Raw genomic sequence first — 225,980 nt, forward strand, 5'->3', positions numbered from 1 at the left:
GGGCTTGAGCCGGATATTGAGAAAACCCGGGCCGGCAATTTCGATCGCGTCCACCCAGCGCGCAAACGCGGGCGCCTGGAGCAGCAGCCCGCGCAGGTTTTCCGCCACCTGGCGGGGGTTGAGCTTGAGCGGTTTGGCCAGCTGCATGGCCGCGGTGGAGGCAAAGTCGCCATGGGCCGCCACCTTGGGCGACTCGAAGGCGGCCGCCACGGTACTGTCAGGCGCCATGGTTTTGAGGGCCTGGCCCAGGGCGTCCAGCAAGTCTTGTTTGATTTGAAGCATGGAGAGATTTTAGGGGCGTGGGCCCCGCGCTTCTGGCCAGCGCCTGGGCAATATGCGAGAATCTGCTTTCATTCAAGAGAGCGCTGTTGCCCTGCAACGGCCGCCGAAGGCGCAATCTCCCATGATCGCTCAGGTCCCCGTATTGAATGAAACATGCCGAATCTGGAGAGAGCTGCAGCGCAACGCTGCCGCCACCGAAGGAGCAAATCCTGGCCGTCAGCCCCGCTGATGCCGGGCTGAATCTCTCAGGTACCAAGGACAGTGGGAGCGGCACCAGCACTGGTGCACGCTGCCGCCCTGAAATTCACGATTGATTTCATAGCTGCCTGCGCGCATCCGTGCTGGCCTGTTGCCTTCTTTTCCTTGGGAATCTCATCATGAAAGTTACCGTATTGGGCGCCGGCGTGACCGGCATCACCTCCGCCTGGTTTTTGCGCCAGGCCGGCCACGAGGTCACCGTGGTCGACCGCCAGCCCGGCGCCGGCCTGGAAACCAGCTTTGCCAACGGCGGGCAGATTTCGGTCAGCCACGCCGAACCCTGGGCCAACCCGGGCGCGCCCCTGAAAGTGCTGAAGTGGCTGATGCGCGAAGACGCGCCTCTGCTGTTTCGCCTGCGCCCCGACCTGAACCAGTGGCTCTGGGGCCTGGACTTTTTGCGCCAGTGCACGCCGGGCCGCACCCGGCACAACATCAAGCAGATGGTCAACCTGGGGCTGTACAGCCGGGCCACGCTGCAAAAGCTGCGCACCGACACCGGCATCAACTACCAGCAAAAGACCGAGGGCATCCTGCACTTCTACACCAGCGAGCAGGAGTACGCCGATGCGCAGGGCCCGGCCGCGGTGATGCGCGAGCACGGCTGCGAGCTGGATATGAAAACCCCCGATGAATGCGTGGCCATCGAGCCCGCGCTGGCGGCCTGCCGCCCGCAAATCGTCGGCGGCAGCATGACGCCCAGCGACGAATCGGGCGATGCGCATGCCTTCACCCGCCAGCTGGCGGCCCTGTGCGCCGCGCAGGGCGTGGAGTTCCTCTACAACACCCGCATCGTGGGCGCGCGCAAGGAAGGCGATACGCTGCGCAGCGTGCAAATTGCCAGTGCCGAAGGGGTGGTGAGCGAGCTGAAGTCCGACGCCTATGTGATGTGCCTGGGCGCCTACAGCCCGCAGTGGGCCAGACTGCTGGGCCAGACCCTGCGGATTTACCCGGCCAAGGGTTATTCAGTGACGCTGCCGGTCATCAACGAAGCGGCCTCCTACAACGTGTCGCTCACCGACGACGAGTACAAGCTGGTGTTCTCGCGCCTGGGCAACCGCCTGCGCATTGCGGGCACGGCCGAACTGGGGGGCTACAACACCGACCTGAACCTGGTGCGCTGCGAGGCGATTGTGCGGCGCGTGCGCCAGCTCTTTCCCGACATGACCGACGGGCAAAATGCGCAGTACTGGACCGGCCTGCGCCCGGCCACACCATCCAACGTGCCCTACATAGGCGCCTCCAAAACCCGCAACCTGTTCCTCAACACCGGCCATGGCACGCTGGGCTGGACGCACTCCTGCGGCTCGGGCGCGGCGATTGCCGACATCGTCAGCGGACGCGCACCCCAAGTGGACTTTGCCTTCACCAGCCAGGTGCCCGAACGCAAACTGGTGTCGCTGGGCCGGCCCGCAACACAGGCATAAATCGGCTAAGTCGGCTAAATTGGTTGAGTCGGCGGGATTGGCTGCTGCCGGTTTGCGCGGGCGGCGCCAGCGACCGGCAGGCTGTTGAAATTCGCGCGGCGCCACAGGGCCATGCGAATCAGCAGCACTAAGCCGTCGGCCGGATGTGAAATTTCCCGTCCGCCACCAGCGCGTCATCCACCTCGACCACCGACACGCTGCGCACCTGCGCGCCGACCGGTCCGTGCCCCGCCCAGTCGATGATGTTCTGGACTGCCTGGGCTTCGCCGGCCACGGTGGCCTCCACGGAGCCATCAAGGCGGTTGCGCACCCAGCCGGAGAGCCTGAGTGCGTGGGCTTGCTCCGCAAAGGCCGCACGGTAGCCGATGCCCTGGACCAGACCGGCGATGCGCAACTGTTTTGCCATGTCTCATCCCTCTTACTGTTGCTGTTGCTGTTGCTGGATGCGCTGCTGCTTCTTCAGCAGCGTATTTTCCGCCAATGTCGGCCGGCAGGCGACGATCCGTTTCGAATCGAAATTCGGGATGCCCAGTCCGTCGCGCCAGCGCGGGCCTAGGGCCTGTGAACGCTATTTATGCAAATGCGAATGGGGTGAAAACAGCGCCAATCAAGGCGCGCGACGACGCCCAGACCGGGCGTCTGGGCTAGGAGCGCAACGCAGAGTGGCGCTGTTTTCACCCCATTCCCTTCGGGTTGCGATCAAAAAGGCCCTGCGCGGCGTTGCAAAGCCTTGGCGGGGTCTGCCCCGCCTGCGTTTTGCGCCTTGCTCATGGCCTTTTTGACTCGCAACGCATCTTGCATAAATAGCGTTCACAGGCCCTAGTTCAGCAAGACGCGGGCGGCCTCTTTCACCGCGCGCGTGAGGCGCTGGGCCAGCACGGGCTCGCGGGCCCAGTGCTGCCAATAAAGCGCCACGTCGACTGTTTTGCCCGGTAGCACCTCGGCCAGCGGCGGGCGGTGCGCACGGGCGGCCAGATGCTGCTCGGGCACCATGCCCCAGCCCAGGCCCAGCTCCAGCGCCAGTTCAAAGGCGTCCACCGCCGGGACAAAGTGACGCGGATAGAGCGCGTCGCGCAAATTGAAATGCTGCGCCAGGAAGGCATCCTGCAGGGCATCCTTGCGGTTGAAAATAATGGCCGGACTGGCCAGCAGGCGCTGCGCCGCCACCGTTGCCTTGCCGGCGCGCCACTTGTGTACCAGCGCGGGGGCCGCCACGCAGTGGTAGCGCATGATGCCCAGCGGCTCGGCCACGCAGCCCCGCATCGACTGCGCCAGCGTCGTCACGCAGCCCGTCACATCGCCGTTTTTGAGCGCGTCATGCGTATGGTCCTGGTCGTCCACCACGATGTCGAGCAGCAGCCCGTGTTTTTCAAGCGCCGGGGCGACGCCGGCCAGGAACCAGCCGGTCAGCGAGTCGGCATTGACGGCCACGCTCAGGCTTTGCAGCGGCACCGCCTTTGCGCCCGGATGGCGCCCTCCCTGCAGGTGGGCCAGCAGGTCCGCCTCCTGCAGCCTGAGCTGTTTGACATGCGCCAGCAGCGCCTGGCCCGCCGGGGTGGGGTGCAGCTGCTTGCCGCGCACCAGCAGGCGCTGACCCAGGGCGTCCTCCAGCGATTTGATGCGCAGCGACACAGCGGCCAGCGTCAGGCTCAGGGCTTTGGCGGCCGCACCAAAACTGCCGTGCTCGATCACGGCGGCGAGGGCATCGAGTTGGCGGGCGTCGAGCATCGGCGTGGTGTTCCCAGGTTGGTTTTATCAATTATTTATTGACCAATACCAATTTAACTTAAATTGATTTAACTCGCGATGGTTTTCAGGAACACTCCAGGGCTCGTTCCCGCAACAAACAAAGACAAACAAACAGGCCGCACAGAACAGCGCACCAACAGAAAATCACCATGCCAGCCTTCCCGACCCTCCTCTTCCCGGTTTTCCCGGCCCCGGCTTTCGCCGCCGGGCTGGCGCTCAGCCTGTCGCTGATCATGGCCATCGGCCCGCAAAACGCGCATGTGATGCGGATGGGCCTCTTGCGCCAGCACCTGTGGCTGACCATTGCGGTCTGCATCGCGACCGACGTGGTACTGATTGCGGCCGGCGTGCTCGGGCTGGCGCATCTGGGCGGCCTGTCGGACAAACTGCAGGGTGCCATGGTGGGCGCGGGCGCGGCGGTCCTGATCGCCTACGGGGGCCAGGCCATGCAACGCTTTCTCAGGCCAGCCGAAGCTGCGGCAGTCATGGCCACCCCGGGCCAGCCGTTGAACCGGCCCGTCGGCGCAGGCGTGTCACGTGGCCGGGCCATCACGCTGGCGCTCGCCCTGTCGTGGCTCAACCCGCACGCCTGGCTGGACACCGCCGTGTTGATTGGCTCGGCCTCGCTGGCCTACGCGCAACCCGAAAACGCACTGTTTGGCCTGGGCGCCGCGGCGGGCTCACTGCTGTGGTTCACCGCGCTCGGCCTGGCGATGGGGTGGCTGGGCCAGCGGCTCAACTCGTCGCGCCTCTGGCGCGCGCTCGATGGCCTGGTGGCGTTGATGATGTGGGGCACGGCCGGCTGGCTGCTGATCGGCCTGCTTTAGGGCGGCGAACACAAAGCGCCCAAAAACGGACCAAGCGGGGACTAAGCGGGCGAGGCCGCCGCCGAGCGCCAGAAATCCGGCTGGCTGTAATGGTGCTTCAGGAAGTCGATCCAGAGGCGCACGCGCAGCGGCAAGTGCTTGCGTTGCGGGAAGACGGCGTAAATGCCGTTGGGCGGCGCCGCAAACGCTTCCAGCACAGCCACCAGGTGGCCGCTGGCGATTTCCGACTCGACTTCCCAGGTGCTGCGCCAGGCAATGCCGTAGTCGGCCAGGCACCAGTCGTGCAGCACCTGCCCGTCCGAGCAGTCCAGTGGCCCGCCGGGTTTGAGGTGGACCAACTCGCCGTCGATCTGGAAGGCCCAGCCCCGGGTTTGGGACGCGTCGCTGGACAAGGTGAGGCAGTCAAACCGGGCCAGCTCGGCGGGATGCCGCGGCGTGCCGTGGCGCTGGAGGTAACGCGGCGTTGCCACGCACAGGCGCCGGTTGTCGGCCATTCGCACACTGACCAGCGAGGAATCGGGCAGGTCGCCCACGCGCACCGCGCAGTCAAAGCCCTCGCCCGCCAGGTCCACCACGCGGTCGCTCAGGTTCAGCGAAATCGTCACATCCAGATGCTGCTCGCGAAACTTCGTCACCAGCGGCGCCACATGGCGCCGGCCAAAACCGGCAGGCGCCGTGATGCGCAGATGGCCGCTGGCTTTGACGCCACCCGCCGACACACTGGCCTCCGCGTTGGCCAGGTCGGCCAGCAGGCGCTGGCAATCCTCGAGGAAAGCACTGCCTTCATGGGTCAGCGTGATACGCCGCGTGGTGCGCACCAGCAGCTTCACCCCCAGCCGCTCCTCCAGCGCATCCAGCCGCCGACCCATGATGGCCGGTGCCACCCCCTCCGCCTTGGCCGCCGCCGTCAAGCTGCCACGCGCCACCACGGCCACAAACGATTCCAGTTGCTTGAGTTTGTCCATCCCACATTATGTATACAAATGTTCTGAATCAGCTACTTTTTGACATTGATTCCAACAATTTGCACTTTTAAGCTGGCCCACCACCGCTCCTACCCTTTTTGCTGACCGAATCTTGTTCGTCAGCAGGTTTGCAGGGTTTGGCGCGATTTTCGTGGCGGTGGCGCGGGTATCCGTATGGCGCAATCTGATATAAATCAAGCACTTACAAATCTTTACGGGAGGGGCGCCAGATGCACGACGGCCTTGTTCATAAGCCGGTTTTCACTTCCATATCACGTTAGCGCTCATAGGAGGAGTCGCATGGATCTATCTGCAAAATCAGACACTGAAATCTTGTCGGTTGCCAATCCGATCATGGACAACTTGATGGATGCCTCAACCGTCGTCGACTATGACAGGCACATCGTGGACTTCACCGACCGCCTGAAGAGCGTTCTCTCCAAAGAACGTCTCGAGTGGATCTGCAAGGACTACCAGGCCACAAAGGGTTTCTTCGCAGAGCGTGAGTTTGTCGCTACCTTCCGGCGTCCGGACTCTGTCGCTGTCATCTGGAAGCAGCGCTTCACCAAGCAGCCTGGAGACTTCGTGGCAGAGATGGTACTTATCCAACAAGATGGCAAGTATCTTGTTGACCACGTGATGGTCTTCTAGTGAGCGCTAGCATGTCGCTCGACACGGACGCGCAACTACACAAGGCCGCTTCGCGACATGGGTTGCGCGCTGGTCACCTCCGACGTTAAAACTATGCCAACACCTACAACATTTCTCTCCCGGCTTCGAACACTGTTTGTGGTGATGCCTTTCGTCGTCGCAGGAATCGCTCTTGCACAGAGTGACGAAAGTGCTTTGAAAATGGTAAGGGAACTTCGGCTTGGGCAGAACTTGGGTGGCATGAGCTACAGGTTGGCGAAAATGACGACAACCTATCAAGGCATCGCGTCCAAGGTTGGCCCACAAAAGGCAGATGAAATGTTGAGGGCGGAGCTTGCAATCTCAGTTCCAAGGCATCAAGAGCAGTGGGATAGAAACCTTGCCAAGGCTTGGGCGCCACTTATGACTCCCAACGAGTTCGAGTCAGTTGCCGCAGACAAGCAAAAATCTCCGTACGCAGCAAAGTTCACATCCCTGCAAAATCAAGCAGGTGCGGCAATGAAGGCAGATTCGGAAAAGTTGCTGACTACCGTAATGACCGAGGCTCTTAGCAGGGCGTTTGAGAAATCAATTGGCCAGAAATAGGTCTATCTTGCCAAGGTTGAACGACGTTTTAACCGGTTGTTCCACACGGACGCCTGACGGCGCCCGTGAACTCCAGCGTTAGCCCCTAAGGAGTTTGCGTTGCCGCCCCCGAACCTTCTTCTCTACGTTGATGCTCAATTCGCAAGCCCGTATGCGATGTCGGCCTTCGTTGCTCTGCATGAAAAGGGCTTGCCTTTCGAGATCACAACCGTGGATCTCGCAGTCAAGGCGAACCACGAGCCACACTTCACAGCCATGTCGCTCACTCGGCGCGTGCCGACCTTGGTTCACAACGGCTTCTCCCTGTCCGAGTCGTCAGCAATCGCTGAGTACCTCAACGAGGTTTTTCTTGGCACACCGCTCTACCCGGCAGAGCCGTATGGCCGGGCGAGAGCGCGTCAAGTTCAGGCATGGCTTCGCAGCGATCTCATGGCCATCAGACAAGAGCGCTCCACCGAAGTCGTGTTCTACGGGTCAACAAAATCACCACTCTCTGCCGAGGCGCGGGCATCCGCCGAAAAACTATTCTCGGCCGCAGAGTCGCTGCTTCCTGCCAACGCCGAAAACCTGTTCGGTGAGTGGTGTATCGCCGACGTCGACCTTGCGCTCATGCTCAATCGCCTTGTCCTGAACGGCGATCCTGTGCCTGAACGGTTGGTCGACTATGCCAATCGCCAGTGGCAACGCCCATCCGTCCAGTTGTGGGTCAGTCAGAGGCGCCCTCCGCTGTGAAAGGGGCTAATCGGGTAGCCGGAGGTTTCTAGCCTCCAGCCCCCACACGGGCGGCAAGGCCAACTGCGTGCCTTGCCAACAGCGAAGCCAATGCCTGCGCTACCCCGAGCGCACCCAGGTCAGGCAAGTGGCGATCTTTGCAAGGAAACAGCCCAGCCCGCATGAGGCCACAGAACTGATGAAGCGGGCCATCGATTCACCCAGCGGCAGACGCTAGTACAGCCAGCGCATTGCCACGGTGGAGCCGGTGTTTGGCAACATCCGCCACAACAAGCGCCTGAGCCGATTCACGCTCAGAGGCAAGGTCAAGGTCAAGGTCAGCACGCAGTGGAACCTGTACTGTCTGGTGCACAACATCGAGAAGCTGGCACACCATGGGTATCACTGAGGAAGGCAAGATGAGCCCTGCAGCTGCCCAAAAGGCTTGATCGGATCGCGCCCAATGCGAAAATGAGCGCAACTAAAACCAAACCCGAAGCGGGAGGGGCTGAAGCAATGAAATCCAGTCTGAATCTGAGAAACCTGTTTGCGCCACGCGTGAATGGGGTTTTTGTACAGCTTCGTTAGGCGCTATGAAGCTAATTCTCCGAACTTTATTGCCTTTTTCGCTTGTTGGTCTAATCGCAGGCTGTGACTCAGGCAACGAAACCTTCACTCTCTACCGCAACAGCGTCACGGACGAAAACATGCGAATTCATGTTGCTTCGTTTAATGCAACGGATGGTGAGGCTTATAACAGGGGTAACTGTGAGCAAGCGCAACAGCTTTTCCACGCTCAACCCGGAGTAAAAACCAAGTTTTGGTGTGAGAAGGGTGTGTTTAAAAAGTGACTGCCATGCCTAACCTCTCGGTCAACTTGACGCCCATCCTCGTCGCCCTCATTACTTTGCTGGGGCTGTTCGCTATCCAGCGTTACGTTGCCTATCGAATTGCCTCTGCCAAGTTCCGCGCTGTTGTTCTCGAGGCTCTTGCCGATTTTTACCCCACCTTCACTCGCTGGAATGGAGGAACCTTCGGAGAGGAGTTGAAGGGAAAGTTCTCCGTGCTTCAGGCAGCTGTCGCCGACTTTGAAGCTTCGTTGACTTGGTTCAAGCGCGGCGCTTTCCGCAAGGCTTGGGTACGTTACTGCAATACCACAGGCCGCGATTGCGATATGAACACCTATTTGCATTACTTTGATTCCTATAGCTCCGACAGTACTCAAGCAGAAGCTACAGCAAAGGCACAAGCCATGTTTCATGCCAACGTCAAACGTATTTTGGATTTTTCTCATGAAACCTAACCCCTCGGTCGAGGCGAGGCCAACGGCAAGGTGAATAGGCTGATGAATGCCAGCGAGCTGGACAGCGCCAGCAGCACGCCGCCATTGAACAGCGCCTGAAGCATGTAGCGCGACCACATGGCGATCACCAGCGGCACGATGCTGCGGATGTATTTGGCCAGGCTATCGAGCGCCGCAAAGCAGGCAAGGCCAAGAGTGGGAGTATTAGTAGCTCAGGCGGGCCACCGAGCGCAGCACCTCGGGCGTGGTGGTCGGGAAGCCAAAAAACTCAAGGTAGGCCGGGATCTGCTCGAACAGCATGTCCGAGCCTACCTGGATGCGGCAGCCGCGTGCCTCCGCAGCATTCAGGAAGGCGGTCATCTCTGTCTTCATCACGACTTCGCCGACAAAGGTGGTCGGCGCGATGCGCGCAATATCCATGGGCATCGGGTCGCCCTCGTTCATGCCCATGGGTGTGGCATTGACCACCAGGTCGTGCCCGGCCGGGTCGTTGGACATGGTGCTGACCTGCAGCTTGGGGTAGTGCTTTCTCAACCGCGCGCCCAGGCCTTCGCAGGAGGCGGTATTCATGTCATACAGGCTGATGGCGCCTATGCCGGCTGCCGCCAGGGATGCGGCAATCGCCGAACCCACGCCGCCGCTGCCGACCACCAGCACGCGGGCACCATCCAGCGTCAAGCCCTTGCGCTGCACACCGCGCACAAAGCCTTCGCCGTCGAACATGTCGCCTTCGAGCTTGCCATCGGCGGCGCGGCGCACGGCGTTGCAGGAGCCCGCCACCGCCACGGTGGGCGTGGCGCGGTCGAGCAGGCCCACCGTGGTGACCTTGTGCGGCATGGTGATCAGGGCACCGCGAATGTTGGTGAGCGTGAACACCGCGCGCAGAAAGGCAGGGTAGTCTGCGCTCTGGCAGCCCATGGGCATCACCCGGGCGTTGACGCCGATGTGGTCAAAGTAGGGGTTGTAGATCATCGGCGCCTTGAACGAATGCGTGGGGTAGCCGATGTGGGCAATGAGTTCGGTGTTGCCGTTGATCATGTGCATGTCCTGATGATGTGTGCGCCCTTGGAGCGTCGTTGTCTGGTTGAGTGGGGTTGTGTCGGGTTGGACGACCGTTCGACGGTTCGTGTAGCGGGGGTCAGGGCCGATCCTGGGGCTCGCCCCGTGTCTGGCGCCACAGCGCCATGGCCGCCAGGCGCGCCGGGGCATTGGGCGCACCGTAGCCGGTATAGCCACCACGCCGCTCGATCAGCTCGAAATGAAAGCGGTCGTCGAACGGCGTGAGGTACAGGTGCAGAAACTCGCCACCGCCGGCTTCGCGGTCATACAGGATGCCCAGCTCGCGCATTGCGGCCAGCTCGGCGGCATCGATGTCGTATTTGGCGGCCAGGTCGTCGTAGTAATTGGCCGGTACGGGCAGCAGCGGCGCACCCGATGCCTTGAGCGCGCGCGCCGTGGCAATCAGATCGGCCACGGCCAGCGCAATCTGCTGCACGCCAGCGCCCCGAAAGCTGGACACGGCGCGAGACACCGAGGTGTTGTCGCGCTCGGAGACAGTGATGGACACGCGCACCGCCCGGTCGGCCGATTCAATCTCGCGGCTCCTGATCACGCCGTAGGGGTCGTGCAGCACCACGTTGCGCTCCGGCACCAGGCCCAGCACGGCGCGGTGAAACAGCACCCAGGGCTCGACCTGACCGGCCGGCACGGCCTGCACCAGGTGGTCGATGCACGCTGAGTCACCAAGCGCCCCGCCGTGCAGCGCGGCTTCATCCATCACAAAATCGGCCTCGAACGGGTAGCGGCCACCCTGAGCCGTCTCGCAGAAATAAACGAGGCTGCCGTCCGGCGCGCGCACCGCCGGGATGGTCATCTCGTGCTGCCCCACGCGGCCGAGCACGCGCGGGCACTGCAGCGCCTCGGCACGCGCCAGCGCACCGGCAACATCCGGCGTGGCCAGCGCCACGGCGCAGGCCGAGGTGCCGTGCAACTCGAAATGGCTGCGGGCGAAGGAATCCTCTTCCAGGTTGACAAGGATGCGAACCTCTCCCTGGCCGTACAAATCAACGGTCTTGGAACGGTGATGGCCGATGCGCTGAAAGCCGCTCGCCTCAAGCCATGCGGCCAGACGCGCGCCCGCGGCCGGGTCGACGGCGAACTCGACGAACGACCATCCGGTGAGTACTGGCGGAGGCGGCGGCGCGAACAAGGGCACCTTGTAGGGCTTGGCGTCCGCGGCGCGGCCCCGCTGTACCTGCTCCTCCAGCCACAGCAGCGAACGCATGGCATCGACAGCGTTCGCCCGGGCCGGTGCGGCGCGGAATTCGTCGTTGAAGATTTCCAGCGACAGTGGGCCGGAGTAACCGGCATCAAGCACGGCGGCGGTGAACTTCGCCATCTCGAATTCGCCCTGGCCGGGAAAGCAGCGGTAATGCCGGCTGTGGGTCAGCACGTCGGTGTTGACCCAGGGAGCATCGGCCAGCTGGACGAAGAATATTTTCTCGCCCGGCAGTTGCGCAATGCCGCTCGGGTCATCGCGCAGCGACAGCGTGTGAAAGCTGTCAAGCGCCAGGCCCATGTGCGGGTGGTTGACCCGCTGGACCACGGCCCAGGCCTGCGACCAGAGCCTGACCTTGCTGCCCCAGGCCAGCGCCTCGTAGGCAATGCGCATGCCGCGCCGCCCGGCATGTTCGGCCAGCTGCTGGAACTGCTCGGCAAGCCGGTCGACATCACTCAGTGCGTCGGGCTGCACGTTGGAACACACCAGGATCAGCTGGGTCCCAAGCTCCTGCATCACGTCGAACTTGCGTTCGGCGCGTTCCAGGTTGCGCGCCAGTTGCGCGGGCGTGGTGCCGTCAAAGTCGCGGAAGGGCTGGAACATGTCGATGCTCAGCCCGACGTCTTCGGCCATGAGGCGCACCTCGCGCGGCGACCCCGGGAACTGCAGCAAGTCGTTCTCGAAGATTTCCACGCCGTCAAAGTGCGCCGCAGCCGCAGCCTGCAGCTTCTCGCGCAGCATGCCAGAGAGAGAAACCGTGGCGATGGAACGGCGCATGGGCAACTCGGCGGAATAGGTCAGAAGGTCAGGAGGTCAGGCCTTCGGGGCGGACTGGGCGGCCGAGACGGCGGCACGCAGGCCCAGCAGGTAGCTGTCGACGCCAAAACCGCAAATCTGCCCCTTCACGATCTCGGCAAACACCGACACGTGACGGAAAGCCTCGCGGGCGTGGATGTTGGACATGTGCAACTCGACCACCGGGCAGGTCAGGATGGCCAGCGCATCGCGGATGCCGTAGCTGTAGTGGGTCCAGGCGCCGGCGTTGATCAGCACGGCGTCGACGCCGTCCCGGTAGCCCTGGTGGATGCGCTCGCACATCTCGCCTTCGCTGTTGGTCTGAAAGCACTCCACTTCCGTACCCAGCTCCTTGCCCAGGGTGGTCAGGCTGGCATTGATCTCGTCGAGCGTGATGGTGCCGTACTGCTTGGGGTCGCGTTTGCCGAACATGTTGTGATTGATGCCGTGAAGCATGAGAACTTTCATGGGAGATCCTTGTGTGGTTGGAAAATTTAGGAAATTAGGAAACTGTCAGGCTGCTAGTTTGTCAGATGGACGATCTGGCCCGTCCTGGCCGCTTCGGCAATGGCTTCGGTGATGCGCAGGTTCAAGAGGCCATCACGCGCGCTGACCAGCGGCTCGGCCTCGCGCCGGATCACGGCACCGAAGTGTTCGATCTGGTGCTTCAGCGGGTCGTCTCGCACCATGCCCACCACGCCGACTTCGAATTCTTTCCACCAGGACCGGTCTTCCTGCCGGGGGTAGGTTTTCAGGCGCATGGTGGGCACCGACAGGCTGCCGTTGGTGCCGGAAATGACGTAGCAGTCCTCGTCGTCGTAGGTCGGGTAAGCCTTGTTTTCCTGGCTGGTCTGCTCCCAGCTGCGCGGGCAGGCGGCCGTGTCGGACAGCATGAAGGTGCCCAGCGCGCCACTGGCAAAGCGCAGGTTGATCGCCACGGTGTCTTCTACCGGGAAACCGCGTGTGGCGCTGGAGGCAAAGGCCTGCACCGCGACGATGTTGCCGCACAGCATGCGCAGGTTGTGCACCTCGTGGATCATGTTCAGCAGGATGGGGCCGCCGCCGATCTCGCGGCGCCACGTGGCGTCGGCGTAATACTGGTCGGGCTTGAAAAAGGTGGCGCTGCCCATCACGGCCACCAGCTTGCCCAGTTTGCCGGAGTCGACCACCTCCTTGGCCTTGGCCATGATGGGGCTGTGCGCGCGGTGGTGGCCGATCAGTACCTTGGCACCGGTTTCATCCACCACCTTGAGCAGCTGTTCGCCCTCCGCCACGGTGGTGGCAATCGGCTTTTCCAGCAGGATGGGCAGGCCCGCAGCGATGCACTGCAGCGCTTGCGGTACGTGCAGCTGATTAGGCGTGGCCAAAACCAGGCCGTCGGGGCGGTCCTTGGCCAGCAGTTCTTCAATCGAGGTGTACAGCGGCACACCCGCCTTGGCCGCCACTTCGACGGCGGCGGGCGACGGGTCAACAATGGCGGACAGCACACAGGTGGGGCTGGCCAGCGCCACGCCCATGTGGGCCTGGCCGATATAGCCGGCGCCTGCAACTGCGATGCGGGTTTTGGTCATCTTTCGGTCATCGGAATTAGTCGGGCAAAACGGGGATGACTCGCCCCGGCGGAAAAAAACCGCCAGGGCGTGCCTGGGGTGCTATTTACTTGCGCATCTTGGCCAGTTCGGCTGTGACTTCGTTGACGGTGGCTTCACCGACGCTGGCGCTGAACTGGGTAATCACCGGTTTCATCTTGTCGCGCAGCTTGGCGACCTCGGCGGGCGGGAACTGCGTCACGGTCATGCCATTCTTCTTGAGCAGCTCGAGGTTGGTCGCCACGGCGGCGCGGGCTTCGGCACGCTGGACAACTGCAGCCTCGTTGGCAGCATCGCCGATGATCTTCTTCTCGGCCGGTGTCAGGGTGTCCCAGACCTTTTTGCTGAAGATCACCGATTGCGGGTTGTACTGGTGGTTGGTCAGGGCGATGTGCTTCTGCACTTCCCAGAATTTGTTGGCGGCAATCACGCTGACCGGGTTTTCCTGGCCGTCAATGGCTTTTTGCTCCAGACCACCATAGACCTCGGGGAAAGGCATGGGTGTCGGGTTGGCGCCCAGGGCCTTGACCCATGCGACGTTGATCGGGTTCGGGATCACGCGCAGCTTCAGGCCGTCAATGTCTTCAACCTTGTTCAGCGGGCGCTTGCTGTTGGTGATCTGGCGGTAGCCGAGTTCCCAGTAGGCGAGGCCCACAAGACCTTTTTGTTCCAGCAGGGCGTGCATCTTCTTGCCGACCGGACCATCAACGATGGCGTCGGACTCTTTTTCGTTGGCGAACAGGAAGGGGAAGTCAAAAATCGCCAGTTCCTTGGCTTCGCTGGCCAGGATGCCACTGTTCATGACCGCCATTTCGATCGTGCCGCCCTTCATCGACGACACCACGGCCTGGTCGCTGCCCAGCGTGCCGCTGTAAAACAGGTTGACCTTGATCTTGCCGCCAGACTTGGCGGCGACGACTTCTGCAAATTTCTTCATGCCCGCGACGGCCGGGTGGCCTTCCGGTCCGTTGAGCGCGAACTTGAACGCGTGCTCCTTGATGTCCTGTGCACCGGCCATGCCGAAAGCGGCCAGGGCGGCAGCGGCCAACAGAGTCTTGATCATCAAACGTTTCATGGTTGTCTCCTGAAATAACACAGTACGCAAATTGACGGGATGCAGGACATGGCGTACCACACACGCCCCGCCTCGGAAAACAGATTCAGCAGATTCAGCTCAGTACAGCAGGCGGGCCGGCCACATCACAATTTGGGGAAACAGCACCATCAGGAACATCACGATGAACTGGACCACCATGAAGGGCATCACGCCGCGCGTCACGTCGTCCATCTTCATCCGGCCCACACCCGCCACGACGTTCAGCACGGTGCCGACTGGCGGCGTCACCAGGCCGATGGAGTTGTTGATGATGAACAGCACGCCGAAGTACACCGGGTCGATGCCGGCAGCTTTCACCAGGGGCATCAGCACCGGCGTCAGGATCAGGATGGTCGGCGTCATGTCCATGGCGGTTCCGACGATCATGACCAGCACCATGATGGCCATCATCAGCAAGGTGGGGCTGCCCAGCAAGGGGCTGAGCAGGTCAACGACCTGTGCGGGCAACTGCGCCACCGTGATCAGCCAGGCCGACACCATGGCCGCGGCCACCAGGAACATCACCACCGCCGTGGTCTTGGCGGCGGCCACGAAGGTTCCATACAGCTGGCTCCAGGTGAGCTCCCGGTAGATCACGCCCGCCACGAACAGGGCGAAGACCGCCGCGACCACCGCAGCCTCGGTCGGCGTGAACAGGCCGAAGCGCAGGCCGAACAGGATGAGCAAGGGCAAGGTCAGAGCCCAGCCGGCCTTGCGAAAAGCGAGCCACACCTCGCCGGCAGACTTGCGCGGCGGCGGTTCGAGCTTTTCGCGGCGCGTCGTCCACCACCAGGTCGCCCACAGACCCGCGGCCAGCCAGATACCGGGGAAGATGCCGGCCAGGAACAGTTTGGTGATCGACACGTTGGCGGCAACGCCAAAAATCACAAACCCGATGGACGGCGGAATGATGGGGCCGATCACGCCACAGGCAGCGATCAGGCCACCGCTGCGCGCCTTGTCGTGGCCGGCCTTGACCATCATCGGCAGCAGCAGCGCGGTCAGCGCGGCCGCGTCGGCCACTGCCGAGCCAGACAGAGCCGACAAGATACAGGCGGCGACGATGGTCACGTAGCCCAGGCCGCCCCGGATGTGGCCGACCAGCGCCAGCGCGAAGTCGACGATGCGCCTGGACAGGCCGCCGGTGTTCATCACCTCACCGGCCAGCATGAAGAAGGGCACGGCCAGCAGCGGGAAGCTGTTGGCGCCCTCCATGATGTTCTGCGCCAGGATTTGTGCGTCGAACATGTTCATGTGCCACATCAGGGCGGCGCCGCACAGCAGCAACGAAAAGGCAATAGGGATACCCAGCGCCATGGCAGCCAGCAGGGAACCCAGGAAAACAGCAATGGTCATGGTAGATACTCCTCTGGTGGCTTAGAGAGGCTTGGGCACGTCGATCGGCTCTTCTTCGGACTCCCGAATGCCGATCAGCTCGTCGTCGGAGAGTTCGCCCTTCAACAGGCGCCACAGGTGGTTGAGCAGGATCACCGCGCCAGACACGGCGCAAACCATGCCGCTGGCGTAGAAGATGCCCATGGACACTTCCATGGCGGCGCTGGTGGATTCCCAGTTGACCTTGACCTGGTCCAGCGAGCCTTTGAACAGCAGCCAGCAAATGAACAGCATGAGTGCATGCCCGAGCACGAGGCAGATCCGTTTGCCGCCTACCGACAGACGGGACACCAGCATGTCGGTGCCCAGGTGCGCACCTTCGTGCATCGCGACGATGGCGCCCAGGAAGGTGACCCAGACGAACAGCCAGCGCGACAGCTCTTCCGAGACGGTGATGCCGGAGTTGAAGGCGTAGCGCATCACCACGTTGGCAAACACCAGCACCACCATCAGTGCCAGCGCGCCAGCCATGAGCACCGACAGCAAGCGGCAATAGCCGTCAATGAGTTTTTGTAGCATGAAACCAGTCTCCTGTATGTGTTCGGTACAGTAATGTACGAACTAGTTAGTTTTATTGGAATCAGTACTTACCCTAGCGCAGTCCAGCCCCGCACCAGACGATTGCCCAGCTCTTCGGAGCCTCTCCCGAGCTCTCTGTTGCCTATTTGCGAACGAAACGCACCACCATCTCGACGATGCTGTTGCGGCGCGCAGCGATCGACTGGGGGGTGCCCCCGTCGCGCTTGAAAATCAGGTCGAAGGTATGCCGGTTGGACACGTTGAAGAAAGTCAGCGCCGAAATCGATGCGTGGATGTCGATGGGATCGAGCCCGGCCCGGAATACGCCCTGCGCCACGCCGCGTTCGTAAAGATTGCGAATAGCCTCGATCGCCGGGACGTTGAGCTCCTGGATGCTCTTGCTTTGCGCCAGGTAGGCGCCGCGCTCCATGTTCTCGGTCATCACCAGCCGGATGTAGTCCGGGTTGCCCTGGTGATGGTCGAACGTGAACTCCACCAGCCGGCGCAGGGCCTGTTCGGGCGGCAGGTCTTCGAGGTGCAAGCCGGCTTCGATGCTGCGCATGCGGCGGTAGGACTCTTCCAATACCGCGACGTACAGGCCTTCCTTGCTGCCGAAGTAGTAGTAAATCATGCGCTTGCTGGTGCGCGTGGCGGCCGCGATTTCGTCGATGCGCGCACCGCTCAGGCCCTTGTTCGCGAATTCCGCGGTGGCGACCTCGAGAATGCCCGCCATGGTGCGGGCCGGGTCGTTGGTGCGGGGAACCGGCAAGGTCCTGCCCGCCGTCCCGGTCGCAGCCTTGCCCGCCGGCCTGGTTGCCGGTTTGATTGCCGCTTTTGCCTTGGGGACGGAATGTACTAACTCGTTCATTCCTGCAGTATAGAGGGCCGGCGCAGCACATGGAAGGGGTCATCTGGAAGGGTTGCACAGCGCACGACAGCCGGTTATTTACACCAGCGGAACCGTCAGCTTCCCGATCACCGCAAGGGTATCGGGACGCACGCCACGCCACCAGACAAAGGCCTCAGCAGCCTGCTCGGCCAGCATGCCCACACCGTCGGCCAGCTGTTTGACGCCGGCGTTTTGCGCCAGGCGCAGGAAGGGTGTCAGGCCCTTGCCATAGGCCAGCTCATACGCCAGGGCGCAATTGGCAAACACGCTGGCCGGCACCGGCGGCAGCTCGGCACGCAGGCTGGCCGAGGTGGCGTTGAACACCACATCAAAGGCCTGCCCCACCAGGTCGGTGTAGGCACAGCCGCGCACGCTACCCTTGGCCGAGCCAATTTTTGCCAGCTCAAGTGCCTTGTCCACACTGCGGTTGGCGATCACCAGCTCGGCCGGTGCCTGCTCCAGGAAGGGCAGCAGCGCGCCCCGTGCGGCGCCACCGGCACCCAGCAGCAACACGCGTTTGCCCTTGAGCGGGCAACCCAGGTTATGGGTCACGTCGCGCACCAGGCCAACGCCGTCGAAGTTCTCGGCCAGCACGCGATCGCCGTCAAATTTCATGGCATTGACGGCACCGGCGAGCTGTGCCCGCTCGGAGCGCTCGGTGGCGTAGCTGAAAGCGTCGAGCTTGAACGGCGCTGTGATGTTCATGCCTCGCCCGCCGCTGGCTCGAAACGCATCGACGGCGCCGGCAAACTGGCCGAGCGGGCCCTCGATGGCCGTGTACTCGATGTCCTGCCCGGTGGCCTGGGCAAACATGCCATGGATCAGCGGCGATTTGCTTTGCTGGATGGGGTTGCCAATAACAGCATAACGGTCGGTCATGACTGGACTCCCACAGGTGACTCCGAATACAGGACGCCGTCGCGCTCCATGGCGTCTATCTCGACAGGACTGAATCCCACGCTCGCCGCGATCTCGCGGTTGTGTTGGCCCAGCAGTGGCGCGGGCCCGCTGGGCGAGGTGTCGCATTCAGAGAAGCGAAAGGGCAGATTGGGCAGCTTGATCTTGCCCAGCACCGGGTGATCTTGCTCCACCACCATGCCCCGCGCAAGGGTTTGCGGGTCGCTGAGCACCTGGTCAATGGTTTGTACGGGCGCGGCCGGAACACCGGCAGCGTCCAGCGCCGCGCAACACGCCTGAACCGAATGCGCTTTCGTCCAGGCCGTCACCCGGGCCAGGATGGCCTCGCGGTTGGCATTGCGTCCGGCCTGGTCGTGCAGGCGGGTATCCGCCGCATAGTCCTCGCCGCCTATCAGCCGGGCCAGGCTCTTCCAGGTGTCTGTCATCTGCGCGGCAATCACCAGATAACCATCGTTGGCGGAAAAAGCGCCATAAACCGTGCTCTGCGGCAGGTCGTGGCCGGTCTGCACCGGCAACTCCTTGCCACCGCTCATCAAGTAGCTCTGCGCGGCAAAATCGTGCATGGAGATCATGCAGTCGTACAGGGCAATGTCAATGTGCTGCCCGCGGCCGCTGTTCACGCGGCCAAACAGCGCCGCGCAAATCGCCGACACGCCGTGCATGCCGGCATACATGTCGGCGATGGGCATGCGAAACAGCGGCGGCGGCTCACCCGGCACGCCAATCAGCGACATGGCGCCGCTCTTGGCTTCGGCGATCAGACCGAAGCCCGGCCGGGCGGAGTCGGGCCCGGTGTGGCCGTAGGCCGAGACCGAGCAATAGACGAGTTTGGGGTTGCGACTGGAAAGCTCTTCATACCCCAGGCCCAGTTTGTTCAGGGCGCCGGGGCGGTAGTTCTCGACGAACACGTCGGCGCTGTCGGTGAGCTTGTGCATCATGTCCAGGCCGCGCGGGTCACGCAGGTTGATGCACAGGCCCTGCTTGCCCATGTTCTGCTGCATGAAGTAGCCGCTCTGGCCCTTGACGATGGTCGGGCTGGCGCGCCCGGCATCTCCTGCCACCGGCCGCTCGACCTTGATGACCTCGGCACCCATCGCGCTGAGGCAACGCGACATGTGCGGGCCGGCCAGAAAGTGGCTGTAGTCAATGACGCGTATGCCTGCCAGCGGCAGCGCTTGCGCGGGTTTGGTGGGTGATGGTTCAGTCATGAAAAGTCCTCTCGGCCCCGATGGAACGGGCGCAACAAACTATTTTTTTGATAGCGATTGAATGGGGTTCAGGAAGCCGCCGCACCCGGCCGGCGCGGCACCATCAGCCGGTGTTCGCCCTTTTGCACCACCTGACCGTGCTGGTTGATCAGCTCGGCCGGCAGCACCACGATGCCCCAGCCGGGCTTGCTTTTGGAGGGCCGCATACTCTCGACCCAAAACCGCACCTGCAGCACGTCGTTGATCTTGATCGGCAGCACAAAGTCCCAGGTCCAGCCCAGCGACATGCCGGGCAGAAAGCGGTACTCGCACTGCGTTTTCAGGCCGTCGGCGACCGACAGACCCATCAGACCGTGGGCCACGCGACAGCCAAAGTGTGAGGCGTTGGCGTATTCCTCGTCCACATGCACGGGCGTGAAGTCGCCGGTGAGTTCGGCATAGGCGTCGATGCGCTCGGCGGTCACCAGGTAGGTCGGGCTGGTGCATTCGTCACCGACCTTGGCGTCGTCCCAGTATTTTTCCGGGGTGCTGAACTGGATGTCGGGTTTTGGCATGGGAGTTTCTTTCAGTCTGTTTGTCTGTCAAATCGGATCAGCCGCGCGGACTTCATGCTCTCGGGTTCACCGCAAGGGCCTCGGCCACGCTGTTGCCGCTGGCCTGGATCAGCTCGATCGCCAGGCCATCGGGCAGCTGCAACCAGTTGCGGCCTTGCGGCAGGGCCTTGACGCCCCAGCTCTGGGCCGCCTGCAGCGCACCTTCCAAGTCGGCCACCATGATGCCGAGGTGGGCGAGCCAGCCGGCATCGTTGGACGGGGGCGCCTCGAAGCCGGGCGTGCTCATCAGTTGCATGCCGCCTACCGTCCAGTACTGGCGCGGTGCGTCGATGGGGCCGTCGATCTCGCGCACATCCATGCCCAGCACGTCACGGAAGAAATTGATGTGCCACTGGATGTCCTTGACGCGCACCGCGACATGTTCAACATACGATTGGTTGGAATAAGCCATGACTCGTTAATTCCTTTGTTAGCGGGCGAGGCCCAGTTCGATGCCCTTGATGCAGGCCACCAGGGTCTGGTTGACGGGCGTGGGCACACCGCATGCGCCCCCCCGGCGCACGACCGCCCCATTCACAAAATCGATCTCGGTGACCGAGCCCTTTTCCAGGCTCTGCAGCATCGAGGTCTTGAATTCGTCAGGCAGACCGGCTCCGGCCTTGAGCCAGGCATCACGCGGGTCGGTGATGCTGAGGCGGATGCCGCTGGCCTCGGCCACCGCCATGGCCTCGGCCACGGCCGCCACGCCACAGGCTTCGAGCTCGGGTTGCCGGTACAGCTGGCCATACGTCAGGCGCGTGATGCCCGTGAGCGCACCGGTCGCCACGTTGATCAGCAGCTTGTCCCAGATCGTGCCCATGATGTTGTCACTGACGGTGGTGTCCAGCCCGGCACGGTTGAAGGTGTCGGCAATGCGCTGCACGCGTCCGGTGATGCGGCCGTCCAGCTCGCCAATGTGGGTGTCTTTGCCGCGGGTGCCGACGATGACATGGCCTGCGGCCAGCTGCGTGCCGCCCACATAGGTCTTGCCGGCGAGCACGCGTTCGCGGCCAACGATCTCAGCCAGAATGCCTTCATGCCCGAGGCCGTTTTGCAGCGACAGCACGGCCGTGTCCGGCCCGAGCAAAGAGGTCGCCGCTTCCATGGCCTGGCGCGTATGGAAGGACTTGACCAGCACGATCACCAGGTCCACGGCGCCCGTGTCCATGTTCACGCCCTGGGCGGTGGTGGCGGCATGCACCTGCACGGCGCGGTCGGCACCGCCGTCGCGCAGGATCAGCCCGCGGCTGTTCATGGCGTCGACCTGCTCGGCATTGCGGTTGATCAGCCACACCTCATGGCCGGCCTCGGTCAACACACCGCCGATGGCGCAACCCAGCGCGCCGGCGCCCAGAACACAAATCTTCACTGCGACTCCTTCTTGATCCAGGCGTGAATTCTGGACAGACCCCTTCATACTGTCCATGCAATAGCACCAATAGACTTCATTACGCATCACAATAAAGGTATGAGCAAAGATCTCGAATTGCTGGACATCAGGCTGTTGCGGTTACTGGACCAGCTGTATGCCACCCACAGCGTCACGCGTGCCGCCGAAGCGCTGGGGCAAAGCCAGCCCACGGTCAGCATCTGGCTGGCACGGCTGCGCAAGCAGCTGAACGACCCGCTGTTTGTGCGCACGGCAGAAGGCATGCTGCCAACGCCGCGCACCGATGCGCTGATGGGCACAGTGCGCGAGGTGCTGGCCGGCTTGAAGCGGCTGTCCGAGTCGGGCACCGCATTTGACCCGGCCACGGTGCAGCGGCGCTTCTCCATCTGCATGACGGACGCCAGCCACATCACCCTGTTGCCGCGGCTGCTGGCGCATGTGCGGGCACTCGCACCCGGTGTGGCGCTGGAGGCGAGTCGTATTGATACCAACCTGGCGCACGCCCTGCAGGCGGGCGAGGCCCACCTGGCCGTGGGGTTTCTGCCCTGGCTGGATGCCGGCTTTTACCAGCAGACCCTGTACGCGCAGGACTGGATTTGCCTGGCCAATGCACAGCATCCGCGTGTCATCGACGAAACCCGGGCGAACTGGAACCTCGCGGTGTATCAGGCCGAAGCGCACATCGGCATCAGTTCCGGCACGGGCTACCAGCTGCTCGACAACACCGTGGCGTCACAGCACATCACGCGCCAGATACGGCTGGAGCTGCCCGGTTTTCTGGGCCTGTCGGCCATTCTCTCGACCAGCGACCTGATCGCCACCCTGCCCCGCCATATCGGCGAAACCCTCGCCCGCTCTACTGGGCTTAGCGGGCTGCGCGTGCTGCCCTGCCCGTTTGAAATTCCCGGCTTCACCGTCAAGCAGTACTGGCACGCCAGGTACCACCATGACGCGGCCTGCCGCTGGCTGCGCAGCGTCTGCGCCGAATTGTTCATGAAAAATGCCTGACCCCAGACAATGCGGGCGTAAGCGGCTATTTCAAAAAATGCGGTGACAAAAAGTCGGGTGAAATATAGGCAATGATGGCGCACTCGTCCACGCCATCGGAAACATGGCATACATTGCGAAACGACATGGTGCCCATCTCCCCCATGACATGGACGCCATGACCCCCATCGCCTACATTGGAAACGTCCTTACTTGCATCAAACATGAGCCCCTCCGTTTTCAACCGCACCACCGAAGACGTCGGCAACATCGTCGAGTTCGGTCACATCAATGTCCGCGTGCCAGACCAGCAGCAGGCGATCATCTTCTACATCATGGGCCTGGGCCTCACCCGCGACCCCTACCTGATGACCGGTGTGGACAACGCCTGGATCAATGTCGGCACCTGCCAGTTCCACTTGCCGGTTGGGCCTGCGCAGGTGCTGCGCGGCATGACCGGCCTCGTCCTGCCCGATCCGGACGCTTTGGTCGCACGGCTGACGCAGGTGGCGCCCCGGCTGAAAGGCACGAAGTTTGCCTTTGCCCGCCCCGGCGAATGCGTGGATGTCACCTGCCCTTGGGGCAACCGAATCCGCGTGCACGCGCCAGATCCCGCGCGTTTTGGCCGCATGACGCTGGGCATGCCCTATGTGGAAATTGACAGCGCCCCCGGTACCGCCTCGCGCATCGCCCGCTTCTATCGCGAGGTCCTTGCGGCGCCAGCCCACAGCGGCCACGACGCCACCGGCGCCTTCGCGCGTATTCCCATAGGCCTCGGCGAAAGCCTGGTATTCCGCGAGACCGGCCGCGCGCTGCCGCCCTTCGACGGCCACCACGTCCAGATCGCCGTCGCCGACTTTTCGGGCGTGCACCGGCGTCTGCTCGAACGTGACCTGATCACCGAGGAAAGCAACCAGAGCCAGTACCGCTTTCAGGACATCACCGACCTGGACACGGGCGAGGTGCTGGCGACCCTCGAGCACGAGGTGCGCAGCATGCGCCACCCCCTGTACGCACGCACCCTGGTCAATCGAAGCGCATAAGCAGCGCAGACGACACCCCCACGCAGGCACCATCAGGAAGCGGCCTGTTCCGGCCCTGCCCCCTCCCCCGACTTGACGCCGGCTTCTCAAGCGCATCAGCCGGGACCCGGGGATTTCAAGGACCCCGGCGAGGCGCAACATTGTTCATGGCAAGCGGCCAGACCCATGAACTGCGGGCGTTGACAGCTGTTTGTTTGACAGCAAACCGCGTCAGAGACGATGGGCGGAAGTGGGCGGAAATCGGGCAAATAGCCGGGTATTACGCTCACGCCCTGTCCGGTCGTGCGCCTACGTCGGAACGGCCGGCCGCCAGTTACAAATGAGTAACTTCATCGCAAAAGGTCAGCCATGCGAGTTCATAGATTTCTTTCACTCCTCATGTCGTTGCTGGCCGTCGGCTTCATCGCCACGGCGCCGCAGCCTGCAGGTGCGCAGCCCAAGGCGCGCTTTGCACCGGAGATCAGCAGCTTCCAGGTCGACGTGACCGACCAGCTTGCACCCGGCAGCGACCTCAGCTTCACGCTGGAAGGCTCGCCGCGCGGGCAGGCCAGCGTCCGGCTGAGCGGCATCAACAAAAACATCGTGCTGCGCGAAGTCGAGCGCGGTGTTTATGAAGGCTCCTACACGTTGAGCCGGCGCGACCGACTCGGCCCGCAGCCGACCGCGACCGCCACCCTGCGTGTGCGCAATGCCTCCAAGGTCGTGACCCAGGCCTTGGCCGGTGGCCCGCCACCGGTAGCCAGCCCGCCACCGCCTCCTGCCGCCCCACCCCTGGTGATCGAACGCTTCACCGTCACACCGGTGGCCCGCATCGAGCCCGGCGCCGAACTGCGCTTTGCCGCCGCCGGTACACCCGGCGCGCGCGCCACGCTGAGCATCGACGGCGTGGTGCAGGGCGTGCCCATGCAGGAAGTGCGTCCGGGCCGCTATGAAGGCGCCTACACCATACGCCGCAACGACAACTTCCCGCCCTCGCTCAACATCGTCGCCACCCTGGAAGGCAACGGCCAGACGATCCGCTCGCGGCTGAACCAGGCGCTGCTGGTGGACGCCCGGCCGCCCACCGTGCGAAACCTTGCACCGCAAAACAATGAGACCGTCGCAAGCGGCCCGGTGTCGGTGTCCGCAACGTTTGATGACAGCGGCGGTGTCGGCGTGGATCCCAGGAGCGTGAAGATCATGATCGGCGGCCAGGACGTGACGCGCAATGCCAGCATCACGCCCCAATTCCTGACCTGGCGCGGTGATTTGCGGCCCGGCGCCCACTCGGTGGAAGTTACCGCTGCCGACATGGCTGGCAACGCCGTGCGCCAGACCTGGGTGTTCAATGTGGCCGGTCCGCAAACTCCGCCGCCGGCCGCCACACTGCCCTTGCAGATCACCAGCCACGCCAACAATGCACAGGTCAGCGGCGGCACCATCGAGGTACGGGGGCGTACCGCCCCGGACACGAAAGTGGATGTGCAGGTCCACGTGATCGCCTCGCTGGCCGGCTTCTTCGGCGTCAACCAGCCGATCTTGACCCAGACCCTGCGATCGGATGCCGGTGGCAACTTTGCCTTCAGCTTCAGGCCGCAAGTGCCGGTGCCGGGCGCACGCTATGAATCCACCATCACGGCGACCAAAGGCAACCTCACCAACGAGATCCAGCTGGTGCTGTTCCAGCAACGTTGAGATCAAGGAATTGCAGCGGAAGCAGGCCTTGCGCGGGCCGTTCCGGGCAAACACGGAAGCGGGGTGACGTGCGCCATCGAACGGAACCGCATGCGGATAGCGCATTTTCAAAATGCAACGCGAGACGGCCGCTCGCCTGAACAGGCGAGCAGTCCGCCGCAAACAACCCAAAGGAATTTTCATGAACTATTCAATCGTTTTTTCCGCCGCACTGACGGCACTGGCTTTGACCGCATGTGACAGGCCAGCCGCTGTCGTGGCCCCGGCCGTGGTCACCGTGCCGGTCCCCGGCCCGGCCGGACCCACAGGTGCGACGGGCTCCACGGGCTCGACCGGATCAACGGGGTACACCGGCGCAACTGGTTCGACCGGTTCGACCGGTTCGACGGGTTCAACCGGATCCACTGGAGCCACCGGCTACACCGGTGCCACTGGAGACACTGGCGCCACGGGTGATACCGGGGCACAAGGCCAGCGCGGCAGAACCGGTGGCGACACCGTGGTCATCGTTCCCCCAGCGACGCCAGCGCGCTAAGCGCTCCCGGGACGCCGGCCCGCAAGTATCGGGCTAGGGTCTGACGTGCCATGAACAGTGCGGTCTCCGCGCCCATGGCCAGACCTGCAAATCCCCACGGCAGCCCAGGCTGTGGCGGGGATTTTTTGCTTGCGCTTCAACGATGAACACACAGGCTCTGCGGGCGCGGACGAGTCCGCACGTCAGCGCCCAAACGGGGAGATCAATCCGGCTTGACTTTGGCCACCTGGATCACCTTGCCCCATTTCTCCTGCTCGGCGCGCTGAAACGCGGCAAGCTTTTCGGGCGATCCACCCACCGGCACAGCGCCCAGGTCGGTCAGGCGCTTGGCCACGGCCGGTTGCTTGAGCGCCGCGTCCACCTCGGTCGACAGGCGCTTGACGATGTCGGGCGGCGTGCCGGCGGGCGCGTAAAGCGCGTACCAGGACGAGGCCTCGAAGTCTTTCATGTTGAGCGCTTCCGCCACCGTCGGCACATCAGGGTACTGCGGCAGGCGCTGTGCGGTGGTGACGCCCAGCATCTTGAGCTTGCCGCCTTTCACAAAAGGCGTGCTGGTCAAAAGGGTGTCAAACATCAGTTGCACCTGGCCCGCCACAACGTCGCCGATGGCGGGGCCCGAGCCCTTGTAGGGAATGTGCGTCATGAAGGTGCCGGTGCGGTACTTGAAATACTCGGGAACCAGATGCGAGGAGCCGCCATTGCCAGCCGACGCAAAGTTCACCTTGCCGGGATTGGCCTTGAGGTATTTGACAAACTCGGGCATCGAATTGACCGGCAGCACTTGCTGGTTCACCACCACCACGATCGGCACGGTGACCACAAGGGACACCGGCGCGAAATCCTTGTTGGCGTCGTAGGGAATCTTCTCGTGCAGCCTGGGGTTGATGGCCATGGTGCCGATGCTGGCCATCATCAGGGTGTAGCCGTCGGCAGGGGCCTTTGCCGCCTCGCCCACGCCAATGAAACCGTGGCCGCCCGCCCTGTTTTCCACAATCACCGGTGTTTTCAGCGCCTCGCCAATGGCTTGCCCGACCACCCGCGCGGTGATATCGGTGGGGCCGCCGGCCGGGAAGGGCGCGATGATGCGTATCGGTCTGGCGGGCCAGGCCTGTCCTGAGTTGGTCGAAGCGGCGGTTTGGGCGGTGACCGCGCCGTTCAGGCTGGCCAGGCCGATCAGGGTCGCCGTCATCAGGGAGCGTCGTTGGAAATTCATGGGCAGGTCTCCGGGTGGGTTCGGGTTTTAACGCTTGGTTTCGGTGGTTTGGGTGGTTTGCGCGGTTTGGAAAGCCTGGATGGCGTCTTCGCCATAGCCCAGCTCCCGCAGCAATTCGCGGGTGTGCTCGCCCAGCAGCGGCGGCTGCAGCCGGATGCCGGGCCGTTTGCCGCCCAGCGTGAACGGCATCAGCGGCACTTTGGACTGGCTACCGTCGTTCATCCGGACGGGTGCCAGCCCACCGGTTGCGTTCAGGTGCGGATCCTCAAAAAGTTCTTCAGGCCGCACGATGGGCGCAAAAGGCAGTTCGTTGGCTTCAAAGACCGTGCGGAGCTCGGCCGCGCTGCGCTCGGCCAGGTGCGAGCGCAGGATGGGCATCATCCATTCCCGGGCACGCACGCGGTCGTTGTTGGTTTTGAGGCGCGGGTCGGCCAGCAGTTCGTCCAGCCCGAAGGCCTTGCAGAAAATCGCCCATTGCTTGTCGCTGACGGCCGCCAGAAAAATCTGTTCGCCGTCTTTCACGGTGAACACGTCGTACACCGCCCAGGCCGAAATGCGGCTGGGCATGGGCGCGGCGGCATGGCCGGTGGCGGCGAACTGCATCATGTGCTGACCCACCAGAAACACATTGTTTTCAAACAGGGCCGACTGCACCTCCGTGCCCAGCCCGGTGCGGTCGCGCTGGCGCAAGGCGGCCATCGCCCCGATGGCGCCAAACATGCCGCCCATGATGTCGTTGACGCTGGTGCCGGCGCGCAGGGGGTCGCCGCTGCGGCCCGTCATGTAGGCCAGCCCGCCCATCATCTGCACCACTTCATCGAGGGCGGTGCGATGCTCGTAAGGCCCGGGCAAAAAGCCCTTGTGGCTGACATAGATCAGGCGCGGGTTGCGCTGTTTCAGCGTCTCGTAGTCCAGGCCCAGTTTTTTCATGGTGCCGGGTTTGAAGTTCTCGCTGACGATGTCTGCCGTGGCAATCAGGCGCAGCGCGGCCTCCACGCCCTCGGGTGTCTTCAGGTCGAGCGCAATGCTTTTCTTGTTGCGGTTGAAGGTCGGGAAAAATCCGGCGCCCGAACCCAGCAGGCGGCGCGTGCTGTCGCCCTCGACCGGTTCCACCTTGATGACCTCGGCGCCCAGGTCGCCCAGCAACATGCCGCAGGTCGGGCCCATCACCATGTGGGTGAATTCGACGACGCGGATGCCGGCGTAGGGCAGCGCTGTGTCGCTGTTCTCGCTGTTATTGCTTTCTTCAGGGGCGGGGGTGGCGGGTGCCGTCATGCGGGCGCCCTGAACAAAACCCCTGGGCAGGCCGGCCTCGGGTGTCATGCCATAGACCGGCTCGCCCGGCAGCCCGGCCATCAGCGGCGCGCGTGCAGCCATGAGTTTTTCAAGATCAATGCCGGTCGGCACGCCCATGGCCTCGAACATGAAGACCAGGTCTTCGGTGACGACGTTGCCTGACGCGCCCGGCGCATACGGGCAGCCGCCCAGGCCGCCGAGCGAAGCATCGAAGGTGCGAACGCCCTCCTCGTACGCCGCCAGACAGTTGGCCAGTCCCAGCCCGCGGGTGTTGTGCATGTGGGCAGCGCCGGCGTGGTGGCCGATTTCGGCACGCAGGCGCCGGAACAGGCGGCGTACCTGCGCCGGATTGGCATAACCGACGGTGTCCGACAGGCCCGACTCGTCGGCACCGGCCGCAATGCATTGCACGGCCAGCCGGATGACATCGTCCTCGGGCACCTCGCCCTGCAGCGTGCAACCGAAGGCGGTGGAAATGGCGGCTTCGAGCCTGACGTGAGGCGCGATGCCGCGGCGCAGCTCAGAGATGGCGCGTACCTCCTCCACCATCTCTTCGCGCGTCTTGCGCACATTGGCCAGCGAATGCGCGGCACTGGCCGACACCGGCATCGTCAGCTTGTGCACGCCAGCCGCCAGCGCCGCCTCCGCGCCGCGGCGGTTGGGCACCAGGGCCATCACCGTGAGACCAGGCAGCGTGATCGCATGGCGCACCACCTCGGCGGCATCGGCCATCTGCGGCAGCAGTCGGGCCGGCACGAAGGAAGCAACTTCAATTTCCCGCACGCCGGCGGCGTAGAGCGCGTCGATCCAGCGCAGCTTGTCGGCCGTCGGCATGGTGGCCTTGACGGATTGCAGGCCGTCGCGGGGGCCGACTTCACTGATCAATACGTGAGGATTTGACATGGTTGCACTCATAATATAATTCTGTAAGATAGAACATTGTTCTTTCTATTGAAATGATCACGGATGCCCTGCCGCTTGTCAAGCGTCAGACAGCATGGCCCGTTTCATGACCAGGCCTTACTGACCAGGAGTGACTGATGCCCCGCAAAGCCCAGACCGAATCGCTGGCCGACAGCCATGCCGCGCCCGGTGGCGCCGCGGCGGTAGATCGCGCGCTGACCCTGCTGTGCGCTTTTCAGGTGGGCGATACTGCCCTGAGCCTGGCCGAACTGGCCGGCCGCACCCAGCTCTACAAAAGCACGGCGCTGCGTTTGCTGGCCTCGCTGGAGCATGCGCGGCTGATTCAAAAACTGGAGGACGGCCGGTACGGGCTGGGCAGTGAGGTGGCGCGGCTCAACGCCGTTTACGCGGCCTCCTTTTCGCTGGACCGCGCGGTGCTGCCCGTGATGCGGGCGCTGGTGGCGGCCACCCGTGAGAGCGCCGCCTACCATGTGGTGCAGGGCGATGCGCGGCTGTGCCTGTACCGCGTGGATTCACCCCACCCGATCCGCGACCACATCAAGGCCGGCGACGTGCTGCCGCTGAACCGGGGCACCGGCGGCCGCGTGCTGATGGCCTTTGGCCTCCGGCGCACCACCGGCCTCACCGCGAAAGACAAAAACCTCTACGCCCGCATCCGGGAGCAGGGTTACTTCTCGGCCATGGGAGACCGCCTGGCCGGCGTGGCCGGCATTTCGGCGCCGGTCTTCAAGGCCGATGGCAGCCTGGCGGCGGCCTTGACGCTGACCATGCCGGCAGAGCGCTATGACGAACGCCACGTTCAGAAGGTGCTGGAGGCCGCCCGCAAGCTGAGCGGTCAGGTGTGAGCCGCACAAACAAAGAACCAAAGAAAGAAAGAACCAAAAACACAAAAGGCAAAAACACCAGACGCTACTTTTCGATAGCAGCCGACCCCGTCATACCGTGCGTTGGCGGCGACTGTTTCTTCAGCGCGGTGTTGACGAGCCGGCCGTCGACTGGCGGCGGTGGCGGCCGGGCTGGCAGGTCACGCTGGCTGGCGCATACCCCCCTGCACAGACTCATAAAGAACGAGTTAAATAGCATTGAATGTGCCCTGGTTTCCTTCAGATACTCCAGCAAACTACCCATATAAAAGTCACAAATAAAACGATATTCAGTTAATTAATGACTGGCCTTGTATCAAATAAAGTAGAGGCTATGGAAAAACTCCGTACGCTCGCCCCTGTCCCTCCTGTCCGGGGCGTGCTATTTGATGCCTATGGCACGCTGTTCGACGTCTACAGCGTGGGCTTGCTGGCGGAGCAGCTCTTTCCGGGACAGGGGCAGACCTTGGGGCTGCTGTGGCGCGACAAGCAAATTGAATACACGCGCCTGGTCACCACCTGCAATGACGGCGTGCATTACCGGCCTTTCTGGGATCTGACCCGCGCCAGCCTGCGTTATGTCTGCAAGCGCCTGGCGCTGGACCTCACGGCGGAGCGCGAGGAACGGCTCATGAACCAGTACCGGCACCTGTCGGCCTTTCCTGAAAACAAGGGCGTGCTGCAGGCACTGAAAAAGCGCGGCATCGTCACCGGCATCCTGTCCAATGGCGACCCGTCGATGCTCGACGTGGCCGTGAAATCCGCCGGGCTGGAAGGCCTGCTGGACCATGTGATCAGCGTGGACAGCATCCGCAAATACAAGACGCACCCCGACGCTTATGCCCTGGGCCCGCAACAAACCGGCCTGGAGGTGTGGCAGATCGCTTTCGTCAGCTGCAACGGCTGGGACGCACTGGCCGCCACCTGGTATGGCTACCAGACGCTCTGGGTCAACCGCTACCAGTTGCCGTTTGAAGAGCTCGGCACAGCGCCGACATACACGGGCAGCAGCCTGCGCGACGTACTGACACTGCCGGGCATAACCCTGCCTGGCGCTGCGGCATGACGCCGCCGCATTTCCCCACACACTCCACCGTTTTATTTTCACAAGGGACCACCACCATGACCGCCAACACAGCACGCACCACCGCCCACCGCCTCCAGGTGGCCACCGACCTCTACCGCTTTGTTGAAGACAAGGTGCTGCCCGGCACCGGCGTTGACAGCGCCGCCTTCTGGCGGGGCTTTGACGCCATCGTCGCCGACCTGGCCCCCAAAAACATTGCCCTGCTGGCCGAACGCGACCGCCTGCAGAGCGAGATCGACAGCTGGCACCAGGCCCATCCCGGCCCCATCACCGACATGCCGGCCTACCGCGCCTTTCTGGAACAGATCGGCTACCTGGTGCCGCAGCCCGCCAACGTGACCACGACCACCGCTGATGTCGACGCCGAACTGGCCGAGCAGGCCGGCCCGCAACTCGTGGTGCCCATTCTGAATGCCCGCTACGCACTGAACGCGGCCAACGCCCGCTGGGGCTCGCTCTACGACGCGCTGTACGGCACGGACGCCATTTCCGAGTCCGGCGGCGCCGAGAAGGGCAAGGCCTACAACCCGATACGCGGCGCCAGGGTGATCGAGTTCGCGCGCACCTTCCTCGACCAGGCCGCCCAGCTGGAGGGCGCATCGCACAAGGACTCCGCCGCGTATGCGGTAGTGGACGGCAAGCTGGCCGTGACGCTGACGAACGGCGGCCGCGCGGCCCTGAAAGACAGCGCGCAATTGATTGGCTACCAGGGCGATGCGGGCTCGCCCTCGTCGGTACTGCTCAAGCACAACGGCATCCACATTGACATCCAGATCAACCGCAGCACACCGATCGGCCAGAGCGACGCGGCCGGCGTCAGTGACCTGGTGCTGGAGTCCGCGCTGTCCACCATACTCGACCTGGAAGACTCTGTGGCCGTGGTCGATGCCGAAGACAAGGTGCTGGCGTACAGCAACTGGCTGGGCATCCTGCAGGGCACGCTGACCGAAGAAGTCAGCAAAGGCAGCAAGACCTTTACGCGCGGCCTCAACCCCGACCGCCGATACACCGGCGCGCAGGGCGGTGAAGTCACGCTGCACGGCCGCTCGCTGATGTTTGTGCGCAATGTCGGCCACCTGATGACCAACCCGGCCATTTTGTATGAAGGCGGCAGGGAAATTCCCGAGGGCATCATGGACGCGGTCATCACCACGACCATTGCCATGCATGACCTCAAGCGCAAGGGCCAGCCCGGCATCAAGAACTCGCGCGCCGGCTCGGTCTACATCGTCAAGCCCAAGATGCATGGCCCCCAGGAGGTCGCCTTTGCGTCCGAACTGTTCACCCGCGTCGAGGCACTGCTGGGCCTGGCCCCGAACACCGTCAAGCTGGGCATCATGGACGAAGAGCGCCGCACCAGCGTCAACCTGAAGGCCTGCATCGCCGCGGCCGGCGCCCGCGTGGCTTTCATCAACACCGGCTTCCTGGACCGCACCGGCGACGAGATGCACACCGCCATGCAGGCCGGCCCCATGATCCGCAAGGGCGACATGAAGACCAGCGCCTGGATTGGCGCCTACGAGAAGAACAACGTGCTCGTGGGCCTCTCGTGCGGCCTGCGCGGCAAGGCGCAGATCGGCAAGGGCATGTGGGCCATGCCCGACCTGATGGCCGCCATGCTGGAGCAAAAGATTGCGCACCCCCGCGCCGGCGCCAACACCGCCTGGGTGCCCTCACCCACGGCCGCCACCCTGCATGCGCTGCACTACCACCAGGTGCTGGTGTCGGATGTGCAGAAGGAGCTCGAGAAGATCGATGCCAATGCGGAACGCGACAACATCCTCAATGACCTGCTGCAAATTCCGGTGGCGGCCGAAGCCAGGTGGCCGGCGACGGAAAAGCAGCAGGAACTCGACAACAACGCGCAAGGCATCCTGGGCTACGTGGTGCGCTGGATCGACCAGGGCGTGGGCTGCTCCAAGGTGCCCGACATCCACAACGTCGCGCTGATGGAAGACCGCGCCACACTGCGCATTTCAAGCCAGCACATCGCCAACTGGCTGCACCATGGCGTCGTGACCAAAGCCCAGGTCAAGGAGACCTTCGAACGCATGGCCGCCGTCGTGGACAAGCAGAACGCCGGCGACCCGCTCTACCAAAACATGGCGGGCCACTTCGACACCTCAGCGGCTTACAAGGCCGCCTGCGACCTGGTGTTCAAGGGGCTGGAGCAGCCGAGTGGCTACACCGAGCCGCTGCTGCATGCGTGGCGGCTGAAAGTGAAGGCGGGTACGGCTTCGGCTTGACGATGCCATCTTCTCGATAGCGATAGGGATAGGGATAGCTAACGGCGAGTTGGGGCGAGTTGGCCGTTGATCATTTCGCCAGCTTGCGGTAGAGCGTTGCGCGGCCGATGTCCAGCAAGGCAGCCGCGGCGGTGACGTTGCCGCCGGTTTGCCGCAGCGCCGCATCGATGGCCTGCTGTTGCGTCTGCCGCCAACTCAGCCCGTCGTCGGGTGCACCGGTGCGCGGACGAGCAGACGGTACTCCCAGGCCGGGTCCATGGTCGGGTTCATGGTCAGGGAAGTGACTCAGGGTGAGCGCTTCATCGGCGTCCAGCAACGCGAGTGCCAGTCGAAGCGCATGGCGCAACTGGCGCACGTTGCCCGGCCAGCGTCTGCTTTTGAGCGCCCGGCGCAGCCCGGCGTCGAGCCGCTGCGGCGCGCAGCCCTGCTCCGCCAGCAAGGCGTCAAGGACTGCGTTGAAATCACTTCTCATGCGTAGCGGCGGTACCTGCAACTGAAAACCACTGATGCGGTAATAAAGATCCTCGCGAAAGAGCCCCGAAGCCACCAGCGCGCGCAGATCGCGGTGGGTCGCACAGACGATGTGCACGTCCACCCGCACCGCCCGGGTCGCGCCGACGCGCAGGACCTCGCCACTGTCGAGCACGCGCAGCAGCCCAACCTGCAACTCAAGCGGCATGTCGCCGATTTCGTCAAGCAGCAAGGTGCCGCCCTGGGCCGCTTCGATTTTGCCCGCGCTGCCGCCGCGCCGGGCGCCAGTGAAGGCGCCTTCGACATGGCCGAACAGCTCGGCGGCCATCAACTGGGGAGCGATTGCGCCGCAGTTGATCGCTATTAACGGGCCGTCGTGGCGATGACTCACTTCGTGCAGGGCGCGGGCTGCGACTTCCTTGCCAGCGCCGGTTTCGCCCGTGACCAAAACCGGCAACCCGGCATGGAAGGCGCGCAGCGCGCGTTCAAAGTCGGCGGCAAAGGACGCATCGCCAAACTCGGGCCTCGGCGCGGTGCGCGGCGGCGCTGGACGGGTGGGCGTGGCAACGGATCGCGCCATGGGCGGCACGCCCGAGGCGCGGGCGCGCAGCTGCACCCCGCCACGCAGACGCAGGCTCAGTTCGCCGCTCGCCTGGCTTGCCGCAGCGGCGAGCGTATCGAAACGGCCGTCAAACAGGTCGCTGAAGCCCAGCCCCTGGGGAACGAAAGGAACCTCGATCAGATGGCGCGCGGCGATGTTGGCCGCCAGCAGGCCGCCATCGCGGTTGAAGGCGAGCCAGGCTTCATCGCTCGCATCCTGCGTCTCCAGCCGCAGCCGTACGAATGCCGGGAGCGCCTCGAAAAGCTTGCGCTCGATGCGACGGGCGCAGCGCTGGGTCAACGCCACGGCACCGGCCGCCAGGCCCGGCATGTCGCGCGAGATATCAACCGCGCCGACCACGCGCCCCTGCGGGTCAAACACGGGTGCAGCGCAGCAGTGAAAGATCTGGTTGTCGGCAAAAAAATGCTCGGGCCCGAGCACGCGGACCACCCGCTGCTCGGTCATCGCCGACGACATCGCGTTGGTGCCGATCACCGCCTCAGACAGATCGACCCCGGGACGAAAGGCTTGCCGTAGCGGCTCGCTACGGCGGTCGGTGCAACCCTCGACCGCCAGGGCGCGCCCCTGGACATCGGTGAGCAACACGGCATAGCCGGCGTCCGAGACCGCGCGGGCGAGCGCATCCAGCTCGGGGCGTGCCGCCTCCAGCAATGTGCGCTGGGCCTCCAGCAAACGGGCCAGTGCGAGACGGTCCACGGGATCGAATTCCACCTGTTCCGAGGCGCCGCGACCCTGACCCCGGCAGCGTTGCCATGAACGCAGCACCGGGTCGTCAACCAGACCCGCGGGCGCACTGCCTTCGTCAAAGAAGGCCCGGCGCGCTTGCCAGATGCGTTCCGGAGCGTAGAGGTTCGGCTCAAAAGTAATCGCTTGTTGCAAGGTTGTCTCCAGGGCTGCCAGCACGTATGCGTTTCTCTGGTCGTCTCGATTTGAGACCCTCGTCTCGTTTTGAGGCGATATCCCGGCGGGGCGACATGCAGTTTAATTCCTGAAGATACCACCACACATGGTAATTACCCGGACGATACCGCCACTTTATGCAGTTAACTGCCTTTGTGGCACGCCCCTTGCGGAAGAGACGGCGTTGGACGGCGGCACTGGTGGCGCCGCATGGTCAGCAAATCCATCAAAAACACAAGCATTGGAGACAAACACATGGACACCCTTCTTTATCCGCCGCCGAGCCAGGATCACTGGACGGGAAAGATTTACAGCGATGGCTGGGTCGCGGCACAAGGCGGCACCGCTGCGGTAGTGGAGCCTGCCACCGGCGGCACGCTGGGCCAGGTCGGTATCGCTTCGACCGCAGACGTTGACCGTGCCGCGCGGAGCGCCCAATCGGCCCGCGCCGCATGGGCCGCGACCCCCTTTGACCAGCGCGCGGCCGTGATGCGCGAGGCCGCGCGGCTGCTGAAGGAGCGCGCCGGCGAAATCAATGGCTGGAATGTGCGCGAATGCGGCTCCATCATGCCCAAAGCCGAATGGGAGCTGAACGCCACCTACGAGCAAATGCTGATGGCCGCCGCGCTGCCGATGCAGGCCAACGGGCAGATGTTCCCCTCGACCATGCCCGGGCGAACCAACTTGTGGCGGCGCGTGCCGATCGGCACGGTGGGCGTGATTGCCCCGTGGAACTTCCCGCTGCTGCTGGCCATGCGCTCGGTGGCGCCGGCGCTGGCGCTGGGCAACGCGGTGCTGCTCAAGCCTGACGCGCAGTCCGCCGTCACGGGTGGCATGTTGATCGCCCAGGTGTTTGCCGACGCCGGCCTGCCGGCGGGCGTTTTGCATGTGCTGCCGGGCGGCCCCGCCACAGGCGATGCAGTCGTGCGGCACCCGGCGGTCAACATGATTTCGTTCACCGGCTCAACGGCGGTGGGGCGGCAAATTGGCGAAGTGTGCGGTGGCTTGCTCAAAAAGGTGGCGCTGGAGTTGGGCGGCAACAACGCCATCGTCGTGCTGGACGATGCCGATATTGAAGCCGCCAGCTCCTGCGGTGCCTGGGGCGCTTTTTTGCACCAGGGACAAATCTGCATGCAGGCGGGCCGCCACCTGGTGCACCGCAGCGTGGCCGAGGCCTATTCCCAGCGGCTGAAGCAGCGCGCCGAAGCGCTGCATGTGGGCGACCCGCACGCCGGCCCCGCACATTTGGGACCTGTCATCAACGCCAAACAGCGCGACCGCATTGACCAGATCGTGCAGGCCTCGGTGGCGCAAGGCGCGCGCGTGGTGACTGGCGGCACCTACGAGGGCTTGCTCTACCGCCCGACCGTGCTCACCGAGGTGCAGCCGGCCATGCCGGCGTTCACCGATGAAATTTTTGGCCCGGTCGCCCCCATCACCGTATTCGACACCGACGAGGAGGCGGCGGCCCTGGTCAACGCGTCGGCCTACGGTCTGGCGGCGGCCATCCACAGCAGCAACATCTCACGCGCCATGGCGCTGGCCAACCGCTTGCACACCGGGATGATTCACATCAACGACCAGACGGTGAACAACGAGTTCCACGTGCCCTTTGGCGGCATGGGCGCCTCGGGCAATGGCGGGCGCTTTGGCGGTCCGGCCAATCTGGAGGAGTTCACGCAAAGCCAGTGGGTCAGCGTGATGGACAAGCCCATCGTGTACCCGTTCTAAATCAAGCCACTCAACCCTGTTACCCCAAAAACCCCCGACCCCCCCGAAAAACCCGGAAAATCATGAACCCTCGTCAAAACACCCTGCGGTCAAACATCACGCTCGCCGCCGCCCTTGCCTGCTTGCTTTGCACGCCTGCCTTCGCCACCGAAGGAGGCGGTAGCGCCTACCCGAACGGCGCGGAGAACTTCCTGGCCGGTGCGGCGCCTCCCCCCGGTACCTACGTGCTGCTCTACCCCTCGTACGACCACCTGAACAAGCTGCGCGACAACAACGGCAACGAAATCCCCGTTCCGTTCAAGGTCGATGTCGCGGCCCTCGTTCCCCGCTTTATCTGGATCGGTGAAACCAAGATGCTGGGAGGCAACTTCGGTTTTCACGGTTTCCTGCCGCTGCTCGACATCAATGCCAAGATTGCGGGACTCAGTCAACACAAGAAAGGCCTCGGCGACGTCATCTTCGGCCCGTTTCTGACCTACCACCCCTCAGACAAACTTCACTACGTGCTGGCGGTGGATATCCATGCACCCACCGGGTCGTATAGCAAGACCGATCTGGTCAACCTGGGACGCAACCACTGGACTGCCGGTCCGGTGGCAGCGATCACCTACACACAGCCGTCGGGCATCAACGCCGACATCAAGCTGCACTATGAATTCAACGGCTCCAACAAGGACACGAAGTACCGCTCCGGCCAGGAGTTCCATTTCGACTATGCACTGGGCTGGGGCTTCGGCAACGGCTGGACAGCGGGTGTGGGAGGCTATGCCTACAAGCAAATCACCGATGACAAGGTTTCCGGTGTGATCGTGCCGAATGCCAAGGGCTCGGCGATGGCGATCGGGCCATCGATCAAGTACCAGAGCCCTTCGGGTTTCTTCATTACCGCCAAGTTCCAGCAGGACTTCGCGGTTCGAAACCGGCCTGAAGGCGCGGCGCTGAAGGTCAAAATGATCCTGCCGTTCTAAGACGCAAAACCCAGCCAAGGAGACACCATGCCATTCGATTCTCATCACCAGGCCGCCGACCTCAGCACGGTGGTCGCGGCCATCGGTCGCTTGCAGCGGCGCGACTTTCTGCGCTTTTCCGGCGCGGGTGCCATCACGGCACTGGCCGGTGGCGCCAGCCTTGCGGCCCTGCCTCCCGGCGTGAAGTTCATCAACGAAGCGGAAGCCGCCATCTTCACGCGGCTGGCGCAGGTGGTGCTGCCGGTGGCCGGTAGTCCACTGGTCCCGTGGACGCCGGACGGCTTGCTGCAAACGCTGGACGGCGCGCTGCTGGCCACCATGGCGCCACATATTTTGACGGGCCTCAAAGGCGGCATGCAGTACTTCAACGACGGCCCCGTGGCCCTGTACAAAAAGCGTTTCACCGCGCTCGATGACGCCGAAGCCACGCAGTTCTGCGATGCCTGGGGCAATTCGGAACTGCCGCCGCAACGCGGCCTGACTGTGGGGCTGAAAAAGCTGATCCAGCTGTCGTACTGGGCGAATCCGGCAAGCTGGGCACCGCTTGGCTACGACGGACCGATGACCAAGCGCCTGGGCCTGAAGTCCCTGGGCAACGCACCGCTGCCGACACGCTGAACATCACCATTCAAGGACACACCACATGAAAAAATCCATTCCCGTGAAGCTCGCCAAGCAGGGACTCAAGGTCACGCAGGCCGTTGACATCACGCAGGAAAAACTGCACCTGAAGGCCGACGCAGTGATCATCGGTTCGGGCGCTGGCGGGGCCATCGCCGCCTACGAACTGGCGCGCGCGGGCAAGACGGTCATCGTGCTGGAGGCCGGGCCATACATCCCGTCGGAGAAGTTCACCGAGATGCTGGCCGTCTCGATGGGAACGCTCTACCAGGACCACGGCGGGCAGTCCAACATGCACGGCGATATTGCCATCCTGCAAGGCGCCTGTGTTGGCGGCTCCACGGTGGTCAATGCGGCGCTGTGCTTTCGCACGCCCGATTACTACCTGAAGCTGTGGGCCAAGGAGTTCGGCCTGACCAACCTCACCACGGCGGTGATGACGCCGTACTTTGAGAAGATCGAGCGCAACCTGCACATCCGCACCGTCGCCTCGCACGAGACCAGCGCGGGCGCGGCGCTGATTGGCGTGGGCATGAAAAAGCTGGGCTACCCCGAAGGCAAGGCGCGGCGCAACATCAAGGACTGCGCACTCACCGGCGCCTGTTTCAGCGGCTGCACTTCCGACCGCAAGCAATCCATGCTGGTGACCTACCTGCCCTGGGCCGTGGCGCATGGCGCGACCATCTTCGCCGACACGCGTGTCACGCAAGTGCTGGCCGAGGGCGGCAAGGCCAGTGGCGTGCTGGCCGAGGTCATCGACCCGGCTACCGGCAAGAAAAAGGCCGATGTGCGCGTTGATGCCCCCATCGTCGTGCTGGCGGCCGGGCCGATCCAGACGCCGCTGCTGCTGCTCAAAAGCGGGCTGGCCAATAGCAGCGCGCAAGTGGGCAAGAACTTTGCCTGCCATCCCACCTTGTCGGTCACCGCTGAATTTCCCCACGAGGTCAACGACTTCCATGGCGCGACCCACTCGCTCTACATGGACCAACACACACTGCCCGAGAAAGGCGGCTACCTGTTGCTCAACGCGATCCAGGAGCCGGTGGAGGCTGGCTTTCAGGCCGAGCCCGGCACCGGCAAGCCCTACGTGGCCTACATGACGGGCTACAAAAATACGATCCGCCTGATCAGCCTGATCCACGACAAGAATGTGGGCGAGGTGCGCTGGGAAAACGGCCAGAAACAGATCCATTACACGGTCGACAACGACGACTTCGATGCGATGAAAAAAGGGCTGGTCGCCACGGCGCGCATTCTGTTTGCCTCCGGGGCGAGCAAGCTCTACCTGCCATCATCGAACAAGGCGGTGGTCGAGAGCGCCGATCAGGTCGAAAGCGTGATCGGCGCGTTGAAGAACGAACCGGCACGCTACAAATACACCTCGTTCCATCCGCAGGGCACCTGCCGCATGGGGCGCGACGCTAAGACCACCGTGGTCAACCCCTATGGCGAAACGCATGACGTGAAAAACCTGTACGTGGCCGATGCCAGCCTGCTGCCGACCTCGATTGGCTACAACCCCTCGGAGACGGTGTACGCGCTGGCCAGCTACATCAGCGACCGCATCGTCAAAGCGCACGCATGAGGGCTGCGCAGCGCATCCTTGATGCGGCGTCCAGGCGCCGTGTGACCGGTGGCGAAGTCATCGGCACGCGTGAGCCGGGCGGCGTCCACGGCTGGCGTGGCATCCCCTACGCCAGCCCGCCCACCGGGGCCTTGCGCTGGCGCGCGCCGCGCCCTGCCGTGCCCTGGAGCGGCGTGTTCGAGGCCTGCGCGCACGGCTCGATGGGGCCTCAATACGCCGACTTGCTTTCCGGCACGCCAGCGCAGCAACGCGGCCAGATCGTGGGCGACGAGAACTGCCTCACGCTCAACATCTTCGCGCCCGCCTTCGAGCCGGATGCGGTGCCGGGCGCAGGCCAACGCCGCCCGGTGATGGTGTGGATCCACGGTGGCGGCAATTCAGTGGGCACCTCGGCCACCTACGACGCGACGCGCAACTATGCGAGCCACGATGGCCTGGTGGTCGTCACCGTCAACTACCGGCTCGGTGTGCTGGGCTGGTTCACCCACCCGGCACTGCATGACGCCGACGACGCCACACCCGAGGAGCGTTCGGGCAACTTTGGCACGCTCGACCTGATTGCCGCGCTTCGATGGGTGCAGGGCAACATCGCGGCCTTTGGCGGCGACCCCGGCTGCGTGACGATCTTTGGCGAATCCGCTGGCGGACAGAATGTGCTGACGCTGTTGGCGAGCCCCCTGGCCCAAGGCCTGTTCCACCGAGCGATCGCGCAGTCGCCGGTGGCCGAGACCTTCAGTGTCGAACAGGCGGTGAACTGGCGCGACGACGTGCAGCCGGGCCACCGCGAGAGCGCGCTGGAGGTCACGGGGCGGCTGTGGGTCGCCGAGGGCCGCGCCCATGACCGCGAGAGTGCAAAGAAGCACCTCGCGCAGCTGCCCGCAGCAGACATTGCCGCCTTTCTGCGCTCGCTCAGCCCGGCCCGGCTGCTGGGCGCCTTCACGCCCGGCAGCGTTGGGGTCTACCTGGCGCCTCGTCCCGTGCGCGACGGCGTGGTCCTGCCGCGCAAGCCACTGGCCGAGGTCTTCGCCGCCGGTCAATGGAACCGCGTGCCGGTGATCCTGGGCAGCAATCGCGACGAGTTCAAGACCTTCAGTGCAGACAAGCCCGAACACTCGCGCCTGCTGCTGGGGAAGGTGCCGATTCTGCGCGATCGCCGCGCCTATCAGGTTGAGATGAAGTACATGTCGCTGGCCTGGAAGGCACTGCATGTCGATACGCCGGCCGATGCGATGCTGGCGGGCGGACACGTCGATGTATGGACCTACCGCTTCGATTGGGATGAGGCCCCTGCCATACCCTTCATCCGCCCCGACCTGCTGCTTGGCGCCGCCCACGGCATGGAGATGGCCTTTGCCTTTCGCGACACGGCGGGCGAACTCGATATCTTTGGCGTCAACACGCCGTTCAACCGGTCCGGCCGGTCCGTGTTGACCCAGGCGATGGGCGATGCGTGGACCCGCTTCGCACGCAACGGCATACCGACGCTGCCAGGCCATGAGTGGCCGCGCCGCGGTCTCGATGCGGAACAAGCCGAGTGCCTGCTTTTCGACACGGCGCGCGATGGCGGCATCCGCATGGCGCGTATACGCACCGACATGGCGGCCGTCAAGCAGGCGCTGAAGACCGATGCAGCGGCCGAACCCGCCACGCTGCGCTGTCGCATCCACGCCCGCCTTTTCGTATGGAACCCGCTGTTCGCAGGCCACGGCGATACATCGGAATACGAGCGTTGGTGCCGCGAGTTTGGTTGTACCGTTCCTGCCGTGGAGTTCCGGCCGCGGGTCGAAATCTGACTGACGGCGCAGCCCCACCATCGCGGCGCGGCTGCGCGATTCGGAGCTGGCTCTCGTGGTTCCCGTGGTTCCCGTGGTTCCGGTATCAGCTTGCCGTCGCGCCAGATTTCTTCACGAGCTCGGCCCAGCGCGCGATCTCGGACTTCATGTGCGCCGCGAGCTCCTCAGGCGAGCTTCCCACGATCTCCATGCCGAGCTGGTCGGTCAGCTTGGCCGCCACGTCCGGCATCTTCAGGATTTTGACAATCTCGGCATTGAGCCGCTGCACGATGGCTGGCGGTGTTCCCTTGGGGGCGTACACCGCCTGCCACGAGGCCATCTGGAAGTTCTTGATGCCCGCTTCCATCATGGTGGGCAGGCTGGGGGCCAGCGCCATGCGCTTGGGGGTGGTGACCGCCAGCAGCTTGAGCTTGCCGGCCTGGGCCAGCGACACGGCCGCCGTCATCTGGTCAAACATGAAGGTCACCTGGCCGGACGAGACATCCAGCATGGCGGGCGGCGTGCCTTTGTAGGCGATGTGGGTGAGCGGCACGCCAATCAGGTCGGCAAACATCTCGCCGGCCAGATGCGTCGAAGTGCCCGCGCCCGAGGAGGCGAAGTTGCGCCGGGATGGCTCACGCTTGAGCAGCGCCACCAGGTCCGCCACCGAGTTGATGCCCAGGTTGGGGTTGACGATTAACACATTGGGCAGCATGGCGACCAGCGCGATCGGCTCAAAGTCCTTGACCGGGTCGTAGGGCAGGTTCTTGTAGAGGCTGGCATTGATGGCGTGCGTGCTGATGGTGCCGCCCAACAGCGTGTGGCCATCCGCCCTGGCCTTGGCCACGTAGGTCGCGCCCACGGCGCCGGCGGCGCCCGGTTTGTTGTCGACGATCACCGGCTGGCCCAGTATCTCGGCCAGCTTCTGCGACAACGTCCGGCCAATCACGTCCGTGGAGCCGCCCGGCGTGAAAGGAACGACATAGGTGATCGGTTTGGCAGGCCAGCCCGGGGTGCCGACGTCCGCGGCGCTCGCCACGCCGGGCAGGGGCAACAAGGTGCCGAGGCCCAAGCCACCCAGGCCAAGAACCGCCTTGCGGCGGGAAAAATTTGTCGTCATCACGGATTCCTTGAAAAGACTTGAGAAGAGAGTTGCTTGAATACAACGATGCAGAGGCGCCAAAGTCAAATGTTAGCGCTAACAATTGATCATAAAAGAGCATCCGACCGGACGTCAAGTCAGGCGCTGCCTCTTTGGACAAGGGAAAACCCGATGTCGCGCACCGGCGGACCGACGTCGCGGCGCTCTACCCGATCCAGGATGAAGCGGGCAGCCTGCTGGCCGATGGAGGTGCCGTCGATGCGGACGGTGCTCAGCTGCGGATAGGTGAAAGCGGCGAACGGCAGGTCGCCAAAGCCCATCACGGCGATATCGTCCGGCACGCTCAGGCCGGTGGCGTGGGCCTCGGTGATGACGCCGTGGGCAATCACGTCGGAGCTGCAAAACACCACATCAATGTCGGGATGGCTGGCGCGCAGTTCGGCAAATCCGGCCCTGCCATTGCCCAGCGAGGACGGTGACGGCACCACACACGCCGGAATGCCCGCAACGCCCAGCTCGGCAAAACGCTGCTCGAACCCGATACGCCGCCTCGTCGCACGCTCATCGCTGGCGCTGACGATGCCGGGCCGGCGAAAGCCCCGCCCGTGAAGGTAATCGGCCACCGCAACGCCGACTTTCTCGTGGGAAAACCCCACGATCATGTCGAGCGGCGTGGGCGTAATGTCCCAGGTTTCCACCACCGGAATGCCGGACGCCAGCAAGCGCCGCCGCCCTTCAATGGAATGCATGATGCCGATCAGCACGATGCCGTCGGGTCGGCGCCCGATGATGGCGTCCAGCAGGGCATCTTCCCGCGCGCCGCCATAGCCGCTCTGGCCCAGCATCAGCTGGCAGCCCGCTTCCGCGAGGGCATCGGTCAGCGCCTGAATGGTTTCCAGAAACACCGGTCCGGCGATCGTCGGCACCAGCGCAGCCACCAGGCGGCTTCGGTTGGATGCCAGGCCGCCCGCCACGAGGTTGGGCACATAACCGCTGCGCGTGATGGCGCCGCGCACGCGCTCCAGCGTGTCGGGCGAGACGGCAGCGGGCGTGTTGAGGGCGCGCGAAACGGTAATGGCCGACACGCCGGCAAGCTTGGCCACATCATTGAGCGTGATGCCGCCCGTGCCTGGCCTGGCGGCCCGGCCAGGCTTTTTAAGGGAATCCATGCGGCCATGTTAACGCTAACGCCATCAGCCTCTTGACCGTGGCCTGCCAGGAGTCGCCGCGGCGAACAGGCCGTGCAACCGGGGAGTGGCCCAGGTTCCAAAACAGGGTCCGGCGCCGGCAACTGTGTGAAGTGGAAACCAATTGAAACACTTTGCAAGTGTCCCAAGGAAATTACCGTTGCCCCTTAACCTCAGAACTCCTCCGTTCAGGCATTCGCGGTTGCAAGCCGCCCGGCCGAGTGTCATTATCAAAAAAAATTTCCCGCAAACCCGCTCCAGATGGCCTCGCAACCCGAAGTTCTTCAATCCTGCATAGAGGAAGCCGCCAAAGCGGCCAAGCCGGCCATGGAACGCTGCATCGAGGATGCAATAGCGGCGCTGGAGCTCGCGCAAAGCCAAAGCACTGATGCGGCAGAGCGGGAAGAGCTTTTTGCAGCCTACCGCGAGTTGCTGAAACACAAGGCGCCCTGGAGCGCACAGTACCGCGCCGACCTGCTTGCCGTTTTGATGACCCAGGCCGCGGCGGCTGCGCAAGCGGCCTCGGCACCGGCCGGCGTGTCGCCTCTGGGCCGGGGGGCCGCTTCCACCGTCACCGCGACCAGCACGCTCAGCTCCACCGAAGCGTTTTCGCTGATGGATGACGCCGATGTATCCCAGGCGATTGAGTCGTCACGGTTGTTGCAGCAGGTTTTACCGGCGGTCGAGCAAAGCCTCGCGGAACTCAATACGCTGGTCAGCGCCGTGCAGGGCCTGCCCAATGTGCGGCCGGAACTCAACCCGCTTCGCCCGGACGTCTTCGCGCAGGCGCTTCAGGACATGATTTTTGCCGTGCCCGTTGATCGGGCCGTCAGCGCGCTATGGCTCCGTTATCTGGCAGCCCCGCTCGGGCGCGAACTCAAGCTGGTGTATGAACGGCTGATCAACCAGCTTGAAATGGCCAATGTGCAGGGCGCCGGCTATCGCGTGCTGCAAACGCCTGCCAGCGGCGGCAACAGGAGCCGGGACAACCCACAAACAGGTGCCAGGCCGGAGGGCGGCCAGGGCGCCAGCCGCGGAGATGACGCGCCCCCACCGCCGTCGGTAGGCTACGTCTCCGACGAGCCCCTGCGGCCCTCGCAGTTTGCCGACCTGTCCGACCCCGGGGTCAAGAGCGACCTGTTCCATGATTTCCTATTCAATGGCGCAAGCAATGCGCAGCGCGGCCTGGCGCCCGCCTATTACGACAGCATCGAGGAAGAACTGAAGGCGCTGAAAGCAGCGCGCGAGACGGCACAGGCTCCGCTGGAGTCACGCGCGGCACCGCTTTCCGGCTACCAGAAAATGCCGACCGTCGACCGCCCCCAGCGGGTTGTCGATGAGCGCAGCCAGCTGAGCCAGCAGGTCTGGGGAGCTTATGGGCGCCCCCGGGAACGCGACATTGTCCGGACCCAGTTGAAGAAGGAAGCCAGGCAGGTCGGGCAGGTGATGGGGCTGGAAGTGGTGCGCAAGCTGGTCAGCCATGTGGCGCAGGACCCGCGCCTGCTGGCGCCGGTGCGCGAGGCCATCGTAGCGCTGGAGCCGTCGCTGATGCGCCTGGCCATGGTGGATCCGCTTTTTTTCAGTGACGAGGACCACCCCGGCAGGCGGCTGATGGAGCGCGTGGCCCAACGCAGCTTCAGCTACAACGACGAGTTCAGTAGCGAATTCTCGGAGTTTCTCCAGCCGGTCATCCGCGCCTTCAACAAACTCAACGGGCTGGATATCAAGAATGCCCAGCCTTTCGATGCCGCGCTGGCCACACTGGCCCAACACTGGGACGAACAGGACCGGCTGGAGGCCAAAAACCGCGACAACCTGCTGCAGGCCCTGCATTTTGCAGAGGAACGCCAAACCCTTGCCGATGAAATTGCCCTGGAACTGAGCAGGCGTTCAGACCTTGGGGATGTCCCGGCGCTGGTGCTGGACTTTCTGTTCGACTCCTGGGCGCTCGCCATGGCCCATGCCAGGCTCACCGACACGCGCAACCAGGTCGACCCGGAAGGCTTTGGCTCGGTGGTGCCCGACCTGCTGTGGAGCGTCAAGCGTGGAGTGACGTTGAAGCGTCCCGCCAAACTGTTCGAGATGCTGCCGAGCCTGCTGGGCAAACTTCACGCAGGACTGACCTTGCTGGGCCAGGACCCGCGCGAAAGCGAGGTTTTTTTTGACGAGCTGATGAAGCTGCACAGGCCGGTACTCAAGCTGCGCCGGCTCAAGAGCCAGCGTGACGCGGAAGAGTCCGGCGCCATGCCGCTGGAGCCTGAAGAGGCCCGCAGCACCACGTTCATCACGGACCCCACCACCGAGCCCCGCGAGGCCCGATCTGCCGCGCCGCCCTGGCTGGGCCGCGATGACCTGGACGCGGCCGGTTTTGAAGACACGCTGCCCACTGCGCCCGGCGAACTCGCGCCCCTGGAAGACGACACCCCTGCCGTGGCCGAGTCAGCAGCAACCGGCGATGGCGATCCGGCCGAGACCCCAGGAACAGAGCCGGCGCCGCAGCAGCAGGACGTTGCCTCTCCAGCAACCGGCCCGGCCATCGCCCCGGCCGAAGCCGAACGGATGCTGCTCGGCCTGCGGGCGGGGCACTGGGTCGACCTGTACTCCAAGCACCGCTGGCTGCGCGCCCAGCTGATCTGGGCCGGCACCAAAGGCACCCTCTTCATGTTTGTGAGCCATGGCGGGCAACCCCATTCCATGACACGGCGAAGCTGCGAGCGACTGATCCGGGACCGCCTTCTGCGGCCCGTCGATACGCAAGGCGTCGTCGGCCAGGCGCTCGACGCGCTGGCCCTGGAAGCGGACACCCCCGCCAGCACGCCCGGTGAGGTTCCGGCATCGGCGGACCTCATGAGCGCCTAAGCGTTTAACGTTTAAGCGTTTAAGCTCGCAAACACTTTTTCCTTGTCCGCCAACCCTGAAGGTGGCGATACGGCTGGCGCTACCGACCTCGACCGGCCGCCATCGGCCTCGACCGGTATGCAGGAAGGGTTTCCAGGATTGCTTTCAGGTGTAACAGCCCGAACTTGCCACAATCATTCCTCACGAGATCGAACCATGAAGTCCAGCCACCCACGGCCCCCGCCCTTGCCCGGCGGCCCGCCGGTTGATGAGCCCGATGACCCGCCCAGCCTGCCCGTGCAGCCTGACGACAGGGACTTGCCCGCGCCGGGGATCCCCGACGCCGAAGATCCGGTCCGCAAAACCCCGGTTTGAGCCTGGCGGGGCTGTCCGCTGCGGCTTGTCCGCCCATTGCCCTATCGCCCCATTGCTTTTTTCCAGCAGGCCTGGATACACATGGATGCAGATCGCAGCAATAGCTTCGCTTGTGCGGCGAGTGAAGCGTCTAGACTAGTACGCGCCACTCGTTGTCCGCAAAGCCAACAGGAGGTGTCTTGTCGTTTCAAAAAGATCTGTCTCTGGCCAACCGGCTGATCTCAGCACTGCCGGCGTACGAACGCGCCATGTTCATTGAACACAGCGAGTTGGTTGAGCTCAAGCCCCAGACGGTGCTGATAGAAGCCGGCCAGACGCCCGAGCATGCCTACTTTCCCGTGGAAGGCTTTGTCTCGGTGATCCTGCCGGTGGAGCAGGTCCAGGCCCCGGGCCTTGGCGTTGCCCTGGTGGGCAGCGAGGGCATGTGCCACACCTCGCTCATGCTGGGTGTGGCTGCCTCGTCGTTTACCAGTCTGGTGCTGGGTGCAGGGCGCGCCTTCAAGATCCACCGCAATGCATTGCGACTGCGGCGAGCTGAAGATGCCTGCCTGCGCAATGTCCTGCACCGCTACGTCGACGTTTTTGCAAGCCATATGGCGCAGCAGGCGGCCTGCCTGCACTACCACACGGTGCCGCAGCGCCTGGCGCGCTGGCTGCTGATGACGCGCGACCGGGCCCATTCCGGGGAGCTCTTTCTCACCCATGAAGCCTTGGGCCTGATGGCGGGTGTCCGGCGCGAGAGCGTGTCGCAGGCAGCCAGCGTGTTTCAAAAAATGGGCCTGATCAGCTACAGCCGGGGCTACCTGATGCTGCTCGATGAAGCCAGGCTACAGGCACAAGCCTGCCCGTGCTACCGGGCTGACCTGAAGGCCTACGACCGCGCACTGACGCTGCCGCTGAAGGCGCTGGAAGACAATTCTCCGAGCGGGCCGCCCCGGGCAAGCGCTACCCTTTTTTAGGGGAAGGATGCAGCGCACCGCTGCCCACTCACACAGCGGCAGGGGGCACGGGCGGTGGCCATCTGGCGTTCACGCCTGCCAGACGCCATAGCCGGCTTCCCGCAAACCAATGCCCAGCTCGACTTCCATGTCGCGCGCACCTTCGTACGGCATGGGGTTGTACATGACGTACAGCTCGGGCATCAGGCGCACACCGAAATCGCGCACAAAGCGGTTCGACTGGATGCCGGCCTTGTGTTTGTCAAAGCGCACGTCCGGGTCCAGCCCGGTCATGCCGACATACACAAACGGTCTGCCCAGCTGGTAGTCCGGATTGGCGCGGCGAAACCGGGCCGCATCCCAGACCTCGGGCGCCAGCTCGATCACATACACGCTGTAATGGTGGCCACGTGGCTTGCTGGGCATGGGAGATGGAGGCAGTGTGGGCACACTGTACCGCATGCCGCGGCCGTCGATCACCCGCCAACCGCACCACGATGGCCGGTGTCCAGCCAGCTGCCCGAGGTCACCACCAGGTGAATGAAATGCAGTTTTCCCACCACATTGAGGGGCAACGCAAATGGATAGAAGTCGGGCTGACCCATGCTGCGCGACATTTCGTTGAGCATGGTGGTGAGACGCGTCCAGTGGTTGAGGAATGCGAGGAACTGCCCCGCCTCGGGATGCTCCGGCTGATACAGGGCGTCAAGGGTGAAGGGCGTGAACTCCAGGTCGAAGCGATCCACGCTCAGGCCAAAGCTCAGTGCGGTGTCAATCGCATCGCGCATGTGCAGATAGTGAGCCCAGCATTCGGCCCAGTCCTCCCATGGATGGGCGCTGGCATAGGCGCTCACGAAATGCATGGGCCAATCCGGCGGCGGACCTTCGTCGTAATTGCGCTGGAGACTGGCCAGGTAATCCACCGACTCATTGCCAAAGAGCCAGGAAAAGCCCTCATGCCAGTGGGTGCCGGCGATCAGGCGGCCCCAGTAGTAGTGGCCGACCTCATGGCGCAAATGCCCCAGCAGTGTCCGGTAGGGCTCGCGCAGGGCTTTGCGCACCGCCTCCCGCTTGGCATCATCGGCTTCATCGATGTTGAGCGTGATGAGGCCGGTGTTGTGGCCGGTCATGATGTGCGGCCCGTTGAGGGGGGAATGCAAAAAATCAAACATCAGGCCGCGCTCGGGGTCCTCGCTCATGCGCGACGCCACGGGCAGCTTCAGGAGGATCAGCGACGACACCAGGCGTCGCTTGGCCAGCTCCACCTGGCCCCACAGATAGCCGTTGTCCGGCAGGGCCGGGTCGGTGAGGTCGGGGATGGTGCGGTTGAGCCTGCAGGCCCGGCACATGTCGTGCGGGTCTTCGACGGATATCAGCCAGTTGCAGGAAGCCGGCGTCGAAAGGTTCAGGCATCGCTTGTACACCGGTGCGCCGCTCTCGGACACGCTCTTAGACACGGTCCCGGCGACGTCCAGCCCGGGCGCTGCGGTTGGGGGGCCGGCGGATTGCTGGCCGGGGATGTCCTGCAACAAGGGCGGGTGCGCATCGTCAGGAGGCGCCTTGGCGGGCGCGGCCCGCGCCTGCCACTCCCGCCAGGTGTCCTCTCGCGGCCCCGGCATGAGGGGCAGCAACATGCCGCGCTCCGGGTCATAGCCCAGCGGGGTGTCGCAAGCCAGGCATTTGCTGTTGCGAAAAAAGACCGGCTGCCCGCACTGGCAACGGTAGTTACGCCCTGCCAGCAGGGGCAGGGGTTGATCCGCGGTGTTTGGAAACGTATTGAATGACAAAGGTAAAAGGCAAAAGGGAGATGTGCCGGAAAAAAGGGAACCTGCAGAACCCTGCACTTCCATGGTTCCAGTGTCCCACGTTTGATGGCGGCGGCGTGAGGGCAGTGAGCCTTGTGCGCGTGTAAGCGCCTGCTGACATAAGTGACACCCGGATATGCGACACCCGGCACTTTCAGTTCAGCAAACTTCCGCCTGCCGGCCAGCCCTTGCTCGATCAGCCCCTGCTTTTACTTTTATCATCTGGTCATCTTCAACTATCACCCAAGGAACCCATGCCCACATACCATGTAGAAATGATGGAAGGCCGCACCGTCGAGCAAAAGAAAAAGCTCGTCGAAGCCATCACCCGCGTCAGCGTCGAGATTCTCGGCGGCCAGCCTGATTCGGTCGACATCATCATCACCGACATCAAGCGCGAGAACTGGGCCACCGGCGGCAAGCTCTGGTCGGAACCCAGAAGCTGAGCGTCAGGAAATTTTCAAGTCCGTCCGTATCCCCTGCCTCGCTCGCCGACCGGCAGGCGCGCTGCGGCCGGCATGCAAGTTAATCGCTTAATGGCTTGCAGCGCCCATCCCGCCTGGGTTAGAACCTGTTTACGATCTAAACGAGGCCGCGTTGGGGTGCAATCGGGATGAGTGGGGCGCCCGGGACCGCCGCATGGGCTCATGCCCATGCAAGGGCCCGGGTGGCTCAATCGCCCGATTTCACCCCAACCCGAAGGGCAAGCGCCTTCTCGGGCGGTCTGCGGCGTTGCGGCGCTTGCCCATAGCCCGAGCTATGGGCGGCGCACCGCGCCTTGCATCCCATCCCGAGAAGGTGCTTGCGCGGCCCCGTTTAGATCGTAAACAGGTTCTTAGGGCCCAATTGACGCCTTGACCCGGTAACCCAGCCGCAGCGACACATCCGCCGCCGCCTGGCGCACGGCGCGGGCGATATCGGAGTCCCAGTCCGCCGGAAAATTATCCTCATGGCCCAGCGCCGTGATCACCAGCGCGGCGTTGCCCTCATGGTCCAGCGCGGCGGCGCTGAAGGCATTGACGCCGGGAATCGGCCGCCCCATCGCCCGCACCACGCCGTGCTGCTGCATTACAGCCTTGATGTTTTTGATCTCCTGGTCCAGGTCCTTCACGGCGCTGCGGTCCAGCCGCCGGGGCGCATCGCCCCAGGCGCCCAGCATGGACTGCTCCAGTCGCTGCTTGGGTAGCGCGGCGACAAAAGCCCGCCCCGTGGCCGTGCCCAGGATGGACATGACCGTGCCCATGCGCATATTGACGTGCAGCGGCTGGCTGGCCTCGATATAGCGCACGATGGTCGGGCCGAAATTGGCCCACACCGCGATGGCCACCGTCTGGTCTATGGCCAGCGCCAGCGCTTCGGCCACCGGCGTGGCGGCTTTCAGCGGGTCGAGCTGGTGCAGGCAGCTCAGCCCCACCTGCAGCGCCGCCGCGCCCAGCGCGTAGCGGCCCGTGACCGCGTCCTGCTCGATCAGGCGCAGCCTGCCAAAACTCACCAGGTAAGTGTGCGCGCGCGACGCCGGCAGGCCAGCCTTGGCGGCCAGGTCCTTGAGCGTCATGGAGCTGGGGTGCTCGGCCAGCGCCAGCAGCAGCCGCCCGCCTATCTCGACCAATTACACAGCCCGCTGCTCTTTATGTTCTTTTTGGTGATCGTGTTCGTCCTTGTCCATGCTTGGCTTCCCGGTGGGGGTGGTGAAGGGGTGGCCAGTCGCCACAAGCACCCATCATTTCACAAATGGATTTGACAATGGCAAATTTTTGCATAGAATTAACAAATCGATTTGCAGTTGACAAATCACGACCTTCCCACCCCAGTCTGGAGATCCCATGAGCAGCCCCAAGAAATTCGCCTCCCAAGCCGACCTCGACGAGAAGCAGGTCAGCTTCACCAAGCTTTCGGACAACGCCTACGCCTATACGGCCGAAGGCGACCCCAACACCGGCATCGTCATCGGCGACGACTGCGTGCTGGTGGCCGACACCCAGGCCACGCCGGCCATGGCGGCCGATGTGGTGCGCCGCATCCGCGAGGTGACCGACAAACCCATCAAATATGTGGTGCTGACCCACTACCACGCGGTGCGCGTGCTGGGTGCCAGCGGCTACCAGCCCGAGCACATCCTGGCGAGCCAGGACACCTATGACCTAATCGGGGAGCGCGGCGAGCAGGACAAGGCGAGCGAAATTGGCCGCTTTCCGCGCCTGTTCCGCGATGTCGAATCGGTGCCGCCTGGCCTGACCTGGCCGACCCTGACCTTTACCGGAAAAATGACGCTGTGGCTGGGCAAGCTCGAGGTGCAGCTACTGCAGCTCGGGCGCGGCCACACCAAGGGCGACACGGTGGTCTGGCTGCCCAAGGACAAGATCCTGTTTTCGGGCGACCTGGTCGAGTTCGACGCGACGCCCTATGCCGGCGACGCCTACTTCAAGGACTGGCCGCAGACGCTGGACAAGCTGGCGGCGCTCAAGCCGGCGGCGCTGGTGCCCGGCCGCGGCGCCGCGCTCACCAGCCCCGAGCAGGTGCAAAAGGGCCTGGCCGGCACGCGCGATTTCATTGCCGACGTGTACGCCAGCGTCGAAGCCGGCGTGAAAGCCGGGAAGGACCTCAACGCGGTCTACAAGGAAACCTACGCCAGGCTCAAGCCCAAGTACGGCCACTGGGTGATCTTTGACCACTGCATGCCCTTCGACGTGACCCGCTGCTACGACGAGGCAACACAGTACCCCGACCCGCGCATCTGGACGGCCGAGCGCGACCAGCAGATGTGGGAAACGCTGGAAGGTTGAGGCCCTGGGGAGACAAAGATGAAACTGCAAGAACTGCAAGAGCTTCAAAACACCCGGGGCAACGGCGTTGATTACCAGAAGCTGGCGTTCGACTATGAGCGTCATGCCGACCAGGACGCCGACCCGCCCGCGCGCCACCCGGTGGTGGTGGTCGGTGCCGGTCCGGTGGGCCTCGCACTGGCCATTGACCTGGCGCAGCAGAACGTGCCGGTGCTGCTGCTCGACAACGACTGCACGCTCTCGACCGGCTCGCGCGCCATCTGCTTTGCCAAACGCACGCTCGAGGTGTTCGACCGCCTCGGCTGCGGCCAGCGCATGACGGACAAGGGTGTCTCGTGGAACGTCGGCAAGGTGTTCTTCAAGAATGATCCGATCTACAGCTTCAACCTGCAGCCCGAAGCCGGCTACGAGCGGCCCGCCTTCATCAACCTGCAGCAGTACTACGTCGAGGGCTACCTGGCCGAGCGCGCGGCTGGGCTGCCGCTGATTGACCTGCGCTGGAACAACAAGGTGGTGGGCATAGAGCAGCAGGCCGACCATGCTTTGCTGACCGTCGAAACGCCCGAGGGCAATTACCAGATCGCCGCCGGCTACGTCGCCGCCTGCGACGGCTCGCGCTCCAATTTGCGCCAGCTGCTGGGCCAGGAGAGCAAGGGCCGCATCTTCAAGGACCGTTTTCTCATTGCCGACGTGAAGATGAAGCTCGATCAGCCAGCAGAGCGCTGGTTCTGGTTCGACCCCGAGTTTCATCCGAACCAGAGCGTGCTGCTGCACATGCAGCCCGACAACGTCTGGCGTATCGACTTCCAGCTCGGCTGGGATGCCGATCCCGAGCACGAGAAGAAACCCGAGAACATCATTCCGCGCGTCAAGGCGCTGCTGGCCAAGTCGTCGATGAAGGACGCGCAGTTCGAACTCGAATGGGCCAGCGTCTACACCTTCGCCTGCCTGCGCATGGACAGTTTCCGCCATGGCCGCGTGCTGTTCGCCGGCGACTCGGCGCACGGCGTGTCACCCTTCGGCGCCCGCGGCGCCAACTCGGGCGTGCAGGACGCAGAAAACCTGGCCTGGAAACTGGCGGCGGTCGTGCGCGGTGACGCGCCCGACGCGCTGCTCGACAGCTATGCCAGCGAACGCGAATACGCGGCCGACGAGAACATCCGCAACTCCACCCGCGCCACCGACTTCATCACGCCCAAAAGCGAGGTCAGCCGGCTGTTCCGCGACGCGGTGCTCGAACTGGCCAAGCGCCACGGCTTTGCGCGCACGCTGGTCAACAGCGGCCGGCTCTCGGTACCGTCCACGCTCCACGACTCAGTGCTGAACACCGCCGATGCCGACGCCTTCGAAGGCAAACTGGTGCCCGGCGCACCGGCCGCCGACGCGCCTATCGCTTGCGCCGATGGCAGCGCCGGCTGGCTGCTGCGCGAACTGAACCCCACGGGTTTCAGCGCGCTGGTGTTCGGCGACGACAGTGGCGGCGGTGATCTGGCCGAGCGCAGCGCACGCGCGGTCGCCGAGGCCGACCCGGCTGTGAAGGTGGTGCGCGTCGCATCGAGCAGCGCTCACGCGCTCGCTACCCAGCGCTACGACGCACGACCCGGCACCGTCTACCTGCTGCGGCCCGACCACCACGTCTGCGCACGCTGGCGGCAACCGGACACGCGAGACGTCCGCACCGCACTGGACCACGCACTCGCCAAGGCATGAAGGAGGCCGCCATGAAACTGATCACCACCCCGAACCTCGACGCGCCCGACGATTTTTACGAAGCGCTGATCGAAGCGAACCAGGGACTCTCGACTGAAGAGAGCCACGCCTTCAACGCACGCCTTGTGCTGGTGCTGGCCAACCACATCGGCTCGCTGTCCGTGCTGCGCGAGGCCTTCGCCGCGGCGCAGCGCGCCTGATTCCGCACCCCAACCCCAAGGAGACATTCATGAAATTCAGTTCCCGCATTCTCGCCCTGGCTCTTTCGTTCACCGCCTTCGCGGCGGTGGCGCAAGACAGCAAACCGATCGAATGGGTCGTCGGCTACGCGGCCGGCGGCGGCTCGGACGCGGTGGCGCGCGCCACCGCCGAAACCATGGCCAAGAACCTCGGCCAGGCCATCATCATCAACAACAAGCCCGGCGCGGCGACCAACATCGCGGCCGACTATGTGGCACGCTCGAAAGACTATGGCCATATGATGTTTACGGCCGACTTCGCGACACTCGCGGCCAACCCCTTTTTGTTTTCCAGGCTCAGCTACAACGCCGAGAAGGACCTGATGCCGGTCGGCATGCTGGCGCGTTTCCCCTTGGTGCTGGTCGTCGGCGCCAATGTCCCGGTGAAAAACTTCAAGGAGTTCCTGGCCTGGGCCAAGGCGCAGCCGAACGGCATCAACTACGCCTCGGCCGGCGCGGGCAGCCCGCACCATCTGGCGACGGAAATGCTGCGTGAGAAAACCGGCCTCAAGATGACGCATGTGCCTTACCGCGGCGCCGCGCCGGCGATGCAGGACATCCTGAGCGGCGTCGTCCCCTTCATGCTCGTCGATAGCGCGAGCGGCAACCAGTTCGTGCTGGCCGGCAAGGTCAAGGCCATCGGCGTGGCGAGCGCCCAGCGCATTGCCACCTTGCCCGACGTGCCGACGCTCGCCGAGCAGGGACTGAGCGGCTTCGAGGCCTACGCCTGGCAAGGCCTTTCGGTGCCCGCCGGCACGCCGCCCGAGGCCGTCACCAAGCTCAACAAGGCGCTGGTTGAGGCGCTGAATTCGACCACGGTCAGGGCACGCTTTCAGGCGCTCGGCGTCGAGGGCCTGCCCGGCACGCCGGCCCAGATGGCCAGCTACGTCAAGAGCGAGCGCGAGCGCTGGGGCAAGCTGATCCGCGACAACAACATCAAGATAGACTGAAATAGTAATGAAATAGCCCTCTTGCGCAAGCTGCATCAGCGCAAGCAGCTATTAATTCAAGAGCAAGAGAAAGAGCAAGAGAAAGAGAAAGATCGCGAGAATGCCATGAGCCACGAAACTTCCGCCGAGCTGCGCTACCAGAGCGGCTTTGGCAATGAGTACGCCAGCGAGGCCGTCACTGGCGCCCTGCCGCAAGGACGCAACAGTCCGCAGCGCGCGCCCTTGGACCTGTACCCCGAATTGCTTTCGGGTACGGCGTTCACCGCGCCGCGCCACGAGAACCGCCGCAGCTGGCTGTACCGCCGCCAGCCGTCGGTGGTGGTGGGCCGTTACCAGCCCTACGCCGAGCCGCACTGGAAAACCGGCGGCGACCACACCATCGCGCTGCCACCCGAGCCCATGCGCTGGCACCCGATTCCGCCAGACAAGGCCGATGTCGATTTTGTCGACGGCATCCGTACGCTGGCGGCCAACGGGGATGCGGAGGCGCAAACCGGCATCGCTGCCCATGTCTATATCGCCAGCCGCTCGATGGAGCGCCGCGCCTTCGTCAACGCCGACGGCGAGCTGCTCATCGTGCCGCAGCAGGGCCGGCTGCTGATCACCACCGAAATGGGCGTGCTCGACGTCAAGCCTGGCGAGATCGCGCTGGTGCCGCGCGGCGTGGCGTTCAAGGTGGCATTGCCCGATGGCCCTTCGCGCGGCTACCTCTGCGAGAACTACGGTGCCCAGTTCCGCCTGCCCGAGCTGGGTCCGATTGGCTCCAACGGCCTCGCCAACGCGCGCGACTTCCAGGCGCCCGTCGCTGCCGTCGAAGAAGAGGCCGGCGACTACGAGCTCATCAAAAAATTCGGTGGCCACTTCTGGCGCGCGCCAGCCGGGCAGTCGCCCTTCAACGTGCTCGCCTGGCACGGCAACCTGGCGCCGGTGAAGTACGACACGGCCAATTTCATGACCATCGGCTCGATCAGCTTCGACCACCCCGATCCGTCGATCTTCACCGTGCTGACCTCGCCGAGCGACACGCCGGGCACGGCCAACTGCGACTTCGTGATCTTCCCGCCGCGCTGGCTCGTGATGGAAGATACCTTCCGTCCGCCCTGGTATCACCGCAACCTGATGAGCGAATTCATGGGGCTGGTCCATGGTGAATACGACGCCAAGCCCGGTGGTTTCAAGCCGGGCGGTGCCAGCCTGCACAACTGCATGGTCCCGCATGGCCCCGACGAGGAAGCCTTCGAGAAAGCCAGCCACGCCGATCTCAAGCCACAGAAGCTCGACAACACGCTGGCCTTTATGTTCGAAAGCCGCTATCGCTTCATTCCGACGAACTGGGCGCTGCAAAGCCCCGCGCTCGACACCGACTACGCCGACTGCTGGGCCGGCCTCAAGGCAAGCGTGGGGGCAGCATGAACACATTGAACGCAACCCACGCTCCGGCGCTGCACAGCTGGGTCGCATCGGCCAACCAGGCCGGCTGCGACTTCCCGATCCAGAACCTGCCTTTTGGGCGCTTTCGGCCCGCGGGAAGCGGCGAGGCCTTGCGCATCGGCGTCGCCATCGGCGACCAGGTGCTGGACCTACAGGCGGCGGGCCTCATCGACACGGACGACATGAACGCGCTGATGGCCAAGGGCCCGGCCGAGCGGCTGGCACTGCGCGCTGCCATTTCGGCCGGCCTGGCCGAAGGCAGCGCTCAGCAGTTGGCATGGGCTAATGCCCTGCACGCCCAGTCCGAGGTCGAGCTGGGCCTTCCCTGCCAGATCGGCGACTACACCGATTTCTACACCAGCATCCACCACGCCACCACCATCGGCAAGCAACTGCGGCCCGACAACCCGCTGCTGCCCAATTACCAATGGGTACCGATTGGTTACCACGGCCGTGCCTCGTCGATCGTGCCCAGCGGCCACAGCTTTCACCGCCCCAGCGGCCAGACCAAAGCGCCTGACCAGGAGCGCCCCAGCTTTGGCCCTTGCCGCCGGCTTGACTACGAGCTCGAACTCGCAGCGCTCGTCGCCCGCCCCAACGCCTTGGGCGAGCCCATCCCCATGGGCAGCGCCGAAGAGCATGTGTTCGGCGTGAGCCTGTTCAACGACTGGAGCGCGCGCGACATCCAGGCCTGGGAGTACCAGCCGCTCGGCCCGTTTTTGTCGAAGAACTTTGCCAGCACGCTCTCGCCCTGGGTCGTCACGCTGGATGCGCTGGCGCCGTTTCGCGTGCCGTTCAGCCGCCCCGAAGGCCATCCAGAACCGCTGGAATACCTCGATTCGCCCACCAACAGGGCAGAGGGTGCTATCAATATTGAACTGGAAGTGTGGCTGCAAACGGCGCAGATGCGCCAGGCCGGCCATGCCGGCGAGCGCATCTCGCAATCGAACTACCGTGATGCCTACTGGACCGTGGCCCAATTGGTGGCCCACCACACCGTTAACGGCTGCAACCTGCGCGCAGGCGACCTGTTCGGCTCGGGCACGCTGTCCGGCCCCCAGCCTGAGCAGGGCGGCTCGCTGATGGAACTGGGTGGGGGCGGCCAGCGGCCTTTGGCCTTGTCAAACGGTGAAACCCGCGCCTGGCTGGAAGACGGCGACAGCATCATCCTGCGCGGCTATTGCGAGCGCGAGGGTTTCAGGCGCATCGGTTTTGGCGAGTGCCGCGGCACGGTGCTGCCAGCCCCTGTGAACCGATGAGCGACGCGTTTGCTTCATGCTTGCTGCGGTGGCCCGCAGCCTGGGTGACTGGAGCCTGTTCACGCCAAAGCGGGTGATTCAGGCATCAAAATTGGCTCCAGCGCATACTGGATGGGCGTAATAAGCTATTGATTTCGTAGCGTTTTGATGTTTTGGCTGCTTTGCACGGCGTCAATCTGCAAGTCAGGTGCCGCGCTGGCATCAATCTGCCTGAGGAATTTCAGCCACTCGATGTGCCGGTGGCGCTGCTGACATTGCGAGATGACACTGGGTGGGTATCTCGCGGCCATGGTGAGTGCGATGCGCCCGGTGCGCTGGCTGGGGCTGCGGGTGCCCGTTCGGGCCTCTTGCCTGCCCGAGCGGGCACTTCGAATTGATCCAGCGCGCACTTGGCGCGCTTTCCCTTGATACAGACCGGCAGCTGGTCGACCATTCGCTCCTAGTAAAGCAAGAACGGAGACAGACGTGGAGACTCAAGTTGCCGACTACATCGTTGGCGGAGCCGGCTCGGCCGGATCTGTGATCGCGCTCATTGCGTTGCGAACCGGAAGCTCACGATGAAAAAAACGCTCCAAAAACTCGATCCCGCGTCGCGTCGCCGTGTTGCCGCCGGCGAGATCATCGGCACGCGCGAACAAGGCGGGGCTCACGCCTGGCGTGGCATCCCATACGCCGGTCCGCCCTCGGGCGCCTTGCGCTGGCGCGCGCCGCGTCCCGCCGCACCGTGGAGCGGTGTCCTTGAGGCCAGCGCGCACGGTTCGATCGCACCTCAATACGCCGACCTGCTGGCCGGTGTCCCAGCCCGGCAACGCGGCCAGATCGCGGGTGACGAAGACTGCCTGACGCTCAACATCTTCGCGCCCGCGTTCGAGCCCGATGCGGTGCCGAGAGCCGGCCAACGCCGACCAGTGATGGTGTGGATTCACGGCGGCGGCAATTCAGTCGGCACTTCGGCGACCTATGACGCGGCGCGCAACTACGCGACACACGACGGCTTGGTGGTCGTCACCGTCAATTACCGGCTCGGCGTGCTGGGCTGGTTCAACCACCCTGCATTGCACGAGGCCGGCGACGTCACGCCCGAGGAACGCTCGGGCAATTTCGGCACCCTCGACCTGATTGCCGCGCTTCGATGGGTGCAGGACAACATCGCGGCCTTCGGAGGCGACCCCGGCTGCGTGACGATCTTCGGCGAATCGGCCGGCGGGCAGAATGTGCTGACGCTGCTGGCGAGCCCCTTGGCCCGAGGCTTGTTCCATCGTGCGATCGCGCAATCGCCGGTGGCCGAGACCTTCAGCATCGAGCAGGCGGTGAACTGGAGCGACGACGCGCAACCGGGCGATCGTGAGAGTGCGTGCGAGGTCACCGCACGGCTGTGGGTCGCCGAGGGCCGGTCGCGTGACCGCGAGGGAGCCAAGAAGCAACTCGCAACCCTGCCCGCAGCGGACATTGCTGCTTTTCTGCGCGCACTCAGTCCAGCCCGGCTGCTGGGCGCTTTCACGCCGGGCAGCGTCGGGATCTACCGGACCCCCCGTCCGGTGCGCGACGGCGTGGTGCTGCCGCGCGAGCCGTTGGCCGAAGCCTTCGCCCGCGGCCAATGGAACCGCGTGCCGGTCATTCTTGGAAGCAACCGCGACGAGTTCAAGACCTTCAGCGCAGACAAGCCCGAGCACTCGCGCCTGCTGCTGGGAAAGATGCCGATCCTGCGCGACCGCCGCGCCTATCAGGTCGAGATGAAGTACCTGTCGCTGGCTTGGAAGGCACTGCATATCGACGCCCCGGCCGACGCGATGCTGGCGGGTGGACACGCCGACGTGTGGACCTATCGTTTCGATTGGGACGAGGCACCCGCCGTGCCCTTCGTGCGCCCCGACCTGCTTCTCGGCGCGGCACACGCCATGGAGATGGCCTTCGTCTTCCGCGACACGGCCGGCGAACTCGACATTTTTGGCGTCAATACGCCCTTCAATCGCTCGGGCAGAACCGTGCTCGCCCGGGCGATGGGCGATGCCTGGACCAGTTTCGCACGCAACGCAATACCGACGTTGCCAAGCCATGAGTGGTCGCGCCGCAGGGTCGAGAAGAACCGTCCCGATTGCCTGCTCTTCGACACGGCGCGCGACGGCGGTATCCGCATGGCACGGCTCAGTACGAACATGGCAGCGGTCAAGCAAGCGCTGAGGACAGATTCAGAGGCCGAGCCCGCCACCCTTCGCTGCCGCATCTACGCTCGCCTCTTCGTATGGAATCCGCTGTTCGCAGGCCATGGCGACGCATCCGAGTACGAGCTTTGGTGCCGCGAATTTGGCTGTGCCGTTCCAGTTGCGCGGTTCCGGCCACAGCTTGAAGTTTGATGGAACGCTGGTGGCGTATTTTCCGGGATTCGATGAATAACTGATGTTACGCAGGCACTGGTTTTACCCCTTCCCCCGCTGGGGGAAGGTAGGGATGGGGGCCTGGGCCTATAAGCACTAATGGTGTGTAATCAGCGCCCAAGAGCCCCATCCCAACCTTCCCCCAAAGGCGGGAAGGAGCAAGACAGCCGAGCTGCGTAACATCAGTGAATAAGTACTAGCGATTCAATCGCGCAAGCGGACACTCTCTTTTGTGCCTTCGTTGGTTTTCACCGTTTGGGTGAGAGCGCTATGCACCCGATTGCATCGCGCCCGACGCGCCTGGCTGCGTTGCTCCTCCTTGCGGGCAGTAGCCCGCCGCGTCGTCACCCTTGCAGGGCGCGGCTCAGTCGCAGCCTGAGCCCGTTCGCGCTGTCCACTGGCACGCAGGTGCCAGCGGAGCCGCAGCGCTCACCCTTGCCTGGCACGCCGATCACGGCGCACTCGGGCGCATCCAACTGCGGTTTCTAGGTTTAACCAACCCAGTGCAAGGTCTTGATAGACCCAACTCAACGGATCGCGATGCCTTTCATTGCCAGCTTTCTCTTACCTGCCCGAACGGGCACTTCGAATTGATCCAGCGCGCACTTGGCGCGCTTTCCCTTGAAACAGACCGGCAGCCGACCGATCATCCGCTCCCAATACAGCAAGAACGGAGACAGACATGGAGACTCAAGTTGCCGACTACATCGTGGTCGGAGCCGGCTCGGCCGGATGTGTGATCGCGCACCGCCTCGTCAAGGCAGGCCATTCAGTGCTGCTGCTCGAGGCAGGCCCGACCGATGCGAGCAAGTTCGTGAAGATTCCCGCGACCTTCGTTCGTGTCATTGGGACCGAGCGTTCGTGGGTCTACGAAACAGTCGCCCAGCCGCACGCCAACGGCCGCAAGATGTTCGTGCCGCAGGGACGAATGAATGGCGGCGGCAGTTCGCTCAACGCGATGGTCTACATCCGCGGCGCGGCCGCCGACTATGACGCATGGGCTGAGGCGGGCTGCAACGGCTGGGGCTGGAAGGATGTGCTGCCCGCGTTCAAGCGCGCCGAGAACAACATGCGCTTCTCCGGCGAGATGCATGGCACCGACGGACCGCTGCATGTCAGCGACACGAAGTACCGGCACCCACTGAGCCTGGCGTTCGTGAAGGCCGCGCAGGAGGCGGGCCTTCCGTACAACGACGACTTCAACAGCGGCACCCAGGACGGCGTGGGCTTCTACCAGACCACGACGATCAACGGCACGCGCGGCAGCACCGCCGCGACTTACCTTGCCGCGGTTCTTGGCGACCCGAAGCTCACTGTGGTGAATGGCGCCCATGTGCTGCGCGTGACCCTTGAGGGCGGTAATGCGACCGGTGTCGAGTACCGCCGCAATGACGGTGGCAGCGTGAAGGCGCTTGCCAACCGCGAGGTCGTGCTGAGCGCGGGTGCGCTCGCGTCGCCCAAGCTGCTGCAAGTCTCGGGCATCGGCCCCGGCGACCTGCTCCGCGACCTGGGCGTCCCGCTGCATCGCGACCTGCCTGGCGTGGGCGAGAACTTCCAGGACCATCTGGAGATCATCGCGCATGGCCTCTGCAAGGAGCCGATCAGCCTGCTCGGGCAGGACAAAGGCCTGACTGCGCTGAAGCACGGCGTGCAGTGGGAGCTGTTCAAGACTGGTCTTCTCACTTCCAACGTGGTGGAGAGCGGCGGCTTCGTTGATACAGCCGGCACGGGACGTCCCGATGTGCAGTTCCACGTGCTGCCCGTGCTGGTGGGCGACGTGGATCGCCCGATGCCGGAAGTGCACGGCATCTCCATCGACCCCTGCTTCCTGCGCCCGAAGTCGCGCGGGCGCGTGCGGGCCGTCAGCGCGAATGCCCTGGACCAGGCGCAGTTCGATGGCGGCTTCCTGTCGGTGCAGGAAGACGTCGATACGCTCGTGCGCGGCCTCAAGCTGGCCCGCCGCATCCTGCGCATGCCCTCACTGCGCAAGCTTGTCTCCGAAGAGCTTTACCCTGGCCCCCAGGAGCACATGCCCGACAGCGAACTGGAGCAGTTCGTGCGCCAGTACGCCAAGACCGTCTACCACCCCGTGGGCACCTGCCGCATGGGGAACGACCCGCTGGCCGTCGTCGATTCCGAACTGCGCGTGCATGGCGTCGGCCGGCTGCGTGTATGCGACGCGTCGGTGATGCCCACCATCTGCAGCGGCAACACCAACGCGCCCACCATCATGATCGCCGAGCGCGGCGCCGAGTTCATGCTCGGCCGCTGAGCGGTGCGAGTTTCCCTTCCCTCCAACCATCCCGCACCACCATGAACCCTAAAGACCTTTCCCAACAGGAGCTCGCACGCATCGGCTTCCTCTCGCGGCGCAGCTTCGAAAATTTTATTGACGGTGAATTCCGCGAATCCCGCAGCGGCAAGCGCATCGATGTCGTCGATCCTGCTTCGGAAATGATCGTGGCCGACACGCCCGACAGTGACCAGAGCGATGTGGATGCCGCTGTCGCCGTGGCGCGCCGGGCACTGGAAGACTCGGCCTGGTCCCGCATGCGGCCGGCCGACCGCGAGCGCGCGCTGTTCCGCCTTTCCCAGCTGATCGAAGACCACGCGGACGAACTGAGCGCGATGGAGACCCTGCAAAGCGGCAAGCTGCAGGGCGTCGCGCGCATGATCGACGTGGGATTTTCGGCCGAGTTCGTGCGCTACATGGCCGGCTGGGCCACCAAGCTCGAAGGCAGCACGCTGCAGCCCTCGATTCCGTTTCCTCCGGGGGCCCGCTATCACACCTACACGCAACGCGAACCGGTGGGCGTGGTCGGCGCGGTGGTGCCCTGGAACTTCCCGTTGGCGATCGCGCTTTGGAAAATCGCCCCGGCACTGGCGGCAGGTTGCACGGTGGTGCTCAAGCCGTCGCCCGAAACGCCGTTGACAGCGCTGCGCCTGGCTGCACTCGCCATGGAGGCGGGTATTCCCGCCGGTGCGCTTAACGTGGTCTGCGGCGGCGGAACGGCGGGCGCTGCGCTGTGCGCGCACCCCGGTGTCGACAAGATCAGCTTCACCGGCAGCACGCCGACCGGGCGCGCAATCGGGCACACCGCGGTCGACCGCATGGCGCGTTTCACGCTGGAGCTGGGCGGCAAGTCACCCATGATCGTGTTGCCCGATGCCGATCCTGTCGCCGCCGCCGCCGGCGCCGCCATGGGCATTTTCTTCAACCAAGGTCAGGTCTGCGCCGCGAGTTCACGCCTGTACGTTCACCGCAGCCTGTTCGACCAGGTCGTGGGCGAGATCGCACTTCAAGCCGAAGGGATGCGCATCGGTTCCGGCTTCGACGCCACGGCGCAGCTGGGGCCGGTGGTATCACGCCGTCACTTCGACCGGGTGATGGGTTTCATTGACCGTGCACGCCGCGAGGGAGCTACGGTACTGACCGGTGGGGAACGCGCACGCGATGCCGGCTGCTTCATCAAGCCCACCGTGTTCGTGGACGTGAATCCGGGCATGCAGGTTGTGCGCGAAGAGGTCTTCGGTCCCGTGCTCGTCGCCATGCCATTTGACGACGTGGAGGACGCCATTCGCCAGGCCAACGACTCGCCCTTTGGACTGACGGCCAGCGTGTGGTCGAACAACCTGTCGGCCGTGCACCGGATCGTCCCCCGCATCAAGGCCGGAACGGTCTGGGTCAACACCCACAACCTGCTCGACGCCAACCTGCCATTTGGTGGCTACAAGCAAAGCGGCTTCGGCCGCGACCTCGGTCGCGCTGCGATCGAGTCGTATACGGAATTGAAGAGCGTCTGCATGTCGGTCTGACGCACCGGCACATTAACAACTTAGGAGACAACATGAGAAAAACGGGAATACCCGCCGCAGTCGCGGCGCTGGTGCTGGCTTGTATCGCGCCCGCGGCGCAGGCCGGCGAGGGCGGCGGCTCCAGCTACAACGGCGGAGTCGAAAACTTTCTGACAGGGGCCGCACCGCCGCCTGGCTTTTATGTGCTGGGATACGGCAACGTGTACCAGGCCCGCAAGCTGAAAGACAACGCGGGCAACGACGTGCCGCTGCCGACTTTCAAGGTCGGGGCCGTCGCCGCCGCCACCCGTTTCGTCTGGTCCACGCCCACGACCGTGGCAGGCGGCAACCTGGTGCTGCATGCGATCGTGCCGCTGGTGAACCTGGACGTCGAGGTGCCGGGCGCATCGCAGAGCAAGACCGGGCTGGGCGACACCACCTTCGGCCCGGCGCTGGCGTTCCACCATTCCCCCAGTCTGCACAGCGTGGTCGGGTTCGACCTTGTCGCGCCGACCGGGAGCTATCGCAAAGGTGACCTCGCCAACATTGGACGAAACTATTGGTCGGTCCAGCCGATGTACACGATGAGCTACATCGATCCGGCCGGCTTCAATGGCGACTTCAAGCTCACTTTCAATCTGAACCGCCGCAACACGGCTACCGACTACCGCTCCGGCGACGAGGTCTACCTGGACTATTCGGCCGGCTGGGGATTCGGCAACGGCTGGGTGTTCGGGGCCGGTGGCTACGCGATGCGTCAACTGACCGACGACAAGAGCGCCGGTGTTTCCCTGCCCGGCAGCAAGGGCGCCGCCTTCGCGATCGGTCCGTCCCTGAAGTACGACAACGGCAAGGGCTGGTTCATCACGGCCAAGTGGCAGCGCGAAATGTCGGTGCGCAACCGCCCTGAAGGCAGCGCGCTGTGGATCAAGACCATCATTCCTTTCTGAACCGGAAGATCACCATGAAACAAACTTTCAAGACAATTCTCGTTGCCGCGGCCCTGGTGGCGGGCGGCAGCGCCATGGCGCAAGGCAAGCCCGTTTGCGGGCTGAACAACGGCAAGGCGGCGGCGGGTGAGCCGATCGCGCTGGGCGCCGTGGTCGGCAAGACCGGGCCCGACGACTTCAGCGCCTCGGCGCTGGCGGCCCAGGCGTACTTCAAGTGCGTCAATGCCAACGGCGGCATCAACGGCCGCCCGGTCGAGTTCACGATCGTCGACGACCAATGGAATCCCGAGGTGGCCGCCCAGGTCGCAGCCAAGCTCGTGAAGGACCGCAAGGTCGTCGCGATGGTGGGCAGCTCCAGCTTCGTCGAGTGCGGCGTCAACGCCAAGATGTACGCCCAGGAAGACGTGATGGTGATCGCCGGGGTCGGCGTGCCGCGCGAGTGCTTCTTCGCGAAGAACTACGTTCCGGTCAACACCGGTCCGCGCGTGTCCGGCACGCTGGTCGCGATGCACGCGGCGCAGCAGTACAAAGCCAAGCGGATGGTCTGCGTCATCCCGAACATTCCGAGCCTAGGCAACTGGGCCTGCGATGGCGCGAAGGACTGGGGTAAGGCCAACGGTGTCGAGGTCGACGTCATCGCCGTCGATCCCGGATCTCCGGACGCCACGTCCACGATGCTGCAGGCCGCGACGAAGAAGCCTGATGCCATCATCCTGAACCTGCCCAAGGGCATCATGGTGCCGATGCTCGCAGCGGCCGAACAACAGGGTCTCGCCAAAAAGATCCACTTCGTCAGCAGCACGCCCGCCTACAACTTCGACGTGCCCAAGACGATCGGCCCGGCGTGGAGCGGCAACTTCGACATCCACCTGGAGTTCATGCCTGTCGAGTCCGCCGGTAAGGACAACATGAACTGGAAGGCGACCATGGACGCCTTTGCTGGCAAGAACGACCCGCGCGACTCTTTCGCGCAGGCGGGCTACCTGGCTGCCCGCATCGCGACCGAGGCCCTGCTCAAGCTCGATCCTAAAAAGATCGACCGCGCCACTGTCAGTGCCGCGCTGCGCAATGTGAAGGGCTTCCAGAGCGACATCTTGTGCCGGCCGTTCTACGTCGGCGCAGGCGCCCGCCACAACGCCAACAGCAGCGGGCCCATCGTCCAGGTGAGCGGCAGCGGCTTCAAGCAGGTGAGCACCGGCTGCCTGATGGCCGCGGACCCTGAACTGGCCGACCTGCGCGCGCAGGAAAAGCAGCTGGGCTTTTGACCCATCCGGAGCCCCCATGTCTGAACTGTTGCCATTTCTGGTTTCCGGCCTCGGTGTAGGCGCGGTGTACGCGTTGTCGGGCGTGGGGCTGGTCGTCCTGTACCGTTCGTCGGGTGTGCTGAACTTTGCGTTCGGCGCGCTCGGCGCGCTCGCCGCCTATGTGGCGTGGTCGGCGCTGGATCGCGAGTGGCCGCTGGTGCTGGCCGCGCTCGCCGCGATTTCCGCCGCCGTTGCGATCTCTTTCGCCTACGGACGCCTGCTCGCTCCCCGCCTGGCCGCAAGCGACCCGACGGTGCGCTCGATCGGCACGCTGGGCCTCGCGCTCGTGCTGCTCGGTTTCACCGAATGGTTCTGGGGCGAGCAGCCGCGCAGGCTGGTGCTGCCGACGGACAGCGGGGCGATCGAGCTGGCCGAAGTGCGTCTGACCTACACGCGCGTGGTCGGCTTGGGCGTGGCCGTGTCGATGATGGCCGCCGTGGGCTTGCTGCTCGCGCGCACCCGCATCGGCCTGGCGATGCGTGCGTTGGCGGACCAGCGCGGACTGAGCGCCATCCTCGGCATCCGCGTGCTCCAGGTCGATACCGCGGCCTGGGTGATCTCCGGCGCGTTTGCCGGCGTGTGCGGCCTGCTGCTGGCCAACATCGTGCGATTGCAGGCCACGGTGCTGACCTTCCTCGTGATCCCTGCGTTCGCCGCCGCCATCATCGGCCGCCTCTCTTCCCTGCCCGCGACTGTTGCCGCGGGCCTGGCCATCGGAATCCTGGAGGCGGTTACCGTGCTGCTGCCCGGGTTCTCGCCCTTCAGGGCGGCCACCCCCTTTCTCATTGCGCTCGCGGCCATCGTGCTGTGGCGCGACGCATCCCGCAAAGCATAAGCATGACTCTTCCCAATTCCCTCCGGCGGGAGCGGCGTGCCGCCCGCCACAGCCTTGCACGCATGGTGCTCTTCGTCCTGGCCCTCGGCGCGCTGCTGCCCTGGATCGCGAACGCCTACTGGATCAAGACGCTGACCTCATCGCTGGCGCTGGCCATCGCCACCGCGGGCGTGTCCTTGCTCTACGGGCAGCTGGGCCTGGTGAGCCTGTGCCAGTACGCCCTGCTGGGTGCGGGAGGCTGGGTCGCGTTGCGTGTCGGCCATGGACTGCAGTGGCCGTTCGAAGCCTGCGTGCTAGCAGGCGGGCTGTCCGCCGGTGTCCTCGGCATGCTGGCCGGCCTGCCGGCCCTGCGCTTGAAAGGCCTTTACCTGGCCCTGGTGACACTGATGCTCGCCGGGGGGGTCCAGGTGGTGGTCAGCGCGACGGGCTTTCCCGATGGTGGCCCGGGTTGGCTCGGGCGCATCACCGGCAGCGAAAGGTTGCTCATGCCCCGGCCTGCGATGGCGCAGGACGAGGGCGCTTACCTGGCCTACGTCGCTGCCTGGCTGGCGGCGATGCTCGCCGTCATCGAACTACACCGCCGCACGCGCGCCGGCCGATCATGGGCGCTGATCCGCCGGGGCGAGGCGGCGGCCGAGGGCGCGGGCGTCAACGTGCTGCTCTACCAGACGTGGGCCTTCGGTCTCGCAGGTGTATGCGCCGGTGTGGCCGGCGCCTTGCTGGCGGGCGCGGTAGGCCAGCTGGACGGCCGCGCGTTCGCGGCCAGCGAATCGGTGATGCTGTTTGCGCTCACGCTGATCGGCGGCGCCTACCACTGGGCCGGCGCGCTGGTGGCCGGCCTGCTCTTGCGGGCGGTGCCGTCGCTGTTGGTCGACCTGGGCGTGAACGGCTACCTCGCGATGATCTTCTTTGGCGCCGCGCTCCTGCACGCACTCATCACAGCGCCGCGCGGATTGGTCGGCCAATGGATGGCGGCAATTTCCAGCATGCGTGCCGCAAGGAGGGCACCATGATCGACATTCGCGGCCTGACCGTCGCGTTCGGCGCCGTCACCGTCATCGACGGGCTGGACGCCGTGTTCGACGCGCCGGTGTGCGGGCTTATCGGTCCCAACGGCGCCGGCAAGACCACCCTGGTCAATGTTCTCAGCGGCTTTGTCCGTGCCAAGGCGGGTGAGGTGCACATCGACGGCGCACCCCTTCTGGGCTTGAACACCGCCCGCCGGGTCCGGCTGGGCCTGCGCCGGTCGTTCCAGACCGAGCAGGTGGTAGAAGACCTCAGCACCTGGGACAACGTGCAAGCCATGCTCGACCACGTGCCGCACGCACTGGGTGACGGCCAGCGCCAGGTCCATCGCGCCCTGGAGCACACGGGCCTGCTGGACTGCGCGGCCACGCCCGGGGGTGAGCTGGACCTGTTCCGGCGCCGCATGGTCGAAGTGGCGAAGGCGCTCGTCGGCACGCCCCGGCTTATTCTGTTCGACGAGCCGGGCGCGGGACTGGACGAGCGCGAATCGCGCGTGCTTCGCGATGCGATCGCCGCCATCCCCGTACAGTTCGGCGCCCAGGTCCTGCTGATCGACCACGACGTGGACCTGATCGCGAACCTGTGCACGCAGACGCTGGTGCTCGACTTCGGCAAGCGGCTCGCGCTGGGGCCGACGCGCGCCGTGCTCGACGACCCCCTCGTTCGACAAGCCTATCTCGGAAGCTGATCCATGCTCGAAGTCCGTCAACTCCATATTTCCCGCGGCGGAAAATCCGTCGTCCACGGTGTCGATCTCGACGTCGCGCCCGGCGAGATCGTCGCATTGCTCGGCCCCAACGGCGCCGGCAAGTCGAGCATCGTGCTCGCGCTGACGGGCGCCATCCCGCGATCGCAGGGACACGTCCGCATGGGCGGCACCACGCTGCATGGCCTGGCTCCCGACGCGGTGCGCAGGGCGGGGCTCGCCATCGTGCCCGAGGGCCATCTCCTGCTCGGCAGCCTGTCGGTCCACGACAACCTGCGTGCGGCGGCCCTGGTGCTACCCGCCAACGAGGTCGAGCCTGCGATCGAGCGCGTGCTGATGACTTTTCCCGAACTGGTGCCCAGGCTCGAACACCTGGGGCGTTCCCTTTCCGGGGGGCAAAAGCAGATGGTCTGCATGGCGCAGGCGCTGCTGGCGCGGCCCCGCGTCCTGGTGGTCGATGAACTGTCGCTCGGTCTCGCCCCGCTGGTGGTGAAGCGGCTGGCCGACGTTCTGCAGAGCGTCGCGGCGGAGGGTGTCGGCGTATTGCTGATCGAGCAGTTCACCACGCTGGCGCTGAGACTCGCGCAACGCGCCGTCGTCCTGCAACGGGGTCGGACCGTATGGTGCGGCCCGGCGAAAACGCTGCGTGATGAGCCCGAAATTCTGCAAGCGAGCTATCTGGCCTGAAGGAGAAATCCAATGATTCGATGCAATCTGCCTCGCTGGCAAAACCTGGCGTGGCGCGTGGCGGGGTGTGCGGCGGTGTCAGCGCTTATCGCTCTGCCCTGCGAGGCTGCGGGCGGGGCCGCGCGCAACGTGCCCATACGCATAGGCTCGGTGAGCAGCTTGACTGGTTCGGCGCGATTCCCTGAGTCGAGTGCCGCCGTCCGCGCTTACTTCGACTCTGTGAATGCCAGCGGGGGCATCCGGGGACGACAGCTGGAATTGATCGTCGAGGACGACAAGGGTGACGCCGCTGAAGCCCGGAATGCGGCCCGGCGGCTGGTCGATGAGCAAGGCGTGCTGGCGATGGTCGGCAGCGCCAGCATCGTGGACTGCGCCAGCAACGCGGAGCACTACCAGCGTTCGGACGTAATGTCGCTCCAGGGGACTGGCGTCGAGCCGGAGTGCTTCGCCGCCAGCCATGTGGTGCCGGTCAACACAGGACCCTACCTGTCGGTGCGCAATGCCCTGCAGTTCGCGCGCGAGTCCCTGAAGGCCTCCCGGCCCTGCGCCATCATTCTCGACATTCCGGGGGCCCGCGCGACTTTCGACGACGTGATGCGGGATTGGAGCCGCGAGAGCGGCGTCGGCATGGCGCATGTGGCTCGGTTCGGCCCGGGAGCGGACATTGAAGCCTTGGTCAAGCAAGCCGTCGCCAGCCGTTGCGACGCGGTGGTGCATACCGGGGTCGAGCCCATGGTTCTTGAATGGGTGCGCGCGGTGCAGCGGCTCGGCGTCCTAACCGGCGTGCCGACCATCTTCCTCGCGCCAGCCTATACCGAACGCGTGGCCGCGGAACTGCATGCAGCCAAGCTGCCGATCTATTGCATGGCGGAGTTCGAACCCTGGTCGAGCCGCTCCCTCTCGCTGACGGACTGGCGCGGCATGATGCAGCGCGCCAAGGTGCCTCCTTCATCCTTCGCGCAGGGTGGCTATGTCGCTGCGCAGGTGCTGGTGCGTGCGCTGCGCGGCATCGAGGGTGAACTCTCACGCCAGCGCGTCAGCGCCGCATTGCGGTCCGTGGCGAACCTCGACCTGACCATGGTGGGCACGCGAATCAGCATCGGCGCCAGCATCCGGCACAACCCGAACCGGGCCACCCTGCCGATGAAACTGGAGAACGGCACCTGGCGCATCGCCAGTGCTTTCTGGGTCATCGCGCCCTGACGCGGGCGGCTCGCGTCAGGGTCGCTTACTGGACGACAGCGCTGCGGCGCGAAGCGGCGGCCAGGCGCTGGTACTCGCCTGGTGTCATGGCGTATCGCTGCTTGAAGATGCGGCAGAAGTGGGCGCTGCTCTTGAAGCCCCAGGCAAAGGCGATCTGCGCCGCGGATCGGCCCTCGTTCGCTTCATGCATGAGTGCTGCGTGGCAGTGCTCGAGCCTTGCATTCCAGATCTGCCGCTCCAGGCCGATGGGGTCGTCTTCGAACACCCTGTGCAGGTAGCGCTTGGAACAGCGCAACGCATCGGCGATGCCCTGGATGCTCAGGCCTGGCTCGCAAAGGTGGCCCTGGATGTACTGCCGCACGCGCAGCTTCAGGACAGAGGGCAGGGGAACGGGCTCGCCGATGCGCCGGTAGGTCTCGGCCAGCGTCGAGCCGAGCAGCCCCATTACCGATTCGCTGATCGCCTGGCCCACGCCGTCGGGCAGGCTGGGCAATTGCTCACTGAGCGCACGCAGGTAGGTGCCGAAAACGCCATGCAGGCCGGCCACATTGTCGTGGCCCATCTGGCCGGCCAGCGGGCCGGAAAGCTTCAGGCCTGAAAGGAGCGCGCGCGGCACCTGAGTCACCAGCAGCGTGCAGCGTTCGGGGTTGGTAATTGCGTAAGGAGTGCGAGGGTCGTAAAGGATCCACTGACCAGGCGAAAGCTCCACGCGGCGGTGCTGTTGCTCGACGATGCCGCGTCCGCAGACCTGCAGGACCAGCTTGTAAAACTCGTCGGTCGGGAGCTCCCCGCAAGTGGTGTCGCGCGCAACGTGATGCGCCGGCCCGGTGATGCTGAACATGCGCAGAGCGCCGACGTCGTAGGCATCGAGGGATGCATCGAGCGGTTCGTCGTCCAGGCTCGACACCTTCAGGCGGCCAAAGTACCGTGTGTTGATGCTGCTCCATGCAGCGGCACGCTCGCAGACGAACACGCGGTTTGTTGACCAGTGGCTAGTACGCATGGTGATCTCCAGGATCGCGGACGGGGCAGTCTATGTGAGCGAACGATGGCCCAGTTGCACGGAAATCGCCGCCGCCGCGCGCTTGACGGCGGCGGCCATCGGCGACGACCAGGCGGCGGGCACGTGGTCCTGGTGACCGAGCACGGTGATGACCAGGGCGGGTTCGCCGTCATGGCCGAACACAGGCGCGCTGAACGCGTTCACTCCAGGGATCGGGCGGCCGACAGCGCGCGTGCAGCCATGGCTGGCCAGTTCATCTTGCGCCGGCGCCAGCTTGGCCCGAAGCCCGGCTGCGTTCACGCGCGCCGGTGGGCCGTTGGCAGCCAGCGCATCACCGGCCAGGGCGTCGGCGATGCGCTCGGTTCGCAGCACGCCTGCGAACGCGCGGCCGGTTGCCGTGTTGAAGATCGACATCACGGTGCCGGCGCGCATCGTCACGTGCAGCGGCTGGCGTGCGTCGATCATCCGGATCACCGTGGGCCCGAAATTGCCCCAGATCGCCAGCGCGACCGCCTGCCCGGTTTCGGCGGCGAGCGCCTCGGCGACCGGACCGGCGGTACGCACCGGGTCATATTGATGAAGCGCCGTGAGCCCGAGTTGAAGCGCTGCCGGTCCCAGCGCGTAGCGGCCGGTGGCGTTGTCCTGCTGCACCAGGCCCAGGCGGCCGAAGCTCACCAGGTATGGGTGCGCGCGCGAAGGCGGCAAGGCCGCGCCAGCGGCCAGGTCCTTCAGCAACATCGGCTCCAGGTGACCCGCCAGAGCCAGCAGCAGCCGCCCGCCCACCTCCACCGATTGCACGGCCCGCTGCGATTTGTCCTCGTCATGTGTGTCCATGCTCCATCCTAACAAATTGATTTGACAATGGCAAATTAATGCGGAAACCCTATGCGTACCAAATCCTTTGCCAGCCACGCCGACACGCAGGAGAAGCCGGTCACTTTTGAACAGCTCTCCGAACATGCGTGGGCCTATACGGCCGAGGGAGACCCCAACACCGGCATCGTGATCGGCGACGACGCGGTGCTGGGCCGACACGCAGGCCACGCCAGCGATGGTGGCGGACGTCGTTTGGCGAATCCGCGAGGTGACGGACAAGCCGATCAAGTACGTCGTGCTCACCCACTACCACGCGGTGCGCGTGCTCGGCGCGAGCGCCTACCACTCGCAACAGGTGCTGGCCAGCCAGGACACTTACGACCTGATCGAACGCGGCGAAGCCGACAAGGCCAGCGAAATCGGCCGTTTCCCGCGCCTGTTCCGCGACGTGGAGAGTGTGCCTGCGGGCCGGACATGACACACCATGACCTTCACGGGCAAGATGACGCTGTGTCTGGACAAGCTGGAGGTCCAGCTGCTCCAGCGGGAACGTGGCCAATGTATACGCCAGCGTGCAAGCCGGCGCCGGCAAGGACCTGAAGACCGTCTACCGCGAAACCTACGACAAGCTCAAGGCGGTATGCGGCCACTGGGTGATCTTCGACCACTGCATGCCCTTCGACGTCACGCGCTGCTACGACGAGGCCACCCAGTACCCCGATCCGCGCATCTGGACTGCCGAGCGCGACCAGCAGATGTGGGAAACGCTGGAAGGTTGACGCGCCCGCGCGCCATCCGGTGGTGGTGGTTGGCGCCGGCCCGATGGGCCTGGCGCTGGCCATAGGCGTGGCGAGCGCCCAGCGCATCGCCACCTTGCCCGAGGTGCCGACGCTCGCCGAGCAGGGGCTGACCGGCTTCGAGGCCTACGCATGGCAGGGTCTTTCGGTGCCCGCCGGCACGTCGCCCGAAATGATCGCCAGGCTCAACAAGGCACTTGTCGAGGCCCTCAACTCGACCACGGTCAAGGCACGCTTTCAGGCGCTCGGTGTCGAGGGCCTGCCCGGTACGCCGGCGCAGATGGCCAGCTACGTCAAGAGCGAGCGCGAGCGCTGGGGGCGGTTGATCCGCGACAACGGCATCAAGGTTGACTGAACATACGGAAATAGCTCTGCGGCGCCTGCCCTGATTGCACATCCGGGCCTGGAAATACCAGCCGTTCCAGCCCTTCCGCGCGAAGTTCGAGCGCGCCCCGCGCCAGGCGCATCGGGCCGGGCGAAGTCAGCGAATCGGTGCTGGGCCAAGGCCGTACCCATGGCATAAGAGCCGCAGGCCTCCTCCGTCCCGAAGCCCGGACAGCGACGCAGGCAGCTGGCACAATCGGTTGGCATACATCCGACGGATCTTTTTGTGACCGCCCCCGCCGCCCCCTCCTCACTCGCCGACATGCAGGCGCGCTACGGCCCGCGTTATCGCTGGCTGTTGCTGCTGTCGGTGATGATAGGCACCATGGCCTCGATCATGTCGTCGACCATCGTCAATGTGGCGATTCCCGACATGAGCCAGCATTTCACGCTGGGGCAGGAGCGTGCGCAATGGGTCAGTTCCGGCTTCATGGCGGCCATGACGGTCTCCATGCTCACCACGCCGTGGCTGCTGGCGCGCTATGGCTACCGTCGCACGTACGCCGGCACCATGCTGCTGCTGATGACCGGCGGCATGGTCGGCGGCCTGGCCAACAGCTTTGGCCTGGTGCTGGGTGCACGCGTGGCCGAGGGGCTGGCCGCCGGCATCGTGCAGCCGATTCCGGCCATCATCATCATGCGCGCCTTCGGCCCGCACGAGCAGGGCCGCGCCAGCGGCCTCTTCGGCATGGGCGTGGTGCTGGCCCCGGCCCTGGGGCCCAGCATCGGCGGCATCCTCGTCGACCTGTTTGGCTGGCGCTCGATTTTCTTCATGGTGGTGCCGCTGTGCCTGGTGTCGCTGTGGATGGCCTGGCGCTATGTGCCGGTCACCGCCCCCGGCGGCGTGGCGGCCAACCGCAACGGTGCCATGATTGACTGGCGCGGCCTGCTGCTGGCCGCCGTGGGCACGCTGTGCCTGCTCAACGGCATGGTGGAACTGCACGGCGGCAACCGCCTGGCGGCGCTGGGGCTGCTGGGCGCTGCAACCGCGGCGCTGCTGGTGTTTGTCGGATGGCAGCGACGCATGGGCGCCGCGGGCGGCACGCCGCTGATGAACCTCGCCCTCTTCGGCTACCGCCCCTTCGCCATGGGCAGCATCGTGGCCTTTATTTACGGCACGGCGCTGTTCGGCTCCACCTACCTGCTGCCGGTGTACATGCAGCTGGGCCTGAACCTGTCGGCCTCGCATGTGGGCACCATCCTGTTGCCCGCCGGCCTGGTGCTGGCCGCCACCATCGCCGGCGTGGGCCGGCTGGCCGACCGGCACCCGACCTGGCTGCTGGTCAGCATCGGCCTGGCCCTGCTGGCCGCGTCGTTCGCGCTGATGCTGAGCGTGACCCTGGCGTCGGCGCTGTGGCTGCTGATGCTCTGGGCGACGCTGGGCCGCATCGGGCTGGGCTTCATCCTGCCCTCGCTGAACCTCGGCTCGCTGCGGCCCCTGCATGAACACCTGCTGTCCCAAGGCGCCAGCGCCATCAATTTCCTGCGCATGCTGGGCGGTGCGATCGGCGTGAGCCTGTGCGGCATTGTGTTGGAGTCGCGCCTCGCCGCGCATGGCGATTCACTGGCCAACCCCGTCGGCAGCGCCGCGCGGCTGGCGGCCTTTAACGAGGCGTTTTTGATGCTGGCCGCCCTGTGCGCGCTGGCCATGGTGGCGGCCTGGCAGCTGAGGACGCCGGCGCCCGTGCCTGCGTCCTTGCCCGAACCCTCGAAGGCGGACTGACCATGTGCCAATTGCTGGGCATGAACTGCAACGCGCCGACGGACGTGACCTTCAGCTTTCGTGGTTTTGCGCAGCGCGGCGGGCACACCGACCAACACACCGACGGCTGGGGCATTGCCTTTTTTGAAGGCTCGGGCCGTGCAGACAGTGACAAGGGCCTGCGCCATTTCGTCGACCACCAGCCGGCCTGCGAGTCGCCGGTGGCCGACCTGATTCGCCGCTACCCGATCAAAAGCCGCAACGTCATCTCGCACATCCGCAAGGCCACGCAGGGCCGCGTGGCGCTGGAAAACTGCCATCCCTTTGTGCGCGAGTTATGGGGCCGCTACTGGGTGTTTGCGCACAATGGCGACCTGAAAGATTTCGCGCCGCGGCTGCATGGCAGTTTCCGGCCTGTCGGCACCACCGACAGCGAGCGGGCTTTTTGCTGGATCATGCAGGAGCTGGCCAAATCCCACGCCGGCGTCCCCAGCGTGCAGGAGCTGAGCATCACGCTGCGCGAACTGGCGGCGCAGATTGCACCCCACGGCACCTTCAATTTTTTGATGAGCAACGGGCAGGCGCTGTGGGCCCATGCATCGACCAGCCTGTACTACGTGGAGCGCCGCCACCCGTTTACCCATGCCACCCTGAGCGACGAAGACGTGAGTGTCAACTTTGCCGAGCAAACCAGCCCGAGCGACCGGGTGGCCGTGGTCGTCACGGCGCCGCTCACCACCAACGAAAACTGGACGGCTTTTGCCCCCGGTGAACTCAAGGTGTTCGAGAACGGGGCCCTGGTGAACGCCTGAGCAGCGCTGGCGGCGCCTTGCCTGTCAGTTCTTCAGCGCCTGCTCCAGGGCATCGATGAACATCGCTGCGACATCAAAGCCGGTCTGGTCGGCGATTTCCTGGAAGCAGGTGGGACTGGTGACGTTGATTTCGGTCACGTAGTCGCCAATCACGTCCACACCGGCCAGCAACAGGCCGCGCGCAGCGAGCACCGGGCCCAACGCCTCGGCAATTTCGAAGTCGCGCGTTGACAGGGGCTGTGCCACCCCCAGGCCGCCGGCGGCCAGATTGCCGCGCACCTCGCTGCCTTGCGGGATGCGCGCCAGACTGAAGGGCACCGGCTTGCCGCCAATCACCAGCACACGCTTGTCGCCCTTGGCAATCTCCGGCAGGAACTTCTGCACCATCACGCTCTGCGCGCCGTTTTTGTTCAGCGTCTCGGTGATGCTGCCCAGGTTCAGGCCGTCTTCCTTCACGCGGAAGATGCCCATGCCGCCCATGCCGTCAAGCGGCTTGAGGATGATGTCCTTGTGTTCGGCGTGAAAGCGCTTGATGTCGGCTGCGCTGCGCGTGACCAGCGTCGGCCCGCTGAACTGCGCGAACTCCAGAATGGCGAGCTTTTCAGGGTGGTCGCGCAGGGCACGCGGCTTGTTGAAGACGTTCGCCCCCTCGCGCTCGGCCTGCTCCAGCAGGTGCGTGCTGTAGAAATATTCGCTGTCAAACGGCGGGTCCTTGCGCATCACCACGGCATCAAAACCTGCCACAGCCACGCGCCCGTCGGGCCGCGCCGCGTCTTGCGCAAACCAGTCATCGGCGTCGCCCGTCAGCGTGATGTTATGCACCTGGGCTGTGACCCTGGCACCGGTTTGCCAGCTCATGTCCTGCGGCTCGCACGCGCTGATGCGGTGCCCGCGGCGCTGCGCTTCCCGCATCATGGCAAACGTGGTGTCTTTGTAGATCTTGAAAGATGCCAGCGGATCGGCAACAAAAAGTAGGTTCATGGCGTGGAGGTGGTCAGTGAATCGGCTGCCGGCCGCGGCAGGGGCGGATGGCGCTGTTGCCCGTATTGTTGTACAAACAGCGCCATCGCGCCGGCGACCCCGCCCGACAGCGTCACGAGAAATGTGATAAGCGCGGCTTCACGATGGGACTCGTCCCGGACCGCGGCCGCCAGGCCGGCAATGGCCGCCACCAATTCCTTGGGAAAGGCGGTCAGCAAACCGGTGACGGCCGCGAGGTTGAGGTCTTTGAAGAATTGCATCCCTGGAATTCTGAATACGACCGCAAGCAGCGATTTTATTTATAGCGACATCAACAAGCGCTCAACAATCACATGGGCGTAATGGCGCGCCACTTCTTTCACAAAGCGCGGGAAATCGACGTGGGCGCTGTCGTCTGCGCGATCCGAGATCGTGCGCACTGCGGCAAACGGCACACCATAGTCATGGCAAACCTGTGCCACGGCGGCACCTTCCATTTCCACTGCCAGCACATCGTGGCCGGCAGCGGCCAGCGCCGCGCGCAGTGCGCCGGATTCCTCGGCGCCGGAGACAAACCGGTCACCGCTGGCCAGCAGGCCCCGGTGGACGCGGGCACCCGGAAATGCCTGGCTGGCGTGGCCACTCGCCAGCGCCGCGCAGGCGGCATCGAACAGCAGGGCCGTCAAGGCGGGATCACCTTCGAAACGGGCTTTGCCGTACAGCGGCACTTCGTAACGCGGAAAGAGCGGCGAGGCATCCAGGTCGTGCTGGACAAAATCGGTGGCCACCACGACATCGCCCACCTGGACGCCAGCACCCAGGCCACCCGCCACGCCGGTAAACACGATACGGCTGACCCCGAAGCGCTCGATCAGCGCCGTGGCGGTGGTGGCCGCGGCGACCTTGCCGATTTTTGACAGGGCCAACACCACCGGCCGGCCATGCAGGTCGCCCAGCCAGAAGTCACGGCCCGCATGCGTCAGTTTGTGCGGCTGCTGCAGCAGCTCCATGAGGCCGTGCTGCTCCTCAAGAAGGGCGCTGAGGATGGCAATCGGTGCTGCGGCAGGACGGGCGGTGGGTGGCATGGGCAGATTTTGCACACAAAGGCCGGGGCAAGACGGCGCGGACATAAAAAAGGGGCGACTTTCGCCGCCCCCTAGAAAACCTTTGCAGGCTCTAAACCATGTTTGCCATGTTTGCGCAGCTCACTTTTTGTCGCGCAGCTCGCGGCGAAGAATTTTGCCAACCGGCGTCTTGGGCAGGTCGGTCCGGAACTCAACCACCTTGGGCTGCTTGTAGCCCGTGAGGTTGGCCTTGCAGTATTCGCGCACCTGGGCTTCCGTCAGCTCGGGGTTTTTCTTGACGATCACCAGCTTGACGGCTTCACCCGACTTGTCGTCAGCCACCCCCACGCAGGCGCATTCCATCACGCCCTCGAGCTTGGCCACCACGTCCTCGATCTCGTTGGGATAGACATTGAAACCGCTCACCAGGATCATGTCCTTCTTGCGGTCAACGATCTTGAAGAAACCGTTTTCGTCGAGCACGCCGATGTCGCCGGATTTGAAATAACCATCGGGGGTCATGACCTTGGCGGTCTCGTCGGGACGCTGCCAGTAACCCGCCATGACCTGCGGACCCTTGATGGCGATCTCGCCGGGCTGGCCGGGCGGCACTTCATTGCCGTCGTCATCGAGCAGCTTGAACCAGGTGCCGGGAATGGGCACGCCAATGGTGCCGGTAAAGGCCTTGCTGTTGGTCGGATTGCAGCTGGCCGATGGCGAGGTTTCGGACAGGCCGTAACCTTCGCAGATGGGGCAACCGGTTTTTTCCAGCCACAGCTTGGCCACCGCGCTTTGCACGGCCATGCCGCCGCCCAGCGAGACTTTCAGGTGCGACCAGTCCACGGTATTGAAGTCCGGGTGGTTGGCCAGGCCGTTGAACAGCGTGTTGACCGCGGGAAAGCTGTTGACCTTGTGCTTGGAAAGCTCCTTGAGCACGGCCGGCAGATCGCGCGGATTCGGGATCAGGATGTTTTTGCCGCCGGTGCGCATGCCCAGCATCATGTTCACCGTGAAAGCAAAGATGTGATAAAGCGGCAGCGCGCAGACATAGGTGGGCTGCTCGCCCGCGGGCAGGCTGGCCATGGCCGGGCCATTCCAGGCTTCGGACTGCAGCACGTTGGCAATCACGTTGCGGTGCAGCAGCACCGCACCTTTGGAAACGCCGGTGGTGCCGCCGGTGTACTGCAGCACCGCCACATCGTCGGGCTTGATGTCGGGGCGCTTGAGCGTGCCGCGCGTCCCCTGGGCCACTGCGTCGTTAAAGCGCACGGCACCCGGCAGATTGAAGGCAGGCACCATCTTCTTGACATTGCGCACCACATAGTTGACCAGCGCACCCTTGGCCAGGCCCAGCTGGTCGCCCATGGCGCACAGCACCACATGCTTGACAGGCGTGGTGGCGATGCACTGCTCGAGCACATGGGCGAAGTTCTCGATGATGACGATGGCCTTGGCGCCGGAGTCCTTGAGCTGGTGCTCCAGCTCGCGCGGCGTGTAGAGGGGGTTGACATTGACCACCACGTAGCCGGCGCGCAGGATGGCGGCCACAGCAACCGGATACTGCGGCACATTGGGCATCATGATGGCGATGCGGTCACCCTTGGCAAGGCCCAGTCCCTGCAAATAAGCACCGAAGGCGAGGGAGAGACTGTTCGTCTGGGTAAAGGTGATGTCCTTGCCCATGAAGCTGTAAGCCACACGGCTGCCATACTTCTGAAAGCTTTCCTCCATCAAGGCCACCAGCGACGGGTATTGCGAACTGTCAATGTCCGCAGGCACGCCCGCCGGGTAGGCTTTGAGCCACGGGCGATCAAGGGTCGCTGCATTCATGCTTGTCTTCTCCATCACGGTTGTCTGTGCCACGAATTCTCATGGCCCGCCCTCTTCGTGGCTATTGCGTTTTCCCTAGGAAACCGGAGAAATCAGAAGGGGAAGCCCTCTAATCCGGGGGCCTTGGCGCCCTTCATCCAGCAGGTGCGAAGGAGGAACCCCTCGCTGTCCGGGAGCCGGCATGGATGGCCCCCGTGTGGCCACAATCCGTTTTTTATTCGCCCGTTTTTTTTCTCGTCCGTTTGCTGGCCTGTTTACTCAATCGCCTTACCCATGTCCTCAATCACCTTCTTGGCGTCACCAAACACCATCATGGTTTTGTCCATGTAGAACAACTCGTTGTCCAGGCCAGCGTAGCCGGCAGCCATGGAGCGCTTGTTGACGATGACGGTCTTGGCCCGGTACGCCTCGAGGATAGGCATGCCGTAGATCGGGCTGCCCTTGGTGAGCGCGGCCGGATTCACCACGTCGTTGGCACCCAGAATGATCGCCACGTCGGCCTGCCCAAACTCACCGTTGATGTCTTCCATCTCGAACACCTGGTCGTAGGGCACCTCGGCCTCGGCCAGCAGCACGTTCATGTGGCCCGGCATGCGGCCGGCCACCGGGTGAATGGCGTACTTCACGTTGACGCCCTTGTGAATGAGTTTTTCGGCCAGCTCGTTCACCGCATGCTGCGCGCGCGCCACCGCCAGCCCGTAGCCGGGAACGATGATCACGGTTTCGGCGTTGCCCAGGATGTAGGCGGCGTCATCGGCCGAGCCGGACTTGACCGGGCGCTGCTCTTTGGCGCCGGCCACGGCAGTGCCCGCCTCGCCGCCGAAGCCACCCAGGATCACGTTGAAGAAGGAGCGGTTCATCGCCTTGCACATGATGTACGAGAGAATCGCACCCGACGAGCCGACCAGCGAGCCGGCAATGATCAGCATCGAGTTGTTCAGGGAAAAACCGATGCCGGCCGCGGCCCAGCCCGAATAGCTGTTGAGCATGGACACCACCACCGGCATGTCGGCGCCGCCGATGGGGATGATGATGAGCACGCCCATCACGAAGCTCAGCGCCAGCATCGCGAAAAAGGCTGGCCAGCTGCCCGTGAACATGAACACCAGCCCCAGGCCGATGGTCAGCAGGCCCAGCACCAGGTTGAGCTTGTGCTGGCCGGCAAACTGCACCGGCGCGCCCTGGAACAGGCGGAACTTGTAAGTGCCCGAGAGTTTGCCGAAGGCGATCACCGAGCCGCTGAAGGTGATGGCGCCAATGGCCGCGCCGAGGAACAGCTCCAGCCGGTTGCCGGTGGGGATGGGGCTGCCTTTGGCCGCGATGCCAAAGGCGTAGGGCTCGGCGACGGCGGCCACGGCGATGAAGACCGCGGCCAGGCCGATCATGCTGTGGAAGAAGGCGACCAGCTCGGGCATCTTGGTCATTTCGACCGTCTTGGCGCGCCAGGCGCCATAACCCCCGCCGACCACCAGGCCCACCAGGACATAAGCCATGCCCAGGGCCTTGCCGCCCGAGATTTCGACGATCAGCGCCGCCGTGGTCAGCATGGCAATGGCCATGCCCACCATGCCGAACAGGTTGCCGCGGATGGAGCTGGTGGGGTGCGACAGGCCCTTGAGTGCCTGAATGAAGCAAACAGAGGCCACCAGGTACAGCAGCGTGACGAGGTTCATGCTCATTTGGCGGCTCCTTCGGCGGGCGCGACCACTTTCTTTTCTTTCTTGCGGAACATCTCCAGCATCCGGCGCGTCACCAGAAAGCCGCCGAAGATGTTGACGGCCGCCAGCGCCACGGCCAGCACGCCCATGGTTTTGCCCAGCGGCGTTTCGGTCAGTGCAGCGGCCAGCATGGCGCCGACGATCACGATCGCCGAAATGGCATTGGTGACGGCCATCAGCGGCGTGTGCAGGGCGGGTGTCACGGTCCAGACCACGTGGTAACCCACGTAGATGGCCAGGACAAAAATAATCAGGTTGATGATGGTGGGTGACACTGCATCCATGGTCTTCTCCGTGAGGTGGCGGTACCGGGCTTGAGACTGGTGTGGCCCGGCTGGCCCGATTGATCCCGAAATGGTTTTGTTTCTTGCTGGCGTTGCCGCCAGAGCCTACTTGCGCTTGACTTCACCGCCCTGCGTCATCAGGCAGGCCGCCACGATGTCGTCTTCCAGGTCGACATTCAGAGCCCCCTCTTTCGTGATGATGAGCTTGAGGAAGTCGATCAGGTTGCGGGCGTAGAGCGCGCTGGCGTCGGCCGCCACGAGTGCCGGCACATTGGTCTGGCCGATCAGCGTCACGCCGTGCTTGATGACGGTCCGGCCGGGCTCGGTCAGCGGGCAGTTGCCGCCCTGCGGCGCCGCCAGATCAACAATCACGCTGCCGGGCTTCATGGCTTTCACCATCTCTTCGGTCACCAGCACGGGGGCGGGGCGGCCCGGAATCAGGGCGGTGGTGATGACCACATCGGCCTGGGCCACGCGTTTGGCCACTTCGGCCTTTTGCCGCTCCAGCCAGCTGGGCGGCATGGGTTTGGCATAGCCGCCCACGCCGACGGCGGCCTCGCGCTCCTCGTCGGTTTCATAGGGAACGTCGATGAATTTGGCGCCGAGGGATTCGACCTGCTCCTTGACGCTGGGGCGCACGTCGCTGGCCTCGATCACGGCGCCCAGGCGCTTGGCCGTGGCAATGGCCTGCAGCCCGGCGACACCAACACCCAGGATCACCACGCGCGCCGCCTTGACCGTGCCGGCCGCGGTCATCAGCATGGGGAAAAACCGCTGGTACTGTTCAGCGGCCATCATCACGGCCTTGTAGCCGGCAATGTTGGCCTGCGAAGACAGCACGTCCATGCTTTGGGCCCGGCTGGTGCGCGGCGCTGCTTCCAGGGCAAAGGAGGTCAGCCCCGCGGCGGCCAGCCGCTGCAGGCCGGTCGCATCAAAGGGGTTGAGCATGCCGACCAACACGCCGCCGGCCTTGGCATGCGCCATTTCGCCGTCCACCGGGCAGCGCACCTTGAGCACGATGTCAGCCGCATAGGCACCCGCGGCGTCGGTGATCTCGACCCCCACCGCCGTGTAGGCATCGTCTGGCACGCTGGCTGCGACGCCGGCGCCGGACTGGACGCGAACGGTGTGCCCCTGAGCCTTGAGCTTTTTGGCCGTTTCCGGCGTGATGGCAACGCGTGTCTCTCCGGCCGTGATTTCGGCAGGTACCCCAATCAGCATGGGTCTCTCCTCAGTGGATTAGTTTTTTTGGCGCGATTTACTTCAGCTCACCCAGGAGCCTGACAGGGAATTTAAACCTGTCGGCAAGCTTACATGAGATTTCTGAATTTTTTGCCCGGGCAGTCTACAGTTTTTTGATGCGGGCACGCCACACCCCCACCCACTCCGCCCCGCCCATCTCGCACACCTCCACGCGGGCGCAGGCCCGGCAACAGCCCGGCCCACGCGTTGGAGAGAACTGGTTTGACGGCCAGGACAGGCAAGACAAGCAGGACATGCGGCCTGCGGAACGCCGCAGGCCACAGCCAGGCCGCCAGCGCCGCCTACTTCGCGGTCGGCATCACAAACTCTGCGCCCTTGCCAATGCTCTCGGGCCAGCGCTGCATGATGGACTTTTGCTTGGTGTAAAAGCGCACGCCCTCTTCCCCGTAGGCATGCATGTCGCCAAACAGGCTTTTCTTCCAGCCGCCAAAACCGTGCCAGGCCATGGGGACCGGAATCGGCACGTTGATGCCCACCATGCCGACCTGGATGCGCCGGCTGAACTCGCGCGCCACGTGGCCGTCGCGGGTAAAGCAGCTCACGCCGTTGCCAAACTCATGGGCGTTGATCAGGTTGACTGCCTCGGCAAAATCCTTCACGCGCACGCAGCCCAGCACCGGGCCGAAGATTTCTTCCTTGTAGATGCGCATGTCGGGGGTCACATGGTCAAACAGCGTGCCGCCCATCCAGAAGCCCTGGTCACATCCAGGCCCCGCACTGGCGCCGGTGAAGGTGCGTCCGTCCACCAGCAGTTTCGCGCCTTCCTTGACACCCTGGTCGATGTAGCCGGTGATGCGCTGGTGCGCCGCGGCCGTGACGATGGGGCCCATTTCCGCATCAAGGTTCACCCCATTCTTGACGACCAGTGTTTTGGCGCGCGCCTGCAGCATGGGAATGAGCTTGTCGGCCACGTTGCCCACCAGCACCGCCACGGAAATCGCCATGCAGCGCTCACCGGCCGAGCCATAGCCCGCGCCGATCAGCGCGTCCACCGCCTGCTCCAGGTCCGCATCCGGCATCACCACCATGTGGTTCTTGGCGCCGCCCAGGGCCTGCACGCGTTTGCCGTGCCGGGCGCCGGTTTCATAGATGTAGTTGGCAATCGGCGTCGAGCCGACGAAAGACACGGCCTTGACATCGGGGTGCACCAGCAGCGCATCGACCGCCTCCTTGTCGCCCTGCACCACGTTGAACACCCCGTCAGGCAATCCCGCCTGCTTGAGCAGCTCCGCCATGAAGAGGCTGGGGCTGGGGTCGATCGGGCTGGGCTTGAGGATGAAGCTGTTGCCGGCGGCAATGGCCACCGGGAACATCCACATGGGCACCATCACGGGGAAGTTGAACGGCGTGATGCCGGCCACCACACCCAGCGGCTGGCGCAGCGTCCAGTTGTCGATGCCGGTGGAGACCTGGTCGGTGAAGTCGCCTTTCAGGAGCTGCGGGATGCCGCAGGCGAATTCCACGATGTCGATACCGCGCGAGACTTCGCCCTGGGCATCGGTGAACACCTTGCCGTGCTCGGCGGTGATCATGTGGGCCAGCTTGTCCTTGTTCGCGTTGAGCAACTCAAGAAACCGGAACATGACGCGGGCGCGGCGTATCGGCGGCGTGTCGGCCCAGGCGGGAAAGGCAGCCTGCGCGGCGGCGACCACCGTGTCCACGTCCACCGGGCTGGCCAGCGCCACGTGGCCCGACACGGCACCCGTGGCGGGGTTGAAGACTTCCTGGCTGCGGCCGGACGCACCCGCGGTGATGCGTCCGTTGAGGTAGTGGCCGATCGCTTGCGGAGCGCTTGCTGAAGGAGATAAAGACATGTGCAATCCTTTGAGGCCTGATTCGGCCAAGTCTGGGCGTTGATGGGAGGCTTGAACGAAGTCTAAGACTCTCCGCCCGATTTGATAATGCCCTGTTTACTGATTACATTGTTCATATTTCTGAACAATGTCAATCAATGGAGCCTCGCCATGTCATCTGACCAGCTCTCCCCGCTTGTGGCCGACCTTCACCTCCTGACGGTCTTGGCGGCCACCCGCAGCTTCACCGAGGCGGCACGCCGCCTGGGCGTCTCCAAGGCCTCGGCCAGCACGCGCATCAGCGAGCTGGAGCGCGCCGCCGGCGTCTCGCTGGTGCGCCGGACCACGCGCTCCGTCGGCCTGACCGAGGCGGGCCAGCAACTGGTCAATGAAATGCAGCCGGCGTTCAACCGGATCAGCGAGAGCTATACGGCGGTCCGGGACCTCGTCGGTACGCCGCGCGGACTGATCCGGGTCACCGCACCGGTGGCGCTGGGGCGCCAGCACCTCGCGCCCTGCGTCGCCGCCTTCCTGAAACGCTTTCCCGACATTCACATCGAGCTGGAGCTGACCGACCGCTTTGTGAACCTGGCCAACGAAGGCTTTGACCTGGCCATCCGGCACACCAATGCGCCGCCCGAAACCCATGTGGCCTGGGTGCTGTGCGAAACGCGCTCGTTCCTGCTCGCCAGCCCCGACTACCTGTCGCGGCGGGGCACGCCGTCGCACCCGTCCGAGCTGACCTCGCACGACTGCCTGCTGTACCTGGGCGGCAGCCATGCCGGCAGCTGGACGTTTGTGCGCAACACCAAACGAAAATCGGACGAACGGGTGGGCGTGACCATTACCGGCACGCTCAAGGCGAACAACAGTGAAGTGCTGCGGGACGCCCTACTGGCCGGCCTGGGCATAGGCCTGCTGCCCGACTTCAGCCTGCCGGAAGGATGTGCCCCCACGCTTTTCACCTCGTGTAATACGCTGCCCCCCGAGGGGGCTGCGCTTGCTCGGGGCGGCCCAGCGCGGCGCGCGGCCCGCGAAAAACATCCGGCGCTGGTGCAGGTGCTGCCCGACTGGCAGGCGCAGGGATTCTTTGGCGAACGCATTTATGCCCTGCGGCCCTGGTCGCCGCAGGTGCCGAAGGCCGTCCAGTGCTTTGTCGAACACCTGCGCCAGAGTTTTGCCCAGGGGTTTGCCGGCGTGGCGGGTGGCCAGCCTCCGGCCAGAAGCTGATCCGGAGCAGCTTGCCGGCCAGGGGTTCACCGCGGCGGGACGGGAACACGGGGGGTACGGGGGGCACGGATAATCGCCCCATGAACAAACGATGGAAACCCAGCGTCACGGTCGCTGCGGTGATTGAACGCGATTTCGGCGGCGTCCGGAAATTCCTGCTCGTGGAAGAGCAGACCCGGGACGGCCTGAGGCTGAACAATCCTGCGGGCCACCTGGATCCCGGGGAGAGCCCCGAGCAGGCCTGCGCCCGCGAAACCCTGGAAGAGACCGCCTTTCATTTCAAGCCCACGGCCATCGTCGGCATCTACCTTTCGCGCTTTGAGCAGGCCGCGGCCGGACGCGTCACGCCGCTGGACATCACCTACCTGCGCTTTGCGTTTTGCGGAGAACTGGGCGAACACGTGCCCGGCCAAGCACTGGACGAAGGCATTGTGCGCACGGTATGGCTCACCGCCGACGAGATCAGGGCCTGCACCCACCTGCACCGCAGCCCCCTGCTGCTGACCTGCATGGAAGACTATCTGGCCGGAAGGCGTTACCCGCTGGACATCGTCACCACGGACCCTTCAGTTTTGCTAGAAAATCCATAGCTACCCACGCTCGTTTTATCGGAGTTCAAGGGCGATTATTTTCCTCATCCCGGCGCGTCCGATACGCCCGCAAGACAGCTAGGACAGTCGGAACAGCCGGGACAGCAAGCCGATGCGCTCAGCGCCGTGCCTTGAGCGCGGCGCGCAGGTAGTCGTGAAACATGCTCGCCGGCGCGCGCAGGGCCGCGCCGCGGCGGGTGGCCAGGCCCAACACCCGGGACACCGACGGCCGGCGCAGTGCGACGCCGACCAGCGCCGGATGCGTGGGCGGCAGCGCCAGGCGCGGCACCACGGCCAGGCCCAGCCCCGCCTCCACCATGCCCAGCAGCGTGGCGATATGGCTGACTTCAAAGCGGTAGGACGGGTTGACGCCGGCCTTGGCCAGCGCATCGTCCAGCAACTGGCGGTTGCCGCTGGAGCGCGCCACCGCAATCAGCCGCTCGCTCTCCAGCTCCGCCCAGGCCAGGGTCTTGCGCGTCGCCAGCGGGTGCTCGCGGCACAAAGCCTGCACGAAAGAGTCGGTATGTAGGGGGTCAAACTTCACGCCGGGCACCGGGCTGCCCATGAAGCTGACCACCATCACCACCGTCCATGCGCGGTGATTGGTGCACGCGACGCACCAATATATTCAAAAAATGCAATTTACAACGCAGCACCACTTGCGAACAATGCGCCTGTCATCAAAGCCCTTGTGCGTGCTCGCCGTAGTGGCAATGCAATTGGCGACACCCTTCACCTGAAACGGCGGGAGCATCGGGCCCAGCCATACAAAGGAAACCAGATGTTGAAACCAATCACCGCTTTTAAATGCCGGTGGCCCGAAGACCCGCCATGCTGAACCGAAAAATACCCTGCGTCCTGATGCGTGCCGGGACCTCGCGCGGCCCCTTCTTTTTGCGGGAATGGCTGCCCGAGGGCGATGAAGCCCGCGACCAGGCCCTGATTGGCGCGATAGGCGCATCGGACCCGTTGCAGCTCGACGGTTTGGGGGGCGGCAGCACGCTCAACAGCAAGGTCGCCATCGTGTCACGCTCCAGCCAGCCCGGTTGCGATCTGGACTACCTGTTTGCCCAGGTTGGCGTCGGTCACCAGTCGGTAGACACCCGGCCCAACTGCGGCAACATGTTGTCCGGCGTCGCCCCGTTTGCCATTGAGCAGGGCTTGATCCCGGCGCAGAACGGCCACACCACGGCACGGATTTTCAACGTCAATACGGGTGCCCGCATAGACGTCACCGTCTGCACGCCCGGCGGACGGGTCAGTTACGAAGGCGATGCCCGCATTGATGGCGTGGCCGGGACCGCCGCCCCGATTTTATTGAACTTTCTGGACGCCTGGGGCGCGGTCACCGGAAAGCTGTTCCCGACCGGGCAGCGCATTGATGTAATCGATGGCCTGGAACTCACCTGCATTGACGCTGCCATGCCCCTGATGATCCTGCGTGCCAGTGACTTGGGCCTGACGGGGCGCGAGCGGCCTGCACAGCTGGATGCCAATACGGCGCTGATGGAGCGGATCGAGACACTGCGCTGCATTGCCGGCGCCCGCATGGGCCTGGGCGATGTGTCGGGCAGCGTGATTCCGAAGCCGGTGCTGGTCAGCGCCGGCGATGGCCCGCTCAGCATCACCTCGCGCTACTTCACACCTCGGCGCTGCCATGCGTCGCATGCCGTCACCGGTGCTATCGGCGTGGCAACCGCCTTCGCCTTGCCCGGCACCGTCGCCAGCGGCATGACCAGGCCGCCTGGCAAACACCCGCTGACGGTGTTGCACCCGGCCGGGCAAATTGACATTGAAGTCGAGCTGGAAGGCCAGGGGCAGCACGCCACGATACAGCGTGCCGCGCTGGTGCGTACCGCCCGGAAAATCATGCAGGGCGAGTTGCACCTGCCCGACTATGTGTTCCCCAGGTCCAGCCCGGAGCCCACAGCGAGCACCGAGGTGGCCAGGCCATTCCCCAGCAAAGACATCCTCATCATCGTGCCCACCAGCGCCGGCGGCGGCAACGACACCATGGCCCGCACGCTGACGCGCAAACTCGGCCCCTTGCTTGGCCAGGCCGTGACGGTGGACAACCGCGCCGGGGCCAATGGCAGCATTGCCAGCGAATATGTGGCGCATGCCCAGCCCGACGGCCATACCCTGATGTTTGGCTACATTGCCACCCACGGCATCAACCCGGCATTGCAGGCGCTGCGCTACGACCCCGTGGCCGACTTTTCGCCGGTCGGCCTGGTCGGCTATTCGCCCACGTTACTGGTCGTCCATGCCAACCTTCCGGCGCATAGCGTGGCGGAGTTGGTCGCCCTGATTCAGGCCCAGCCCGACCGCTTCAGCTATGCCTCGGCCGGCGAAGGCACGGCACCGCATCTGGCCGCCGAACTGTTCAAGCTCCACACCGGCGCCATGCTGCACGGCATGGCCTATCCCGGCGCTGCCCCGGCCATTGCCGACACGGTACGCGGCAACGCCCAGCTGATGTTCCCCAGCCTTTTTACCGCCCAGCCTTATTTGCGCAGCGGCAAGCTCAGGGCGCTGGCGGTGGCTGGACCGGCGCGCCTGCCCGGCCTGCCCGATGTGCCGACCCTGGCCGAGGCGGGTGTGACGAAAATCGAGTTGACCCAGTGGTACGCCCTGTTTGCGCCTGCCAAAACACCGCCGGCAGTCGTCACGCACCTGAACCAAGCCCTTAACACCGTGTTGCAGGACCCGGAAATCATCGCCCGCTTTGGGGCCGACGGAGCGCATGTGCAGACCAGCACCCCGGCAGCGCTGCAGCAACTGCTGATTGCCGAGCGGCAAAAGTGGCAACAGGTGGTGCAACTGGTGGGCCTTCGGGCCGAGACACCGCTGGCCGAGTAGCCCGCCGACAGACCCACCCGGGCATGCACTGCCCTGACCACTGAAGTTTGAATGATTTGAAAGATACCAGGAGACAAACCATGAAACCCGCCAAGCTCCTCAAATTGCTGTACATCCAGGTGCTGATCGGCCTGCTGCTCGGCATCACCGTAGGCCACTATTGGCCAGAGTTGGGCGCGGCACTCAAGCCGCTGGGCGACGGCTTCGTCAAGCTCGTCAAAATGATGATCGCGCCGATCGTCTTTTGCACCATCGTCAGCGGCATCACATCGCTGGGCGAATCAAAAGAGATCGGCAAGACCCTGCTCAAGTCCATGGGCCTGTTTTACGTGCTGACCATACTGGCGCTGCTCACCGGACTCGCTGCCGTATTCATGCTGCAGCCCGGCGCCGGCATGCACATCGACGCCAAAACGCTGGACGCGACCGTGGCCGCCAGATTCAGCAAAGGTGCACCGATGGGCTTTGTTGACTTCGTGCTGCACATCATTCCTGCCTCCTTCTTCGGCGCCTTCGCCGAGGGCGAAGTGTTGCCGGTGCTGTTGCTCGCGGTGCTGTGCGGCTTCGGCCTGACGCACATCGGCCGCGCGGGGAGAGTCGTGCTCGACGGCATTGACAGCTTCGCGCACATGCTTTTCGCCGCATTCGGCCTGATCATGCGCGTGGCCCCACTGGGTGCATTCGGTGCCATGGCCTTCACGGTCGGACGCTATGGCATCAAGTCGATCGGCTCGCTGGGGCTGTTGATCGGCACCTTCTACGTCGCCTGCATCTTTTTTGTCGTCGTGGTGCTCGGTTTGCTGGCCCACACCCATGGATTCAAGCTGTGGCAGCTGATGCGCTACATCCGCGAGGAACTGCTGGTGGTACTCGGCACTTCATCCAGCGAGCCGGTGCTGCCGCGGCTGCTGATGAAGCTTGAGCGCCTGGGTTGCAAAAAAGGCGTGGTCGGCCTCGTGCTGCCAACCGGTTACTCCTTCAACCTCGACGGCACCGCCATCTACCTTACGCTGGCATCCATGTTCATTGCACAGGCCTGCGACATCCACCTTTCGTGGGGACAGATTGCCGGGATGCTGGGCCTGATGCTGCTGACCTCCAAGGGTGCCGCCGGCGTCACGGGCAGCGGCTTCGTCGCGCTGGTGGCCACACTCACCGTGATGCCCGACCTGCCGGTGGCGGGTGTCGCGCTCATTATTGGCATCGACCGCTTCATGTCGGAGGCACGGGCGCTCACCAGCACCATCAGCAATGCGGTCGCGTGCATCGTGGTTGCGAAATGGGAGCGTGCCTGTAACAACGACGTGCTGTTGCATGAACTGGCGCAAGGGTATGCAGAGGTGGAGGAGCAGCAGGAAGGACCCGTCCCGCTACCCGGTGGTGTAACACAGTCCTAGCATTCAAGCCGGATCGACGGCGGCCGATTTACGGGTCTTCAATGCTGTACGCAGATGCTGGCGAAACATCTCCGCCGCGGGCCGCAGGCTGACGCCATGGCGCGTCAACAGCCCCACCCTGCGCACAGTCTGTGGCTGGCGCAGGGGCACGCCCACCAGGGTGGGATGCGTGGCAGCCAGCGCCATGCGGGGCACAGCCGCCAAACCCAGACCAGCCTCCACCATGCCGAGCAAGGTCGCGACGTGGCTGACCTCGAACGCGAAGCTCGGGTTCAAACCGGCCTTGGTCAGTGAATCGTCCAGCAACTGGCGGTTGCCACTGCTGCGGGCCACAGCAATCAGGCTCTCCGTCTCCACGTCGACCCAGTTCACAAATTTACGCCTGGCCAGCCGGTGTTTGCGCGGCATCGCCAACACAAACGGGTCGTTGTGAATGGACTCGAATGCAATCTCCGGTACCAGTGTGTTCATGAAGCCAATGCCAAAGTCAGATTCGCCCGACAGCACGCTTTGCAGCACCTGGTTCATCGTCTCATCCACCACCCGCACACGGATGCCGGGATAGTGCTGGGCAAAACTGTTCACCACCGTCGGTAAAAAATACAAGGCAGCCGACGGCACGCAGGCTACCGTCACGCGCCCACCCCGGTGGGTGGCGATGTCGGCAATACCGAGCACGGCCGACTCCAGGTCGTCCAGCGCGGTGCGGGCGCGCTCCAGGAAAACACGGCCCAGGGGCGTCAGCTCAACCTCGCGCGTGGTGCGGTTGAACAGGCGGGCGCCCAGGATGGTCTCGAGTTTGTCGATGCGCCGGCTCAACGCCGGGGCCGACAGATTGATGTGATCCGCTGCAGCGCGAAAGCTGCCTCGATCCGCCACGGCGACAAAAGCCTGCAATTGCTGCAAATCAAAATTAATGCGCGCCATGCAGCAATCGTAGCAAAAATTGCAATTTACATGCAAGCAGGATATCCGGATGATCAAGTCCACAGCACGGGTCAGCCTCTTGATCCGAAGCCAACCCACAGGAGACTCCCATGCCGCATCCATACGCCGCCCGGCCGCTCTCATTGACGCCTTCCAGGCAATCAATGCCCTTCACGCCCTGGTTGACCGGGCTTTCCATGGCGCTGCTCGCCACGGCTTGCGGCCAGGTGTTGGCACAAGCCTGGCCCGAAAAAACCGTCACCATTGTGGTGCCCACCGCTGCCGGTGGCGCCAACGACGCGATGGCGCGCATCATCGGACAAGGCCTCAGCACGCGGCTTGGAAAGGCTGTCATTGTTGAGAACAAGGCCGGCGCCAATGGCGCCATTGCCAGCGAGTTCGTGGCGCGCGCCGCGCCCGATGGCTATACCATCATGTTCGGCTATATCGCCACCCACGGCATCAACCCGGCGCTGCAAAAACTCAAGTACGACCCGGTGACCGATTTCGAGCCCATCGGCATGGTGGCGGCCTCCCCCACCGTGCTGGTTGTCAACAACGCCGTGCCCGCAAAAAATGCGAAGGAACTGGTACAACTGATCAAGGCCAAGCCGGGCAGCTTCAGTTATGCCTCGGCCGGCAACGGCACCGCGCCCCACATTGCCGGTGAGCTGTTCAAACTGTCTGCCGGGCTGGACGTGGTGAGCGTTCCTTACAAAGGCTCTGCGCCTGCGGTTGTGGACACCATTGCGGGCAACACGCAGTTCATGTTCCCCAGCCTGTTCACGGCCTACCCGCAAGTCAAGGGCGGCAAACTCAAGGCGCTGGGTATTGCCGGCGACAAGCGCTCGGCCGTATTGCCCGATGTGCCCACGCTGGCCGAACAAGGCATAGCCAACGTTAGCATGTCACAGTGGTACGCCATGTTCGCACCCGCAAAAACGCCCAAGGCCGTGATCGACCGGCTCAACCGCGAAATGAACAGTGTGCTGGCCGACAAGGCGGTGCAGAAAAAAATCGAGGACCAGGGCGCAGAAGTCGAAACCGGCACACCCGAGCAGTTGAAAACCCTGGTACAGAAAGAAGTCACGCGCTGGAAAGGTGTTGTCGCCACAGCCAAGATCAAAGTCGAATAAACGGCAGCTCAGGAAAGTCACTTAAGGAATTTTCATGACCTTGCAAAACTGGATTGGCCGCAGCGAAACGGTGGAAGACATCGCCACCGCCACACCTTACGCAGCGCTGTCCGCCACGCTGGACTGGCCCACTGCGTCCGGCTCACTTCGCCCAGCGCCCGGCACGCCGCTGCCCAGCCTGTGGCACTGGCTGTACTTTCTGCCCATCTATCCGCAGTCGGAAATCGGGGCGGATGGTCATGCCAAACGTGGTGGCTTTCTGCCACCCGTTCCACTGCCGCGCCGCATGTGGGCGGGCAGCGACTTTGAGTTTCATGAGCCGCTGCTGGTTGGCGACACGCTGACCCGCACGTCCACCATTGCCGACGTAAAGGAAAAGTCGGGCCGCACGGGCAACCTGATTTTTGTGCGCGTGCGTCACGAGATCCGTCGCAATGGGGCGGCGGCCGTGGCGCTGACCGAGCACCACAATATCGTCTACCGCGCTGCGCCGACCCCCGACGACGTGCCACCGCCGCCGCAGGCCGCACCGCTTGTGTCCGCCTGGGAGCGGCGCATCGTGCCCGACGACGTGCTGCTGTTTCGCTACTCGGCGCTGACCTTCAACGGCCACCGCATCCACTATGACCGCAAGTATGTCACCGAGGTCGAAGGCTATCCGGGCCTGATCGTGCACGGGCCCCTGATCGCCACGCTGCTGATGGATTTGCTGCGCCGCCAGCAGCCGCAGGCGAAGGTGCTGCGCTTTGAGTTCAAAGCCGTACGTCCGACCTTTGACATCCACCCTTTTTCTGTCCACGGCCAACCGTCAACTGATGGCAAAACCGTGCGTCTGTGGGCCCGCGACCATGAAGGCTGGCTCACGATGGATGCCACCGCAACACTCGCCTAAATCAAGACTGGTCAGACACTCCTTATGCAACCACTCAAAGGCATTACCGTCGTCACACTGGAGCACGCGATTGCGGCCCCATTCGCCACGCGCCAGCTGGCCGACCTCGGCGCACGCGTCATCAAGATTGAGCGCCCCGGCGTGGGCGACTTTGCGCGCGGTTACGACGAGCGCGTGCGCGGCCTGGCCTCGCATTTCGTCTGGACCAACCGCTCCAAGGAAAGCCTCACGCTCGATGTGAAGCATGACGAGGCGCAAAAAATCCTGCTGCGCCTGATCCGGGAAGAAGCTGACGTGGTGGTGCAAAACCTGGCGCCCGGCGCCGCGGCACGGCTGGGCCTGTCCTACGAAGCGCTGTCCCAACTCAAGCCCGGCATCATCGTCTGCGACATCTCGGGCTATGGCGGCGATGGGCCCTACCGCGACAAAAAGGCCTACGACCTGTTGATCCAAAGCGAAGCGGGCTTTGTGTCTGTCACCGGAACGCCGGACACCCCTGCCAAGGCCGGTCCCTCGATCGCCGACATTGCGGCAGGCATGTACGCCTACACCAACATTCTGGCGGCGCTGATGCACCGCCAGCAAACCGGCGAGGGCCAGCGCATCGACGTGTCCATGCTCGAATCTCTCACCGAGTGGATGAACTACCCGCTGTACTACGCCTTTGAGGGCGCGGCCCCGCCACCACGCACCGGCGCCAGCCATGCCACCATCTACCCCTATGGCCCCTTTCCGGCCGGTGATGACAAGACGGTGATGCTGGGTCTGCAAAACGAGCGCGAGTGGAAAGTGTTTTGCGAAAAGGTCTTGTTGCAGCCCGCGCTGGCCAGCGACGAACGCTTCTCAGGCAACGCCAAGCGCAGCGCAGAGCGAGCCGTGCTCTCTGCCTTGATCAGCGAAGCCTTTTCAAAACTCACGGCCGAGCAGGTGGCGCAACGGCTGGAGCAGGCCGGCATTGCCAACGCGCAGGTCAACACCATGAGCGAGGTCTGGGCGCACCCGCAACTCAAGGCGCGGGGGCGCTGGCGTGAGGTGGCAACACCCGCCGGACCCATCCCTGCCCTGCTGCCGCCGGGCTCATGGCAACACGGCGCGCCACGCATGGATGCCGTGCCCGCGCTGGGCCAGCACACCGATGCGATCCTGGGCCACCATGGTTACAGCGCAGAGCGCATTGCCGGGCTTCGCGCCGAAGGTGTCGTGTGACTATGCCTGCCTACGAAGCCCTGACCTACCTATTCGTGCCCGGCAACCGGCCCGAGCGCTTCGCCAAGGCGCTGGCCTCGGGCGCGGACCGCATCATCATCGACCTGGAAGACGCTGTAGCGCCCGAATGCAAAGCGGCGGCTCGCACCGCGATTGGGGAATGGATGGCTGCAAGCGATGCACCGCGCGAGCGGGTGCTGATACGCATCAATGATGCTGCCACCCCCTGGCATGCCGACGATCTAACGCTGGTCAGCACGGTGCGAGCGCTTTGCGTGATGTTGCCGAAATGCGAAACACCCAATCAGGTCGCTGCGGTGCTGGCCTGTTTACCCAAGGATGCAACCGTGCTGCCGCTGATTGAAACCGCACGCGGCGTGGTGGCCTTGCATGAGATTGCCGCAGCGCCCGGCGTGACGCGGCTGGCCTTTGGGTCACTGGATTACATGGCGGACCTGGATATTCCCGCAGGCAGCCTGGCACTCCAGTTCGCTGCCGCACAAATTGCCATCGCCTCGCGCGCTGCAGGCATTGGATCGCCCGTAGCCGGCGTCACGCCTGATCTCGACGCCACGCGCGTGGCCACCGACATGGCGAACGCTCGCACTTTGGGGTTCGGCGCCAAGATGTGCATTCACCCTTCGCAAGTGGCTGTGGTGCGTACCGCCCTCGCGCCCAGTGCCCAGGAACTGGCCTGGGCGCAGCGTGTACTGCAAGCCTGGAATACGTCTGGCGGCGGCGCAATACAGGTGGACGGCAAAATGGTGGACCGCCCAATCGTCCTGAAAGCTGAGCGCATCGTTGCACAAGCAGCCCGAACGAATTAAGTCCAGGCCCCCAAAAAGCATCAATCCAAACGGAGAACCCCATGCCCGCAAGCATCATTGATTCCAGAATTTTCGGCGACATGTTCAGCGACGCCAAAATGCGCCAGGTCTGGTCTGACGAAAACCGCACCGCCAAGTACCTCGACATCGAACGTGCGCTCGCCAAGGTGCAGGGCGAGCTCGGCATCATCCCGCGCGAGGCCGCTGAAGAGATCGTGAAGCACTGCGAACTCAGCCAGATTGACTGGGCCCAGCTGAAAGCCAAGACCGAGCAGATCGGCTACCCCATCATCGCGGTGGTCAACCAGATCAATGCCAATTGCAGGGACAAGCTGGGCGAATACTGCCACTGGGGTGCCACGACGCAGGACATCACCGACACGGCCGCCGTGCTGCAAATCCGCGAGGGCCTGGCACTGGTCGAGGAAGACCTGAAAGACATCTCGGCGGCCCTCGCCAACCTGGCCCGCACGCACCGCAACACGCCCGTCATCGGCCGCAGCAACCTGCAGCAGGCGACGCCCATCACCTTTGGCTACAAAATGGCCAGCATCCTGGCGGGCATTGAACGCCATCGCGAACGCCTGCAGCAGCTCAAGCCCCGCGTGTTGGTCGGTGAGTTTGGCGGTGCGTCGGGAACCCTGTCCTCGCTGGAAAAAGGCGCGATGGAAACCCAGGCCGGGCTGATGAAGGAGCTGGGCCTGGGCCAGCCACTGATTTCATGGCACACGGTGCGCGACAACTTCGCCGAAGTCGGCACCTTCCTCGGGCTGGTCGGCGGCTCGCTCGGCAAGATCGCGATGGACGTCAAGCTGATGATGCAGACGGAAGTGGCCGAGGTCTACGAGCCCTTTGCGCCGGGGCGCGGCTCATCGTCCACCATGCCGCAAAAGCGCAACCCGATCTCCTGCCTCTACATCCACGCCAACATCTCGGTCGTGCGCCAGCTGGCCGCCTCCCTGATGGATGCCATGGTGGCCGACCACGAGCGCTCGACCGGCCCGTGGGAAATCGAATGGGTCGCGATGCCGGAAATTTTCTGCCTGATGTCCGGCGCGCTGAAGCAGGCGAAGTTCATCCTCGCGGGCCTGGAAGTGGATGCGGCCCAGATGCGGCACAACATCGACCTCACGCACGGGCTGGTCATGTCCGAGGCCGTCATGATGGGACTGGGCCCCTACATCGGCCGCGAATATGCCCATGACCTGGTCTATGACATCTGCCGCGCGGCGCTGAAGGAAAAGCGTCCGCTGATCGACCTGCTGGCCGAGCATCCGGAAATCAACAAGCATGTGACGCGCGAGCAACTGGCTTCGTTCTGCGACCCGATGAACAACCTGGGCCAGGCGGGGGTCATGGTGGACCGGGTGCTGGCCAGCCTCAAATCCTGAACGGGGCTGAACAGCCCACCCCCAAAAACCGCACACCAGCCCGGCCTTCGGACCCCGGGGATAATCACGCCCATGGGCGAAGTATCTACAACGAAACAACGGGTGGTGGTGGGTTTGAGCGGCGGCGTGGACTCCGCGGTGACGGCTTACCTGCTCAAAAAGCAGGGCCATGAGGTCATCGGCATCTTCATGAAAAACTGGGAAGATGACGACGACAGCGAGTACTGCTCCTCCAACATCGACTTCGTGGACGCCGCGGCCGTGGCCGATGTGATCGGCATCGAGATCGAGCATGTCAATTTCGCCGCCGACTACAAGGACCGGGTGTTCGCCGAGTTCCTGCGCGAGTACCAGGCCGGCCGCACGCCCAACCCCGACATCCTGTGCAACGCCGAGATCAAGTTCAAGGCCTTCCTGGACCACGCGATGCGCCTGGGCGCCGAGAAGATCGCCACGGGTCACTACGCCAGGGTTCGCAGAAATGAAAGCACCGGACTGCACGAACTGCTCAAAGGCCTGGATCCGGCCAAGGATCAGAGCTACTTTTTGCACCGTTTGAACCAGGCACAGCTTTCCAAAACGCTGTTTCCCGTGGGCGAGTTGCACAAGACGGAAGTGCGGCGCATTGCCGACGAGATCGGTCTGCCGAACGCGAAGAAAAAAGATTCGACCGGCATCTGCTTCATCGGCGAACGACCCTTCCGCGAATTCCTGAACCGCTACATCGCCAAGGCGCCCGGCGCTATCAAAAATGACAGGGGCCGCGTGCTGGGCGAGCATGTGGGCCTGTCTTTTTACACCCTGGGCCAGCGCCAGGGCCTGGGCATAGGCGGTGTGAAGGCCAGAGGCGCAGAACTCAAGGCCGCCCAGGCGCGCGGGCAGCGCGGCGTCGGTGAACATGAGCCCTGGTTTGTCGCCCGCAAGGACCTGGAGAGCAACACCTTGTGGGTGGTGCAGGGCCACGATCATCCATGGCTGCAGTCCACGACCCTGAGCGCCCAGGACTGCAGCTGGGTGGCAGGCACCGCGCCGGCACCGGGCCTCATGGCCGCCAAGACCCGTTATCGGCAGGTGGACGCCACCTGCGAGCTGCGCGGCGCAACGACGGCGCATTGCGAACTGGCATTCACCGAGCCCCAATGGGCCGTGACGCCGGGGCAGTCGGCCGTGCTCTACCAGGGCGATGTCTGCCTGGGCGGCGGCGTGATCACGACCAGCAACGTGCAGAACACCGCGCCGGGCCGGTCAACGCCGGAACTCTTGATCAAATAACGCGCCTGGCCCGATTAACCGCTCAGCGCCCCGCTATGGCTATATCGCGGTTTACTGCTCGTCAGCCCACCAGGCTTCCCCGAATTGCCCCTGCAGCCAGGCCACGAAGCCGCTGACCTTGGTGGGCACCAGTTGCGGCGAGGGATAGACCGCATGGATCTCCTGCTGGGGCAGCGTCCAGTCCGTCAGCAGCGGCCGCAGCACACCGCTGCGGATGGATTTGTGCGCCACATACCGGGGCAAGGCTGCCACGCCCATGCCGCCCCGCGCCGCCGCCAGCAGCGCCGACAGGTTGTTGGAGCGCAGCGGACCCTTGACCGGCACCGGCAGCGCGAGCCCATCGGTCCCCGTGAAGTGCCAGCGGGCATCGCCCTGCACGGTGCTGTAGATCAGGGCCTCGTGGGCCGCCAGGTCCGCCGGAACCGAAGGCTCGCCGCGCTTTTCAAGGTACTCGGGCGACGCGACCAGCACCCACGGATTGACCCCCAGGTAACGGGCACCCAGCGTTGAATCGGCCAGCGGCCCCATGCGGATGGCGACGTCGATGCCCTGCTCGACCAGGTCGACATAGCGGTCCTCGAAATTCAGCTCGATCTGCAGTTGGGGATGCAGCTTCATGAAGCGCATCACCAGCGGCACCAGCACGCGCCGGCCGAAGGCGACCGACGTGCTGATGCGCAAGCCGCCCTGCACCTGCGACTGCAGCAGGGCGGCCACCGTCTCGGCCTCCTCGATGTGGTGCGCGATCAGCTTGCATTTTTCATAGTACAGCGCGCCAATTTCGGTGGGCGTCACGCCGTGCGTCGAGCGGTGCAGCAGGCGGGAACCCAGCTGTTTTTCCAGCTGGGCCACGAGCTTGGTGGCCGACGGCTGCCCGATGCCCACGTCGGCCGCAGCCTTGCTGAAAGAGCCGAGGTCCACCACGCGGATGAAAAGTTGAATGGCTTGAATCCGGTCCATGGCCTGAAGTAGACCACGACCGGACACATCCCGGGAGAATTTATTCCAATTTGGAATAACCGTAATGCATGCCTTGGGGCTTCCGCGCAAGCGGCAGGCGGGCGACCATCAAGCCAGTTCAAAGCCACCCCAAGGAGACTCTCAATGGCAAAAATGAAGGCTGCAATGGCCGCCGTGCTCGTGATGGAAAAAGAAGGCGTGACCCAGGCCTTTGGCGTGCCGGGCGCGGCCATCAACCCGCTGTACGCCGCGCTGCGCGAGCGCCAGTCCATCACCCACATCCTGGCGCGTCACGTGGAAGGCGCCTCCCACATGGCCGAGGGCTATACCCGCGCCAAAGCCGGCAACATTGGCGTGTGCATAGGCACCAGCGGCCCGGCCGGCACCGACATGATCACCGGGCTCTACTCGGCGATTGCCGACAGCATTCCGATCCTGTGCATCACCGGCCAGGCGCCGCGGGCGCGGCTCTACAAGGAAGACTTCCAGGCGGTCGATATCGAGTCGATCTCCAAGCCGGTGACCAAATGGAGCGTGACGGTGCGCGAGCCGGCCCAGGTGCCGCGCGCCTTCCAGCAAGCCTTTCACCTGATGCGTTCGGGCCGCCCCGGCCCGGTGCTGATTGACCTGCCGTTCGACGTGCAGATGGCCGAAATCGAATTCGACATCGACACCTACGAACCGCTGCCGGTCTACAAGCCGGCGGCCAGCCGCAAGCAGATCGAAAAGGCGCTGGACATGCTGGCCGCCGCCTCCAAGCCGCTGATCGTCGCCGGTGGCGGCATCATCAATGCCGATGCGACCGACCTGCTGGTCGAGTTCGCCGAGCTGACCGGCGTGCCGGTGATTCCCACGCTGATGGGCTGGGGCAGCATTCCCGACGACCATCCGCTGATGGCGGGCATGTGCGGCCTGCAGACCAGCCACCGCTACGGCAACGCCACCATGCTGGCCAGTGACTTCGTGTTTGGCATCGGCAACCGCTGGGCCAACCGCCACACCGGCTCGCCCGAGGTGTATTGCAAGGGCCGCACCTTTGTCCACGTCGACATCGAGCCGACGCAGATCGGCCGCGTGTTCAACCCCGACTTCGGCATCGTCAGCGATGCCAAGGCCGCGTTGACGCTGCTGGTCGAGGTGGCCCGCGAGCGCAAGGCCGCGAAGCGGCTGCGGGACTATAGCGACTGGGCCGCACGCTGCGCCGAGCGCAAGAAACTGATGCACCGCAAGTCGCACTTCACCGAGACACCGATCAAGCCGATGCGGGTGTACGAGGAGATGAACAAGGTGTTTCCGCGCGACACGATTTACGTGACGACCATCGGCCTGTCGCAAATTGCCGGCGCGCAATTCCTCAACGTCTACGGGCCGCGCCAGTGGATCAACTGCGGCCAGGCCGGCCCGCTGGGCTGGACGATTCCGGCCGCGCTGGGCGTGGTGGCGGCTGACCCGACGCGCACGGTGGTGGGCCTGTCAGGCGACTACGACTTCCAGTTCCTGATGGAAGAGCTGGCCGTCGGTGCGCAGTTCAACCTGCCCTATGTGCAGGTGCTGGTGAACAACAGCTACCTGGGCCTGATTCGCCAGAGCCAGCGCGGCTTCGACATGGACTACTGCGTGCAGCTGGCCTTTGAAAACCAGAACGTGCCGGCAGGCGAAGGCGATCTGCGCAGCTACGGCGTCGATCACCAGGCCGTGGTGCAAGGCCTGGGCTGCAGATCCCTGCGCGTCACCGACCCGGAGAAGATTGAATCGGCGATGGTCGAGGCCCAGGCCATGGCGCGCAAATACCGTGTGCCGGTGGTGGTGGAAGTGATCCTGGAAAAGGTCACCAACATTGCAATGGGCACCGAGATCGACAAGGTCAACGAGTTTGAAGACATTGACTGCCGCCATCCCAAGGGCCGCGAGGGCCTGGAGCTGGCCGGCCTGCTGGAGTAAGGCCGCGGCAACGCAGTCATTGACGACCCCACTCGCCCATACCTACCACTCACATTCAAGACATGCCAAGATTTTCAGCCAACCTCAGCATGCTCTTCACCGAGCATGCGTTCCTCGACCGCTTTGAGCCTGCCGCGAAAGCCGGCTTCAAGGCCGTGGAGTTTCTTTTCCCCTATGCCTTCAGCATCGAGGACATCAAGTCCAGGCTGGACCGCCATGGCCTGCAACTGGTGCTGCACAACCTGCCGGCCGGCAACTGGGAGGCCGGCGAGCGCGGCATCGCCTGCCATCCGGATCGCGTCGAGGAGTTTCGCGCCGGCGTGGCACAGGCCATCACCTATGCCCAGGCGCTGGGCGTGCGCCAGCTCAACTGCCTGGCGGGCAAGGCGCCCGCGGGTGTCGACAACGCGCTGCTGCGGCAGACCTTTGTGGACAACCTGCGCCATGCGGCGGCGGCGCTGAAGAAGGCGGACCTCAAGCTGCTGATCGAACCCATCAATACCTTTGACATCCCGGGCTTTTACCTGAACCGCACGGCGCAGGCGCTCGAAATACTGGACGAAGTGCGGGCCGACAACGCCTTCGTGCAATACGACATCTACCACGCACAGCGCATGGAGGGCGAACTGGCAGCGACCATGCAAAAGCATTTGCCGCGCATTGGCCACATACAGCTGGCCGACAACCCGGGCCGCAACGAGCCGGGCACGGGCGAGATCAATTACGCCTTTCTGTTCGCCCATCTGGACCGCATCGGCTACGACGGCTGGATTGGCTGCGAATACAAGCCTGCGGGCACCACGGAAGCGGGCCTCGGCTGGCGCGAACGCCTGGCAGCCTGAAGACCTCACCTCCATTTTTTTCGACAAGTTTTCGACAAGGACTTTCTGATGACATCCCAACCCCTGAAAATCGGTTTTATCGGCCTCGGCATCATGGGCGCGCCCATGGCGGGCCACCTGATCAACGCAGGCCACCAGCTGTTTGTGTTCTCGCAGGCCAAACTGCCCGCCAGCATTGCCAGCAGCAACGCCACCCAGTGCCTGAACGCCCGCGGCGTGGCCGAGCGCGCCGACGTCATCATCATCATGGTGCCCGACACGCCCGATGTGGAAGCCGTGCTGTTCGGCGAGACCGGCGTGGCCAGCGGGCTCGCCATGCCGCCTCCGGGATCGGTCGCTCCCCGCAAGACGGTGGTGGACATGAGTTCCATCTCGCCGATCGCCACCAAAACCTTTGCACAAAAGATCAACGCGCTGGGCTGCGATTACCTCGATGCGCCAGTCTCGGGCGGCGAAGTGGGCGCCAAGAATGCCACGCTCTCCATCATGGTTGGCGGTGACGAGGCGGTGTTCGGACGCATCAAGCCGCTGTTTGACCTCATGGGCAAAAACATCACATTGGTGGGCGGCAACGGCGATGGCCAGACAGCCAAGGTCGCCAACCAGATCATCGTCGCGCTCAACATCGAGGCCGTGGCCGAAGCGTTGCTGTTTGCCGCCCGCGCCGGTGCCGATCCGGCGCGTGTGCGCCAGGCCCTGATGGGCGGTTTCGCCTCGTCAAAAATCCTGGAGGTGCATGGCGAACGCATGGTCAAACGCACGTTCGACCCCGGGTTCCGCATTGAGCTGCACCAAAAGGATTTGAACCTGGCCCTGTCCAGCGCCCGCGCGCTTGGCGTCTCGCTGCCCAACACCGCCACAGCCCAGGAACTCTTCAATTCCTGTGTGGCCCACGGCGGCAAAGCCTGGGACCACTCGGCCATGGTCCGCGCGCTGGAGAAGCTGGCCAACTTCGAGATCGGGCAAAAGGCGGAATGATGGGGCGGGCCGCGCAGGAAGCCGTCAACTTGATGGCATCTTGCGCCCGGCACTGACGTTCCCCAGCCGCTACTGACTACTGACTATTGGCTCACGTACCAGGCCGCTCTCAAAGCGCCGTCTCGACATAGGTGTAGATGTAGTTGGAGCCACCGTTGACGCTGCCCAGCAGGCGTGACGCGCCAAAAATGCCGGAACGGTGCGACACCCCGAAGCCGATATAGGTTTCTTTCAGCGTGCGCGAGCCCAGCAGGTCGCCCAGGCTCACATCAATTGTCGGGTCCAGATAGTTGAGCAGGCGCGAAGCCGTTTTCCCGGCAGCGGCCTGGCTGGACGCCTCGATATAAGGCGCCCGTTGCGCCGCGGACAGGCCCACGCCGAACCCCAGCCGTGTCTTGACCCGGTTGCTCCACGGAAAGCCGGAGTAGACGGCTTTCATGAAGAGGTCCAGTTGCGCCCCATTGGCCTGCAGTCCGCGTTCGTTGTGCTGCGTCAGGCCCACATAGCCGACAAAATCAAGCGGCCAGCCATTGACGTTCCGGATGAAGGGTTTGCCGACCTGAATGCCGGCAATGCTGGTCGCGTTGTTGCTGGCCGTTGACAGGCAGCGTGCCGTGAGGATCTTGACCAGGTGGCAGCCGTCTTCCGTTGATTTGCCATAGAGCAGCTTGAAGTACGTGGGCGAGCCGTCTTCGGCCCACTCACGCTTGTGGCCGCCGAAGTCATAGGCTGCGCCTACATAAACGGCGGGCAGCACGCTTTTCTGCACAATGGAGCTGTCCTTCGCCTTGCGGCTCAGCACCGTGGCGGACACGCCAGCCAGCAGGCGCCAGCGTTCCGATACATCGTAGGAGCCATACAAGCCCATCGAGGTGTTGATGCCCGCACCTGGCGAATAGGCCGGGCGGTCGGGCGTGGCCTCACTGGCTCGCACACCGTAGTAATAGTTGTTGAGCTTGGCATCACGCAGCGCCACGGTCACGCTGGGGCGCAGCATCCAGGGCCCGGAGCGCCAGTCATAGGTGTAGCCCAGGCGAAACTCGCTTCCCTTGGAGGTGTTGCCGATGTCATGCAGCAACTCGGCCTGAAGCGTGCCCCAGGGCTGGCGATAGCGGTAAGACAGGCCGCCGTCCAGGCCGGAGTCGCGGGTCGCCATGCCGGCCAGCCCGGCGGGCAGCCGATTCGCCGGGAAGCCCTCCAGGCGCTGCTCCACAAACAGGTCCAGCCGCTGCTCACTGCCGTTGAGCATTTTCACGCCAACCCGGTTGGCATGCAGAAACAGCCGCTCGCCCTCGTACAGATAAAGCGGCAGCAGGTCGTAGCGGGTGCCGCCATCCCGGTAGGGCGAGCGTTCGACGCGGGTGACGAGGCCGAGTCCGGCACTGCCGGGGGTCGACAGGATATTCGTCAACGGCTCCAGGTCAGGGGCCGCACGGGCGGGCACCATGGCCGACAAACCAGCCGCCACCAAAGCCGCGCCCCAAAAACTGCGCAAAAGTAAGATGCTTTTCATCGTTGATCTTGTTTTTTGAAGATTTTTTGATGCCCAAGCTTCAAAGCAGCAAGCTGACCTTGACTGCCCCTGACTGACCTTGAAATTCATTGCCTACATGCTATCGGCGAACAGCCCTGGCAGCGCGCCGCGCTTGTAAGGAAACGCGCCATCCATGCCCAGGCCCGCATCCCGCATTACCCCGCTGCGTGGCCGGCCCTGACCCGCTCAGCCTGTCAGGCTCGCAAAATAGCCGGGTTCAGCTATTTATTCAATAGCGCCCCAGTATCAAAAAAGCCCGCCAAAGCGGGCTTTTAGAGGATTCTCAAGGCCGGTGCTGATGCATCAAAACGGAATGTCGTCATCCATATCGTCGAAGCCGCTGGCCGCCTTGGTCGGCGCGGGAGCCTGCCGCGGCGCTGCAGCGGGTGCCCGGGCTGCGGGGCGGGCCGGTGGTGCCTCATAGCCGCCGCCATCGTCCCCCCCGGGGCCGCCCATGCCCTGGCGGCTGCCCAGCATTTGCATCTGGTCGGCACGGATTTCGGTGGTGTACTTTTCCTGGCCGTCCTTGTCGGTCCATTTGCGCGTGCGCAGTGAACCCTCGACGTAAACCTGCGAGCCCTTGCGCAGGTACTGGCCGACAATTTCGGCGAGACGGCCGTTGAACACCACGCGGTGCCATTCGGTGGCCTCTTTCATTTCACCGGACTGCTTGTCCTTCCACTTGTCGGTGGTGGCGATGGTGACGTTGGCCACCTGGTCGCCGCTGGGAAAGCTGCGCATTTCGGGGTCGCGCCCCAGATTGCCGACGATGATGACTTTGTTGACGGATGCCATGACGTGTTCTCCTGATCTATCTGTCAGAGTTTAACTGGCTGGCCCGCCAGCGGGCCAGCGCTGCCTGAAACCGCCGCGGCACGGCGCCCCGGCGCCTGCATCGGCCAGGCGACCAGCAGCCACAGCAGCATCAGGCCGCCGCACAGCAGGAAAAGCCCCTGGGCCCCGTGTGTCTTGGTCACCCAGCCGCCCACCGCGCCGCCGGCAAAAAAGCCCAGAGACTGCAGCGTGTTGTAGACGCCCAGCGCCGCACCGCGCGCATGCGCTGGCGCCACGCGTGAGGCCATGCTGGGCTGGCTGGCTTCCAGCACGTTGAAGCCGCAAAAAAACAGGAACAGCAGCAGGGCGAGCCAGCTGAGGCTGTGCGCCTCCGGCGCGGTGTGGGACGCCGCCCAGAGCAGCCCCAGCTGCACCACAAAAATCAGTCCCACGGCCCCCAGAAACACCGCACGCAGATAGCCCCGCCTTTCCAGCGGGAAGAGCGTCATGCCCATCACGCCGAACGAAGCCAGCACAGCCGGCAAATAGACCTGCCAGTGCTGGCTTTTGTCCAGTCCGGCGGCAACCAGCAGCGCAGGAATGGCCACCCACATGGCCAGTTGCACCGCATGCAGGACGAACACCCCGAAATCCAGCCGCAGCAGCGCGGCGTCCTTCAACACCTCCGCCACGCTGCCGCGCGGCCGGTTGACGTGGTCCACCGGCTCGGGCGGCACCCACCACAGGACGACGGCAATGCCGCCCAGCGCCAGCGCACCCGTCAGGGCGAACAGGCCGTGCAGCCCGATGTAGCCCGCCAGCAGGGGCGCGATCACCAGCGACAGGGCAAACATCAGGGCAATGCTGGCGCCGACCAGCGCCATGGCCTTGGTGCGCACCTCGTCACGGGTGGCATCCGCCAGCAAGGCCGTGACCGCGGCCGAAATCGCCCCTGCGCCCTGCAGCGAGCGGCCGGCAATGAGCCAGTTCAGGTCTGGCGCCCAGGCGGCCACAAAGCTGCCCAGGGCAAATAGCAGCAGCCCGGCAATGATCACCCGCTTGCGGCCCCACCAGTCGGACGCGATGCCAAACGGAATTTGCAGCACGCCCTGGGTCAGCCCGTAAATGCCCATGGCCATCCCGACGCGCGCAGGGTCGTCGCCGCCGGGATATCTGGCAGCTTCCAGGGCAAACACCGGCAGCACCAGAAAGAGGCCCAGCATGCGCAGGGCGAAAATCGAGGCCAGCGACGCGCTGGCGCGTCGCTCGGTAGCGGTCATCGGGATCGACAAAGAGACAGAAGACACGGCAAAAGGGCTAAAAAAGGGACGGAAATGGAGAAAAAGGGAGAAAAAGGGCGAATCAACCGGTCAAAGCCCGCGAAACGGGCTCCGCAGCGCGGTGCGAAGCCGTCTATTGTGCTCGAAACGGCTCTTCGGTCTATGATGGAGAGTTTTGCGGCCCCCTTCCCTGTGAACTCTCCTGACGATAGCAAATACCTTGCCAGCGTGCTCGCCGCCCAGCGCATCAGCATTCGCGGGGCGCGCACGCACAACCTCAAGAACATCGACCTCGACATTCCGCGCAACCAGCTGGTGGTGATCACCGGGCTGAGCGGGTCGGGCAAGTCCTCGCTCGCCTTTGACACCCTGTATGCCGAGGGCCAGCGCCGTTATGTGGAAAGCCTGTCCACCTATGCGCGGCAGTTTTTGCAGCTGATGGACAAGCCCGACGTGGACATGATCGAGGGCCTGTCGCCCGCGATATCCATCGAGCAGAAAGCCACCTCGCACAACCCGCGCTCGACCGTAGGCACGGTGACGGAAATCCACGATTACCTGCGCCTGCTGTTTGCACGCGCCGGCACACCCTATTGCCCGGAGCACGACCTGCCGCTGCAGGCGCAAAGCGTCAGCGAAATGGTTGACGCCGTGCTGGCCCTGCCCGAGGACACCAAGCTGATGATCCTGGCGCCCGTGGCGCGCGAGCGCAAGGGCGAGTTTGTCGAGGTATTTGCCGACATGCAGGCCCAGGGCTATGTGCGCTTTCGCGTCGACGGCACGGCCTATGAATTTGACGACCTGCCCAAACTCAAGAAGGCCGAGAAGCACAACATCGACGTGGTGATTGACCGCGTCAAGGTGCGCAGCGACATGCAGCAGCGGCTGGCCGAAAGCTTTGAAGCGGCGCTGCGCCTGGCCGACGGCAAGGCGATTGCACTCGAAATGGACACGGAGAAGGAGCACCTGTTCAGCGCCAAATTCTCCTGCCCGGTCTGCAGCTACTCGCTCAGCGAGATGGAGCCGCGGCTGTTCTCCTTCAACTCGCCCGTGGGCGCCTGCCCGAATTGCGACGGCCTCGGTCACCGGGAGTTTTTCGACCCGGCCCGCGTGGTGGCCTTTCCCTCTTTGAGCCTGGCCAGCGGCGCCGTCAAGGGCTGGGACCGGCGCAACGGCTATTACTTCTCCATGCTGGAGAGCCTGGCCCGGCATTACCAGTTTGACATTGACACGGCCTTTGAAGACCTGCCCGCCAACGTTCAGCAGGTGGTACTGCGCGGCTCCGGAGAAGAAGAGATCAAGTTCAGCTACGTGATGGACTCGGGCAATTCCGCAGGCAAGAAAGTCAGCAAGAAGCATCCGTTTGAAGGCGTGATCACCAACTTTGAACGCCGCTACCGCGAGACCGACTCTGCCGCCGTGCGCGAAGAACTGGCGCGCTACCGCGGGGTGCAGCCCTGCCCCGACTGCGAGGGCACGCGCCTGCGCACCGAGGCCCGCCACGTCTACCTGGTCAGCGCGCCGGACGAGGGCGCCGATGCCTCGGCACGCGGCAACCGCAAGGCCATCTACGAAATCAGCCAGACCACCCTGCGCGAAAGCTTTGACTATTTCAACCTGCTGAAGATGCAGGGCGCCAAGGCCGAAATTGCCGCCAAGGTGGTGCGCGAGATCGGCCTGCGCCTGAAGTTCCTCAACGACGTGGGACTGAATTACCTGAGCCTGGACCGCAGCGCCGAGACCCTCTCGGGTGGCGAATCGCAGCGCATCCGGCTGGCCTCGCAGATCGGCTCGGGCCTGACCGGCGTGATGTATGTGCTCGACGAGCCCAGCATCGGCCTGCACCAGCGCGACAACGACCGCCTGATCGGCACGCTCAAGCACCTGCGCGACATCGGCAACAGCGTGCTGGTGGTCGAGCATGACGAAGACATGATCCGCGCGGCCGACCATGTGATCGACATGGGGCCGGGCGCTGGCATCCACGGCGGGCGCGTGATGGCGCAGGGCACGTTTGAAGAGGTCAAGGCCCACCCGGACTCGCTGACCGGCAAATACCTGGCCCAGACCCTGAAGATCGCCGTGCCCACGCGCCGCACACCCTGGCTGCCCACCGTGAAGGCCGTCGAAGCTGCCGAGAAAAAGAAGCTCTCGCGCTTTCCGCAAAGCCCCGCCGCAGAGCGCCGTGCCGCACGCGAAGCCGTGCACCAGGCCACGCTGGGCGACATGCAGGCCCTGCGCGTGATCAACGCCACGGGCCACAACCTGAAGGGCGTGAACGTCGAGTTTCCGGTGGGCCTGCTCACCTGCGTCACCGGCGTCTCGGGTTCGGGCAAGTCCACGCTGGTCAACGACACGCTGTACGCGGCCGTGGCGCGCACGCTGTACCGCGCGCATGAAGAGCCGGCAGCCCACGACGCCATTGAAGGCATCGAGCACTTCGACAAGGTCATCAACGTCGACCAGTCACCGATTGGCCGCACGCCGCGCAGCAACCCGGCCACCTACACCGGCCTGTTCACACCGATCCGCGAGCTGATGGCCGAAATGAACACGGCGCGCGAACGCGGCTATGGCGCCGGGCGCTTCAGCTTCAACGTCGCCGGCGGCCGCTGCGAGGCCTGCCAGGGCGACGGCGTGGTGAAGGTCGAGATGCACTTTCTGCCGGATGTCTATGTGCCCTGCGACGTCTGCAAGGGCATGCGCTACAACCGCGAAACGCTGGAAGTGCAATACAAGGGCAAAAACATCGCGCAGATACTGGACCTCACGGTCGAGGTGGCCGCCGAATTTTTCAAGGCCGTCCCCACGATTGCGCGCAAGCTGCACACGCTGCTCGATGTGGGCCTCTCGTACATCAAGCTCGGCCAGGCCGCGACCACGCTGTCGGGCGGCGAGGCGCAGCGTGTCAAACTCGCGCTGGAGCTTTCCAAGCGCGACACCGGCCGCACGCTTTACATCCTGGACGAGCCGACCACCGGCCTGCACTTTGCCGATATTGATTTGCTGCTCAAGGTGCTGCACCAGCTGCGCGACGCGGGCAACACGATCGTGGTGATCGAGCACAACCTCGATGTCATCAAGACCGCCGACTGGCTGATCGACATGGGGCCGGAAGGCGGCGCGGGCGGCGGCACGGTGGTGGGCGTGGGCACGCCGGAAGCCATTGCGGCCAACCCCGAGAGCCACACCGGACGTTATCTCCAGCGGCTGCTCTGACCGGCGCCGGACTGGCGCCGTCAGCGGCATCGCCTGCCGCATCGTCTTTTAAGTGAGCGCCTGAAAACCGTACAGCTGCGCCGGGTTGTCCACCAGGATTTTCCGGCGCACCGCATCGCTGGCGGTCCAGGAAAACAGCAGGTCGTACATCGCAACATTCGAGGGCGCGGGGTTGCGCCCCGGATGCGGCCAGTTGCTGGCCCAGAGGCAGCGCTCGGGAAACTTCTCGGCCAGCGTGCGCGCCAGCAGGCTGACATCGTCATAGCCGGGTGCGCCCGTCTGGGAAGTTTCGTACGGCGCCGACAGCTTGACCCATGCGCGGCCGGTATCCAGTATGCGCAGCAGCGACTGGAACGAGGCATGGTCGGGACTGACCGGCTCGAGGAATTTCCCGTTGTGATCGATCACCAGCTGGCAGGGCAGGCGTTTCAGCACTTCTTCATGGTCCGGCAGATGGCGGCCATCGAGCTGCAGGTTGATCATCCAGCCGAAGTGCTTCAGCCGTGCCGCCATCGGCTCCAGCGAATCCCAGGGCAGCATGCCGCCCAGCATCATGTAACGCACGCCGCGCATGCCGCCGTCATGCAGGCGTTCGATGTCGGCGTCGGGCACATCCGGTGCGACCAGCGCAATGCCGCGGGCGGCGTCGCCGAGCTGGGCCAGCGCGTCCAGGGTGCAGCTGTTGTCCCAGCCGTAACCCGTTGGCTGCACGATGACGGCGCGCGAAAGGCCCAGCGCCCGCTGCACCTCACGGTAGGCCGACACGGGCGAGTGCGGCGGAATCACCGCCACATTCGGGATCAGGGGGTACTTGTCTTCGTAAATGTGCACATGGCAGTCGCACGCGCCGTCGTAAGTCGTGTTGTGGGTGGCTTGCATAAAAGTTTTCCGGAATTTCCGTTGGGGTCAAAAAGGTCTGGCCGGCCGTGAGCGCCCGGGCTCAGGCCGGCTGCTGCGTGCCGAACGCCAGATGCCAGCGGTGCGCCTGCTGGGCGTTCACGGCGCCCTGCGGTACCCGCCCCTGCAGGATGTCGGCGACCTGCGCGACGGTTTCCAGGGCCTGGTGTTCGACCGCCGGCGGGGTCAGGCCGCCGATGTGCGGCGTGGCGATCACGCGCGGATGCGCCGCCACCCGGGGCGAGGGCATCTGGTCAGGCGCGCGGCCCACGTCGACGGCGCAGCCGGCAATCGTGCCGGCGTCCAGCGCGGCCAGCAGCGCCGATTCATCGACCAGGTTGCCGCGCGAGGCGTTGATGAAAAACGCGCCGGGCTTCATCATGGCAAAGGCCTGGGCGTTCATCATGTTTTCGGTGGCCTCGGTCGCAGCGGCCAGGCAGACCACATAGTCGGCTTCCTCCAGCAGCGGCGTGAGGCCGGTTTGCACCAGTTCCTGGCGGTCGGTGCGCGTGTAGGGGTCGTACACCACGATGCGCATGCCGAGCGCCAGCGCCACATCGCACAGGTACCGGCTGATCTGGCCATAGCCGATCACGCCCAGGGTGGCGCCGCGCAACTCGCGCCCCATCAGGGGAGCGACCGGACGGCCCGCATGGTAGAGCGCGGCCGATGCGCTGATGTGCCGGCTCAGGTCAATCATCACGCCGATGATCCACTCGGACACCGAGGCAATAAAACCGGCGCTGGCCTGTGTCACCAGGACACCGTACCGGCTGGCGGCAGGGACATCGATATTGCGGATGTCGATGGCGCAGCGGACAAAGGCCTTGAGTTGCGGCAGCGCTGCAAACAGCGCTTCATCGCCCTGCGTCTGCCGGTAGGAAATGATCACATCGCAGTCCTGCGCCAGCGTCGCCAGTTCCTGCGACGACAGATCGGTATCGCCGGGATTGAAGCGCACATCGGCCAGCGCCTGCAGTGCGGCGGTGGCGCGGGTGCCGAAATAGTGGGCGAGGCTGGTTCGGGGGTGGCTTACAAAAACCGTTGTCATTCCATACCTTGTTCAATTGTTCAAAACTCAAAAGCCAAAGTCAAAAGCTCACTGAAAGTTCAATGCTCACAAAAGGGCTTCATCGTTCAGGAGTGCGGGCGGCCACGGAACCCCTGACCACCAGGCTGGGCTGGAAGATGAACTCGCCAGTCGGCAGGCCGGGGTCGGCCAGCCGGCTCATCACGCGCTCGACAATGGTGTGGGCCATGTCGGACACCGGCAGGCGCACGGTGGTCAGGGCCGGATGCATCAGCGCCGACAAAAACACATCGTCCATGCCTACGACCGACACGTCGGCCGGCACGGACAGCCCCGCCTCACGAAAACCGGCCATCAGGCCCAGCGCCATCATGTCGTTGACCGCCACGACGCCGGTGGGCCGCCCGGCTTCGTGGCGTTCAGCGAGCTTTGCCGCCTCCATGCGGCCCAGCTCGCTCATCATCGAGTCGCCATATTCATTGAGCGGCGTGCCCTCGATCACCTGTGCGCCGGCGGCCAGGCCCGCAGCGCTTGCGGCCGCCATGAAGCCGCTGATCTTCTCGCGCCGGCTCATGGTCAGGCCGGCGGCCGTCACAAAGGCCAGGCGCGTGTGGCCCTGCGCAATCAGGTGCTGGGTGGCAATGCGGGCCGCCTCAAAGTTGTCAACCGACACGTGGTCAATGCCCGACTCGACGCCGGGCGTGGCACGGCGGTCGTAACTGACCACCACCAGGCCGCGCTCGCCGGCGGATTCGAAATGCTGTTCGTCGACCAGCGAGGAGATGATGATCACGCCGCGCACGCCATGCGCCATCAGGTCGTCAAAGAAGCGCGCCTCCTTGTCTTTGTCGCGGTAGGTGTTGCCGATCATGATGCGAAAGCCGTAGCGCTCCTGCGCCTGGGTTTCGATCTCGCGGGCAATGAAGCCGTACATCGGGTTGGCAATCGACGGCACCAGCAGGCCGAGCATGGGCGTATGGCCGGTCTTGAGCTGGCGCGCCGTGGTGTTGGGCCGGTACCGGAGCTCGGCAATCGCCGCCTCCACGCGCGCCAGCGTCTCTTTGGCCATGCGGTTGCTCCGGCCATTGAGCACGTTGGACACCGTGCTGGTCGACACGCCAGCGCGGCTGGCCACATCCTGAATCTTGCTCACGCGGTTTCTTTCCTATAAACCCATGCGGGTGGGCAGCCACAGGGAGAACGCCGGCACCAGAACCAGCACCATCAGCGTCACAAACAACACCACAAGATACTTCATCATGGGCCGGGCCACATTCTTGACCTCGGTGCCGGTGATGGCGCAGGTGGCAAACAGGCCCAGGCCGATCGGCGGCGCAAACAGCCCCAGGCCCATCGCAATGACCAGCACGGTGCCGAAATGCAGCGGGTGCACGCCCAGCTGGGCGGCGATGGGTGTCAGCAGCGGCCCGAAGATGATCAGCGCCGGCGCGCCCTCGAGCACGGCCCCGAAGATGATGACGATGAGCACCGACAACAGCACGAACATGGTGCTGCCGTACTGGTGGGCGAAGCCGATCATGAACTCGGACAGGTACTGCGGAATCTGCTGGATGGTCAGCGCAAACGACACGCTGGAGGCCGCCGCCACGATGAACAAAATACCGCCCGCCATGGAGGCCGAACGCACGAACAGCTGTGCCACCGAACGCAGCGTGAGCTCGCGAAACGCCAGCGCACCCACCACCAGGGCATACATCACGGCAAAGGCCGACACCTCGGTGGAGGTGGCCACGCCCGAGGTCACACCCTTGCCGATCATGGCCACCATCAGCAGCGCCACCAGTGCGCCGCCCAGCAGGCGGAGCATGGGTGTTTTCGTGTCAAAGGCTTCATCGGGGTTGATTTTGGTGCCGACATAAATCGTCACAGCCGCCAGCGACAGCGCCAGCACCGCCGCAGGCACCAGTCCGGCCATGAACAGGCCGGCAATCGAGATGTTGGCGACAAAGCCCATGATGATCATGTTGATGCAAGGCGGAATGGTTTCGGCCATCACGGCGGTGCAGGCCAGCAGGCCGGCCGTTTCGTTCGGGTCCTGTTTGGTCTTGCGCACGGCCGGCATGATGATGCCGCCCACTGCGGCGATGTCCGCCAGCTTGGAGCCGGAGACGCCCGAGAAGAATGCGGTAGCCGTGATGGTGATGAGGCCCAGCCCGCCGCGCACGCGGCCGAACATGCGCAGCAGCAGCTCAATCAGCCGCGACGACATGCCGTTGGACTCCATCAGCAAACCGGCCAGCACAAAGAAGGGAATGGCCAGCAGCACGAAGTGGTCCATGCCCGCCATGACCTGCTGCGAGTACACCAGCATGGGCAGCGACGGATCGGCCATGAAGAAGAGCAGCGACGACAGGGCCAGCACAAAGGCGATTGGCACACCCAGCACCAAGCCGCCGGTGAAGCCAAGGGTCAGCAGCACCCAGGGCTTGACGGCCTGCGCCGGCAGCAGCGTGTTCCACAGCGTGACGGCCGCCACCAGCCCCACGCCCACCGCCAGCGTGAGCCAGACCGTGCGGCGCGGGCCGCTCAGCGCGTTGGCCGCGCCGAACATGGTCATGAACAGGCTGCCAATCACCACCGGATAGATGTAGATCCACTGCGGAAAGCCGATGGAGGTGGTCATGCCATAGGAGTCCACCAGCAGCGCGCACGACGACAGGAACAGGCTGAACGACACCCCCACAATGATCCAGCTGCCAGACTGCAGCAACGCGGGCTGCCAGGCATCAGGGAACAAGCCCCGAAACAGGTCAATGCCGACATGCTGGCTGCGCGCCAGCACCGTGGCCGCGCCAATGAACACCAGCACCACCATCAGCGCGCGGGCGACTTCTTCGGCCCAGTCAAAGGGGTCATGCAGAAAGTAGCGGAAGACCACCGAGGCGAACACCACCAGCACGTCCAGGGCCAGCACGGCACCGGCGAGGTACTCGGTCCAGCGCATCAGGGCGGCCAGCCAGCGCCCGGGGGCGCGGGCCACACTGAAGCCGGTGGCAGAAGGCAGGGAAAGCGGCGGCAGGGCCGGCGACAACTGGGCGCTCATGGTGTTCACACCCTCGCCGCGGAAATCGCGCCAAACAGCGGCGCGGTGGCCGGATGCTCCTTGGCAAAGGCGGCCCACAAGCGGGTTTCCATTTCCTTGCGCACGGCATCGCGCTCGGTTTTCGCCATCGGGTTGAAGACCATGCCCAGCTTGGTCAGGGCCTCGATCGCCTGGGCGCCCTTGTCAGTGGCAATGGCGCGTTGCTGGGCGGTGGCCTCCGCTGCAGCCTTCAGGAAGGCAGGACGCAGCTCGGCAGGGATTTTGTCCATGCCGCGCTTGCCCATCACCACCACCAGCGGGCTGAAGAGGTGCTCGGTCAGCCAGCAGTTTTTGGCTACTTCGTTGAGCTTGCTGGCCAGCACCGTGGCGGCGTCATGCTCAAAGCCGTCCACCACACCGGTCTGCGCGGCCATGTAGAGCTCACCGAACGGGATAGGCGTCGGGATGGCCCCCATGATCTTGAAGGTTTCAATGAACGCCGGGGTGGGCAGCACGCGCAGCTTGATGTTTTTCACCTCGGCGAGCGACTTGACGGACTGCTTGGTGTACACACTGCGCGCCCCGAAGTGCGAGGCCCAGGTGATGACCTGGCAACCCGTGCTCTTTTGCAGAATGTCATTGAGTTTGGCGCCCACGCCCCCGTCCAGCGCCCTGGCCGCATGGGCGTAGCTGTCAAACAGGTAGCCCAGGTCCAGCATGCCGAACTGCGGCGCGGCCGTGGCCCAGATCGACGAGCCGGTGACCATCATGTCGATGGAGCCGACCTTGACCTGCTGCACCACATCGCTTTCCTTGCCGAGCTGGTTGTTGGGAAAGTAGTCGATCTTGATCCTGTCGCCGACCACAGCCTTCAGGTTGGCGTCCAGGCGCTGGTACCAGACGTAATGGGCCGAATTCTGGTCGGGGACCAGCGAGGACGAAAAGCGCAGCGAAATGGGCGCTTGCGCCCGCGCCAGGCTGGGCAGGCCTGCGGCAAGGGCCACTGAAGCGGCGGCAGTGGACTGGACAAAGTGGCGGCGGGAAAGTGACTTCATGGTTGTCTCCTGTGACGGGGCGTTGTGGGATGCACTGGAATTGCTGGCACTGGCGGGGATTCTTGGGGTTCTTGAAGGTCTTAGTAGAACGATTTACTGTATCGTTACACCAACTCGCCAGTCAAGCCCGTTTCGCTAGGTGTTTTCCTTCGTAAACACGGGTTTTCGGTCCTTTTTTGCACCCGTTCGCGCGGTTTCCGGCCGAAATCTGCCGGGAACCCGCCAGCCCCCGTCCTGGTACCCCGCCACCCGGAAGACCCGGAGGACTGGCGATAATCAGGCCTTCACAGGAAATCAGAGGAAATTCGCCATGTCATCCATCACCCTGCGCTTTCTGGCCGAGCCCAGCACCGTCAACTTTGGCGGCAAAGTGCATGGCGGCACCGTCATGAAATGGATAGACGAGGCGGGTTATGCCTGCGCCACCAGCTGGGCCAAACGGTATTGCGTCACCGTGTCGGTCGGCAGCATCCGCTTTCAGCGCCCCATCATGATCGGCGACCTCGTGGAAGTGCAGGCCCGCCTCGCCTATACCGGCAGGACCAGCATGAACATCTCGGTCGAGGTGCGCGCCGGTGACATGAAGACCGGCCAGATGGACGTCATCACCGAATGCCTGGTGGTGTTTGTGGCGGTGGAGCCCGACGGACAGACCATCCCTGTACAGCCTTGGCGACCCGAGACACCGGGCGACATCGCACTGGCCCAGCGCGTCAAGGCCCACCTCGATGCCGCCCGTGCCATGCATCCCAGTGTCTGACCGGCCTGACCGGTCTGCCGCCCGTAGCCGCGGCAGGCTGGTTGCCTGATGCGAAGCAATGCCCTGACGGGCCGCGACCTGGCAGCCGCTTGCACGGTGGTCATGCTGTGGGGCATCAATTTCGTCATGATGAAATTCGCCCTGCGCGACTTCACGCCCTTGCAGCTGGGCGCTGCCCGCTATGTGTTTGCCGTGCTGCCGCTGGTGCTGTTCATCCGGCCGCCGCGCATTCCCTGGAAATGGGTGGTGCTGTATGGCGCTTTTCAGGGCGTGGGCCAGTTCGGTATTTTGTTCGTCGCGCTCAAGGTCGGCATGACCGCGGCCCTGGCCTCGGTGCTGTTGCAGACCCAGGTTTTCTTTACCGCGCTGTTCGGCTTTGCACTGCTGCATGAGCGCGCCGGCAGGCCGCTGCAGGCAGGTATGGTGCTCGCCGCGCTGGGACTGTCCTGCTTTGCGCTCAACTATGCGAACCCGGATGCCGCCAACAGCGGCAACAGCGCCACCACGTTGCCGGGCTTTGTGCTCACGCTCTGCGCGGCGGCCATGTGGGCCATGTCCAACATTGTGGCGCGGCGCGTGCAGCAGGTCGCGGGGGATTACTCGCCCACGGCCTTCGTCGTGTGGAGCAGCTCCGTCGCGGTGCTGCCCTTCGTTGCGCTTTCGTGGGTGTTTGACCCGCAAGCCACCCGCTGGCAATGGCTGGAGGCGCGCGGCTCCAGCTGGCTGGCCGTGGCCTATCTGGGATGGGTCGCGACCATTGTGGGTTACAGCCTGTGGACCGGCCTGCTCAAGCGCCACCCGGCCAATCGCGTGGCGCCCTTCAGCCTGGGCGTGCCCATCGTGGGCCTGACCACCGGCATGCTGGTGCTGGGCGAAAGCATCACGCCCTGGCAGTGGGCCGGTATTGCATTGGTGGTTGCGGCGCTGGCGTGCGTGATGCTGGGCGGGCTGGTCAAGCGCCGCTGACGCACGGTACGTCCTGCCCAGGCGCTTCGATCCGCCTGCCGCCTCCCGTCTCCCGTCGGTCTTCTTTCTTTTTCTGTCTGTCTTTTTTTATAGACCAGACCGCTCTCAATCCACATGCGGTCGCAGCGCGCTGGGAATGCGCTGCCGGCGCAGCCCACCACTCTCGAGCCAGCGCCGGGTATTTTGCTCAGCCCGATCAATCAACTCACGGGCGCGAGAAAAGTCGTAGGCCGATACCGCCAGCGGGCACAGTGGCGGCACCGTCAGCACCTCGAAACGATCGGCCAGCAACTCCAGGTCCTGCACCAGCTGATGCGCAATCAACATGTTCAGCGCATGCAGCGCACTGGCGATGGCGCTGGTTGGCGGCGCGCTCAATGCGCAGGCATAACCGGTGGGCAGCACGATCAGCCGGGTCGCACCCAGCGTGACCGCCGTCATGACCGGCGTGTTGCTGGCAATCGCGCCGTCGATCAGATACTCACTGCCAACCAGCACCGGTGGAAAGATCGCAGGGATCGCACAACTGGCCAGGATCGCATCTACGCTTGGGCCGGACGACAGGCAGACCGAGTTGCCGTGCAACTGCTCGGTGGCGACCACATGGAGTGGCAGCGCCGCCTGTTCCAGCAGGCTGTAGGGCAAATGGCGTTCGATCAACGCGCGCAGCCCGCTGGAATCGACCAGCGAGGGCGAACGTGAAAACAGGCCGGCGATGCGGCTGAAAGTCATCGGGAAGACCGTGCTGCGCTTGAGTTCGCACCAGAGTTGCGCCAGCTGCCTGACGCCGACCAGCGTCGGATTGCCCGCAAAATACGCGCAATTGATCGCGCCAACCGAAGCGCCCACCACGAAATCGGCCTGCACGCCGTGGGCGACCAGCGCATGCAGCATGCCGACCTGAATCGCGCCGAAACTACCGCCGCCGGCAAATACAAAGGCGGTCTTGCCATTGGCTTTGGGTTCCATCTGCGCCTCCGTGCTGCCGATCCAGCGCTGCTGTCCCCGCGTGCGGCAGATGACTCATCTTACTGCCGCGTCTGCATCGCGCAAGCAGCGGGGAAGCCGCCTGAAAACACGGCACCGGGCGGGACGGATCAGACTGCGCCGGCGGCCCGCGGCGCACCGGCACCGTCTGCGCTGCCAAAGTATGCGGCCAGCAGGTCCAGCGCATGGCGCACCTTGGCGGGCTGTTCACCGCGCCGCGGCGTCACGGCATACACCGGCAGATCAGACAGCTTCCAGCCGGGCAGCACCGGCAGCAGGCGGCCGTCGGCCAGTGCCCGCCGGTCGTCATCGCTGACCACGATGCTGATGCCCCAGCCCGCCACACACAGCGCGTGCAGGGCGGTCACCTGCGTGGCCTGCACCCGCCCTTCCATGCGCACCGTCTGGCGTTCGCTCCCGGGGCCCTGCAGCTCCAGCAGCTCGCCGCCGGCCGCGCCGGGTTTGCCGCCCAGCCAGTCGTGCGACAGCAGATCCTGCACTTGCGCAGGCCAGCCGCGTTCAGCCAGGTAGGCCGGCGACGCGCACAGCTGCCGCGTCATGCTGCCGAGCTTGCGCGCCACCAGCGTCGAATCGGGCATGGCACCCACCCGCAGGGCGATATCCACCCGCGCGGCAATCAGGTCGATCACGGCGTCATCAAGCAGCAGGCACAGCGACAGTTTGGGATGGCCGCGCAGGGGCGCGAGCGCCGTAGCCAGCAAGCCGCCAAAGCCGATGGGCGCGGCCAGCCGCAATTCGCCTTCGGGCTCATCGCGCAAACGCACCAGCGCCTGCTCGGCCGAGCGGGCGGCGGCCACCATGGCGGCGCAACCCGCGTGGTAGCGCTCTCCGGCTTCGGTCAGGGTGAGCCGCCGGGTGGAGCGGTGCAGCAGCGCCAGCCCCAACGCCTGTTCCAGCTGGCGCAAATGCTGGCTCACCGCCGATGGCGTCATGCCCAGTTGACGCGCCGCCGCCGTTAAAGAGCCCGCGGCAACGACTTCAGCAAAGATGGCCATGCGTTTGAGTTGATCCATGGTTCAGGCGGCTTTTAGGTGGCTATTAGTTAGCTGTACTTCACGGTATTAGTCAATTAAGCCATCTATTCAGTAACTTGTGAAGCAATCAAACTAGCAGCTCTTCTACTTTCTTTTCAATCTTCAGGAGTTTTTGATGCACATCGCACTGATTGGCGCCACCGGTTTTGTCGGCTCGGCCATCCTTCCGGAACTGCTCAACCGTGGTCACCAGGTCACCGTGCTGGCCCGCACGCCATCCAAACTGAGCCCACAAACCGGCTTGAGCGTGGTGGCCGCCGATGTGCTGGATGCCGCCCAGGTCGCCCGAGCCGTGGCCGGTCACGACGCGGTGATCAGCGCCTACAACCCCGGCTGGAGCGAGCCGAAAATTTACGATCTGTTCCTGCAAGGCAGCCAGGCCATTGTGGAAGGCGTGAAACAGGCTGGCGTCAAGCGCCTGCTGGTCGTCGGAGGCGCGGGCAGCCTGTATGTGGCGCCCGGCCTCCAGCTGGTAGACACACCGCAATTCCCGGCCGAATACAAGCAGGGCGCGCTGGCAGCACGCGAACTGCTCAACCGGATCAAGACCGAGGCGACGCTGGACTGGAGTTTTGTCTCGCCCCCCATCGGCCTGGCGCCCGGCGCACGCACCGGAAATTACCGGCTGGGCGCGGACGATATTCTGCCTGGCCAGGGCGACAAGCCCGCCGGTATTTCAGCGCCCGACCTGGCTGTGGCCATCGTGGACGAGATCGAGCAGCCGCGGTATGTGAAGCGCCGCTTTACCGCGGCGAACTGAGCGTTTTCCTGCCCGGAAGGGGCAAGGCTCAAATCTCGATCTTGCTGCCCAGCTCCACCACGGAGTTATTGGGCAGGTTCAAAAAATCCGCCGCCCCGCTGGCGTTATGGTGCATCTGCGCAAACAGTTTCTCGCGCCAGGGCGCCATACCGCTGCCCAGCGTCGGAACCACGGTGTCGCGCGAGAGGAAATAGCTGGTCCTCATGGACTCCACCTCACAGCCCCGGGCCTTCATTTGCTGCAAGGCTTTGGGGAGGTCCAGATCGTTCTTGAAACCGTAATGAACAATGACTTGCCAGCAGTCGTGGCCCAGCGCTTCAATGGCGAGCCGCTTGCTCAAGCCAATCCATGGCACCTCGTGGTTGCGCACCGTCACAAACAGGTTCTGCTCGTGCAACACCTTGTTGTGTTTGAGGTTGTGCATCAGCGCGTTGGGCACGGTGCCAGCCTCGGCGGTCAGGAAGACCGCCGTGCCTTCTACCCGCGCGGGTGGGCTGACGAACACGGCATCCAGAAAACTGGGCAGGTCGATGGCGTCGGTGCGCAGCTTTTCGGTCAGCAGCTGACGGCCGTCCTTCCAGGTGGTCATGAGCAGGTACAGCACCACGGCAATCGCCAGCGGGAACCATCCGCCTTGGACGATCTTCAGGGCATTGGAGGCAAAAAATGCGACATCAACCACAAAGAAGAAGCCGGTCGCGGCGATGCACAAAGGCAAGGGGTAGCCCCAACCGAAACGGATCACAAAAAAAGTGAGTGCCGTGGTGGCCACCATGAGTAAACTCACCGAGATGCCATACGCCGCCGCCAGGGCCGAGGAAGACCCGAACATCAGCACGGCCATCACCACCCCGATCAACAAAGTCCAGTTCACGGCGGGGATGTAGATTTGCCCGGTATCACGGATCGAGGTGTGCAGGATACTCAGGCGCGGCAGGAATCCCATCTGAACTGTTTGCTTGGCGGCTGAGAATGCCCCTGAAATCAAGGCTTGCGAGGCAATCACCGTGGCCATTGTAGCCAGGACCACCATGGGAATCAGCGCCCAGTCCGGCGTCATGAGGTAAAACGGATTGGTCGCCGCTTTGGGGTCCAGCAGGACCAGCGCCCCCTGGCCAAAGTAGTTGAGCATCAGGGATGGCATGACCAGTGCAAACCAGGCCAGCCGGATAGGCTGCTTCCCGAAGTGCCCCATATCCGCGTAAAGCGCTTCGGCGCCTGTGACGCACAGAAACACGGCACCGAGCGTGATGAAGGCAATCTCATAGTGCTCCACCGCAAAGCGCAGGGCATACCACGGTGCGACAGCCACCAGCACACTAGGGTTCTGGATAATCTGCGCCACGCCCGTGGCTGCGATGGCCAGAAACCAAAATACCGTGATCGGCCCAAAAAACTTGCCAATATCCGCCGTGCCGCGTTTTTGCACCGCGAAAAGCATAAAAAGCACCAGCAGGGAAATAGGGACGACGTAGGGCTTGGCGGCCGGCGTAATGATTTCAAGCCCTTCCACCGCCGAGAGCACGGAAATCGCCGGCGTGATGATCCCGTCGCCAAAAAACAGGGCCACGCCAAATACGCCCAGGATCAGCAGGGTCTGCCGTAGCCGGGGATGATCCTTGACCGATTGGGACGCCAGGGCCAGCAAGGCCATCAAGCCCCCCTCGCCTGCGTTGTCGGCCCGCATGATGAGTGCCACATACTTGATGGACACCACCACCGTGAGGGTCCAGAAAAACAGCGAGAGCACGCCCAACACATTGGCCGTCGTGATAGGAACATGACCGCTGGCGAAGACCTCCTTGAACGCGTATAGAGGCGAGGTTCCGATGTCGCCGTAGACGACACCAATGGCGCCCAATGTGAGCGCCGCAAGTGATGATTTTGAATTTGACACAAAAACTTCCCGTCTTTATCAACTGACCGGCGGGGCACGGTCCGAGCTTGCGGGAATGGGTTACCTAGGGGAACGCTATTTTGCGCCCAGGCGAAGGGCTTGCGACTCGGCGAACACCCCTAAATTCAACAAATCCGGGTTTTGTTGCAATGCAACAACTTGTAACAGAAAAGTGGCTGACAGGCTTCAGGCTGCCTCAGTCTGCCTCAGTCTGCCATGCCCGAATGCTATTATTTTTATAGCACAAAATCCTCATGGACTCTGAGACCAGTCCAAAAAATCAGCGCCCTTTTGCAGGCATCGTCAGTCGTAGACCTCGGCATCCGGATCGGTCGCTTCCAGTTCGTAGCTGGCGGCCAGCATCGCCAGCCTTGCGATCACGCCATACATATAGAAGCGGTTGGGGCTGCTGGAGCCTGGTTTTTCACCGGGCTGCGGCAGGCGGCCGCTTTCGGCAAAGGCCAGCGGCACAAAGCTGGCGCCCGGGGCGTTGAGGTTTTCGTCCACGCCACGCTCGGCATGCACGCGGTAGAACCCGCCGACCACATAGCGGTCCATCATGTAGACCACCGGCTCGGCCACCGCATCATTGACGCGTTCATTGGTGAGCACGCCTTCCTGGATGATGACTTCCGACAGCGTCTGGCCATCCTTGGTCACGCCCATCTTGTTTTTGGTCTTGCGGCTCAACACCTCAAGATCCTTCACATCGCGCACCGTCATGATGCCCATGCCATAGGTGCCGTTGTCGGCCTTGACCACGACAAACGGCTTTTCGTTGATGCCGTATTCCTTGTACTTGCGCTTGATTTTGGTCAGCAGCGCATCGACGTTGGTGGTGAGGCACTCCAGGCCCACGCCTTCGGCAAAGTTGATTTCGCCGCATTGGGTAAACATCGGGTTGATGAGCCAGGGATCGATGCCCAGCAGCTTGCCGAAGCGTTTGGAGACTTCCTCGTAGGCCTTGAAGTGCCTGGACTTGCGCCGTACCGACCAGCCGGCGTGCAGCGGCGGCAGCAGGTACTGCTCGTGCAGGTCTTCCAGCATCCCGGGAATGCCCGCTGAAAGATCGTTGTTGAGCAAGATCGTGCAGGGGTCGAAGTTTTTGAGGCCCAGCCGCCGGTCGGTGCGGATCAGCGGCTCGATGGTGATGGTCTCGCCGGTCGGCAGGTTCAGCGTGGTGGGCTCCTTGATCTCGGGGCTGAGCGAGCCAAAGCGCACGTTGAGGCCAGCCTGGTGAAAGATGCGCTTGAGTTGCAGCACGTTCGACAGGTAAAAGCTGTTGCGCGTGTGGTTTTCGGGCACCACCAGCAGGTTGCGCGCCTCGGGGCAGATTTTTTCAATCGCCGCCATCGCCGCCTGCACCGCCAGCGGCAGCATCTCGGGCGTCAGGTTGTTCCAGCCACCGGGGTAGAGGTTGGTGTCCACCGGCGCGAGCTTGAAACCCGCGTTGCGGATATCGACGGAGCTGTAAAAGGGCGGCGTGTGCTCCATCCACTCCAGCCGGAACCAGCGCTCGATCGCGGGCATGGAGTCAAGAATGCGCTGCTCAAGTTCGTTGATGGGGCCGTTCAGGGCGGTGATGAGATGCGGAACCATGCGGCCACTTTCAAAGGGGAATTTTGTTATCAGATCCGGTTATATCTGACCGAATTCTAGGGATATTGGGATGCACCGCCCGGTTACAAGGTGCCAAGCCCAAATCGCAAAAAGACCGATGGCGGCCACCCGCCGAGCCGCCGTGCGGCGCCTCAGGTCCGCACTTCCCCGTTGCCCAGCACTACATATTTGAGCGAGGTCAGGCCCTCAATGCCCACCGGCCCGCGGGCGTGGAACTTGTCGGTGCTGATGCCAATTTCCGCGCCCAGCCCGAACTCGAAACCATCTGCGAAGCGGGTGCTCGCATTCACCATGACGCTGGCTGAATCAACCTCGCGCAAAAACTGCTGGGCGTGGATGTGGTCACGCGTCAGGATGGCATCGGTGTGGTGGCTGGAGTACTGGTTGATGTGGGCGATCGCTTCATCAACGCCGGCCACCACCTTGATGCTGATGATGGGCGCCAGGTATTCCTCATACCAGTCCTGCTCGGACACGGGCTGCAGGTTGGCACCCTTCACGCCGGCAAGCAGGGCCCGGGCTTCGGCGTCGCAGCGCATTTCCACACCCTTCGCAGCATAGATCGCACCAATTTTTGGCAGGAAGTCAGCGGCCACGCCGCGCGCCACCAGCAAGCCTTCGCTGGCATTGCAGGGGCTGTATTTCTGGGTCTTGGCGTTGTCGGCCACCCTGACCGCCATGTCGATGTCGCAGGGGTCATCCACATACACATGGCAGTTGCCGTCCAGGTGCTTGATGACCGGCACCTTGGCATCGCGGCTGATGCGTTCGATCAGCCCCTTGCCGCCGCGCGGAATGATGACGTCCACATACTGCGGCATGGCAATGAGCCGGCCCACGGCTTCGCGGTCGGTGGTCGGCACCAGCTGCACCGCGTCCGCCGGCAGCCCGGCATCGGTCAGCGCCTGCTGCACCAGCGACGCCAGCGCCTTGTTGGACTCAATGGCCTCGGAGCCGCCGCGCAAAATGCAGGCATTGCCGCTCTTGATGGCCAGCGATGCCGCTTCAATCGTCACATTGGGCCGGCTTTCATAAATCATGCCGAACACGCCGATGGGCACACGCATCTGCCCGACGCGGATGCCGCTGGGCTGCTCTTTCATGCCGATGATCTCGCCGATCACGTCGGGCATGGCGGCGAGCTGTTCGCAGCCCAGGGCCACGGTGTCCAGGATTTTGGGGGTCAGCTTGAGGCGGTCCAGCAGGGGGCCAGCCAGCCCGGCCGCCTGGGCGCGCGCCAAATCGCGCTGATTGGCCGCCTCCAGTGCAGCGACGCTGCCGCGCAGCAGGTCGGCCAGGCGTACAAGCGCTTTGTTTTTGATAGCTGCTGACGCTTTCGCCATGTGGGCCGAGGCCGTTTTTGCCTGCGCTCCCAGGTTGTCCATGAGGTGCGCAAGCTCGCCATCCCTGGCCATTGCGTTTTGAAGATCGGGCGCGTTCATGCCGCTATTTTCCCCTATTCACGCACCGGCGGGCTTCAGGTCCTTATTTAGGTCCTTGTATTTGCATGGGGCATTGGATCAAACTGGAGCACCCCACGTTCGCTCACTGCGTGTTGCTCTCGAGGCCTTGCAGGCCGCGGCTCGCGGGACGCTTCGCCTCTGTCTCCTGTCCGAACCTGCTCAAGCAGGTTCGGAGCCGCAGGCTCCAGCCCCTCGGGGGCTATTTCACCTAGGGCGGCCCGGCGCGGCGCATTGCTCGCACACCATGCCGGCCAGCCGGTGCAGGGCCTGCCAGCCGTCGGCGGGCCAGTCAGGCTGTTTCAGGCCCTTGACGATGCCGTCGACCTTGTGGGCGGCATGCAGCAGGTTGGCCAGGGTGGTGTCGCCGATTTGCGGCAGCACGCGCTCGAACAGTTTTTCCTTGATGCCCCAGACACGGTTTTCGCGCAATGCCATCGGCATGGGTCGGCCGGCGCCAATCGCGTCTTTTACGCGCTTCATGCTGCGAATGTCTTCGCTCAGGGCCCAGTGCACCAGCACTTCAGACTCGCCCTCGGACTGCAGGCCGTCGAGCATGCGCGCCACGCGCACCGCCTGGCCGCCGAGCACGGCCTCCGACAGCTTGAACACGTCATAGCGCGCCACGTTGAGCACGGCGTTTTCCACCTGGTCAAAACTGAGAATACCGTCTTCCTGGGCCGGATAGAGCAAGCCCAGCTTCTGGATCTCCTGGTGCGCGGCCAGCAGGTTGCCTTCCACCCGGTCGGCAAAAAACTGCAGGGTGCGCTGGCCTTCTTCGCCCGCCGCCACGCGCTGGCCCTGCTGCTGCAGGCGCTGGGCAATCCATTGCGGCAGGTTGCGGCGATCGATCGGATCGAACTTGACCGTGACGCCAAAGCTGTCGAGCGCGCCAAACCAGGCCCCCTTGGCGGTCATGCTGTCCAGCCGGGGCAGCAGCACCAGCGTCAGTGTGGAGTCATCGCCCTGGGCACGCTCGGCCAGCTGCTGCAGCGCGACCGATCCGTCCTTGCCGGGCTTGCCGCTGGGGATGCGGATCTCCACGATCTGCTTGTCGGCAAACAGGCTCAGCGAGCCGCCGCTGGCCAGCACCTCGCTCCAGTCGAAATGCGCCCCGGCCACCGTGTGCACGGTGCGTTCGGTATAGCCCTGCTCCCGGGCTGCGGCGCGCAGGGCGTCGGCGAACTCCTGCACCAGCAAGGGCTCGTCGCCATGCAGTGTGTAAAGGCTTTTCAGGCCGCGCTTGAGGTGCTCGGACAGTTGCGCGGGGGCCAGGTTCATGGCTGAAGTTTAGCGCCCTCCATCCCCGCGGTGAAATTTCCAGCCGCGCGCAGGCCCGGCAATCCCCAGCACTCCGCCTAGATTTCCGTCACGGCCGCCAGGCGGCGCATGATCTGCTGGACGATGTCGCTTTGCATGTCGCGGTAGAGCAGGTTTTCCTCCGCCTCCTTGGCCAGCACGGCGGATTCGTTGAAGCTGATGTCGCGCTGCTGCAGGATTTCGGTTTCCGGTATCAACTCCTTGCCCGCCAGCGTGCGCAGCTTGAAACGAAAGCGCATGCGCAACTGGAACTCGCGCACCTGGCCAGTGGCGTTGCGGCTGAGCACCTGCTTTTCCCGCTGGTCGCCCAGCACGTCCAGAATGACCTGTGCATCCTTGATCTGCCGGCCGTCGGTGATCACCTTGACCTTGCGGGTGGACTCCAGCGACCGCCGCAATTCCACGCCCAGCGGCGAGGATTCGGGAAGGCCGCTGAACAGGGTCGTGAAGGCGAAATCCGGCGCCTTGCGCAGCTGAAAGCCACAGCCAGCCAGGCTCAGGGCGGCGGCGGAAGCCGTCAGGGACAGTAAAGCGCGACGCTGCATGGTTTGCCTTATCTTGGGGTTATCTCGGGATGATCTCAGACAACGATGTTGACCAGCCGGCCAGGCACCACGATGACCTTTTTGGCGGGTGCGCCGGCCGCCTGCTTGAGGAAGGCTTCCGACGCCAGCGCCGCAGCCTCGATGGTGGCCTTGTCGGCCCCCGCGGGAACGGTGACGGAGCCCCGCAGCTTGCCATTGACCTGCAGCACCAGTTCGATCTCATCCTGCTGCAGCGCGCTGCTGTCCACTTCGGGCCAGGGCGCATCCAGCAGGTCGCCCTGCCGGGCCGCATAGCCCAGCTCTGACCACAGGGCGTGCGCCAGGTGCGGCGTCGCGGGGTAGAGGCAGCGCAGCAGGATGCCGAAGCCTTCGCGCAATGCGGCCACGGACGCCGGTGGAACTTCGCCTTCGAGTGCCGCTGGGCCGCCCCGAGGCGCGAGGGCCCCCTCGGGGGGCAGCGTAGTACGCGAAGCGACAAGCGTGGGGGCCAGAAAGTCCTCCAGCGCATTGAGCAGCTTCATGCCGCCGGAGACCACCGTGTTGTACTGCATGCGCTGGTAGTCGTAGTCCACCTGCTTGAGCACCGTGTGCACCTCCAGCCTCAGGGCCTTGGTTTCCTTGTCAAACGTGGCTTTAGCCCCATCAATACCCAAGCCACCGGCATCAGCATCAGCATCAGCGCCTGAATTCAGGGCAGAAAGCTTGAAGCCGAAATTCCAGACACGCCGCAAAAAGCGGTAAGAGCCTTCCACTGCCGCGTCGTTCCATTCGAGCGTGGCTTCGGGCGGTGCGGTGAACATGGTGTACAGGCGCGCGGTGTCGGCGCCGTATCTTTCAATCAGGTCCTGCGGGTCGACGCCGTTGTTCTTGGACTTGCTCATGGTGCCCACGCCTTCGTAGTTCACCAGCAGGCCGTCGCTCTTGCGCTTCGCGCCGGTCACCTTGCCCGAGGTGTCATGAATGTCTTCCACTTCGCTGGGCCAGAAATATTCGATGCCGCCTTTTTCGCCCTTGCGCGAATAGATGTGGTTCAGCACCATGCCCTGCGTCAGCAGCTTGGTGAAGGGCTCATCAACTTTCACCAGCCCCAGGTCGCGCATGACCTTGGTCCAGAAACGCGCATACAGCAGGTGCAGGATGGCATGCTCGATGCCGCCGATGTACTGGTCCATCGGCATCCAGTAGTCGGCGCCCCCGGCGACCATCTGCTGGTCGTTCTTCGGGTCGCAGTAGCGCATGTAGTACCACGACGAATCGACAAAGGTGTCCATGGTGTCGGTCTCGCGACGTGCGGGCTTGCCACACACCGGGCAGACGACACCCGCGTGAAAACCTTCGTGCCTGTGCAGCGGGTTGCCCGAGCCATCGGGCACGCAGTCCTGCGGCAGCATCACCGGCAGGTCTTTCTCGGGAACCGGCACGGCGCCGTGTTCATCGCAATGAATGATGGGGATGGGCGTGCCCCAGTAGCGCTGGCGGCTGACGCCCCAATCGCGCAGGCGCCAGGTGGTTTTCTTCTCGCCCAGGCCCTTGGCGGCCAGGTCGGCGGCTACGGCATCGACGCAGGCCTTCAAGCCCAGGCCGTCGTACTTGCCGGAGTTGACCGCCACGCCCTGCTGCTTGTCGCCGTACCAGTCCGCCCAGGCCTCAAGGCTGTAGGCCTGGCCTTTCACATCGGTCACCTGTTTGATGGGCAGGCCGTATTTTTTGGCGAACTCGAAATCACGTTCGTCATGCGCGGGCACACCCATCACGGCGCCGTCGCCATAGCTCATGAGCACGTAGTTCCCGACCCATACCTCAACCTGCTCGCCCGTCAGCGGGTGCGTCACAAAGAGGCCGGTGGGCTTGCCTTTTTTCTCCTGCGTGGCCAGCTCGGCCTCGGTGGTGCCGCCGGCCTTGCATTCCTCGATGAAAGCGGCGAGCTGCGGATTCAAGGCGGCGGCATGCAGCGCCAGCGGATGCTCCGGTGCAACCGCGCAAAAGGTGACGCCCATGATGGTGTCGGCGCGGGTGGTGAACACATACATCTTCCCGCCGCCGATCAACGCGCCGGAGGCATCCCTGATGTCGTGCGTGAAGGCAAAGCGCACCCCTTCGCTTTTGCCGATCCAGTTTTCCTGCATCAGCTTGACACGCTCGGGCCAGCCCGGCAGCTGGTGCTGCACATGGCCCAGCAGCTCTTCGGCGTAGTCGGTGATCTTCAGGTAGTAGCCGGGGATCTCGCGCTTTTCCACCGTCGCGCCGGTGCGCCATCCCTTGCCGTCGATCACCTGTTCGTTGGCCAGCACGGTCTGGTCCACCGGGTCCCAGTTGACGACCTGGGTCTTGCGGTAGGCAATGCCTTTTTCCAGCATCTTCAAAAACAGCCACTGGTTCCACTTGTAGTAGCTTGGGTCACAGGTCGCCACCTCGCGGCTCCAGTCGATGGCCAGCCCCATCGCCTGCATCTGCTTTTTCATGTAGGCGATGTTGTCGTAGGTCCACTGCGCCGGTGGCACGCCGTTTTTCATGGCGGCGTTTTCGGCCGGCAGGCCGAATGCGTCCCAGCCCATGGGCATGAGCACGTTGTAGCCCTTCATGCGCAGGTAGCGCGTGAGCATGTCGTTGATGGTGTAGTTGCGCACATGCCCCATGTGCAGCTTGCCGCTGGGGTAGGGCAGCATGGAGCAGGCGTAGTACTTGCCCATCGGCTTCTTGCCGCTGGTGTCTTCGGTGACGCGGTAGGCATCCGCTGCGATCCATTGGGCTTGAGCGCTGCGCTCGACGTCGAGGTGGTTGTATTTGTCTTGCATGGGGATAGCGCCCGAAAGTTTCGCTTCCGTCGGTCGCACAATAAGTTCGAGCGGTAAAAAAAGGCAGTTGACAACAGTGAAAAAAGCGGGGCAGGCCCGTTGCTCTTTTCAGATCTTCAGAAATGGTGACCTGGCCGTAATTTTACGGGCGCGCTGCGGGCTTGGGCTCGGCAACAAAACCGATGCGGCTGAGCCCGGCTTTTTGCGCCACACCCATCACCTCCACCACCCGGCCGTAGGGCACGGCCTCGTCGGCGCGCAGCTGCACCTCGGTATCGGGGTTCCGGCCCGCGGTTTGCGCCAGGTTCCGCGCCAGCTCGTCCAGCTTCACGGGCTTGTCGTTCAGAAAAACCTGGCCCGTTTTGTCGACCACCAGCGTGACAAACTGGGGTACATCGGTCGACTGGGCCCCCTCGGTCCTGGGCAGGTCAAGCCGGACGGTGCTGGCCAGCAAGGGCGCCGTGATGATGAAAATGACCACCAGCACCAGCATCACGTCCACCAGCGGTGTGACATTGATCTCGCTCATGGGCTGTGGGCCCTGGATGCGTTCGAGTCGGCCAAATCCCATGGTGCATGCGTTCCTGGTTTGAAGGCTCAGCCCCGATGGCCGGCCAGCAACTCCCGCAAATCGCGCGCAAACCCTTCCAGGTCGGCCTCGATGCGGCCAATGTGGCGGCCAAAGATGTTGTAGGCCAGCACGGCAGGAATCGCGACCGCCAGGCCGGCGGCTGTCATGATGAGCGCCTCGCCGACCGGCCCCGAGACCTTGTCTATCGTGATCTGGCCAGCCGACGCGATGCCGATCAATGCATGGTAGATGCCCCAGACCGTGCCCAGCAGGCCCACAAACGGAGCGGTCGAGCCGACGGTGGCCAGCAGGACCTGGCCAAACTGCAGCTTGTGCAGGATGGCGTGCAGGGCATCGCGCAGCACACGGGTCAACTGCTGGGCCCGGTCGCCGGCAGCCCCCAGGGTGCCAATGGCTCTTAACTTCGTGGCATCAATCAAGGGCAACACCAGCGATTCACGATCAAAAGCCGCGACTTTCTGGCTGGCCTCCTCGATTGACACGGACTGCCAGAAAACAGCAGTACTGCGCGCCACATCGCCCAGCGCGCGGTGCAGCAGCCAGGCTTTCCACAGGATCACCACCCAGCTGGCTACCGACATGGCCAGCAACAGCACCGCGACCAGCTGGCTGACGACGCCGCCCTGGGTCATGAGGCTGAAAAAATTCATAGTGGCGCTTCGCCTCTGTCACCTGTCCAAACCTGCTCGAGCAGCTTCGGAGCCGCAGGTTCCAGCCCCTCGGGGGCTGAACTTGCTTGGGGCGGCCCGGCGCGGCGTTCGGCGGGGCTCATTTCAGGTTGAGGACGTCAAACATGTCAAAAAGACCGCTGGACTGGCCGCCCAGGAAACGGGCGGCGCGCAGGCTGCCCTGGGCATAGTTGCTCCGGCTCGACGACTTGTGGCTGATCTCTATGCGCTCTCCGGTGCCCAGGAACATCACGGTGTGGTCGCCGACGACGTCACCGCCGCGCACGGCGGAAAAACCGATGGACAAAGGGTCGCGCTCGCCCGTGATGCCTTCGCGGGCATACACGGCGCAATCCTTCAGGTCGCGGCCCAGCGCGCCGGCAATCACTTCGCCCATCTTGAGGGCGGTGCCGGAAGGCGCATCCACCTTGTGGCGATGATGGGCCTCGATGATCTCAATGTCGTAGCCGGTAGACAGGGCCTTGGCGGCCATCTCCAGCAGTTTGAACGTGACGTTGACACCCACGCTCATGTTGGGCGCCATGACGATGGCAATGTCTTTGGCGGCGGCGGCTATCTCGGCCTTCTGTTCTTCTGAAAAGCCGGTGGTGCCTATCACCAGCTTGACGCCGAGTTCACGGCACACCTTCAGGTGCGCAAGCGTGCCTTCGGGGCGGGTGAAATCGATCAGCACGCCGGCGTTCTGCAATCCCTGGCGGATGTCGGCGCTGATGAGCACACCGCTGGCCCGTCCGGAAAATGCCGCTGCGTCCATGCCGATGGCGGGGCTGGCGGCCACATCGAGTGCGCCCGTCAGCTGGAAGTCGGTGCTGGCGCTTACCGCTTCAATCAGCATGTGGCCCATGCGGCCACCGGCACCCGCTACCGCGATCCTGTGATGGCGCGCGTCCGTCGTCATGCCGCCGCTCACTGTTTCGGGCTTTCGAGCGGCGGGTAGACCGTGGTCTGCGGATCCGCCGGCGGAGCGGCGACGGCAGCCCCGGACGCCGGCTTGGCGGACGAGGGTTTTTCAGCGGCCTTCAGCTGCTCTTCGCTGGCTTCCAGGGGAGGCACTTTGCCCAATTTACGCTTGTTGTCCAGTTTGGCGATGAACTCCGCTTCGCTGGGCATGGCATCGCCGGCAAAGCTCTCGAGCTGGTCACCCTTGAAAATTACCGTGTATTTGTAGGTCTGGGAATCAACGCCCTGCCGCTTCAGCGTGAAGACATAGTCCCAACGGTCGGCATGGAAAAGACTCGCCAGCAGGGGCGTGCCGAGGACCGCCCGGACCTGGTCGCGGCTCATGCCGGGCCGCAGCTGCTCGACCTGCTCGCTGGAGATGAAGTTGCCCTGGATCACATCTATCTTGTAGGGGGTGATCCAGTTGACCGGGTTGATCGCGCTGCTGCCGCAGGACGCCAGTACCGCGCATGCCAGGACGATGGAAGCTGTTTGGACGCCGTAACGATGATTTGCAGACATGGGATAGGGTGTAGCGATATGATTGGTCATTGTAGCGGCTGGGTGCTTCCTGACCCCGGATCAGGCCGCCAGGGGCCCCGCCCCGTGTCCCCCAAAGAGATTTCCATGAGCAACATTGACGAGTTAAAAAACACCGGCCTCAAGGCCACCTTGCCTCGCCTGAAGATCCTCGAGATTTTTCAGGCCGGCAAGCAGCGCCACATGACGGCGGAAGACGTCTTCCGGGTACTGCTGGAAGACCGGTCGGACATCGGTCTGGCCACGGTGTATCGGGTGTTGACCCAGTTTGAGCAGGCGGGCCTCCTCAATCGCAGCAATTTCGAGTCGGGCAAGGCGGTCTACGAGATCAATGAAGGCCAGCACCATGACCACCTGGTGTGCCTGGATTGCGGCAAGGTTGAGGAGTTTTACGACGCCGAGATTGAAAAGCGCCAGCATGCCGTGGCCAAGGCCAAGGGGTTTGCCATCGCCGACCACTCCCTCTCGATGTACGCCAATTGCACCAAGGACAACTGCCCCAACCGGGGCACGGCGGTGCCTGTGCGCCACCATCACCACACCTGATTTCAGAGATTAAATATCGCTCTAGCCATTGCCCGACGGGCGCAGCAAGCTATTAATTCAATAGCGGGCCAATGATTTAAAAATCCCCCGCAGGGTCGCCCCAAGCAAAATTAGCCCCTCAGGGGCAGAGAGCTTGCACGTTGTAGGCGACCGTGGAGCCTCTTAATTCCAGCAGGGGCCGCGGAACCGGCTTCGCCGGGCCGCAGGCGCAACGGCCCCCTCGGGGGGGCAGCGCGGTACGCGAAGCGACAAGCGTGGGGGCCTAATCATCCTGCTCCATTGCCTTGCGGTGCCGCTCCACGAAATCCTGGTAAGTGTTGATGCCGCGCAGCTGCAGGATGGCATTGCGCACGGCGGCCTCCACCAGCACGGCGATGTTGCGGCCGGCCTCCACCTGGATGATGACCTTGCGCACGGGAATCCCCAGCACGTCTTGCGTCAGCGGCTCGTAGGGGATGCGTTCGTAGTCGCGCTCCAGGGTCTCCCGGCGCACCAGGTGGACGATCATCTTCAGGCGCATCTTGCGGCGGACGGCCGTCTCACCAAAAATCGCCTTGATGTCCAGCAGGCCGATCCCGCGCACTTCGAGCAGGTTCTGCAGCAACTCGGGACAGCGTCCTTCAATCGTGGTCTGGTTGATGCGGTACAGGTCCACCGCGTCGTCGGCCACCAGGCCATGCCCACGCGAAATCAGCTCCAGCCCCAGCTCGCTTTTGCCCAGGCCGGACTCGCCGGTGATCATGACGCCCATGCCCAGAATGTCCATGAAGACACCGTGCATGGAGGTGCGGTCGGCAAAGTGCTTGGACAGGTAGGCCCGCAGCACGTCAATCACAAAGGCGGCCGACTCCGGCGTGGCGAACATCGGCAATTGCGCGCGCTCGCACATCGACAGCAGCGTGTCGGGCGCCGTCTGGTCGTCGGCCACCACCAGCACCGGCGGCTCCAGCGTGATGATGCGGGAGATGCGGCGGGCGCAGTCGTCCGGGCTTTCGTTGGTCAGGTATGCGACTTCGCGCTCGCCCAGGATCTGTACGCGGTACGGATGGATGTAGTTGAGGTAGCCGACCAGGTCAGCCCCGGAGCGCGCCGCGCGCACGGCCACTTCGTCAAAACGCCTTTCGGAGGCGCCCAGGCCCGCCACCCACTGCCACTTCAGGGCGGCGCGGTGGTCCTCAAACAGAACGTCAGCGCTGACAACGGTGGGCTTCATGCCGGCCTGTTACTGAAAATCAAGGTTCACACCGCCCAAGTCCAGGAACCGGGTTCATGAACTGACTTCATGGACAGAGTGCCACGATGCAATCAAGTGGTGCAGCGCCGCCGCGTCCGTGCTCGTCTTGAGTTGCTCGCGCAGCGTGCTGTCACTGAGCAGTTCGGCAATTTCAGAGAGGATTTCAAGGTGTTTTTGCGTGGCGGCTTCCGGCACCAGCAAAAAAATCAGCAGCCCGACGGCCTGCTCGTCGGGCGCATCGAAACCGATGGGGGCCTGCAGCTGGAAAACCGCGGCCATCGGGGCCTTGAGGCCCTTGATGCGGCCATGGGGAATGGCCACGCCATGGCCAAGACCGGTCGAGCCCAGGCGCTCACGCGCGAACAGGCTGTCGGTGATCAGCGCACGGTTCAGGCCGTGCTGGTTTTCAAACAACAAACCGGCTTCTTCAAAAGCACGCTTTTTGCTCGTCGCTTCAACACTGACCAGCACTTGGGAGGGGGGCAAAATTTGCGAAAGACGGTTCATAACGATCTTTTAGTCGCCGAATTATGCACTTTACAGCGGGTTTGAAGGCAGAAGGGGCATAAAAAAGCCGCTTGCGCGTGCAGCGGCTCGTCAGAACACACTAATTTACCCAATGACACAAGGAGTGCCCGAAGGGCAGGGCCAAGTGTCAACTGCGGGCCGCCTTTCGGCGCGATCCCGCCAAAGCTAGGCTTGTCGCTTGACGGCAACGTGGTGGTGATCCTGGGTTCTGGTTTTGTAGCGCCCGACCTGACGGTCAAGCTTGTCAGTCAATTCATCAACTGCGGCGTACAGATCAGCGTGAGAGCTCTCGGCAAACAGGTCGCGGCCCTTGACATGCACATTGCACTCGGCCCGCTGGCGTCTTTCCTTTTCCTTCATGTTGTCCACTGTCAACAGGACTTTTACATCCACTACCTGGTCGAAATGCCGGGTAATCCGATCCAGCTTGCTTGTCACATAACCGCGCAGCGCGGGGGTAACTTCAAGATGGTGACCGCTGATCGTCAAGTTCATAAAGAAACTCCTTTTCCAAAGTTGGAGCTGGGTTGAAAACACCATCCGGCCAGTGACGGCAGGACGGCAGACGGGGGACAACACTCTTGGAATCACTATGCGCCCGAAGCCTTGCAATTGCAAGCCGGCATCGTAAGAACACGTGAGGCACGCCCGCCCGCGAAACCGCCCAGCGTCCAGGGCGGCCCTGGCGCCAGGCCCAGGCACCCGACGCCGCCAACCGGGCGCAAGTCCTTGATTTTCCGGGGTTTCTGATGGGTGACGGGCCGTCCGGCGGCGGCACCCCAAGCTGCCGCCGCAATCAAGCCCGAACGGTCAGGAAAAGTCGGATAACCGCCGGTTTTACTCAGGTTTTGGAGTCTGCGGGGTCCGGCGGTTCCCGCAGCCCGATCCGGCCTCGGCGGATGGCGGCGTGGCGCCGTTGCAACCAGGACAAGCCCGGTGACGGGGCAAGTGGGTCGTTCGCCTGCAAATTGTCATTTACCACCGCCCGGGTGATGTAGGCTCCATGCGAGGGTGAGCCATGGGATATTCGGCAATCACGCTCGCACCGATCGGCTCAGCATGTCACTAGAAACCGTCCTCTCCGGCCTGACCGGCCCCAAAGAAGAACTCAATGCCCTGGTGTTGATGGGCGGGGGTGCGCGTACCGCGTACCAGGCTGGCGTGCTCCATGCACTGTCCACCATGCTGAGCCTTCAGGGTGACAGTTTCAACGAGCAGTTTCCCTTCAAGATACTGGTGGGAACGTCGGCCGGCGCGCTCAATGCAACCTTCCTCGCCAGCCATGCCGGCGAAGGATTAAGGGCCTTTGGCCAGCTGGCCAGCTTCTGGACCACCCTGCGCTCGTCCCATGTGTACAAGCTCAGCGTGCCGACGTGGATACGCTCGAGCCGGATTGCGGCGGCCCTGTTCCTGTCGCAGCAGGTGCGCGCCCAGCACTCGCTGCTGGACAACACACCGCTGGTAGACACCCTGCATGGCTGCATTTCACTGGACCGGATTGACCAGGCACTGCAAGACCAGACGCTGCATTCGCTGGCCATCTCCGCCTCCAGCTACAGCAGCGGGGTGCACTGGACGTTTTGCCAGATGGCCCCCGGCCGGCAGATCGATCTGTGGAACCGGCCGGGCCGACGCGCCGAGTTCCAGCCCATCACCATCGAGCATCTGATGGCCTCCAGCGCCCTTCCCTTCCTGTTTCCGTCCACACCGCTGTGGGTGGATGGCCGTCGCGAGTTTTTCGGCGATGGCTCGATGCGCCAGAGTTCGCCGCTGTCGCCCGCCCTGCACCTGGGTGCCGGCAAGATACTGGTGATTGGGGTCGGGCAGCCGGAGCGCGCCACCTTCGTCAGCGGCAATGGCCCGAACATCAGCGGCAGACCCACCCTGGGCGCCATTGCCGGCCACGCCATGGCCAGCGTCTTCCAGGACACGCTGCAGGCCGATGTGGAGCAAGCCCAGCGGGTGAGCAAAACCATGCGCCAGCTGCCACGGGAGATCGCCGCGCTGTTGCCTTACCGGCCCGTCGAGGTACTGGCGATGGCTCCGTCCCAGTCGCTCGACGCACTGGCGCAGGCGCATGCCAGCGAGCTGCCCACAGGCGCATACAACGCGCTGGCGGGCCTGGGCGCGCTCGGCGCCAAAGGCAGTCCGGGCGGCGCAGCCCTGGCCAGCTACCTGTTGTTCGAGCCGGGCTTTGTCAGGGCGTTGATGGCGCTGGGCGAGCAGGATGCCTATGCCCGCAAAGACGAACTGATGGCTTTTTTTCGGCCTGGCGGGCGGTAGATAAATCGGTTTTGAAATGCCATAATCGCCGCTGATTCATTACGGAGAAATCCTTGGAAAGCAGCCCTAGTCGCTAGCTTTCAACACCGCAGACTGACCTGAAGTGTCGTTGGGGGGTTGAAAGCGATAGCGCCACTCACCCCCCTTTGCCCAAGGCGCACGCGCTCCTTGCGCCGGCCCTTGAACCGATAGGCAGTCAGTCATGCTCAATATTTTCACGCTCGCCAACGGGCGGCTGTTCCAGGAAGAGATCGAGTCCCTGGAAGAACTCTCCAAATTCCAGCCCATCTGGGTGGACCTGGAATCCCCCACCCTGGAAGAAAAACGCTGGATCAAGCAGTACTACGGCCTGTCCATCCCTGAAGACGCGATGGACGAGGACATTGAGGAGTCCGCCCGCTTCTATGAAGAAGACAACGGCGAGCTGCACATCCGCTCCGACTTTCTGATTGCCGACGAGGCGGAGCCGCGCACGGTGCGGGTGGCCTTCATCCTGAACCTGGTGAATGACGACCTGAAAAGCAAGGGTGTGCTGTTCTCCATCCACGACGAGGATGTGCCGGTGTTCCGGTTGCTGCGCATGCGCGCGCGGCGCGCGCCGGGGCTGATTGAAGACGCCAAGGAAGTGCTGCTCAAGCTGTTTGACGCCGATGCCGAATACTCCGCCGACACCCTGGAAGGCATTTATGTCGAGCTGGAAAAAGTCAGCACCCAGGTGCTGTCAGGCGATGTGACCGACGCCCTGGCCGGCGAAGTGCTGGGCGCCATTGCGCGCCACGAAGACTTGAACGGCCGCATCCGCCGCAACATGATGGATACGCGCCGCGCGGTCAGCTTCATGATGCGCAGCAAGATGCTCAATGCCGAGCAGTTCGAGGAGGCGCGTCAAATCCTGCGCGACATTGACTCGCTCGACTCACACACCGCCTTCCTGTTCGACAAGATCAACTTCCTGATGGATGCCACGGTCGGTTTCATCAACATCAACCAGAACAAGATCATCAAGATCTTCTCGGTCGCCAGCGTTGCGCTGCTGCCGCCCACGCTGATCGCGAGCCTGTACGGCATGAACCTGAAATTCCCCGAGTTCGACCTGCTCGGTACGGCGGCCTACCCCTACGTGCTGGCGCTGATGGTCTCCAGTGCCCTGGTGCCCATGTGGTACTTCCGCAAGCGTGGCTGGTTGAAGTAGCCGGCCGGCCTCCCGGTCGCGGGCGTGTAAAAAAGGTCTTGCCCCAATGATGACGCAACATATTGCTACTAATCCGATAGCGATCTGTGCCTCATCTGCACCTCTGGCCTTAACCTCTATTCATGGGCCGGAAACGTATAAGCCTTACACCCTTTACACCTCCAGGCGCGCCGCCTCCAGCATATCGCGCGTCCTCACCGCTTCCCGCCGCGCAGCCTCCGCAAAATCCTCTCCCGACGACGCATACAGGATCGCCCTGGAAGAGTTCACGATGATGGACGCACCTGCACGCCAACCCGCCTTGACCGTTGCCACCGCATCGCCGCCCTGCGCGCCCACTCCGGGGATGAGCAGCGGCAGCGTCGGCGCCACGCTGCGCACGCGCTCGATCTCCGCCGGATAGGTGGCGCCAACCACGAGACCGAGCTGGCCGTTGAGGTTCCACGGACCTTGGGCCAGGCGGGCGACGTGTTCATAGAGCAAGGGCTGGCCGTCGATGCTGGCCAGACGCTGGTTCTGCAGGTCGTCACCGCCGGGATTCGAGGTGCGGCACAGCAGGAAGGCGCCTTTGCCCTGGTATTTCAGGTAGGGCTGCACCGAATCGAAACCCATGAACGGTGACAGCGTCACCGCGTCGGCGCCGTAGCGCTCGAACGCTTCCTTGGCGTACTGCTCGGCCGTGCTGCCAATGTCGCCGCGCTTGGCATCAAGGATGATGGGCACCTGCGGCGCCACGCGGCGCATGTGCTCCATGAGGCGTTCGAGCTGGCCCTCGGCCCGGTGCGCGGCAAAGTAGGCGATCTGCGGCTTGAAGGCGATCACCAGGTCGGCGGTGGCATCGACGATGGCGGCACAAAAGTCGTAGATCTTGTTGGCGTCGCCCTGGAGCCTGCCGGGGAATCTGGTGGGCTCCGGGTCCAGGCCCACGCACAGCATGGAGTTGTTCTGGCGTTCTGCGGCGCCCAGCATGTCGAGGAAGGTCATGGGCCTATTGTAAGAAGTGTGGCCCCCACGGTCGCTCACTGCGTGTAGCTCCCTGCCCCCCGAGGGGGCCGCTGCGCCTGCGGTCTGGCAAAGCCAGTCCCGCGGCCCCTGCTGGGCTGGAAAAACCGGGACAATCCACACCCACCCACCCATCCGACGTTCATCAGCGCCGGCCCTCCAGTACATCGACGCATCCGCATGCAACTCAATCGCCAGCAGCTCCTGCTCCTTGCCCTCCTGACGCTCGCCTGGGGCCTGAACTGGCCCGTGATGAAAGCGGGCGTGACCGGCTTTCCGCCGCTGACGTTCCGCGCCATGTCAATCTGGCTCGGCATTCCGGTGCTGGGCCTGGCCATGGTGCTCCTGAGAGTCCCTTTTCATGTGCCGAAAGGCAACTACCGCGAACTGTTCTGGCTGGCGTTTGCCAACATGTTTGTCTGGCATGCGCTGATCATCCTGGCGGTGAAAAACCTGAGCAGCGGACGCGCCGCGATCCTGGGCTACACCATGCCGATTTTTTCAGCGCTGCTCGGCGCCTGTTTTTTTGGCACACGCCTGAAGCCGCGCCACTGGCTGGGTGTGGCGGCGGCCGCTCTCGGCGTGGCCCTGCTGCTCTGGACCGAGCTGATCCACCTGTCGGGCCGGCCGCTGGGTGTGTTGTGCGCGCTGGTGGCCGCCGCGGTGTGGGCCTTCGGCACGCAGAGGCTGCGCAACACGACGATCGCTGCCGCGACCCTGACCCTTTCTTTCTGGATGACCGTGATGACGGCCGTGGTGATGACAGCCCTGGGCCTGGCGTTCGAACAGGCCCAGTGGCGGGCGCCGTCGCCGCAGACCTGGGCCGCGATTGCCTACAACGCCGTGCTGATTTTCGGTTTTGCCCATGCCGCCTGGTTCACGCTGGCGCGCGCCCTGCCGCCGGTCGCGTCCAGCCTGAGCGTGATGATGATTCCCGTCCTGGGGGTTTTCTCGGGCGCGCTGGGCCTGGGCGAAGTGCTGCACTGGCAGGACTGGACCGCCGTGGTGCTGATGGTGGCGGCCATCGCGTCGGTGCTGATGCCCGGCCGCTCGCCCGAACCCGGAAAGACAGGCTGAAAATCAGCCGGGTCGGGAGGTTGTAGCGCCACCGGCCAGGCGCATGGCCAGGCACAGGTCTTCCCAGGCCTTGGCCTTGTCGGCGGGGTTGCGCAGCAGGTAGGTGGCGTCATAGGTCACGATGGTGTTCGCGCCCTGCACGCGGTGCACTTGGCCCCGGAGCCTGCCCAGGGGTTCGGTGGACTGCAACACCGCCTGCGCCGCCAGGCGGCCCATCACCAGCACCACATCGGGCAGCGCATGGGCCGCCAAATCCGCCAGCGCCGCCTGCAGGCCGGTAGCCGCCGTGCCGGAAGCCGCCAGCCGGACCAGCGGCGCCAGCAGCACGACGCCGGCCTGGTTCAGGCCGGCCGCACGCAGCATGTTGTCGAGCAGCTTTCCGGCATCGCCGAGGAAGGGGGAGAAGGGCTCGGCCTGCAAGGCCGCGGCCGGCGTTTCGGCAAGCACCAGCCAGCGCGCACCTTGCGCCTGGGCTCCCTCGGCATACAGCGCCTGCGGGGCCCCCAGGCGCCAGCCCGCCGGCCCGCTGCCGGGCTGCGCCTCGGTGCGGGGTGCCGGGGATGTTTGGGATGCCGGGGCTTGGGGAACTTGGGGCGCTTGCGCGGGCACGAAACCGTCTCGCACCACCGCCGGCCTGTTCGGCTTGTCGGCAGGGAGATGGCCCGCAGCCCCCGCCAGCTCGGCACGAGGAAGCACCGCAGCCATGGCAGGCTCGACGTCGACCTCCACAGGTGGCTGGACCGGCGCCTGGGGCAGCCAGACCCGCACGCCCATTTCGCGCAACATGGCGCGCTGGCGCTTGTCGAGGCTCAGGCTCATCGGAGGGTCCTCGCGATGGAACTCACAGGGCCAGACTCATGACAATGGCGTCCTCGCGCCGCGACGCTGCGGCCGGGTAGTAGTTGCGGCGCGTGCCCACATGGCGAAAACCATAGCGCTCATAAACGGCCTGGGCGCGCACGTTGCTCACGCGCACTTCCAGCCACAGCCACTGGGCGCCCTGCCCCCGCGACCACAGGGCCAGCGCGTCCAGCATCACCCGCGCCCAGCCCTGACGTTGATGGGCAGGGGCCACGGTGATGTTGAGCAGGTGCACCTCGTCCACACCCTTCATGGCCACAAAATAGCCCAGCAACTCGTTTTGCGGCGCGCCCGCGGCAGATAGCACGACGTGTTCGCCAGCCGTGAGCAGCTGCGCCTGGTAGCCTGCATTGATCGAATCGGTGAAATTGCCCTGCGTCCACGGGTGGTCGTAAGCGCTTTTTTCCACCCGCACGACCGCCTCCAGCCACGCGGGCGTCATGGCTTCGAACTGGGCTTCGAGGGGTTTGAAAACAGCGTTCATGAAGGACTGCAAGCGGGTTTCAGGCAGGGTGGGCCAGGCTGGCGGCCGACAGGGCCGACAGCGCCGCCCGGGCCTTGACCTCGGCCCGCTCGTCGGTGGTAAGCGCTACTTTATCGCGAACGTACAGCGGCAGGGCCAACGCGGCATCCACGCAATGCCCGGCGGCGGCCAAGGCCGGGGCCAGCCGCAGCATGGCCGCGGCGGTGGGCAGGGCCTCCAGCCGGGTGAGCGACGCGAGCCCCGCGGGCAGACGGTCGGCATACACGCCGAACACATTCCCGGCCCACAAGCCGGTGGCCGGCTCCGGCACCAGGTTTTCCGGCCGTATCAGCTCGCACTCACCCAGCGGCGCGCAGGCATCCCCGTGGAATTCATAGCTCCGCACATACATTTCATCCATGCGCGCATCGAGCAGCGCCGTCACCCGCAGGACGGAGGACGCGCCGGAAGGGTTGCCGGCCGCCTGATGCTGCTGGAAACGGGCCTCTTCGGCCACGGCCATCAGCGTGTCGATGGGCAAGACCGGCATGCCGGCCCCGCCGTTGGCGCCGAACGCCAGGCCTTGCGCCACCGCGCAGGCCGTGCGCAAGCCGGTGAAGGAGCCGGGGCCGCGGCCAAAGGCAATCGCATCCAGCTGGCCCAGCGCCAGGCCCGCGTCGGCCAGCAGCGCCAGGATCGCGGGAATCAGCGTGGCCGAGGCTTGTGCGCCACCCGCGCCGCTGTGCTGCCAGACGCGCACGCCATCCGTCAGCGCAATCGACATGCGATCGGTGCTGGTGTCAAACGCCAGGAATTTCCGAACTTCAGACATCAAACAAGGCCCAGTCCCAAATATTGGGGGCAGAAGTAGCTATCAAAATCATAGTTAATATCGTTGCGCCTGTTCGGCCCTGGCACCTGCCAGCCGGGTTGGCAGGCTGCCGGCGACGAACACGCATTCCCTGATTATCCGGCCTGGCGCTTTGGCGGGGGTTTTGCAGGGTTGGTGACGGCGCGGGCCAACGCAGATAATCGCCTGATGCTTTTCAACCCATCCCGCGCCCGCCTGACGGCGCACCTGGCTGCCGGCCTGCTGGCCGGGCTGGCCAGCCTGACAAGCATCCCCACCGCCGCCCAGACAACGGCCCAGGCCCTGCCCCCCGAAGTGGCTGCCCTGCTGGCGCAGGCCAAGGTGCCGCGCGACGCACTGGCCGCCGTGGTGGTGGATGCCGCACCGGCCCTGAATGGCCAGACCGGCCAGTCCGCCCCCTTGCTGAGCTGGCGCGCCAACGCTGCCATGAACCCGGCCTCGGTCATGAAGCTGGTGACCACTTACGCCGCCCTGGAACTGCTGGGCCCGTCATTCACCTGGAACACACCGGTGTATGTCGACGGCACCGTCGCGGACGGTGTGCTGCAGGGCAACCTCATCATTCAGGGCAGGGGCGACCCCAAGCTGGTGCTGGAGCGGCTGTGGCTGCTGCTGCGCCGGGTGCAGGGCCTGGGCATCAAGAGCATCACCGGCGACATCCTGCTCGACCGCAGCGCGTTTGCCCTCACCGCGCAGAACCCGGGCGACTTTGACGGCGAACCGCTGCGGCCCTACAACGCCGCGCCCGACGCGCTGCTGATCAACTACAAATCGGTGGTGATGACCTTTGCGCCCCATCCCGGTAGCGGCATCGCCAGCGTGAGCTTTGAGCCGCCCCTGGCCAATGTGCAGATGCAGGCCAGCGTGCCGCTGTCGGCGGGCCAGGGTGCAGGCGCTTCGCTGCTGGAATGCGGCGACTACCGGGGACGGCTGAAGGCCGACTTCAGCGACCCGTTTCGCATCACCTTCAGCGGCAGCTACCCGGCAGGCTGCGGCGAAAAGGTCTGGCCCGTGGCCTACATCGACCCGGCGAGCTACGCGGAGCGGGCCGTGGCGGGCCTGTGGCAGGACATGGGCGGGCGCCTGGGCGGCCGGGTCCGCGAGGGCCGCGCGCCCCTGGGCGTGAAACCGGCCTTCGAGGTGGTGTCGCCGACGCTGGCCGAGGTGATTCGCGACATCAACAAATACAGCAACAACGTGATGGCGCAGCAGCTGTTCCTGACACTCAGCCTGGTACAGGGTGTGCAGGGCGTACCAGGCCAGCCACGCGCGGGCGGCCAGGACTATGTGGCCAGCAACGAGGCCTCGCGCGAGGTGCTGCGCAGCTGGTGGCGCGAGCGCTTTGGCGAGCAGGACATGCCGGTGCTGGACAACGGCTCAGGCCTGTCGCGGCTGGAGCGTGCAACGCCGCAGGGGCTGGCGCGGCTGCTGCAGACCGCCTATGTCTCGGGCGCCATGCCCGAGCTGATGGCCTCGCTGCCGATCAGCGGCGTGGACGGCACGCTCAGGCGCAGCAAATCGCGCGTGTCGCAGGGTTGGGCCCACCTGAAATCCGGCTCGCTGCGCGACGCCAATGCGCTGGCCGGCTATGTGCACACGCCGAGCGGCCGGCGCCTGGTGGTGGTGGCCATCGTCAACCATCCGAATGCGCCGGCCGCACGGCCCGCCCTGGAAGCGCTGGTGAACTGGGCGGTGAAGGAAGGCAGCAAATGACCCCGTCGATCAATGTGACCGATCTGGTCGGCGCCCTGGCCGCCTGCCTGACCACCCTGAGCTTTTTGCCGCAAGCCTGGCTGACCTTCAAAACGCGCGATGTCCGGGGCGTCTCACTGGGCATGTACAGCTTTTTTGCGATCGGGGTGGCGCTGTGGCTGGCCTACGGCCTGCTGCTGCGCGCCTGGCCGATCGTGATCGCCAATGCGGTGACGCTGGCCCTGGCGCTGGCCATCCTCGGCATGAAATTAAGGTACCGCCGGAACCCTTGAAGTTATTCCAGCCTGGTGTGGACAAGCCTGTTGATGACCGGCGCACAAGCAGGTCACAATGCCATTTGGCGCGGGTCGCCGGTGCGTTGCCTGAATTTCGGGCACCCGGCGGATCTGTTTGCCGGACAGTCAACCGCACACCTCGGGAGGCCAGCATGGCGCTTGCGAAGCAAACCGGAACGCAGGGCGCCACGCCCTACTGCATCGTGCTGACCGCGACGGCCGATCTGGCGCAGGCCGAAACCCTGGCGCGCCAGATCGTCGAGGCGCGACTGGGCGCCTGTGTCCAGATGCAGCCGATCGAGAGTTTCTATGTGTGGAAAGGTGAGTTGTGCCGCTCGCCCGAATACAGCCTGTCCATCAAGACGCGCCAGGACAGGTTTGAGGCACTGGCGCAATTTATTCGCACGCACCATGCCTACGAGACACCCGAGATCGTGCAGGTTCCCATCACCGCCGGCTCCGCTGACTACCTGCAATGGGTGGACGCGGGTACACAGGATTAGGCCCGTGCTCCTTCAGCTGGCAGCAGCGCGTGCCAGCCGGTCGCGCACACCGTCCCACGCTGCCGTGGCGGGCAGGTGTTCAATCCAGATCAGTTTCACGCCCTTGGCGTCAAAGTCGCGCAGCACGGCAAACAGCTGCTGCGCGGTTGCCGCTGCGTCGTCCGGCATGCGCCGGTACAGCACCTGATCGGACTTGATGCGCACGATGCTGCGGGCATAGATCGCGATGTGGGCGGCGTCTGCGCCCAGCAAATCCAGCGCGGTCTGTATCGCGCCGGCGTCCATCAGGCGCACCTTGGCATGGGGCGCGTAGTGTGCTTCCAGCGTGCCGGAGGCGCGCGGCGCATCACCCAGGCCGGCCGCTTCCCGCGCCAGTTCGTCCTTGTCCAGCACCGGCTCGCCGCACGCGGCCTCGAGCTGCGCGCGCGTGAGCACCCCGGGGCGCAGCAGCACCGGGCGGCCGCGCGTGCAATCGACAATGCTTGACTCGATGCCGACCTCGCACGGTCCGCCGTCGAGCACCAGCAGACTGTCGCCAAACTCCTGCTGCACATGCTGCGCCGTGGTGGGGCTGACGCGGCCAAAACGGTTGGCGCTCGGCCCGGCCACCCCGGTGGTGCACGCCTGCAAAAAAGCCAGCGCCACCGGATGCGAGGGGCAGCGCAGCCCGATCGAGCCCTGGCCACCGGCAGCGGCTGCGGCCACACCTTCCCGGCGCGGCAATATCACAGTGAGCGGCCCGGGCCAGAAGGCCTGTATCAGGCGGGCCGCAAACGGCGGCACGCTGCTGGCGTAATCGGCCACCTGCCGCGCATCGGCCACATGCACGATCAGCGGATGGTTTGCGGGACGGCCCTTGGCGGCAAAAATGCCCGCCACCGCCTGGTCGCTTGAGGCATCGGCGCCCAGGCCATACACCGTTTCGGTCGGAAAACCCACCAGCCCGCCGGCCTGGATGCGGCGGGCGGCTTCAAGAACGGACTGCGGGTCGGCGCCGGGCAGGATCATCAGTGGTCTTCGAGGCCCGGCAAGCCGAGGATGGCGGCCGCCTTGCGCGCCGTGGCCTGCACGCCCGCGACATCGGCACCCGTGATGTTGAGGTGGCCCATCTTGCGGCCCGCACGCGCGTGCAGCTTGCCGTACAGGTGCAGATGGGCACCGGGCAGCGCCAGCACGGCCTGCCAGTCGGGTGTGTGCTCCTTGCCCTGGGCATCGAACCACAGGTCGCCCAGCAGATTGAGCATGATGGCGGGCGAATGCTGGCGCGGCTGCGGCAGGGGCAGGCCGGCCATCGCATGCACCTGCAGGTCAAACTGCGAAACATCGCAGGCGTCCAGCGTGTAATGGCCGCTGTTGTGCGGGCGCGGCGCCATTTCATTGACCACCAGCGCGCCGTGCTCGCTGCCGTCGTCAATCACGAAAAACTCGACGCACAAAATACCGACATAACCCACATGATCCACTATGGATTTAGTCGCTGCAAGCGCCTGTACGGCAAGGGACGAAGGCATGTTTGACGCATAAGCATGGGTCACGGCCAGAATGCCGTCGACATGCACGTTGCGCTGCGGCGGGAAGCTGACGATGCTGCCGTCCCAGCCCCGTGCCACCAGCACCGAGCATTCGGCCTTGAGCGGCAGCAACTGTTCGAGCACGCAGGGCACCTGCTTGAGCGCGGTCCAGGCGGCCAGCAGCTCCTCGCGGGTCCTGATGCGCATCTGGCCCTTGCCGTCGTAGCCCAGGCGGGCGGTTTTCAAAATGCCGGGCAGCAGGGCATCGGGCACCGCCTCGACCGCGGCCGCGCTGTCGATCACGGCGAAGGGCGCGCAGCTCACGCCCGAGATGCCGGCGCAGGCCACGAAGTGGTCTTTTTCGGCGATGCGGTCCTGGGCAATCGCCACGGCGGCGGCGCCCGGCGCCACCGGGCGCGTCGCGGCCAGCGCGGTCAGGGCCTGGGCGGGCACGTTCTCGAATTCGGTGGTGATGGCATCGCACTGCGCGGCCAGCTGCGCCAGCCCGTCGGCATCGTCGTAGGCGGTCTGGATGAAGTGGTGGCTCACATAGCCAGCCGGGCTGTGCGGGTCCGGATCCAGTACGGTGGTGAAGTAGCCCAGCCGCTGGGCGGCATGCACAAACATGCGGCCCAGCTGGCCGCCGCCCATGACGCCGAGCGTGGCCGGGTGGCCGTCGGCCGACACCGTACCGGGAAGCACAGGCAACATCGGTGCCGGGCTCATGCGGGAGGCAGCGTCATGGCGCGCGCAGCGGCCGTCTGCTCTGCGCGGAAAGCCTGCAGCTTGTCGGCGAGGGTTTTGTCGTGCGTTGCCAGCATGGCCACCGCAAACAGCGCTGCGTTGGCCGCACCGGCATTGCCGATGGCAAACGTCGCCACCGGTACCCCCTTGGGCATCTGCACAATGCTGTGCAGCGAATCAACACCCTGCAGGTGGTTGCTGGCCACGGGCACGCCCAGGATGGGCACCGCGGTTTTGGCGGCCAGCATGCCGGGCAGGTGGGCCGCACCGCCGGCACCGGCAATGATGGCCTGAAGGCCGCGCCCGGCGGCCTGTTCGGCATAGGCAAACAGCTCATCGGGCATGCGGTGGGCCGACACCACGCGGGCCTCGTGCGCCACGCCGAACTGCTGGAGGATTTGCACGGCATGCTGCATGGTGGTCCAGTCGCTGCTGGAGCCCATCACCACACCCACGAGGGGGCGGACCGGATTGTGCGTTGTCATAGTGGACCTTCAAGCCAAGAGTCTGCGGGCGGCTGCGTGCCCGGAACCCATGATTTTAAGGGCTCGGGCCCATGCCCCGACGCGTGCTATCGTCTGGCCTGCTGTCGATGGCCCCCGACCGGGTGCGCGCAACAAAGCATTTGACAAGCCGCCCGCCGGCTGAAAACATCCTTTTAATCCCCCTTTTTTTGCCGAATCATGATTGACGTCACCCTTGCCAACTTTGAAGCGGAAGTCGTTGCCGCTTCCATGACCACCCCCGTGCTGATTGACTTCTGGGCGCCCTGGTGCGGCCCCTGCAAGTCGCTCGGGCCTATCCTGGAAAAGGTCGAGCAGGCCTACGCCGGGCGCTTCAAGCTGGTGAAGATCGATTCCGACCAGGAGCAGCAACTCGGTGCCGCCTTCGGCATCCGCAGCATTCCCACCTGCATCCTGATGATGAACGGCCAGCCGGTGGACGGCTTTGCCGGCGCCCTGCCCGAAGGCAAGGTCAAGGAGTTTCTGGACAAGCATTTGCCGCCGGCGGAGGAACAGCCTGAAGAGCAGGAGCTTCAACTCGAAGAAGAAAGCACAGACCCCGCCGCCATCCTCGAAAAACTGCAGCATGCCGTGGCGACCGACCCCGCCGACCATAACGCCCGCTTTGACTACGTCAAGCTGCTGCTGACCCTGGGACACGAAGACGACGCCAAGGTGGCTTTTGCACCGGTGATTAGCCAAACGTCGGTGGTGCGGCGCTTTGACTCGCTCAAACGCTGGATGGATGCTATTGATTTTGTAGCGATTAATGCACTCGGAGAAAGCGCATCCGCCGGATTTGATGCAAAAATCGCCACCAACAAGCGGGACTTTGAAGCCCGCTTTGACAAGGCCCGCTGGCTGATGGCCCAACAGCACTGGACCGGGGCGCTGGACGAGCTGCTGGAGATCCTGATGCGTGACAAAAGCTGGAACGAGGACCTGGCGCGCAAAACCTACATCGCCGTGCTCGACATCATGGAAGCGCCCAAACCCAAGGTGGCCGACGGGCAGATTCCGCCCGAGGACCCGACGGTGGCCACCTACCGGCGCCGCCTGAGCAGCATAGTGTTGAGTTAACCCCCGTGGAGGCCTTCGGCCTCCTCCCCCCTTGCAGGGGGCGGTCGCCCAGGGCCGGCAAAGCCGGACCCTTGCCCCCACTGGGTTTGATGTCTTGTTAAGCAGGGGCCGCGGAACGGGCTTTGCCCGGCCGCAGGCGCCGCCCCCCTTGGGGGTTCCGGCTACACGAAGTGAGCCGAGACAGGGGGGGCTCTTTAACCCGCCAAGCGGGTTAAAGCCTCCTGATATTTGGCCGCGGTTTTGGCAATCACGTCGGGCGGCAGGTGCGGCGAGGGCGGGGTCTTGTCCCAGGGCTTGCCGTTGATGCGCACGGCCTCCAGCCAGTCGCGCACGAACTGCTTGTCATAGCTCGGCGGGTTTAGCCCGGCGGCGTAGGCGGCTTCGTAGCCCTCGATGGGCCAGTAGCGTGACGAGTCGGGCGTCAGCACCTCGTCCATCAGGGTCAGCGTGCCGTTTTCATCGAGGCCGAACTCGAACTTGGTGTCCGCGATGATGATGCCCTTGGTCAGCGCAAAGGCCGCCGCAGTCTTGTAGATTTCGATGCTGATCTTTTTGATCTGGGCGGCGAGCTCGGGACCCACCACCTTCTCCACCTGCTCGTAGCTGATGTTCTCGTCATGCTCGCCGACCTCGGCCTTGGCGGCCGGCGTGAAGATGGGTTCCGGCAATTGGCCGGCGTTTTTCAGGCCGGCCGGCAAGGGCACGCCGCAGACGGACTGGCTGTCCTGGTATTCCTTCCAGCCGCTGCCGGCCAGGTAGCCGCGCACCACGGCTTCCACCGGAAGGGGTTTCAGGCGCTTGACCAGCATGGACCGGCCGGTGACCTGGGGCAGCTCCGCGGCCGTGACCACGCTTTCAGGCGCCTCGCCCGTGAGGTGGTTGGGGCAGATGTGGCCCAGCTTGGCAAACCAGAACAGCGCCATCTGGGTGAGCAGCGCGCCCTTGCCGGGAATCGGCTCGCCCAGGATGACGTCGAACGCGCTCAAGCGGTCGCTGGCCACCATCAGCAGACGGTCCTTGCCCACGGCATAGTTGTCGCGCACCTTGCCGCGGGCGAGCAGGGGCAGGGAAGTCAGGGCGGAGGTATGGAGCGCAGCAGTCATCGCTTGAAGGTCTTGGTGGGTGGAAAAGTGAAAAAGCCCGCGCGGCTCAAGGCATGCACGGGCTTTGGATTATCGCCAATCCGGAAGAAGCGGGAAAGGGCGGGAAAGGGCGAAGCTGGCTTAGTGCACGACCTGGGCCAGTTCGCCCTTGGCGTATTTGGCTGCCACGACCGACAGGCTCTCGCCCTTGATCTTGCTGGCCTGGCCCTCGCAGCCGAACTCGATGTAGCGCTGCTTGCAGATGGCCTTGGCGGCGGCCGTGGCCGGCTTGAGCCATTCACGCGGGTCGAATTTGCTGGGGTTTTCGGCCATGAATTTGCGCGTGGCAGCCGTCATCGCCAGGCGGATGTCGGTGTCGATGTTGATCTTGCGCACGCCAAACTTGATGGCCTTCTGGATTTCTTCCACGGGCACGCCGTAGGTTTCTTTCATGTCGCCGCCGTAGTTGCGGATGATGGCCAGCAGGTCCTGCGGCACGCTGGACGAGCCATGCATCACCAGGTGGGTGTTGGGGATGCGGCGGTGGATTTCCTTGATGCGCTCGATGGCCAGGATGTCACCGGTGGGCTTGCGCGTGAACTTGTAGGCGCCGTGGCTGGTGCCGATGGCAATGGCCAGCGCGTCCAGCTGGGTGCGCTTGACGAAATCGGCGGCCTGCTCAGGGTCGGTCAGCAGCTGGTCGTGCGTCATGACGGCATCGGTGCCGTGGCCGTCTTCCTTGTCGCCCTGCATGGTTTCCAGGCTGCCCAGGCAGCCGAGTTCGCCCTCGACCGAGACGCCGGTGGCATGGGCCATTTCAACCACCTTGCGGGTGACGTCAATGTTGTAGTCGTAGTCGGCAATGGTCTTGCCGTCGGCCATCAGCGAGCCGTCCATCATGACCGAACTGAAGCCCAGCTTGATGGCGCCCAGGCACACGTCGGGGCTCTGGCCATGGTCCTGGTGCATCACCACGGGGATGTGCGGAAAGCTCTCGACGGCGGCCTGGATCAGGTGTTTCAGAAAACCCTCGCCGGCGTATTTGCGCGCACCGGCGCTGGCCTGCATGATCACCGGGGCGTTGACTTCGTCAGCCGCCTGCATGATGGCGGTGACCTGCTCAAGGTTGTTGACGTTGAAAGCCGGAATGCCATACGTGTTGACTGCCGCATGGTCCAGCAGCTCGCGCATCGAAACGAGTGCCATGTTCGAATCCCCAGAAAGTTAAAACGCTGTAAAAAACGGTGGGTCCTGCGGATGGCCAGACAGCGCAGGCGCTGCATTCAGGGGCTGTAACCGCGAAGTAACCAAAGGCTCGATTCTACCGTTTGCCGGAGGGCGGCTTGTGTAGGTCAGGGACGACAAAAGTCAGGCGGTAGCAGCGTCCGCCGGTCGCAGAAGCAGTGGAAGCTGCGGAAGTGGCGGCGGGCGCCAGCGCAAAGCTGCCGCCATGGATATCCATGACGCGGCCCACAATTTTATGCCCCAGCCCCAGCCGCTCGGTGGAGCGTGGCCGGGCACTCTGGCCGTTGCTGCTGCCGGCGCCGTCATCACACACCTCCAGCCATGCCCGCCCGGCGCCGGCGCCCCACTGGACGGACACGGCGGTGCCACCCGGGGTGTGCTGCAGGGCGTTGTCGATCAGGTTGCGCAGCGCCAGCTCCAGCAACAGCGGGTGCGCAAGCACCTGCAGCCCTTCGTCGCCGTGCACGCTCAACTGGTGCCCGCTTTTCCATGCTGCCTGCGCATAAGCAGCCACCACCTGCCGGGCCCATGCGCCCAGGTCCAGCAGGCTCATCTGCTGCTGCAGATCGGCCCGGCTGGCACGCGCCAACGCGAGCAGTTGGGTGATGACATGGCCGGCCCGCATCGCGTCGGCGCTGATTTGCAGCAGCGCTTCCTCGCGGGCCTGCTCGGGCAGGGAATTTCGCAGCGAAGCGGCCTGCAGGGCAATGGAGGACAGCGGGGTACGCAATTCATGGGCGATCTCACTGGCAAGTTGCCGCTCCCGTTCCAGTGCCGCCTGCTGCTGGCCCACCAGCCGGTTGATGGACAGGACCACCGAATTGAATTCACGGTAGGGATGGCGGGCCTGCAGGCGCCCGGCCTTGTCGACCTCCAGTTCGGCCACGTCGCGGGACAGGGCCTGCAGCGGGCGCAGCCCGCGCCAGATGGCGGCGCCCAGCGCCAGCGCCACCACCGGCAGCAGCCACAGGCCGGGTTCGGCGACCTGGCCCGCCAGGTCAGCGGCCAGCTCGTCTCGCTCCTCGGCCTTCACCAGCACCATCACCTGCCGGCTGCCGGTGCTGTCCCATTGCGAAAAGCTTCGCCAGGCCACAGCCGGCGTGCCCAGCTGCAGATCCGCAAAACCATCACGCCTGGCAAAGCGCGGCAGCGGCGCTTCCCCGGAGCGGCTCAGCAATCGCCCGCTGGCGTCCCAGGCGACAACACTCAGCGAGGGCTGGTAGTCGTGGCTTTTCAGTGCGGGACTGGCCGTCCGGTCCGTTTCGTGCGCAGTCTCGATGAACTGCGGAAGGTTCAGGTTGATCATCAGGGCGGCCGTGCCGACGAGGTTCCCGTCGGTCAGCTCGGCCGCTTCATGGATACCGGTGCGGTAGCCGACCACGATGAAGCTGCCCCAGACCAGGAACAGTGCTGCCAGCACCCACAGCAGCAGGCGGCGGGTCAGCGAGGCCTGCCGGTTCGCCGACCGCTTCATGCCCGGTCATCCTGCGGTATGAAATAACCCACGCCGCGCAGGGTCTGGATCAGCCCCTCGCCCAGCTTGCGGCGCAAATGGTGGACATGCACCTCCACCGCATTGCTGCCCACGGCGTCCTGCCAGTTGTACAGGCGCGCTTCCAGCTGCTGGCGCGACAGGACCCGGCCGCGCGATTCCAGCAGCAACAGCAGCAAGGTGAATTCACGCGGCGCCAGCTCGACCCCCTGGCCGGCGCGCAGCACGGTGCGGGCAGCGGGGTCAATCACCAGCTCGCCATGGACCAGCAAGGGATGGGCGCGGCCTGCGGCGCGGCGCAGCAGCGCGCGCATGCGGGCTTCCAGTTCATCCAGGTCAAAGGGTTTGACGAGGTAATCATCGGCGCCCAGGTTCAGCCCCGAGATACGGTCGGCCACCTGGTCACGCGCCGTCATGATGAGCACCGGTGTCAGCGGATCCGGCAGCCGGCCATCGGCGCTTTTGACCTGCCGGATACGCTGCAACAGATCGCCGCCGTCCCCGTCCGACAGGCCAAGGTCGAGCAGGACCAGGTCGAAAGGCTCGCTGCACAGCACCATCCAGGCGGACGCTACCGTGTCGCACACATCGACCGCATATCCCCGTTGCTGCAGATTGGTCCGCAGGCCCGCGGCAATACCGGCATCGTCTTCGACCACGAGAATTCGCATATTCCTATTGTCGACGCTCCGGCGCATTGCCGGCCGTCCGCGTGCTTGGGTGCTTTGGTTGCTTCAAGTAGCTCATGTTGAGCTCATATTGGCTTGTCCAGCTTAAGGATTGGTTAAGGCGCCCCGGCTATCGTGCGGTCTCCGCCTGGCACTCAACCCCTGCATGACCCCCTCACCCCCCGCCTCACCTCCCGGCCGCCCCGCTGCGCCCCGTCTTTTCCTCTGGTCCGTGTGCAGCCTCCTGTTGCTGATGCTCTGGGATTATTCGGGACTGGACCTGTGGCTGGCGCACTGGTTTGGGTCGGCCCGGGGATTTCCCCTGCAAGACCACTGGTTGTGGCGGGGACTGCTGCATGACGGCATCCGTCCCCTGCCGTGGCTGCTCGAGCTGGGCTTGCTGGCAGGCATTGTCTGGCCGGTTGGCGCCCTCAGGCAACTGGCGCCCGAACGGCGGGCTCAGCTGGCCCTGACCACGCTGCTTGCATTGCTGGCGATTTCCAGCATCAAGCTGCACAGCCACACCAGCTGCCCCTGGGACCTGCAGCAATTTGGCGGCGTGGCCACGCATGTGTCGCACTGGGCCTGGGGCGTTTCGGATGGCGGCGGTGGACACTGCTTTCCAGCGGGGCATGCCTCGGCAGGCTTTGCCTTTCTGGGCGGCTTTTTTGCCTTTCGGCATGCCCTGCCCACCACAGCGCGCCGCTGGCTGGCCGGCGCGATGCTGGCAGGTTTTACGCTGGGCCTTGCACAGCAGGTGCGCGGCGCCCACTACATGAGCCACACCCTCTGGACCGCGTGGCTTTGCTGGGCCACGGCGGCCCTGGTGGAGAACATCGTCAGCCAGATGCTTTCACAAAGGCCGTCACCGGCTCGGGCACAGGCGCCCACGCTCGCAACATTGAAGCCATAGATACCAGCAGGGGCCGCGGGACTGGCTTCGCCAGACCGCAGGCGCAGCGGCCCCCTCGGGGGGCAGCGACCCACACGAAGTGGGGGAGCGTGGGGCTAAGAACCTGTTTACGATCTAAACGAGGCCGCGTTGGGGTGCAATCGGGATGAGTGGGGCGCCCAGGTCCGCCGCATGGGCTAATGCCCATGCAAGGGCCCGGGTGGCTCAATCGCCCGATTTCACCCCAACCCAAAGGGCAAGCGCCTTCTCGGGCGGTCTGCGGCGTTGCGGCGCTTGCCCATAGCCCAAGCTATGGGCGGCGCACCGCGCCTTGCATCTCATCCCGAGAAGGTGCTTGCGCGGCCCCGTTTAGACCGTAAATAGGTTCTAAGCTACTCGGCAGATCTTGAGCATGTTGGTACCGCCGGGCGCACCCATGGGCTCACCGCAGGTGATGGCATAGACGTCGCCACTCTGCACGATGTTGCGGCGCAGCAGGTGGCCTTCGGCCTGTGCCAGAGCGGTGTCGCGATCGGCGCTGGTGTCCATGAGCAGGGGGCGCACATTGCGGTACAGCGCCATCCTGCGCTGCGTGGCCAGGTGCGGGGTCAGGGCATAAATGGGCACACGGATGTCATGGCGGCTCATCCAGAGAGGCGTGGAGCCGCTGTCCGTCAGCGCCACAATCGCCTTGGCCCCCAGGTGGTGGGCCGTGAACAGGGTGCCCATGGCAATCGACTGGTCGATGCGGGTGAAGGTCTTGCCGGTGAAGTCCGCTTCCAGTTCCTTGTACTCGGCTTTCTCGGCTTCCACGCAGATCTTGGCCATTTCCTCCACCGTCTCGAGCGGATATTTGCCGGCGGCCGTTTCCGCGCTGAGCATCACCGCGTCGGTGCCGTCGAGCACCGCATTGGCCACGTCGCTGACCTCGGCGCGCGTGGGCACCGGGTTGACGATCATGCTCTCCATCATCTGCGTGGCGGTGATGACGACCTTGTCGTACGACCGGGCCAGCTTGATCATGCGTTTTTGCAGGGCCGGCACCGCCGCATTGCCCACTTCAATCGCCAAGTCGCCGCGGGCCACCATGATGGCGTCGCTGACGCGCAAGATTTCTTCAAGCTTGGGAATGGCTTCGGCCCGCTCGATCTTGGCGATCAGGCCGGGCTTGTGCTTGTAGGGCGCAGCGGCCACATCGCACAGCTGGCGCGCCATTTCCATGTCGGTGGCATTTTTTGGAAAGCTTACGGCCACATAGTCGGCCCGAAAGCTCATCGCGGTCTTGATGTCTTCCATGTCCTTGGCCGTCAGCGCGGGCGCCGTCAGGCCGCCGCCCTGCTTGTTGATGCCCTTGTTGTTGGACAGGTCGCCGCCGAGCTTGACGATGGTGTGCACTTCCTCGCCGCGCACAGCCTCCACCGTCAGCACAATCAGGCCATCGTTGAGCAGCAGCACGTCGCCCGCTTTCACATCCCGCGGCAGTTCCTTGTAATCCAGTCCCACGCCCTTGACGTCGCCGGGTTCGGTGCGGGAGGCATCGAGGATGAATTTCTCGCCGGGCTCGAGCCGCACCTTGCCTTCGGCAAACTTGCCGACGCGGATTTTCGGACCCTGCAGGTCGGCCATGATGGCGACTTCACGGCCGGCGCGCTGGGCGGCTTCGCGCACCAGCTTTGCCCGGTCGACGTGGTCCTGCGCCGTGCCGTGGCTGAAGTTCAGGCGCACTACATTGACCCCTGCGCGAATCATTTTTTCCAGCAAAACGGGGTCGCTGGAAGCAGGCCCGAGGGTGACAACGATCTTGGTAGCGCGACTTGGCATGAATGTCTCCTGTAATTTAGTTCCCGATTTTCACACGAAAAAGTTACCAAACCGGTACCAACTGCAGCGCACACGCGGGCCGGCGGGATGGCGGCCCCTTCCGGCACGTCGGTGCAGGTCAGCCGTGCGGCTCAAAAAAAAGGGCGCCGCAGCACCCTTTTTTGAGACAAACAGATCGATAGCACCCATGAAGCCGAGGCTTCACGCTACCAAATCAGGAGCGCAACGGCGTTAGCCGGCGGCCCGCTTCTGCAGGATCTCGAAGGCCGGCAGCGTCTTGCCCTCCAGCACCTCCAGGAATGCGCCGCCACCCGTGGAGATGTAGCCCACCTGTTTCTCAATGCCGTATTTGGCGATGGCGGCCAGCGTGTCGCCACCACCGGCAATCGAAAAGGCGCTGCTTTCGGCGATCGCGCGGGCAATGCCTTCGGTACCGCGCGAGAAGGCGTCAAATTCGAACACGCCCACCGGGCCATTCCAGACAATGGTGCCGGCCGCCTTGAGCTGCGCCGCCAGCCGGGCCGTGGTCTCCGGACCGATATCCAGGATCAGGTCATCGTCGGCCACGTCGGTGGCAGCCTTGACGGTGGCCGGCGCATCGGCGGAGAAGGTCTTGGCCGTGACCACGTCGGTGGGGATGGGCACGGCGGCGCCGCGCGCTTTCATGGCCTCGATCACGGCGCGGGCCTCGGGCAGCAGGTCGGCCTCCGCCAGGCTTTTGCCAATCTTCAGCCCTGCGGCCAGCATAAAGGTATTGGCAATGCCTCCGCCCACGATCAGCTGGTCGACATTGCGGGCCAGAGACTTGAGGATGGTCAGCTTGGTCGAGACCTTGCTGCCCGCGACGATCGCGACCAGCGGCCTGCGCGGGTTGGAAAGCGCCGTTGAAATCGCATCCATCTCGGCGGCCAGCAGCGGCCCGGCGCTCGCCACTTTGGCATATTGCGCGATGCCATAGGTCGAGGCTTCGGCGCGGTGGGCGGTGCCAAACGCGTCGTGCACAAAGATGTCGCACAGGGCGGCCATCTTGCGGGCCAGCGCTTCACTGTTTTTCTTCTCGCCGGGGTTGAGGCGGCAGTTCTCCAGCAGCACCAGCTGACCGGGCTGGACGTCCACGCCGTCCACCCATTGGGTGATCAGCGGGATCTCGCGCTTCATCAGTTCACCCAGGCGTTTGGCCACAGGGGCGAGCGAGTCGGCCGGCTTGAATTCGCCCTCGACCGGACGCCCGAGGTGGGAGGTCACCATCACGGCCGCGCCGGCATCCAGCGCCATTTGCAGGCAGGGAATGGAGGCGCGTATGCGCGTGTCTTCGGTGATGGCGCCGCTGTCATCCTGCGGCACATTCAGGTCGGCACGGATGAAAACGCGCTGGCCGGCGGCCTTGCCGCTGGCACACAGGTCGGAAAAACGGATGAAATTCATGAATCGCTCGCAAGTGAAAAAGCTGGCCAACGCGGCCAAGGCCTTAAATTGTAGGTCGGTGTATAGGCCCCCCCCGTCCAGTCTCACTTCGTGTAGCCTGTTCCCCCCTCAGGGGGCGGCGCCTGCGGTCTGGCAAAGCCAGTCCCGCGGCCCCTGCTGGCGTGAAATCGGGCGACGGCTGAAGTTAGGGACTCTTCAACCAAGCATGAGCCCCGGAACCGGCTTTGCCGGGCCGGAGGGCGGGCGGCCCCCTCGGGGGGCAGGGAGCTACACGCAGTGAGCGACCGTGGGGGCTCTAGCTCACCAGCCCAGCCCCATGTGCAGCGGCAGGTAAACCGCCATGCCGGCGAGGATGGTGCCCAGCACGCCGTGGCGCCAGTAGTACCAGGCGGTGCCGGCCACCACGGCAAACAGTCTGGCGTCTTGCCAGGTGGCGATCAGGTGGCCCTGCGTCATGACCATTTCCGGCACGATCACCGCCGCCAGCGCCGCGATCGGCGCATAGTGCAGCCCGCGCTGCGCCCAGGCGGGCAGCGTCCAGGGTTTGCTGGAGAGGAAGAAAAAGGAACGGGTGACGACGGTCACCAGCGCCATGCCGATGATGGTGGCCACGGTCCAGAGATCGGTCTTGCTCACAAGGCCCCTCCTGTTTCACCCGTTTCACCGGTTTTGACAGGCTTTGGCGAGGCGGCCTGCGCCCGCATCGGCTTTTCCAGCATCAGGCAGACCGCCACCGCAGCCGCGATGGCCACCAGGATGTTGAGCTTGAGCGGCAAGGCAAAAGCCGCCACGGCAGCCGCACCGGCCACCCCGGCGGACACGACGCGCAGCCGCGTGGTGGCCAGCGAGCACATGATGCCGAGCAGCGCCAGGATGCCGGCAAAGCCCAGCCCCCACGACAGCGGGATGGCATTGGCCAACGCAATGCCGAGCAGGCTGGCGCCCACCCAGCTGGCCCAGTTGATGGCCGAGTTACCGGCCAAGTACGCCTCCTGCGCACGCCGGGCGACCGGATCTGTCGTGGGATGCGGAAAGCGCTTGGTGAACAGCACATAGCTGAGATCGGCCGTCAGGTAGCCGCTGAGCATGCGGCGCCAGATGTTCTGGTGCATCACATAGGGGCGCAGGTGCGCGCTGAACACCACGAAACGCAGGTTGACGCAAAACGCGGTGGCCAGGATGACCCACATGGGCGCACCGGCGGTAATCAGGGGAACGGCCGCCAGCTGCGAACTCCCGGCAAAAACCAGTACCCCCATGAGCAGGGCTTCGGTCAGGCTCAGGCCCGACTTGATCATCGCCACCCCGGTCATCAGGCCCCAGGCGGCAATACCGGGCGCGACCGAAGCCAGGTCGCGCACACCCACCCGAAACTCCGGGTGCTTGAACAATGAACTCACAAAAACCTCATTCCGTCTGAGTGGGATTGAAAACCATGCCGGGACGGATCTCGAACCCGCGCAAAAAATCGGCCGCATCCAGCGCCTTGCCGCCCGCTTTTTGCAGGCGGGTCACGCGCACCAGGGCATCGGCGGCGCAGATGTCGATGCCCTCGGGGCCAACGGCAATCACCTGGCCGGGTTGCGCGCCCACCGGCCTGACCGCACCGGCCGGCACCGCTGCGCGCCAGAATTTGATGGTTTCGCCGCCCAGGACACCGGCGGCGCCGGGGAAAGGATTGAAAGCGCGAATGCGGCGCTCGAGCGTGGCCGCGCTACGGGTCCAGTCCAGCAGCGCCTCGTTTTTCTCGATCTTGTGGGCGTATGTGACGCCCTCGGAGGGCTGGGCAAGGGGCTGGAGCGCGCCGCCTGCGGCCAGCTCCAGGGCGTTCACGATCAGTCGCCCACCCAGCCCGGCCAGCCTGTCGTGCAGCGACGCCGTCGTGTCCTCCGGGCCGATGGGCAGCTTCTCCAGCAGCAGCATGTCGCCCGTGTCGAGGCCGGCGTCCATCTGCATGATGGTGACGCCGGTCTGTGCGTCACCGGCTTCGATGGCCCGGTGAATCGGTGCGGCGCCGCGCCAGCGCGGCAGCAGCGACGCGTGAATATTCAGGCAGCCCAGCTTCGGCGCATCCAGAACCCACTGCGGCAGGATCAGTCCGTAGGCCGCCACCACCATCACGTCGGCCTGCGCCGCATCAATGGCGGCCCTGGCGGCCGCCGCGTCATCGGGATATTTGCCGTCCAGCCGCAGGCTGCGGGGCTGCGCCACCGGGATCTGCTGGCTCTGTGCCCACTGCTTCACGGCCGACGCCTGCAGCTTCAGGCCGCGCCCGGCGGGACGGTCGGGCTGCGTCAGCACAAGTGGGATGTCAAAGCCGGCGGCCTGCAGACTTGCCAGTGCCACGCGGGCAAACTCAGGGGTACCGGCAAAAATGACGCGCATGGGGCAGGATTCTAAAGACTCACTGGGGGAAACCCGGGTGGACGCCTGCAAAGCCCCGGAAATGGGATCCCCCGGAAAATCCTGGCCGGGAGCGGAAACCCGCAGCGGAAGGCAGCCTGCCTGTGCCGCAGTGGCGCTTCAGCGGGCGGACTCCCGCTCCTCGTCTTTTTTCTGCTTGATCATCTTGGTCTTGATGCGGTTGCGCTTCAAGGGGGACAGGTATTCCACGAACACCTTGCCCATCAGGTGGTCCATTTCATGCTGGATACACACCGCCAGCATGCCCTCGGCGGCATGAACCTGCAGCTTGCCGTCCAGATCCAGTGCCTGCACCTTGACCGCGATCGAGCGCTCGACGCCGTCATAAATGCCGGGCACCGACAGGCAGCCCTCGTCGCCCACCCGGGTTTCGGGGCTGGCCCACAGGATCTCGGGGTTGATCAGCACCAGGGGTTGGTCGCGGTTTTCGCTCACGTCAATCACGATGAGGCGCTCGTGCACATCGACCTGCGTGGCCGCCAGGCCAATGCCTGCCGCTTCATACATGGTGTCAAACATGTCGCTGGCCAGTTGGCGCAGGCGGGCATCTACGGCGCCCACGGGCTTGGCAACCATGTGTAAACGCGGGTCGGGATAACGGAGGATGGTCAATTGAGTCATGGATGCAAATGGTCAGGTGTCGCTATTTTCGCCACTTTTCCTTGTTTTTGCGCATTCCGATATTCCCAGAATCGCGTAATCGTTGCTTAATCAAGGGCTTAGGTACAAAATCGTTAGTAATTTATCAAGATAAGAACACGGCTTTTTTCATCCAGGGAGAACCGTGCCAGGCTGGTTTTAGCGCTTAAGGCCTTCAAGATGCAAACTATTTTTGGTCGTTTCAGTCATATTTCAATAGCCGCCTCCATGGTTGGCACGGCCCTCTGGGGTGTCACCCCCGGCCTTCATGCGCAAAATTTCCCCATTACCCCCAACCAGAAGGCCACGGCCACCCAGGTTGCCGAGGCCGGTGTTCCCCTGAGCGAGCTGGCGCCCAATGCGCCTGACGAGTACACCGTCAAACGGGGCGATACGCTGTGGGCCATTTCGGGCCTGTTCCTTAAAAGCCCGTGGCGCTGGCCCGAACTGTGGGGCATGAACCTGCAGGACATCCGGAATCCGCACCGTATTTACCCCGGCCAGCAGCTTTACCTCGACAAGACCGGCGGACGTGCCACGCTGCGCACACGCCAGGCGGCAGACGGCCCGCCCACCGATACCATCCGTGTCTCACCCCGGACGCGCTCCGAAGCGCTGGCTGACGCGGCGATCCCGACCTTGCCGGCCAACGTGATTGAGCCCTTCCTGGCCGAACCCCTGATTGTGGATGCGGCCACCTTTGCCACGGCCCCGCGCATTGTGGCCGCCCAGGAAGGCCGCGTCCTGCTGAGCCGGGGCGACCGCGCCTACGCACGCGGCGCTTACAGTGACGGCGTGACCGGCAAGACCCTGAGCGACGCCAAAGGCGAACCGCTGGACTACCGCGTGTTTCGCAACGCCACGCCGCTCAAGGACCCCATCACCAAGGAAATCCTGGGCTACGAAGCCCAGTTTGTCGGCAAAGCCGAGTTGGTTCGCGGCGAATCCAGCCGCGGTGGCGACGACAAGACACCGTCTGAAATCGTGCCGGCCACCATAGACATTGTGGTGACCAAGGAAGAAATGCGGATAGGCGACCGCCTGATTGCCGAGCCACCGCGTGAGTTGCTCAGTTATGTGCCCCATGCGCCCATCCTGCCGATGGAGGGCCAGATCGTCTCTGTCTATGGCAGCGCGGTCCAGTACGCCGCGGAAAACCAGGTGGTGGTCATCAACCGGGGCCTTCAGGACGGGCTGGAGCGCGGCAATGTGATGGCCATCCTCAAGAATGGCGAGCGCCTGACTGATCGCACCGATCAAGCCAAGCCCCAGATCAAGCTGCCCAATGAGCGCAACGGCCTGCTGATGGTTTTCAAGACCTTCGACAAGCTGTCCTACGCGCTGGTGCTGCAAATCGTTGACGGCGTCAAGGTGGGCGACCGCTTCATCAACCCCAACTGACCACCAGTCCCGATCCAACGCCTGCAGCCAATGCTGCAGCGCCCAGCGGCCCGAGCGGCCGTTGGCGCCTCTTCGCAGGCCGGACGGGTTTAACTTTCCTTGGACACACAAGAACTCGGCGCCTGGTTGCGCCTGACCCTGACGCCCGGTGTCGGCAACGAGACCGCGCGCCAGTTGCTGGCCACTTTCGGATCAGCCCAGGCGGTTTTCGGGCAGACGACGGCCACCTTGCGGGCGCTGGGCTCCGAGCGGCTAGCCCATGCCATCCAGACGGAACCTGCGCAACTGGGCAGCCTGCTGCAGACCACACTGGACTGGCTGCAACAGGCGGACGACCGTCGTATAGCCACCCTGGGGGATGCCGCCTATCCGCCGGCCCTGCTCAACATCGAAGACCCCCCTTTGATGCTCTACATGATGGGCAGTCTGGTCAAATCGTCACCGGCAGCCGGCCCGGCCATGGCCAACAACCTCGCCATCGTCGGTAGTCGCAACCCCACCCCACAGGGCGAGGCCAATGCCCGGCAGTTTGCAAAAGCACTGAGCGGCGCGGGCTTGTGCATCGTGTCCGGTCTGGCGCTGGGCATAGACGGCGCTGCCCATGACGGGGCCCTGCTCGGAGGCGGGCAGACGATCGCGGTGGTGGGTACCGGGCTGGACCGGGTTTATCCGAAGCGACACCTGGCCCTGGCACACCGCATTACCCAGCAAGGGCTGCTCATCAGCGAATTCCCGCTGGGCACACCCCCGCTGACAGGTAATTTCCCGAAACGCAACCGCATCATTTCCGGGCTGTCCCGGGGCACGCTGGTGGTGGAAGCGGCACTGCAATCGGGCTCGCTGATCACAGCGCGGCTGGCTGCCGAGCAGGGCAAGGAGGTCTTTGCCATTCCCGGTTCGATTCATTCACCGCAGTCCCGCGGTTGCCATGCGCTGATCAAGCAGGGCGCCAAGCTGGTGGAGGTAGCGCAGGACGTCCTCGAAGAATTGAATCTGCCGCGCACCGGCTTGACCGACAGCCCGAACAGCGCCTCCGGTCTGCCGGTGCCCGATGCCGGGGATCCGCTCATTGCAGCGCTGGGCTTTGATGCCGTCAGCCTGGATGCCCTGCAGGCGAGGACCGGCCTGGATACCGCCCGGCTTCAGGCGGACCTGCTGGAGCTTGAGCTGCGCGGGCAGGTCGCGCGCCTGCCTGGGGGTCTGTTCCAGCGCGTGGCGGCCGGCTGATACGGCAATATCCAGCGTCATCAACGATGATTGACACGGGCTTGACACCGGCGCTCGTATCTGCGTTATATTGAGGCATATGTTTGAAGTACTGGTGTACGTTTACGAGAATTACTGGCAAGGTGACGCCTGCCCTGAACTTCAAAGACTGGGGCGCAAACTCACCGCGGCAGGATTTGACGCCGAAGAAATCCAGGCGGCCCTGGTATGGCTTGAGGGCCTGAATACTGCGGCCCAGGGTACGCAGATCAGCCTCGCCGCCAAGCCATCCTCCGGCCTGGCCGACCCTGTCGCGGCGCCTGCGCTCATTCAACCTCAGTCCGCCAACAGCCTCCGGATTTATTCCGTGGCCGAGCAGACGCATCTGGGCGCGCAAAGTCTGGGATTCGTCAATTTCCTGGAATCGTCAGGCGTATTGCCTCCGCACATGCGGGAGATCGTCATTGACCGCGCAATGGCCGCCCCCGGAGACCCTGTCACGCTGGATGACCTGAAAATCATCGTCCTCATGGTGTACTGGAGTTTCGGCGAGGAGCCCGATGCGTTGATCCTCGACGAATTGTGCGACGACACGGAATTTCGGCTGGCGCACTGAGTGGCTGAGGCCCCCACGGTTGCTCACTGCGTGTAGCTCCCTGCCCCCCGAGGGGCCGCTGCGCCTGCGGTCTGGCGAAGCCAGTCCCGCGGCCCCTGCTGGGTTGGAGAGCACCCATGCTCGCTCACTGTGTAGCTCCCGATGCCTTGCAGGCTGCGGCTCGCGGGACGCTTCGCCTCTGTCGCCTGTCCAAACCCGCTCAAGCAGGCCTGGATCCGCAAGCTCCAGCTCCTCGGGGGCCGAACATGCTTGTTGGGGCGGCCCTTTGCGGCGTTCGGCCTGAGGCCCTCACCCCTGCCATCGGTTCATCCTGAGGATCCGAAAAGAATGCCCGGGCGTTTTAGCTGAGCAGGCGCTCCGGATTGGCGTCCAGCTTGGCCAGGGCGTCGCGTGTAGCGCGCACTGTGAGCGCTTCTTCTTCCGTCGGCACCAGCAAACCCGCTTGCAGGTAGGCGGCCAGGCGACGCGCCTGAATCAGGAAGTTGCGGCCATCGGACGCCGCAAACAAATGCAGCTGCTTGCGATCACTGCACCAGGCAAACTGCACGTGGCTGATTTTGCCGCTGTGGTCCAGGCTGAACCAGCTTCCCAGCTGCAGTTCCTGGACCCAGGCGCGCATTGCTTCCGTAGGCTGGCTGCCGCCATCGGTAATCACCTCGATATCGGCGGCATCAATGCCGATCATGGTGACCAGGCTGTCCGTATCGAGTGGCAAATCGCCCACATCCTCGTCGGACAAATAGTCCTCCAGGTTGGCCAGCCGCCGGGCCATGGCATCAATGCGTTCCATCGAAATGGCGTCGGTTTTCGACATGAAGGCGTCTGCCAGCGTGTCGCTGATGACTTTCAGGTGATGGTCCTGATCGGAGGGGGCCAAGCCGAGCATGGACATGCCCAGGCGCAGGAGTTGCAGCAGCTTGGGCAAGTCGGCAATGACACGGGCACGGTCGTTGCGGTTCGGCTTGGCGCTGGCGGCCCAGACGAGGTCGGCCGCCGCCTGCTTGAGCGTGATCGTTTCGGTGTGCTGCGGGCCGTTTTTCATCGCGGCAATGGCCAGGACTTCGGCCCAGACCTTGAACAGGAACTCACGGATTTCAGCGCGCACCGGCATATCATTGAGCATGCTGCGCATCTCAATGGTGTACTGGATGACCATGGTCTCTTTTTGCTCGACCTGCTGGGCCACGCTCACCACGCGCGCGGCGCTTCCCTGTTCCGAGAGGAATTTGGACAAAAACTTCTCGAACTCGTCGTAGACAAGCTGAAACACCCGCCGCCCGGTTTCCGGATACTGCTCGATCACCTGCACGACCCGCCGGATCTCCGCCTCCATGGCGCCGCCTGACACCGTGACATCGAACCCCAGGACGCAGGAGCCCATGCGGTCAATCAGCCGGCGGGTGGGGTGCTGCAGGGATCCAAAAAACTCCGGCTCGGAAATCGCAACCCGCAGCACAGGCATTTGAAGCCGTGCAAACCAGACGCGTATTGCCGGTGGAATCCGGTCCTCGGCCAGGATGCTCTGGAACATCAAGGCCACGATCTCAATCGTTGCCTTTTCCGATGAGGTGGATGCCGCCTGTTTGAGGGCACTGGTGCGCTCCCGCAGCGCGCCAGCGGCACGGTCGACATGCGTCTGGTCATACACCTGGCCTGGCCCATCCAGCAGCAAGGTGCGTTCATGGCTGGTTTCTTCCGCCCGTTGCACCGTGGCCATTGCCTGGACCAGCCGCGGGGACGCCTGCTGCGACCGCGTGTCATCAAAACCTGCCACCTGATCGGACAGCAGGCGTTTGAGGTGCCCCATCACGCCCTGAGCCCGCATGCGCGCCCTGGCCAGTGGCGTGGTGGCGGTCTGCATCCGTGTTTCTTCATGGATAGGGTGGCCCGAAGTCGAGTTCTCCGCCCCCTGCGCTGCACCACCCTTGCCGCCGGGCCCGCTTCCGCTTCCGCTTCCGCTTCCACTTCCTGTTCCTGTTCCTGTTCCTGTTCCTGTACCTGTACCTGTACCTGTACCTGTACCTGTATCTGTACCGCCGCCAGATTTATCCTGACCCCTGGCCTGCTCGGCAGCAGGTTTTGAGGGCGCATTCGTCCCCGGGGCGGAAGGTGTGCGTTTGACGAGTCCCCGCAGATCGATTTCTGCCATCACCCCCTGCTGGATCAGAAACTCGTTGGTGGCATGATAAGTTTCGAGCAGATGCGCAGCCAGGTTTTTCTGGATGAGGTCCTGAACCGTCAGCCACACATCGCGCGGCAGAAGGGCCTGGCTCCACTGTTCAACCAGATGCTGTGCCAGCACCTCGGGGCGCAGGACGTCCTGTTTGTGCAGCTCGTCAATACCTTCGAGGTTCTGCACCCGCAAGCGAAGGTCGTTGAGCTCCCAGCTCGCAACATCCAGCAAGCGCAGGGCCAGGCGAGAGGCAAGAATCTTGTCCTCCATCACCTCGTTGCCCATGAGCTCAAATTTGATGCTGCTGTTCGTGAATTTTGTCTGGGCACCCGCCAGTGGGACGGATTGCGCTTCGGTCCACGCGCGCGTGGTGCCGCGGACCCAGGCTGAACCGCTTTTCTCGAAGGCCTGCCAGGCTTCGCGCCGGTCCTGCATTTCGCGGGAGCCACCCGGCTCGTCCCTCATCGCCGCCAGCCGGCTCTCAATGGCTTTGGCCAGCTCGGGCAATATTCTTGCGGCACGCTCCGTGAACAAAGCACGTGCCTGCTCGACCAGAAGAGTGTTCTTTTTGTTACTTGGAGCCACGACCGCCCTGAATAATTAGCCTATAGCTTACACCGTGGCACCTGCATTGGGATCGTTGGGATCTTCTTCTTTTTTTGCCGGCCCCTTGACCAGATCTTCGCGCCGGATGCCCAGCCACATGGCGATGGCGGCAGCCACGAACACCGAGGAATAAATGCCGAACAAAATGCCGATGGTCAGGGCCAGGGCGAAGTAAAACAGGGTCGGCCCACCGAACAGCAGCATGGACAGCACCATGATCTGGGTCGAGCCGTGGGTAATGATGGTGCGGCTGATGGTCGAGGTGATCGCGTTGTCGATGATCTGCATCGTGTTCATCTTCCGGTAGCGGCGGAAATTCTCGCGGATCCGGTCAAAAATCACCACGGATTCATTGACGGAATAGCCCAGCACCGCCAGCACGGCAGCCAGCACCGCGAGGGAAAACTCCCACTGGAAGAACGCGAAAAAACCGAGAATGATGACGACGTCATGCAGGTTGGCAATGATGGCCGCCACCGCATACTTCCACTCAAAACGGAAGGCGAGGTAGACCATGATGCCGAACACCACCATGGCCAGGGCCTTCAGGCCATCATGGGCCAGTTCTTCGCCCACCTGGGGGCCCACGAATTCCGTGCGGCGCAGCGTCACATCGCTGCTGGCCGCTTTCAGCGCCGCCAGCACTTTTTCACTTTGCTGGGCGGTGCTCACACCCTTTTGGGCCGGCAAACGGATCATCACATCGCGCGAGGTTCCGAAGTTTTGCACCTGCACATCGGTCAACCCCAAACCAGCCACGGTCGCCCGGATTTTCCCGACATCCGCCGCCTGCGTGTAGTTCACCTCCATCAGGGTGCCGCCGGTGAACTCCACCGACAGGTGCAGGCCCCGGGAGAACAGGAAAAACACAGCCAGCGCAAACGTCGCGAAGCTGATGATATTGAAGATCAGGGCGTGCCGCATGAACGGGATGTCACGCCGGATTTTGAAAAATTCCATCGAGGGTCCTTGAGAAGCTCAGGAAAAAGATGCCGGGATCATTTCGCCACGGCGCCGGATGTGGCGGGCCGCCACACTGTGCCGATGGACACCGTCTTGAGCTTTTTCTGCCGGCCATACCAGAGGTTGACCAGGCCACGCGAGAAAAATACCGCGGAGAACATGCTGGTCAAAATGCCGATGCAGTGCACCACGGCAAAACCGCGGACCGGACCCGACCCAAAGGCCAGCAGGGCCAGGCCCACAATCAGGGTCGAGGTATTGGAATCCAGAATGGTGGCCCAGGCCCGCTCATACCCCGCATGAATGGCGGCCTGCGCAGAAGCGCCATTGCGCAGTTCCTCGCGCACGCGCTCATTGATCAGCACGTTGGAGTCGATGGCCATGCCCAGTGCCAGCGCCATGGCCGCCATGCCTGGCAAGGTCAGGGTCGCCTGCAGCATGGAAAGCACCGCGACCAGCAGCAGCAGGTTGACGGCCAGCGCCAGACCGGAGAACAGGCCGAACAGCATGTAGTACGCCGCCATGAAGGCCACAATCACCACAAAGCCCCAGGACACGCTGTGAAAGCCCTTGGAAATATTGTCGGCCCCCAGCGTCGGGCCGATGGTGCGCTCTTCAATGATCTCCATGGGCGCGGCAAGGGAGCCCGCGCGCAGCAGCAACGCCAGGTCATTGGCTTCCGTCACGCTCATGGAGCCGGAAATCTGGAACCGGTTGCCGAGTTCGCTCTGGATGACCGGCGCGGTCAGGACCTCGCCCTTGCCTTTTTCAAACAGCAGGATGGCCATGCGCTTCTTGAGGTTCTCGCGGCTGGTATCGCGCATGATGCGGCCGCCTTTGGCATCAACCGTCAAATCCACTTTGGGCTGCTGGTTCTGCGAGTCAAAGCCGGGCTGGGCATCCGTGAGGTTCTCGCCGGTCAGGATCACCTGTTTCTTGACAATCACCGCCTGCCCGTTGCGCTCGAAGAAGCGCTCGGTACCAAACGGCACGGCGCCGGTGTTGTTTTCCGCGGCGCGCGCCTCGGCGCTGTCTTCCACGAGACGCATCTCCAGCGTCGCCGTACGCCCGAGGATGTCCTTGGCCTTGGCCGTGTCCTGAACACCCGGCAATTGCACCACGATACGGTCCAGGCCCTGCTGCTGGATCACCGGCTCGGCCACGCCCAGTTCGTTGATCCGGTTGTGCAGCGTCACCATGTTCTGCTTGAGGGCCTGATCCTGGATCCGGCGTGCCGCCTCGGGCTTGATGCTGGCCGTCAGCTTGTATTCCGTGCCCTCCGGGACATCGACGGTCTGCAGGTCCGGAAACTGGTCCTGGATCAGCGCCTTGGCAGCGTTCAGGGTCTCGCTGTCGCGCACCTTGATGTCAATGACCTGGCCATTGCGGCTGATGCCACCGTGGCGGATATTCTTTTCGCGCAGCGACAGCCGGATGTCGCCCGACAGTGACTCGGCCCGTTTGGTCAGCGCCGCCTGCATGTCCACCTGCAGCATGAAATGCACGCCACCACGCAGGTCCAGCCCCAGGTACATGGGAAAAGCATGCAGCGAGGTCAGCCAGGCGGGCGAGCGCGACAGCAGGTTGAGCGCGACCACGTAGGCAGGATTCGCGGGATCGGGCGAGAGCGCCTTTTGAACGGCGTCCTTCGCCTTGAGCTGGGTATCGGTATCGCCGAAGCGCGCCTTGACCGAATTGCCATCGAGGGCGATGACATCCGCCGTGATGCCCACATCCTTCAGCGCCTGTTCCACCTTCGCCATGGTCGTCGTGTCAATCTTGACCGTGGACTTGCCGCTGGAAATCTGCACTGCCGGCGCTTCGCCAAAAAAGTTGGGCAGGGTGTACAGGGCTGCGATCAATAGCGCAACCACAATAATGGCGTACTTCCAGGCCGGATAACGATTCATGAGGGGGCTGTTCCTGGTGAACGGATGAACAAATTGAGGCCCGGCGGGCCTCAGGGGGTCAGCAAGACCTTACTTCGCGGCGCTCAGGGCGCCCTTGGGCAGCACCTGGACGATGGCGCTGCGCTGCAGCTGCACTTCAACGCCGGGGGCCAGCTCCAGGGACAGGTACACATCACCGAGCTTGGTCACTTTGCCAAGCAAACCGCCTGCGGTAGCGACTTCATCGCCTTTGGCCAGCGCGTCGATCATGGAGCGATGCTCTTTTTGCTTTTTCATCTGTGGGCGGATCATCACGAAATACAGCACCACAAACATCAGCACCAGGGGAAGCATGCCTGTCAGCGACGACAACATATCGCCTCCCGCGGCGGCGGCGGGAGCGGTTTGGGCAAAGGCAGAAGAAATGAACACGGCAAACTCCACAACGATTGAAGGAAACACTGGCAGGCGCCCCGGCCGACGGGCCAGAGCGCACAGTCCATGATTGTATGCGGCGAGCGGCCGACAGGAAAATGCACCCGGCACCTTGCCGGGCATTTCATTTTCAGGCCATGTCGGCACGCAGAAGCTGCCCGCCGGGAGGCTGCTGCGCCTCCCCGCGGCAACGGCCCGGGGGCTCTGCCGCGCCCCCGTCCGGCACGGCGCGCCTAGGCGGCCTGCTGCGCGGGGGATGCCGGCTGGCGAAAGGCCTGCCTCAGCGCCGCCCATTGCGGCCGCGCGGTTTGCAGGTGGCGCGCCTTGACGTGGCCATACCCCTTGATCAGCTCGGGAATCCGCGCAATTTCCACGGCCAGTGAATGGTTTTGAGCGGTCAGGCCGGCCAGCACCTCCTCCAGGCTGGCCCGGTACTCATCAATCAACGCGCGTTCCATCTTCCGCTCTTCGGTGCGGCCGAACACATCCAGCGGCGTGCCGCGCAAGCCCTTGAGCCGGGCCAGCACCTTGAAGCCTGTCAGCATCCAGGGTCCGAACTGCTGCTTTTGCAGTTCGCCCTTGTCATTTTTGGATGCGATCAGCGGGGGCGCCAGGTGGTAGTTGAGCTTGAAGTCGCCCTCAAACATGGCATTGACCTTGCCGAGAAATCCCGCATCGGTGTGCAGCCGCGCCACTTCATACTCGTCCTTGTAGGCCATGAGTTTGAACAGGTACCGGGCCACGGCCTCGGTCAGCGTGGTCTTGCCGAGGGGCGCTTCCGCCAGCCGCACCTTGTCCACAAACGCCTGGTAGCTCCGGGCATAGGCGACGTTCTGGTAGGCCGTCAGGAAATCCACCCGCTTGCCCAGCATCTCGGCCAGGGAAGGCTTTTTCACAAACTCGATCACCTGCGCCGCCTTGAACAGGGCCTGTACCGCGGCCAGGTCATGCGCGCAGCGACGGCCCCATTCAAAGGCCGCCCGGTTGTTCTCGACCTGCACGCCGTTGAGTTCAATGGCCCGCATCAGCGAGGCATGGGACAGCGGCACCCGGCCTTTTTGCCAGGCAAAGCCCAGCATCAGGGGGTTGGTGTAAATCGAGTCGCCAATCATCTGGACTGCCACCTGCTCGGCGTCAAAGCTGCCCAGCAAGTCAGCGCCCACTGCGGCCGTCACGGCACTTTCGCAATTGCCACCCGGGAATTGCCAGCCCGGGTTCGTCACAAAGGCCGCCGTCGGCGTACCGTGCGAGTTCATCGCCACGTAGGTGCGGCCCGGCTGCATGACGGTGAGTGTGTACTTGCTGGCAGCCACGATCGGATCGCAGCCGATCACCAGGTCGGCCTTGGCGGTATCGACCTTGGTGGTGTAAATGGCCTCGGGCCGGTTGGCGATCTGGATATGACTCCAGGTGGCGCCGCCCTTTTGCGCCAGCCCGCCGGCATCCTGAGTGACCACCCCTTTGCCCTCGAGGTGGGCAGCCATGCCCAGCAACTGGCCAATCGTGATGACACCGGTGCCGCCAACGCCGCCCACCACGATGCCCCAGGCGTTTTCAGCCACGGGCAGCACGGGTTCGGGAATCGCGGGCAGGCTGGACAGTCCACCCTTTTTGTCCTTCTTCGGCTTCTTCAGCTGGCCGCCTTCCACCGTGACAAAGCTGGGGCAAAAACCCTTGACGCAGGAGTAGTCCTTGTTGCAGGTGTTCTGGTTGATGCGGCGCTTGCGGCCGAATTCGGTTTCCAACGGTTCCACCGACAGGCAGTTGGACTGCACCGAGCAGTCGCCGCAGCCTTCGCAGACCAGTTCGTTGATGACCACGCGCTTTTCCGGATCCGCCAGGGTGCCGCGCTTGCGGCGCCGGCGCTTTTCGGTGGCGCAGGTCTGGTCGTAAATGATGGCGGTCGTGCCCTTGAGCTCGCGGAACTCGCGCTGGATGCGGTCGAGTTCGTCGCGGTGATGCACCGTCACGCCCTCCAGCAACCTGGCGCCCTGGTACTTTTGCGGCTCGTCGGTGACGATCACCAGTTTGGCCACCCCTTCGGCGAGCAGGCTCTGCATGATCTGCAATACCGAGTGGCCCTCGGGCCGCTCGCCCACCTGCTGGCCGCCGGTCATGGCCACCGCATCGTTGTAGAGGACCTTGTAGGTGATATTCACGCCGGAAGCAATGGCCTGGCGGATCGCCAGCAGGCCGCTGTGAAAGTAGGTGCCGTCGCCCAGGTTGGCAAACACATGCTGGTCGGTCGTGAATGCCGCCTGGCCCACCCAGGTGACGCCTTCACCGCCCATCTGGGTGAAGGTGGAGGTGGAGCGATCCATCCAGGTCGCCATGTAGTGGCAGCCAATGCCGGCCACGGCGCGTGAGCCTTCAGGCACACGCGTGCTGGTGTTGTGCGGGCAGCCGCTGCAAAACCAGGGGGCCCGCTCGCCGGTGTCGACCGTGACGTCGGCGAGCGCACGTTCCCGCGCTTCGATCACGGCCAGGCGCGCATCCATACGCGCCACAATGTCCGCGGGCACACCCAGTTTTTTCAGGCGTTTGGCAATCGCCTTGGCGATGATGGCCGGCGTCAGGTCGGCCTTGGCGCGCAGCAGCCAGTTGTCGCTCGGGTTGGAGCGGCTCCATTCGCCGCCCGAGGCGTCGCCTTCAGGCTCGTCAAACTTGCCCAACACATTCGGGCGCACGTCGGCGCGCCAGTTGTAAAGCTCTTCCTTGATCTGGTATTCAATGACCTGGCGCTTTTCCTCGACCACCAGGATCTCCTGCAGGCCTTCGGCAAAGTCGCGCGTGATGGTGGCCTCCAGCGGCCACACCACATTGACCTTGTGCAGGCGAATGCCGAGCTGGTGGCAGGTCTCTTCGTCCAGCCCCAGGTCGACCAGCGCTTGGCGCGTGTCGTTGAAGGCCTTGCCGCTGGCGATCACCCCGAAACGGTCTTTCGGCCCGGCAATGACGTTGTAGTTGAGCTTGTTGGCGCGGATGTAGGCGAGCGCGGCATACCACTTGAAGTCCATCAGGCGCGCTTCCTGCTCCAGCGGCGGGTCCGGCCAGCGGATGTGCAAACCACCCGGCGGCATTTGGAAATCTTCGGGGATGACGATCTTCACGCGGTCCGGATCGACCAGCACCGAGCTGGACGACTCCACCACCTCCTGGATGGTCTTCATGCCCGACCAGACGCCTGAAAAACGACTCATGGCAAAAGCATGCAGCCCCATGTCGAGGATGTCCTGCACGCTGGACGGGAAGAAGACCGGCAGGCCGCAGGCCTTGAAGATGTGGTCACTCTGGTGCGCCGCCGTCGAGCTCTTGGAGACATGGTCGTCGCCTGCAATGGCGATCACGCCGCCGTGTTTCGCGGTGCCGGCCATGTTGGCATGCTTGAACACATCGGAGCAGCGGTCCACACCCGGGCCTTTGCCATACCAGATTCCAAACACACCATCGAATTTTTTGCTTTGGGGGTACAGGTCCAGTTGCTGCGTGCCCCAGACCGCGGTAGCGCCCAGTTCTTCGTTGACGCCGGGCTGGAACACGATGTTTTGCGCGGCCAGATGCTTTTTGGCCGCCCACAGCGCCTGGTCATAGCCGCCCAGCGGCGAGCCGCGGTAGCCGCTGATAAAGCCGCCGGTGTTCAGGCCGGCGATGGCGTCGCGGGTGCGCTGCAGCATGGGCAGGCGAACCAGCGCCTGCACGCCGCTCATGAAGGCGCGGCCATGATCCAGGCTGTATTTGTCGTCCAGCGTGACGGTCTCCAGGGCCTTGCGAATGTGCTCGGGCAGGGGGGCGTTCATGTTCGGGTCTCCTGATGGGTAATGCCGCCTCATGGGCAGGTCTGGATAAGGCAAGGCCGGGATAGAACCAAGCCTCTAACTGAATGCAAAGTGTAGGACGGACGGCGAGATATGTCTTTGCTTTCTTTGCCTGTTTTAGGGTGTACAAAGAAAGGATCTTGCTGGAAAATAGGAAAAATGGGACATTTAGATAAGTTTGACATAGCCATCCTGAATGAGTTGCAGAGCGAGGCGCGCCTGACCAACACCGAACTCGCGTCGCGCGTCGGCCTGTCGGCCGCGCCCTGCTGGCGGCGCGTGCGGGCGCTGGAAGAGGCCGGCTTCATCACCGGCTACCGGGCCGAAATCAACCGCCACAAGATAGGCTTGGGGGTGCTGGCCTTTGTCCGGCTGGATGCGGACCGCAACAGCGGGGACGCCACGCGGCAACTGGAAGAGGCCATCAAAAAACTGCCTGAAATCATCGCCTGCCACTACATCAGCGGCACGGGAACCTTCGAGCTGCAGGTGGTGGCCCAGGACCTCGAGGCCTTCAGCAAGTTTGCGTTGCAAAACCTGATCAACCTGCCCAATGTGAAAGACCTGCACACCAGTTTCTCGCTGGGAGAGGTCAAGGCCAGCAGTGCGCTGCCGCTGGGGCATCTGGCGCGCACGGCATCTGAATCATAAGAATCCACTGCGGCCCCTCTATCTCGCCACCCCCCGGCTACCAATTCAACAGCAACAGCAACAACTTTCAGCCCGAATCCCTTTCGGACAAGCTGCAGCAATGGAACGCAACATGGCCCACCTCCTTCGATTCCCCAGACAATTTTTCCTCCTGCTTTTCACGCTGCTGGCCCCCGGCCTGCAGGCACAGCCCGCTACTCATTCCATCGCAAACCCGGATCCCCTGCCGATGCGCAACCTGCAAATTGAGGTGCGGCAACTGCGGGGCAGCGACCGGGGCCAGCAGGCGCTGGACGCCCAAGGCGGCGTGCTGCTGCAACCCGGCCATTCCGGCGCCACGACCCACATCACCGCGCAAAACAGCCAGCGCAGCGACACACGCGACCTGGTGCAGCGGGTGCTGGTGCTCAATGGCCGGCCTGTCGCCATCAACCTGGGCAACACCACACCGTTGAGACTGTTGCAGGCCTTTGTGCAAAACGGCGTGTTGCGCTACACGGCAAGCACCGTGCTGATCGACACCAGCAGCGGCTTTTCAGCACGGCCCGTCTGGCGCGGCGGCAACAGCGCGGAGCTTGAACTGGCCGCCGTGCAATCGCGCCCCGGCTCGGTGGGAGCGCTGCCGTCTTCGTCATCCGCGAGCACCTCGCTGGCCCTGCCGCTGGGTGAATGGGTCACTGTGGCGCAATCGGATGATGTGGCAGTGGCCAGCAGCAGCCTGGCCGGCGCGGGGCAGACTTCGGGCCGGGAGACATTGAAAGTCGAGGTGCGGATTTCTGTACGTTAGGCGCCAGGCAAGCCACACGCCAGGTGCTTGGGGCTCAGTCCCGCACGCAGCGCGCCGCCAGCGGCAACAGCGGATAGTGCAGCACGGCCTCTCGGCCACTGGCGCCCAGCCCAAATTCGGCCCGCATGCGCGGATTGCCGTACACCGTCTGCTGCGGCCCCTGGCCGCCGGCGTCGCGGTACAGCACGTCATAGCCGCGCGTGCCGTCCAGCACCGCGGTGTCATCGATGAACCGGGCCGTGAACTCAATGCCTTGCTCACAGCGGTAAAGCGGCCCCGGCGACTGCCAGCCTCGGCCCGCACACGCGGCCAGCATGGCCAGTCCCGCCAGGGCCATCAGTCCGCCGATCCGTTTGCCTGCAGGCCTGTTCATGATGCGCATCCTGTGCTCTCTGTCTTTGTGTCTGTCCGATCCGGCAGCCTCGCAGCCTATTTTGGCCAGAGCACCCACAGCCGCAGCGGCTGGTTCATACGCGCCGCCAGCAGGCCGGCCTCCGGCCCGGTCCCGGCGAAATAGTCCGCCCGCACGGCGCCCACAATGGCGCTGCCCGTGTCTTGCGCCAGGACCAGCTTCTGCAAATTAGCCGCCCCACCGCGGGACGCCAGCCACACCGGGGTGCCGTAGGGAATGCTGCCCGGGTCGACCGCAATGGAGCGCCCCGGCGTGAGCGCCACGCCCTGCGCCCCTTTGGGACCAAATGCCGCGTCAAGATCGCTCAGGGGCTGCTCCTGGAAGAAGGTGTAGCGCGGGTTGCTCCAGAGCATCTGCTGCACGCGCTGCGGATTTTTCGCGGCCCATGCCTTGGTGGACTCCACCCAGGGCACCACCATTCGGCCTTCGCCCTGGTCTTGAAGCCACTGGGTGACGCTGCGAAACGGCTGCTCGTTGGAGCCGGCATAAGCCACCCGCACAACGCGCTGCGACCCGTCGGGCTCGGTGAGGTTCAGCCTGCCTGAGCCCTGGATGTGCAGCGACATCGCCTCGACCGGGTCTGCCAGCCAGGCAATCTCGCGCCCCCTCAGTGCAGACTTGGCCTCGGCCAGGGTATCGATTTCCTGCCGCGAAAACCATGGTTTGCGGCTTCCCAGCGATACAGGCGGGCGGTACAGCGGCACCTCATAGCCCGCGCCAGGCTGACGACTCGCCTTGAGAACGGGTTCGTAATAGCTGGTCAGCAGCCCATCGGCCGCGCCCTGCAGGCTTTCAACCCGGTAGGGCTGCAGGCGGCTCACCATCCAGCTGCGCTGCTCTTCGGCCGAAGCGATGCTCAAGCGCCGGACTTCACCGCACAAGGGCGCAAAAGCCGGGCCGGGCCGTTCGCAGCTTTTGAGCCAGGCGTTCCAGGCCTCGAACAGCTGGTCCTCTTCAAATCCCGGCAACTCGGTCCAGCGAACGGGCACCCAGCGGCTTTTTCCCTGTACCAGGGGCTCCGGCAACGTGCCGGATACAGCGGGCGCCGCAACCGGTGGTGGCGATGAAGGCGATGAAGGCAACGGAGACGACGGCGGATAGGAAGGCGGACTGGCACAGGACGCCAGCAGCATGGCCATGGCGATAATCGGGGTGAATCGCACCGATCCCCGCGAAACCCTATTTGCAATCCAAGGAAATGTCATGGCCCTACTTTTGCTCGAAGCCCTGGGGGCGTTGCTGCTGCTGGTGTTCATTGTGTGGTGGACCATGTTTTCAGGCCGTAAAAATGGCGAACTGAAAGGCGATTCGGCGCCCCCCGCCGCAGACCCTGGCGCCGATAAGAAATAAGCCGGTCCCGCTACAAATTTCGCAGCAGATTGGCCAGCTCCACAGCCGATTTGACCCCCATTTTGTCAAAAACGCGGGCACGGTGAACTTCCACCGTCCGCACACTGATGTCCAGCTGGTCGGCCACCAACTTGTTGGGCAGGCCGCCCACCACCAGCCGCATCACGTCCCGCTCGCGGTCGGTCAGCCCGTCCAGCCGCGCCTGCAGGCCGGTGGATTCGCTGTGCTGGGCCAGTGCCGCCGCAGAATACCTGAGCGCCTGTTCGATGCGGTCGACGAGCGCATTGTCTGAAAACGGCTTTTCACAGAAATCAAAAGCGCCGCGCTTGACGGCATCGACGGCCGTCGGCACATCCGCATGGCCCGTCAGGAAAATCACGGGCAGGGTCGGCAGCAAGCCGTAGGCAATCAGTTTTTCAAACATGGCCAGGCCGCTCAGCCCCGCCATGCGCACATCAAGCAGCACACAGGACGGCGACTTCACCTCAAACCGCTGCGACACCCGCGCATCAAAGGCCTCGGCGCTGTCAAAGGTCTCGCTGGGCAAGCGGCGCGAACGCAGCAGCCAGGCCAGCGCATCGCGCACGCTGGCGTCATCGTCGACGATATAAACCGTGGCATTTTGTATGGGTTCCATGGTGCGTACTCTAGGTCATATCGGCCACGGCACTGGCGCCGGCGCCATCAGGAGCGTGGATATGGTCATGGCCATCCTGCGCCAGTGCCACCGGCAGGGTAAAGCTGAAAATCGTACCGCGCGGCTGCGCGGCTTCAAACCCCAGGAACCCGCCGTGCTGCTCTATCACCGTGCGGCACAGGCTCAGGCCCAGGCCCATGCCTTCCTCCTTGGTCGTGAAGAAAGGCGTGAACAGCTGCTCGGCGACTTCACGGGAAATGCCCTCGCCGCGGTCAATCACCGCAAATTCAACCCAGCGGCTGTGCGCATTGGAGGCCGCCGGCCGGATACGCAGCGTCAGCACCCTTTCGCGCTGGTCTGGCGCTTGCGTCTCGTCCACGCCCTGCATGGCCTGCATGCCGTTGCGCGACAGGTTGAGCAGCACCTGCTCGACCATGGTGCGGTCGCACAGGACCGGCTCGCAGGCCGCGTCCACCTCGATCACCACGCGCACGCCCAGTTTGCGCGCCTGCAGGCTCACCAGCGGCATGATCGCATCGAGCAGGGCACGCGGCTCCACCGCTTCGCGCACCTGGTCGCGCCGCCGTACAAAATCGTGCACACTTTTGATCACCTTGCCGGCGCGTTCGGCCTGCTCCGCAATACGCCGCATGGCCAGTTGCAGATCTTCGGACAGAGGTGGTGCCGTCGGGCCCGCATCCGGCCGGCCCGGGGAAGCATTCACCGCCGGCGCCATCTCGCCCTGCAGAAGATTGAGCGAACCGGTGGCGTAGCTGGAAATGGCCGCCAGGGGCTGGTTGAGCTCGTGGCTGAGCAGCGAGGCCATCTCACCCACCATGGCCAGCCTCGCCGTGGCCTGCAGGCGATCCTGGCTGGCGCGCGAGAGCTCTTCAATGCGGCGCTGCTCGCTGACATCCAGAATGGCGCTCATCCAGCCGGTGTGCTTGCCGACGGCGTTGATGAGCGGCGCCTCCATGATGAGCACCGGAAAGCGTGTGCCATCCCGCCGCATGAACACCGATTCGTGGCCCTCGCGTGGCAGGTTGCTGCCGGACAGGCGAATTTCCTGGCGCTGCTGGTACACGCCCGCCAGTTCGGGAGGCCAGTATGGCGAGGGGAAGCTCTGGTTGAGCAGGTCCTTGGCGTCCACGCCCACCATCTTGCAGAACGCCGGATTGACATAGGTGATGCGCCCCTGCAGATCCCGCGCGCGCAGGCCCGTCAGGACCGAGTCCTCCATGGCTTTGCGAAAGGCCAGGGCCTCGCCCAGGTCATGCTCCACCTTCAGGCGCCGCCGCATGTCACGGGCCAGCAGGAACAGCACGAGCAGCAAGGCCACCGACATCGCCGTGACCAGCGCCGTCAGCACATTGGGAAACAGCGCGGGAGTGCCGAGCCGGCTTTCCATCCTCACCACCAGTGTGTTGCCCGGCAGGTCGAGCAATTGCTGGGCGATGTAAACCCGGCTGCCGCGCGAAAGCACGCCATGCAAAGCCAGGCGCGTGCCATCGGCCTCCGTGAACGAGAGGCCCACACCGCGGGCCAGCTGCTTGCCCACCAGTTCACCCAGGATGTCCTGCAGGGAGTAGGTGGCCACCACATAGCCCGTCAGGCGGCCCGCCACCACGATTGGCAGGCACATGTCCAGGACTTCCAGGCCCAGGCCATCGTTTTGCGGCATGAAATAACTGGTGGAATAGGCCGACCCGCTCAGGCGGCGAGCCGTGGTGCAGGTCAGGTTGACATCGGCCTCCATGCCCTGACGGCCCAGGCGCTCAAAAACCGAGGCGCGGTAGGGCGTCTCGACAAACCCCAGAACCTCCAGCGTCTCGCCGCGCCACTCCAGCCGCATGATCTCGCGGTGCTCGCGCAGCAGCTCGGCGGCGGGTGCATGCCAGGCGGCGGGCGTGCGCTCGGTGGACTGCAAAGCCTGGAAAGCCTGGATGTTGCGGGTCAGCCCCGAACGGATGTCCGTGACGGTCTCTCCCGCATCGTGCTCCAGCCGGCTTTGCACCATGCTGGACTCGTAGCGCCCGGACAGCCAGACGAGAATCGCCAGCAGCGTCACCACCAGCGCCAGCAGCAGGGCCCAGAGCGACCAGCGCCGGCTGGCCCAGCTGACACCGTTCAGCAGCGGAAAATTCACGCCGGCTACCTTCACAGCACGCCATGCCGCAAGGCGGGCAAACGGCTGCGCACGCCCTCCAGGCCGGCGTGCAGAACCTCACCCATCACCACGGCCGCGCCTTCCGCATGCTGCGCCAGAATCTGGCCCCAGGGCTCGACCACCATGGTGTGGCCCCAGGTGCGGCGGCCATTGTCATGCAGACCGCCCTGGGCCGCCGCCACCACATAGGCCTGGTTCTCAATCGCGCGTGCGCGCAGCAGCACCTCCCAATGCGCCTGCCCGGTGATGTAGGTGAACGCACTGGGCACCAGCAGCACATCCGCTTTCAGCGCGCGGTACAGCTCGGGGAAACGCAGGTCGTAGCAAACGCTCATGCCAATGGTGTAGACATGGCCGTCCTGCGAGGCCAGCTCAAAGCGGACCGGCTCGGTGCCCGGTTCCAGCACGCGGGTTTCGTCGTAGTCTTCTTTTCCCTGCGCAAAACGGAACAGGTGGATCTTGTCGTAGCGCGCCACGCATTGGCCCGAAGGAGCGTAAGCCAGCGAGCAGTTGCGGGCACGACGGGGATCGGCGGTCGCCATGGGAAGCGTGCCGCCGACGATCCAGATGCCGAGTTCGCGCGCCGAACGGCTCAGGAACGACTGGATGATCCCTTGGCCTGCCGTCTCCTGCACCTGAAGTTTGTCTGTGTCCTTCAGGCCCATGATGCAAAAATACTCGGGCAGCACCGCCAGCTCCGCGCCCTGCGCGGCGGCCTGGGCCAGCAACTGGGCGGCTGTGTCCAGGTTGTCCTGCAGCTGGACGCCTGACACCATCTGGATCGCAGCGACTTTCATGATCAGCGGGTCTCCGTGGAAGTATCGCCGGCCTTGCCCTCCGATGCCGCCCTGCGTTCAATCTTGGTGATTTTGGGATCGGACCAGGTGCCGTCAATGTGGAATTCCTGGGTGGCCGCCTGAATCAGGGGACGGCGCAGGAACATCTGCGCCAGGAAGCTGCCCAGGCCAATGGCCGGATTGATGGCCGTGGCAATCAGCGAGGCCGTGCCGGCGTTGATTTCAGGCACAACGACCACCTTGATGTCCTGTGTCTCGCGGGCGATGTCGGCGCTGCCCTCCATCAGCACGGCAGCATTCACGCCGCTCATCTGCAGGTTGTTGGTGTGGGCCAGACCCTGGTTGATATTCACATCGCCGCGGACGAAGTCAAAGGCAAAACCTTCGGAGAAGACATCGCGGAAATCCAGCGTCAGGCGCCGGGGCAGGGCCTGCAGGCTCAGCACGCCCAGCAGCTTGGCAATGCCCGGATCCGCCTTGACAAACTGCCCCGATTCGACGTTCACGTTGAACTGCCCGCTCATGCTCGGGTAGTCGAAGCTCAGCGGAGAGCCGATCCAGGCCACCTGGCCTTCCAGCTTGCCCTTGCCGCGGCGGATCACTTCACCCATGCCAAAGCGCTTGAGCAATTCACCCGAATCGGCAATGTCCAGCCGGAAGTTCATCACGGTGCGGCGACGCTCCGCGCTGGCCCGCGCGGCGCGCGGTGCGCCACCCGCAGTCGGCGCGGTGCCGGCCTGCGTGCTCACCGCTGCCCAGTTGCCTGTCGCCGTGAGCACGGCTTCGGGCATGATCACATTGAACTTGTTCAAACGCCACTCGCGGGTGCTGTCGCGGACTGCGGCGGAAGCCCCCCGGTTGACCGCATCAATTTCAACCCGTCCAAGCTTCTTGCCGCGCAGCTCCAGATCCTCCACCACGATGTCCAGGGCCGGGATACTGGCGGGCTGCTCATTCAGGATGGCCTCCACGTCGCTGGCCGTGCCTGGCGCCAGGCTCAACCGCGACAGGCGCGCATACACCCGGCCCGCACCAGCACCGCCAGCCTGGCGGAATTCGACATAGCCGTTGAGCTCGGACGCATCGATATTGGCGCGCCAGGTCAGGCCTTCGCGCGAGCCGCCGACCACCACGTTGTTCAGCTTGCGGCCTTCCACCAGCAACTCCCTGGCCCGTATCGCCATCACGGTGGGCAGGTAGCTCAGGCCGGCACTCCCGGTCGCTGGCGTGGCGGCGGCGGGTGCGGGTGTGGTCGAGGCCTCGCTGCCACCGGCTGAGCTGGCGAGGATTTTCTGCCAGGCATCGAGATCGACCCGGGCCAGGCTGATATTGGCAAGCACGCCGACGTCCTGCAGGGGGGCGGTTTCACCGGCCTCCAGCCCCACGCCGATGGCGCCACGCATCACGCGAGGCTCAGCGCCGCTCAGGTCACGCACGTAGATGATGGACGCAACCCGCCCGACAGTGACCGACAGCTGGTCCTGCTGCTTTTGCCCCGGATTCAGCGAGTCGCGCAGCAGGACATTTTCAAAACGCAGCGGCAACTCGGCATCGGCCGCTTTACCCAGAGGTGCCGGCAAATTCAGGGCCAGGCCCTGCAGGTTGCTGGAGACCGCGACCTCGGCCACGCCTCGCCGGAAACCCAGTGAGGCGGAATAAGCCGTTGCGCCACTGGCGTTTTCCGCCATGCGCGCGATAAAACCCAGTTCATGCGCCTGCCGCAAGCCCTCGGCCGAGAGCGTGCCCTGCGCCTTGAAAGCCACGCTGCTTTCGACCTCGGCACTCCCCGGGGCGGGACGCGCGCCGCCCCGGGTGCCGCCATCGAAGCGGACGTCACCGCCCAGCGCGCGCGCCTGCGCGCCCGTCACCGTGAAACCGCGTTCGCTGATGGCCACCGTGCCCCTGAGTTTCGCCAGCAGGGGCGTAGCCGGCGAGAACTGCACGTCGTTGCCGGGCAGGACGATGCTGCCCTCTACCCGCGATTTGTCGATCGAATGGATGGGCAGACTCAGGCGGAAGCGGTAGTCGCCCACGCCGGTTGCCGTGGCCTTGGCCAGCGCCTGGTCCGTCATGCCACCCACGGGTGAGGTGTTGACAAAGCCCAGCGCGTCGGACAGGGCCCCCTTGAGATCGATGGCCACCTCGACCGTGGCGTCCTTCATCAGGTCAGGAATGCGCGCAGAGCCCTTGACCAATTGCAGGCCCGGCAGGCCGGCTACTTTGCCGGTGGCGCCGTTCACTTCCAGCGCGGCACGGTTGAAAACAAGTTCTCCGTTGAGCTCGGTGAGGGCCGGCCAGGCGGGCGCATTCGGCCCCTGCAGGGATTTCGGCACATAGGCAAAGTGCCCGTTACGCACTTTGGCGGACACCCGGAAATCCCCCAGGGCCGGGTTGGCAAACGGCAGGTGATTGACCGGCCCTTTGACCTTGAATTTCACATCGCTGACCTGGCCCTGCACCACGGCATCCCGCACATAGTGGCGCACCGGCGCGGGCAGCACCAGCGGCAAATAACGGTGCACCCGCGAGCCATCGCCGCGGCTCAAACTGCCCTGCAGATCCAGCACGCCCGGAAACCGGTGATCTGCCGCCGTGCCGGCGGGTGCCGCGCCCGGCGCCGCATCCTCGGTGCGCCAATGGACTTGCGCCTCACCCTGCGCATCGGCATTGGCGAACTGCAGGTTGCGCAATTGCACCTCGATTTTGCGGCCCGAGAATTTCCACTGGGAGTCCACCGACAGCTGATCCAGCGGCAGCCGCGATTCCTCAAATACGCCGGGCAGGTCCAGCGCGCCATGAAGTATTTTCACCTTCGCCTGTCCGCCCTCGTGCGTCAGGTCAAAGTCAACGGCCGCACCGCTGATGCCCGGCCGGCCGGGCTTCTGCAACATCGCACCCGCTGCAGATACGCCGGATACCGGCAAGGCATCAAGGCTCAGCCCTGTCACGCGGCCTTTTGCGGCAAAGGTGACGGGCGCGTCGAGCGGCCCCTGCCAGCGGGCTTCCACCGCTTCGACCAGTCCCTGCGGCACAAAAGAGGAGATGAGCGCATGCGTTGGGCTGTCCAGCGGCAGGCGATTGGCGATCTGGGCCAGTGCCGCAAGGTCCAGCTTGTCGGCCTTGAGTTCGCTGCGCGGCTGCGCCCCCGCTTCGGCGCTGGTATGCACCAGCGCCATATTGCCGCCGGGCCACTGCAGACCGTCACGGGTGCGAAACCGCAGGCCCTCGGTGTTGAAATCAAACCCGTTGGCACGCTGCCTGCCGCCAAAGCGCCCGGCCACCGAGTCGAATGCCAGGGGCTCAAGCTTGCGCCCCAGCCTGGCATCCACGTCCTGCAGGGCCACATCGGCCGTTCCGCCGGTGACCTGCCCCTTGCTGACATCGGCCCAGGCACGCAAGGCGCCGTGACCCCGCGTCAAATCCAGGCCCAGCGATTCCAGGCTGGCATATTGCTTGAGGCGCGACAGATCGACCCGGCCGGATTCGGCATACAGCTGTCCCGCCCAGCCGCGGAAATCACCCGCATCGCGCGACAACAACGACTGCCGGAAAATGCCCCTCAGGGTGAAGCGGTCACCCCACCCGGCAGGCGGCGTGGCATCCAGGCGCATCAGATGCCGGTGCCGGGCATTTTTCATGACCCAGTCGACCTGCGTCAATGCCAGCGGCGGCGCCTGGCGCAATTCGTCGGTCCAGCGCACGGTGCCACCTCGTATGACGAACTCGGTCTGGGAAAAAAACCAGTCGGCCATGGCGCGCTGGCCGGCGGCCTGGTCCCGGGAGACATCCAGCCCGCCCACGTAAATCTTGCCGTCGGCGGTGCGGCGGATCTCCAGCTCGGGCTTGTCGATGTAAAGCTGCTCAAAGCCCAGCCCCAGCAGCGAAGAGGGCGACAGGGTGCCCAGCAGGCGCGGCAGGCGCAGCGCCTCGCGCCCCTGCGCATCCAGCAGCGCCACGCCTTGCAGCTCAAACGAGGGAATCATCCCCTGCGAGTGGGCGGTGATCTGGCCAATCCGGACGGGCACCCCCAGCGCCTTGCTGGCCTCTAGTTCCAGCCGCGGACGGAATTCCCCGATTCGCGGCACAATCCAGCCATGCAACACCAACCAGCTCAGGCCAAAGAGCAGCCAGACCATCGCGACCAGCCACAGCGAGAAGCGCGTGAACAAAGCGATCCATCGCAGGCGTCGGGACGGCAAGACTGGCGGGGCGGACGGGCTGGGTATGGTGGGCTCCATTGACATGAGAATTATGACCGCCGGTGCCATGCTTCGCCCGGCCGCGCGGTGGAAAACCATGAAGTTTTGTGAACTAGTGTGATGACCGTCGCCTCAACCGCCCGCCCCGAAACTCCCGCCGACCCAGGGTCGCCAGCCTCGGCTTATTCCCGATTTGTCCAACGCATTCGCCGCCGCTACGCAGAGCAGATGCACCTGCTGCCGGCTGGAGCGCCTGTGCATTCCACCATGCAGGTCGCGCTGGATGCGCTGCTGGCCAGCGGCCTGGAGACCGGCGCGGCACTGCGGGTGCTGCGGCAACTGGTGATGGAACGGCTGGTGGTGCTCGACTGCGACGGTCAGATGGCCCCCACGCTCCCCACTGTGTGTGCCTCCGGCGATTCGCTGCCCCTTGCACCAAAGACAGGGGCTGGCCTTGCTTGGGGCGGCCCGGCGCTGGCGGCCGTTGCCACCGCGAGTACCCCCGGCGTTGCGCTGCACGTCGTGACCCGGGCCATGACCGAACTGGCAGAACTGGCGCTCGATGTGGCCATGCGGGACTCCGCCGGAATGCTGGACGCCTTGCATGGTGCTCCGCAGGCCCCCGAGGGCGGCCGCGCCCGCATGTGGGTGGTGGGCATGGGCAAGCTGGGGGCGCGTGAGCTCAATGTCTCCAGCGACATCGACCTGATTTACGTGTATGACCACGACGGCGAAACCACCGGCCGCAGCGACGGCCGCGGCCAGATATCGAACCACGAATATTTTGCACGCCAGGTCAAGACCGTATTCGGGCTGATCGGCGACGCCACCGAGCACGGCTTTGTGTTCCGGGTGGATCTCGCACTGCGGCCCAATGGCAATTCCGGACCGGCAGCCGTCTCGCTCAGCGCGCTGGAAGAATATTTCCAGGCCCAGGGGCGCGAATGGGAACGCTTTGCCTGGCTCAAGAGCCGGGTGGTCGCGCCCCTGGAATGCATCCAGAGCGGCTCGGCTCAGGCCCTGCGCGGCTCCGTACTGCCTTTTGTCTTCCGGCGCTACCTGGACTACAACGTGTTTGATGCCCTGCGCATCCTGCACCGGCAAATTCGCGAGCATGCAGCCAAGCGCTGCGCCGGCCACCCCGAGCGCGCCAACGATGTGAAGATATCGCGCGGCGGCATCCGCGAAATTGAATTTACCGTGCAGTTGCTGCAGGTCGTGCGGGGCGGGCAATTCCCCGAGCTGCGCACCCGTCCCACCGTCGATGCGTTGCAGCGCGTCGCACGTGCCGGGTTGATGCCCCAGGAAACGGCCGATGCGCTGACGCGCGCTTACGACTTCCTGCGCCGTGTCGAGCACCGCATCCAGTATCTGGATGACCAGCAAACCCACGTCCTGCCGACCCGCGACGACGATCTGGCCTGGATTGCGCACACCCTGGGTTACAGCAGCTGCTGCCCGTTTCTCAGCGAACTGGACGCCCACCGCGAGCTGGTTGCCGGGGAGTTTGACAAATTGCTGGGCGGCAAAACCGACTGCAAGGGTTGCGGCAAGGCGGCCGGAACCAACGGGTCGGCGCCGCAGCAACTCGACGAATTGCTCGAGCAGCTGTCCGAGCAATGGCCGGAGCAGTTTCGCGCCCGTCTGGCGCTGTGGCGCCAGCATCCCCGGGTGCTGGCCCTGCGCGAGGAGTCGCGCGCGCGCCTGGTGCGCCTGGTGCAGCGTACCGCGTTGTGGCTGCGCGAAGGCAGCGTGACCGAAGAAGCCGCCGTCCGCATCATCGACTGGATAGAGCCGCTGCTCAGGCGGGAAAGCTATCTGGCGCTGCTGCTGGAGCGCCCGGCGGTGCATGAGCGCCTGCTGCGGCTGCTGGGTGCCGCCAAATGGCCGGCCCGCTACCTGTTCCAGCATCCCGGCGTCATTGACGAGCTGGCCAGCGATGAGCTGTTGCGCGAGCGTTTTGACAGCGCCGCCTTCATCCGGGAGTTGCAGCAGCGGCTGGCCGCGCTCAGGCGCACCGGCGAGGACGATGAGGAAACCTGCCTGAACCTGCTGCGCCGCGCCCACCATGCCGAGGTTTTCCGTACGCTGGCACGCGATGTGGAAGGGGTGCTCACGGTCGAGCAGGTGGCCGACGATTTAAGCGCGCTGGCGGAAGCGGTGCTGGACGTCACCGCCGGCTGGTGCTGGCAGCGCCTCAAGAACCGGCACCGCGAGATGCCGCAGTTTGCCATCATTGCCTACGGCAAGCTGGGCGGCAAGGAGCTGGGCTACGGCAGCGACCTGGACATTGTGTTCGTCTATGAAGACGAGGCCGAGCAGGCGCCCGAGGTCTATGCGGCTTTTGTGCGCAAACTGATCAACTGGCTGACCATCAAGACCGCGGAGGGCGACCTGTTCGAGATCGACACCGCCCTGCGCCCCAATGGCAATTCAGGGCTGCTGGTCACCAGCTTTGAAGCCTATGCCAGGTACCAGCAGCAGCGCGGCAGCAACACCGCCTGGACCTGGGAGCACCAGGCCATGACACGTGCGCGCTTTGTCCTGGGTGACGAGTCGCTGCGCCAGCGCTTCGACCAGGTGCGCGAAGCGGTGATCACCGCACCGCGTGACGCCCACGCCTTGCGCCATGAAATCGTGGCCATGCGCGAAAAAGTGCGCGCCGCGCATCCGGTCAAGTCCGACAGGTTCGACATCAAGCACAGCGATGGCGGCATGGTCGACGCCGAATTTGCGGTGCAGTTTCTGGTGCTGTCCGAGTCTGCGCAGCATCCGGAGCTGGTCGGCAATGTCGGCAACATCGCCCTGCTGCAGCGCGCCGAGGCCGCCGGCCTGCTGCCCGTTGGGGTGGGCCAAGGCGCTGCCAGTGCCTACCGCGAACTGCGTCGGGTGCAGCACAAGGCCCGCCTGAATGAAGAGCCAACCCAGGTCAGCCCGCCGGCGCTGCAGGCCGAACGCGATGCCATCCAGGCGCTCTGGACGGCGACGTTCAAGCAGTGAAGGAGTGCCGCGCTCCACGCGGTTGTGGTGCAACAGCAGATCAGCCGATTTAATTAAATCAATCGATTGATCTATGTGCTTTAATACGGCGCATGACTTCCAGCGCCCGCACGCCCTCCACCACGCCAGTTTCACGCCCGCGCCGCGCCGTCCCCGGCAGCGCAGTGGCATCACTCCCCGCCAGCGAGCTGCGCAAAAAACAGCGCTCGGACGGCGCCGAAGCCCGGCAGCAACTGCTGCATACCGCGCTCCGGCTGTTTGCCGAAAAAGGCTTTAACAAAACCTCCACCCGCGAAATTGCGCTGGCCGCGGGCGCCAACATCGCCTCGATCAGCTATTACTTTGGCGACAAGGCCGGACTCTACCGTGCGGCGTTCACCGAGCCGATGGGCTGTGCCGACAATGAAATCGGGCAGTACGACCAGCCCGATTTAACCTTGCAGCAGTCCTTGCAAGGGTTCGTCACCAGTTTTTTGGCCCCGATGAAACAGGGGGAACTGGTGCAGCAGTGCACCCGTCTGCACTTTCGCGAGATGCTGGAACCCACGGGGGTGTGGGCCGAGGAAATCGACAACGGCATCAAGCCCGCGCATGCGGCGCTGGTGGCCGTGCTGGGCCGGCATTTGGGGATTGACCAGCCCGATGACGACCTGCACCGGCTGGCCTTCAGCATCACCGGCCTGGCCTTGCAGCTGTTCATCACGCGGGACGTGGTGCAAGCCATCCGGCCGCAGCTGCTGGACCAGCCGCAGGCGATTGACACCTGGGCCGGCCATCTGGTGGCTTATGCAGAAGCCATGGTGGGCATTGAAGCGGCACTGCGCCAGACCGCGGCGCAATCAACAGCCACCGCAGCAACTGGCACGAGAAAAAAAACATGAAACCACCCTCGTTCACCCGTTCGCTCATCATCTGCAGCCTGCTGCCTTTGGCGCTGGCCGCCTGCGCCACGCACCCGGCACCCAGCACGGTGTCGGCAGCGCTGCCTTCGCAATGGTTTGCGCCGCTGCCGCACAACGGCACCCTCACCGACCTCACGCAATGGTGGCAACAGCAGGGTGACCCGCTGCTGGTCGAGCTGATTGCCGCCGCCCAGGCGGTCAGCCCCTCGATTGCCACGGCGCGCTCGCGCATCGAGCAGTCACGCGCCACGCGGGTGGCGGCTGGTGCGGCCTTGCTGCCCTCGCTGGATGCGTCGGCCAGCGCCAGCCGCGGCCGTTCGCAGCCGCCGACCGGCGCTGGCGCGGCGCCGATCACCACCACCACCCAGGCCGGCCTGCAGGCGGCCTGGGAAATCGACGTGTTTGGCGGCAACCGCGCCGGCCGCGATGCGGCCACCGAGCGCCTGGCCGGTGCCCAAGCGCAGTGGCACGACGCCCGCGTGTCGGTCGCCGCCGAGGTGGCCAATCAGTACTACAGCCTGCGCACCTGCGGCCAGCTGGAGGCGGTGACACGCGCCGACGCGGCCTCGCGCCAGCAAACCGCGCAGCTGTCGGACCGCAGCATGCAGGCCGGTTTTACCGCGCCCGCCACCGCGGCCTTGGCGCGCGCCAGCGCGGCGGAAGCCAGCGGCCGCGCCACGCAGCAGCGCGCCCAGTGCGAGCTGGACCTCAAGGCACTGGTCGCCCTGACCGGCCTGGCAGAGCCGGATCTAAGGCAAAAAGTGGCTCTGGCCCCCGAAGTACGGACACAAGCAGCCATGATGTCAATCGCGAGCGTGCCGGCCGACGCACTCGCCCAGCGCCCCGACGTGTTCAACGCCGAGCGTGAAGTGACCGCCGCCAGCGCCGACATTGGCAGCGCGCAAGCCCAGCGCTACCCGCGCCTGAGCCTGAACGGCTCGATCGGCCGCTCGAGTTTTCGCGCCGGCGGCGTGACGACCGACCTGACTACCTGGTCTATCGGTCCACTGGCGCTAACGCTGCCCCTGTTTGACGGCGGCCAGCGCGCCGCCAATGTCGATGCGGCCCAGGCACGTTACGAGGAAGCGGCCGCGCTGTACCGCGCCCGCGTGCGGCAGGCCGTGCGTGAAGTCGAGGAAGCGCTGGTCAACCTGCAAAGCACCGCCGCGCGCGAGGGCGACCTGCAAACCGCGGTCGCGGGCTACCGGGCTTCGTTCACCGGCACCGAAGCGCGTTACCAGAGCGGCCTGGCCAGCCTGGTCGAGCTCGAGGACGCGCGCCGCACCTTGCTGGCCGCCCACATCACGCTGACTTCCCTGCAACGCGAACGCATGGCGGCCTGGGTGGCGCTGTACCGCGCCATGGGCGGCGGCTGGACGCCGGCCACCACCACCACGAGCGCCACTGCCAGGACCGCCGGCGGCTAAAACCCTTCACCACTGCACCTCGCACTGCCCATTGCCTGTACTGCCATCGCCTGACCTCCCAACACCATGAAAAAACTCAAACTCAAGCCGGCCGCCCTGATCGCCCTCGTGGTGATCGCCGTTGCCGCCGGCGCTTTCTTTGTCTTTTCTTCCGGCAAGCCCGATGCCGCTGCAGCCGGCACCAAGCCCACCGCCAAACCGGCGCTCACCGTCACCGCCGCCCAGCCCGAGCCCACCCGCCTGCCCATCAGGCTGGCCGCCAATGGCAGCATCACGGCCTGGCAGGAGGCCATCATCGGTTCGGAGTCCAGCGGGCTGCGCCTGACCGAAGTGCGCGTCAATGTCGGCGACGTGGTGAAAGCCGGCCAGGTGCTGGCGACGTTTGCCACCGACAGTGTGCAGGCCGACGTGGCGCAGGCCCGGGCCAGCCTGCTGGAAGCCCAGGCCAACGCGGCCGATGCGGCGGCCAACGCCGAACGGGCGCGCACGCTGCAAAACTCGGGCGCCCTCAGCACCCAGCAGATCAACCAGTACCTCACCACCGAGCAAACCGCCAAGGCGCGCGCTGAAGCGGCCCAGGCGGTGCTGGCCGCGCAGCAGCTGCGCGGCCGCCAGACGCAGGTGCTGGCGCCCGACAGCGGCGTGATCTCGGCGCGCACCGCCACGGTGGGCGCTGTGGTGGGCAATGGCGTTGAGCTGTTTCGCATGATTCGCCAGGGCCGGCTGGAGTGGCGCGCGGAAGTCACGTCAGCCGAGCTGGGCCGCATCACTGCCGGCACGACGGCCATCGTGCGCCCCGCCAGCGGCGGCGAGCTGAACGGCCGCGTGCGCATGATTGCGCCCAGCGTCGATCCGCAAACGCGCTCTGCCCTGGTGTATGTGGATTTGCCCTCATCGGCGGGCAAGGGCTCGCCGGCCAAGGCCGGCATGTTTGCGCGCGGGGAATTTGACCTCGGCGCATCCAACGCACTGACAGTGCCGCAACGCGCGCTGGTGGTGCGCGACGGTTTTAACTATGTGTTTCGCCTCGGGATCGACAACCGCGTCAGCCAGCTCAAGGTGCAAACCGGGCGGCTGGCCGGCGAGCGCGTCGAGGTCGTTTCGGGCTTGCCCGCCGATGCGCGCATTGTGGTCAACGGCGCGGGCTTCCTGAACGACGGTGACCTGGTGCGGGTCAGCGAAGAAGCCGCATCAAGCCAGGCCGCAGCGCCGACATCACCGTCACCGTCACCGTCAGCAGCATCATCAAAAGCTGTCAAATAAGGAGCAGCTCAAGATGATGAACGTCTCATCCTGGTCTATCAAGAACCCGATTCCGGCAGTGATGCTGTTTGTGCTGCTCAGCTTTGGCGGCCTGCTGTCCTTCAAGGCCATGAAGGTGCAGAACTTTCCCGACATTGATTTGCCGACGGTCAGCGTCTCGGCCTCGCTGCCCGGCGCCGCACCGGCCCAGCTGGAAACCGAGGTGGCCCGCAAGCTCGAAAACTCGATTGCCACCGTGCAGGGCCTGAAGCACATCAGCACCAAGGTGCAGGACGGCGGCGTGACCCTGACCGCCGAATTTCGGCTTGAAAAGCCGGTGCAGGAAGCTGTCGACGACGTGCGCTCGGCGGTTCAACGCGTGCGCGCCGACCTGCCGGGCGATGTGCGCGACCCGGTGGTCAGCAAGGTCGATCTGGCCGGGCAACCAATCCTGGCCTTCACCATCGCGTCGGCCCGCATGGATGCCGAGGCGCTGTCCTGGTTTGTGGACAACGAGATTGCGCGCAAGCTGCTGGCGGTGCGCGGCGTGGGCGCAGTCAACCGCGTCGGCGGTGTCACGCGCGAGGTGCGAGTGGCGCTTGACCCCTCGCGTTTGCAGGCGCTGGGCGCGTCGGCGGCCGACATCTCGCGCCAGCTGCGGCAGGTGCAAAACGAAAGCGCCGGCGGCCGCACCGACCTGGGTGGCAGCGAGCAGCCGGTGCGCACGCTGGCCACCGTCAAGTCGGCCGAAGAACTGGGCCGGCTGGAACTGGCGCTCGGCGATGGCCGGCGCATCCGCCTGGATGAAGTCGCCACCGTCAGCGACACCACGGCCGAGCCGCGCTCGGCGGCGCTGCTCGACGGCAAGCCGGTGGTCGGTTTTGAAGTGGCGCGCAGCCGCGGCGAGAGCGAAGTGGCCGTGGGTGCGGCGGTGCAGGTGGCGCTCGCCGAGCTGAAGGCCCAGCACCCCGACCTGGTGTTGACCGAGGCCTTCAACTTCGTCACCCCGGTGGAAGAAGAGTACGACGGCTCGCTGCACCTGCTGTATGAAGGCGCGATCCTGGCGGTGCTGGTGGTGTGGCTGTTTTTGCGTGACTGGCGCGCCACCTTTGTCTCGGCGGTGGCGCTGCCGCTGTCGGTGATTCCGGCCTTCATCGGCATGTACCTGTTGGGGTTTTCGATCAACGTCGTGACCTTGCTGGCCTTGTCGCTGGTCATCGGCATTCTGGTGGACGACGCCATCGTCGAGGTGGAAAACATCGTGCGCCACCTGCGCATGGGCAAAACGCCCTACCAGGCGGCGATGGAAGCCGCCGACGAAATTGGCCTGGCGGTGATCGCCACCACGTTCACGCTGGTGGCAGTGTTTTTGCCCACCGCCTTCATGAGCGGCATTGCCGGCAAGTTTTTCAAGCAGTTCGGCTGGACCGCCGCGCTGGCGGTGCTGGCCTCGCTGATGGTGGCACGGGTGCTCACCCCCATGATGGCGGCCTATATCCTGAAACCGATCGTGGACAACCACAAAGAGCCCGGCTGGCTCAAGCGCTACATGCGCGCGGCCGCCTGGTGCCTGCGCCATCGCGCCATCACCATGGTGGCGGCCACGCTCTTTTTTGTCGGCTCCATCATGCTGATTCCGCTGCTGCCCACCGGCTTTATTCCGCCCGACGACAACTCGCAAACCCAGGTCTACCTGGAGCTGCAGCCCGGCAGCAGCCTGGCGCAAACCGAAGCGGCCGCCGAGCAGGCCCGGCTGTTGATCGGCAAGGTCGAGCATGTGCGCAGCGTCTACACCACCATAGGCGGCGGCAGTGCGGGCACCGACCCGTTCGCCATGTCAGGTGCGGCCGAAACCCGCAAGGCCACGCTCACGGTGCTGATGGCCGAGCGCGGCGAGCGGCCGCGCAAGCAGGGCATAGAAAACAAGATGCGCACGGCGCTGGAGCCGCTGCCCGGCGTGCGCAGCAAGGTTGGGCTGGGCGGTTCGGGCGAAAAATACGTGCTGGTGCTGACCAGTGAAGACCCGCTGGCCTTGCAGGCCGCCGCGCGGGCGGTTGAAAAAGATCTGCGCACCGTCCCCGGCCTGGGCAGCGTGGCCTCCAGCGCCAGCCTGATCCGCCCCGAAATCGCCGTGCGGCCCGACTTCGCGCGCGCCGCCGACCTGGGCGTGACGAGTGCCGCCATCGGAGAAACCCTGCGCATCGCGACCCTTGGCGACTACGACGAGTCGCTGCCCAAACTCAATCTGTCGGAGCGCCAGGTGCCGATTGTGGTGAAGCTCGCCGATGCCGCGCGCAAAGACCTCAGCGTGCTGGAACGCCTGAGTGTGCCCAGCATCAAGCCGGGCGCGGGGCCGGTCATGCTGGGCCAGGTCGCCACGCTCGAGATCGCCAGCGGCCCGGCCATCATTGACCGCTACGACCGCTCGCGCAACGTCAACTTCGAGATCGAGCTGTCGGGCCTGCCGCTGGGCGAGGTGACCAAAGCGGTGCAGGAGCTGCCCGCCGTGAAGAACCTGCCGCCGGGGGTGAAAGTCGTCGAAATCGGCGACGCCGAGGTCATGGGCGAGCTGTTTGCCAGCTTTGGCCTGGCCATGCTCACCGGTGTGCTGTGCATCTACATCGTGCTGGTGCTGCTGTTCAAGGACTTTTTGCACCCGGTGACCATTCTTGCCGCTTTACCCTTGTCGCTGGGCGGCGCGTTTGTCGGCCTGTTGATTGCGCAAAAGAGCTTTTCCATGCCCTCGCTGATCGGCCTCATCATGCTGATGGGCATTGCCACCAAGAACTCGATCTTGCTGGTCGAGTACGCCATCGTGGCCCGGCGCGACCACCACATGAGCCGCCTCGACGCGCTGCTCGACGCCTGCCACAAGCGCGCCCGGCCCATCATCATGACCACGCTGGCCATGGGCGCCGGCATGCTACCGATCGCCATCGGTTTTGGCGTGGCCGACCCGAGTTTTCGCTCGCCGATGTCGGTGGCGGTGATTGGCGGCCTGATCACCTCGACCGTGCTGAGCCTGCTGGTGGTGCCGGCGGTATTTACCTACATGGACGACCTGGAGCAATGGATCAGGCGCATGGCCGGCAAGTTGCGCCGCAAGGCGCCGCAAGCGCCTGCGCCTGCGTCACCGTCAAAGACTCCGTGAATGGAGGGTCCGGTCCAATTCAAACCATATGGATTATTGGCCTGCAGCCCGATATCGACTGGCACACAAAGCTATCAATTAATAGCAAATCAAATAGCAAATTCACGGTGACGTGCGGCGGATTTTCTTGACCAGGGCCGTCGTGGAGTAGCCATCCACAAAAGGAATCGCCAGGGCCTTGCCGCCGTAAGCCTTCACCACGGCGGTTTCGGCCAGCGTGTCCATGTCGTAGTCGCCGCCCTTGACCAGCAGGTCGGGCTTGAGTTCGGTGATCAGCTCCAGCGGCGTGTCTTCGTCAAACCAGGTCACCAAGCTGACCGACTCCAGTGCCGCCATCATGACGGCGCGGTCTTCTTCGTTGTTCAAGGGGCGATCCGGGCCTTTGCCCAGGCGCTTGGCGGACACGTCCGTGTTGAGCGCAACGACCAGGCTGGCACCCAGTTCGCGGGCGCGCGCCAGGTAAGTGGCATGGCCCCGGTGCAGCACGTCGAACACGCCATTGGTGAACACCACCGGCCGGGGCAGCGCAGCAACCCGGGCCGCTGCATCCTGGCGCGAAACGATCTTGTCCAGAAAGGCGGGTTTGCTCACGCCAGCAGGCAGGCTCACGCGATTTGCGGCTTGCCGTCAGGCGCGATGACGGCGGCCAGATCCCTGCCGAGTTCCTTGCGGTAGCGGTTCAGCTCCTGGACACTCTTGAAGCTCTGGTTCATCAACAGGCTCAGGTTGTGCAGGATGCGCTCGACCACCTTGCCCTCCCACACCGCGTCAAACTTGATCTGCGTGTCGAGCCAGTGCTCCAGCCATTCGGGGTTGGGCAGGCGGCTCTGGATGGTGTCGCGCGGAAACAGGCTTTTGTTGACGTGCAGGTTGGTCGGGTGCAGGGCCTGCGCCGTCCGGCGGGCACTGGCCATCAGCACGCCTACCTTGGTAAAGGCGGCCTTGGCTTCGTTGCCAAAATTGTTGATGGCCCGCTTCATGTAGCGCAGGTAAGCACCACCGTGGCGCGCTTCATCCTGGCTGAGCTGGGTGTAAATCTGCTTGATAACCGGCTCGGTGTGCCACTCGCTGGCCCGGCGGTACCAGTGGTTCAGGCGAATCTCGCCGCAAAAATGCAGCATCAGGGTTTCCAGCGCGGGCGCCGGCTCGAACTCGAAACGCACTTCGTGCAGTTCCTCTTCGGTGGGGGCCAGGTCGGGCCGGAATCGCTTCAGGTATTCCATGAGCACCAGCGAGTGCTTTTGCTCTTCGAAAAACCAGATGGACATGAAAGCGGAAAAATCACTGTCGTCCTTGTTGTCCCGCAGGAACATCTCCGTGGCGGGCAAGGCCGACCATTCGGTGATGGCATTCATTTTGATGGTCTGGGCCTGCTCGTCAGACAACTTGGATGCGTCAAAACTGGCCCAGGGAATGTCTTTGTCCATATCCCAACGGACGGATTCGAGTTGTTTGAACAGTTCAGGATAAAGCATGTGAACTCCTTGCCAAGCGAATACGCAGAGAAATCTGCCCCGGATGTCTGTTACATCCCGGTACTGGCCGATTTTAGGCGGCTAATGTGACAACTGGTGACTTACAGGCCATTTACAGGCCACTTGGCAGCAAATCGGGATGATTTCCGGCAGGATGCCGGGCTATTTGCTGTCAGGAAGACCTTTCATAACCCCCTGAGTCTGGCGGACCAGCGCGGCGCCTGATGGCATGCGCCACGCTCGCCCCTCTCCCGGGATGGCTACTGCGCACGCCCAAACGCCAATAGCACCATAATTATTTGATTCACAAGGAATTTCGGGCCATGCACCATCAGCAATCCCCCTCCAGACCGCTGCTGCGGATTGCCCTGCTGGCCGGACTCGCACTCTCGGCAGCCGCCACGAGGTCGGCAGTCCCGGCCCCGTCCGCCCCAGTAGCCGGGCCCGCCGCCGCGGACACGTCGGCCTGCTCCGGCCTTTTGCAGCACAGCTTCCTGCGATTGCAGGATGAAAAGCCGCAATCGCTTTGCCAGTACCAGGGCAAGGTCGTGGTGGTGGTCAATACCGCGAGCTTTTGCGGCTTTACGCCCCAGTACGAGGGCCTGGAAGCGCTCTATGCGAAATACAAGGACCGGGGTCTGGTGGTCCTGGGCTTTCCCTCCAACGACTTTTCGCAGGAAACCGGTAGCAACAAGGAGATTGCCGACTTTTGCGAAAACACCTTTGGCGTGAAATTCCCGATGTTTACCAAAACCAGCGTCAGCGGCAAGGACGCCAACCCCCTCTTCAGGCAGCTCGCCGCCAAAACCGGCACCACACCACGTTGGAACTTTTACAAGTATGTGATTGCGCGGGACGGCGTCAGTGCGGTCAGCTTCAATTCCCTGACCGCCCCGGAAAGCCGCCAGTTCGTCAAAGAGATCGAAAAACAGCTGGCCGGTCCCTGAGCCTCAGGTTTTCGATCCCCGCCACCGCTCCAAGACGCCTACGAAGATGTTTTGCCTGCAGCGCGGAATTTTCCCTGCCCAGTTTGCGCTGGCCGCGGCGTCTTGCCAGGAGCCATTTCGTTAACAAAAATTTACCAGCCAGAACAGCCCTTCGTCGGGAACTACCAGCGCACCGGCGTCCTCATATAAAGGCAGGCGCAGACTGGAACCCCCAGCAGCGCCAGCAATAAGACAGTTTCACTGTTGCGAAGCCTTCCGGATCACTTTGGTTCGGCTGCAATCCCGGTGCGCTCCTCCTCCTCCCTCCCTCCCTCGTTCGCGCCGGGGCGCTTCGCAGCATTTTTATCTTCCGGGCGCCCGCATGAGCAGCGCCCCCGGTCCTGCGAGCCATGGGGTGGACACCGGTTTTCTGGTGTTTAACGAGCACACCTACCCCAACCTCATCAACCTGTTTGCGGCGGTTCGCACCTGAAGTTCACGGCCAGCGGCCTGATTGATTTTCACCGGGACTATTGGGATGCCGCCCAGAAGCTTTATGAAAAGCTGCCCTGGATCGGCGGCCTGATGCGCTGGCTGAAGCAACGCGCCCGGCAGTGAGCGCGGGTGACCGTCGCCGGATTTCCCCCCGGGAGCCGTGTTACACGAGGCGAAAAAAAAGCCCGGGAGGCCGGGCTTCTGTCAGATTCAAGCGGAATTTCAGCCCGACTGGGTTTCCGCGAAGCTGGGGCGCTGAACCAGTTTTTCCTGCAATTTGGCCAGGTTGGGGTAGCTCTCACGCCAGTTCACCTGGGCAAACCGCAGGTCCAGATAGCCCAAGGCGCAACCCACCGCGACATCCGACAGGCTGAAATGGATGCCACTGCAAAAAGCCTTCTCGCCCAGACCTGTGCTCATGGCCTTGAGGCAGGCCTCGATTTTGCCCATCTGCCGCTGTATCCAGGCGTCGCTGCGCTCATGGGCATTGCGGCCAGACCAGGTGGCTTCCAGCCGGGCCAGGATGGCCGCATCCACCAGACCGTCGGCCAGGGCTTCCCAGGTCTTGACCTCGGCGCGTTCGCGGCCCTGGGTCGGAATGAGCTTGCCCACGGGTGAAAGGGTGTCCAGGTATTCGACGATCACGCGCGAATCAAATACGGCCTCGCCGCCCTCCATGACCAGGCAGGGCACCTTGCCCAGCGGGTTCGAGGCGGCGATGGTGGTATTGGCCGCCCAGACGTCTTCCAGCACCATCTGGTAGTCGAGCTTTTTCTCAGCCATCACGATACGTACCTTGCGTACGTAGGGGCTGGTGGCGGATCCAATGAGTTTCATAGCGTGTGTAAATCGTGGTGCGGGAAAAGCCATTCTATCGAGTAAGCACCCGCTCCGGCCGACACCGCCCGAAGGTGAGCAAATCTGCCAGGTTTTAGGCACCCCCGCAGCCACCGCGCGACCGGGCCATTCCCCGGGCGACCAGCCTACAATTGCGGTATGAGCTTTTCTACCATCAACGCCTTGTCTCCGCTGGACGGCCGCTACGCCGGCAAACTCAGCCAATTACGTCCCCTGATGTCCGAGCAAGGCTATATGCACCGCCGGGTCCAGGTGGAAGTAGCCTGGTTCATTGCCCTTTCGGACGCGAAGTTTGCCGAATTCAAGCCGTTGAGCCCCGGGGCACGCACTTACCTGCTGGGCCTCGTCAAGAATTTCTCGGAAAACGATGCGGTGGCCATCAAGGAGATTGAAAAAACCACCAACCACGACGTCAAGGCCGTGGAGTACTGGATCAAGTCGAAATTCGAAGCCCGGCCGGAGTTGCAGGCTGCCGGTGAATTCGTGCACTTCGCCTGCACCAGCGAAGACATCAACAACACCAGCCATGCGCTGCAGCTCAAAAGCAGTCGCGAACTGGTATTGCTGCCGGCCCTTGACAAGGTGATTGCGCAGATGCGCGAGATGGCGCACACCTACGCGGCAGAGCCCATGCTCAGCCGCACCCACGGCCAGACCGCCAGCCCGACCACGGTAGGCAAGGAAATAGCCAACGTGGTGGTGCGCCTGCAAGCTGCGCGCGAGAAGATCGCCGGCATCAGGCTCATGGCCAAGATGAACGGCGCTGTCGGCAACTACAACGCCCACCTGTCGGCCTGGCCCGACTTTGACTGGGAAGCCTTCAGCCGCAACGTGATTGAAACACCCGAGCCGCTGGGCCTGGGCCTGACCTTCCAGCCCTACAGCATTCAGATCGAGCCGCATGACTACATGGCCGAGCTGTTTGACGCCGTGGCCCGCACCAACACCATCCTGATCGACTTCGCGCGGGACGTCTGGGGTTATGTGAGCGTGGGCTATTTCAAGCAGCGCCTCAAGGAGGGCGAAATCGGCTCCTCCACCATGCCGCACAAGGTGAACCCGATCGACTTTGAAAACGCCGAAGGCAACCTGGGCCTGGCCAATGCACTGCTCAGGCACCTGAGCGAAAAGCTGCCGGTTTCCCGCTGGCAGCGCGACCTGACCGACTCGACCGTGCTGCGCAACATGGGCGTGGCGCTGGGTTACGCCGTGCTGGCCTACAACTCACTGGGCGTGGGGCTGGGCAAGCTGGAACTCAACCGGGAAGCGCTGCAGGAGGACCTGGACAGCTCGTGGGAGGTGCTGGCTGAACCGATACAGACCGTCATGCGCCGCTACGGCGTGCAGGGCGCCTACGAAAAGCTCAAGGAAGTAACGCGCGGCAAAACCGTCCGGGCCGAAGACCTGCATGCCCTGATCCGGTCCCTGCAAATTCCCGAGGCGGAGAAGCAGCGCCTGCTGGCCATGACGCCGGCCAGCTATGTCGGCCTGGCCGCCACGCTGGCCAGGCGGGTTTAACGCCCTTGCTGGTTGCCGCTGCGGCGGCGCTAAACCGGCATGTCCGGCATGTCCGCACCGCAGTGCCAGCACTGCTCAAACCCGCCTTCGACGGTCTCCCCGCAGGCGCACAGCCAGCGCCGCTGCGGCAGATTTTGCAGGGTGTGCAGCAACTCGCGCGCCCGGGGTTCATCCTCATCATGGGTGAGCCACACTTCGGGCAAGCATTGGTCAGGCGGCAGTTCACCGGCGACACCGCCCAGGTAGTAACGCTGCACGCTGGCCGCCAACCCTGCATGCTGTAAGGCGCCGGCCCACAGCGCGGCAATTGCAATATTGGGAGCGCGCGTCAGTCGAAGCATGCGCCAGTCTATCCTTTTTCACCACTGGTTGCTATGAACTTGATAGCTGCCTCAGCTTGTTTCACAATGAAAAGAGACAGAAACCGCCTGCCGTTTCAGCTCTTTTACAGTGTCGAAACCACACCTTTTTCAAGCGCCCGGTCCGCATAACGGCCAAAGCGCCAGGCCGTGGCCTCCAGCGTGATGCGTCGCCAGGTGCCGCGTTTTTCGGCTGGCGTCATCTCGGGCCAGCGCTGCACTTCATTGAAGGTGCGGCCGCAACCCTTGCACAGCGAATCGCCCTGGCTGGTCGAGCAGATGGCGATGCAGGGCGTGTCTGCCGTGGTGTCGTACCAGGTGCGCCAGGCTGCCAGCGCTTTGGGCGGAAAGCTCCCCTCATCGGCCTCGTCCTCATGGTAGAAAACCATCAGGGCGTAAACCTCGGCCAGCGCACGCAACTCCGGCGCGAGTGTGACGCCATCGGGTGATGGCTTCTTGTCGCGCCAGTAGTTGATGGCCGCTTCGATGTCAGTGATGTGGATGCCGGGCATGGAGAAAAAAGAAAAAAACGATGGACCGCTCCCGCCTGGTGGGCGAACAGCAAAGCCGGGCTGTTCATTATCAGCCAGACAAAACACCTCCACCGCGTGCGGGGCTTGCCAAAAATCTTTTTTTGTTGTCCAATCACTTTACGAAGGGGAGTAACTCCCTCGTTTTGCTGACATATTCGATAACAGACAACACAGCAAAATCGCTAACAGCAAGTCGTCATTCCGAAGTTCACACTTCCGGCTTGCTGGGTATGCAGCGACACTGCATATTGAGCCAGACCTTCGATTGAAACCTGTACAGGTTTGATCGAGGCGTTTGCGGCATAACCCTACCCGCACCACTCACATACCTGTCCGGTTTGAACGAAGCCGGAAATCCATCCGTTGGGTTTCCACGTCTGAACTTGATATGGAGTGTGAAATTGGAACTATTTACAGCCCCCTGGTGGTCGGCCCTGCTGGCGATCATCCTCATTGATCTCGTGCTTGCCGGCGACAACGCCATCGTGATTGCACTGGCCGCGCGCAATCTGCCTCCCACCCTTCAGAAAAGAGCCATTGTCTGGGGTACGGTTGGCGCCATCGTGGTGCGCTCTGCCATGACGGTGGGTGTGGTGTGGCTGCTCAAGATCCCCGGCCTGATGCTGGTGGGCGGTTTGGGACTGCTCTGGATCGCCTACAAGCTGCTGGCTGACGAGGGCGGCGGAGAACACCATGGCCCGGTTGCCACCACATTCTGGGGCGCCATGAAAACCATCGTCGTGGCCGACGCCCTGATGGGCATCGACAACGTTCTGGGTGTAGCCGGCGCCGCGCACGGGGCCTTCGACCTGGTCATCATCGGCCTGCTGGTGAGCGTGCCTATCGTGGTTTTTGGCAGCACGATGGTGCTCAAACTGGTGTCGCGTTTCCCCATCATCATCAACCTGGGGGCGGCCGTTCTGGCATTCACCGCCGCCAACATGATCATCGGCGAACAACTGCTTGACCCGATTTACGGCGGTCCGAGCGCGTTGCCCTCTGCCGAAACCCTGCACACCGCGGCTCAATGGGCTACTTATGCATTGGCCGTGGCGGGTGTACTGGGTGCGGGCTGGTGGGCCACCCGGCGCCACAAGTCGGAACACTTTGCAAGCGACAAGGAACTGATTCCACATTGAAAGTGAAAGGCAACACCGAAGGCCAGCGGGAGGTCCAAGGCCTTTTGTTTCAACCAGTGAAGCTTCTATAAACATGACAACTGAAGGAGAACTTTATGGACAACATCATTGTTTACATTGACGATGCCGGCTATGCCCTGCATATGCTGCAACCCATGCTGCCAGAGGGCAACTCGCGCAGTCCGACCCGCTGGATTCTGGTGGCCTGTGCACCACGCGTGACGCACCATGCCAGCAAATGGGTAACCCACAGTGCGCGGGAGAGTTGGCGCGGCAAATGGGCGGCGAAAGTATTTGCGCAAGTGGTGCCCCTCCTGCAAAAAGAGGGCGATACCGTGGTGACGCAAATGGCGCAGACCACGCTGAGCACCCAGACGGAATCCCTGATCAAGGAGCATGGCGTTGCACGTGTGCTGGATGCCCGTCGACCCAAATTCGGCCAGGATCTGCAACCCGTCACGACCGAGCAGGCCCAGGAGCACCACGGTGTGTTGGGCTATGCCGCCGCGCTGGCAAGCGCGGGCCTGCTGGTTGCGACCGATTGAATAGCCCCCACGCTATTCGCTTCGCGTAAGGCGCTGCCCCCCGAGGGGGTTCATTTTCCTTGCGGCGGCCCGGCGGAAAATCCGGAACGCTGCAGGTCAGCAATCAAGTCAAATTACCGACACGGCGTCCCAGCGGGACGGGATGGGAGAGGCCGCATCCCAGATGGTATTCTCTGGCGATGAAACTCCTCATCAACTGGCTTTGCAGCGCGGTCGCCTTGCTGGCGGTGGCTTATCTCTATTCAGGCGTGGTGGTGACCAGCTTCACCGCAGCCCTGATTGCGGCGGCGGTACTTGGCGCCCTGAACATGGTGGTGCGTCCTGTTCTCGTGTTGTTGACGCTGCCCGTGACCGTGGTGACGCTCGGCCTCTTTCTGTTCATCGTGAACGCGCTCATGTTCTGGGCGGCGGCCAGCCTGGTCAGCGGCTTGAACGTCAAGGGTTTTGGCGCCGCACTCATAGGCTCCCTGATTTACTCGGCACTGCAACTAGCGATCGACTTTGTCCTGGAGCGCCTGCTCTTTAAGGACTAGCTCGATCTGGCGGGTCCGTGTGTCGATGATCGAGCCTTCCACGTAATCAGCGCTGGCGGGGTTGCTGCGCATCAACGCCTGCGCAGCCTTGAGGCGATCCAGCGCCGCCGCGTAGTCCAGGTGGGCCGCCCGGCTTTCCGCATCAGCGCGAATCGCACGGACTGTCTGGTTCTGGTTGCCGTATGCCGCAGCGAGCAATTGCCAGGCCGCCGCATCTTTGGGGTGGCCAGCCACCCAGGTTTGCAGTCTGCCCGAGACCTCTCGCGCCCGCTGGGCAGCCATCAACGACCGGGCCTGGGTCAGCACATCGGCCCGCGAGACAGCCTTGGCCATGTCGAAGGATGACGCCGAAGGCGGCACGGTCCCCGCCATCAGATCAATCTCGATGGACAACAAGTCCAGCGCATGACTGGCAGGCTGAATTTCGACGGTGAGGGGCCTGAGCTTGGCCTGAAAGCTTCGCGCGCCGGCAAAATCACGCAGCTGGGCCGCCGCCAAGGCTCCCGCATACAGGATTCCCGCGTCGCGGATGTGCGCCGCCGTGGCGGGGGACTCCTGCATTTGCAACGAGGCCGGCCGCCGCTGCGCTTCAGCCACCATCGCACGCAACGCATCGACCCCGGGGCTGGCCAGCACTCGCGCACGCGCGGCCATCATGGCATGCAACACGCGCGCCTTGGCGGCACGGGCCTCGCCCTCCGGGGTGGGCTTGGTGGCAGCCTTTGCATCCAGCTGCAGACGCGACTGCGCTTCGGCGATTCGCTCGGTGGTCAGCGGGTGCGAGCGCAAATAGGGGAACGATCCGTTGTCATTGAGCTGCGAGGCCTGCTGCAGTTTTTCAAACATGGTCGCCACGCCGCGACTTGCAAAGCCGGCATCGGTCATGACGCCAAACCCGACCCGGTCGGCTTCACGCTCCATGTCGCGGGAAAAGTTGAGCTGGTTCTGCACCGCGACTGCCTGCCCACCGACGATGGCGGCACTGGCAGCATTGGGATTTTTACTGGCGGCGAGGGCACCCAGAACCATGGCTGCAATCACCCAGGGAGCTTGCCGGTTCTGTTGCGTCATCAACCGGGAAATATGCCGCTGCGTGACATGGCTGAGCTCATGGCCCAGAACCGCGGCGAGTTCGTCCGCATTACTCACCGCGGCAATCAAACCCAGGTGCACGCCAAAGTAGCCCCCGGGCAAGGCAAAGGCATTGACGCTTCGGTCACGGACCAGAAAGACGTCCCAGGCAAAACGCTCATCCAGTTCGGCATTGAGCTCACCACGCGCCCGCGCGGCAGTCATCAGGGGCTGCCAGATGCTTTGCAGGTAATCCCCGAGCACCGGGTCATCGAGGTAGTCCGGATCACGGAAAATGCTGACGGCGATGCGGTCCCCTATGCGGCGCTCCGCAGCGGCCGCCAGCTCGGAGTTATCCCCCAGCGACGGCAGGCTGCCCGACGCCGCGCCCGGCGCTTGCGCCAGCGACAAATTGGCAGTGGTGGCCATCAACACCACAGCTGTCAGCACCTTGCAGGCAAAAACCCTCTGCTGCAACGGGTAGGCCCTAGAACGAATCAATGGGAACAAAAGCAATCACCTCCGTGGTGTTGGTATCGATGAGGACGGTCCAGAAGGTGCTTCGACTCGCCAGGGGGACATAGCCCACCGAGGTCATGGCCCGGACCGCGGAAGACGCAGACTTCAGGGCCTGGTCAATTTCGGCGGCATGGGCAGGAAAGCGATTTTTCAGCTCGCCCACAGGACGCGCGCGCGCCTTGATCTGCGCTTTCGCCTGTTCATAGCCCTGCCACAAGTCCGGCCGGGCGCCGAGTGCCACGCCTTGAATCGCCGCCATGGTGGCCTCAAAGTTTTCCTGCGCATTATTGAACTCGCGCACCGAAAGCAGCGTGGGCCCCGCCAGCGGCAAGGGCCGCAACCCTGCAGGAGCCTGATCCAGTAGATCCGGCGGCACATCAATCGCATGCACCACCCGAAACCGGTCGATTTCAAACACCAGATGCACCGGCCGGGCCACCGCGACGGTCCACAGACCGTAGGCCAGCGCGGCCAGCTGCAGCAAGCCAATGACAGCCAGGTCGAGGCGCAACTCGTTGAGCGGCTTGCTGCGGTTGAAAATGGCAAACGTCAGCAACGGGCCCATGATCACATCGACGGTAATTACCAGAAAAAACAGGCTGCGCCCACCGGAAATTTCGCGGTAGGGATAGGGGTACCAGACGGCAAACACCAGCAGCGCCGCCAAACCGGCCACCAGCAGGCTGATGCCCAAATGAATGCCCGAGGCATAGAGGCGATGGCCCCAGGAAGATGACTTTGAAAACATGCTCGTATGATGAGGGATGGTTGTAAAGGTTTCGTAACAGGATGACAACGACTTCTCCGCTGACTCACTTCGACGCACAAGGCCAAGCCCATATGGTCGACGTGGCCGGCAAGGCCGCAACGCACCGTGTTGCTATTGCCCAGGGTCGCATCACCATGAATCCTGCCACACTGGCACTCATCATCGCCGGCACGGCAAAAAAAGGCGATGTACTGGGTGTGGCCAGGATAGCGGGCATCATGGCTGCAAAAAAAACCAGCGAGCTGATCCCCCTGTGCCATCCGCTGGCGCTCACTCGCGTGGCCCTTGAATTCAAGGTCGACACCGCAAGTGCCAGCGTCACCTGCGAGGCCACCGTGGAAACCGTCGGCCCGACCGGTGTGGAAATGGAAGCATTGACCGCGGTGCAAGTGGCCTTGCTGACGATTTACGACATGTGCAAGGCGGCGGACCGGGCGATGATCATGACCGATGTGCGCGTGCTTGAAAAGCATGGCGGCAAGTCAGGAAGCTTTGTCAACCCCTGAGCCGCGTCACTTCAGGCGCTGAAGACGCTCCGGTGCCGCTGCAGCCTCTTGCGCCCAGCGCGCATGGTCCTCTGGGAAGGCGGCCCGGTAGCGCGCCAAATGCATTAACGCCTCGTCGTCACGGCCGAGCATGACAGCACTCTCAATCACCTTTTCGATGATGCGAGGCTCCGGTGAGTAATGCAGCAGCGCCCTCGCCGTGTCGAGTGTCCATTGCGCATTGTCCCGCGTGAGCGGCGTGATGGTCAGTTCAGCAAAGCGCACCTGGTTGCGAAACAGCCAGGAGTCGCGAATTTTGGGCAGCGTGTCGTCACGGTACGCCGCATCGCGGACTTCGGGTGCCAGGTAAATCTGGCTGATACGGTGATAGTCCCAACCGGCGTAACCCACGATAGCTATCAGAATAGTAGCAGCCAAGGCTTGAGAAATAGACATGCGTGACTGCTCCGGTTGAGATTCCAGCGGGCTCGCCCGCACCCTGCGGCTTCCCCAGAGCAGGCCCAGGGACAGGCCAAACGCCATTTGAAACGGGCCGTACCATAGCGGGTATTCCAGCATGCTGTGCAAAAGAATGACGGCCAGCACACCCCACGCCATCTGGCGGGTGGGGTCCGTCTCGCGCCAGGGCCGTTGCCGGATGACCCACCAGACGAAGCCTCCACATACCGCCAACGCCACCGGAATGCCCAGTTCCACCGCAAGATGCAGCGGCAGGTTGTGCGCGTTGTCCAGGATTTCGCAAAAGCGCGGCCCGTCATAGAACGTCATGTAGTGGGCGTAATCCAGTTCGCCCCAACCCCAGCCAAGCCAGGGCCGTTGTCCGATCAGGTGCAGTACGTTGCTCCACAAGGTCAAACGGCTGGCGCAAGCTGGTCCACCATTGTGCAAACGCGCCAAAATGCCGGTGCTCGCCGGGTCCAGCCCTGCGAGCATAGGCAGGGCCAGCGCCGCAACGCCATAGGTCAGCACGGCAATTATCAAAATCCGCATGGCTAATTGACGCCGCCAGCCCCACAGCCAGGCCATGCCTCCGAGGAAACCCAGCTGAACCAGCCCCGTGCGCGATGAAGACGCCGCATTGCCAACTGACAGCAAGACGGCAGCCGCCATCAGGCCCCACCAGCGCCATGGCTTGGGTTGACCGCTGCTGGTCGGCGCTGCATGCCACAGCACAGCCAGCAGCCCCATGTTGGTCAAGGTTGCAAACTGGTTGCGCTGACGCAAGTTGGCAAAGGCTTCGCCAACGCCCGACTGGCTCATCCAGGGCAGAAAGTACTGCTCCACGCCAAAATACTGGCAAAGACCAATAACAACGCTGATCAGGCCAGCGATCAGCCATGCTGTTGCCAGCCGGAATACCGAACGGCTGTTAGTGCTGACGCTCGCGGCGAGAGCTGCGCAAGTTCCGGCCAGCCCCAAGGAGAAAACGGCGACGAGTGTATCCGTGGCATGACCCTTGAGGACAAACACCGCCCCCAGACACCCGGCAGCCAGCCAGCAGGACCACAACCAACGCTTGCGCGATAGCGGCAGAACCCCCAACAGAACCCCGGCACAGGCCAGACTGAACAGCCACGGAACCACTGAAGGACTGGGACCACCTTGCGGCGGCAATAGCCAAGGCACAGTCAGCGCCAGCCCCGCGACCAGCGCGAGAATAGAGTTCAGGGGCACACGCCAGCCCGTCAAGGCAGTTTCAGGTCGCGCAATAGGGGATATTTCTCTTGAGCCAGGGTGGTCCAATTCGCCTTGATCTCCGTGTAGGTTTTTTCGCCATGCATGGCCCGCATAACGCGGAGTTGTCGCAAGGCTTCATCGGGGTTTCCGTTCAGCGCCAACGATAGAGCGTAACGGTTCTGCGTGGCTGTCCAGGGGTAGCGAAGCGCAACTTTTTTGGCGAGTTCCAGCTCCTCGACCTTCATGCCCGGCTTGGGCGAAATACGGGCGCCCTCCAGCAAAGCTCCCAATTGCGTCAATAGAACAACGTCCGGTCTTTGATAGTCGCCGGGGGTCTGTCCCAAGCGCAGGGCCTCAAAACGCGCGACCCTGAAATCCTCTTCAACGTCAACATACTCAATCAATGACCAGACCGCCACCAAGCTCACCCCAAGCAAAAGCGCCGCGGCAGAACGCACCCCGACGCGCAGCACAGGCTTGGCGCCTGCCATGCGCTCCAGCGCGCCCAACGAAAACATGACCGGAACGAGAAAGTAGGCATAAGCAAACGGAAATTCCAGCATCGAATGCACCGCTACTGGCACGACCACCGCCAGACAATACCAGGGCAGCAACTGATTGGCCAGCCTGACACGCCGCCACAGCCACACGCCCGTGACCAGTACCAGCACTGCGGTGAGCGGCACGCCCACCCCTACCGCCAGATCAAGCAGAATATTGTGGCTGTATGAAAAGGGTTCGCTCACGGCATAGGCATGCGCCACAGCGTTGTGCGCTTCGGAAACCTCGCGGATGCCCCAGCCCCACCATGGCCGCTGCGCCACCGCTTCCACCAGCTGCGGCCACACCAGCAGGCGTGACCCGGCAGCGGTGTTGACTTCCACGCCAAAGCCCGAGTTGAGCTGAACGAAAGCAAAAATCGACGGCCACACCCAGTAGAGCGCCAGGAATCCGACAACCGACAGCGCGACGGCCCACGGGGACACATGGAAACCCACACGCTGATTTTTGAGAAACCACCAGCCCGACAGCACCAAAAAGCTCACTACGCCGGTCCGGGACTCGGTGGCAGCCAGGGCTGTGCACAACACCAGAAAAACCAAGACTGAGGGCAAAGCCTTGAGCTTGCCCGATTCATACAGGAACAACAGGCTAGCCATGCCCATCAAGAACAGGGTTGCCAAATGATTAGGTTGCCCCAAATTTCCGCCGGGACGACGGAGTTGAGGCATCCGGTTAATCCACGTGGCGTGCTCCCACAGATCAAAGACCTGAACAAATGCCACCACGGCCGAAACAAAAGCCCCAAAGGTCAATGTAACAGCCAGAAACGTCAGCGCCAGGTTTTGACGGCTTCCATCATGCGCCCCAGCTCGCAGGGACGGAGCTTGCGAGTTAGAGGCAAATCCCAGCGTGAGGCAGAGGATGCACAAAGCCACATAGAGCTCAAAAACGAAAACGTCACCCCAAAAAGTGATCTGGCCCCCAGCACCTTGAATGACCGCAATAAATGCCAAGGCAATCAAGGGCAAGACGGCGGCGGGGAAGGGTAAAAGGTATGAACGATCCTTCTTCACCTCAGTCAACAGGCCATACCAAGCCAGCAGCAATGCGGAAAAAAAATACAGTATTTCACTATGCCAGCTTACCCAAGGTGGAAAGTGCAAGGGCATTAACCAACCGAGCAACAGAAGACTTGCTGACAAATATTTCATATGATCAAAAAAGAAAAACGCCCCGAAGGGCGTTTTTAAACCTGAATCAATTGCTGCAAGTGAACTAAGCAGCAGTCGGCAGATTAGTTAGACGCGAAGGTGCCGCCACCTTCAGTGACCGTAGCAGCAGTAGCGTCGCGGCAAGAGCCGGGCAAAAATTTAGGATTAACAGTACCGGGACCACACAACCAAGCGCTAATGGTTTGGCTAGCAGTCACAGGTACCGGGGTCAAGTAAACCGTACCGTTTGCATCGGTGGCAATATTGGCCGCAGTCACCCTGATTGCGCCATATTGATTAGTCTCAATCAATGAAACATATTTAGAAGTGGCTACCGAGGACTCACAGCCCCATTTGCCACCCACAGGCAGCGAAGCAGCATTGGTGGATTGATAAGTTTCCGTGACACTCGTGCGGCAGGAAGAAGCCGCCAAAATCACCTCAGACATCTTGGCGCGCTTCGTGTAGTCCTGGTAAGCAGGCAAAGCCACGGCAGCCAGAATACCGATAATCGCCACAACGATCATCAACTCGATCAGGGTGAAACCCTGTTGCATGGAACGCTTCATGAAAACTCCTTGGTTGAAAAAGCAATGGAGTACAGCAGGTTTCGGGCCAACCCGCCAAAACCTTTAATTCGAGAACTTTCTCCTGCTTTTTTGGCAATTCCCAGTCCGCGCGACTGCTCTTTTTTGGCAGACTGCGCCACTCCGGGCGACATTTTTGTCACTTGATACAGACTGACCGCACCTGCTTGAGGTCCGTGACGCCCACCAGGACTTTTTCCATGCCGTCCGTTTTCAGTGTGCGTATGCCGCTACTGACGGCTGAAGAAAACAGCTCGGCACCCGCGCCCGCTCCTGGATGAGTTTTTGGCTGGGTCGTCGGCAATCATCAATTCGTGCAAACCAATGCGGCCCTTGTAGCCCATCTTGCCGCATCTTTCGCATCCTTAGCGATCCCCCTGCACGAGGACTATCACAGTTCAAACTCCTGACCCGCCCGCAGCCACCGGATGTCGTGCAAAACATGGTGCGCCAGGTTGCGTGTCTGGTCAAAGCGCTGTATCTCGGCCATGATGAGTTCTGTCTCGGCGGGCTTGGTGTGGGTGATGTAGATGGGGTATTTTTTGCCGCTCGCAATGCAGTCGAGTTCGCCGGCAAGCACATGGGGCGCCAGATGCAGGCTGCGTTTGGCCAGGTCACGCTCGCGATTGCTGAAGGCGGTCTCGATGACCAGCATCGCGACATCCAGCTGATTAATACGGGCCCACAACGCGGGATTGCGCTCGGTGTCGCCGGTAAATACCCAGCAACCCTTGCCGGCGCTCACTGCATACCCGACGGCCGGCACCGTGTGCACAGCGGGCAGCACCTCGATATGCTTGCCGGCCAACTCAAGGGTTTGACCGAGTTCCAGCGGATGAAAGCTGATGAAAGGCGTTGCCGGGTCTGGAATTCTTGAGAAATCAGGCCAGATCGTGTTGTTGAAAATGTGGGCCTTCAACGCGTCAATCGTGCCTTGCAAGGCGTGAATCTGTATCGGCGTGGTTTTCTGGCCGGCAATTGCATCCACCATCAGCGGCAGCGCGGCCACATGGTCGAGATGCGAATGTGTCAGAAGGACATGGTCAATGCCGCGCATTTCATCGAGGGTGAGATCCCCGACACCCGTGCCGGCATCGACCAGCAGGTCATGGTCCAGCAAAAAAGACGTGGTGCGGCAGTCCCTGGCGATGGCTCCCGAACAGCCCAATACACGTACTTTCATGAGGTTTCCACCCTGCCTTGAGGTTACATGGTTTCGAAACTGGATGCGTCATCCCGCTTTGGGCCAAAAGACAGCCAGCCCATGGAGACTACACGCTTCACATGGGTGCGGTAAAGGAACTTTTTGGCGGATTGTCAATATTGTCACGCCAGCGCCAATGCAGACGACGGCAGGGCTGGCCGCTGATCGGCGGCCGGGCAGACATCCGCGCTATCAGCATGTCGCAAATGCCAGTCCCATGCCCGGGCACGCGTTTCATCGAAATTTTGGGATGGAGACGCCCGTGGTCCGGATCTCCCGCTGGCGGCGGGCAAGAACGTCGGTCAGTGCTGCACGAACTGCATCTGCGTCCCGGCCAGTTCCAGCATATCGCCATTTTTCAAACTGACAGGTTCGGCGCCAATGGGAACGCCGTTGAGCGTGGGCTTGCCGGCGCCCTCCACATGGGCCACCACAAAACCCTGAGGTCTTTTGGTAATGGCCGCCACCGCCACGCCGGGCTTGCCGATGGTGGTCACGACTTTGACCAGTGCCACTTCCCGGCCGGCGGCCGCGCCGGACATGACCTTGATCGCCCCCTGCAGGGCCCCGCCCGCCGCGTCCGCCGTCACGGGTGCTGCCGGAGCGGCACCAGCGGCAGCCAGAGCCGCCAGCGCGGCGGATGCCGGCTTGATGACCATCGTTTTCTCGTAGTCAGGCCCAGCCGCTTCGTTCACATACTTGATTTTGTACTTGCCAATTTCGACCAGATCACTGTTTTGCAGCAGCCGCTTCTTGATCGCCTTGCCGTTGACATACGTGCCGTTGGTGCTGTTGAGGTCTTCGAGATAGACCTCGTTGCCGGTCATTTGCAGAACGGCGTGCTCACCGCTGACAGCCAGGTTGTCAATGACGATATCGTTGTAGGGCCTGCGCCCCAAAGATGTCCGGTCTTTCGTCAACTGGACCTCCTTGATCACAACGCCATCAATAGAGACGATCATTTTCGGCATGGCCGACTCCTGTGTAGTATTTCAGTCACCGCTTCATTTTCCCAGTATTCTGGACAGAAGGCCGCGCTTGGCCGAGTCTTCTTTCGCGTGCGCCAGCACCACTGAAATATTATCGCGCCCCCCGCCTTCATTGGCTGCGACAACCAGTTGCCTGGCCTTGTACTCCAGCGTTCCGTCGCCGAGGAGGATGGCACTGATGGCTTCATCAATCACCATGTCTGACAGGCCATCCGAACACATCAGGTAGACGTCGTCGGCCTCCACACGGTACTCGTTGACTTCAACCAACACCGTGTCTTCCACGCCGAGAGCGCGTGTCACCAGATTCTTGTTCACCGAAGTAAGGGCCTGCTCCGGGGTGATCAGGCCGGCGTCAAGCTGCTCCTGCAGCAATGAGTGATCCTTGGTGAGTTGCCGGAACTCCCGGCCACGCACGCGATAACAGCGCGAATCTCCAATATGCCCCAGCATCAGGCGGTTGTCCTGAAAAACACCCACCACCAGCGTCGTGCCCATCCCTGTGTATTGCGGATTGGAGTTGGCAGCGTTAAAGATCGAGTGGTTCGCATTTTCCACGCAAATCTCCATGGCCCGACGCACTTCCTTGGCATTGGCGTACCGGCCGGCCTGGGACAGCCAGCGCCCCATCTCCGACTTGATGAAGGCTGCAGCCATGCCGCTGGCAATTTCACCGGCGTTATAGCCACCCATCCCGTCGGCCAGGATACAAAGCCCCGTCTGGGCATCCACTGCCACGGCATCTTCATTGTTGTCCCGCGTCAAACCTGGGTCTGTTTGAGTGCAAATCTCGTAAATCATCTTTTTCGTGTTATCGCTTGGAATTTCGGTCGTCAGCGGGGGTCGGGGCAAGGGGTAGTTCAATCCCTGCGCGGGCCAGGATCATCACGGCTTCACTTGCATCATAGGCCCTTGCCGAACATGCCCGAGGCGCCGCTCAGCCAAGAGTGAGCCAGGGACGTATCGAATGGGGCCACTGTCGCTCGTTTCAGAGGAACACCCACTGCGGCTGACGCAGGCCGGGCAGGCAAAGCCATTCCAGGAAAAAACCGCCGGCGCGCGCCAGGCCCAGCCATCATCCAGCATGCCAAAACTGACACCATTTGCCAGAAAATTGAGCCCCCTCCCGTTCCATGTCCTGATGCCGTCCATAGCCATCGCCGCTTTTTTCAGTTGTTTTGCGCACCTGCAGATCCCGTCAAACTGTATCCCTCAGGTTACAAGTCGCCCTGTCTCTGACATTAACAGAGGGGCTGCGACCGGACAAGGCACTTTTACACGCCTGGCGCACTTACTGTTGCAAATTGGTGTTTTTTGGCAAGGCGCGACAGCGCGGCCATACGCGGCGCCTGGAGCGGGAGATCCGCCAGGCCCGCCGTTTGAGGCTTGTTAACAGCCCCCGACCCGTCGGCTGGAAAGCAAACGAGTCAGGTCATCCCCTGAAACTCAGGTGGCCGATTGTTTCTTTCGCTGAAGTTTTGTGAGGTAAGTCCCCAGCGCCACGACCAGGACAGCCCCCAGGATGCCGCCGAACGTAACCGTTTGCTCACCGACAACGCCAAATTGGGTCGTGACGGCCGGATCGGTCAGCAGCATTTCACCCGCCAGGAATCCAAGCAGGGCAGCACCAATGGTGATGATGATCGGGAAGCGCTCCATGACCTTGGTGAGCAGCGTTGCGCCGAAAATAATCAGCGGAATGCTCACCAGCAGACCCAGCACCAGCAGGGGCAAATTACCCTTCGCGGCTGCGGCCACGGCCAGCACGTTGTCCAGACTCATGACCAGGTCAGCAATCAGGATGGTGCGGATGGCGGCCATCATGCCGTTGATATGATGACCTTCACCATCTTCTTCTTCTTCGCCCTTGAGCAGGTCCACGCCAATATAAACGAGCAAAATGGCGCCGATGATCTTCAGGTAGGGCAAGGTCAACAGCTGGATCGCCACGATGGTCAGGACGATCCGCATGACGATGGCTGCGGCACTACCCCAGAAAATCGCCTTGTTCCGCTGATGCGGCTCCAGCGTCCTGGCAGCCATGGCAATCACCACGGCGTTATCACCCGACAGGACGATGTTGGCCAGCAAAATGGAGCCAAAGGCGCTCCAGAAAAGGGGGGACATCAAGTCCAGACCAAAAAACATGGTATCTCCTGTTATGAATTAAAAAAGCGCCGGAAAGCGCTTTTTTGTTTTTGATGAGTCTAAGCCCCATTGGGGCTCGCCACGATTGGTATTACTGCTTACGCACTTGACCGCGATCAAGTTTCCTGAATCGAGTTTTCACTCGACGTCTTGCGCGTCTTACAGCAAAGCCTTGAGCAGCTTGGCCATTTCAGACGGATTGCGCGTCACCGTGAAGCCGCACTCTTCCATGATGGCCAGCTTGGCGTCAGCCGTGTCGGCACCGCCGGAAATCAGCGCACCTGCGTGGCCCATGCGTTTGCCGGCCGGTGCAGTCACGCCTGCGATAAAACCGACGATCGGTTTTTTCATGTTGGCTTTGCACCATTGGGCCGCCTCGGCCTCATCGGGGCCGCCGATCTCGCCAATCATGATGACGGCATCGGTGTCAGGGTCGTCGTTGAAGGCTTTCATCACGTCGATGTGCTTCAGGCCATTGATCGGGTCACCACCAATGCCCACGGCGCTGGACTGGCCCAGGCCGATTTCGGTCAGCTGTGCCACGGCTTCATAGGTCAGCGTGCCGGAGCGGCTGACCACGCCAATGCGGCCCTTGCGGTGGATGTGACCGGGCATGATGCCGATCTTGATTTCTTCGGGCGTGATGAGACCTGGGCAGTTGGGTCCCAGCAGCAGGGTTTTCTTGCCGCCAGCAGCTTCCTTGGCCTTCATGCGGTTGCGCACTTCCAGCATGTCCCGCACGGGAATGCCTTCGGTGATGCAGATCGCCAGATCGAGGTTGGCTTCCACGGCTTCCCAGATGGCGGCTGCCGCGCCGGCTGGCGGCACATAAATCACCGACACCGTCGCACCGGTGGCCTTGGCGGCTTCGGTGACGTTGGCATAAATCGGGATGCCTTCGAAATCTTCGCCGGCTTTCTTCGGGTTCACGCCAGCGACGAAGCACTCTTTGCCGTTGGCGTAGTCGCGGCACATGCGGGTGTGGAACTGCCCGGTCTTGCCGGTGATGCCTTGCGTGATGACTTTGGTGTGTTTGTTGATGTAGATCGACATGCTTGTTTCTCCTGGGCTTGATGGCTTACTTCACGGCAGCGACGATTTTGGTCGCGGCTTCGGCCATGGTGTCTGCGGCAATGATCGGCAGACCGGAGTCCGCCAGCATTTTCTTGCCCAGGTCTTCGTTGGTGCCCTTCATGCGCACGACCAGTGGAACCGACAGGTTCACGGCCTTGCAGGCGGTGATGACGCCGTCGGCGATGGTGTCGCACTTCATGATGCCGCCGAAGATGTTGACCAGGATGCCCTTGACATCGGGGTTCTTCAGCATGATCTTGAAGGCTTCGGTGACTTTCTCGGCAGTGGCGCCGCCGCCCACGTCCAGGAAGTTGGCCGGCTCGCCGCCGAACAGCTTGATGGTGTCCATGGTCGCCATGGCCAGACCGGCGCCGTTGACCAGGCAGCCGATGTTGCCGTCCAGGCTGATGTAGGCCAGGTCGAACTTGCTGGCTTCGACTTCGGCAGGATCTTCTTCGTCCAGATCGCGGAAGGCCACGATTTCAGGGTGGCGGAACAGCGCGTTGGGGTCGAAGTTGAACTTCGCGTCGAGTGCCTTGATGTTGCCGTTGCCTTCGAGGATCAGCGGGTTGATCTCGGCCAGGCTGCAGTCGGTTTCCATGTAGCACTTGTAGAGCTTTTTGAGCACATCCACGGCCTGGGCGGTGGAGCCCGGCGGCACGGTCATGCCGTCGGCCAGTTCCTTGGCCTGTGCATCGGTCAGGCCGGTGGCCGGATCGATAAACACCTTGATGATTTTCTCGGGCGTGGCGTGGGCCACTTCCTCGATGTCCATGCCGCCTTCGGAGGAAGCCATGAACGCCACTTTCTGGGTGGCGCGGTCGGTCACGGCGGACACGTAGTATTCTTTCTTGATGTCGGCGCCGTCTTCAATCAGGAGGCGGCGGACCTTCTGGCCTTCAGGGCCGGTCTGGTGCGTGATCAACTGCATGCCGAGTATTTCGCCGGCGAGCTTTTTCACTTCATCAATGCTGCGGGCCAGCTTGACGCCGCCACCCTTGCCGCGGCCGCCCGCATGGATCTGCGCCTTGACCACCCAGACAGGGCCGCCCAGCTTCTGTGCGGCTTCGACCGCTTCCTGCACGGTGAACGCAGGAATTCCCCGCGGCACTGGCACACCAAAATTGCGCAAGATTTCCTTGCCTTGGTACTCGTGAATTTTCATGAAAAACCTTCAGAATTCAGTAAAAGAGGAGTGCAACAGGAATTTGGAAAGAGACTGTTGAAAATACGAAACAGGCCCCAAAACACCATGTTAACGGTCACTGCAGGCAGCAAGATGGAACTGTATCATGCTGCGATGCACAATTATTGTGCGGTTCTTACTTAGCAATTTAGCCCCAGACAGGCGCTCCCGGGCAGTCACCGGTAACCCGTCCGTCCCCCTGAAAGTTCTTATGCCCAAAATTTTTATTGATGGAGAAGCCGGCACCACCGGCCTGCAAATCCGTGAACGGCTGCAAGCCATGCCTCACATCGAGCTGGTCAGCATCGCACCCGAGCTGCGCAAGGATGCGGCGGCCAAGCGCGACCTGATGGCACAGGTGGACCTGGTGATTCTGTGCCTGCACGACGACGCGGCACGCGAATCAGTCGCCATGATAGACGCACTGCCAGGCGACGGGGGCAAAAAACCCAAGATCATCGACGCCTCCACCGCCCACCGCACCACGCCGGGCTGGGTTTATGGCTTTCCGGAGCTCACCGCCACGCAACGCGCCGCCGTGGTGGCGGCGGATCGCGTCGGCAATCCGGGCTGCTATGCGACCGGCGCAATTGCACTGATCCGGCCGCTGGTGGATGCCGGCCTGATTGCGGCCGACTTCCCCCTGAGCCTTCCCTCCGTGAGCGGTTACTCCGGTGGCGGACGCCAGATGATTGAGGCTTATGAGGCCGGCACTGCGCCCCTGTTCGAGGTATACGGCCTCGGCCTGGAGCACAAACACCTGCCCGAAATCATGAAATACACCGGCCTGACGCGCCGCCCGGTGTTCATTCCGTCGGTTGGCAACTTCAAGCAGGGCATGCTGGTGCAGCTGCCGCTGCACCTGGATCTGCTGCCTGGCAAACCCACGGCCGCGCAGCTGCACGACGTGCTGGCCCGGCATTACGCAGGCAGTGAATGGGTAACGGTGGAAGCCGCGCCCGACTCCGGCAAGCTGGATGCCTTGGCGCTCAATGACACCAACAAGATGGAGTTGCGCGTGTTCGGCAACGAAACCTACCGCCATGCGGTACTGATTGCACGGCTGGACAACCTGGGCAAGGGCGCATCGGGTGCGGCCGTGCAAAACCTGAAATTGATGCTGGACCTGTAATTTCGCCATTTTGCTATTAAATTAGTAACACACTGCGCAACCGATTCATCGAAAGAAAAAGCAGTTGACCGCTTGCCATCGCTGACTCAATCCTCCTGTCTGAACGCATCTATGGAAATTTGCAGGCGACGAAGCTTGTCATACAGAGTCTGCTTGGGCAGCCCGAGCGCTTTGGTGGTGTGAGCCACATCGCCGTGATGGCGCCTCAGCTCTTCGGTGATCATGGCGCGCTCAAAGTGCTCGACTTGCTCCGGCAGGCTGCTGGACAATGCGTGAGTCGCTGTTGTCAGATTCAGGCGATCCCCCAGCAAACCCAGCACGAAGCGGTCCGCCACATTGTGCAACTCGCGCACATTGCCGGGCCAGGCATAGGCTATCAACTCGGCCAGCTGCGAACTGCTGAGCAGGGGCGCGACCCGTTGGTAGCGGCTCGCCGCCAGCAGCGTGAAGTGTTCGAATAGCAGCGGGATGTCCTCGCGCCGCTCGCGCAGTGGCGGCAGTTCGATGAAGGCCACGCCGATGCGGTAGTACAGGTCGGCACGGAATTTGTGCCTGTCGCTCAGGCTTTTCAAATCGTCCTTCGACGCGGCGATCACGCGGCAATCGACGGGAATCGCCTTGTTCGAGCCGATGCGCTCGATGCTGCGTTCCTGCAAGGCGCGCAAGAACTTGATCTGCACGGCCATCGGCATGCTCTCGATTTCGTCCAGGAACAAGGTGCCGCCCTGGGCATGCTCGAACTTGCCGATGCGCACGCGCGTGGCGCCGGTGAAGGAGCCCACTTCGTGGCCGAACAGTTCGCTCTCGGCCAGCGCCTCGGACATGCCACCGCAGTTCAGCGGCACATAGTTGGCGCGGCGCCGGTCACTGTGCTCGTGCAGGCAGCGCGCCACCAGGTCCTTACCGGTGCCGGTCTCGCCGTAGATCACCACGTCGGCCGACGTGGCCGCCAGGGTCAGCACGGTGCGGCGCACCTGCTGCATCTGGGCCGAGCGCCCCAGCAGCACGGCCTGGATGCCATGCCAGTTCTCCAGTTGGTCGCGCAGCGCCTGCACCTGCAGCGTGAGATACCGCTTTTCGGCGGCGCGGCGCACCACCGCGACCAGGTGCTCCGATGAAAAAGGCTTCTCGATGAAGTCATAGGCCCCCTGGCGCATCGCCTGCACGGCCATCGCGATGTCGCCGTGGCCGGTGACCAGGATCACCGGCAGATCGGCGTCGATGGCGCGAATCTCGTTTTGCCAGTCGGTGCCGCTCATGCCGGGCAGCTTGACATCGCTCAGCACCACGGCCGGCACGCCGGCCCGAATGCGTGCGCGCGCATCCTCGACCGAGGCAAAGCTGTCGACGGCCAGCCCGGCCAGCTCCAGCGCCTGGGTGCTTCCCAGGCGTACATCGGCGTCGTCCTCGACGAAGATCACCCGGATGGGCTGTGCGTCACTCATGGGTTTCCGTCTCCTGTGGATTAGCCAATGGCAATTCGATTTCAAAGCAGGCGCCTGCGCCATCCAGGTTGTGGGCCCGCAGGCTGCCGCCGAACTCGCGCACGATGTGCGCCGAGATCATCAGGCCCAAGCCCAGGCCGGTGCCGGCCGGCTTGCTGGTGATGAAAGGCTCGAACAGGTGCGCGAGGATGTCGGCGCGAATGCCGGGACCGGTGTCGCTGACCCGGATGAGGCAGCGGTCCGGCGCCAGGTCGACCACGCCGGCTTGCACCTGCAGGCGCCGCAGCGGGGACGCCGCCATGGCATCGATGGCATTGCCCAGCAGATTGACCAGCACCTGCTCCAGCCGCGCCTCGTCGGCCAGGACGGCCAGGGCGGCGGGCTGCACCTGCACCACCAGTTCCACGCCGTTATCGCGCAGGCGTTGCGAGACCAGGAACTGCGCGTTGGCGATGACCTGCTGCAAGGCCACCGGCACGCGCAACGGGCTGGCTTTGTGGGCAAACGCCTTGAGCTGGTAGGTCAGGCGGCCGAGGCGATCCACGAGGTGCGCAATGCGCAGCAGATTGCCGCGCACGTCGCCCAGCCGATCCTGCTCCAGCAGCACGCAAGCGTTGTCCGACAGCGTGCGCAGGGCGCCCAGCGGCTGGTTGAGTTCATGCACCACACCGGCCGACATCTGGCCCAGCGCGGCCATTTTCCCGGCGTGCACCAGATCGCTTTGCGTGGCCCGCAAATCGGCCTCGATCGCCTTGCGCGCCTCGACCTCCTCGCCCAGCAAGGCCACGGTGCGCCGCAGTTCGGCCGTGCGCACCGTCACCTTGGCTTCGAGGCTGTCGTGTGCGGCCTGCAGTGCGGTTCGGCTGGCGAGCTTGTGATGGATGGCGCGCTGGCGCTGCCACAGCACCATCGCCAACAGCAGCAACACCGACGTGCCCAGCGCGGCGGTGATGGCGGAATAGCGGGCACCGGCGCGTACCGGCGCCATCTCGTCGAGCACCACCAGGCGCCAGCCGGACTGGCGCACAGGCCGCGCCGAGCTCAGGTAGCCGACGCCGTCCACGCTGGCCAGGACCGGATCGCCGGGCTGGCCTTGTGCCTCCCGCCAGTCCAGCGGTGCCAGCGTGGCCTCACCGTAGGGCCGCGTGCTGGCGATATCGGCCAGCACCTGCGGCGCCAGCGCGCTCAGCGGCCGGAACTTCCATTCTTCGCGCGAGGACAAAATGACCACGCCGCGTTCATCAACCAGCAACACCGTGCCGGGGAGTTTTTTCCAGGCGGCTTCCGCCTCTTCAAGGTTGACTTTGACAGTCGCCACGCCACGCTGCGGCCCTTGGCGCGGCAAGGCGTAGGACAGGTAGTAGCCCGCGCGCTTGCTGGTGATGCCGACGCCGTAGAAGCGGCCCCGGCCGTGCGCCAGCGCTTCCTTCACGTAGGGCCGAAACGAGAGGTCCGTGCCGACCGGCGTACCCGGATCGCTCCAGTCGGACGCGGCGAGGGCGACGCCCGCACGGTCCAGCACATACAGATTGGACGCGCCCGCCGTGGCATTGACGCCCTGCAGGTAACGGTTGACCTCGTCGCGCAAAACCGGGTTGCCGGGAGTGGCCAGCAGGGCGAAGACGCCGGGCGTCATCTCCAGCAGCGAAGGCAGGTACTCGTAACGCGCCAGATCGCTCTCCAGCCCCACACCCACCATGTCGAGCCGGTGCTCGGCCGCATCGCGCAGGCGATTGAGCCCGGACCGCATGGCCGCATCATGAGTCGCCAGCGCGGCGGCCGCGATGATCGCGAGCGATACGATCCAGCCCAGCGCGCGGATGGGCCAGGGTTTTTTCACGCCGGTCTCTATCCGGCGCACGCCATTCGGGGTGATGATCGCGGCTCCTTGCAAGAACGGCTCAAGTGTGCCACGAAGCAGTCCGCGCTCATCTAGACAGGCATGCGCGGTCATGCGTACTTGAGCTCGGTCGCCTTGCCGCGGAACACGCGGTACGAGAACACCGTGTAGGCCGCGATCGCCGGCACCGAGATGCATACGCCGAACAGGATGACTTTTAGCGCCGCCGGACTGCTGGCGGCCTGCCAGATGGTCAGGCGGTCGATCACCACATACGGATAGAGGCTGTAAGCCAGCCCCAGAAAGCCCAGCACGAACACCCCGATCAGCAGCACGAACGGCAGCCAGCACAAGGGCCCGCGCACGATACGGGTGTCGAGCAGGCGGCGCACGGTCAGCAGCGCCGCGACAGTGACCAATGGAATGGCCATGAGGGCGATCACTGCCGGCAGCGTGAACCAGCGCTCGCGCACGGTGGCGCTGATCCATGGCGTGGCCAGCGAGATCAGCGCCAGGCCGACGACCATCGGACCCCAGGCGATCTTGGCCCAGTCGATTGCCTTTTGCTGCAGGGCGCCCTCCGTCTTCATGATCAGCCACGCGGCACCGAGCAGCACGTACGCCATCGGCAGTGCCGCGGCGATCGCGGCGGCAAAGAGGGGGTAGTTCCAGCCCTCGCCGAACCCACTGACGTAGCGGCCGAGCATCCAGCCCTGCGCCACGGCGGCGAGGGTGGAACCGGCAAAAAACATCCGGTCCCACATCGGCTTGTGGTCGGCCTTGGCCTTGACGCGAAAATCGAACGCCACACCGCGTAGCGTGAGGCCCACCAGCATCAGCGCCACGGGCAGGTAGAGCTCGCTGAGCACCAGGCCATGCGCCTTCGGGAAGGCGACCAGCAAGATACCGATGCCCAGCACCAGCCAGGTTTCGTTGGCGTCCCAGAACGGCCCGATCGACGCGATCAGCACGTCCTTCTCGGCATCGTTGGCGCGCGGCAACAGCATGCCCACGCCCAGGTCGTAGCCGTCGCTGATCACGTAGATCAGCATGGCCACGCCCATCAGCGCCATGAAGATCACCGGCAGGAACTCGTCGAAAGTCATTGCATAACCTCCGCCCTGCGGGCTGCGGTGCCATGAGCCTTGGGAGCGGCCCGGCGGCTCATACCTGGCTCCCAGCGACAACCGCAGCCGGCATGTCGGTATCGGGGTCCAGGACGTGCCCAGGCTTCTCGGCCATGTATTTGATGACCGCCACGTAGGCGAGGATCAGCGCGAGGTAGAGCGCCACGTACATCGCCAGCGTCAGCGCGATCATCGGCGCCGGCACGGCGGACGCCACATCGGCGGTGCGCAGCAGGCCGAACACGATGTAGGGCTGGCGCCCGATCTCGGTCACGTACCAGCCGGCCAGGGTCGCCACCCAGCCCGAAAAGGTCATGCCGGCCAGGCCCCACAGCAGCCATCGCGGCAGCCAGTGCGCCTGCCAACCGCAGCGGCGGTACAGCCACCAGCCGGCCCAGCTCACCAGCAGCATCAACACACCCATGCCGACCATCGCGCGAAAAGCGAGGAACATGGGCAGCGCCGGTGGGTGGCGGTCGCGGAATTCGTCCAGGCCCTTGATCTCGCCATCGGCCTCGTGGGTGAGGATCAGGCTGGCCAGCTTCGGGATCGCGATCTCGAAGTGGTTCTTGCGCGCCTCGCCATCCGGCAGGGCGAACAGCAACAGCGGTGCGCCGCGCGCGGTCTGCCACACGCCCTCCATGGCCGCGATCTTCTGCGGCTGGTGCTTGAGCGTGTTCAGGCCGTGCAGGTCGCCGACGAAGATCTGCACCGGGATCAGCAAGGCCGCGAGCGTCAGGCCAACCCGCAGCACCTTCGGAGTCGACGCATTGGCGCAGCCTCGCAGCACCTGCCAGGCGCTGATGCCGGTCAGCAGGAAGGCCACGGTAAGTGCCGAGGCCAGCAGCATATGGGTGAGGCGGTACGGAAACGAGGGGTTGAATACCACGTCGAACCAGCTCTTCACGTGGAACTGGCCGGCGATCACTTCATGCCCCGCCGGTGTCTGCATCCACGAGTTCAGCGCCAGTATCCAGAAGGCGCTGAGCGTGGTGCCGAAGGCCACGAAGAAGGTCGACAGCAGGTGGACGCGCTCGCTGACACGGCCGTGGCCGAATAGCATGATGCCCAGGAAACCTGCCTCCAGGAAGAATGCCGTGAGCACCTCGAAGGCGAGCAGCGGCCCGGCGACATTGCCCACCTGCTCCATGTAGCCCGGCCAATTGGTGCCGAACTGGAAGCTCATGGTGATGCCCGAGACCACGCCCAGCGCGAACGTCAGCGCGAACACCTTCGTCCAGAAGCGATAGGCGATGAGCCAGGCGCCGACGTGCGTGGTCAGCCAGCGCCAGCGAAAGAACAGCAGCATCCAGCCCAGCGCGATGCTGATGGTCGGAAACAGGATGTGAAAGCTGATATTGGCCGCGAACTGCATGCGCGCCAGGAGAATGGGGTCCATGAGACTTTTCCTTTTCTTAAGGTCACCCCGCAACCTGGCGCGCGACGCTCAACCGCGACGGGCGCGGCCGGCGGCCGCCTTGGCCTGCGGCTGCAATCCCTCGGACATCCCGATCAGCACGCCGCTGACCAGCGACGCGTAGCTGTCCATCATGGCCTGCGTGGCGCTCATGCTGGTGGCGCGGCCTGCTCGCATTGCTGTGCGGGCCTGCTCCACCAACTGTTCCACGGCGGCGCTCGCCTGGTCACCCGTGTCGGTGCCCTTGCCCTTCATGGTTTGGAGCACCTGCTGCCACGGCGCTTGCAGAGAACTGCCGGCGCCCTGTGTGGCCTTGGAGACGGTGGTGAAAAAGACGTCCTCCATCTTCTCCAGATGGGCCATTGCGCCCTTCATCTGCCGGTCCTTCAGGTCCAGGCCCTGGTCGATGAACTGCTGCAAGGCCTTGCGGTGGGCCTCGACGGCCTGCAGCAACGCGCCATCCATGCCCGCAAAGGCCTTGCCTAGCATGGCTTCGACATCAACCGCGTTGGCCGGGTTCTGCGCGGCGCCGGTGGAGGCCGCCTGCGTCACCGTCTTCAGCACCTTGCGGATGTTGTCCAGCGTCAGCTCGCGCCCCTGCAAGGCTTTCAGCGTGACCTCGCTCACGGTCTTGCGCAAGGTTTCGCCCTGCTTGGCCGTGGCCTGCGAAAACATATTGACCAGTGCGTCCTGGTCGATTCCTGACTTGATCATGGTCTTGTCCTCATTGCATGTGTTGACCGCCGTTGATGGCGATATTGGCCCCGGTCACGAAGGCGGCTTCTTCAGAGGCCAGGTAGATGATCAAACCCGCCACTTCTTCGGGTTTGCCCAAGCGCCCGACCGGGATGTTCGGCAGGATCTTGGAGTCCAGCACCTCTTTCGGAATAGCCGTCACCATCTTGGTGCCGATGTAGCCTGGCGAGATGGTGTTGACGGTGACACCTTTTTTCGCAACCTCCAGTGCCAGCGCCTTGGTGAAGCCGTGCACGCCGGCCTTGGCGGCCGAGTAGTTGGTCTGGCCGAAAGCGCCCTTGGAACCGTTCACCGAGGACACATTGATGATGCGGCCCCAGTTGCGCTCGACCATGCTGTCGGCGACCTGCTTGCTCATGTTGAACAGGCTGTCGAGATTGGTACGCAGCACCGCGTCCCAGTTGACCTTGTCCATCTTCTTGAAGGTCATGTCGCGCGTGAT

The 225,980-nt window shown here is 63.9% G+C and carries 200 protein-coding genes, 3 pseudogenes and 1 riboswitch (2 of these 204 running past the window's edge); of the genes and pseudogenes, 88 read left to right on the forward strand and 115 right to left on the reverse strand.

Annotated elements, in window-relative coordinates; translation table 11 throughout:
- A protein-coding gene (gene argS / locus AC1DS5_RS00270; RefSeq protein ID WP_477716246.1) for an arginine--tRNA ligase crosses the window boundary here: on the reverse strand, positions 1 to 282 show its beginning. The gene continues 1,404 nt to the left of window position 1, outside the view; the window shows 282 of its 1,686 coding nt (coding positions 1–282); its start codon is at positions 280 to 282; its stop codon lies beyond the left edge, outside the window.
- Between the two features lie 63 nt (positions 283 to 345).
- A riboswitch (glycine riboswitch) is annotated at positions 346 to 437 on the forward strand.
- Between the two features lie 222 nt (positions 438 to 659).
- Between argS and AC1DS5_RS00275 the strand changes: the two genes are divergently transcribed.
- Complete coding sequence (locus AC1DS5_RS00275; protein WP_477716247.1) at positions 660 to 1,964, forward strand: D-amino acid dehydrogenase; 1,305 nt, start codon at positions 660 to 662, stop codon at positions 1,962 to 1,964.
- Positions 1,965 to 2,091: 127 nt separating this feature from the next.
- Here the strand turns inward: AC1DS5_RS00275 and AC1DS5_RS00280 are convergent, their stop codons facing one another.
- Positions 2,092 to 2,370, reverse strand: a complete 279-nt coding sequence (locus tag AC1DS5_RS00280) for an acylphosphatase (protein WP_477716248.1) — start codon at positions 2,368 to 2,370, stop codon at positions 2,092 to 2,094.
- Positions 2,371 to 2,783: 413 nt separating this feature from the next.
- Complete coding sequence (locus AC1DS5_RS00285) at positions 2,784 to 3,692, reverse strand: HTH-type transcriptional regulator ArgP (protein ID WP_477716249.1); 909 nt, start codon at positions 3,690 to 3,692, stop codon at positions 2,784 to 2,786.
- 170 nt (positions 3,693 to 3,862) lie between these two features.
- Between AC1DS5_RS00285 and AC1DS5_RS00290 the strand changes: the two genes are divergently transcribed.
- Complete coding sequence (locus AC1DS5_RS00290; protein WP_477716250.1) at positions 3,863 to 4,540, forward strand: LysE/ArgO family amino acid transporter; 678 nt, start codon at positions 3,863 to 3,865, stop codon at positions 4,538 to 4,540.
- Between the two features lie 41 nt (positions 4,541 to 4,581).
- On the opposite strand, the gene AC1DS5_RS00295 is transcribed toward AC1DS5_RS00290, so the two are convergent.
- Positions 4,582 to 5,505, reverse strand: a complete 924-nt coding sequence (locus tag AC1DS5_RS00295; RefSeq protein WP_477716251.1) for a LysR family transcriptional regulator — start codon at positions 5,503 to 5,505, stop codon at positions 4,582 to 4,584.
- A gap of 300 nt (positions 5,506 to 5,805) precedes the next feature.
- On the opposite strand from AC1DS5_RS00295, the gene AC1DS5_RS00300 reads away from it, so the two are divergent.
- From AC1DS5_RS00300 to AC1DS5_RS00320, 5 genes are all read left to right on the forward strand, one after another.
- Positions 5,806 to 6,156, forward strand: a complete 351-nt coding sequence (locus AC1DS5_RS00300) for a hypothetical protein (RefSeq protein WP_477716252.1) — start codon at positions 5,806 to 5,808, stop codon at positions 6,154 to 6,156.
- 93 nt (positions 6,157 to 6,249) lie between these two features.
- On the forward strand, positions 6,250 to 6,741 hold the full coding sequence (locus tag AC1DS5_RS00305; RefSeq protein WP_477716253.1) for a hypothetical protein: 492 nt from the start codon (positions 6,250 to 6,252) through the stop codon (positions 6,739 to 6,741).
- A gap of 99 nt (positions 6,742 to 6,840) precedes the next feature.
- On the forward strand, positions 6,841 to 7,473 hold the full coding sequence (gene yfcF, locus AC1DS5_RS00310) for a glutathione transferase (protein ID WP_477716254.1): 633 nt from the start codon (positions 6,841 to 6,843) through the stop codon (positions 7,471 to 7,473).
- Between the two features lie 229 nt (positions 7,474 to 7,702).
- Positions 7,703 to 7,861 (forward strand): transposase, encoded by a 159-nt coding sequence (locus tag AC1DS5_RS00315; RefSeq protein WP_477716726.1) that lies wholly within the window; start codon positions 7,703 to 7,705, stop codon positions 7,859 to 7,861.
- 447 nt (positions 7,862 to 8,308) lie between these two features.
- On the forward strand, positions 8,309 to 8,755 hold the full coding sequence (locus AC1DS5_RS00320; RefSeq protein WP_477716255.1) for a hypothetical protein: 447 nt from the start codon (positions 8,309 to 8,311) through the stop codon (positions 8,753 to 8,755).
- Here the strand turns inward: AC1DS5_RS00320 and AC1DS5_RS00325 are convergent.
- The 14 genes from AC1DS5_RS00325 to AC1DS5_RS00390 form a co-directional block, all read right to left on the reverse strand.
- Complete coding sequence (locus AC1DS5_RS00325; protein WP_477716256.1) at positions 8,752 to 8,892, reverse strand: hypothetical protein; 141 nt, start codon at positions 8,890 to 8,892, stop codon at positions 8,752 to 8,754. The two genes, AC1DS5_RS00320 and AC1DS5_RS00325, sit on opposite strands and share 4 nt — an antisense overlap.
- 67 nt (positions 8,893 to 8,959) lie before the next feature.
- Positions 8,960 to 9,793, reverse strand: coding sequence for a shikimate dehydrogenase family protein (locus tag AC1DS5_RS00330; protein WP_477716257.1), 834 nt, complete (start codon positions 9,791 to 9,793; stop codon positions 8,960 to 8,962).
- Positions 9,794 to 9,893: 100 nt separating this feature from the next.
- The gene (locus AC1DS5_RS00335) at positions 9,894 to 11,810 is read right to left on the reverse strand and encodes a bifunctional sugar phosphate isomerase/epimerase/4-hydroxyphenylpyruvate dioxygenase family protein (protein ID WP_477716258.1); all 1,917 of its coding nucleotides are present in this window, start codon (positions 11,808 to 11,810) and stop codon (positions 9,894 to 9,896) included.
- A gap of 36 nt (positions 11,811 to 11,846) precedes the next feature.
- Positions 11,847 to 12,296 carry a type II 3-dehydroquinate dehydratase gene (gene aroQ, locus AC1DS5_RS00340; RefSeq protein WP_477716259.1) on the reverse strand — a complete coding sequence of 150 codons (450 nt, stop codon included), beginning with the start codon at positions 12,294 to 12,296 and terminating at the stop codon, positions 11,847 to 11,849.
- A 53-nt stretch (positions 12,297 to 12,349) separates the two neighbouring features.
- Positions 12,350 to 13,399 (reverse strand): Gfo/Idh/MocA family protein, encoded by a 1,050-nt coding sequence (locus AC1DS5_RS00345; RefSeq protein WP_477716260.1) that lies wholly within the window; start codon positions 13,397 to 13,399, stop codon positions 12,350 to 12,352.
- A gap of 85 nt (positions 13,400 to 13,484) precedes the next feature.
- Entirely contained in the window at positions 13,485 to 14,492 is a 1,008-nt protein-coding gene (locus AC1DS5_RS00350; RefSeq protein WP_477716261.1) for a TRAP transporter substrate-binding protein, read from the reverse strand.
- Positions 14,493 to 14,591: 99 nt separating this feature from the next.
- Positions 14,592 to 15,869 (reverse strand): TRAP transporter large permease subunit, encoded by a 1,278-nt coding sequence (locus AC1DS5_RS00355; protein WP_477716262.1) that lies wholly within the window; start codon positions 15,867 to 15,869, stop codon positions 14,592 to 14,594.
- Positions 15,870 to 15,890: 21 nt separating this feature from the next.
- Entirely contained in the window at positions 15,891 to 16,427 is a 537-nt protein-coding gene (locus AC1DS5_RS00360; RefSeq protein WP_477716263.1) for a TRAP transporter small permease, read from the reverse strand.
- 142 nt (positions 16,428 to 16,569) lie between these two features.
- A complete protein-coding gene (locus AC1DS5_RS00365) occupies positions 16,570 to 17,295 on the reverse strand; it encodes a TetR/AcrR family transcriptional regulator (protein ID WP_477716264.1) in 726 nt (241 codons plus the stop codon).
- A 78-nt stretch (positions 17,296 to 17,373) separates the two neighbouring features.
- Positions 17,374 to 18,195: a shikimate dehydrogenase gene (gene aroE / locus AC1DS5_RS00370; protein WP_477716265.1), complete on the reverse strand. Its 822-nt coding sequence runs from the start codon at positions 18,193 to 18,195 to the stop codon at positions 17,374 to 17,376.
- A complete protein-coding gene (locus AC1DS5_RS00375; protein WP_477716266.1) occupies positions 18,192 to 19,442 on the reverse strand; it encodes a CaiB/BaiF CoA transferase family protein in 1,251 nt (416 codons plus the stop codon). The genes aroE and AC1DS5_RS00375 overlap by 4 nt, the downstream gene beginning before the upstream one ends.
- Positions 19,443 to 19,510: 68 nt before the next feature.
- Positions 19,511 to 19,996 carry a MaoC family dehydratase gene (locus AC1DS5_RS00380; RefSeq protein ID WP_477716267.1) on the reverse strand — a complete coding sequence of 162 codons (486 nt, stop codon included), beginning with the start codon at positions 19,994 to 19,996 and terminating at the stop codon, positions 19,511 to 19,513.
- Between the two features lie 52 nt (positions 19,997 to 20,048).
- On the reverse strand, positions 20,049 to 20,447 hold the full coding sequence (locus AC1DS5_RS00385; RefSeq protein WP_477716268.1) for a VOC family protein: 399 nt from the start codon (positions 20,445 to 20,447) through the stop codon (positions 20,049 to 20,051).
- A gap of 18 nt (positions 20,448 to 20,465) precedes the next feature.
- A complete protein-coding gene (locus tag AC1DS5_RS00390) occupies positions 20,466 to 21,404 on the reverse strand; it encodes a ketopantoate reductase family protein (RefSeq protein ID WP_477716269.1) in 939 nt (312 codons plus the stop codon).
- Between the two features lie 99 nt (positions 21,405 to 21,503).
- Between AC1DS5_RS00390 and AC1DS5_RS00395 the strand changes: the two genes are divergently transcribed.
- The gene (locus AC1DS5_RS00395) at positions 21,504 to 22,433 is read left to right on the forward strand and encodes a LysR family transcriptional regulator (RefSeq protein ID WP_477716270.1); all 930 of its coding nucleotides are present in this window, start codon (positions 21,504 to 21,506) and stop codon (positions 22,431 to 22,433) included.
- Positions 22,434 to 22,458: 25 nt separating this feature from the next.
- Here the strand turns inward: AC1DS5_RS00395 and AC1DS5_RS00400 are convergent, their stop codons facing one another.
- Positions 22,459 to 22,638 (reverse strand): hypothetical protein, encoded by a 180-nt coding sequence (locus AC1DS5_RS00400; protein ID WP_477716271.1) that lies wholly within the window; start codon positions 22,636 to 22,638, stop codon positions 22,459 to 22,461.
- Here AC1DS5_RS00400 and AC1DS5_RS00405 point away from each other — a divergent pair.
- The 3 genes from AC1DS5_RS00405 (at position 22,637) to AC1DS5_RS00415 (ending at position 25,664) form a co-directional block, all read left to right on the forward strand.
- Positions 22,637 to 23,455 carry a hypothetical protein gene (locus tag AC1DS5_RS00405; RefSeq protein ID WP_477716272.1) on the forward strand — a complete coding sequence of 273 codons (819 nt, stop codon included), beginning with the start codon at positions 22,637 to 22,639 and terminating at the stop codon, positions 23,453 to 23,455. The two genes, AC1DS5_RS00400 and AC1DS5_RS00405, sit on opposite strands and share 2 nt — an antisense overlap.
- Positions 23,456 to 23,833: 378 nt before the next feature.
- Positions 23,834 to 25,129 carry an Ig-like domain-containing protein gene (locus AC1DS5_RS00410; protein WP_477716273.1) on the forward strand — a complete coding sequence of 432 codons (1,296 nt, stop codon included), beginning with the start codon at positions 23,834 to 23,836 and terminating at the stop codon, positions 25,127 to 25,129.
- Positions 25,130 to 25,310: 181 nt separating this feature from the next.
- Complete coding sequence (locus AC1DS5_RS00415) at positions 25,311 to 25,664, forward strand: collagen-like protein (protein WP_477716274.1); 354 nt, start codon at positions 25,311 to 25,313, stop codon at positions 25,662 to 25,664.
- A gap of 202 nt (positions 25,665 to 25,866) precedes the next feature.
- Here the strand turns inward: AC1DS5_RS00415 and AC1DS5_RS00420 are convergent, their stop codons facing one another.
- From AC1DS5_RS00420 to AC1DS5_RS00430, 3 genes and pseudogenes are all read right to left on the reverse strand, one after another.
- Complete coding sequence (locus AC1DS5_RS00420) at positions 25,867 to 26,877, reverse strand: Bug family tripartite tricarboxylate transporter substrate binding protein (RefSeq protein WP_477716275.1); 1,011 nt, start codon at positions 26,875 to 26,877, stop codon at positions 25,867 to 25,869.
- Positions 26,878 to 26,904: 27 nt separating this feature from the next.
- Positions 26,905 to 28,152: a CaiB/BaiF CoA transferase family protein gene (locus AC1DS5_RS00425; RefSeq protein ID WP_477716727.1), complete on the reverse strand. Its 1,248-nt coding sequence runs from the start codon at positions 28,150 to 28,152 to the stop codon at positions 26,905 to 26,907.
- Positions 28,153 to 28,254: 102 nt separating this feature from the next.
- A pseudogene (locus AC1DS5_RS00430) lies at positions 28,255 to 29,088 on the reverse strand (hydroxymethylglutaryl-CoA lyase); the annotation flags it as partial.
- Positions 29,089 to 29,213: 125 nt separating this feature from the next.
- Here AC1DS5_RS00430 and AC1DS5_RS00435 point away from each other — a divergent pair.
- The 3 genes from AC1DS5_RS00435 to AC1DS5_RS00445 all read left to right on the forward strand — a co-directional run bounded on the left by AC1DS5_RS00435 (position 29,214) and on the right by AC1DS5_RS00445 (position 33,293).
- The gene (locus AC1DS5_RS00435) at positions 29,214 to 29,942 is read left to right on the forward strand and encodes an IclR family transcriptional regulator (protein ID WP_477716276.1); all 729 of its coding nucleotides are present in this window, start codon (positions 29,214 to 29,216) and stop codon (positions 29,940 to 29,942) included.
- A 352-nt stretch (positions 29,943 to 30,294) separates the two neighbouring features.
- On the forward strand, positions 30,295 to 31,026 hold the full coding sequence (locus AC1DS5_RS00440) for a haloacid dehalogenase type II (RefSeq protein WP_477716277.1): 732 nt from the start codon (positions 30,295 to 30,297) through the stop codon (positions 31,024 to 31,026).
- A gap of 56 nt (positions 31,027 to 31,082) precedes the next feature.
- The gene (locus AC1DS5_RS00445) at positions 31,083 to 33,293 is read left to right on the forward strand and encodes a malate synthase G (RefSeq protein WP_477716278.1); all 2,211 of its coding nucleotides are present in this window, start codon (positions 31,083 to 31,085) and stop codon (positions 33,291 to 33,293) included.
- Positions 33,294 to 33,363: 70 nt separating this feature from the next.
- On the opposite strand, the gene AC1DS5_RS00450 is transcribed toward AC1DS5_RS00445, so the two are convergent.
- Positions 33,364 to 35,265 carry a sigma-54-dependent Fis family transcriptional regulator gene (locus AC1DS5_RS00450; protein WP_477716279.1) on the reverse strand — a complete coding sequence of 634 codons (1,902 nt, stop codon included), beginning with the start codon at positions 35,263 to 35,265 and terminating at the stop codon, positions 33,364 to 33,366.
- A 276-nt stretch (positions 35,266 to 35,541) separates the two neighbouring features.
- Here AC1DS5_RS00450 and AC1DS5_RS00455 point away from each other — a divergent pair, with 276 nt between their 5' ends.
- From AC1DS5_RS00455 to AC1DS5_RS00475, 5 genes are all read left to right on the forward strand, one after another.
- Positions 35,542 to 37,017: a benzaldehyde dehydrogenase gene (locus tag AC1DS5_RS00455; RefSeq protein ID WP_477716280.1), complete on the forward strand. Its 1,476-nt coding sequence runs from the start codon at positions 35,542 to 35,544 to the stop codon at positions 37,015 to 37,017.
- Positions 37,018 to 37,079: 62 nt separating this feature from the next.
- The gene (locus AC1DS5_RS00460) at positions 37,080 to 37,985 is read left to right on the forward strand and encodes a SphA family protein (protein WP_477716281.1); all 906 of its coding nucleotides are present in this window, start codon (positions 37,080 to 37,082) and stop codon (positions 37,983 to 37,985) included.
- 27 nt (positions 37,986 to 38,012) lie between these two features.
- Positions 38,013 to 38,603: a twin-arginine translocation signal domain-containing protein gene (locus AC1DS5_RS00465; protein ID WP_477716282.1), complete on the forward strand. Its 591-nt coding sequence runs from the start codon at positions 38,013 to 38,015 to the stop codon at positions 38,601 to 38,603.
- 25 nt (positions 38,604 to 38,628) lie between these two features.
- Positions 38,629 to 40,191, forward strand: coding sequence for an FAD-dependent oxidoreductase (locus AC1DS5_RS00470; protein ID WP_477716283.1), 1,563 nt, complete (start codon positions 38,629 to 38,631; stop codon positions 40,189 to 40,191).
- The gene (locus tag AC1DS5_RS00475) at positions 40,188 to 41,984 is read left to right on the forward strand and encodes a carboxylesterase/lipase family protein (RefSeq protein WP_477716284.1); all 1,797 of its coding nucleotides are present in this window, start codon (positions 40,188 to 40,190) and stop codon (positions 41,982 to 41,984) included. The genes AC1DS5_RS00470 and AC1DS5_RS00475 overlap by 4 nt, the downstream gene beginning before the upstream one ends.
- 85 nt (positions 41,985 to 42,069) lie before the next feature.
- On the opposite strand, the gene AC1DS5_RS00480 is transcribed toward AC1DS5_RS00475, so the two are convergent.
- Both AC1DS5_RS00480 and AC1DS5_RS00485 read right to left on the reverse strand, forming a co-directional pair.
- Entirely contained in the window at positions 42,070 to 43,083 is a 1,014-nt protein-coding gene (locus AC1DS5_RS00480; protein WP_477716285.1) for a Bug family tripartite tricarboxylate transporter substrate binding protein, read from the reverse strand.
- Between the two features lie 119 nt (positions 43,084 to 43,202).
- On the reverse strand, positions 43,203 to 44,234 hold the full coding sequence (locus AC1DS5_RS00485) for a LacI family DNA-binding transcriptional regulator (RefSeq protein WP_477716286.1): 1,032 nt from the start codon (positions 44,232 to 44,234) through the stop codon (positions 43,203 to 43,205).
- Between the two features lie 279 nt (positions 44,235 to 44,513).
- On the opposite strand from AC1DS5_RS00485, the gene AC1DS5_RS00490 reads away from it, so the two are divergent.
- The 3 genes from AC1DS5_RS00490 (at position 44,514) to AC1DS5_RS00500 (ending at position 48,424) form a co-directional block, all read left to right on the forward strand.
- Positions 44,514 to 47,111: a DUF1631 family protein gene (locus AC1DS5_RS00490; protein WP_477716287.1), complete on the forward strand. Its 2,598-nt coding sequence runs from the start codon at positions 44,514 to 44,516 to the stop codon at positions 47,109 to 47,111.
- Between the two features lie 195 nt (positions 47,112 to 47,306).
- A complete protein-coding gene (locus AC1DS5_RS00495; protein WP_477716288.1) occupies positions 47,307 to 47,465 on the forward strand; it encodes a hypothetical protein in 159 nt (52 codons plus the stop codon).
- 179 nt (positions 47,466 to 47,644) lie between these two features.
- Positions 47,645 to 48,424, forward strand: a complete 780-nt coding sequence (locus tag AC1DS5_RS00500; RefSeq protein WP_477716289.1) for a Crp/Fnr family transcriptional regulator — start codon at positions 47,645 to 47,647, stop codon at positions 48,422 to 48,424.
- A gap of 69 nt (positions 48,425 to 48,493) precedes the next feature.
- Here AC1DS5_RS00500 and AC1DS5_RS00505 read toward each other — a convergent pair whose 3' ends face one another.
- Together AC1DS5_RS00505 and AC1DS5_RS00510 are read right to left on the reverse strand one after the other, a co-directional pair.
- Positions 48,494 to 48,829 carry a hypothetical protein gene (locus AC1DS5_RS00505; RefSeq protein WP_477716290.1) on the reverse strand — a complete coding sequence of 112 codons (336 nt, stop codon included), beginning with the start codon at positions 48,827 to 48,829 and terminating at the stop codon, positions 48,494 to 48,496.
- A gap of 50 nt (positions 48,830 to 48,879) precedes the next feature.
- A complete protein-coding gene (locus AC1DS5_RS00510; protein WP_477716291.1) occupies positions 48,880 to 50,253 on the reverse strand; it encodes a zinc-binding metallopeptidase family protein in 1,374 nt (457 codons plus the stop codon).
- A 209-nt stretch (positions 50,254 to 50,462) separates the two neighbouring features.
- Between AC1DS5_RS00510 and AC1DS5_RS00515 the strand changes: the two genes are divergently transcribed.
- Entirely contained in the window at positions 50,463 to 50,654 is a 192-nt protein-coding gene (locus AC1DS5_RS00515; RefSeq protein WP_477716292.1) for a 4-oxalocrotonate tautomerase, read from the forward strand.
- Positions 50,655 to 51,043: 389 nt separating this feature from the next.
- Here AC1DS5_RS00515 and AC1DS5_RS00520 read toward each other — a convergent pair whose 3' ends face one another.
- Complete coding sequence (locus tag AC1DS5_RS00520) at positions 51,044 to 51,817, reverse strand: IclR family transcriptional regulator (RefSeq protein WP_477716293.1); 774 nt, start codon at positions 51,815 to 51,817, stop codon at positions 51,044 to 51,046.
- 214 nt (positions 51,818 to 52,031) lie between these two features.
- Here AC1DS5_RS00520 and AC1DS5_RS00525 point away from each other — a divergent pair, with 214 nt between their 5' ends.
- From AC1DS5_RS00525 to AC1DS5_RS00600, 16 genes are all read left to right on the forward strand, one after another.
- On the forward strand, positions 52,032 to 52,991 hold the full coding sequence (locus AC1DS5_RS00525) for an MBL fold metallo-hydrolase (RefSeq protein WP_477716294.1): 960 nt from the start codon (positions 52,032 to 52,034) through the stop codon (positions 52,989 to 52,991).
- 18 nt (positions 52,992 to 53,009) lie between these two features.
- Positions 53,010 to 54,701, forward strand: coding sequence for an FAD-dependent oxidoreductase (locus AC1DS5_RS00530; protein WP_477716295.1), 1,692 nt, complete (start codon positions 53,010 to 53,012; stop codon positions 54,699 to 54,701).
- Positions 54,702 to 54,712: 11 nt separating this feature from the next.
- Entirely contained in the window at positions 54,713 to 54,901 is a 189-nt protein-coding gene (locus AC1DS5_RS00535; protein WP_477716296.1) for a DUF2783 domain-containing protein, read from the forward strand.
- 29 nt (positions 54,902 to 54,930) lie between these two features.
- The gene (locus tag AC1DS5_RS00540) at positions 54,931 to 55,890 is read left to right on the forward strand and encodes a Bug family tripartite tricarboxylate transporter substrate binding protein (protein ID WP_477716297.1); all 960 of its coding nucleotides are present in this window, start codon (positions 54,931 to 54,933) and stop codon (positions 55,888 to 55,890) included.
- A 105-nt stretch (positions 55,891 to 55,995) separates the two neighbouring features.
- Entirely contained in the window at positions 55,996 to 57,303 is a 1,308-nt protein-coding gene (gene hmgA / locus AC1DS5_RS00545) for a homogentisate 1,2-dioxygenase (RefSeq protein ID WP_477716298.1), read from the forward strand.
- Positions 57,300 to 58,580, forward strand: a complete 1,281-nt coding sequence (fahA, locus tag AC1DS5_RS00550; protein WP_477716299.1) for a fumarylacetoacetase — start codon at positions 57,300 to 57,302, stop codon at positions 58,578 to 58,580. Before hmgA ends, fahA begins: the two co-directional genes overlap by 4 nt.
- 557 nt (positions 58,581 to 59,137) lie before the next feature.
- Positions 59,138 to 60,934 carry a carboxylesterase/lipase family protein gene (locus AC1DS5_RS00555; protein ID WP_477716300.1) on the forward strand — a complete coding sequence of 599 codons (1,797 nt, stop codon included), beginning with the start codon at positions 59,138 to 59,140 and terminating at the stop codon, positions 60,932 to 60,934.
- Positions 60,935 to 61,637: 703 nt separating this feature from the next.
- A complete protein-coding gene (locus AC1DS5_RS00560) occupies positions 61,638 to 63,227 on the forward strand; it encodes a GMC family oxidoreductase (protein ID WP_477716301.1) in 1,590 nt (529 codons plus the stop codon).
- Between the two features lie 41 nt (positions 63,228 to 63,268).
- Positions 63,269 to 64,771, forward strand: a complete 1,503-nt coding sequence (locus tag AC1DS5_RS00565; protein ID WP_477716302.1) for an aldehyde dehydrogenase family protein — start codon at positions 63,269 to 63,271, stop codon at positions 64,769 to 64,771.
- Between the two features lie 32 nt (positions 64,772 to 64,803).
- The gene (locus tag AC1DS5_RS00570) at positions 64,804 to 65,700 is read left to right on the forward strand and encodes a SphA family protein (protein ID WP_477716303.1); all 897 of its coding nucleotides are present in this window, start codon (positions 64,804 to 64,806) and stop codon (positions 65,698 to 65,700) included.
- 14 nt (positions 65,701 to 65,714) lie between these two features.
- A complete protein-coding gene (locus tag AC1DS5_RS00575) occupies positions 65,715 to 66,965 on the forward strand; it encodes an ABC transporter substrate-binding protein (RefSeq protein ID WP_477716304.1) in 1,251 nt (416 codons plus the stop codon).
- Positions 66,966 to 66,981: 16 nt separating this feature from the next.
- Entirely contained in the window at positions 66,982 to 67,839 is an 858-nt protein-coding gene (locus tag AC1DS5_RS00580) for a branched-chain amino acid ABC transporter permease (RefSeq protein ID WP_477716305.1), read from the forward strand.
- A 2-nt stretch (positions 67,840 to 67,841) separates the two neighbouring features.
- Positions 67,842 to 68,852: a branched-chain amino acid ABC transporter permease gene (locus AC1DS5_RS00585; protein ID WP_477716306.1), complete on the forward strand. Its 1,011-nt coding sequence runs from the start codon at positions 67,842 to 67,844 to the stop codon at positions 68,850 to 68,852.
- Entirely contained in the window at positions 68,849 to 69,553 is a 705-nt protein-coding gene (locus AC1DS5_RS00590; protein ID WP_477716307.1) for an ABC transporter ATP-binding protein, read from the forward strand. The genes AC1DS5_RS00585 and AC1DS5_RS00590 overlap by 4 nt, the downstream gene beginning before the upstream one ends.
- A 3-nt stretch (positions 69,554 to 69,556) precedes the next feature.
- Positions 69,557 to 70,258, forward strand: coding sequence for an ABC transporter ATP-binding protein (locus AC1DS5_RS00595; RefSeq protein WP_477716308.1), 702 nt, complete (start codon positions 69,557 to 69,559; stop codon positions 70,256 to 70,258).
- Positions 70,259 to 70,270: 12 nt separating this feature from the next.
- A complete protein-coding gene (locus AC1DS5_RS00600; protein ID WP_477716309.1) occupies positions 70,271 to 71,461 on the forward strand; it encodes an ABC transporter substrate-binding protein in 1,191 nt (396 codons plus the stop codon).
- 25 nt (positions 71,462 to 71,486) lie between these two features.
- On the opposite strand, the gene AC1DS5_RS00605 is transcribed toward AC1DS5_RS00600, so the two are convergent.
- On the reverse strand, positions 71,487 to 72,464 hold the full coding sequence (locus AC1DS5_RS00605) for an AraC-like ligand-binding domain-containing protein (RefSeq protein WP_477716310.1): 978 nt from the start codon (positions 72,462 to 72,464) through the stop codon (positions 71,487 to 71,489).
- A gap of 30 nt (positions 72,465 to 72,494) precedes the next feature.
- On the reverse strand, positions 72,495 to 73,298 hold the full coding sequence (locus AC1DS5_RS00610) for an IclR family transcriptional regulator (protein WP_477716311.1): 804 nt from the start codon (positions 73,296 to 73,298) through the stop codon (positions 72,495 to 72,497).
- A gap of 51 nt (positions 73,299 to 73,349) precedes the next feature.
- Between AC1DS5_RS00610 and AC1DS5_RS00615 the strand changes: the two are divergent.
- From AC1DS5_RS00615 to AC1DS5_RS00630, 4 genes and pseudogenes are all read left to right on the forward strand, one after another.
- Positions 73,350 to 74,059, forward strand: a pseudogene (locus AC1DS5_RS00615) (MBL fold metallo-hydrolase).
- A gap of 22 nt (positions 74,060 to 74,081) precedes the next feature.
- Complete coding sequence (locus AC1DS5_RS00620; RefSeq protein ID WP_477716312.1) at positions 74,082 to 74,432, forward strand: Bug family tripartite tricarboxylate transporter substrate binding protein; 351 nt, start codon at positions 74,082 to 74,084, stop codon at positions 74,430 to 74,432.
- A gap of 291 nt (positions 74,433 to 74,723) precedes the next feature.
- Entirely contained in the window at positions 74,724 to 76,184 is a 1,461-nt protein-coding gene (locus tag AC1DS5_RS00625) for an MFS transporter (RefSeq protein WP_477716728.1), read from the forward strand.
- A gap of 2 nt (positions 76,185 to 76,186) precedes the next feature.
- A complete protein-coding gene (locus AC1DS5_RS00630) occupies positions 76,187 to 76,975 on the forward strand; it encodes a class II glutamine amidotransferase (RefSeq protein WP_477716313.1) in 789 nt (262 codons plus the stop codon).
- Between the two features lie 24 nt (positions 76,976 to 76,999).
- Here AC1DS5_RS00630 and gshB read toward each other — a convergent pair whose 3' ends face one another.
- The 8 genes and pseudogenes from gshB to AC1DS5_RS00670 form a co-directional block, all read right to left on the reverse strand.
- Positions 77,000 to 77,956, reverse strand: a complete 957-nt coding sequence (gshB, locus tag AC1DS5_RS00635) for a glutathione synthase (RefSeq protein WP_477716314.1) — start codon at positions 77,954 to 77,956, stop codon at positions 77,000 to 77,002.
- Positions 77,953 to 78,189 (reverse strand): annotated as a pseudogene (locus tag AC1DS5_RS00640) (hypothetical protein); the annotation flags it as partial. The pseudogene AC1DS5_RS00640 and the gene gshB, both read right to left, overlap by 4 nt.
- Positions 78,190 to 78,255: 66 nt before the next feature.
- Complete coding sequence (locus AC1DS5_RS00645) at positions 78,256 to 79,020, reverse strand: 5'-methylthioadenosine/adenosylhomocysteine nucleosidase (protein WP_477716315.1); 765 nt, start codon at positions 79,018 to 79,020, stop codon at positions 78,256 to 78,258.
- A 120-nt stretch (positions 79,021 to 79,140) separates the two neighbouring features.
- A complete protein-coding gene (locus AC1DS5_RS00650) occupies positions 79,141 to 80,829 on the reverse strand; it encodes a long-chain-fatty-acid--CoA ligase (protein ID WP_477716316.1) in 1,689 nt (562 codons plus the stop codon).
- 254 nt (positions 80,830 to 81,083) lie between these two features.
- Positions 81,084 to 82,508: an NAD(P)(+) transhydrogenase (Re/Si-specific) subunit beta gene (locus AC1DS5_RS00655; RefSeq protein WP_477716317.1), complete on the reverse strand. Its 1,425-nt coding sequence runs from the start codon at positions 82,506 to 82,508 to the stop codon at positions 81,084 to 81,086.
- Positions 82,505 to 82,831 carry an NAD(P) transhydrogenase subunit alpha part 2 gene (locus tag AC1DS5_RS00660; RefSeq protein WP_477716318.1) on the reverse strand — a complete coding sequence of 109 codons (327 nt, stop codon included), beginning with the start codon at positions 82,829 to 82,831 and terminating at the stop codon, positions 82,505 to 82,507. The genes AC1DS5_RS00655 and AC1DS5_RS00660 overlap by 4 nt, the downstream gene beginning before the upstream one ends.
- A 105-nt stretch (positions 82,832 to 82,936) precedes the next feature.
- Positions 82,937 to 84,052 (reverse strand): Re/Si-specific NAD(P)(+) transhydrogenase subunit alpha, encoded by a 1,116-nt coding sequence (locus AC1DS5_RS00665; protein WP_477716319.1) that lies wholly within the window; start codon positions 84,050 to 84,052, stop codon positions 82,937 to 82,939.
- Positions 84,053 to 84,375: 323 nt separating this feature from the next.
- Complete coding sequence (locus AC1DS5_RS00670; protein WP_477716320.1) at positions 84,376 to 85,908, reverse strand: CoA-acylating methylmalonate-semialdehyde dehydrogenase; 1,533 nt, start codon at positions 85,906 to 85,908, stop codon at positions 84,376 to 84,378.
- Between the two features lie 150 nt (positions 85,909 to 86,058).
- Between AC1DS5_RS00670 and AC1DS5_RS00675 the strand changes: the two genes are divergently transcribed.
- The gene (locus AC1DS5_RS00675) at positions 86,059 to 87,117 is read left to right on the forward strand and encodes a LysR family transcriptional regulator (protein ID WP_477716321.1); all 1,059 of its coding nucleotides are present in this window, start codon (positions 86,059 to 86,061) and stop codon (positions 87,115 to 87,117) included.
- Between the two features lie 80 nt (positions 87,118 to 87,197).
- Complete coding sequence (locus tag AC1DS5_RS00680; RefSeq protein ID WP_477716322.1) at positions 87,198 to 87,707, forward strand: NUDIX hydrolase; 510 nt, start codon at positions 87,198 to 87,200, stop codon at positions 87,705 to 87,707.
- Between the two features lie 118 nt (positions 87,708 to 87,825).
- Here the strand turns inward: AC1DS5_RS00680 and AC1DS5_RS00685 are convergent, their stop codons facing one another.
- On the reverse strand, positions 87,826 to 88,287 hold the full coding sequence (locus AC1DS5_RS00685) for a LysR substrate-binding domain-containing protein (protein WP_477716323.1): 462 nt from the start codon (positions 88,285 to 88,287) through the stop codon (positions 87,826 to 87,828).
- Positions 88,288 to 88,538: 251 nt separating this feature from the next.
- Here AC1DS5_RS00685 and AC1DS5_RS00690 point away from each other — a divergent pair, with 251 nt between their 5' ends.
- Both AC1DS5_RS00690 and dctA read left to right on the forward strand, forming a co-directional pair.
- On the forward strand, positions 88,539 to 90,569 hold the full coding sequence (locus AC1DS5_RS00690) for a 4-oxalomesaconate tautomerase (RefSeq protein ID WP_477716324.1): 2,031 nt from the start codon (positions 88,539 to 88,541) through the stop codon (positions 90,567 to 90,569).
- A gap of 80 nt (positions 90,570 to 90,649) precedes the next feature.
- Positions 90,650 to 91,966, forward strand: a complete 1,317-nt coding sequence (dctA, locus tag AC1DS5_RS00695; protein WP_477716325.1) for a C4-dicarboxylate transporter DctA — start codon at positions 90,650 to 90,652, stop codon at positions 91,964 to 91,966.
- A gap of 3 nt (positions 91,967 to 91,969) precedes the next feature.
- Here the strand turns inward: dctA and AC1DS5_RS00700 are convergent, their stop codons facing one another.
- Positions 91,970 to 92,893 carry a LysR family transcriptional regulator gene (locus AC1DS5_RS00700; protein WP_477716326.1) on the reverse strand — a complete coding sequence of 308 codons (924 nt, stop codon included), beginning with the start codon at positions 92,891 to 92,893 and terminating at the stop codon, positions 91,970 to 91,972.
- A 110-nt stretch (positions 92,894 to 93,003) separates the two neighbouring features.
- On the opposite strand from AC1DS5_RS00700, the gene AC1DS5_RS00705 reads away from it, so the two are divergent.
- From AC1DS5_RS00705 to mnmA, 6 genes are all read left to right on the forward strand, one after another.
- Positions 93,004 to 94,029 carry a Bug family tripartite tricarboxylate transporter substrate binding protein gene (locus tag AC1DS5_RS00705; RefSeq protein WP_477716327.1) on the forward strand — a complete coding sequence of 342 codons (1,026 nt, stop codon included), beginning with the start codon at positions 93,004 to 93,006 and terminating at the stop codon, positions 94,027 to 94,029.
- 34 nt (positions 94,030 to 94,063) lie between these two features.
- Complete coding sequence (locus AC1DS5_RS00710) at positions 94,064 to 94,921, forward strand: HTD2 family dehydratase (protein WP_477716328.1); 858 nt, start codon at positions 94,064 to 94,066, stop codon at positions 94,919 to 94,921.
- Positions 94,922 to 94,945: 24 nt separating this feature from the next.
- Positions 94,946 to 96,127: a CaiB/BaiF CoA transferase family protein gene (locus tag AC1DS5_RS00715; RefSeq protein WP_477716329.1), complete on the forward strand. Its 1,182-nt coding sequence runs from the start codon at positions 94,946 to 94,948 to the stop codon at positions 96,125 to 96,127.
- 2 nt (positions 96,128 to 96,129) lie between these two features.
- Positions 96,130 to 96,954, forward strand: coding sequence for an HpcH/HpaI aldolase/citrate lyase family protein (locus tag AC1DS5_RS00720; protein ID WP_477716330.1), 825 nt, complete (start codon positions 96,130 to 96,132; stop codon positions 96,952 to 96,954).
- A gap of 41 nt (positions 96,955 to 96,995) precedes the next feature.
- A complete protein-coding gene (locus AC1DS5_RS00725; RefSeq protein WP_477716331.1) occupies positions 96,996 to 98,345 on the forward strand; it encodes a class-II fumarase/aspartase family protein in 1,350 nt (449 codons plus the stop codon).
- A gap of 72 nt (positions 98,346 to 98,417) precedes the next feature.
- The gene (mnmA, locus tag AC1DS5_RS00730) at positions 98,418 to 99,617 is read left to right on the forward strand and encodes a tRNA 2-thiouridine(34) synthase MnmA (protein WP_477716332.1); all 1,200 of its coding nucleotides are present in this window, start codon (positions 98,418 to 98,420) and stop codon (positions 99,615 to 99,617) included.
- Between the two features lie 51 nt (positions 99,618 to 99,668).
- On the opposite strand, the gene AC1DS5_RS00735 is transcribed toward mnmA, so the two are convergent.
- Complete coding sequence (locus AC1DS5_RS00735; RefSeq protein WP_477716333.1) at positions 99,669 to 100,577, reverse strand: LysR family transcriptional regulator; 909 nt, start codon at positions 100,575 to 100,577, stop codon at positions 99,669 to 99,671.
- A gap of 144 nt (positions 100,578 to 100,721) precedes the next feature.
- Here AC1DS5_RS00735 and gcl point away from each other — a divergent pair, with 144 nt between their 5' ends.
- From gcl to glxR, 3 genes are all read left to right on the forward strand, one after another.
- Positions 100,722 to 102,518 carry a glyoxylate carboligase gene (gene gcl, locus AC1DS5_RS00740; protein ID WP_477716334.1) on the forward strand — a complete coding sequence of 599 codons (1,797 nt, stop codon included), beginning with the start codon at positions 100,722 to 100,724 and terminating at the stop codon, positions 102,516 to 102,518.
- 62 nt (positions 102,519 to 102,580) lie between these two features.
- Complete coding sequence (gene hyi / locus AC1DS5_RS00745) at positions 102,581 to 103,360, forward strand: hydroxypyruvate isomerase (protein ID WP_477716335.1); 780 nt, start codon at positions 102,581 to 102,583, stop codon at positions 103,358 to 103,360.
- A 48-nt stretch (positions 103,361 to 103,408) separates the two neighbouring features.
- Positions 103,409 to 104,338 (forward strand): 2-hydroxy-3-oxopropionate reductase, encoded by a 930-nt coding sequence (gene glxR, locus AC1DS5_RS00750; protein WP_477716336.1) that lies wholly within the window; start codon positions 103,409 to 103,411, stop codon positions 104,336 to 104,338.
- A gap of 109 nt (positions 104,339 to 104,447) precedes the next feature.
- Here glxR and AC1DS5_RS00755 read toward each other — a convergent pair whose 3' ends face one another.
- The 3 genes from AC1DS5_RS00755 to AC1DS5_RS00765 form a co-directional block, all read right to left on the reverse strand.
- Entirely contained in the window at positions 104,448 to 105,851 is a 1,404-nt protein-coding gene (locus tag AC1DS5_RS00755) for a MipA/OmpV family protein (protein WP_477716337.1), read from the reverse strand.
- Positions 105,852 to 106,175: 324 nt separating this feature from the next.
- Complete coding sequence (ssb, locus tag AC1DS5_RS00760) at positions 106,176 to 106,667, reverse strand: single-stranded DNA-binding protein (RefSeq protein WP_477716338.1); 492 nt, start codon at positions 106,665 to 106,667, stop codon at positions 106,176 to 106,178.
- A gap of 23 nt (positions 106,668 to 106,690) precedes the next feature.
- A complete protein-coding gene (locus tag AC1DS5_RS00765; protein ID WP_477716729.1) occupies positions 106,691 to 107,926 on the reverse strand; it encodes an MFS transporter in 1,236 nt (411 codons plus the stop codon).
- Positions 107,927 to 108,091: 165 nt separating this feature from the next.
- Between AC1DS5_RS00765 and uvrA the strand changes: the two genes are divergently transcribed.
- Positions 108,092 to 111,145, forward strand: coding sequence for an excinuclease ABC subunit UvrA (uvrA, locus tag AC1DS5_RS00770; protein WP_477716730.1), 3,054 nt, complete (start codon positions 108,092 to 108,094; stop codon positions 111,143 to 111,145).
- Positions 111,146 to 111,193: 48 nt separating this feature from the next.
- On the opposite strand, the gene AC1DS5_RS00775 is transcribed toward uvrA, so the two are convergent.
- The 5 genes from AC1DS5_RS00775 to AC1DS5_RS00795 form a co-directional block, all read right to left on the reverse strand.
- Positions 111,194 to 112,024 (reverse strand): amidohydrolase family protein, encoded by an 831-nt coding sequence (locus AC1DS5_RS00775; RefSeq protein WP_477716339.1) that lies wholly within the window; start codon positions 112,022 to 112,024, stop codon positions 111,194 to 111,196.
- A gap of 61 nt (positions 112,025 to 112,085) precedes the next feature.
- Complete coding sequence (locus AC1DS5_RS00780; protein ID WP_477716340.1) at positions 112,086 to 113,093, reverse strand: NAD(P)-dependent oxidoreductase; 1,008 nt, start codon at positions 113,091 to 113,093, stop codon at positions 112,086 to 112,088.
- A gap of 79 nt (positions 113,094 to 113,172) precedes the next feature.
- Complete coding sequence (locus AC1DS5_RS00785; RefSeq protein WP_477716341.1) at positions 113,173 to 114,225, reverse strand: LacI family DNA-binding transcriptional regulator; 1,053 nt, start codon at positions 114,223 to 114,225, stop codon at positions 113,173 to 113,175.
- 12 nt (positions 114,226 to 114,237) lie between these two features.
- The gene (locus tag AC1DS5_RS00790) at positions 114,238 to 116,136 is read right to left on the reverse strand and encodes a TRAP transporter large permease (protein WP_477716731.1); all 1,899 of its coding nucleotides are present in this window, start codon (positions 116,134 to 116,136) and stop codon (positions 114,238 to 114,240) included.
- A gap of 5 nt (positions 116,137 to 116,141) precedes the next feature.
- Positions 116,142 to 117,170, reverse strand: coding sequence for a TRAP transporter substrate-binding protein (locus AC1DS5_RS00795; RefSeq protein ID WP_477716342.1), 1,029 nt, complete (start codon positions 117,168 to 117,170; stop codon positions 116,142 to 116,144).
- Positions 117,171 to 117,480: 310 nt separating this feature from the next.
- On the opposite strand from AC1DS5_RS00795, the gene AC1DS5_RS00800 reads away from it, so the two are divergent.
- Together AC1DS5_RS00800 and AC1DS5_RS00805 are read left to right on the forward strand one after the other, a co-directional pair.
- Positions 117,481 to 117,930, forward strand: a complete 450-nt coding sequence (locus tag AC1DS5_RS00800; RefSeq protein ID WP_477716343.1) for an acyl-CoA thioesterase — start codon at positions 117,481 to 117,483, stop codon at positions 117,928 to 117,930.
- 48 nt (positions 117,931 to 117,978) lie between these two features.
- The gene (locus AC1DS5_RS00805) at positions 117,979 to 118,896 is read left to right on the forward strand and encodes an EamA family transporter (protein ID WP_477716344.1); all 918 of its coding nucleotides are present in this window, start codon (positions 117,979 to 117,981) and stop codon (positions 118,894 to 118,896) included.
- Positions 118,897 to 119,001: 105 nt separating this feature from the next.
- On the opposite strand, the gene AC1DS5_RS00810 is transcribed toward AC1DS5_RS00805, so the two are convergent.
- Both AC1DS5_RS00810 and AC1DS5_RS00815 read right to left on the reverse strand, forming a co-directional pair.
- Entirely contained in the window at positions 119,002 to 119,865 is an 864-nt protein-coding gene (locus tag AC1DS5_RS00810) for a patatin-like phospholipase family protein (protein WP_477716345.1), read from the reverse strand.
- A gap of 128 nt (positions 119,866 to 119,993) precedes the next feature.
- Entirely contained in the window at positions 119,994 to 120,917 is a 924-nt protein-coding gene (locus tag AC1DS5_RS00815; protein WP_477716346.1) for a LysR family transcriptional regulator, read from the reverse strand.
- A gap of 136 nt (positions 120,918 to 121,053) precedes the next feature.
- Between AC1DS5_RS00815 and AC1DS5_RS00820 the strand changes: the two genes are divergently transcribed.
- Positions 121,054 to 121,698, forward strand: a complete 645-nt coding sequence (locus AC1DS5_RS00820; protein ID WP_477716347.1) for an NAD(P)-dependent oxidoreductase — start codon at positions 121,054 to 121,056, stop codon at positions 121,696 to 121,698.
- A gap of 28 nt (positions 121,699 to 121,726) precedes the next feature.
- On the opposite strand, the gene AC1DS5_RS00825 is transcribed toward AC1DS5_RS00820, so the two are convergent.
- From AC1DS5_RS00825 to AC1DS5_RS00870, 10 genes are all read right to left on the reverse strand, one after another.
- Positions 121,727 to 123,595 carry a potassium transporter Kup gene (locus tag AC1DS5_RS00825; RefSeq protein WP_477716348.1) on the reverse strand — a complete coding sequence of 623 codons (1,869 nt, stop codon included), beginning with the start codon at positions 123,593 to 123,595 and terminating at the stop codon, positions 121,727 to 121,729.
- A gap of 303 nt (positions 123,596 to 123,898) precedes the next feature.
- Complete coding sequence (gshA, locus tag AC1DS5_RS00830; RefSeq protein ID WP_477716349.1) at positions 123,899 to 125,194, reverse strand: glutamate--cysteine ligase; 1,296 nt, start codon at positions 125,192 to 125,194, stop codon at positions 123,899 to 123,901.
- Between the two features lie 152 nt (positions 125,195 to 125,346).
- Positions 125,347 to 126,630, reverse strand: coding sequence for a glutamate-5-semialdehyde dehydrogenase (locus AC1DS5_RS00835; RefSeq protein WP_477716732.1), 1,284 nt, complete (start codon positions 126,628 to 126,630; stop codon positions 125,347 to 125,349).
- Between the two features lie 252 nt (positions 126,631 to 126,882).
- Positions 126,883 to 127,956 carry a DNA polymerase III subunit delta gene (holA, locus tag AC1DS5_RS00840; RefSeq protein ID WP_477716350.1) on the reverse strand — a complete coding sequence of 358 codons (1,074 nt, stop codon included), beginning with the start codon at positions 127,954 to 127,956 and terminating at the stop codon, positions 126,883 to 126,885.
- 77 nt (positions 127,957 to 128,033) lie between these two features.
- On the reverse strand, positions 128,034 to 128,540 hold the full coding sequence (locus tag AC1DS5_RS00845) for an LPS-assembly lipoprotein LptE (protein WP_477716351.1): 507 nt from the start codon (positions 128,538 to 128,540) through the stop codon (positions 128,034 to 128,036).
- A gap of 35 nt (positions 128,541 to 128,575) precedes the next feature.
- Positions 128,576 to 131,335 (reverse strand): leucine--tRNA ligase, encoded by a 2,760-nt coding sequence (gene leuS, locus AC1DS5_RS00850; RefSeq protein ID WP_477716352.1) that lies wholly within the window; start codon positions 131,333 to 131,335, stop codon positions 128,576 to 128,578.
- A gap of 142 nt (positions 131,336 to 131,477) precedes the next feature.
- Positions 131,478 to 131,906, reverse strand: a complete 429-nt coding sequence (locus tag AC1DS5_RS00855) for an ExbD/TolR family protein (RefSeq protein WP_477716353.1) — start codon at positions 131,904 to 131,906, stop codon at positions 131,478 to 131,480.
- A gap of 26 nt (positions 131,907 to 131,932) precedes the next feature.
- Entirely contained in the window at positions 131,933 to 132,577 is a 645-nt protein-coding gene (locus AC1DS5_RS00860) for a MotA/TolQ/ExbB proton channel family protein (RefSeq protein WP_305635100.1), read from the reverse strand.
- 118 nt (positions 132,578 to 132,695) lie between these two features.
- Positions 132,696 to 133,514 (reverse strand): 4-hydroxy-tetrahydrodipicolinate reductase, encoded by an 819-nt coding sequence (dapB, locus tag AC1DS5_RS00865; protein WP_477716354.1) that lies wholly within the window; start codon positions 133,512 to 133,514, stop codon positions 132,696 to 132,698.
- An 8-nt stretch (positions 133,515 to 133,522) separates the two neighbouring features.
- Positions 133,523 to 134,077, reverse strand: a complete 555-nt coding sequence (locus AC1DS5_RS00870) for an outer membrane protein assembly factor BamE (protein WP_477716355.1) — start codon at positions 134,075 to 134,077, stop codon at positions 133,523 to 133,525.
- 105 nt (positions 134,078 to 134,182) lie between these two features.
- Here AC1DS5_RS00870 and fur point away from each other — a divergent pair, with 105 nt between their 5' ends.
- Positions 134,183 to 134,641, forward strand: coding sequence for a ferric iron uptake transcriptional regulator (fur, locus tag AC1DS5_RS00875; protein WP_477716356.1), 459 nt, complete (start codon positions 134,183 to 134,185; stop codon positions 134,639 to 134,641).
- 262 nt (positions 134,642 to 134,903) lie between these two features.
- On the opposite strand, the gene hprK is transcribed toward fur, so the two are convergent.
- From hprK to hpf, 3 genes are all read right to left on the reverse strand, one after another.
- Entirely contained in the window at positions 134,904 to 135,854 is a 951-nt protein-coding gene (gene hprK, locus AC1DS5_RS00880; RefSeq protein ID WP_477716357.1) for an HPr(Ser) kinase/phosphatase, read from the reverse strand.
- 54 nt (positions 135,855 to 135,908) lie between these two features.
- Entirely contained in the window at positions 135,909 to 136,382 is a 474-nt protein-coding gene (ptsN, locus tag AC1DS5_RS00885; RefSeq protein ID WP_477716358.1) for a PTS IIA-like nitrogen regulatory protein PtsN, read from the reverse strand.
- A gap of 186 nt (positions 136,383 to 136,568) precedes the next feature.
- On the reverse strand, positions 136,569 to 136,898 hold the full coding sequence (gene hpf, locus AC1DS5_RS00890) for a ribosome hibernation-promoting factor, HPF/YfiA family (RefSeq protein ID WP_477716359.1): 330 nt from the start codon (positions 136,896 to 136,898) through the stop codon (positions 136,569 to 136,571).
- Positions 136,899 to 137,462: 564 nt separating this feature from the next.
- On the opposite strand from hpf, the gene AC1DS5_RS00895 reads away from it, so the two are divergent.
- Positions 137,463 to 138,686 carry a patatin-like phospholipase family protein gene (locus AC1DS5_RS00895; RefSeq protein WP_477716360.1) on the forward strand — a complete coding sequence of 408 codons (1,224 nt, stop codon included), beginning with the start codon at positions 137,463 to 137,465 and terminating at the stop codon, positions 138,684 to 138,686.
- A gap of 202 nt (positions 138,687 to 138,888) precedes the next feature.
- On the forward strand, positions 138,889 to 139,878 hold the full coding sequence (locus AC1DS5_RS00900) for a magnesium and cobalt transport protein CorA (RefSeq protein ID WP_477716361.1): 990 nt from the start codon (positions 138,889 to 138,891) through the stop codon (positions 139,876 to 139,878).
- Between the two features lie 153 nt (positions 139,879 to 140,031).
- Here AC1DS5_RS00900 and pyrF read toward each other — a convergent pair whose 3' ends face one another.
- Positions 140,032 to 140,862, reverse strand: coding sequence for an orotidine-5'-phosphate decarboxylase (gene pyrF / locus AC1DS5_RS00905; protein WP_477716362.1), 831 nt, complete (start codon positions 140,860 to 140,862; stop codon positions 140,032 to 140,034).
- A 198-nt stretch (positions 140,863 to 141,060) separates the two neighbouring features.
- Here pyrF and AC1DS5_RS00910 point away from each other — a divergent pair, with 198 nt between their 5' ends.
- On the forward strand, positions 141,061 to 141,957 hold the full coding sequence (locus AC1DS5_RS00910; protein WP_477716363.1) for a DMT family transporter: 897 nt from the start codon (positions 141,061 to 141,063) through the stop codon (positions 141,955 to 141,957).
- 3 nt (positions 141,958 to 141,960) lie between these two features.
- On the opposite strand, the gene AC1DS5_RS00915 is transcribed toward AC1DS5_RS00910, so the two are convergent.
- Genes AC1DS5_RS00915 through tsaB form a run of 3 tightly spaced genes read right to left on the reverse strand, consistent with a single transcriptional unit; the run spans position 141,961 to position 144,113 of the window.
- A complete protein-coding gene (locus AC1DS5_RS00915; protein ID WP_477716364.1) occupies positions 141,961 to 142,776 on the reverse strand; it encodes a uracil-DNA glycosylase family protein in 816 nt (271 codons plus the stop codon).
- Between the two features lie 22 nt (positions 142,777 to 142,798).
- Positions 142,799 to 143,302, reverse strand: a complete 504-nt coding sequence (rimI, locus tag AC1DS5_RS00920) for a ribosomal protein S18-alanine N-acetyltransferase (RefSeq protein ID WP_477716365.1) — start codon at positions 143,300 to 143,302, stop codon at positions 142,799 to 142,801.
- Between the two features lie 19 nt (positions 143,303 to 143,321).
- A complete protein-coding gene (tsaB, locus tag AC1DS5_RS00925; RefSeq protein ID WP_477716366.1) occupies positions 143,322 to 144,113 on the reverse strand; it encodes a tRNA (adenosine(37)-N6)-threonylcarbamoyltransferase complex dimerization subunit type 1 TsaB in 792 nt (263 codons plus the stop codon).
- Positions 144,114 to 144,320: 207 nt separating this feature from the next.
- Here tsaB and dacB point away from each other — a divergent pair, with 207 nt between their 5' ends.
- The 3 genes from dacB (at position 144,321) to cutA (ending at position 146,643) form a co-directional block, all read left to right on the forward strand.
- Positions 144,321 to 145,865: a D-alanyl-D-alanine carboxypeptidase/D-alanyl-D-alanine endopeptidase gene (dacB, locus tag AC1DS5_RS00930; RefSeq protein ID WP_477716367.1), complete on the forward strand. Its 1,545-nt coding sequence runs from the start codon at positions 144,321 to 144,323 to the stop codon at positions 145,863 to 145,865.
- Positions 145,862 to 146,137 carry a SemiSWEET transporter gene (locus AC1DS5_RS00935; RefSeq protein WP_477716368.1) on the forward strand — a complete coding sequence of 92 codons (276 nt, stop codon included), beginning with the start codon at positions 145,862 to 145,864 and terminating at the stop codon, positions 146,135 to 146,137. Before dacB ends, AC1DS5_RS00935 begins: the two co-directional genes overlap by 4 nt.
- Positions 146,138 to 146,292: 155 nt before the next feature.
- Positions 146,293 to 146,643: a divalent-cation tolerance protein CutA gene (gene cutA, locus AC1DS5_RS00940; protein ID WP_477716369.1), complete on the forward strand. Its 351-nt coding sequence runs from the start codon at positions 146,293 to 146,295 to the stop codon at positions 146,641 to 146,643.
- A 12-nt stretch (positions 146,644 to 146,655) separates the two neighbouring features.
- Here the strand turns inward: cutA and AC1DS5_RS00945 are convergent, their stop codons facing one another.
- From AC1DS5_RS00945 to purE, 3 genes are read right to left on the reverse strand one after another with little or no spacing between them, the layout of a single operon-like run.
- Entirely contained in the window at positions 146,656 to 147,651 is a 996-nt protein-coding gene (locus AC1DS5_RS00945; protein WP_477716370.1) for an L-threonylcarbamoyladenylate synthase, read from the reverse strand.
- Positions 147,651 to 148,880 (reverse strand): 5-(carboxyamino)imidazole ribonucleotide synthase, encoded by a 1,230-nt coding sequence (locus AC1DS5_RS00950; protein ID WP_477716371.1) that lies wholly within the window; start codon positions 148,878 to 148,880, stop codon positions 147,651 to 147,653. The genes AC1DS5_RS00945 and AC1DS5_RS00950 overlap by 1 nt, the downstream gene beginning before the upstream one ends.
- Entirely contained in the window at positions 148,877 to 149,383 is a 507-nt protein-coding gene (gene purE / locus AC1DS5_RS00955; RefSeq protein ID WP_477716372.1) for a 5-(carboxyamino)imidazole ribonucleotide mutase, read from the reverse strand. Before purE ends, AC1DS5_RS00950 begins: the two co-directional genes overlap by 4 nt.
- A gap of 198 nt (positions 149,384 to 149,581) precedes the next feature.
- On the opposite strand from purE, the gene trxA reads away from it, so the two are divergent.
- A complete protein-coding gene (gene trxA / locus AC1DS5_RS00960; protein ID WP_477716373.1) occupies positions 149,582 to 150,481 on the forward strand; it encodes a thioredoxin in 900 nt (299 codons plus the stop codon).
- A 194-nt stretch (positions 150,482 to 150,675) separates the two neighbouring features.
- Here the strand turns inward: trxA and AC1DS5_RS00965 are convergent, their stop codons facing one another.
- The 4 genes from AC1DS5_RS00965 to AC1DS5_RS00980 all read right to left on the reverse strand — a co-directional run bounded on the left by AC1DS5_RS00965 (position 150,676) and on the right by AC1DS5_RS00980 (position 154,971).
- Complete coding sequence (locus AC1DS5_RS00965; RefSeq protein WP_477716374.1) at positions 150,676 to 151,584, reverse strand: phosphoribosylaminoimidazolesuccinocarboxamide synthase; 909 nt, start codon at positions 151,582 to 151,584, stop codon at positions 150,676 to 150,678.
- 120 nt (positions 151,585 to 151,704) lie between these two features.
- Entirely contained in the window at positions 151,705 to 152,769 is a 1,065-nt protein-coding gene (gene fba, locus AC1DS5_RS00970; protein WP_011485500.1) for a class II fructose-bisphosphate aldolase, read from the reverse strand.
- A 115-nt stretch (positions 152,770 to 152,884) separates the two neighbouring features.
- Positions 152,885 to 154,282 (reverse strand): histidine kinase dimerization/phospho-acceptor domain-containing protein, encoded by a 1,398-nt coding sequence (locus AC1DS5_RS00975; protein ID WP_477716375.1) that lies wholly within the window; start codon positions 154,280 to 154,282, stop codon positions 152,885 to 152,887.
- Complete coding sequence (locus tag AC1DS5_RS00980) at positions 154,279 to 154,971, reverse strand: response regulator (RefSeq protein WP_477716376.1); 693 nt, start codon at positions 154,969 to 154,971, stop codon at positions 154,279 to 154,281. The genes AC1DS5_RS00975 and AC1DS5_RS00980 overlap by 4 nt, the downstream gene beginning before the upstream one ends.
- Positions 154,972 to 155,134: 163 nt before the next feature.
- Here AC1DS5_RS00980 and AC1DS5_RS00985 point away from each other — a divergent pair, with 163 nt between their 5' ends.
- Positions 155,135 to 155,881, forward strand: a complete 747-nt coding sequence (locus AC1DS5_RS00985) for a phosphatase PAP2 family protein (RefSeq protein WP_477716377.1) — start codon at positions 155,135 to 155,137, stop codon at positions 155,879 to 155,881.
- Positions 155,882 to 156,247: 366 nt separating this feature from the next.
- Here AC1DS5_RS00985 and pyk read toward each other — a convergent pair whose 3' ends face one another.
- From pyk to def, 6 genes are all read right to left on the reverse strand, one after another.
- The gene (pyk, locus tag AC1DS5_RS00990; RefSeq protein WP_477716378.1) at positions 156,248 to 157,681 is read right to left on the reverse strand and encodes a pyruvate kinase; all 1,434 of its coding nucleotides are present in this window, start codon (positions 157,679 to 157,681) and stop codon (positions 156,248 to 156,250) included.
- A gap of 231 nt (positions 157,682 to 157,912) precedes the next feature.
- Complete coding sequence (locus tag AC1DS5_RS00995) at positions 157,913 to 159,106, reverse strand: phosphoglycerate kinase (protein WP_477716379.1); 1,194 nt, start codon at positions 159,104 to 159,106, stop codon at positions 157,913 to 157,915.
- Between the two features lie 300 nt (positions 159,107 to 159,406).
- Positions 159,407 to 159,742 carry an AzlD domain-containing protein gene (locus tag AC1DS5_RS01000; RefSeq protein WP_477716380.1) on the reverse strand — a complete coding sequence of 112 codons (336 nt, stop codon included), beginning with the start codon at positions 159,740 to 159,742 and terminating at the stop codon, positions 159,407 to 159,409.
- Positions 159,739 to 160,506, reverse strand: coding sequence for an AzlC family ABC transporter permease (locus AC1DS5_RS01005; RefSeq protein WP_477716381.1), 768 nt, complete (start codon positions 160,504 to 160,506; stop codon positions 159,739 to 159,741). Before AC1DS5_RS01005 ends, AC1DS5_RS01000 begins: the two co-directional genes overlap by 4 nt.
- Before the next feature lie 7 nt (positions 160,507 to 160,513).
- Positions 160,514 to 161,491, reverse strand: coding sequence for a methionyl-tRNA formyltransferase (gene fmt, locus AC1DS5_RS01010; RefSeq protein ID WP_477716382.1), 978 nt, complete (start codon positions 161,489 to 161,491; stop codon positions 160,514 to 160,516).
- A gap of 138 nt (positions 161,492 to 161,629) precedes the next feature.
- Positions 161,630 to 162,151 (reverse strand): peptide deformylase, encoded by a 522-nt coding sequence (def, locus tag AC1DS5_RS01015; RefSeq protein ID WP_477716383.1) that lies wholly within the window; start codon positions 162,149 to 162,151, stop codon positions 161,630 to 161,632.
- A 198-nt stretch (positions 162,152 to 162,349) separates the two neighbouring features.
- Here def and AC1DS5_RS01020 point away from each other — a divergent pair, with 198 nt between their 5' ends.
- The 3 genes from AC1DS5_RS01020 to AC1DS5_RS01030 all read left to right on the forward strand — a co-directional run bounded on the left by AC1DS5_RS01020 (position 162,350) and on the right by AC1DS5_RS01030 (position 165,392).
- On the forward strand, positions 162,350 to 163,570 hold the full coding sequence (locus AC1DS5_RS01020; protein ID WP_477716384.1) for a LysM peptidoglycan-binding domain-containing protein: 1,221 nt from the start codon (positions 162,350 to 162,352) through the stop codon (positions 163,568 to 163,570).
- Between the two features lie 99 nt (positions 163,571 to 163,669).
- On the forward strand, positions 163,670 to 164,797 hold the full coding sequence (dprA, locus tag AC1DS5_RS01025) for a DNA-processing protein DprA (protein ID WP_477716385.1): 1,128 nt from the start codon (positions 163,670 to 163,672) through the stop codon (positions 164,795 to 164,797).
- Positions 164,798 to 164,876: 79 nt separating this feature from the next.
- On the forward strand, positions 164,877 to 165,392 hold the full coding sequence (locus AC1DS5_RS01030) for a Smg family protein (RefSeq protein WP_477716386.1): 516 nt from the start codon (positions 164,877 to 164,879) through the stop codon (positions 165,390 to 165,392).
- 340 nt (positions 165,393 to 165,732) lie between these two features.
- On the opposite strand, the gene AC1DS5_RS01035 is transcribed toward AC1DS5_RS01030, so the two are convergent.
- The 5 genes from AC1DS5_RS01035 to AC1DS5_RS01055 form a co-directional block, all read right to left on the reverse strand.
- Positions 165,733 to 168,150 carry a DUF1631 family protein gene (locus AC1DS5_RS01035; protein ID WP_477716387.1) on the reverse strand — a complete coding sequence of 806 codons (2,418 nt, stop codon included), beginning with the start codon at positions 168,148 to 168,150 and terminating at the stop codon, positions 165,733 to 165,735.
- A gap of 27 nt (positions 168,151 to 168,177) precedes the next feature.
- Entirely contained in the window at positions 168,178 to 169,131 is a 954-nt protein-coding gene (secF, locus tag AC1DS5_RS01040) for a protein translocase subunit SecF (RefSeq protein ID WP_477716388.1), read from the reverse strand.
- Between the two features lie 38 nt (positions 169,132 to 169,169).
- Positions 169,170 to 171,044: a protein translocase subunit SecD gene (gene secD / locus AC1DS5_RS01045; protein ID WP_477716389.1), complete on the reverse strand. Its 1,875-nt coding sequence runs from the start codon at positions 171,042 to 171,044 to the stop codon at positions 169,170 to 169,172.
- A gap of 69 nt (positions 171,045 to 171,113) precedes the next feature.
- Positions 171,114 to 171,455 (reverse strand): preprotein translocase subunit YajC, encoded by a 342-nt coding sequence (yajC, locus tag AC1DS5_RS01050; protein WP_477716733.1) that lies wholly within the window; start codon positions 171,453 to 171,455, stop codon positions 171,114 to 171,116.
- Between the two features lie 236 nt (positions 171,456 to 171,691).
- Complete coding sequence (locus tag AC1DS5_RS01055) at positions 171,692 to 175,255, reverse strand: indolepyruvate ferredoxin oxidoreductase family protein (RefSeq protein WP_477716390.1); 3,564 nt, start codon at positions 175,253 to 175,255, stop codon at positions 171,692 to 171,694.
- Between the two features lie 177 nt (positions 175,256 to 175,432).
- Here AC1DS5_RS01055 and AC1DS5_RS01060 point away from each other — a divergent pair, with 177 nt between their 5' ends.
- On the forward strand, positions 175,433 to 175,924 hold the full coding sequence (locus AC1DS5_RS01060; protein ID WP_477716391.1) for an Lrp/AsnC family transcriptional regulator: 492 nt from the start codon (positions 175,433 to 175,435) through the stop codon (positions 175,922 to 175,924).
- Between the two features lie 112 nt (positions 175,925 to 176,036).
- Entirely contained in the window at positions 176,037 to 176,711 is a 675-nt protein-coding gene (locus AC1DS5_RS01065; protein ID WP_477716392.1) for a hypothetical protein, read from the forward strand.
- Between the two features lie 34 nt (positions 176,712 to 176,745).
- Here AC1DS5_RS01065 and AC1DS5_RS01070 read toward each other — a convergent pair whose 3' ends face one another.
- Both AC1DS5_RS01070 and mltA read right to left on the reverse strand, forming a co-directional pair.
- Positions 176,746 to 177,084, reverse strand: a complete 339-nt coding sequence (locus AC1DS5_RS01070) for a hypothetical protein (RefSeq protein ID WP_477716393.1) — start codon at positions 177,082 to 177,084, stop codon at positions 176,746 to 176,748.
- 56 nt (positions 177,085 to 177,140) lie between these two features.
- Complete coding sequence (mltA, locus tag AC1DS5_RS01075; RefSeq protein WP_477716394.1) at positions 177,141 to 178,262, reverse strand: murein transglycosylase A; 1,122 nt, start codon at positions 178,260 to 178,262, stop codon at positions 177,141 to 177,143.
- Here mltA and AC1DS5_RS01080 point away from each other — a divergent pair.
- Entirely contained in the window at positions 178,255 to 178,473 is a 219-nt protein-coding gene (locus AC1DS5_RS01080; RefSeq protein ID WP_477716395.1) for a hypothetical protein, read from the forward strand. The genes mltA and AC1DS5_RS01080 overlap by 8 nt on opposite strands.
- A gap of 10 nt (positions 178,474 to 178,483) precedes the next feature.
- Here AC1DS5_RS01080 and AC1DS5_RS01085 read toward each other — a convergent pair whose 3' ends face one another.
- The 4 genes from AC1DS5_RS01085 to AC1DS5_RS01100 are packed head-to-tail and all read right to left on the reverse strand — an operon-like array spanning position 178,484 to position 186,312.
- Positions 178,484 to 179,110 carry a response regulator transcription factor gene (locus AC1DS5_RS01085; protein ID WP_477716396.1) on the reverse strand — a complete coding sequence of 209 codons (627 nt, stop codon included), beginning with the start codon at positions 179,108 to 179,110 and terminating at the stop codon, positions 178,484 to 178,486.
- Positions 179,111 to 179,120: 10 nt separating this feature from the next.
- Positions 179,121 to 181,256, reverse strand: a complete 2,136-nt coding sequence (locus tag AC1DS5_RS01090; RefSeq protein WP_477716397.1) for a two-component system sensor histidine kinase NtrB — start codon at positions 181,254 to 181,256, stop codon at positions 179,121 to 179,123.
- Positions 181,257 to 181,267: 11 nt separating this feature from the next.
- Positions 181,268 to 182,074: a carbon-nitrogen hydrolase family protein gene (locus AC1DS5_RS01095; protein WP_477716398.1), complete on the reverse strand. Its 807-nt coding sequence runs from the start codon at positions 182,072 to 182,074 to the stop codon at positions 181,268 to 181,270.
- Positions 182,075 to 182,076: 2 nt separating this feature from the next.
- Positions 182,077 to 186,312: a YhdP family protein gene (locus AC1DS5_RS01100; RefSeq protein ID WP_477716399.1), complete on the reverse strand. Its 4,236-nt coding sequence runs from the start codon at positions 186,310 to 186,312 to the stop codon at positions 182,077 to 182,079.
- Positions 186,313 to 186,393: 81 nt separating this feature from the next.
- Between AC1DS5_RS01100 and glnE the strand changes: the two genes are divergently transcribed.
- The 5 genes from glnE (at position 186,394) to AC1DS5_RS01125 (ending at position 195,995) form a co-directional block, all read left to right on the forward strand.
- Positions 186,394 to 189,273 carry a bifunctional [glutamate--ammonia ligase]-adenylyl-L-tyrosine phosphorylase/[glutamate--ammonia-ligase] adenylyltransferase gene (gene glnE / locus AC1DS5_RS01105; RefSeq protein ID WP_477716400.1) on the forward strand — a complete coding sequence of 960 codons (2,880 nt, stop codon included), beginning with the start codon at positions 186,394 to 186,396 and terminating at the stop codon, positions 189,271 to 189,273.
- A 92-nt stretch (positions 189,274 to 189,365) separates the two neighbouring features.
- Positions 189,366 to 190,154, forward strand: a complete 789-nt coding sequence (locus AC1DS5_RS01110; protein WP_477716401.1) for a CerR family C-terminal domain-containing protein — start codon at positions 189,366 to 189,368, stop codon at positions 190,152 to 190,154.
- Positions 190,151 to 191,602, forward strand: a complete 1,452-nt coding sequence (locus tag AC1DS5_RS01115; RefSeq protein WP_477716402.1) for an efflux transporter outer membrane subunit — start codon at positions 190,151 to 190,153, stop codon at positions 191,600 to 191,602. Before AC1DS5_RS01110 ends, AC1DS5_RS01115 begins: the two co-directional genes overlap by 4 nt.
- 66 nt (positions 191,603 to 191,668) lie before the next feature.
- Positions 191,669 to 192,865 (forward strand): efflux RND transporter periplasmic adaptor subunit, encoded by a 1,197-nt coding sequence (locus tag AC1DS5_RS01120; RefSeq protein WP_477716403.1) that lies wholly within the window; start codon positions 191,669 to 191,671, stop codon positions 192,863 to 192,865.
- A gap of 16 nt (positions 192,866 to 192,881) precedes the next feature.
- Positions 192,882 to 195,995: an efflux RND transporter permease subunit gene (locus AC1DS5_RS01125; protein WP_477716734.1), complete on the forward strand. Its 3,114-nt coding sequence runs from the start codon at positions 192,882 to 192,884 to the stop codon at positions 195,993 to 195,995.
- A 102-nt stretch (positions 195,996 to 196,097) separates the two neighbouring features.
- Here AC1DS5_RS01125 and rfaE2 read toward each other — a convergent pair whose 3' ends face one another.
- Entirely contained in the window at positions 196,098 to 196,586 is a 489-nt protein-coding gene (gene rfaE2 / locus AC1DS5_RS01130; protein WP_477716735.1) for a D-glycero-beta-D-manno-heptose 1-phosphate adenylyltransferase, read from the reverse strand.
- A gap of 14 nt (positions 196,587 to 196,600) precedes the next feature.
- Positions 196,601 to 197,470: a ferritin family protein gene (locus AC1DS5_RS01135; RefSeq protein WP_477716404.1), complete on the reverse strand. Its 870-nt coding sequence runs from the start codon at positions 197,468 to 197,470 to the stop codon at positions 196,601 to 196,603.
- Between the two features lie 323 nt (positions 197,471 to 197,793).
- On the opposite strand from AC1DS5_RS01135, the gene AC1DS5_RS01140 reads away from it, so the two are divergent.
- Positions 197,794 to 198,417, forward strand: coding sequence for a glutathione peroxidase (locus AC1DS5_RS01140; RefSeq protein ID WP_477716405.1), 624 nt, complete (start codon positions 197,794 to 197,796; stop codon positions 198,415 to 198,417).
- A 696-nt stretch (positions 198,418 to 199,113) separates the two neighbouring features.
- On the opposite strand, the gene AC1DS5_RS01145 is transcribed toward AC1DS5_RS01140, so the two are convergent.
- Positions 199,114 to 199,728: a glutathione S-transferase family protein gene (locus AC1DS5_RS01145; protein WP_477716406.1), complete on the reverse strand. Its 615-nt coding sequence runs from the start codon at positions 199,726 to 199,728 to the stop codon at positions 199,114 to 199,116.
- 159 nt (positions 199,729 to 199,887) lie between these two features.
- On the opposite strand from AC1DS5_RS01145, the gene purB reads away from it, so the two are divergent.
- Positions 199,888 to 201,267, forward strand: coding sequence for an adenylosuccinate lyase (gene purB / locus AC1DS5_RS01150; protein ID WP_477716407.1), 1,380 nt, complete (start codon positions 199,888 to 199,890; stop codon positions 201,265 to 201,267).
- Between the two features lie 29 nt (positions 201,268 to 201,296).
- On the opposite strand, the gene AC1DS5_RS01155 is transcribed toward purB, so the two are convergent.
- The gene (locus tag AC1DS5_RS01155; RefSeq protein ID WP_477716408.1) at positions 201,297 to 201,608 is read right to left on the reverse strand and encodes a putative signal transducing protein; all 312 of its coding nucleotides are present in this window, start codon (positions 201,606 to 201,608) and stop codon (positions 201,297 to 201,299) included.
- A 104-nt stretch (positions 201,609 to 201,712) separates the two neighbouring features.
- The gene (locus AC1DS5_RS01160) at positions 201,713 to 202,138 is read right to left on the reverse strand and encodes a DUF3717 domain-containing protein (RefSeq protein WP_477716409.1); all 426 of its coding nucleotides are present in this window, start codon (positions 202,136 to 202,138) and stop codon (positions 201,713 to 201,715) included.
- Positions 202,139 to 202,158: 20 nt separating this feature from the next.
- On the opposite strand from AC1DS5_RS01160, the gene AC1DS5_RS01165 reads away from it, so the two are divergent.
- The 4 genes from AC1DS5_RS01165 (at position 202,159) to AC1DS5_RS01180 (ending at position 204,376) form a co-directional block, all read left to right on the forward strand.
- On the forward strand, positions 202,159 to 202,428 hold the full coding sequence (locus tag AC1DS5_RS01165) for a hypothetical protein (RefSeq protein WP_477716410.1): 270 nt from the start codon (positions 202,159 to 202,161) through the stop codon (positions 202,426 to 202,428).
- A 132-nt stretch (positions 202,429 to 202,560) separates the two neighbouring features.
- A complete protein-coding gene (locus tag AC1DS5_RS01170) occupies positions 202,561 to 203,298 on the forward strand; it encodes a TerC family protein (RefSeq protein WP_477716411.1) in 738 nt (245 codons plus the stop codon).
- A gap of 95 nt (positions 203,299 to 203,393) precedes the next feature.
- Positions 203,394 to 203,843 carry a hypothetical protein gene (locus AC1DS5_RS01175; protein ID WP_477716412.1) on the forward strand — a complete coding sequence of 150 codons (450 nt, stop codon included), beginning with the start codon at positions 203,394 to 203,396 and terminating at the stop codon, positions 203,841 to 203,843.
- A 179-nt stretch (positions 203,844 to 204,022) separates the two neighbouring features.
- Entirely contained in the window at positions 204,023 to 204,376 is a 354-nt protein-coding gene (locus AC1DS5_RS01180) for a phage holin family protein (RefSeq protein WP_477716413.1), read from the forward strand.
- On the opposite strand, the gene AC1DS5_RS01185 is transcribed toward AC1DS5_RS01180, so the two are convergent.
- Positions 204,332 to 205,876: a M48 family metalloprotease gene (locus AC1DS5_RS01185; protein ID WP_477716414.1), complete on the reverse strand. Its 1,545-nt coding sequence runs from the start codon at positions 205,874 to 205,876 to the stop codon at positions 204,332 to 204,334. The genes AC1DS5_RS01180 and AC1DS5_RS01185 overlap by 45 nt on opposite strands.
- Before the next feature lie 58 nt (positions 205,877 to 205,934).
- Complete coding sequence (gene tfpZ / locus AC1DS5_RS01190; RefSeq protein WP_477716415.1) at positions 205,935 to 206,714, reverse strand: TfpX/TfpZ family type IV pilin accessory protein; 780 nt, start codon at positions 206,712 to 206,714, stop codon at positions 205,935 to 205,937.
- Positions 206,715 to 206,755: 41 nt separating this feature from the next.
- Here tfpZ and moaC point away from each other — a divergent pair, with 41 nt between their 5' ends.
- A complete protein-coding gene (gene moaC / locus AC1DS5_RS01195) occupies positions 206,756 to 207,241 on the forward strand; it encodes a cyclic pyranopterin monophosphate synthase MoaC (protein WP_477716416.1) in 486 nt (161 codons plus the stop codon).
- A gap of 6 nt (positions 207,242 to 207,247) precedes the next feature.
- On the opposite strand, the gene AC1DS5_RS01200 is transcribed toward moaC, so the two are convergent.
- The 10 genes from AC1DS5_RS01200 to sucC all read right to left on the reverse strand — a co-directional run bounded on the left by AC1DS5_RS01200 (position 207,248) and on the right by sucC (position 217,800).
- Entirely contained in the window at positions 207,248 to 208,930 is a 1,683-nt protein-coding gene (locus AC1DS5_RS01200) for a PglL family O-oligosaccharyltransferase (RefSeq protein ID WP_477716417.1), read from the reverse strand.
- Positions 208,927 to 210,633: a PglL family O-oligosaccharyltransferase gene (locus AC1DS5_RS01205; RefSeq protein ID WP_477716418.1), complete on the reverse strand. Its 1,707-nt coding sequence runs from the start codon at positions 210,631 to 210,633 to the stop codon at positions 208,927 to 208,929. The genes AC1DS5_RS01200 and AC1DS5_RS01205 overlap by 4 nt, the downstream gene beginning before the upstream one ends.
- An 83-nt stretch (positions 210,634 to 210,716) precedes the next feature.
- Positions 210,717 to 211,202, reverse strand: a complete 486-nt coding sequence (locus AC1DS5_RS01210; RefSeq protein WP_477716419.1) for a pilin — start codon at positions 211,200 to 211,202, stop codon at positions 210,717 to 210,719.
- Positions 211,199 to 211,354: a hypothetical protein gene (locus tag AC1DS5_RS01215; protein WP_477716420.1), complete on the reverse strand. Its 156-nt coding sequence runs from the start codon at positions 211,352 to 211,354 to the stop codon at positions 211,199 to 211,201. The genes AC1DS5_RS01210 and AC1DS5_RS01215 overlap by 4 nt, the downstream gene beginning before the upstream one ends.
- Positions 211,355 to 211,611: 257 nt before the next feature.
- Entirely contained in the window at positions 211,612 to 212,403 is a 792-nt protein-coding gene (locus AC1DS5_RS01220; RefSeq protein WP_477716421.1) for an MBL fold metallo-hydrolase, read from the reverse strand.
- A 323-nt stretch (positions 212,404 to 212,726) separates the two neighbouring features.
- Positions 212,727 to 213,395 (reverse strand): FHA domain-containing protein, encoded by a 669-nt coding sequence (locus AC1DS5_RS01225; protein ID WP_477716422.1) that lies wholly within the window; start codon positions 213,393 to 213,395, stop codon positions 212,727 to 212,729.
- A 33-nt stretch (positions 213,396 to 213,428) separates the two neighbouring features.
- Positions 213,429 to 214,214, reverse strand: a complete 786-nt coding sequence (locus AC1DS5_RS01230; protein WP_477716423.1) for a Stp1/IreP family PP2C-type Ser/Thr phosphatase — start codon at positions 214,212 to 214,214, stop codon at positions 213,429 to 213,431.
- Between the two features lie 645 nt (positions 214,215 to 214,859).
- Positions 214,860 to 215,561, reverse strand: coding sequence for a TerC family protein (locus tag AC1DS5_RS01235; RefSeq protein WP_477716424.1), 702 nt, complete (start codon positions 215,559 to 215,561; stop codon positions 214,860 to 214,862).
- 159 nt (positions 215,562 to 215,720) lie between these two features.
- A complete protein-coding gene (gene sucD, locus AC1DS5_RS01240) occupies positions 215,721 to 216,614 on the reverse strand; it encodes a succinate--CoA ligase subunit alpha (RefSeq protein ID WP_477716425.1) in 894 nt (297 codons plus the stop codon).
- Positions 216,615 to 216,639: 25 nt separating this feature from the next.
- Positions 216,640 to 217,800 (reverse strand): ADP-forming succinate--CoA ligase subunit beta, encoded by a 1,161-nt coding sequence (gene sucC / locus AC1DS5_RS01245; protein WP_477716426.1) that lies wholly within the window; start codon positions 217,798 to 217,800, stop codon positions 216,640 to 216,642.
- Between the two features lie 232 nt (positions 217,801 to 218,032).
- Between sucC and argC the strand changes: the two genes are divergently transcribed.
- Entirely contained in the window at positions 218,033 to 218,953 is a 921-nt protein-coding gene (gene argC, locus AC1DS5_RS01250) for an N-acetyl-gamma-glutamyl-phosphate reductase (RefSeq protein ID WP_477716427.1), read from the forward strand.
- A gap of 86 nt (positions 218,954 to 219,039) precedes the next feature.
- Here argC and AC1DS5_RS01255 read toward each other — a convergent pair whose 3' ends face one another.
- From AC1DS5_RS01255 to phbB, 6 genes are all read right to left on the reverse strand, one after another.
- Entirely contained in the window at positions 219,040 to 220,398 is a 1,359-nt protein-coding gene (locus tag AC1DS5_RS01255) for a sigma-54-dependent transcriptional regulator (RefSeq protein ID WP_477716428.1), read from the reverse strand.
- Positions 220,391 to 222,238 carry a sensor histidine kinase gene (locus AC1DS5_RS01260; protein WP_477716429.1) on the reverse strand — a complete coding sequence of 616 codons (1,848 nt, stop codon included), beginning with the start codon at positions 222,236 to 222,238 and terminating at the stop codon, positions 220,391 to 220,393. The genes AC1DS5_RS01255 and AC1DS5_RS01260 overlap by 8 nt, the downstream gene beginning before the upstream one ends.
- 110 nt (positions 222,239 to 222,348) lie before the next feature.
- Positions 222,349 to 223,344, reverse strand: a complete 996-nt coding sequence (locus AC1DS5_RS01265; RefSeq protein WP_477716430.1) for a cytochrome d ubiquinol oxidase subunit II — start codon at positions 223,342 to 223,344, stop codon at positions 222,349 to 222,351.
- 58 nt (positions 223,345 to 223,402) lie between these two features.
- Entirely contained in the window at positions 223,403 to 224,764 is a 1,362-nt protein-coding gene (locus AC1DS5_RS01270) for a cytochrome ubiquinol oxidase subunit I (protein WP_477716431.1), read from the reverse strand.
- Between the two features lie 48 nt (positions 224,765 to 224,812).
- Positions 224,813 to 225,496, reverse strand: a complete 684-nt coding sequence (locus AC1DS5_RS01275) for a DUF6781 family protein (protein WP_477716432.1) — start codon at positions 225,494 to 225,496, stop codon at positions 224,813 to 224,815.
- A gap of 10 nt (positions 225,497 to 225,506) precedes the next feature.
- Positions 225,507 to 225,980, reverse strand: the 3' portion of a protein-coding gene (phbB, locus tag AC1DS5_RS01280) for an acetoacetyl-CoA reductase (protein WP_477716433.1). The gene runs 276 nt beyond the window's last position; the window shows 474 of its 750 coding nt (coding positions 277–750); its start codon lies off the right edge, out of view — the gene reads right to left on this strand; its stop codon occupies positions 225,507 to 225,509.

This window comes from Polaromonas sp. P4_H1 (genome assembly GCF_056400945.1).

Excerpts from the sequence above, each read along its gene's own strand:
- AC1DS5_RS01135 (WP_477716404.1), bottom strand. The coding sequence starts at position 197,470 with ATGCTTTATCCTGAACTGTTCAAACAACTCGAATCCGTCCGTTGGGAT.
- AC1DS5_RS00460 (WP_477716281.1), top strand. The coding sequence starts at position 37,080 with ATGAACCCTCGTCAAAACACCCTGCGGTCAAACATCACGCTCGCCGCC.
- pyrF (WP_477716362.1), bottom strand. The coding sequence starts at position 140,862 with ATGACCTTCCTCGACATGCTGGGCGCCGCAGAACGCCAGAACAACTCC.
- AC1DS5_RS00945 (WP_477716370.1), bottom strand. The coding sequence starts at position 147,651 with ATGATCCTGCCCGGCGCCGACCCGCAGTCCGTTCTTGAAGCCGCCCGC.
- AC1DS5_RS00895 (WP_477716360.1), top strand. The coding sequence starts at position 137,463 with ATGTCACTAGAAACCGTCCTCTCCGGCCTGACCGGCCCCAAAGAAGAA.
- AC1DS5_RS00575 (WP_477716304.1), top strand. The coding sequence starts at position 65,715 with ATGAAACAAACTTTCAAGACAATTCTCGTTGCCGCGGCCCTGGTGGCG.
- AC1DS5_RS00480 (WP_477716285.1), bottom strand. The coding sequence starts at position 43,083 with ATGACGACAAATTTTTCCCGCCGCAAGGCGGTTCTTGGCCTGGGTGGC.
- ptsN (WP_477716358.1), bottom strand. The coding sequence starts at position 136,382 with ATGAACCGTCTTTCGCAAATTTTGCCCCCCTCCCAAGTGCTGGTCAGT.
- AC1DS5_RS00405 (WP_477716272.1), top strand. The coding sequence starts at position 22,637 with ATGAGCCCCTCCGTTTTCAACCGCACCACCGAAGACGTCGGCAACATC.
- AC1DS5_RS01165 (WP_477716410.1), top strand. The coding sequence starts at position 202,159 with ATGGACCGCTCCCGCCTGGTGGGCGAACAGCAAAGCCGGGCTGTTCAT.
- AC1DS5_RS00490 (WP_477716287.1), top strand. The coding sequence starts at position 44,514 with ATGGCCTCGCAACCCGAAGTTCTTCAATCCTGCATAGAGGAAGCCGCC.
- mltA (WP_477716394.1), bottom strand. The coding sequence starts at position 178,262 with ATGGCCATGCTGCTGGCGTCCTGTGCCAGTCCGCCTTCCTATCCGCCG.
- AC1DS5_RS00275 (WP_477716247.1), top strand. The coding sequence starts at position 660 with ATGAAAGTTACCGTATTGGGCGCCGGCGTGACCGGCATCACCTCCGCC.
- secD (WP_477716389.1), bottom strand. The coding sequence starts at position 171,044 with ATGAATCGTTATCCGGCCTGGAAGTACGCCATTATTGTGGTTGCGCTA.
- AC1DS5_RS01210 (WP_477716419.1), bottom strand. The coding sequence starts at position 211,202 with ATGAAGCGTTCCATGCAACAGGGTTTCACCCTGATCGAGTTGATGATC.
- AC1DS5_RS00855 (WP_477716353.1), bottom strand. The coding sequence starts at position 131,906 with ATGGGATTTGGCCGACTCGAACGCATCCAGGGCCCACAGCCCATGAGC.
- gcl (WP_477716334.1), top strand. The coding sequence starts at position 100,722 with ATGGCAAAAATGAAGGCTGCAATGGCCGCCGTGCTCGTGATGGAAAAA.
- AC1DS5_RS00385 (WP_477716268.1), bottom strand. The coding sequence starts at position 20,447 with ATGGCTTATTCCAACCAATCGTATGTTGAACATGTCGCGGTGCGCGTC.
- AC1DS5_RS01125 (WP_477716734.1), top strand. The coding sequence starts at position 192,882 with ATGAACGTCTCATCCTGGTCTATCAAGAACCCGATTCCGGCAGTGATG.
- glnE (WP_477716400.1), top strand. The coding sequence starts at position 186,394 with ATGACCGTCGCCTCAACCGCCCGCCCCGAAACTCCCGCCGACCCAGGG.
- dctA (WP_477716325.1), top strand. The coding sequence starts at position 90,650 with ATGAAACCCGCCAAGCTCCTCAAATTGCTGTACATCCAGGTGCTGATC.
- AC1DS5_RS00290 (WP_477716250.1), top strand. The coding sequence starts at position 3,863 with ATGCCAGCCTTCCCGACCCTCCTCTTCCCGGTTTTCCCGGCCCCGGCT.
- AC1DS5_RS00790 (WP_477716731.1), bottom strand. The coding sequence starts at position 116,136 with ATGAGCGCCCAGTTGTCGCCGGCCCTGCCGCCGCTTTCCCTGCCTTCT.
- AC1DS5_RS00580 (WP_477716305.1), top strand. The coding sequence starts at position 66,982 with ATGTCTGAACTGTTGCCATTTCTGGTTTCCGGCCTCGGTGTAGGCGCG.
- mnmA (WP_477716332.1), top strand. The coding sequence starts at position 98,418 with ATGGGCGAAGTATCTACAACGAAACAACGGGTGGTGGTGGGTTTGAGC.
- fmt (WP_477716382.1), bottom strand. The coding sequence starts at position 161,491 with ATGCGCGTCATTTTTGCCGGTACCCCTGAGTTTGCCCGCGTGGCACTG.
- argC (WP_477716427.1), top strand. The coding sequence starts at position 218,033 with ATGCCCAAAATTTTTATTGATGGAGAAGCCGGCACCACCGGCCTGCAA.
- ssb (WP_477716338.1), bottom strand. The coding sequence starts at position 106,667 with ATGGCATCCGTCAACAAAGTCATCATCGTCGGCAATCTGGGGCGCGAC.
- AC1DS5_RS00775 (WP_477716339.1), bottom strand. The coding sequence starts at position 112,024 with ATGCAAGCCACCCACAACACGACTTACGACGGCGCGTGCGACTGCCAT.
- AC1DS5_RS01255 (WP_477716428.1), bottom strand. The coding sequence starts at position 220,398 with ATGAGTGACGCACAGCCCATCCGGGTGATCTTCGTCGAGGACGACGCC.
- AC1DS5_RS00505 (WP_477716290.1), bottom strand. The coding sequence starts at position 48,829 with ATGCCCAGCAAGCCACGTGGCCACCATTACAGCGTGTATGTGATCGAG.
- AC1DS5_RS00625 (WP_477716728.1), top strand. The coding sequence starts at position 74,724 with ATGCAGGCGCGCTACGGCCCGCGTTATCGCTGGCTGTTGCTGCTGTCG.
- AC1DS5_RS00700 (WP_477716326.1), bottom strand. The coding sequence starts at position 92,893 with ATGGCGCGCATTAATTTTGATTTGCAGCAATTGCAGGCTTTTGTCGCC.
- AC1DS5_RS00690 (WP_477716324.1), top strand. The coding sequence starts at position 88,539 with ATGCTGAACCGAAAAATACCCTGCGTCCTGATGCGTGCCGGGACCTCG.
- fur (WP_477716356.1), top strand. The coding sequence starts at position 134,183 with ATGAGCAACATTGACGAGTTAAAAAACACCGGCCTCAAGGCCACCTTG.
- AC1DS5_RS01270 (WP_477716431.1), bottom strand. The coding sequence starts at position 224,764 with ATGGACCCCATTCTCCTGGCGCGCATGCAGTTCGCGGCCAATATCAGC.
- AC1DS5_RS00935 (WP_477716368.1), top strand. The coding sequence starts at position 145,862 with ATGACCCCGTCGATCAATGTGACCGATCTGGTCGGCGCCCTGGCCGCC.
- AC1DS5_RS01180 (WP_477716413.1), top strand. The coding sequence starts at position 204,023 with ATGAAACTCCTCATCAACTGGCTTTGCAGCGCGGTCGCCTTGCTGGCG.
- AC1DS5_RS01155 (WP_477716408.1), bottom strand. The coding sequence starts at position 201,608 with ATGCTTCGACTGACGCGCGCTCCCAATATTGCAATTGCCGCGCTGTGG.
- AC1DS5_RS00810 (WP_477716345.1), bottom strand. The coding sequence starts at position 119,865 with ATGGAACCCAAAGCCAATGGCAAGACCGCCTTTGTATTTGCCGGCGGC.
- AC1DS5_RS00345 (WP_477716260.1), bottom strand. The coding sequence starts at position 13,399 with ATGACCAAAACCCGCATCGCAGTTGCAGGCGCCGGCTATATCGGCCAG.
- AC1DS5_RS00320 (WP_477716255.1), top strand. The coding sequence starts at position 8,309 with ATGCCTAACCTCTCGGTCAACTTGACGCCCATCCTCGTCGCCCTCATT.
- AC1DS5_RS01230 (WP_477716423.1), bottom strand. The coding sequence starts at position 214,214 with ATGATTTACGAGATTTGCACTCAAACAGACCCAGGTTTGACGCGGGAC.
- AC1DS5_RS00780 (WP_477716340.1), bottom strand. The coding sequence starts at position 113,093 with ATGACAACGGTTTTTGTAAGCCACCCCCGAACCAGCCTCGCCCACTAT.
- AC1DS5_RS00415 (WP_477716274.1), top strand. The coding sequence starts at position 25,311 with ATGAACTATTCAATCGTTTTTTCCGCCGCACTGACGGCACTGGCTTTG.
- AC1DS5_RS00510 (WP_477716291.1), bottom strand. The coding sequence starts at position 50,253 with ATGGAAGTGCAGGGTTCTGCAGGTTCCCTTTTTTCCGGCACATCTCCC.
- fba (WP_011485500.1), bottom strand. The coding sequence starts at position 152,769 with ATGGCACTCGTTTCGATGCGCGAGCTGCTGGACCATGCGGCAGTCAAC.
- AC1DS5_RS00805 (WP_477716344.1), top strand. The coding sequence starts at position 117,979 with ATGCGAAGCAATGCCCTGACGGGCCGCGACCTGGCAGCCGCTTGCACG.
- AC1DS5_RS00590 (WP_477716307.1), top strand. The coding sequence starts at position 68,849 with ATGATCGACATTCGCGGCCTGACCGTCGCGTTCGGCGCCGTCACCGTC.
- AC1DS5_RS00870 (WP_477716355.1), bottom strand. The coding sequence starts at position 134,077 with ATGTCTGCAAATCATCGTTACGGCGTCCAAACAGCTTCCATCGTCCTG.
- AC1DS5_RS01115 (WP_477716402.1), top strand. The coding sequence starts at position 190,151 with ATGAAACCACCCTCGTTCACCCGTTCGCTCATCATCTGCAGCCTGCTG.
- AC1DS5_RS00350 (WP_477716261.1), bottom strand. The coding sequence starts at position 14,492 with ATGAAACGTTTGATGATCAAGACTCTGTTGGCCGCTGCCGCCCTGGCC.
- cutA (WP_477716369.1), top strand. The coding sequence starts at position 146,293 with ATGGCGCTTGCGAAGCAAACCGGAACGCAGGGCGCCACGCCCTACTGC.
- AC1DS5_RS00755 (WP_477716337.1), bottom strand. The coding sequence starts at position 105,851 with ATGAAAAGCATCTTACTTTTGCGCAGTTTTTGGGGCGCGGCTTTGGTG.
- hyi (WP_477716335.1), top strand. The coding sequence starts at position 102,581 with ATGCCAAGATTTTCAGCCAACCTCAGCATGCTCTTCACCGAGCATGCG.
- AC1DS5_RS00980 (WP_477716376.1), bottom strand. The coding sequence starts at position 154,971 with ATGCGAATTCTCGTGGTCGAAGACGATGCCGGTATTGCCGCGGGCCTG.
- AC1DS5_RS00495 (WP_477716288.1), top strand. The coding sequence starts at position 47,307 with ATGAAGTCCAGCCACCCACGGCCCCCGCCCTTGCCCGGCGGCCCGCCG.
- hpf (WP_477716359.1), bottom strand. The coding sequence starts at position 136,898 with ATGAACTTGACGATCAGCGGTCACCATCTTGAAGTTACCCCCGCGCTG.
- AC1DS5_RS01160 (WP_477716409.1), bottom strand. The coding sequence starts at position 202,138 with ATGCCCGGCATCCACATCACTGACATCGAAGCGGCCATCAACTACTGG.
- tsaB (WP_477716366.1), bottom strand. The coding sequence starts at position 144,113 with ATGTCTGAAGTTCGGAAATTCCTGGCGTTTGACACCAGCACCGATCGC.
- AC1DS5_RS00535 (WP_477716296.1), top strand. The coding sequence starts at position 54,713 with ATGAAACTGATCACCACCCCGAACCTCGACGCGCCCGACGATTTTTAC.
- AC1DS5_RS01080 (WP_477716395.1), top strand. The coding sequence starts at position 178,255 with ATGGCCATGGCGATAATCGGGGTGAATCGCACCGATCCCCGCGAAACC.
- AC1DS5_RS00305 (WP_477716253.1), top strand. The coding sequence starts at position 6,250 with ATGCCAACACCTACAACATTTCTCTCCCGGCTTCGAACACTGTTTGTG.
- AC1DS5_RS00835 (WP_477716732.1), bottom strand. The coding sequence starts at position 126,630 with ATGGCCAGGGATGGCGAGCTTGCGCACCTCATGGACAACCTGGGAGCG.
- def (WP_477716383.1), bottom strand. The coding sequence starts at position 162,151 with ATGACTCAATTGACCATCCTCCGTTATCCCGACCCGCGTTTACACATG.
- AC1DS5_RS01265 (WP_477716430.1), bottom strand. The coding sequence starts at position 223,344 with ATGACTTTCGACGAGTTCCTGCCGGTGATCTTCATGGCGCTGATGGGC.
- sucC (WP_477716426.1), bottom strand. The coding sequence starts at position 217,800 with ATGAAAATTCACGAGTACCAAGGCAAGGAAATCTTGCGCAATTTTGGT.
- pyk (WP_477716378.1), bottom strand. The coding sequence starts at position 157,681 with ATGCCAAGTCGCGCTACCAAGATCGTTGTCACCCTCGGGCCTGCTTCC.
- AC1DS5_RS00470 (WP_477716283.1), top strand. The coding sequence starts at position 38,629 with ATGAAAAAATCCATTCCCGTGAAGCTCGCCAAGCAGGGACTCAAGGTC.
- AC1DS5_RS01220 (WP_477716421.1), bottom strand. The coding sequence starts at position 212,403 with ATGAAAGTACGTGTATTGGGCTGTTCGGGAGCCATCGCCAGGGACTGC.
- AC1DS5_RS01145 (WP_477716406.1), bottom strand. The coding sequence starts at position 199,728 with ATGAAACTCATTGGATCCGCCACCAGCCCCTACGTACGCAAGGTACGT.
- secF (WP_477716388.1), bottom strand. The coding sequence starts at position 169,131 with ATGGAATTTTTCAAAATCCGGCGTGACATCCCGTTCATGCGGCACGCC.
- AC1DS5_RS00720 (WP_477716330.1), top strand. The coding sequence starts at position 96,130 with ATGCCTGCCTACGAAGCCCTGACCTACCTATTCGTGCCCGGCAACCGG.
- AC1DS5_RS00725 (WP_477716331.1), top strand. The coding sequence starts at position 96,996 with ATGCCCGCAAGCATCATTGATTCCAGAATTTTCGGCGACATGTTCAGC.
- AC1DS5_RS00685 (WP_477716323.1), bottom strand. The coding sequence starts at position 88,287 with ATGGTGGTCAGCTTCATGGGCAGCCCGGTGCCCGGCGTGAAGTTTGAC.
- AC1DS5_RS00360 (WP_477716263.1), bottom strand. The coding sequence starts at position 16,427 with ATGCTACAAAAACTCATTGACGGCTATTGCCGCTTGCTGTCGGTGCTC.
- AC1DS5_RS00425 (WP_477716727.1), bottom strand. The coding sequence starts at position 28,152 with ATGACGGCACCCGCCACCCCCGCCCCTGAAGAAAGCAATAACAGCGAG.
- AC1DS5_RS00715 (WP_477716329.1), top strand. The coding sequence starts at position 94,946 with ATGCAACCACTCAAAGGCATTACCGTCGTCACACTGGAGCACGCGATT.
- AC1DS5_RS00645 (WP_477716315.1), bottom strand. The coding sequence starts at position 79,020 with ATGCCACCCACCGCCCGTCCTGCCGCAGCACCGATTGCCATCCTCAGC.
- dacB (WP_477716367.1), top strand. The coding sequence starts at position 144,321 with ATGCTTTTCAACCCATCCCGCGCCCGCCTGACGGCGCACCTGGCTGCC.
- aroQ (WP_477716259.1), bottom strand. The coding sequence starts at position 12,296 with ATGAAAGTTCTCATGCTTCACGGCATCAATCACAACATGTTCGGCAAA.
- AC1DS5_RS00900 (WP_477716361.1), top strand. The coding sequence starts at position 138,889 with ATGCTCAATATTTTCACGCTCGCCAACGGGCGGCTGTTCCAGGAAGAG.
- AC1DS5_RS01275 (WP_477716432.1), bottom strand. The coding sequence starts at position 225,496 with ATGATCAAGTCAGGAATCGACCAGGACGCACTGGTCAATATGTTTTCG.
- AC1DS5_RS00655 (WP_477716317.1), bottom strand. The coding sequence starts at position 82,508 with ATGAGCATGAACCTCGTCACGCTGCTGTACCTGGTGGCCTCTGTTTGC.
- AC1DS5_RS01140 (WP_477716405.1), top strand. The coding sequence starts at position 197,794 with ATGCACCATCAGCAATCCCCCTCCAGACCGCTGCTGCGGATTGCCCTG.
- AC1DS5_RS00285 (WP_477716249.1), bottom strand. The coding sequence starts at position 3,692 with ATGCTCGACGCCCGCCAACTCGATGCCCTCGCCGCCGTGATCGAGCAC.
- AC1DS5_RS00400 (WP_477716271.1), bottom strand. The coding sequence starts at position 22,638 with ATGTTTGATGCAAGTAAGGACGTTTCCAATGTAGGCGATGGGGGTCAT.
- AC1DS5_RS00860 (WP_305635100.1), bottom strand. The coding sequence starts at position 132,577 with ATGAATTTTTTCAGCCTCATGACCCAGGGCGGCGTCGTCAGCCAGCTG.
- AC1DS5_RS00300 (WP_477716252.1), top strand. The coding sequence starts at position 5,806 with ATGGATCTATCTGCAAAATCAGACACTGAAATCTTGTCGGTTGCCAAT.
- AC1DS5_RS00765 (WP_477716729.1), bottom strand. The coding sequence starts at position 107,926 with ATGACCGCTACCGAGCGACGCGCCAGCGCGTCGCTGGCCTCGATTTTC.
- AC1DS5_RS01205 (WP_477716418.1), bottom strand. The coding sequence starts at position 210,633 with ATGAAATATTTGTCAGCAAGTCTTCTGTTGCTCGGTTGGTTAATGCCC.
- AC1DS5_RS00280 (WP_477716248.1), bottom strand. The coding sequence starts at position 2,370 with ATGGCAAAACAGTTGCGCATCGCCGGTCTGGTCCAGGGCATCGGCTAC.
- AC1DS5_RS00710 (WP_477716328.1), top strand. The coding sequence starts at position 94,064 with ATGACCTTGCAAAACTGGATTGGCCGCAGCGAAACGGTGGAAGACATC.
- AC1DS5_RS01235 (WP_477716424.1), bottom strand. The coding sequence starts at position 215,561 with ATGTTTTTTGGTCTGGACTTGATGTCCCCCCTTTTCTGGAGCGCCTTT.
- AC1DS5_RS00605 (WP_477716310.1), bottom strand. The coding sequence starts at position 72,464 with ATGCGTACTAGCCACTGGTCAACAAACCGCGTGTTCGTCTGCGAGCGT.
- fahA (WP_477716299.1), top strand. The coding sequence starts at position 57,300 with ATGAACACATTGAACGCAACCCACGCTCCGGCGCTGCACAGCTGGGTC.
- AC1DS5_RS00820 (WP_477716347.1), top strand. The coding sequence starts at position 121,054 with ATGCACATCGCACTGATTGGCGCCACCGGTTTTGTCGGCTCGGCCATC.
- AC1DS5_RS00585 (WP_477716306.1), top strand. The coding sequence starts at position 67,842 with ATGACTCTTCCCAATTCCCTCCGGCGGGAGCGGCGTGCCGCCCGCCAC.
- AC1DS5_RS00375 (WP_477716266.1), bottom strand. The coding sequence starts at position 19,442 with ATGACTGAACCATCACCCACCAAACCCGCGCAAGCGCTGCCGCTGGCA.
- AC1DS5_RS00465 (WP_477716282.1), top strand. The coding sequence starts at position 38,013 with ATGCCATTCGATTCTCATCACCAGGCCGCCGACCTCAGCACGGTGGTC.
- AC1DS5_RS00295 (WP_477716251.1), bottom strand. The coding sequence starts at position 5,505 with ATGGACAAACTCAAGCAACTGGAATCGTTTGTGGCCGTGGTGGCGCGT.
- AC1DS5_RS01215 (WP_477716420.1), bottom strand. The coding sequence starts at position 211,354 with ATGTCGCCCGGAGTGGCGCAGTCTGCCAAAAAAGAGCAGTCGCGCGGA.
- AC1DS5_RS00380 (WP_477716267.1), bottom strand. The coding sequence starts at position 19,996 with ATGCCAAAACCCGACATCCAGTTCAGCACCCCGGAAAAATACTGGGAC.
- purE (WP_477716372.1), bottom strand. The coding sequence starts at position 149,383 with ATGACAACGCACAATCCGGTCCGCCCCCTCGTGGGTGTGGTGATGGGC.
- sucD (WP_477716425.1), bottom strand. The coding sequence starts at position 216,614 with ATGTCGATCTACATCAACAAACACACCAAAGTCATCACGCAAGGCATC.
- AC1DS5_RS00410 (WP_477716273.1), top strand. The coding sequence starts at position 23,834 with ATGTCGTTGCTGGCCGTCGGCTTCATCGCCACGGCGCCGCAGCCTGCA.
- holA (WP_477716350.1), bottom strand. The coding sequence starts at position 127,956 with ATGAACCTGGCCCCCGCGCAACTGTCCGAGCACCTCAAGCGCGGCCTG.
- AC1DS5_RS01095 (WP_477716398.1), bottom strand. The coding sequence starts at position 182,074 with ATGAAAGTCGCTGCGATCCAGATGGTGTCAGGCGTCCAGCTGCAGGAC.
- AC1DS5_RS01100 (WP_477716399.1), bottom strand. The coding sequence starts at position 186,312 with ATGGAGCCCACCATACCCAGCCCGTCCGCCCCGCCAGTCTTGCCGTCC.
- AC1DS5_RS00530 (WP_477716295.1), top strand. The coding sequence starts at position 53,010 with ATGAAACTGCAAGAACTGCAAGAGCTTCAAAACACCCGGGGCAACGGC.
- AC1DS5_RS00650 (WP_477716316.1), bottom strand. The coding sequence starts at position 80,829 with ATGAATGCAGCGACCCTTGATCGCCCGTGGCTCAAAGCCTACCCGGCG.
- AC1DS5_RS00680 (WP_477716322.1), top strand. The coding sequence starts at position 87,198 with ATGAACAAACGATGGAAACCCAGCGTCACGGTCGCTGCGGTGATTGAA.
- AC1DS5_RS00985 (WP_477716377.1), top strand. The coding sequence starts at position 155,135 with ATGACCCCCTCACCCCCCGCCTCACCTCCCGGCCGCCCCGCTGCGCCC.
- AC1DS5_RS00365 (WP_477716264.1), bottom strand. The coding sequence starts at position 17,295 with ATGAACGAGTTAGTACATTCCGTCCCCAAGGCAAAAGCGGCAATCAAA.
- AC1DS5_RS00570 (WP_477716303.1), top strand. The coding sequence starts at position 64,804 with ATGAGAAAAACGGGAATACCCGCCGCAGTCGCGGCGCTGGTGCTGGCT.
- AC1DS5_RS00845 (WP_477716351.1), bottom strand. The coding sequence starts at position 128,540 with ATGCAGCGTCGCGCTTTACTGTCCCTGACGGCTTCCGCCGCCGCCCTG.
- AC1DS5_RS00475 (WP_477716284.1), top strand. The coding sequence starts at position 40,188 with ATGAGGGCTGCGCAGCGCATCCTTGATGCGGCGTCCAGGCGCCGTGTG.
- aroE (WP_477716265.1), bottom strand. The coding sequence starts at position 18,195 with ATGACCGACCGTTATGCTGTTATTGGCAACCCCATCCAGCAAAGCAAA.
- hprK (WP_477716357.1), bottom strand. The coding sequence starts at position 135,854 with ATGAAGCCCACCGTTGTCAGCGCTGACGTTCTGTTTGAGGACCACCGC.
- AC1DS5_RS00995 (WP_477716379.1), bottom strand. The coding sequence starts at position 159,106 with ATGAATTTCATCCGTTTTTCCGACCTGTGTGCCAGCGGCAAGGCCGCC.
- AC1DS5_RS01110 (WP_477716401.1), top strand. The coding sequence starts at position 189,366 with ATGACTTCCAGCGCCCGCACGCCCTCCACCACGCCAGTTTCACGCCCG.
- AC1DS5_RS00330 (WP_477716257.1), bottom strand. The coding sequence starts at position 9,793 with ATGATCAACGGCAACACCGAACTCATTGCCCACATCGGCTACCCCACG.
- AC1DS5_RS01070 (WP_477716393.1), bottom strand. The coding sequence starts at position 177,084 with ATGAACAGGCCTGCAGGCAAACGGATCGGCGGACTGATGGCCCTGGCG.
- AC1DS5_RS00950 (WP_477716371.1), bottom strand. The coding sequence starts at position 148,880 with ATGAGCCCGGCACCGATGTTGCCTGTGCTTCCCGGTACGGTGTCGGCC.
- AC1DS5_RS00915 (WP_477716364.1), bottom strand. The coding sequence starts at position 142,776 with ATGAGCCTGAGCCTCGACAAGCGCCAGCGCGCCATGTTGCGCGAAATG.
- AC1DS5_RS00975 (WP_477716375.1), bottom strand. The coding sequence starts at position 154,282 with ATGAAGCGGTCGGCGAACCGGCAGGCCTCGCTGACCCGCCGCCTGCTG.
- AC1DS5_RS00565 (WP_477716302.1), top strand. The coding sequence starts at position 63,269 with ATGAACCCTAAAGACCTTTCCCAACAGGAGCTCGCACGCATCGGCTTC.
- gshA (WP_477716349.1), bottom strand. The coding sequence starts at position 125,194 with ATGGTTCCGCATCTCATCACCGCCCTGAACGGCCCCATCAACGAACTT.
- AC1DS5_RS00435 (WP_477716276.1), top strand. The coding sequence starts at position 29,214 with ATGCCCCGCAAAGCCCAGACCGAATCGCTGGCCGACAGCCATGCCGCG.
- AC1DS5_RS00705 (WP_477716327.1), top strand. The coding sequence starts at position 93,004 with ATGCCGCATCCATACGCCGCCCGGCCGCTCTCATTGACGCCTTCCAGG.
- AC1DS5_RS01030 (WP_477716386.1), top strand. The coding sequence starts at position 164,877 with ATGTTTGAAGTACTGGTGTACGTTTACGAGAATTACTGGCAAGGTGAC.
- AC1DS5_RS00735 (WP_477716333.1), bottom strand. The coding sequence starts at position 100,577 with ATGGACCGGATTCAAGCCATTCAACTTTTCATCCGCGTGGTGGACCTC.
- AC1DS5_RS01085 (WP_477716396.1), bottom strand. The coding sequence starts at position 179,110 with ATGGAACCCATACAAAATGCCACGGTTTATATCGTCGACGATGACGCC.
- AC1DS5_RS00595 (WP_477716308.1), top strand. The coding sequence starts at position 69,557 with ATGCTCGAAGTCCGTCAACTCCATATTTCCCGCGGCGGAAAATCCGTC.
- AC1DS5_RS01175 (WP_477716412.1), top strand. The coding sequence starts at position 203,394 with ATGGACAACATCATTGTTTACATTGACGATGCCGGCTATGCCCTGCAT.
- AC1DS5_RS00335 (WP_477716258.1), bottom strand. The coding sequence starts at position 11,810 with ATGCGCCGTTCCATCGCCACGGTTTCTCTCTCTGGCATGCTGCGCGAG.
- leuS (WP_477716352.1), bottom strand. The coding sequence starts at position 131,335 with ATGCAAGACAAATACAACCACCTCGACGTCGAGCGCAGCGCTCAAGCC.
- AC1DS5_RS00965 (WP_477716374.1), bottom strand. The coding sequence starts at position 151,584 with ATGACTGCTGCGCTCCATACCTCCGCCCTGACTTCCCTGCCCCTGCTC.
- glxR (WP_477716336.1), top strand. The coding sequence starts at position 103,409 with ATGACATCCCAACCCCTGAAAATCGGTTTTATCGGCCTCGGCATCATG.
- AC1DS5_RS01065 (WP_477716392.1), top strand. The coding sequence starts at position 176,037 with ATGGCCCACCTCCTTCGATTCCCCAGACAATTTTTCCTCCTGCTTTTC.
- trxA (WP_477716373.1), top strand. The coding sequence starts at position 149,582 with ATGATTGACGTCACCCTTGCCAACTTTGAAGCGGAAGTCGTTGCCGCT.
- rimI (WP_477716365.1), bottom strand. The coding sequence starts at position 143,302 with ATGAACGCTGTTTTCAAACCCCTCGAAGCCCAGTTCGAAGCCATGACG.
- AC1DS5_RS00660 (WP_477716318.1), bottom strand. The coding sequence starts at position 82,831 with ATGGATGCAGTGTCACCCACCATCATCAACCTGATTATTTTTGTCCTG.
- AC1DS5_RS00560 (WP_477716301.1), top strand. The coding sequence starts at position 61,638 with ATGGAGACTCAAGTTGCCGACTACATCGTGGTCGGAGCCGGCTCGGCC.
- tfpZ (WP_477716415.1), bottom strand. The coding sequence starts at position 206,714 with ATGTTTTCAAAGTCATCTTCCTGGGGCCATCGCCTCTATGCCTCGGGC.
- uvrA (WP_477716730.1), top strand. The coding sequence starts at position 108,092 with ATGGAGAGTTTTGCGGCCCCCTTCCCTGTGAACTCTCCTGACGATAGC.
- moaC (WP_477716416.1), top strand. The coding sequence starts at position 206,756 with ATGACAACGACTTCTCCGCTGACTCACTTCGACGCACAAGGCCAAGCC.
- AC1DS5_RS00445 (WP_477716278.1), top strand. The coding sequence starts at position 31,083 with ATGACCGCCAACACAGCACGCACCACCGCCCACCGCCTCCAGGTGGCC.
- AC1DS5_RS01060 (WP_477716391.1), top strand. The coding sequence starts at position 175,433 with ATGGGACATTTAGATAAGTTTGACATAGCCATCCTGAATGAGTTGCAG.
- AC1DS5_RS01020 (WP_477716384.1), top strand. The coding sequence starts at position 162,350 with ATGCAAACTATTTTTGGTCGTTTCAGTCATATTTCAATAGCCGCCTCC.
- AC1DS5_RS00600 (WP_477716309.1), top strand. The coding sequence starts at position 70,271 with ATGATTCGATGCAATCTGCCTCGCTGGCAAAACCTGGCGTGGCGCGTG.
- AC1DS5_RS01185 (WP_477716414.1), bottom strand. The coding sequence starts at position 205,876 with ATGGCCACCACTGCCAATTTGTCGCTGGCGCAAGCGCCGGGCGCGGCG.
- AC1DS5_RS00675 (WP_477716321.1), top strand. The coding sequence starts at position 86,059 with ATGTCATCTGACCAGCTCTCCCCGCTTGTGGCCGACCTTCACCTCCTG.
- AC1DS5_RS00440 (WP_477716277.1), top strand. The coding sequence starts at position 30,295 with ATGGAAAAACTCCGTACGCTCGCCCCTGTCCCTCCTGTCCGGGGCGTG.
- AC1DS5_RS00610 (WP_477716311.1), bottom strand. The coding sequence starts at position 73,298 with ATGGACACACATGACGAGGACAAATCGCAGCGGGCCGTGCAATCGGTG.
- AC1DS5_RS00555 (WP_477716300.1), top strand. The coding sequence starts at position 59,138 with ATGAAAAAAACGCTCCAAAAACTCGATCCCGCGTCGCGTCGCCGTGTT.
- gshB (WP_477716314.1), bottom strand. The coding sequence starts at position 77,956 with ATGAACCTACTTTTTGTTGCCGATCCGCTGGCATCTTTCAAGATCTAC.
- AC1DS5_RS00395 (WP_477716270.1), top strand. The coding sequence starts at position 21,504 with ATGAGCAAAGATCTCGAATTGCTGGACATCAGGCTGTTGCGGTTACTG.
- hmgA (WP_477716298.1), top strand. The coding sequence starts at position 55,996 with ATGAGCCACGAAACTTCCGCCGAGCTGCGCTACCAGAGCGGCTTTGGC.
- AC1DS5_RS00540 (WP_477716297.1), top strand. The coding sequence starts at position 54,931 with ATGAAATTCAGTTCCCGCATTCTCGCCCTGGCTCTTTCGTTCACCGCC.
- AC1DS5_RS00815 (WP_477716346.1), bottom strand. The coding sequence starts at position 120,917 with ATGGATCAACTCAAACGCATGGCCATCTTTGCTGAAGTCGTTGCCGCG.
- dapB (WP_477716354.1), bottom strand. The coding sequence starts at position 133,514 with ATGACGACGGACGCGCGCCATCACAGGATCGCGGTAGCGGGTGCCGGT.
- AC1DS5_RS01055 (WP_477716390.1), bottom strand. The coding sequence starts at position 175,255 with ATGAACGCCCCCCTGCCCGAGCACATTCGCAAGGCCCTGGAGACCGTC.
- AC1DS5_RS00515 (WP_477716292.1), top strand. The coding sequence starts at position 50,463 with ATGCCCACATACCATGTAGAAATGATGGAAGGCCGCACCGTCGAGCAA.
- AC1DS5_RS00795 (WP_477716342.1), bottom strand. The coding sequence starts at position 117,170 with ATGAAGTCACTTTCCCGCCGCCACTTTGTCCAGTCCACTGCCGCCGCT.
- purB (WP_477716407.1), top strand. The coding sequence starts at position 199,888 with ATGAGCTTTTCTACCATCAACGCCTTGTCTCCGCTGGACGGCCGCTAC.
- AC1DS5_RS00910 (WP_477716363.1), top strand. The coding sequence starts at position 141,061 with ATGCAACTCAATCGCCAGCAGCTCCTGCTCCTTGCCCTCCTGACGCTC.
- AC1DS5_RS00800 (WP_477716343.1), top strand. The coding sequence starts at position 117,481 with ATGTCATCCATCACCCTGCGCTTTCTGGCCGAGCCCAGCACCGTCAAC.
- AC1DS5_RS00420 (WP_477716275.1), bottom strand. The coding sequence starts at position 26,877 with ATGAATTTCCAACGACGCTCCCTGATGACGGCGACCCTGATCGGCCTG.
- AC1DS5_RS00455 (WP_477716280.1), top strand. The coding sequence starts at position 35,542 with ATGGACACCCTTCTTTATCCGCCGCCGAGCCAGGATCACTGGACGGGA.
- AC1DS5_RS00355 (WP_477716262.1), bottom strand. The coding sequence starts at position 15,869 with ATGACCATTGCTGTTTTCCTGGGTTCCCTGCTGGCTGCCATGGCGCTG.
- AC1DS5_RS00485 (WP_477716286.1), bottom strand. The coding sequence starts at position 44,234 with ATGGATTCCCTTAAAAAGCCTGGCCGGGCCGCCAGGCCAGGCACGGGC.
- AC1DS5_RS01225 (WP_477716422.1), bottom strand. The coding sequence starts at position 213,395 with ATGCCGAAAATGATCGTCTCTATTGATGGCGTTGTGATCAAGGAGGTC.
- AC1DS5_RS00630 (WP_477716313.1), top strand. The coding sequence starts at position 76,187 with ATGTGCCAATTGCTGGGCATGAACTGCAACGCGCCGACGGACGTGACC.
- AC1DS5_RS00665 (WP_477716319.1), bottom strand. The coding sequence starts at position 84,052 with ATGCTGATTGGGGTACCTGCCGAAATCACGGCCGGAGAGACACGCGTT.
- AC1DS5_RS01120 (WP_477716403.1), top strand. The coding sequence starts at position 191,669 with ATGAAAAAACTCAAACTCAAGCCGGCCGCCCTGATCGCCCTCGTGGTG.
- AC1DS5_RS00525 (WP_477716294.1), top strand. The coding sequence starts at position 52,032 with ATGAGCAGCCCCAAGAAATTCGCCTCCCAAGCCGACCTCGACGAGAAG.
- AC1DS5_RS00670 (WP_477716320.1), bottom strand. The coding sequence starts at position 85,908 with ATGTCTTTATCTCCTTCAGCAAGCGCTCCGCAAGCGATCGGCCACTAC.